Annotated in this window: 234 protein-coding genes, 4 tRNA genes and 2 pseudogenes (2 of these 240 only partly in view); 121 read left to right on the top strand and 119 right to left on the bottom strand. The window is 62.2% G+C overall.

All coding sequences use genetic code 11. The annotated features are described in order from the left end of the window. Window positions 1-158 carry the 5' portion of a phosphoadenosine phosphosulfate reductase family protein gene (locus tag ACFQJC_RS10965; RefSeq protein WP_390223412.1) on the bottom strand. Its footprint begins 796 nt before the window's first position, so the window shows 158 of its 954 coding nt (coding positions 1-158); its start codon is at window positions 156-158; its stop codon lies beyond the left edge, outside the window. A gap of 180 nt (window positions 159-338) precedes the next feature. Between ACFQJC_RS10965 and ACFQJC_RS10960 the strand changes: the two genes are divergently transcribed. Further along, on the top strand, window positions 339-1175 hold the full coding sequence (locus tag ACFQJC_RS10960) for an alpha/beta fold hydrolase (protein ID WP_390223410.1): 837 nt from the start codon (window positions 339-341) through the stop codon (window positions 1173-1175). Between the two features lie 173 nt (window positions 1176-1348). Here the strand turns inward: ACFQJC_RS10960 and ACFQJC_RS10955 are convergent, their stop codons facing one another. The 6 genes from ACFQJC_RS10955 to purB all read right to left on the bottom strand — a co-directional run bounded on the left by ACFQJC_RS10955 (window position 1349) and on the right by purB (window position 6961). Beyond that, complete coding sequence (locus ACFQJC_RS10955) at window positions 1349-2320, bottom strand: phosphoadenosine phosphosulfate reductase family protein (protein ID WP_390223408.1); 972 nt, start codon at window positions 2318-2320, stop codon at window positions 1349-1351. Between the two features lie 132 nt (window positions 2321-2452). Next, complete coding sequence (locus ACFQJC_RS10950) at window positions 2453-3019, bottom strand: DUF7110 family protein (protein ID WP_390223406.1); 567 nt, start codon at window positions 3017-3019, stop codon at window positions 2453-2455. 146 nt (window positions 3020-3165) lie between these two features. Further along, complete coding sequence (locus ACFQJC_RS10945) at window positions 3166-3510, bottom strand: glutaredoxin family protein (RefSeq protein ID WP_390223404.1); 345 nt, start codon at window positions 3508-3510, stop codon at window positions 3166-3168. Between the two features lie 51 nt (window positions 3511-3561). Next, window positions 3562-4197, bottom strand: a complete 636-nt coding sequence (gene gfcR, locus ACFQJC_RS10940) for a transcriptional regulator GfcR (RefSeq protein ID WP_390223403.1) — start codon at window positions 4195-4197, stop codon at window positions 3562-3564. Continuing rightward, complete coding sequence (locus ACFQJC_RS10935) at window positions 4194-5267, bottom strand: glucose 1-dehydrogenase (protein ID WP_390223401.1); 1074 nt, start codon at window positions 5265-5267, stop codon at window positions 4194-4196. Before ACFQJC_RS10935 ends, gfcR begins: the two co-directional genes overlap by 4 nt. 308 nt (window positions 5268-5575) lie before the next feature. Further along, the gene (purB, locus tag ACFQJC_RS10930) at window positions 5576-6961 is read right to left on the bottom strand and encodes an adenylosuccinate lyase (RefSeq protein ID WP_390223399.1); all 1386 of its coding nucleotides are present in this window, start codon (window positions 6959-6961) and stop codon (window positions 5576-5578) included. 190 nt (window positions 6962-7151) lie between these two features. Between purB and purH the strand changes: the two genes are divergently transcribed. Further along, window positions 7152-8729 carry a bifunctional phosphoribosylaminoimidazolecarboxamide formyltransferase/IMP cyclohydrolase gene (gene purH, locus ACFQJC_RS10925; RefSeq protein WP_390223397.1) on the top strand — a complete coding sequence of 526 codons (1578 nt, stop codon included), beginning with the start codon at window positions 7152-7154 and terminating at the stop codon, window positions 8727-8729. Between the two features lie 205 nt (window positions 8730-8934). Here the strand turns inward: purH and ACFQJC_RS10920 are convergent. The 5 genes from ACFQJC_RS10920 to ACFQJC_RS18245 form a co-directional block, all read right to left on the bottom strand. Then, a tRNA-Trp gene (locus ACFQJC_RS10920) sits at window positions 8935-9112 on the bottom strand. 51 nt (window positions 9113-9163) lie between these two features. Then, window positions 9164-9391, bottom strand: coding sequence for a DUF5795 family protein (locus tag ACFQJC_RS10915; RefSeq protein WP_390223396.1), 228 nt, complete (start codon window positions 9389-9391; stop codon window positions 9164-9166). A 57-nt stretch (window positions 9392-9448) separates the two neighbouring features. Further along, window positions 9449-9835: a secondary thiamine-phosphate synthase enzyme YjbQ gene (locus tag ACFQJC_RS10910; protein WP_390223394.1), complete on the bottom strand. Its 387-nt coding sequence runs from the start codon at window positions 9833-9835 to the stop codon at window positions 9449-9451. A 51-nt stretch (window positions 9836-9886) separates the two neighbouring features. Then, window positions 9887-10768, bottom strand: a complete 882-nt coding sequence (locus ACFQJC_RS10905) for a DUF5794 domain-containing protein (protein ID WP_390225595.1) — start codon at window positions 10766-10768, stop codon at window positions 9887-9889. Window positions 10769-10852: 84 nt separating this feature from the next. Further along, window positions 10853-11011: a DUF8099 family protein gene (locus tag ACFQJC_RS18245; protein WP_465261523.1), complete on the bottom strand. Its 159-nt coding sequence runs from the start codon at window positions 11009-11011 to the stop codon at window positions 10853-10855. A 362-nt stretch (window positions 11012-11373) separates the two neighbouring features. On the opposite strand from ACFQJC_RS18245, the gene guaB reads away from it, so the two are divergent. The 4 genes from guaB (at window position 11374) to ACFQJC_RS10885 (ending at window position 15139) form a co-directional block, all read left to right on the top strand. Then, window positions 11374-12870 carry an IMP dehydrogenase gene (gene guaB, locus ACFQJC_RS10900; protein WP_390223392.1) on the top strand — a complete coding sequence of 499 codons (1497 nt, stop codon included), beginning with the start codon at window positions 11374-11376 and terminating at the stop codon, window positions 12868-12870. Window positions 12871-12993: 123 nt separating this feature from the next. Next, the gene (locus ACFQJC_RS10895) at window positions 12994-14067 is read left to right on the top strand and encodes a TrmB family transcriptional regulator sugar-binding domain-containing protein (RefSeq protein WP_390223390.1); all 1074 of its coding nucleotides are present in this window, start codon (window positions 12994-12996) and stop codon (window positions 14065-14067) included. 158 nt (window positions 14068-14225) lie between these two features. Beyond that, window positions 14226-14816 carry a HalX domain-containing protein gene (locus ACFQJC_RS10890; RefSeq protein ID WP_390223388.1) on the top strand — a complete coding sequence of 197 codons (591 nt, stop codon included), beginning with the start codon at window positions 14226-14228 and terminating at the stop codon, window positions 14814-14816. A 182-nt stretch (window positions 14817-14998) separates the two neighbouring features. Then, window positions 14999-15139: a DUF7503 family protein gene (locus tag ACFQJC_RS10885; RefSeq protein WP_390223386.1), complete on the top strand. Its 141-nt coding sequence runs from the start codon at window positions 14999-15001 to the stop codon at window positions 15137-15139. Here ACFQJC_RS10885 and ACFQJC_RS10880 read toward each other — a convergent pair whose 3' ends face one another. From ACFQJC_RS10880 to ACFQJC_RS10855, 6 genes are all read right to left on the bottom strand, one after another. After that, window positions 15140-17251 (bottom strand): hypothetical protein, encoded by a 2112-nt coding sequence (locus ACFQJC_RS10880; protein ID WP_390223384.1) that lies wholly within the window; start codon window positions 17249-17251, stop codon window positions 15140-15142. Between the two features lie 51 nt (window positions 17252-17302). Beyond that, window positions 17303-18010 carry a DUF7504 family protein gene (locus ACFQJC_RS10875; protein WP_390223382.1) on the bottom strand — a complete coding sequence of 236 codons (708 nt, stop codon included), beginning with the start codon at window positions 18008-18010 and terminating at the stop codon, window positions 17303-17305. A gap of 188 nt (window positions 18011-18198) precedes the next feature. Further along, window positions 18199-18624 carry a universal stress protein gene (locus ACFQJC_RS10870; RefSeq protein WP_390223380.1) on the bottom strand — a complete coding sequence of 142 codons (426 nt, stop codon included), beginning with the start codon at window positions 18622-18624 and terminating at the stop codon, window positions 18199-18201. 69 nt (window positions 18625-18693) lie between these two features. Further along, entirely contained in the window at window positions 18694-19842 is a 1149-nt protein-coding gene (locus ACFQJC_RS10865) for a pyridoxal phosphate-dependent aminotransferase (protein WP_390223378.1), read from the bottom strand. Then, a complete protein-coding gene (locus ACFQJC_RS10860; protein WP_390223376.1) occupies window positions 19839-20324 on the bottom strand; it encodes an Lrp/AsnC family transcriptional regulator in 486 nt (161 codons plus the stop codon). Before ACFQJC_RS10860 ends, ACFQJC_RS10865 begins: the two co-directional genes overlap by 4 nt. Window positions 20325-20429: 105 nt before the next feature. Further along, window positions 20430-21062 (bottom strand): VOC family protein, encoded by a 633-nt coding sequence (locus ACFQJC_RS10855; RefSeq protein ID WP_390223374.1) that lies wholly within the window; start codon window positions 21060-21062, stop codon window positions 20430-20432. 112 nt (window positions 21063-21174) lie between these two features. Between ACFQJC_RS10855 and ACFQJC_RS10850 the strand changes: the two genes are divergently transcribed. After that, complete coding sequence (locus ACFQJC_RS10850) at window positions 21175-21585, top strand: hypothetical protein (protein ID WP_390223372.1); 411 nt, start codon at window positions 21175-21177, stop codon at window positions 21583-21585. Window positions 21586-21653: 68 nt separating this feature from the next. Here ACFQJC_RS10850 and ACFQJC_RS10845 read toward each other — a convergent pair whose 3' ends face one another. Both ACFQJC_RS10845 and arcD read right to left on the bottom strand, forming a co-directional pair. Continuing rightward, entirely contained in the window at window positions 21654-22259 is a 606-nt protein-coding gene (locus ACFQJC_RS10845; RefSeq protein WP_390223370.1) for a GAP family protein, read from the bottom strand. A gap of 317 nt (window positions 22260-22576) precedes the next feature. Continuing rightward, on the bottom strand, window positions 22577-24034 hold the full coding sequence (gene arcD / locus ACFQJC_RS10840) for an arginine/ornithine antiporter ArcD (RefSeq protein ID WP_390223368.1): 1458 nt from the start codon (window positions 24032-24034) through the stop codon (window positions 22577-22579). Window positions 24035-24235: 201 nt separating this feature from the next. Between arcD and ACFQJC_RS10835 the strand changes: the two genes are divergently transcribed. The 7 genes and pseudogenes from ACFQJC_RS10835 to ACFQJC_RS10805 all read left to right on the top strand — a co-directional run bounded on the left by ACFQJC_RS10835 (window position 24236) and on the right by ACFQJC_RS10805 (window position 33105). Next, entirely contained in the window at window positions 24236-26032 is a 1797-nt protein-coding gene (locus ACFQJC_RS10835; protein ID WP_390223366.1) for a DUF7408 domain-containing protein, read from the top strand. Further along, entirely contained in the window at window positions 26032-28431 is a 2400-nt protein-coding gene (locus ACFQJC_RS10830; RefSeq protein WP_390223364.1) for a VWA domain-containing protein, read from the top strand. Before ACFQJC_RS10835 ends, ACFQJC_RS10830 begins: the two co-directional genes overlap by 1 nt. After that, on the top strand, window positions 28428-29051 hold the full coding sequence (locus ACFQJC_RS10825) for a chromosome partitioning protein (protein WP_390223362.1): 624 nt from the start codon (window positions 28428-28430) through the stop codon (window positions 29049-29051). Before ACFQJC_RS10830 ends, ACFQJC_RS10825 begins: the two co-directional genes overlap by 4 nt. A 1-nt stretch (window position 29052) precedes the next feature. Continuing rightward, window positions 29053-29919: a DUF7502 family protein gene (locus ACFQJC_RS10820; protein WP_390223360.1), complete on the top strand. Its 867-nt coding sequence runs from the start codon at window positions 29053-29055 to the stop codon at window positions 29917-29919. 55 nt (window positions 29920-29974) lie between these two features. Next, window positions 29975-30925: an AAA family ATPase gene (locus ACFQJC_RS10815; protein ID WP_390225593.1), complete on the top strand. Its 951-nt coding sequence runs from the start codon at window positions 29975-29977 to the stop codon at window positions 30923-30925. Further along, window positions 30918-31805, top strand: a complete 888-nt coding sequence (locus ACFQJC_RS10810; protein ID WP_390223358.1) for a DUF58 domain-containing protein — start codon at window positions 30918-30920, stop codon at window positions 31803-31805. The genes ACFQJC_RS10815 and ACFQJC_RS10810 overlap by 8 nt, the downstream gene beginning before the upstream one ends. 50 nt (window positions 31806-31855) lie before the next feature. After that, window positions 31856-33105 (top strand): annotated as a pseudogene (locus ACFQJC_RS10805) (MFS transporter). Window positions 33106-33179: 74 nt separating this feature from the next. On the opposite strand, the gene ACFQJC_RS10800 reads toward ACFQJC_RS10805, so the two are convergent. Next, complete coding sequence (locus ACFQJC_RS10800) at window positions 33180-33377, bottom strand: DUF7501 family protein (protein ID WP_390223357.1); 198 nt, start codon at window positions 33375-33377, stop codon at window positions 33180-33182. 180 nt (window positions 33378-33557) lie between these two features. Between ACFQJC_RS10800 and ACFQJC_RS10795 the strand changes: the two genes are divergently transcribed. From ACFQJC_RS10795 to ACFQJC_RS10785, 3 genes are all read left to right on the top strand, one after another. Continuing rightward, window positions 33558-33983 carry an EamA family transporter gene (locus ACFQJC_RS10795; protein WP_390223355.1) on the top strand — a complete coding sequence of 142 codons (426 nt, stop codon included), beginning with the start codon at window positions 33558-33560 and terminating at the stop codon, window positions 33981-33983. A 120-nt stretch (window positions 33984-34103) separates the two neighbouring features. Next, window positions 34104-34667: a thioredoxin family protein gene (locus ACFQJC_RS10790; RefSeq protein WP_390223353.1), complete on the top strand. Its 564-nt coding sequence runs from the start codon at window positions 34104-34106 to the stop codon at window positions 34665-34667. Between the two features lie 129 nt (window positions 34668-34796). Then, window positions 34797-35480, top strand: a complete 684-nt coding sequence (locus ACFQJC_RS10785) for an FxLYD domain-containing protein (RefSeq protein WP_390223351.1) — start codon at window positions 34797-34799, stop codon at window positions 35478-35480. A 95-nt stretch (window positions 35481-35575) separates the two neighbouring features. Here ACFQJC_RS10785 and ACFQJC_RS10780 read toward each other — a convergent pair whose 3' ends face one another. Then, window positions 35576-36004, bottom strand: a complete 429-nt coding sequence (locus ACFQJC_RS10780; protein ID WP_390223349.1) for an RNA-binding protein — start codon at window positions 36002-36004, stop codon at window positions 35576-35578. 34 nt (window positions 36005-36038) lie between these two features. Further along, a complete protein-coding gene (locus ACFQJC_RS10775) occupies window positions 36039-36230 on the bottom strand; it encodes a DUF1918 domain-containing protein (RefSeq protein ID WP_390223347.1) in 192 nt (63 codons plus the stop codon). Between the two features lie 168 nt (window positions 36231-36398). Here ACFQJC_RS10775 and ACFQJC_RS10770 point away from each other — a divergent pair, with 168 nt between their 5' ends. From ACFQJC_RS10770 to ACFQJC_RS10755, 4 genes are all read left to right on the top strand, one after another. After that, window positions 36399-36968, top strand: a complete 570-nt coding sequence (locus ACFQJC_RS10770) for an NUDIX hydrolase (protein ID WP_390223345.1) — start codon at window positions 36399-36401, stop codon at window positions 36966-36968. 71 nt (window positions 36969-37039) lie between these two features. Beyond that, window positions 37040-37780: a thioredoxin domain-containing protein gene (locus ACFQJC_RS10765; RefSeq protein WP_390223343.1), complete on the top strand. Its 741-nt coding sequence runs from the start codon at window positions 37040-37042 to the stop codon at window positions 37778-37780. A gap of 132 nt (window positions 37781-37912) precedes the next feature. Next, entirely contained in the window at window positions 37913-38470 is a 558-nt protein-coding gene (locus ACFQJC_RS10760; protein ID WP_390223342.1) for a TlpA family protein disulfide reductase, read from the top strand. Beyond that, a complete protein-coding gene (locus tag ACFQJC_RS10755) occupies window positions 38470-39132 on the top strand; it encodes a cytochrome c biogenesis CcdA family protein (RefSeq protein WP_390225591.1) in 663 nt (220 codons plus the stop codon). The genes ACFQJC_RS10760 and ACFQJC_RS10755 overlap by 1 nt, the downstream gene beginning before the upstream one ends. A 21-nt stretch (window positions 39133-39153) precedes the next feature. On the opposite strand, the gene ACFQJC_RS10750 is transcribed toward ACFQJC_RS10755, so the two are convergent. Next, window positions 39154-39285 (bottom strand): hypothetical protein, encoded by a 132-nt coding sequence (locus ACFQJC_RS10750; protein WP_390223340.1) that lies wholly within the window; start codon window positions 39283-39285, stop codon window positions 39154-39156. Window positions 39286-39323: 38 nt separating this feature from the next. Then, a complete protein-coding gene (locus ACFQJC_RS10745) occupies window positions 39324-40610 on the bottom strand; it encodes a DUF7405 family protein (protein WP_390223339.1) in 1287 nt (428 codons plus the stop codon). 101 nt (window positions 40611-40711) lie between these two features. Here ACFQJC_RS10745 and ACFQJC_RS10740 point away from each other — a divergent pair, with 101 nt between their 5' ends. From ACFQJC_RS10740 to ACFQJC_RS10730, 3 genes are read left to right on the top strand one after another with little or no spacing between them, the layout of a single operon-like run. Further along, entirely contained in the window at window positions 40712-41380 is a 669-nt protein-coding gene (locus ACFQJC_RS10740) for an SCO family protein (protein ID WP_390223337.1), read from the top strand. Then, a complete protein-coding gene (locus tag ACFQJC_RS10735) occupies window positions 41380-42447 on the top strand; it encodes an iron transporter (RefSeq protein ID WP_417377035.1) in 1068 nt (355 codons plus the stop codon). Before ACFQJC_RS10740 ends, ACFQJC_RS10735 begins: the two co-directional genes overlap by 1 nt. A gap of 43 nt (window positions 42448-42490) precedes the next feature. Beyond that, complete coding sequence (locus ACFQJC_RS10730; RefSeq protein WP_390223335.1) at window positions 42491-43690, top strand: MFS transporter; 1200 nt, start codon at window positions 42491-42493, stop codon at window positions 43688-43690. Here the strand turns inward: ACFQJC_RS10730 and ACFQJC_RS10725 are convergent. Both ACFQJC_RS10725 and ACFQJC_RS10720 read right to left on the bottom strand, forming a co-directional pair. Beyond that, window positions 43666-44163 (bottom strand): hypothetical protein, encoded by a 498-nt coding sequence (locus ACFQJC_RS10725; protein ID WP_390223333.1) that lies wholly within the window; start codon window positions 44161-44163, stop codon window positions 43666-43668. The genes ACFQJC_RS10730 and ACFQJC_RS10725 overlap by 25 nt on opposite strands. Before the next feature lie 83 nt (window positions 44164-44246). After that, window positions 44247-45221 carry an aldo/keto reductase gene (locus ACFQJC_RS10720; protein ID WP_390223331.1) on the bottom strand — a complete coding sequence of 325 codons (975 nt, stop codon included), beginning with the start codon at window positions 45219-45221 and terminating at the stop codon, window positions 44247-44249. 185 nt (window positions 45222-45406) lie between these two features. Here ACFQJC_RS10720 and ACFQJC_RS10715 point away from each other — a divergent pair, with 185 nt between their 5' ends. Together ACFQJC_RS10715 and ACFQJC_RS10710 are read left to right on the top strand one after the other, a co-directional pair. Beyond that, window positions 45407-46528, top strand: a complete 1122-nt coding sequence (locus ACFQJC_RS10715) for a bactofilin family protein (protein WP_390223329.1) — start codon at window positions 45407-45409, stop codon at window positions 46526-46528. 76 nt (window positions 46529-46604) lie between these two features. After that, entirely contained in the window at window positions 46605-48209 is a 1605-nt protein-coding gene (locus tag ACFQJC_RS10710; RefSeq protein WP_390223327.1) for an acyl-CoA synthetase, read from the top strand. A gap of 50 nt (window positions 48210-48259) precedes the next feature. Here the strand turns inward: ACFQJC_RS10710 and ACFQJC_RS10705 are convergent, their stop codons facing one another. Then, window positions 48260-49063 carry a dimethylarginine dimethylaminohydrolase family protein gene (locus tag ACFQJC_RS10705; RefSeq protein WP_390223325.1) on the bottom strand — a complete coding sequence of 268 codons (804 nt, stop codon included), beginning with the start codon at window positions 49061-49063 and terminating at the stop codon, window positions 48260-48262. Window positions 49064-49239: 176 nt separating this feature from the next. On the opposite strand from ACFQJC_RS10705, the gene ACFQJC_RS10700 reads away from it, so the two are divergent. Together ACFQJC_RS10700 and ACFQJC_RS10695 are read left to right on the top strand one after the other, a co-directional pair. Then, the gene (locus tag ACFQJC_RS10700) at window positions 49240-50034 is read left to right on the top strand and encodes a creatininase family protein (RefSeq protein ID WP_390223323.1); all 795 of its coding nucleotides are present in this window, start codon (window positions 49240-49242) and stop codon (window positions 50032-50034) included. A 52-nt stretch (window positions 50035-50086) separates the two neighbouring features. After that, window positions 50087-51598, top strand: coding sequence for a cryptochrome/photolyase family protein (locus ACFQJC_RS10695; protein ID WP_390223321.1), 1512 nt, complete (start codon window positions 50087-50089; stop codon window positions 51596-51598). Window positions 51599-51700: 102 nt separating this feature from the next. Here the strand turns inward: ACFQJC_RS10695 and ACFQJC_RS10690 are convergent, their stop codons facing one another. From ACFQJC_RS10690 to ACFQJC_RS10680, 3 genes are all read right to left on the bottom strand, one after another. Next, complete coding sequence (locus ACFQJC_RS10690) at window positions 51701-51895, bottom strand: cold-shock protein (RefSeq protein ID WP_390223319.1); 195 nt, start codon at window positions 51893-51895, stop codon at window positions 51701-51703. Between the two features lie 83 nt (window positions 51896-51978). Continuing rightward, entirely contained in the window at window positions 51979-52557 is a 579-nt protein-coding gene (locus tag ACFQJC_RS10685) for a peroxidase-related enzyme (protein ID WP_390223318.1), read from the bottom strand. Window positions 52558-52612: 55 nt separating this feature from the next. Continuing rightward, a complete protein-coding gene (locus tag ACFQJC_RS10680) occupies window positions 52613-53119 on the bottom strand; it encodes a metal-dependent hydrolase (protein ID WP_390223317.1) in 507 nt (168 codons plus the stop codon). Window positions 53120-53213: 94 nt separating this feature from the next. Between ACFQJC_RS10680 and ACFQJC_RS10675 the strand changes: the two genes are divergently transcribed. Then, complete coding sequence (locus ACFQJC_RS10675) at window positions 53214-54419, top strand: mechanosensitive ion channel family protein (RefSeq protein ID WP_390223316.1); 1206 nt, start codon at window positions 53214-53216, stop codon at window positions 54417-54419. 46 nt (window positions 54420-54465) lie between these two features. After that, window positions 54466-54606 carry a hypothetical protein gene (locus tag ACFQJC_RS10670; RefSeq protein WP_390223315.1) on the top strand — a complete coding sequence of 47 codons (141 nt, stop codon included), beginning with the start codon at window positions 54466-54468 and terminating at the stop codon, window positions 54604-54606. A gap of 102 nt (window positions 54607-54708) precedes the next feature. Here ACFQJC_RS10670 and ACFQJC_RS10665 read toward each other — a convergent pair whose 3' ends face one another. Continuing rightward, complete coding sequence (locus ACFQJC_RS10665; RefSeq protein ID WP_390223314.1) at window positions 54709-56304, bottom strand: uracil-xanthine permease family protein; 1596 nt, start codon at window positions 56302-56304, stop codon at window positions 54709-54711. A gap of 126 nt (window positions 56305-56430) precedes the next feature. On the opposite strand from ACFQJC_RS10665, the gene ACFQJC_RS10660 reads away from it, so the two are divergent. Beyond that, complete coding sequence (locus tag ACFQJC_RS10660) at window positions 56431-57774, top strand: MFS transporter (protein WP_390223313.1); 1344 nt, start codon at window positions 56431-56433, stop codon at window positions 57772-57774. On the opposite strand, the gene ACFQJC_RS10655 is transcribed toward ACFQJC_RS10660, so the two are convergent. Then, window positions 57775-58248 carry a chemotaxis protein CheW gene (locus ACFQJC_RS10655; RefSeq protein WP_390223312.1) on the bottom strand — a complete coding sequence of 158 codons (474 nt, stop codon included), beginning with the start codon at window positions 58246-58248 and terminating at the stop codon, window positions 57775-57777. Window positions 58249-58496: 248 nt separating this feature from the next. On the opposite strand from ACFQJC_RS10655, the gene ACFQJC_RS10650 reads away from it, so the two are divergent. The 4 genes from ACFQJC_RS10650 to ACFQJC_RS10635 are packed head-to-tail and all read left to right on the top strand — an operon-like array spanning window position 58497 to window position 63429. Further along, window positions 58497-59591, top strand: coding sequence for a protein-glutamate methylesterase/protein-glutamine glutaminase (locus ACFQJC_RS10650; protein WP_390223311.1), 1095 nt, complete (start codon window positions 58497-58499; stop codon window positions 59589-59591). Between the two features lie 2 nt (window positions 59592-59593). After that, window positions 59594-61717 carry an ATP-binding protein gene (locus tag ACFQJC_RS10645; RefSeq protein ID WP_390223310.1) on the top strand — a complete coding sequence of 708 codons (2124 nt, stop codon included), beginning with the start codon at window positions 59594-59596 and terminating at the stop codon, window positions 61715-61717. Next, on the top strand, window positions 61717-62559 hold the full coding sequence (locus tag ACFQJC_RS10640; protein ID WP_390223309.1) for a CheR family methyltransferase: 843 nt from the start codon (window positions 61717-61719) through the stop codon (window positions 62557-62559). The genes ACFQJC_RS10645 and ACFQJC_RS10640 overlap by 1 nt, the downstream gene beginning before the upstream one ends. Window positions 62560-62562: 3 nt before the next feature. Beyond that, on the top strand, window positions 62563-63429 hold the full coding sequence (locus ACFQJC_RS10635) for a CheF family chemotaxis protein (RefSeq protein ID WP_390223308.1): 867 nt from the start codon (window positions 62563-62565) through the stop codon (window positions 63427-63429). Window positions 63430-63585: 156 nt separating this feature from the next. Here ACFQJC_RS10635 and ACFQJC_RS10630 read toward each other — a convergent pair whose 3' ends face one another. Genes ACFQJC_RS10630 through ACFQJC_RS10600 form a run of 7 tightly spaced genes read right to left on the bottom strand, consistent with a single transcriptional unit; the run spans window position 63586 to window position 70998 of the window. Further along, entirely contained in the window at window positions 63586-64695 is a 1110-nt protein-coding gene (locus ACFQJC_RS10630) for a CheF family chemotaxis protein (RefSeq protein ID WP_390223307.1), read from the bottom strand. After that, window positions 64692-66434 carry an archaellar assembly protein FlaJ gene (flaJ, locus tag ACFQJC_RS10625; RefSeq protein WP_390223306.1) on the bottom strand — a complete coding sequence of 581 codons (1743 nt, stop codon included), beginning with the start codon at window positions 66432-66434 and terminating at the stop codon, window positions 64692-64694. The genes ACFQJC_RS10630 and flaJ overlap by 4 nt, the downstream gene beginning before the upstream one ends. A 3-nt stretch (window positions 66435-66437) precedes the next feature. Beyond that, window positions 66438-68102, bottom strand: a complete 1665-nt coding sequence (locus ACFQJC_RS10620; protein WP_390223305.1) for a type II/IV secretion system ATPase subunit — start codon at window positions 68100-68102, stop codon at window positions 66438-66440. Further along, window positions 68102-68851, bottom strand: coding sequence for an archaellum protein ArlH (arlH, locus tag ACFQJC_RS10615; RefSeq protein ID WP_390223304.1), 750 nt, complete (start codon window positions 68849-68851; stop codon window positions 68102-68104). Before arlH ends, ACFQJC_RS10620 begins: the two co-directional genes overlap by 1 nt. Beyond that, a complete protein-coding gene (gene arlG, locus ACFQJC_RS10610) occupies window positions 68848-69294 on the bottom strand; it encodes an archaellum stator protein ArlG (protein WP_390223303.1) in 447 nt (148 codons plus the stop codon). Before arlG ends, arlH begins: the two co-directional genes overlap by 4 nt. Beyond that, a complete protein-coding gene (arlF, locus tag ACFQJC_RS10605) occupies window positions 69294-69731 on the bottom strand; it encodes an archaellum stator protein ArlF (RefSeq protein ID WP_390223302.1) in 438 nt (145 codons plus the stop codon). Before arlF ends, arlG begins: the two co-directional genes overlap by 1 nt. Beyond that, window positions 69715-70998 carry a flagella accessory protein C gene (locus tag ACFQJC_RS10600; RefSeq protein WP_390223301.1) on the bottom strand — a complete coding sequence of 428 codons (1284 nt, stop codon included), beginning with the start codon at window positions 70996-70998 and terminating at the stop codon, window positions 69715-69717. The genes arlF and ACFQJC_RS10600 overlap by 17 nt, the downstream gene beginning before the upstream one ends. Window positions 70999-71380: 382 nt before the next feature. Here ACFQJC_RS10600 and ACFQJC_RS10595 point away from each other — a divergent pair, with 382 nt between their 5' ends. Continuing rightward, window positions 71381-72121, top strand: a complete 741-nt coding sequence (locus ACFQJC_RS10595) for an RAD55 family ATPase (protein ID WP_390223300.1) — start codon at window positions 71381-71383, stop codon at window positions 72119-72121. Window positions 72122-72360: 239 nt separating this feature from the next. Here the strand turns inward: ACFQJC_RS10595 and ACFQJC_RS10590 are convergent, their stop codons facing one another. The 3 genes from ACFQJC_RS10590 to ACFQJC_RS10580 all read right to left on the bottom strand — a co-directional run bounded on the left by ACFQJC_RS10590 (window position 72361) and on the right by ACFQJC_RS10580 (window position 74235). Beyond that, entirely contained in the window at window positions 72361-72960 is a 600-nt protein-coding gene (locus tag ACFQJC_RS10590; RefSeq protein WP_390223299.1) for an archaellin/type IV pilin N-terminal domain-containing protein, read from the bottom strand. Window positions 72961-72970: 10 nt separating this feature from the next. Beyond that, window positions 72971-73645 carry an archaellin/type IV pilin N-terminal domain-containing protein gene (locus ACFQJC_RS10585; protein WP_390223298.1) on the bottom strand — a complete coding sequence of 225 codons (675 nt, stop codon included), beginning with the start codon at window positions 73643-73645 and terminating at the stop codon, window positions 72971-72973. Window positions 73646-73896: 251 nt separating this feature from the next. Beyond that, window positions 73897-74235: an ArsR/SmtB family transcription factor gene (locus ACFQJC_RS10580; protein ID WP_390223297.1), complete on the bottom strand. Its 339-nt coding sequence runs from the start codon at window positions 74233-74235 to the stop codon at window positions 73897-73899. Between the two features lie 146 nt (window positions 74236-74381). Between ACFQJC_RS10580 and ACFQJC_RS10575 the strand changes: the two genes are divergently transcribed. From ACFQJC_RS10575 to ACFQJC_RS10545, 7 genes are all read left to right on the top strand, one after another. After that, a complete protein-coding gene (locus ACFQJC_RS10575; RefSeq protein WP_390223296.1) occupies window positions 74382-75017 on the top strand; it encodes a DUF7500 family protein in 636 nt (211 codons plus the stop codon). 125 nt (window positions 75018-75142) lie between these two features. Further along, the gene (gene cheY, locus ACFQJC_RS10570) at window positions 75143-75511 is read left to right on the top strand and encodes a chemotaxis protein CheY (RefSeq protein ID WP_390223295.1); all 369 of its coding nucleotides are present in this window, start codon (window positions 75143-75145) and stop codon (window positions 75509-75511) included. Next, complete coding sequence (locus ACFQJC_RS10565; RefSeq protein WP_390223294.1) at window positions 75508-76695, top strand: chemotaxis protein CheC; 1188 nt, start codon at window positions 75508-75510, stop codon at window positions 76693-76695. The genes cheY and ACFQJC_RS10565 overlap by 4 nt, the downstream gene beginning before the upstream one ends. 24 nt (window positions 76696-76719) lie before the next feature. Next, window positions 76720-77229, top strand: a complete 510-nt coding sequence (locus tag ACFQJC_RS10560; protein ID WP_390225587.1) for a chemotaxis protein CheD — start codon at window positions 76720-76722, stop codon at window positions 77227-77229. Between the two features lie 25 nt (window positions 77230-77254). After that, a complete protein-coding gene (locus ACFQJC_RS10555) occupies window positions 77255-77395 on the top strand; it encodes a hypothetical protein (RefSeq protein ID WP_390223293.1) in 141 nt (46 codons plus the stop codon). 185 nt (window positions 77396-77580) lie between these two features. Next, window positions 77581-78084 (top strand): FlaD/FlaE family flagellar protein, encoded by a 504-nt coding sequence (locus ACFQJC_RS10550; protein ID WP_390223292.1) that lies wholly within the window; start codon window positions 77581-77583, stop codon window positions 78082-78084. Window positions 78085-78190: 106 nt separating this feature from the next. Continuing rightward, a complete protein-coding gene (locus tag ACFQJC_RS10545; protein WP_390223291.1) occupies window positions 78191-79261 on the top strand; it encodes a hypothetical protein in 1071 nt (356 codons plus the stop codon). 15 nt (window positions 79262-79276) lie between these two features. Here ACFQJC_RS10545 and ACFQJC_RS10540 read toward each other — a convergent pair whose 3' ends face one another. Further along, window positions 79277-81367: a histidine kinase N-terminal 7TM domain-containing protein gene (locus tag ACFQJC_RS10540; protein ID WP_390223290.1), complete on the bottom strand. Its 2091-nt coding sequence runs from the start codon at window positions 81365-81367 to the stop codon at window positions 79277-79279. Window positions 81368-81701: 334 nt separating this feature from the next. Between ACFQJC_RS10540 and ACFQJC_RS10535 the strand changes: the two genes are divergently transcribed. Continuing rightward, the gene (locus ACFQJC_RS10535; protein ID WP_390223289.1) at window positions 81702-82163 is read left to right on the top strand and encodes a FlaD/FlaE family flagellar protein; all 462 of its coding nucleotides are present in this window, start codon (window positions 81702-81704) and stop codon (window positions 82161-82163) included. 39 nt (window positions 82164-82202) lie between these two features. On the opposite strand, the gene ACFQJC_RS10530 is transcribed toward ACFQJC_RS10535, so the two are convergent. Beyond that, window positions 82203-83345, bottom strand: coding sequence for an acyl-CoA dehydrogenase family protein (locus ACFQJC_RS10530; RefSeq protein WP_390223288.1), 1143 nt, complete (start codon window positions 83343-83345; stop codon window positions 82203-82205). Window positions 83346-83490: 145 nt separating this feature from the next. On the opposite strand from ACFQJC_RS10530, the gene ACFQJC_RS10525 reads away from it, so the two are divergent. Further along, a complete protein-coding gene (locus ACFQJC_RS10525; RefSeq protein ID WP_390223287.1) occupies window positions 83491-84288 on the top strand; it encodes an RIO1 family regulatory kinase/ATPase domain-containing protein in 798 nt (265 codons plus the stop codon). Window positions 84289-84339: 51 nt separating this feature from the next. On the opposite strand, the gene ACFQJC_RS10520 is transcribed toward ACFQJC_RS10525, so the two are convergent. Genes ACFQJC_RS10520 through ACFQJC_RS10495 form a run of 6 tightly spaced genes read right to left on the bottom strand, consistent with a single transcriptional unit; the run spans window position 84340 to window position 89863 of the window. Then, entirely contained in the window at window positions 84340-84879 is a 540-nt protein-coding gene (locus tag ACFQJC_RS10520; RefSeq protein WP_390223286.1) for a cupredoxin domain-containing protein, read from the bottom strand. Window positions 84880-84939: 60 nt separating this feature from the next. Then, entirely contained in the window at window positions 84940-85677 is a 738-nt protein-coding gene (locus ACFQJC_RS10515) for an ABC transporter ATP-binding protein (protein WP_390223285.1), read from the bottom strand. Next, entirely contained in the window at window positions 85674-86477 is an 804-nt protein-coding gene (locus ACFQJC_RS10510; protein ID WP_390223284.1) for an ABC transporter ATP-binding protein, read from the bottom strand. The genes ACFQJC_RS10515 and ACFQJC_RS10510 overlap by 4 nt, the downstream gene beginning before the upstream one ends. Continuing rightward, the gene (locus ACFQJC_RS10505) at window positions 86474-87535 is read right to left on the bottom strand and encodes a branched-chain amino acid ABC transporter permease (RefSeq protein WP_390223283.1); all 1062 of its coding nucleotides are present in this window, start codon (window positions 87533-87535) and stop codon (window positions 86474-86476) included. Before ACFQJC_RS10505 ends, ACFQJC_RS10510 begins: the two co-directional genes overlap by 4 nt. Next, window positions 87532-88473: a branched-chain amino acid ABC transporter permease gene (locus ACFQJC_RS10500; RefSeq protein ID WP_390223282.1), complete on the bottom strand. Its 942-nt coding sequence runs from the start codon at window positions 88471-88473 to the stop codon at window positions 87532-87534. Before ACFQJC_RS10500 ends, ACFQJC_RS10505 begins: the two co-directional genes overlap by 4 nt. 49 nt (window positions 88474-88522) lie before the next feature. Continuing rightward, on the bottom strand, window positions 88523-89863 hold the full coding sequence (locus ACFQJC_RS10495; RefSeq protein WP_390223281.1) for an ABC transporter substrate-binding protein: 1341 nt from the start codon (window positions 89861-89863) through the stop codon (window positions 88523-88525). A 168-nt stretch (window positions 89864-90031) separates the two neighbouring features. On the opposite strand from ACFQJC_RS10495, the gene ACFQJC_RS10490 reads away from it, so the two are divergent. Continuing rightward, window positions 90032-90871: a proline dehydrogenase family protein gene (locus ACFQJC_RS10490; protein WP_390223280.1), complete on the top strand. Its 840-nt coding sequence runs from the start codon at window positions 90032-90034 to the stop codon at window positions 90869-90871. Here the strand turns inward: ACFQJC_RS10490 and ACFQJC_RS10485 are convergent. Then, the gene (locus ACFQJC_RS10485) at window positions 90868-91599 is read right to left on the bottom strand and encodes a helix-turn-helix domain-containing protein (RefSeq protein ID WP_390223279.1); all 732 of its coding nucleotides are present in this window, start codon (window positions 91597-91599) and stop codon (window positions 90868-90870) included. The genes ACFQJC_RS10490 and ACFQJC_RS10485 overlap by 4 nt on opposite strands. A 141-nt stretch (window positions 91600-91740) precedes the next feature. Between ACFQJC_RS10485 and ACFQJC_RS10480 the strand changes: the two genes are divergently transcribed. Next, on the top strand, window positions 91741-93264 hold the full coding sequence (locus ACFQJC_RS10480) for an aldehyde dehydrogenase family protein (RefSeq protein WP_390223278.1): 1524 nt from the start codon (window positions 91741-91743) through the stop codon (window positions 93262-93264). A 34-nt stretch (window positions 93265-93298) separates the two neighbouring features. Here the strand turns inward: ACFQJC_RS10480 and ACFQJC_RS10475 are convergent, their stop codons facing one another. The 5 genes and pseudogenes from ACFQJC_RS10475 to ACFQJC_RS10455 all read right to left on the bottom strand — a co-directional run. After that, window positions 93299-93472 carry a hypothetical protein gene (locus ACFQJC_RS10475; RefSeq protein ID WP_390223277.1) on the bottom strand — a complete coding sequence of 58 codons (174 nt, stop codon included), beginning with the start codon at window positions 93470-93472 and terminating at the stop codon, window positions 93299-93301. A gap of 201 nt (window positions 93473-93673) precedes the next feature. Then, entirely contained in the window at window positions 93674-94099 is a 426-nt protein-coding gene (locus ACFQJC_RS10470) for a CoxG family protein (RefSeq protein ID WP_390223276.1), read from the bottom strand. A 43-nt stretch (window positions 94100-94142) separates the two neighbouring features. After that, entirely contained in the window at window positions 94143-94367 is a 225-nt protein-coding gene (locus ACFQJC_RS10465; protein ID WP_390223275.1) for a DUF7123 family protein, read from the bottom strand. Window positions 94368-94460: 93 nt separating this feature from the next. Next, entirely contained in the window at window positions 94461-95735 is a 1275-nt protein-coding gene (locus ACFQJC_RS10460; RefSeq protein WP_390223274.1) for an RNA-guided endonuclease InsQ/TnpB family protein, read from the bottom strand. Window positions 95736-95918: 183 nt separating this feature from the next. Beyond that, a pseudogene (locus ACFQJC_RS10455) lies at window positions 95919-96071 on the bottom strand (DUF2080 family transposase-associated protein); the annotation flags it as partial. A gap of 53 nt (window positions 96072-96124) precedes the next feature. On the opposite strand from ACFQJC_RS10455, the gene tnpA reads away from it, so the two are divergent. Next, the gene (gene tnpA / locus ACFQJC_RS10450) at window positions 96125-96523 is read left to right on the top strand and encodes an IS200/IS605 family transposase (RefSeq protein ID WP_390223273.1); all 399 of its coding nucleotides are present in this window, start codon (window positions 96125-96127) and stop codon (window positions 96521-96523) included. 46 nt (window positions 96524-96569) lie between these two features. On the opposite strand, the gene ACFQJC_RS10445 is transcribed toward tnpA, so the two are convergent. Next, window positions 96570-96755 (bottom strand): DUF7525 family protein, encoded by a 186-nt coding sequence (locus ACFQJC_RS10445; protein ID WP_390223272.1) that lies wholly within the window; start codon window positions 96753-96755, stop codon window positions 96570-96572. A gap of 120 nt (window positions 96756-96875) precedes the next feature. Here ACFQJC_RS10445 and ACFQJC_RS10440 point away from each other — a divergent pair, with 120 nt between their 5' ends. Both ACFQJC_RS10440 and ACFQJC_RS10435 read left to right on the top strand, forming a co-directional pair. Next, window positions 96876-98090: an LEA/WHy family protein gene (locus tag ACFQJC_RS10440; RefSeq protein WP_390223271.1), complete on the top strand. Its 1215-nt coding sequence runs from the start codon at window positions 96876-96878 to the stop codon at window positions 98088-98090. 181 nt (window positions 98091-98271) lie between these two features. Beyond that, window positions 98272-98655: a DUF7528 family protein gene (locus ACFQJC_RS10435; protein WP_390225585.1), complete on the top strand. Its 384-nt coding sequence runs from the start codon at window positions 98272-98274 to the stop codon at window positions 98653-98655. A gap of 6 nt (window positions 98656-98661) precedes the next feature. Here the strand turns inward: ACFQJC_RS10435 and ACFQJC_RS10430 are convergent, their stop codons facing one another. The 7 genes from ACFQJC_RS10430 to ACFQJC_RS10400 all read right to left on the bottom strand — a co-directional run bounded on the left by ACFQJC_RS10430 (window position 98662) and on the right by ACFQJC_RS10400 (window position 104464). Continuing rightward, window positions 98662-99693 carry a PhoU domain-containing protein gene (locus tag ACFQJC_RS10430; RefSeq protein WP_390223270.1) on the bottom strand — a complete coding sequence of 344 codons (1032 nt, stop codon included), beginning with the start codon at window positions 99691-99693 and terminating at the stop codon, window positions 98662-98664. A 139-nt stretch (window positions 99694-99832) separates the two neighbouring features. Then, the gene (locus ACFQJC_RS10425; RefSeq protein WP_390223269.1) at window positions 99833-100897 is read right to left on the bottom strand and encodes an ATP-NAD kinase family protein; all 1065 of its coding nucleotides are present in this window, start codon (window positions 100895-100897) and stop codon (window positions 99833-99835) included. Window positions 100898-101134: 237 nt separating this feature from the next. Continuing rightward, a complete protein-coding gene (locus tag ACFQJC_RS10420; protein ID WP_390223268.1) occupies window positions 101135-101830 on the bottom strand; it encodes a competence/damage-inducible protein A in 696 nt (231 codons plus the stop codon). 56 nt (window positions 101831-101886) lie between these two features. Then, window positions 101887-102645: a DUF5803 family protein gene (locus ACFQJC_RS10415; protein WP_390223267.1), complete on the bottom strand. Its 759-nt coding sequence runs from the start codon at window positions 102643-102645 to the stop codon at window positions 101887-101889. A 4-nt stretch (window positions 102646-102649) separates the two neighbouring features. Continuing rightward, window positions 102650-103327: a DUF2110 family protein gene (locus ACFQJC_RS10410; protein ID WP_390223266.1), complete on the bottom strand. Its 678-nt coding sequence runs from the start codon at window positions 103325-103327 to the stop codon at window positions 102650-102652. Further along, entirely contained in the window at window positions 103328-103861 is a 534-nt protein-coding gene (locus ACFQJC_RS10405) for a transcription factor (RefSeq protein ID WP_390223265.1), read from the bottom strand. Window positions 103862-103921: 60 nt separating this feature from the next. Further along, the gene (locus ACFQJC_RS10400; protein ID WP_390223264.1) at window positions 103922-104464 is read right to left on the bottom strand and encodes a tRNA (cytidine(56)-2'-O)-methyltransferase; all 543 of its coding nucleotides are present in this window, start codon (window positions 104462-104464) and stop codon (window positions 103922-103924) included. Window positions 104465-104556: 92 nt separating this feature from the next. Here ACFQJC_RS10400 and ACFQJC_RS10395 point away from each other — a divergent pair, with 92 nt between their 5' ends. From ACFQJC_RS10395 to ACFQJC_RS10385, 3 genes are all read left to right on the top strand, one after another. Next, entirely contained in the window at window positions 104557-105486 is a 930-nt protein-coding gene (locus tag ACFQJC_RS10395; RefSeq protein ID WP_390223263.1) for an SDR family oxidoreductase, read from the top strand. Between the two features lie 43 nt (window positions 105487-105529). Continuing rightward, a complete protein-coding gene (locus tag ACFQJC_RS10390) occupies window positions 105530-106477 on the top strand; it encodes an NAD-dependent epimerase/dehydratase family protein (RefSeq protein ID WP_390223262.1) in 948 nt (315 codons plus the stop codon). An 83-nt stretch (window positions 106478-106560) separates the two neighbouring features. After that, the gene (locus ACFQJC_RS10385; RefSeq protein ID WP_390223261.1) at window positions 106561-107307 is read left to right on the top strand and encodes a DUF2797 domain-containing protein; all 747 of its coding nucleotides are present in this window, start codon (window positions 106561-106563) and stop codon (window positions 107305-107307) included. A 35-nt stretch (window positions 107308-107342) separates the two neighbouring features. Here ACFQJC_RS10385 and ACFQJC_RS10380 read toward each other — a convergent pair whose 3' ends face one another. Beyond that, window positions 107343-107861, bottom strand: a complete 519-nt coding sequence (locus tag ACFQJC_RS10380; RefSeq protein ID WP_390223260.1) for a DUF21 domain-containing protein — start codon at window positions 107859-107861, stop codon at window positions 107343-107345. Between the two features lie 405 nt (window positions 107862-108266). Between ACFQJC_RS10380 and ACFQJC_RS10375 the strand changes: the two genes are divergently transcribed. Next, a complete protein-coding gene (locus tag ACFQJC_RS10375; RefSeq protein WP_390223259.1) occupies window positions 108267-108671 on the top strand; it encodes a hypothetical protein in 405 nt (134 codons plus the stop codon). Between the two features lie 10 nt (window positions 108672-108681). Here the strand turns inward: ACFQJC_RS10375 and ACFQJC_RS10370 are convergent, their stop codons facing one another. Together ACFQJC_RS10370 and ACFQJC_RS10365 are read right to left on the bottom strand one after the other, a co-directional pair. Further along, complete coding sequence (locus tag ACFQJC_RS10370; RefSeq protein ID WP_390223258.1) at window positions 108682-109788, bottom strand: glycosyltransferase family 4 protein; 1107 nt, start codon at window positions 109786-109788, stop codon at window positions 108682-108684. 67 nt (window positions 109789-109855) lie between these two features. Then, a complete protein-coding gene (locus ACFQJC_RS10365; RefSeq protein WP_390223257.1) occupies window positions 109856-110917 on the bottom strand; it encodes a glycosyltransferase family 4 protein in 1062 nt (353 codons plus the stop codon). A gap of 95 nt (window positions 110918-111012) precedes the next feature. Here ACFQJC_RS10365 and ACFQJC_RS10360 point away from each other — a divergent pair, with 95 nt between their 5' ends. From ACFQJC_RS10360 to ACFQJC_RS10350, 3 genes are all read left to right on the top strand, one after another. After that, window positions 111013-111288, top strand: a complete 276-nt coding sequence (locus ACFQJC_RS10360) for a ribonuclease P protein component 4 (RefSeq protein WP_390223256.1) — start codon at window positions 111013-111015, stop codon at window positions 111286-111288. A gap of 86 nt (window positions 111289-111374) precedes the next feature. Further along, window positions 111375-111623 (top strand): YhbY family RNA-binding protein, encoded by a 249-nt coding sequence (locus ACFQJC_RS10355; protein WP_390223255.1) that lies wholly within the window; start codon window positions 111375-111377, stop codon window positions 111621-111623. 5 nt (window positions 111624-111628) lie between these two features. Beyond that, window positions 111629-112528, top strand: coding sequence for a mechanosensitive ion channel family protein (locus tag ACFQJC_RS10350; protein ID WP_390223254.1), 900 nt, complete (start codon window positions 111629-111631; stop codon window positions 112526-112528). A 42-nt stretch (window positions 112529-112570) separates the two neighbouring features. Here the strand turns inward: ACFQJC_RS10350 and ACFQJC_RS10345 are convergent, their stop codons facing one another. Both ACFQJC_RS10345 and ACFQJC_RS10340 read right to left on the bottom strand, forming a co-directional pair. Next, window positions 112571-113383 (bottom strand): HD domain-containing protein, encoded by an 813-nt coding sequence (locus ACFQJC_RS10345; protein WP_390223253.1) that lies wholly within the window; start codon window positions 113381-113383, stop codon window positions 112571-112573. A 71-nt stretch (window positions 113384-113454) separates the two neighbouring features. Next, window positions 113455-113961: a redoxin domain-containing protein gene (locus ACFQJC_RS10340; protein ID WP_390223252.1), complete on the bottom strand. Its 507-nt coding sequence runs from the start codon at window positions 113959-113961 to the stop codon at window positions 113455-113457. Between the two features lie 107 nt (window positions 113962-114068). On the opposite strand from ACFQJC_RS10340, the gene ACFQJC_RS10335 reads away from it, so the two are divergent. Together ACFQJC_RS10335 and ACFQJC_RS10330 are read left to right on the top strand one after the other, a co-directional pair. Beyond that, entirely contained in the window at window positions 114069-114323 is a 255-nt protein-coding gene (locus ACFQJC_RS10335) for a Sec-independent protein translocase subunit TatA/TatB (RefSeq protein WP_390223251.1), read from the top strand. Between the two features lie 84 nt (window positions 114324-114407). Further along, window positions 114408-114480 (top strand) — tRNA-Arg (locus ACFQJC_RS10330). Window positions 114481-114876: 396 nt separating this feature from the next. On the opposite strand, the gene ACFQJC_RS10325 is transcribed toward ACFQJC_RS10330, so the two are convergent. Beyond that, window positions 114877-115923, bottom strand: a complete 1047-nt coding sequence (locus tag ACFQJC_RS10325; RefSeq protein WP_390223250.1) for a right-handed parallel beta-helix repeat-containing protein — start codon at window positions 115921-115923, stop codon at window positions 114877-114879. Between the two features lie 225 nt (window positions 115924-116148). On the opposite strand from ACFQJC_RS10325, the gene ACFQJC_RS10320 reads away from it, so the two are divergent. The 4 genes from ACFQJC_RS10320 (at window position 116149) to ACFQJC_RS10305 (ending at window position 124452) form a co-directional block, all read left to right on the top strand. After that, window positions 116149-117324, top strand: coding sequence for a low temperature requirement protein A (locus ACFQJC_RS10320; RefSeq protein WP_390223249.1), 1176 nt, complete (start codon window positions 116149-116151; stop codon window positions 117322-117324). Between the two features lie 201 nt (window positions 117325-117525). Beyond that, on the top strand, window positions 117526-120750 hold the full coding sequence (locus ACFQJC_RS10315; RefSeq protein ID WP_390223248.1) for an ATPase, T2SS/T4P/T4SS family: 3225 nt from the start codon (window positions 117526-117528) through the stop codon (window positions 120748-120750). Next, window positions 120751-122793, top strand: a complete 2043-nt coding sequence (locus tag ACFQJC_RS10310) for a type II secretion system F family protein (protein WP_390223247.1) — start codon at window positions 120751-120753, stop codon at window positions 122791-122793. 177 nt (window positions 122794-122970) lie between these two features. Continuing rightward, window positions 122971-124452, top strand: a complete 1482-nt coding sequence (locus tag ACFQJC_RS10305; RefSeq protein ID WP_390223246.1) for a DUF7289 family protein — start codon at window positions 122971-122973, stop codon at window positions 124450-124452. Between the two features lie 214 nt (window positions 124453-124666). Here ACFQJC_RS10305 and ACFQJC_RS10300 read toward each other — a convergent pair whose 3' ends face one another. From ACFQJC_RS10300 to ACFQJC_RS10275, 6 genes are all read right to left on the bottom strand, one after another. After that, window positions 124667-125407, bottom strand: a complete 741-nt coding sequence (locus ACFQJC_RS10300) for a DUF7289 family protein (RefSeq protein ID WP_390223245.1) — start codon at window positions 125405-125407, stop codon at window positions 124667-124669. Further along, window positions 125404-125880 carry a DUF7266 family protein gene (locus ACFQJC_RS10295; RefSeq protein WP_390223244.1) on the bottom strand — a complete coding sequence of 159 codons (477 nt, stop codon included), beginning with the start codon at window positions 125878-125880 and terminating at the stop codon, window positions 125404-125406. The genes ACFQJC_RS10300 and ACFQJC_RS10295 overlap by 4 nt, the downstream gene beginning before the upstream one ends. Beyond that, window positions 125877-127262 (bottom strand): DUF7261 family protein, encoded by a 1386-nt coding sequence (locus ACFQJC_RS10290; RefSeq protein ID WP_390223243.1) that lies wholly within the window; start codon window positions 127260-127262, stop codon window positions 125877-125879. The genes ACFQJC_RS10295 and ACFQJC_RS10290 overlap by 4 nt, the downstream gene beginning before the upstream one ends. Beyond that, window positions 127256-127885 (bottom strand): DUF7288 family protein, encoded by a 630-nt coding sequence (locus tag ACFQJC_RS10285; RefSeq protein WP_390223242.1) that lies wholly within the window; start codon window positions 127883-127885, stop codon window positions 127256-127258. The genes ACFQJC_RS10290 and ACFQJC_RS10285 overlap by 7 nt, the downstream gene beginning before the upstream one ends. Before the next feature lie 8 nt (window positions 127886-127893). Then, a complete protein-coding gene (locus tag ACFQJC_RS10280; protein WP_390223241.1) occupies window positions 127894-128397 on the bottom strand; it encodes a DUF7287 family protein in 504 nt (167 codons plus the stop codon). Window positions 128398-128603: 206 nt separating this feature from the next. Continuing rightward, window positions 128604-129959, bottom strand: a complete 1356-nt coding sequence (locus tag ACFQJC_RS10275) for a metallophosphoesterase (protein WP_390225583.1) — start codon at window positions 129957-129959, stop codon at window positions 128604-128606. A gap of 175 nt (window positions 129960-130134) precedes the next feature. Between ACFQJC_RS10275 and ACFQJC_RS10270 the strand changes: the two genes are divergently transcribed. Beyond that, window positions 130135-131481: a bacterio-opsin activator domain-containing protein gene (locus ACFQJC_RS10270; RefSeq protein ID WP_390223240.1), complete on the top strand. Its 1347-nt coding sequence runs from the start codon at window positions 130135-130137 to the stop codon at window positions 131479-131481. 151 nt (window positions 131482-131632) lie between these two features. Further along, window positions 131633-131884 carry a hypothetical protein gene (locus ACFQJC_RS10265; protein WP_390223239.1) on the top strand — a complete coding sequence of 84 codons (252 nt, stop codon included), beginning with the start codon at window positions 131633-131635 and terminating at the stop codon, window positions 131882-131884. Window positions 131885-132491: 607 nt separating this feature from the next. Here the strand turns inward: ACFQJC_RS10265 and ACFQJC_RS10260 are convergent. Beyond that, window positions 132492-132563: transfer RNA gene (locus ACFQJC_RS10260), tRNA-Ala, on the bottom strand. 223 nt (window positions 132564-132786) lie between these two features. Here ACFQJC_RS10260 and ACFQJC_RS10255 point away from each other — a divergent pair. The 4 genes from ACFQJC_RS10255 to ACFQJC_RS10240 are packed head-to-tail and all read left to right on the top strand — an operon-like array spanning window position 132787 to window position 135263. Continuing rightward, window positions 132787-133254 (top strand): 30S ribosomal protein S15, encoded by a 468-nt coding sequence (locus tag ACFQJC_RS10255; protein WP_390223238.1) that lies wholly within the window; start codon window positions 132787-132789, stop codon window positions 133252-133254. 5 nt (window positions 133255-133259) lie between these two features. Continuing rightward, a complete protein-coding gene (locus ACFQJC_RS10250) occupies window positions 133260-134375 on the top strand; it encodes an exonuclease (RefSeq protein WP_390223237.1) in 1116 nt (371 codons plus the stop codon). Continuing rightward, window positions 134372-134620 carry a KEOPS complex subunit Pcc1 gene (locus tag ACFQJC_RS10245; RefSeq protein ID WP_390223236.1) on the top strand — a complete coding sequence of 83 codons (249 nt, stop codon included), beginning with the start codon at window positions 134372-134374 and terminating at the stop codon, window positions 134618-134620. Before ACFQJC_RS10250 ends, ACFQJC_RS10245 begins: the two co-directional genes overlap by 4 nt. Then, entirely contained in the window at window positions 134613-135263 is a 651-nt protein-coding gene (locus ACFQJC_RS10240) for a 30S ribosomal protein S3ae (protein WP_390223235.1), read from the top strand. The genes ACFQJC_RS10245 and ACFQJC_RS10240 overlap by 8 nt, the downstream gene beginning before the upstream one ends. A 79-nt stretch (window positions 135264-135342) precedes the next feature. Here ACFQJC_RS10240 and ACFQJC_RS10235 read toward each other — a convergent pair whose 3' ends face one another. Beyond that, entirely contained in the window at window positions 135343-135786 is a 444-nt protein-coding gene (locus ACFQJC_RS10235; protein ID WP_390223234.1) for a cupredoxin domain-containing protein, read from the bottom strand. A gap of 117 nt (window positions 135787-135903) precedes the next feature. Here ACFQJC_RS10235 and ACFQJC_RS10230 point away from each other — a divergent pair, with 117 nt between their 5' ends. Next, a complete protein-coding gene (locus tag ACFQJC_RS10230) occupies window positions 135904-136578 on the top strand; it encodes a protein sorting system archaetidylserine synthase (protein WP_390223233.1) in 675 nt (224 codons plus the stop codon). Between the two features lie 2 nt (window positions 136579-136580). Here ACFQJC_RS10230 and ACFQJC_RS10225 read toward each other — a convergent pair whose 3' ends face one another. Beyond that, the gene (locus ACFQJC_RS10225; protein ID WP_390223231.1) at window positions 136581-136856 is read right to left on the bottom strand and encodes a DUF7111 family protein; all 276 of its coding nucleotides are present in this window, start codon (window positions 136854-136856) and stop codon (window positions 136581-136583) included. 95 nt (window positions 136857-136951) lie between these two features. Then, window positions 136952-138727, bottom strand: a complete 1776-nt coding sequence (locus tag ACFQJC_RS10220; protein ID WP_390223230.1) for a glycoside hydrolase family 13 protein — start codon at window positions 138725-138727, stop codon at window positions 136952-136954. Between the two features lie 123 nt (window positions 138728-138850). On the opposite strand from ACFQJC_RS10220, the gene ACFQJC_RS10215 reads away from it, so the two are divergent. Beyond that, window positions 138851-139165, top strand: a complete 315-nt coding sequence (locus ACFQJC_RS10215) for a DNA-binding protein (protein ID WP_390223229.1) — start codon at window positions 138851-138853, stop codon at window positions 139163-139165. 6 nt (window positions 139166-139171) lie between these two features. Here the strand turns inward: ACFQJC_RS10215 and ACFQJC_RS10210 are convergent, their stop codons facing one another. Beyond that, window positions 139172-140314: an acyl-CoA dehydrogenase gene (locus ACFQJC_RS10210; RefSeq protein WP_390223228.1), complete on the bottom strand. Its 1143-nt coding sequence runs from the start codon at window positions 140312-140314 to the stop codon at window positions 139172-139174. Between the two features lie 102 nt (window positions 140315-140416). On the opposite strand from ACFQJC_RS10210, the gene ACFQJC_RS10205 reads away from it, so the two are divergent. After that, complete coding sequence (locus ACFQJC_RS10205; RefSeq protein ID WP_390223227.1) at window positions 140417-141493, top strand: phytoene/squalene synthase family protein; 1077 nt, start codon at window positions 140417-140419, stop codon at window positions 141491-141493. 174 nt (window positions 141494-141667) lie between these two features. After that, window positions 141668-142504, top strand: a complete 837-nt coding sequence (locus tag ACFQJC_RS10200) for a cytochrome c oxidase subunit 3 (protein WP_390223226.1) — start codon at window positions 141668-141670, stop codon at window positions 142502-142504. Window positions 142505-142702: 198 nt separating this feature from the next. Here the strand turns inward: ACFQJC_RS10200 and ACFQJC_RS10195 are convergent, their stop codons facing one another. After that, the gene (locus tag ACFQJC_RS10195; RefSeq protein WP_390223225.1) at window positions 142703-144361 is read right to left on the bottom strand and encodes a potassium channel family protein; all 1659 of its coding nucleotides are present in this window, start codon (window positions 144359-144361) and stop codon (window positions 142703-142705) included. 54 nt (window positions 144362-144415) lie between these two features. Between ACFQJC_RS10195 and ACFQJC_RS10190 the strand changes: the two genes are divergently transcribed. From ACFQJC_RS10190 to ACFQJC_RS10175, 4 genes are read left to right on the top strand one after another with little or no spacing between them, the layout of a single operon-like run. Continuing rightward, window positions 144416-144757: a hypothetical protein gene (locus tag ACFQJC_RS10190; RefSeq protein WP_390223224.1), complete on the top strand. Its 342-nt coding sequence runs from the start codon at window positions 144416-144418 to the stop codon at window positions 144755-144757. A gap of 60 nt (window positions 144758-144817) precedes the next feature. Then, on the top strand, window positions 144818-147238 hold the full coding sequence (locus ACFQJC_RS10185; protein ID WP_390223223.1) for a penicillin acylase family protein: 2421 nt from the start codon (window positions 144818-144820) through the stop codon (window positions 147236-147238). Further along, the gene (locus ACFQJC_RS10180; protein ID WP_390223222.1) at window positions 147235-147573 is read left to right on the top strand and encodes a hypothetical protein; all 339 of its coding nucleotides are present in this window, start codon (window positions 147235-147237) and stop codon (window positions 147571-147573) included. Before ACFQJC_RS10185 ends, ACFQJC_RS10180 begins: the two co-directional genes overlap by 4 nt. Next, a complete protein-coding gene (locus tag ACFQJC_RS10175) occupies window positions 147566-148357 on the top strand; it encodes a CDP-alcohol phosphatidyltransferase family protein (RefSeq protein ID WP_390223221.1) in 792 nt (263 codons plus the stop codon). Before ACFQJC_RS10180 ends, ACFQJC_RS10175 begins: the two co-directional genes overlap by 8 nt. Window positions 148358-148372: 15 nt before the next feature. Here ACFQJC_RS10175 and ACFQJC_RS10170 read toward each other — a convergent pair whose 3' ends face one another. Next, window positions 148373-149311: an SAM-dependent methyltransferase gene (locus ACFQJC_RS10170; RefSeq protein ID WP_390223220.1), complete on the bottom strand. Its 939-nt coding sequence runs from the start codon at window positions 149309-149311 to the stop codon at window positions 148373-148375. Between the two features lie 165 nt (window positions 149312-149476). Here ACFQJC_RS10170 and ACFQJC_RS10165 point away from each other — a divergent pair, with 165 nt between their 5' ends. Next, window positions 149477-151567: a DUF7527 domain-containing protein gene (locus ACFQJC_RS10165; RefSeq protein ID WP_390223219.1), complete on the top strand. Its 2091-nt coding sequence runs from the start codon at window positions 149477-149479 to the stop codon at window positions 151565-151567. 284 nt (window positions 151568-151851) lie between these two features. Here the strand turns inward: ACFQJC_RS10165 and ACFQJC_RS10160 are convergent, their stop codons facing one another. Then, window positions 151852-152157 carry a hypothetical protein gene (locus ACFQJC_RS10160; protein ID WP_390223218.1) on the bottom strand — a complete coding sequence of 102 codons (306 nt, stop codon included), beginning with the start codon at window positions 152155-152157 and terminating at the stop codon, window positions 151852-151854. 234 nt (window positions 152158-152391) lie between these two features. On the opposite strand from ACFQJC_RS10160, the gene ACFQJC_RS10155 reads away from it, so the two are divergent. From ACFQJC_RS10155 to ACFQJC_RS10145, 3 genes are all read left to right on the top strand, one after another. Beyond that, a complete protein-coding gene (locus ACFQJC_RS10155; RefSeq protein ID WP_390223217.1) occupies window positions 152392-153729 on the top strand; it encodes an adenylosuccinate synthase in 1338 nt (445 codons plus the stop codon). A gap of 79 nt (window positions 153730-153808) precedes the next feature. Next, window positions 153809-153994, top strand: coding sequence for a methytransferase partner Trm112 (locus ACFQJC_RS10150; protein WP_390223216.1), 186 nt, complete (start codon window positions 153809-153811; stop codon window positions 153992-153994). 41 nt (window positions 153995-154035) lie between these two features. Further along, a complete protein-coding gene (locus ACFQJC_RS10145; protein ID WP_390223215.1) occupies window positions 154036-154617 on the top strand; it encodes a DUF7524 family protein in 582 nt (193 codons plus the stop codon). A 61-nt stretch (window positions 154618-154678) separates the two neighbouring features. On the opposite strand, the gene ACFQJC_RS10140 is transcribed toward ACFQJC_RS10145, so the two are convergent. Then, the gene (locus ACFQJC_RS10140) at window positions 154679-155773 is read right to left on the bottom strand and encodes a DR2241 family protein (RefSeq protein WP_390223214.1); all 1095 of its coding nucleotides are present in this window, start codon (window positions 155771-155773) and stop codon (window positions 154679-154681) included. Window position 155774: 1 nt separating this feature from the next. Further along, a complete protein-coding gene (locus tag ACFQJC_RS10135) occupies window positions 155775-156647 on the bottom strand; it encodes a CbiX/SirB N-terminal domain-containing protein (RefSeq protein ID WP_390223213.1) in 873 nt (290 codons plus the stop codon). 173 nt (window positions 156648-156820) lie between these two features. On the opposite strand from ACFQJC_RS10135, the gene ACFQJC_RS10130 reads away from it, so the two are divergent. Both ACFQJC_RS10130 and cysS read left to right on the top strand, forming a co-directional pair. Continuing rightward, the gene (locus ACFQJC_RS10130; RefSeq protein ID WP_390223212.1) at window positions 156821-157315 is read left to right on the top strand and encodes a DUF7523 family protein; all 495 of its coding nucleotides are present in this window, start codon (window positions 156821-156823) and stop codon (window positions 157313-157315) included. Between the two features lie 171 nt (window positions 157316-157486). After that, entirely contained in the window at window positions 157487-158974 is a 1488-nt protein-coding gene (gene cysS, locus ACFQJC_RS10125; RefSeq protein WP_390223211.1) for a cysteine--tRNA ligase, read from the top strand. A gap of 22 nt (window positions 158975-158996) precedes the next feature. On the opposite strand, the gene ACFQJC_RS10120 is transcribed toward cysS, so the two are convergent. Together ACFQJC_RS10120 and ACFQJC_RS10115 are read right to left on the bottom strand one after the other, a co-directional pair. Then, a complete protein-coding gene (locus ACFQJC_RS10120) occupies window positions 158997-159452 on the bottom strand; it encodes a hypothetical protein (RefSeq protein ID WP_390223210.1) in 456 nt (151 codons plus the stop codon). Window positions 159453-159509: 57 nt separating this feature from the next. After that, the gene (locus ACFQJC_RS10115; RefSeq protein WP_390223209.1) at window positions 159510-159794 is read right to left on the bottom strand and encodes a DUF357 domain-containing protein; all 285 of its coding nucleotides are present in this window, start codon (window positions 159792-159794) and stop codon (window positions 159510-159512) included. A gap of 143 nt (window positions 159795-159937) precedes the next feature. On the opposite strand from ACFQJC_RS10115, the gene ACFQJC_RS10110 reads away from it, so the two are divergent. Further along, a complete protein-coding gene (locus ACFQJC_RS10110) occupies window positions 159938-160987 on the top strand; it encodes an NAD(P)/FAD-dependent oxidoreductase (protein WP_390223208.1) in 1050 nt (349 codons plus the stop codon). Between the two features lie 113 nt (window positions 160988-161100). After that, a complete protein-coding gene (locus ACFQJC_RS10105; protein ID WP_390223207.1) occupies window positions 161101-161598 on the top strand; it encodes a halocyanin domain-containing protein in 498 nt (165 codons plus the stop codon). A gap of 40 nt (window positions 161599-161638) precedes the next feature. Here the strand turns inward: ACFQJC_RS10105 and ACFQJC_RS10100 are convergent, their stop codons facing one another. From ACFQJC_RS10100 to btuC, 4 genes are all read right to left on the bottom strand, one after another. Next, window positions 161639-162322, bottom strand: coding sequence for an RNA ligase partner protein (locus ACFQJC_RS10100; protein ID WP_390223206.1), 684 nt, complete (start codon window positions 162320-162322; stop codon window positions 161639-161641). A gap of 105 nt (window positions 162323-162427) precedes the next feature. Then, window positions 162428-163594 (bottom strand): tubulin/FtsZ family protein, encoded by a 1167-nt coding sequence (locus ACFQJC_RS10095; RefSeq protein ID WP_390223205.1) that lies wholly within the window; start codon window positions 163592-163594, stop codon window positions 162428-162430. Between the two features lie 83 nt (window positions 163595-163677). Next, window positions 163678-165012, bottom strand: coding sequence for a heme ABC transporter ATP-binding protein (locus ACFQJC_RS10090; protein WP_390223204.1), 1335 nt, complete (start codon window positions 165010-165012; stop codon window positions 163678-163680). Then, a complete protein-coding gene (gene btuC / locus ACFQJC_RS10085) occupies window positions 165009-166103 on the bottom strand; it encodes a vitamin B12 ABC transporter permease BtuC (protein WP_390223203.1) in 1095 nt (364 codons plus the stop codon). The genes ACFQJC_RS10090 and btuC overlap by 4 nt, the downstream gene beginning before the upstream one ends. 60 nt (window positions 166104-166163) lie before the next feature. On the opposite strand from btuC, the gene ACFQJC_RS10080 reads away from it, so the two are divergent. The 4 genes from ACFQJC_RS10080 (at window position 166164) to ACFQJC_RS10065 (ending at window position 168903) form a co-directional block, all read left to right on the top strand. Continuing rightward, entirely contained in the window at window positions 166164-167282 is a 1119-nt protein-coding gene (locus tag ACFQJC_RS10080; RefSeq protein WP_390223202.1) for a PGF-CTERM-anchored ABC transporter substrate-binding protein, read from the top strand. A gap of 75 nt (window positions 167283-167357) precedes the next feature. Beyond that, on the top strand, window positions 167358-167636 hold the full coding sequence (gene srp19, locus ACFQJC_RS10075; protein WP_390223201.1) for a signal recognition particle subunit SRP19: 279 nt from the start codon (window positions 167358-167360) through the stop codon (window positions 167634-167636). Then, window positions 167636-167860, top strand: a complete 225-nt coding sequence (locus ACFQJC_RS10070) for an H/ACA ribonucleoprotein complex subunit GAR1 (RefSeq protein ID WP_390223200.1) — start codon at window positions 167636-167638, stop codon at window positions 167858-167860. The genes srp19 and ACFQJC_RS10070 overlap by 1 nt, the downstream gene beginning before the upstream one ends. Before the next feature lie 41 nt (window positions 167861-167901). Beyond that, entirely contained in the window at window positions 167902-168903 is a 1002-nt protein-coding gene (locus tag ACFQJC_RS10065) for a presenilin family intramembrane aspartyl protease PSH (protein WP_390223199.1), read from the top strand. Between the two features lie 60 nt (window positions 168904-168963). On the opposite strand, the gene ACFQJC_RS10060 is transcribed toward ACFQJC_RS10065, so the two are convergent. The 3 genes from ACFQJC_RS10060 to ACFQJC_RS10050 all read right to left on the bottom strand — a co-directional run bounded on the left by ACFQJC_RS10060 (window position 168964) and on the right by ACFQJC_RS10050 (window position 170590). Then, a complete protein-coding gene (locus ACFQJC_RS10060) occupies window positions 168964-169344 on the bottom strand; it encodes a hypothetical protein (protein WP_390223198.1) in 381 nt (126 codons plus the stop codon). A 102-nt stretch (window positions 169345-169446) separates the two neighbouring features. Continuing rightward, window positions 169447-170079 (bottom strand): HAD family hydrolase, encoded by a 633-nt coding sequence (locus ACFQJC_RS10055; RefSeq protein WP_390223197.1) that lies wholly within the window; start codon window positions 170077-170079, stop codon window positions 169447-169449. Window positions 170080-170113: 34 nt separating this feature from the next. Next, entirely contained in the window at window positions 170114-170590 is a 477-nt protein-coding gene (locus ACFQJC_RS10050) for a PUA domain-containing protein (protein WP_390223196.1), read from the bottom strand. 119 nt (window positions 170591-170709) lie between these two features. On the opposite strand from ACFQJC_RS10050, the gene ACFQJC_RS10045 reads away from it, so the two are divergent. Then, window positions 170710-170877, top strand: a complete 168-nt coding sequence (locus ACFQJC_RS10045; RefSeq protein WP_390223195.1) for a hypothetical protein — start codon at window positions 170710-170712, stop codon at window positions 170875-170877. 44 nt (window positions 170878-170921) lie between these two features. Beyond that, window positions 170922-171815: a DUF7847 domain-containing protein gene (locus ACFQJC_RS10040; protein ID WP_390223194.1), complete on the top strand. Its 894-nt coding sequence runs from the start codon at window positions 170922-170924 to the stop codon at window positions 171813-171815. On the opposite strand, the gene ACFQJC_RS10035 is transcribed toward ACFQJC_RS10040, so the two are convergent. Beyond that, window positions 171816-172313 (bottom strand): LabA-like NYN domain-containing protein, encoded by a 498-nt coding sequence (locus tag ACFQJC_RS10035; protein WP_390223193.1) that lies wholly within the window; start codon window positions 172311-172313, stop codon window positions 171816-171818. A 311-nt stretch (window positions 172314-172624) separates the two neighbouring features. Here ACFQJC_RS10035 and dapA point away from each other — a divergent pair, with 311 nt between their 5' ends. Genes dapA through psmA form a run of 11 tightly spaced genes read left to right on the top strand, consistent with a single transcriptional unit; the run spans window position 172625 to window position 181538 of the window. Continuing rightward, a complete protein-coding gene (gene dapA / locus ACFQJC_RS10030; protein WP_390223192.1) occupies window positions 172625-173542 on the top strand; it encodes a 4-hydroxy-tetrahydrodipicolinate synthase in 918 nt (305 codons plus the stop codon). Further along, entirely contained in the window at window positions 173539-174300 is a 762-nt protein-coding gene (gene dapB / locus ACFQJC_RS10025) for a 4-hydroxy-tetrahydrodipicolinate reductase (RefSeq protein ID WP_390223191.1), read from the top strand. Before dapA ends, dapB begins: the two co-directional genes overlap by 4 nt. After that, a complete protein-coding gene (locus ACFQJC_RS10020) occupies window positions 174297-175139 on the top strand; it encodes a 2,3,4,5-tetrahydropyridine-2,6-dicarboxylate N-succinyltransferase (protein WP_390223190.1) in 843 nt (280 codons plus the stop codon). Before dapB ends, ACFQJC_RS10020 begins: the two co-directional genes overlap by 4 nt. Continuing rightward, the gene (lysA, locus tag ACFQJC_RS10015; RefSeq protein ID WP_390223189.1) at window positions 175136-176383 is read left to right on the top strand and encodes a diaminopimelate decarboxylase; all 1248 of its coding nucleotides are present in this window, start codon (window positions 175136-175138) and stop codon (window positions 176381-176383) included. The genes ACFQJC_RS10020 and lysA overlap by 4 nt, the downstream gene beginning before the upstream one ends. Before the next feature lie 18 nt (window positions 176384-176401). Beyond that, window positions 176402-177268 carry a diaminopimelate epimerase gene (gene dapF / locus ACFQJC_RS10010; RefSeq protein WP_390223188.1) on the top strand — a complete coding sequence of 289 codons (867 nt, stop codon included), beginning with the start codon at window positions 176402-176404 and terminating at the stop codon, window positions 177266-177268. Continuing rightward, a complete protein-coding gene (locus tag ACFQJC_RS10005) occupies window positions 177265-178362 on the top strand; it encodes a M20 family metallopeptidase (RefSeq protein ID WP_390223187.1) in 1098 nt (365 codons plus the stop codon). The genes dapF and ACFQJC_RS10005 overlap by 4 nt, the downstream gene beginning before the upstream one ends. Window positions 178363-178413: 51 nt before the next feature. Beyond that, window positions 178414-178953 carry a BGTF surface domain-containing protein gene (locus ACFQJC_RS10000; protein ID WP_390223186.1) on the top strand — a complete coding sequence of 180 codons (540 nt, stop codon included), beginning with the start codon at window positions 178414-178416 and terminating at the stop codon, window positions 178951-178953. A 48-nt stretch (window positions 178954-179001) separates the two neighbouring features. Then, window positions 179002-179697, top strand: a complete 696-nt coding sequence (locus tag ACFQJC_RS09995) for an RNase P subunit p30 family protein (RefSeq protein ID WP_390223185.1) — start codon at window positions 179002-179004, stop codon at window positions 179695-179697. Then, a complete protein-coding gene (locus tag ACFQJC_RS09990; protein WP_390223184.1) occupies window positions 179681-180295 on the top strand; it encodes a class I SAM-dependent methyltransferase in 615 nt (204 codons plus the stop codon). Before ACFQJC_RS09995 ends, ACFQJC_RS09990 begins: the two co-directional genes overlap by 17 nt. After that, the gene (locus tag ACFQJC_RS09985) at window positions 180296-180775 is read left to right on the top strand and encodes an Rpp14/Pop5 family protein (protein ID WP_390223183.1); all 480 of its coding nucleotides are present in this window, start codon (window positions 180296-180298) and stop codon (window positions 180773-180775) included. 4 nt (window positions 180776-180779) lie between these two features. Further along, window positions 180780-181538, top strand: coding sequence for an archaeal proteasome endopeptidase complex subunit alpha (gene psmA, locus ACFQJC_RS09980; RefSeq protein ID WP_390223182.1), 759 nt, complete (start codon window positions 180780-180782; stop codon window positions 181536-181538). Window positions 181539-182196: 658 nt separating this feature from the next. Here the strand turns inward: psmA and ACFQJC_RS09975 are convergent. The 5 genes from ACFQJC_RS09975 to ACFQJC_RS09955 form a co-directional block, all read right to left on the bottom strand. Continuing rightward, window positions 182197-182550 (bottom strand): helix-turn-helix transcriptional regulator, encoded by a 354-nt coding sequence (locus ACFQJC_RS09975; RefSeq protein ID WP_390223181.1) that lies wholly within the window; start codon window positions 182548-182550, stop codon window positions 182197-182199. A gap of 25 nt (window positions 182551-182575) precedes the next feature. Next, window positions 182576-183328, bottom strand: a complete 753-nt coding sequence (locus ACFQJC_RS09970; RefSeq protein WP_390223180.1) for an NRDE family protein — start codon at window positions 183326-183328, stop codon at window positions 182576-182578. A gap of 94 nt (window positions 183329-183422) precedes the next feature. Next, window positions 183423-185888 carry a dihydropteroate synthase gene (gene folP / locus ACFQJC_RS09965; protein ID WP_390223179.1) on the bottom strand — a complete coding sequence of 822 codons (2466 nt, stop codon included), beginning with the start codon at window positions 185886-185888 and terminating at the stop codon, window positions 183423-183425. 62 nt (window positions 185889-185950) lie between these two features. Next, window positions 185951-186379, bottom strand: a complete 429-nt coding sequence (locus ACFQJC_RS09960; protein ID WP_390223178.1) for a universal stress protein — start codon at window positions 186377-186379, stop codon at window positions 185951-185953. Window positions 186380-186397: 18 nt separating this feature from the next. After that, complete coding sequence (locus tag ACFQJC_RS09955; protein WP_390223177.1) at window positions 186398-187555, bottom strand: right-handed parallel beta-helix repeat-containing protein; 1158 nt, start codon at window positions 187553-187555, stop codon at window positions 186398-186400. A gap of 122 nt (window positions 187556-187677) precedes the next feature. Between ACFQJC_RS09955 and ACFQJC_RS09950 the strand changes: the two genes are divergently transcribed. Beyond that, complete coding sequence (locus ACFQJC_RS09950) at window positions 187678-188469, top strand: universal stress protein (RefSeq protein ID WP_390223176.1); 792 nt, start codon at window positions 187678-187680, stop codon at window positions 188467-188469. 43 nt (window positions 188470-188512) lie between these two features. On the opposite strand, the gene ACFQJC_RS09945 is transcribed toward ACFQJC_RS09950, so the two are convergent. Next, entirely contained in the window at window positions 188513-188800 is a 288-nt protein-coding gene (locus ACFQJC_RS09945) for a translation initiation factor eIF-1A (RefSeq protein WP_390223175.1), read from the bottom strand. Between the two features lie 165 nt (window positions 188801-188965). On the opposite strand from ACFQJC_RS09945, the gene ACFQJC_RS09940 reads away from it, so the two are divergent. Then, a tRNA-Ala gene (locus ACFQJC_RS09940) sits at window positions 188966-189037 on the top strand. A gap of 588 nt (window positions 189038-189625) precedes the next feature. Here the strand turns inward: ACFQJC_RS09940 and ACFQJC_RS09935 are convergent. Beyond that, window positions 189626-190180: a DUF1643 domain-containing protein gene (locus ACFQJC_RS09935; protein ID WP_390223174.1), complete on the bottom strand. Its 555-nt coding sequence runs from the start codon at window positions 190178-190180 to the stop codon at window positions 189626-189628. A 294-nt stretch (window positions 190181-190474) separates the two neighbouring features. Here ACFQJC_RS09935 and ACFQJC_RS09930 point away from each other — a divergent pair, with 294 nt between their 5' ends. Continuing rightward, complete coding sequence (locus tag ACFQJC_RS09930) at window positions 190475-190744, top strand: DUF7571 family protein (RefSeq protein WP_390223173.1); 270 nt, start codon at window positions 190475-190477, stop codon at window positions 190742-190744. Window positions 190745-190873: 129 nt separating this feature from the next. Further along, window positions 190874-191356 carry a dihydrofolate reductase gene (locus tag ACFQJC_RS09925; protein ID WP_390223172.1) on the top strand — a complete coding sequence of 161 codons (483 nt, stop codon included), beginning with the start codon at window positions 190874-190876 and terminating at the stop codon, window positions 191354-191356. Window positions 191357-191409: 53 nt separating this feature from the next. Here the strand turns inward: ACFQJC_RS09925 and ACFQJC_RS09920 are convergent, their stop codons facing one another. From ACFQJC_RS09920 to ACFQJC_RS09900, 5 genes are all read right to left on the bottom strand, one after another. Next, window positions 191410-192474, bottom strand: a complete 1065-nt coding sequence (locus ACFQJC_RS09920) for a glycosyltransferase family 4 protein (protein ID WP_390223171.1) — start codon at window positions 192472-192474, stop codon at window positions 191410-191412. Window position 192475: 1 nt separating this feature from the next. Beyond that, window positions 192476-192853, bottom strand: coding sequence for a 6-pyruvoyl trahydropterin synthase family protein (locus tag ACFQJC_RS09915; RefSeq protein WP_390223170.1), 378 nt, complete (start codon window positions 192851-192853; stop codon window positions 192476-192478). Between the two features lie 7 nt (window positions 192854-192860). Continuing rightward, window positions 192861-193862 carry a zinc-dependent alcohol dehydrogenase gene (locus ACFQJC_RS09910; RefSeq protein WP_390223169.1) on the bottom strand — a complete coding sequence of 334 codons (1002 nt, stop codon included), beginning with the start codon at window positions 193860-193862 and terminating at the stop codon, window positions 192861-192863. Window positions 193863-193865: 3 nt separating this feature from the next. Beyond that, window positions 193866-194651, bottom strand: coding sequence for a GTP cyclohydrolase III (locus tag ACFQJC_RS09905; RefSeq protein WP_390223168.1), 786 nt, complete (start codon window positions 194649-194651; stop codon window positions 193866-193868). A 105-nt stretch (window positions 194652-194756) separates the two neighbouring features. Beyond that, complete coding sequence (locus ACFQJC_RS09900; protein WP_390223167.1) at window positions 194757-194999, bottom strand: hypothetical protein; 243 nt, start codon at window positions 194997-194999, stop codon at window positions 194757-194759. Window positions 195000-195075: 76 nt separating this feature from the next. Between ACFQJC_RS09900 and ACFQJC_RS09895 the strand changes: the two genes are divergently transcribed. Continuing rightward, window positions 195076-195858 carry an HAD-IIA family hydrolase gene (locus tag ACFQJC_RS09895; protein WP_390223166.1) on the top strand — a complete coding sequence of 261 codons (783 nt, stop codon included), beginning with the start codon at window positions 195076-195078 and terminating at the stop codon, window positions 195856-195858. A 112-nt stretch (window positions 195859-195970) separates the two neighbouring features. After that, complete coding sequence (locus ACFQJC_RS09890; RefSeq protein ID WP_390223165.1) at window positions 195971-196114, top strand: hypothetical protein; 144 nt, start codon at window positions 195971-195973, stop codon at window positions 196112-196114. A 59-nt stretch (window positions 196115-196173) separates the two neighbouring features. Here the strand turns inward: ACFQJC_RS09890 and ACFQJC_RS09885 are convergent, their stop codons facing one another. From ACFQJC_RS09885 to ACFQJC_RS09875, 3 genes are all read right to left on the bottom strand, one after another. Then, entirely contained in the window at window positions 196174-196572 is a 399-nt protein-coding gene (locus ACFQJC_RS09885; RefSeq protein ID WP_390223164.1) for an OsmC family protein, read from the bottom strand. A gap of 195 nt (window positions 196573-196767) precedes the next feature. Next, the gene (locus tag ACFQJC_RS09880; protein ID WP_390223163.1) at window positions 196768-197484 is read right to left on the bottom strand and encodes a metal-dependent hydrolase; all 717 of its coding nucleotides are present in this window, start codon (window positions 197482-197484) and stop codon (window positions 196768-196770) included. 81 nt (window positions 197485-197565) lie between these two features. After that, entirely contained in the window at window positions 197566-197958 is a 393-nt protein-coding gene (locus ACFQJC_RS09875) for a DUF7522 family protein (protein WP_465261454.1), read from the bottom strand. A 100-nt stretch (window positions 197959-198058) separates the two neighbouring features. On the opposite strand from ACFQJC_RS09875, the gene ACFQJC_RS09870 reads away from it, so the two are divergent. From ACFQJC_RS09870 to ACFQJC_RS09820, 11 genes are all read left to right on the top strand, one after another. Further along, window positions 198059-198709: a hypothetical protein gene (locus ACFQJC_RS09870; RefSeq protein WP_390223161.1), complete on the top strand. Its 651-nt coding sequence runs from the start codon at window positions 198059-198061 to the stop codon at window positions 198707-198709. Between the two features lie 94 nt (window positions 198710-198803). Further along, window positions 198804-199535 (top strand): fumarylacetoacetate hydrolase family protein, encoded by a 732-nt coding sequence (locus tag ACFQJC_RS09865; protein ID WP_390223160.1) that lies wholly within the window; start codon window positions 198804-198806, stop codon window positions 199533-199535. A gap of 53 nt (window positions 199536-199588) precedes the next feature. Then, the gene (locus ACFQJC_RS09860; RefSeq protein ID WP_390223159.1) at window positions 199589-200170 is read left to right on the top strand and encodes a gluconate 2-dehydrogenase subunit 3 family protein; all 582 of its coding nucleotides are present in this window, start codon (window positions 199589-199591) and stop codon (window positions 200168-200170) included. Further along, window positions 200163-201758: a GMC family oxidoreductase gene (locus tag ACFQJC_RS09855; RefSeq protein ID WP_390223158.1), complete on the top strand. Its 1596-nt coding sequence runs from the start codon at window positions 200163-200165 to the stop codon at window positions 201756-201758. Before ACFQJC_RS09860 ends, ACFQJC_RS09855 begins: the two co-directional genes overlap by 8 nt. A 68-nt stretch (window positions 201759-201826) precedes the next feature. Next, window positions 201827-202912: a histidinol-phosphate transaminase gene (gene hisC, locus ACFQJC_RS09850; RefSeq protein WP_390223157.1), complete on the top strand. Its 1086-nt coding sequence runs from the start codon at window positions 201827-201829 to the stop codon at window positions 202910-202912. Beyond that, window positions 202909-203418 carry an adenylate kinase family protein gene (locus ACFQJC_RS09845; RefSeq protein WP_390223156.1) on the top strand — a complete coding sequence of 170 codons (510 nt, stop codon included), beginning with the start codon at window positions 202909-202911 and terminating at the stop codon, window positions 203416-203418. The genes hisC and ACFQJC_RS09845 overlap by 4 nt, the downstream gene beginning before the upstream one ends. Beyond that, window positions 203415-204017 (top strand): CDP-alcohol phosphatidyltransferase family protein, encoded by a 603-nt coding sequence (locus ACFQJC_RS09840; protein ID WP_390223155.1) that lies wholly within the window; start codon window positions 203415-203417, stop codon window positions 204015-204017. The genes ACFQJC_RS09845 and ACFQJC_RS09840 overlap by 4 nt, the downstream gene beginning before the upstream one ends. 226 nt (window positions 204018-204243) lie before the next feature. After that, entirely contained in the window at window positions 204244-205845 is a 1602-nt protein-coding gene (locus ACFQJC_RS09835) for a methyl-accepting chemotaxis protein (RefSeq protein ID WP_390223154.1), read from the top strand. Window positions 205846-205915: 70 nt separating this feature from the next. Next, window positions 205916-206437 carry a multiprotein bridging factor aMBF1 gene (locus tag ACFQJC_RS09830; RefSeq protein ID WP_390223153.1) on the top strand — a complete coding sequence of 174 codons (522 nt, stop codon included), beginning with the start codon at window positions 205916-205918 and terminating at the stop codon, window positions 206435-206437. A 104-nt stretch (window positions 206438-206541) separates the two neighbouring features. Further along, window positions 206542-207186 carry a triose-phosphate isomerase gene (tpiA, locus tag ACFQJC_RS09825; protein WP_390223152.1) on the top strand — a complete coding sequence of 215 codons (645 nt, stop codon included), beginning with the start codon at window positions 206542-206544 and terminating at the stop codon, window positions 207184-207186. Between the two features lie 76 nt (window positions 207187-207262). After that, on the top strand, window positions 207263-207436 hold the full coding sequence (locus ACFQJC_RS09820; protein ID WP_390223151.1) for a glycine zipper domain-containing protein: 174 nt from the start codon (window positions 207263-207265) through the stop codon (window positions 207434-207436). 35 nt (window positions 207437-207471) lie between these two features. Here the strand turns inward: ACFQJC_RS09820 and ACFQJC_RS09815 are convergent, their stop codons facing one another. Further along, the gene (locus ACFQJC_RS09815; RefSeq protein ID WP_390223150.1) at window positions 207472-209160 is read right to left on the bottom strand and encodes a helicase HerA domain-containing protein; all 1689 of its coding nucleotides are present in this window, start codon (window positions 209158-209160) and stop codon (window positions 207472-207474) included. Between the two features lie 86 nt (window positions 209161-209246). Here ACFQJC_RS09815 and ACFQJC_RS09810 point away from each other — a divergent pair, with 86 nt between their 5' ends. Beyond that, window positions 209247-211103 (top strand): hybrid sensor histidine kinase/response regulator, encoded by a 1857-nt coding sequence (locus ACFQJC_RS09810; protein ID WP_390223149.1) that lies wholly within the window; start codon window positions 209247-209249, stop codon window positions 211101-211103. Here ACFQJC_RS09810 and dinB read toward each other — a convergent pair. The 5 genes from dinB to aroC form a co-directional block, all read right to left on the bottom strand. Continuing rightward, window positions 211076-212401: a DNA polymerase IV gene (gene dinB / locus ACFQJC_RS09805; RefSeq protein ID WP_390223148.1), complete on the bottom strand. Its 1326-nt coding sequence runs from the start codon at window positions 212399-212401 to the stop codon at window positions 211076-211078. The genes ACFQJC_RS09810 and dinB overlap by 28 nt on opposite strands. A 77-nt stretch (window positions 212402-212478) precedes the next feature. Further along, window positions 212479-212907, bottom strand: coding sequence for an HTH-type transcriptional regulator LrpA1 (gene lrpA1 / locus ACFQJC_RS09800; RefSeq protein ID WP_390223147.1), 429 nt, complete (start codon window positions 212905-212907; stop codon window positions 212479-212481). A gap of 95 nt (window positions 212908-213002) precedes the next feature. After that, entirely contained in the window at window positions 213003-213941 is a 939-nt protein-coding gene (locus tag ACFQJC_RS09795; protein WP_390223146.1) for a thiamine pyrophosphate-dependent enzyme, read from the bottom strand. A gap of 2 nt (window positions 213942-213943) precedes the next feature. Further along, a complete protein-coding gene (locus ACFQJC_RS09790; RefSeq protein ID WP_390223145.1) occupies window positions 213944-215839 on the bottom strand; it encodes a 2-oxoacid:acceptor oxidoreductase subunit alpha in 1896 nt (631 codons plus the stop codon). A gap of 199 nt (window positions 215840-216038) precedes the next feature. After that, entirely contained in the window at window positions 216039-217196 is a 1158-nt protein-coding gene (gene aroC / locus ACFQJC_RS09785; RefSeq protein ID WP_390223144.1) for a chorismate synthase, read from the bottom strand. Between the two features lie 137 nt (window positions 217197-217333). On the opposite strand from aroC, the gene ACFQJC_RS09780 reads away from it, so the two are divergent. After that, window positions 217334-217807 (top strand): DUF6653 family protein, encoded by a 474-nt coding sequence (locus ACFQJC_RS09780; RefSeq protein ID WP_390223143.1) that lies wholly within the window; start codon window positions 217334-217336, stop codon window positions 217805-217807. Here ACFQJC_RS09780 and ACFQJC_RS09775 read toward each other — a convergent pair. Then, window positions 217796-218895: the 3' portion of an alkaline phosphatase family protein gene (locus ACFQJC_RS09775; protein WP_390223142.1), read on the bottom strand. 145 nt of this gene lie beyond the right edge of the window; 1100 of the gene's 1245 nt are visible here — the last part of the coding sequence; its start codon lies beyond the right edge, outside the window; its stop codon occupies window positions 217796-217798. The genes ACFQJC_RS09780 and ACFQJC_RS09775 overlap by 12 nt on opposite strands.

Here is a 218895-nt window from a genome sequence, read left to right as displayed (position 1 = left end):
GTCCACATGATTGCGGGGCGTTCGTACTGCTCGAGGGCGGTCTTGGTGACCATCGCCGCCTTCTCTAATTTGTCTTCGAGGGTCGGGTACGCTGCTGCGGTCTCGTCTCGTCCCTCGGTGTAATCCAGAGTGAGATACTCTGGGAACGTGTGAGCCATGCAACACGCATGGTCGGGAGACGTTATCTATGTTTTCGGGCTAACGCCGCGTTAGACGACACCTATCGGGCGTTAGGCGCTGAAGAACAAGAACAGAGAACACTGTATCGAACGCCCCTGTTCGAAAGTGCGGGAAATGCTAACATACCTTGGTAGCCTCTCTTCTATCAGTGAGGTATCATGGAGACTGTCACATCGTCGGACGGCACGCCAATCGCGTACGAACGGACGGGTAGCGGGCCACCGCTCGTGCTCGTGCATGCGACGACCAGCGACCACACGCGATGGGAGTTAGCAGACGTTCGGCCCACTCTCGCCCAGTACTTCACCGTGTACGCGATGGACCGCCGAGGCTATGGGGAGAGCGGAGACGCAGAACGGTATTCGCTGGAACGAGAGTTCGATGACGTGGTTGCGGTCGTCGATTCGATAGACGAACCGGTGAATCTCCTTGGTCACTCTCAAGGTGCCCTCTGCGCCCTCGGTGCGTCCCTTCGAACTGCGAATCTCAGTACGCTCATCCTCTACGAAGCGCCAACCCCGTGGGGGGTCGTCGGCCCGTATCTGTACGCCGAGGACCTCCTCGCCGAGATGGAAGCGCTCATCGCCGCCGGCGACGTCGAACAGGCGCTCGTTCTGTATCTCGCCGAGTACGTCGAACTGAAGCCGGAGGAGTTGGAGTCGCTTCGAGAGGCACCGAGCTGGCCGGACCGTGTCGAGATGGCTCGTATCATCCCTCGTGAAGAGCGGGCACCCGCCGAGTTCGAGTTCGATTCGACGCAGTTCGCGGAGATGACGACGCCGACGCTCCTACTGGTCGGTGGCGAGAGCTTCGAGTGGGCCGACGAGGCGGCGAAGATACTCGCCGACGCACTGCCGAACAGTCGGGTTGTCACCTTCGAGGGACAGGGACACGTCGCTATGAACACGGTACCCGGCATCTTCGTCGATACCGTGGTCTCGTTCGTTCAGGAGTCGAGTGGTGCGGTTTTCGACGAGCGCGCCGACCATCGGTAGGGACGATTCTGCTGGGTTTGGCACGCTACTTCTCTCACGCGAGTAGGAATTCGACAGCGTCGAAGAGAGACGTTGTACCGAGTGCGAGCGAAGCGAGTCACTCGGCGTCTTTTTAGTCGAGGTTTTTCGGGTGAGTGGTCGCACGGAGTGCGACCCGAGTCCGAAAAAAGTCGTTACATGTAGCCGAGGTCACGCAGGCGTTCCATCAGGTCCTCTTTGTCCTGTGCGCGGCCTGCGCGCTCGGTCGTGTTCTCCATGTCCTGCAACCATGCCGGTTCCGCTGCGGACTTGTCCGTCGAGACTTCGCTGCCGAGGCTGCGGAATCCAGCGAAGTACTTGGGCGAGACGGGGATGTCGGATTGCTCGACGCCTTCGGGGAGGTCGTCGGCGCTCTCGGGGACGTAGCCGTCGTCGGGGTAGTTCTCGACGGTGTCCGGGATGGCGAAGTGCCAGAAGGCGTCCCAGACCGCGCGCTCTTCGAACTGAAGGATGGGCTGAATGCGGTCGTGCGGCGGGTAGATGTCCGGGTCGTGACGCGGACTGAAGAACGTCTCGTCGGCGCGGGACTCCTGTTCGTCCCAGCGAATGCCCGAGATGACGCCGTCGATGTCGTACGATTCGAGCGTGTCGTTAAGTGCGACCGTCTTCAGGAGGTGGTTGCCGACGTAGGTGTCGAGGAGGAACGGGAACGTCTCGTCCTCGTATTCGAGAATCTCGCGGACGTGGTGCTGGTTGTGCTCCGAGAGTTGGGAGATGTCGATGTCGTCGCCGGGTTCGAGTCCGTGCTCATCGACGTACTCGCCGACGTCCTCGTTGCGTGCCCAGATGACTTCGAGGTCCCACTCGTCGGCCCAGAACTTCACGAAGTCGATAATCTCGTCGAAGTGCTGGTAGTGGTCGATGAAGACCGTCGGCGGCATCTCGAGGTCGAACTTCTCGGCGACCTCTTTGATGAAGTAGAGCGTCAGCGTCGAGTCTTTTCCGCCGGTCCACATGACCGCGGGGTTCTCGTACTGTTCGAGGCCTTCTTTCGTGACCTCGATTGCTTTCTCGATTTTGTCCTCGATGGCTGGGTAGTCTTCCGGGGTCTCGCCCTCACCGTCGGTATAATCGACGTCGAGGTAGTCTGGGAAGGCTTGCGACATGACTCGTAATTACATATAATTAGGACGTGTAAATGATTTTTGGCCGAGGATGGCACTGCGCATTGCTACCACGGGACACGACAAAAATGTGCGCGCGCCACGCGAAGCGTGGAGACCGGAAGTATGGGAGATTCAGGAGATGAACTTGTTGTCGCGCCAGTTGATGCCGGTGTCGCTGGACCCGTTCTGCTGTGGGTTCTCAACGACCTCGACGGATGCGGCGCGGCGTTCACCTTCTACGATGCGGGTTGCGTGAAGGTCGCCGTCGTCCTCGGTGATGGCGGTCAGCGTCCCTTTCTCGGAGCGCAGTGCCACCTCGCGGAGGACGAGGAACATCGGGTACTGGAGTGCGGTGTTCTGAAGCACCGTCTCGAGGTCGCCTTTGAAACAGGCGAACTCGACGAGTTCCGAGGGAATCTCTTCTTCTTCCTCGCGGCCCCAGTTCGGTGCCCCTGCGCGTGGCGGTTCTTCTTCGTACACCCGGTTTTCCGTCACACTCGCCTTCAGTTGGGCCGTCGGTGTGTACTTGCTGAGGTTGTCGTCAGCAGAGACGGCCTTGATGATGAGCGTGTTGTTACGGCGCGTGATGTCCACATCCTCAACCTCCGGTGGGAGTTCGGGATTATTCTCGAAGTAATCAAGTACGTCTTCGAGTGGCAATTCCAACGTCGAATGGAGTCGATATACGCGGCCTGACATTGTTGGCTTCGGTATCGTCGAGCGTCACGGTGCGGGCGCGCACGCGGTTTTGGCGATACCTGTGTGCATGTAGGGTTCGAAGCCTTATATGGCCTACTCTTCGAGTCAGTCAACAGACAGAAAATGTCAATGGAAACTAGCGAACCTCAGGCGTCGCCCGCCAGTGCCGATTCGAGTTCGCCGCGTTCGTCGAGTTCGGCGAGGATGTCGCTGCCGCCGATGAACTCGCCATCGACGAACGTCTGCGGAATCGTCTCCCAGCCGCTGACTTCGTTGAGCGAGGCGCGGAACTGCGGGAGGGCGGGAAGGACGTCCACCGTCTCGAACTCGTCTTCGTACTGCGAGATGAGTTCGAGCGCCTTCGCGGAGTAGCCGCACTGGGGCATGAGACGGTTGCCCTTCATAAAGAGGACGACGTGGTTGTTCTCAAGGGCTTCTTCGACACGGGCATCGACTTCTTCGGCGTCGAGCTGCTCGGGTGTAAACGTCATAACCGCACATTACGCCCCGGCCGACAAAGGGGTTGCGTCCGCCGCCTTTCGTTACTGTTCGCCGACGCGGACGACGTTGATGAGCGAGTAGACGGGGACGCCGTCGATTTCCTCGACGCCCTGTTTATCGACGATGACGACACAGGCGACGGGGTCGCCGCCTTCCGCGTGAATCGCCTCGATGGTCTCTTTGAGCGTCGTTCCGCTCGTCACCGTGTCGTCAACGATGAAACAGCGCTTGCCCGAGACGTGCGCGAAGTTTCGGGAGAAGCCGCCACCGAGGTCGTCGATGTCGCCTTCTTCCCACTGATGCTTCGCCGGGGCGTACGACCCGAGCGAGGTTTCGAGTTCGCGCGAGACGGCGGTTGCGAGGGGGACGCCCGCCTTCTCGATACCGATGGTGACCTCCGCGGGGTCGTTCGTCTCCGTCAGGAGGTCGGCGAGCGCGCGACCGATGTACGTGAGTCGCTTGCCGCCGCTTCCGATGGCGTTCCAATCGACGTGGATGTCGTCGGGTCCGTCGGGCTCTACTGCCGGCGTTTCGGGCTTGGTGGCCGCGCCGCTTCGTTCGACCAGCCAACTGGCGGTTTCGCGCGAGACGTTCAACTCGTCGGCGATTTCGCCTTTCGAGAGCCCTCGGTCTGCGAGTTCGGCCGCGCTGGCGATGAGGTCATCGACGTTCTTCATATAGTACCGAATTCGATGGCCGTTTTTATAGTCGTGTCGTCGTCGATGAATGCCGCCTCGAAGTCGTCGAGGTCGTAGATGCCGGTGACGAGGTCTTCGCGGAACCACTGGGGAAGCTTGGTGAACGAGACGGTCGCCTTCTCGAAGTGCCGAACGTGCGAGTTGACGCTGCCGACGAGCGCCTTGTTGTGGAGCACCATCTCGCGGTGGAACGCGCCGGCATCGACTTCGAACTCCCAGTCGGTCGGGACACCGAGCAAGGCACCCACGCCGTTCGGTGCGAGCGCCTGTACGGATTGGAACGGGTGTTTCGGGAAGCCCGTCGCTTCGTAGACGAGGTCGATGTACTCGTGCTCGTCGGGAATCTCATCGACCGGCGTCTTCCGCGAATCGACGTACGTCGCGCCGAGCTTTTCGATGATGTCGATAGTCGGGTCGGGCCGGTCACGGCGGCCGAGACAGTAGAGGTTCTCGTAGCCCTTGTCGTCGGCTTTGAGCATGGCGAGCGTCAGGAGACCCAGACTGCCGTTGCCGAGGACGAGCGCGCTGGTCGGGTCCCAGTCGAACGACGACCGACTCGCGTAGGCGAGTTCGAGCGCCTTTTCGGTGATAGAGATGGGTTCGATGAGAAAACCGAGGTCGGCCTGCGACTCCGGGATGCGGACGAGGTACTCCGCAGGAGAGGTGAAGAAGTCGGACATATAGCCGTGGGCCCCGACGATGCCGCGCTCGACGTACATCCCGTCGGGGGCCATGTCGGGTTCGCCTCGCTCGAAGTACTCGTTGGTTCCATCCGCTGGCGGGCGGCGGACTGTCGGGACGACGATGTCGCCCTCTTCGAGATGCGTTCCGTTCGGGTCTACGACGATGCCGACTGCCTCGTGGCCGAGAACGAGGTGGTCTTCTCCCTCGGGGAACCCGCCGTGGCCACCGGCGATGACCTCGTGGTCGGTGCCATCGACGCCGACGCGAAGCGTCCGAACGAGCGCCTCACCCGGCTCAGGCTCCGGTCTGGGCTTTTCGATGATGACCGGTTTGTCTTCCCCTCGCTTGACAGCGATTGCTTGCATGTTCCCCCAGACGCACCACCCCACCAAAAGACTTATTCTACGACGAGTAAATAATTTCACCACGGTGAGCGCCCCGCGTCTGCATGACCAGCCCAATGACGCACCGCCTCGCGCGGAACACCAGTCCAGCCCGATTGTACGCGTTCACCGACCCGTGCCCACTCACCCTCGGCTGACGTTCCACCGTGCCTGTCAGCCACCGGGTGATGCCCCATAACACTCCTCAGCCGTCGCTTCTACAGTGCTGAGCCGTCGCTTCTGACCAACTGACCGTCGAGAAAATCGAAGCTGAGTGTGTCGCGTTCGTTTTACAGGTCGCCGACGAGTTCGTCCGCGAGTCCGACGTACGTCGCTGGCGTCAGGGAGAGTAACTCCTCGCGCGTCTCGTCGTCCACGTCGAGCGATTCGAAGAGGTCGTAGAAGTCTTCCAGTGTCACCTCGCGGCCGCGAGTGAGTTTCTTGACGCGCTCGTAGGCCTGCGTGTCGCCCTCGCGGCGGAGAATCGTCTGGACCGCTTCGCCGATAATCGCGGGCGTCGCGTCGAGTTCCTCGCGCATGACGTGCTCGTTCGGGACGACTTTCCCGAGTCCTTTCTGCGTCTTGCCGTAGCCGATGAGACAGTGGGCGAACGCCGCGCCGATGTTGCGCTTGACCGTCGAATCAGAGAGGTCGCGCTGGAGACGGGAGGTGGTCACGTAGTCGGCGAGGAACGTCAGGTCAGAGTTGGCCTTCGAGAGGTTGCCCTCGGAGTTCTCGAAGTCGATGGGGTTGACCTTGTGCGGCATCGTCGAGGAACCGGTCTCACCTTCGACGGTCTCCTGGCCGAGATAGCGGTCGGAGATGTAGAGCCACATGTCGAGGTCGAGGTCGATGACGACGTTGTTGACGCCGCGGAAGGCGTCGAAGAGGGCGGCGAAGTCGTCACAGGGGTTGACTTGCGTCGCCAGCGCGGTGTGGTCGAGACCGAGCAACGTGACGAACTCGCGGGAGAACGCGCGCCAGTCAACGTCGGGATAGGCGGCGACGTGGGCGGCGTAGGTTCCGGATGCCCCCGCGAGCTTGCCAGCGAGCGAGTCGGCGGCGCGCTCGACGCGAGCGAGCGTGCGCCCGAGACGAGCGGCGTAGACGGCGACCTCCTTTCCGAAGGTCGTCGGCGTCGCGGGTTGGCCGTGGGTGCGCGCGAGCATCGGCACGCCTCGATACTCCTGTGCGAGTTCGACGAGTTCGTCGCGCATCGCCCGCAACTCGGGGACTAACACGTCTTCGACTGCCCCCTTGACCATCAGGCGGTGCGAGAGGTTGTTCACGTCCTCGGAGGTGAGTCCGAAGTGAATCCACGGGTGGACCGACTCCTCGGTCTCGGTGCGGATGAAGTACTCGACGGCCTTCACGTCGTGATTCGTCGCAGTGTAGCCTTCCGCGCCCTCGACTTCGAGGCGTTTGACGAGGTCGGCGTCGTCGGCGTCGAACTCCTCGTAGAGTGCTCTGAGGTCGGCGCGTTCGTCGTCGGAAAACGAGAGCGGCGTCGCATCGAGGTCGGCCAGCGCGAGCAGGTATTCGACTTCGACCTGCACGCGAGCGCGCATGAGCGCGGCCTCGCTCACGTGCGGCGACAGCGGCGCGGTCCGAGACGCGTATCGCCCGTCGAGTGGCGACACCGCATAGAGCGGATTACTTCGAGTAGCGTCGGTCATGGCTGAGTGCTCTCGGTCACACGGGTTAAACGCCGGGGGTTCGGCTCCGACTCGAATCCAATTTCTATACACAAACGTGCTTTCATTCGCCCCAAATTCGATTACCGAATCCAGTAAATACACACAATCGAGTATAGTTTGGCCTCCGAGGACCGCAACCACTTTGAGGAATGCCGCACGCTCAGTGCATATGGTCATCATCGCCGGTCTTGCGAGCAACCGTGGACGAAACCTGCTCAACATCGCCGACCGCGCTCCGGGTGGAGCCGAACTCGGCGTCGTCGTCTCGAACCACGCTGACGCGCCCGTTCTCGACTCGGCCGCCGAACGCGACATCCCGACGGTCGTCGTCGAGCGCGGCGACGACGAGTCACGCGAATCCCACGAAGAGCGCATCCTCGACGCCTTGGAGGATTTCGACTTCGACATCGTCTGTCTCGACGGCTACATGCGCGTGCTCACCTCGACGTTCCTCGACGGCGCGCCGACGACGCTCAACGTCCACCCGTCGCTTCTGCCCGCGTTCCCCGGCATGGACGCCCACGAACAGGTCCTCGACGCGGGCGTGAAGACGACCGGCTGTACGGTCCACGTCGTCAACGAGGAAGTCGATGCCGGCCCAATCGTGACCCAAGAGGCCGTCCCCGTCTACGAGGGTGACGACGAAGACGCCCTCAAATCTCGCGTCCTCTACGACGCCGAGTTCAAAGCCTACCCACGCGCAGTCCGCTGGTTCGCCGAAGAGCGCGTGACGGTCGAAGACGGAAGCGTCTCGGTCGAAGGCGACGAAGACGCCGGACTCCCGTCTCGCCGCGTCGTCTCCGAGGACCGCTACGACACGCTTCGGTACGGCGAGAACCCGCATCAGGACGCCGCCGTCTACATCGACGAGACGTGCGACGAGGCGTCCGTCGTCGGCGCACCACAGCTCAACGAGGGCGCGAAGGCACTCTCGTACAACAACTACAACGACGCCGACGGCGCGCTGAACTTGATTAAAGAGTTCGACGAACCCGCCGCCGCGGTCATCAAGCACACCAACCCCGCTGGCTGCGCCACCGCCGACACCCTCGCCGAGGCCTACGCCGACGCGCTCGCCACGGACCCCATGAGTGCCTTCGGCGGCATCGTCGCGCTCAACCGCGAGTGCGACGCCGAGACGGCCGAACTCATTATCGACTCGTTCAAAGAAGTCGTCGTCGCGCCCGGCTACACCGACGACGCGCTCGACGTGCTCACCGAGAAGAAGAATCTTCGTGTACTGAATGTGGGCGAACTCGGCGAGCGCACCGAGACCTACACCGAGAAGTCGCTCGTCGGCGGTCGTCTCGTCCAGGAGCGCGACACGTGGGTGCCCACGCTCGACGACCTCGAAATCGTCACCGAGACCGAACCCACAGACGAACAGTTGGAGACGATGCTCTTCGCGTGGAAGGTGCTCAAGCACGTCAAATCCAACGGCATCCTCTTCGCCAAAGGTACCGAGACGGTCGGCGTCGGCATGGGCCAAGTCTCCCGCGTCGATGCGGTCCACCTCGCGGCGATGAAGGCCGAAGAACACGCTGAGGGCAAAGGACCGGAGGGCGCAGTTATGGCCTCCGACGCCTTCTTCCCGTTCCCGGACGGCGTCGAGAAAGCCGCCGACGCGGGCATCGAGGCCGTCATCCAACCCGGTGGCTCCGTGAACGACGACAAGGTCATCGAGGCCTGCAACGAGCGCGGAATTGCGATGGTGATGACGGGAAGTAGGTGCTTCAGACACGATTGAGCGAAGCGAAAGCGTGTCTGAAGCGCTCTCTTCCTTTCTGCAAGTCGTGCTGTAGTCTCGCTGTTGACGTCATCGGGATTTGAACCTCAGTCGCAACGCTTCGCGTTGCTCCTTGGTTCAAATCCTCCGTCGGGCATGATAACACTCCGCTCACGAATGGCGAGCACATGCAGTGCTCGCCGTGTTGTTCGCGGGTAGAAAGTAATGGGGACGGAGGGATTTGAACCCCCGATCGACTGATATCTCCGGTGTGCGCCTCGGTACTCCAGAGGGTCGTCAACGCGAACCGATGATCAGTCGGCCGCTCAGTATATCAGCTGGAGTATCGTCCCGGGCGCCAAGCCTCTGGAGTCAGTCGCCATGCCGGGCTTGGCCACGTCCCCGGAATGTCTGCATCCTCTCGTATGGCGATTTTTCTTAAAGGGGTTTCGATTCTACTCGTCGCGGTCGTCGTCCGCCCAGTCGCACTCTTGGCACTTGTAGGCCGTCACGAACTCCGTCACACTCGGCATGTAACCGACTTGGATGACGTTCTCGCCACACTCCGGACAGTCGAAGTCTGCGTCCTGAATCGGTTCGGCTTCCATCGGGCGCTCGCCCTCGACGAGTTCGGCCAGCGTCTCGGGAGTCACCATCCGCCCCTGCACGACACGGTTGCTCATGTTCCGACGAAATCACCCAAAGTAGGTAAGCCCTGCGCCACGGTCAGCGCGTCCGCATCAGGCTGTCGCCACCGTCACCGTGCGCGTCCGGGGGCCGTCGCACTCGACCAAGAGGATGGATTGCCAACGCCCGAGGTCCAACTGGCCATCGACCACCGGAATCGACACGCCGTTGCCGACGAGGAGCGCGCGGAGGTGGGAGTCGGCGTTGTCGTCCAGTTCGTCGTGTTCCCAGCCAGAATCTGGAACCACTTCGTCGAGCAACTGCTCGATGTCCGAGAGCAAGCGCGACTCGGCTTCGTTGACGCAGACGCCCGTCGTGGTGTGTTTCGAGAAGACGGTGCAGACGCCGGAGTAGTCGTCGGGAAGTGCGTGCTGCACGCGGTCGGTCACGTCGATGACTTCGAGTCGCCGGTCGGTTCGAACGTCTAAGGGGTGGTGCATACTGACCGTTCGTCGGCCAGTTCCAAAATGGGTCGGAGAAAGTGACTCAGCTCAGAGCCACGGCGCGCGCGACTCTTCCTCACCGGGATAGCCGTAACCCGGTTCGGGTTCGGAGGCTTGCGAGTCCGTGTCGTCGTCTGCCTGCTGGTCGTCGAGTTCGTCGCCCGTCAGGTCGTCGCCGCCGTCGGCGACAGCACCGTTCATCGCGGTGCGCTGGTCTGCGTCGGACATCACGCCGCGAGCGGCGTTCGCGCCTTCGTTGGCCGCGCCGGGGTCGAAGGCGAACAGGGCGGTGACGCCGAGGACGCCGAGGGCGACGGGTGCCTGCGTGGGCATCAGACCGAGCACGTCGAGCGCGAGCATGCCGAGTGCGACCGAACTCCCGAAGCGGAAGAGGTCGATATCGACCGTGCCGCGGAGGCGTGGGGCGAACAGGGCGACCAGCCCGGCGAACGCGACGCCCGTCCCGGCCGCCGCGCCGGCGCTGAGGAGGCGCATCGGGTCGGGGCTGACGATAAGCTCGAAGCCTGCAGGGTTGAAGCTGGCGACGAGTCCCAGCCCGATGATGATGCTCGGCGACGGGAGGTATTCACCGACCTTCGAGGAGGCCGTCTTCGCGGCGATGGCGAGGATGACGAGGCCCGCGAAGCGGTGGAACACCTCGAAGTTCAGGAGCGTCTCGATGGTCTCTGCGACGGCGGCTTCGGCGACCGCGACGGGAATGAGCATCGCACCGAGGAGGAGGATGGAGGTGAGTTGCTCGCGGCGGGTGCCGTCCATCTCGGCGAGGATGACTGCGACGGTCGCAGACCCACCGAAGATGAGCAGGCCGGTCTGCAGGATACCCGTGATAGACGGGTCGCCCGCGGCGGTAGTCAGTGCGCCCGCGATGATGAGCGCTGGGAAGATGCCATCGACCAACGGAAGGCCCATAACGGTCGCAAGCAGGCGGGTGGCACCACCGACCTGCTGCTCGAGACGAAGGGCGACTGGGTGGCGTGAAACACTCATTCGATGCTATTGATGGCCGTCACCATCGGCCAAGCGGTGATAGGGACGCAATTCGGACAGGGGCGTACGTGCGTGGCGTACATTCCGTCCATTTCGTCCAAATTTAAAACCCCGTTTAAGTGTCTGCCACATCGATGTAAAGAGAATGCCGGAGGAGTGGGTCATCTGACCGGCAATACGCGATGCGGCGGGACACGTGGAGTCCATACAACACAGATTTGGGACTGGGATATTAAACGTTGTGTGGGATACGACCGCATACAACACGAGTATCCATGGCGCTCTTTTTAAAAGGGCTGACGAATCGTTGGGAAATCTTGCCACAGCCTACGACTCTACGATGCACATTCGTGACTAATGTGATTATTCGGGATAGATTGGTCCTCGACTAGGGAGTCACGGAGACGTACTCGTCTTCACCGCGAAAAGTATCCATCTTTGTGTCTATTTCTACAAACAGTTTGCCACACATCAACATTCCCGTGCTATCTCGCAACCCTTTTGTCGTCACCTACACCACGCTTGATATGGCGAACGACGTTCCAGACCGAGAGTCCTTTTCCGAAAAACTTCGGGTACCTGAATCGCTGACATTCGACGACGTGCTGCTCCGACCGATGGAGAGCCGTGTCGAACCCGACGACGCAGACGTTTCGACGCGCGTCTCGAAGAACGTCGAACTCAACATTCCAATTCTCTCCGCGGCGATGGACACCGTGACCGAGAGCGGCATGGCAATCGGCATGTCCCGCGAAGGTGGACTCGGCGTGCTTCACCGCAACATGAACACCGAGCAGATGGTCCACGAAATCGAGCGCGTCAAGCGCGCCGACGAACTCGTCATCCGCCGCGAAGACGTGGTGACCGCACAACCGGAACAGACCATCAGCGAGGTCGATGCGATGATGGAGCGCGCTGGCGTCTCCGGCGCACCCGTCGTTGACGACGAGGATACAGTTCTCGGCATCATCTCCGGGACCGACATCCGCCCGTACCTCGAAGTCGGCGAGTCCGACGAAGTCCGCGAAGCCATGACCGACGAGGTCATCACGGCCACGCGCGACGTGACCGCCCGCGAGGCGCTCGAACTCATGTACGACCACAAAATCGAGCGCGTCCCCATCATCGACGACGAGAGCCACCTCGTCGGTCTCGTGACGATGCAGGGAATCCTCCAGCGCCGCGAGTACGAGAACGCCTCCCGCGACGAGGAAGGCCGTCTCGTCTGCGGTGTCGCCGTCGGTCCGTTCGACCGCGACCGCGCCGAAGCGGCGGACGACGCCGGTGCCGACGTCATCTTCATCGACTGTGCCCACGCGCACAACCTCAACGTCATCGACACGGCCCGCGAAATCAAGGAGTCCGTCGATGCGGACGTCGTCGTCGGTAACGTCGGCACCCGCGAGGCCGCCGAGGAACTCGTTGACTTCGCAGACGGCATCAAAGTCGGTATCGGTCCCGGTTCCATCTGTACCACGCGCGTCGTCTCCGGGTCCGGTATGCCGCAGATTTCGGCGGTCGCCGAGGTGGCGGACGTGGCCTCCGAGTACGACATCCCCGTCATCGCCGACGGTGGCATCCGCTACTCCGGTGACGCCATCAAGGCAATCGCCGCCGGTGCGGACGCCGTGATGCTCGGTTCCTACTTCGCCGGGACGGACGAAGCCCCCGGCCGCGTCATCACGATGAACGGCAAGAAGTACAAGCAGTACCGCGGAATGGGGTCGGTCGGAGCGATGCAGTCCGGCGGTGCCTCTCGCTACCTCAAAGAGGACAACGAAGACGAAGAGTACGTCCCAGAGGGCGTCGAGGCCGCGACGCCGTACAAGGGGTCGCTCGCGTCTGAACTCCACCAACTCGTCGGTGGCATGCAGTCCGGGATGGGCTACGTCGGTGCCGAGACGATTCCGGACGTCAAAGCGCGCGCTCGCTTCGTTCGCGTCTCCTCGGCGGGACAAGCAGAAGGACACCCGCACGACGTGATGATTACCGACGAGGCACCGAACTACAGCCCGCAGGAATAACCGCAGGACACCCTGTTCGCCGCTTTTCTCCGACTCACCCGCGAGCAACTGCTCGACCACTACGCAAGTAGTCGAAAAAAGAGAGTGATTAATAGGGATGTATATCGTGGCTTTAGCAGAGTGATGGATACCGCGGAGTTGCGTACCGCGCTTCGAAACGCTGGGATGTCCCAGTATCAGGCAGAAGCATACGTTGCGCTCATACAGTTGGGAGCTGCGAGTGCGACCGAACTCGCCGATGCCTGTGCGGTGCCGACCGCACGAATCTACGACGTCCTCAGAGACCTCGAAGCGAAAGAGTACATCGAGACTTACGAACAAGACAGCTTGCACGCCCGTGCGCGCGACCCGCACACGGTGATGAACGACCTGAAAAACAGAGCAGCACAACTCAGCGAGGCCGCCTCGGAAATCGAGGCACGGTGGCAACAACCGGCGGTTGACCGGCACATGCTCAGCATCGTCAAACGGTTCGAGACGGTGTTCAACCGCGCTGAGGAACTCATCACGGACGCGTCTAACGAGGTGCAACTGTCGGTGACGCCCGAACAGTTCGAAGAACTCCGACCGGCGCTCGCTGTCGCTCACGAGAACGATGTGTTGGTCAAAATCTCCTTACACCCGGAGGCAGGGTGTGAACTCGAACTCCCCGAGATAGAAGCCTACGAAGACATCGTCACGGAAGTTCGAAAGCGAACGTTGCCGTCTCCGTTCGTCGCAATCGCCGACCGGACGGGCGCGTGTTTCGCCCCACACGCGAACTCGGTCAACACGTACGGCGTGCTCGTTGACGACTACACGCTCGCGTACGTGTTCCACTGGTACTTCCAGACGGCGCTCTGGGAGGTGTGGGACGTGATTTACTCGACGCAGTCGGAGGCACCGCCAATCGTCTACACCGACATTCGGCACTTCATCCAGGACGTCTCGCCGTGTATTCGGAACGGCGAGGAGGTTTCGGTCTCCATCTCCGGCTACGAGACGGATACGCACGACCCAATCGATATCCACGGCACGCTATCGGACGTGTACTATACGGCGGTTTCGGCCCCGAAGAAGACGCCCTCGTTTTCCGAACTCGCCGGTCAAGTGTCGCTCACGGTCGATACAGACACCGATTCGTACACTGTCGGCGGCTGGGGAGCACTTCTCGAAGACATCGAAGCGAATCGAATCACCATCGAAGCGATAACTTGACGCGATTTCCCCCGCCGGAATCTATAACAAGGCGGGAGTTAGATACGTCGTACGAACAACAAACAATCCGGGCACACGCAGACGATAAGGGGTATTTTGATATAGCCCCAAACATCATTCAGTTCCGTGAGTGTTCCCGGAACACCACTACTATACCAATGAGTGCTGATCAGCCGCTTGTGCTCATCGTTGAAGATGAGCCGGACCTCGCCGATCTGTACGCAACCTGGCTTAGGGACGACTATCGCGTTCGCGTCGCCTACGGAGGCCGAGAGGCGCTCGACAACCTCGACGACGAAGTCAACGTCGTACTTCTCGACCGTCGGATGCCTGACCTCTCTGGTGACGAAGCGCTCGCTGAGATTCGAAACCGCGGCTTCGAGTGCCGCGTTGCGATGGTGACCGCTGTCGAACCGGACTTCGACATCATCGCTATGGGCTTCGACGACTACCTCGTCAAGCCCGTCTCACGCGAGTCGCTGACCGAGACTGTCTCTAATCTCATCTTGCGAAATACCTACGATACGGGAGTCCAAGAGCTGTTCTCTCTCGCGTCGAAGAAGGCCCTTCTCGAAGCCGAGAAGGACGAAGCGACACTCGAGGACAACGAGGAGTACACCACTCTCGACACCCGCCTCGACGAACTCCGCGAGACGCTCGACGAGACGCTGAACCAGCTCGACGAGACGCGCGGTATCTCTGCGGTCTACCGAGACATTGGCAACTCGGCAAGTTCAGACGAGAACTAATCTGGATTCGTTCCGGGACTGCCCTCTTTTCTCGCTCTCTTTTACTCCGCTATTCGGAAATCTCGGACGCGTGTGAGTGATTGGCAGATATATCCAAGATGACCGTCAGTTAATTAAGTTAATTTCTTATCAGAACTACACGAAAAATTATATTTCAGTACTGCGCATTGGTGTAGTTGCACATGTCCGACAACAGCAACACGATGCTTACGTACCTCCGTCAGAACCCCCGCATGATGGGCGTCCTATTCACCCTGACCCTCCTGCTCGCGCAGGCAGGGAACGCGTCCGCCAACATGGCGACTATCATCTCCGGTCCCTAATTACGCTTCGAGGAACTCGTCGTTCCAGAAGAGCTGGCCATTGTAGAATACTGGGACTTGTTCTAGACTGATAAACTCACGTAGCTGAGCTTCGTCAACCTCGAAGACTGCCTCATCTGATGAGACAAGATAGTGTTGGCCATTTTCGGCCACGGCTGGTTTGACCAGCGCACCCATGCTGCTCTCAATCGTGGGATACGTTTTGAATGTCAATTCAAATGTATCGGAAGTCCGCTCAACTTCGCAAATTATTGCAGTTCCACTCTCAGTTTGAGAGATTGACATTCCGCCATCACCAACGATAGTGTACTGCTGACTCGTTGCTGTGTTTCGTTGTGATACGTTGAGTGCGGTCTGGAGTGGAAACCCCATATTGAGTAGTTGGGCGAGAACACCGCCAACTTCCACAGCACCCTTGTTAATCACGTCACTGAGGGTGACGATTCCTCCAATCGCACCCCCATTGATGAGTCCCATTCCTTGCTCATAGGAGCTACAACCGTTCAGTAAGAACGACTCTGCACCGATTTCACCAATCGATTCAGCATCTAATCTCCCATCGGTACACTGGAGCCCTTCATTGTCTATGTGACCGATGTAGTGCAGGAAGTCGTTTTGTTCTTTGAGTACTGTCCGAAGCTCATCTGTCGAGAGTTCTTTGTGGTAGGACACTTCGAACGGCAGCTCACTTCGAGACCCGTAGATGGTATCCAGAAGGTCCTCTTCTGCACCCATCTCTGGGTCGTTGCAGACTACTGCGATAGAGATGCACCCGTTTTTCGCGGTCCGAGCAAGACGATTCTCGTACGCTTGTCTCGTCGGTTTGCTCGCACCTACTGGTGCACCGTCACCGACCCATGCTTGGTCGGCAGACTCCGACTCCGCGGGTTTGATGTACGCGTCGGGAGCGGACGGCGACGATGCTGCGCTCCGCGTGAAACTCTCTTCGTCCCGGAGGAAATCATCAACCGCTGATACCTGTACCTCGTCTGCACTGACTCGCGTCGTATTCGGTGTCTTGACAACGGCGAGATCGTTGACGATGAACGGAAGCAACGAGAGATTGTCTCGCTGTGCCTCGATGTGCGTCGTCAACGTCCATTCAGGCATTAGTTCTGAAATTTCGTGAAATGGCACCGAAAGGTACGCTTTGAGTCTTTCTCCTGCATTAGCATCATAGAGTGAAGCAAAATCGAGGTTCGCTCGCTCCTCGACGGCTTCTCGTTCGTGAAGATTGACTCGGTAATAGCCTTCAGTCCGTGTTACACAATCGAGGAAGAACACTTGTTTGAGCACTCGTTCGACCTCTGACTCGAAACCTTGTGGTCCATCGAGCAGATGAACGAATCCGGTCTCAGACTCAATTCGAGGTTGTGGTCCGGGTTCGAGTGTCGCGCCAAGGTAGTACACCAACGGTGCGACAACGACAATCGACTGAAGGTCCGGTGGGACAACGATTCGAAGACCGGTGTTCGGTGGTTCGAACCCGTCTGGAATATCCAGGTTGTCGCCAACTTCGAGGAGTGGTGGGTGCCCACGGAGTGTTGGATACGACCGCTCCACGCTCGTCGTTTTCAGTGCAGACCCGAAAGCCGAGACTGCTTTCATTACGTCGCGTGGTTCGTCGGTCGTCGTGATGGTCGTCGCAGGTTCGGTGTGATACGAGCGCGCACCGATATGGATAGGGACTTGTTCTGGAAGCTCAACGCACGTGCGCGTAGAGTCCGCCGTAATCCGAATTGACGACGAAATTTGTACGTACACCTTCACAGATGTGAAAAATTCAAGACTGTACGAACCCGCTCCGAGTTCGATAATAGTTTCCCCATCCACCCGAGCGACCATCTCGCCGAACAAATCACGCACGACGATACCTTTCAGCCCGGTGACTTCTAACTCATCGGTCTCGATTCGAACCGCCGCGTCGGTCGGAAACCAAAACCGAGTCTCGTCGGCCGGTTCCGGAGTGACCGTCGCCGGCGTCCGAATACGCACTTGATGACGCTCGATGCGGTCTCGAACGATGAGACCCGTCCCCTCTGATGGAAGCGAGAATCCCACTTCACGACCCGGAGGGACATTAGATTCATCGCTCAGCCCGGACTGTGCCATTGTGTATAGGTGACACGATTAGAGATAAAAAGCGTATTGGTCGCCTGACTGTCAACGATTCAGTGGAAACCAGCCCGACGACACGTTCGCGTCCTTGAGATGCCAGCGTTGCCGAGGTTCCGAACCTTCGACGCTAAGTTCGACGACGGCGTCGAACAGCGGTTCGAGCATCCGATTTACCTCGGACGTTCGGTCACCCGGCGACCAGACGTGAATCATCCCGTGATGTGCGCGGACGTGACTCGTGACGACGTGCAGGAACCGAAACACCTGATTGAGTTCGTATTCAGAAAGGAGCGACGGGAGACAATCGAAGGCGACGCGAAGTTCGGCGGGAGAGAGACACTGCGATAGCGTGGCGAAATCTTCGATATCGCCCGAAATTTCCGCACCGAGTTTCCCGAGACCGCCATCGACGTGGCGTTCGGTCGCCGTAGGGAGTGGCGACGAGAACGAACTGGCAGCGACGGAACTGCGGGCGTGCGCCGAGTATCGAATGGTTCGGGTCCACTCAGCGGACCGTTTAATCGACGATTCGAGCCGTTGCTCGACAGCGGTCGTTTTGTTGACGACGAGGAGTCGTCGTCGAGGCTCGTCGGGTGCTCCGAGCATCTGTGCAGATGCGCGAGAATACATCTCTGTTGGGACTGAACCGACGACGAGAAGCGCGCTCCCTCGGCGCTTGAGAGCTTCCAACCCCGCTTGGAAGTTCGAAGCTCCGTCGGAGACTGACACATCTGTTTCACCTCCCGGAGCCATTCAGCCTTACCCACGAAATCATATTTAATAAGACTTTGCGTGTTATCCTGTCGAAATGTGTCCAGTGTTGACACAGATATGGTCAGCGAGTGGTATCACACGGGAATCAGTAGACACTGCAGACTAGCGCCAGCAACCCGAACACTGGTATTCTGCAGTCACGATCTGTGTCGTATCTGAAACACCGTTCATTCTGTGACACGGACTGTCAACACGGGTACAGGCGACGTGCGAACGACGTGTTCTGTGACACTTCCGAGGAGGAGTCGTTCGACACCGTGTCGCCCGTGTGTCGCCATCACGACCGCGTCGATGTCGTTCTCCTCGACGTATTCGATGATTCCTTCTCTGGGCCCTCCCTGTGCGACGGTTCCGATACAATCGATTCCTCGTGCTTCGATTCGCTCGACGAGTTCATCGACGACGCTGATACCCTCCTGTTCGAGCGCATCGTACACTTCACCGCCGATGACGCTCAGACTGTCGCGGTCGGTATCGGCGACGTAGAGGACGTGAATCGTCGCGTCGTACAACTCAGCGAGTCCGAGCGCGTGCGGGAGCGCCGCCTCGACGGCTGGACTTCCATCGGCCGGAAGCAGTAGTTCGTCGTACATGCGTGTCATTTCGTACGCAACTGGTGTGAGTGCTTCGCAGGTGTCGAAAAATCGAGTCGGGTGGAGAACCTACGAGATGTAGGCTTCGATGCGGTCCATCGCTTCTTTCAGTTCCTTCATTCCCGTCGCGTAGGAGACCCGAAGGTGGCCTTCGCCGCCGATTCCGAAGACGCTCCCCGGAACGAGTGCGACGTTCTGTTCTTCCAAGAGACCCTCGGCGAAGGCTTCGTCGTCGCCGTCGGGGGCTTCGGGGAAGACGTAGAACGCGCCTTTGGCCTCGAAGCAGTCGATGCCCATCTCCTCGAATCGGGCCAGCACGAAGCGACGGCGACGGTCGTACTCGCGGCGCATCTCCTCGACGGAGTCGTCGCAGGACCGGAGAGCTTCGAGTGCGGCGTACTGCGCGGTAGTCGGCGCGGAGAGCATCGCGTACTGGTGAATCTTGTTCATCGCGGCGATGGCGTCCGGCGGTCCCATGGCGTAGCCGAGTCGCAGGCCGGTCATCGCGTAGGCTTTCGAGAAGCCGTTGAACACGATAGTTCGCTCGCGCATGCCCGGGTGGGTTGCGATAGAGGCGTGGTTGTCTTCGTAGCGCAAGTCGGCGTAAATCTCGTCCGAGAGGACGATGAGGTCGTTGTCGCGGACGAAACTGGCGACTTCGGCGAGTTCGCCGTCGGTCATCACCGCGCCGGTCGGGTTGTTCGGATAACAGAGGACGAGCACGTCCGCCTCGTCGGCACCCGCCGCTTCGAGAGCCTCCGGCGTGAGTTTGAACTCGTCTTCCGCGCGCGTGGGAACCGGCAGTGGTTCGCCCCCGGCGAAAATCGCCCCCGGCGTGTAGGAGATGTACGACGGTTGTGGAATCGCAACCACGTCGCCGTCGTCAACGAACGCGCGGAACGCGAGGTCTACGGCTTCGCTCGCACCGGTCGTGACGATGATTTCGTCCGCCGGGTCGTAGGATTGGTCGTACCGGGTGACGCGCTCTGAAATCGCTTCGCGGAGTTCGCGGAGTCCCCGGTTCGAGGTGTACGAAGTCTTGCCTCGTTCGAGCGAGTCGATGGCAGCAGTGCGGGCGGCCCACGGCGCGGAGAAGTCCGGTTCGCCGACACCGAGCGAGATGACGTCGTCTAACTCCTCGGCGAGTTCGAAGAAGCGCCGAATGCCGGACGGTGGCACGTCTCGGACGCGGTCGGAGAGGTGGTCGCCGAGCGTCATGGAGACACAGAGAGCCGGTCGTCGTCGTCGCCGTTGCCGAACTCGATACCCTCCTCCTTGTAGGAGTTCATCACGAAGTGCGTGACCGTCTTCGTGACCTCGGGAAGCGGCGCGATGCGCTCCGAGATGAAGTTCGAGATATCGTGCATCGAGTCGCCCTCGATTTCGACGAAGAAGTCGTAATCGCCAGAGACGAGTCGAAGCGTCGAGACTTCGGGGAATCGCGCGATTCGGCGCGCAATCTCCTCGTAGCCAGTCTCGCGGTCGAGTCCGACGTCCACTTCGACTTGCGCGCGAACACGTTCGGGTTCGACGCGTCGCCAATCGACGACGGCCTGATAGCCGTGGATGACGCCGTCGGCTTCGAGTTCGGCGATTGCTGCTGCCACTGCCGCTTTCTCTGCGCCCAGTTGTCGGGCGATGTCGTCTACACTCTGTCGAGCGTCGTGACGCAGCGAGTCGAGCAGTGACTGCTTGTCCATACGGTGTGCGTTACTGGCAGTAACAAAATGGTTTCCCTCACGGCAGTGTCGCGGTGGCGACGGTCAGAGCGAGACGACAGAGAAGGCTCGCGCGACAGACCGGTCTTATTCGAGTCCGGCCGCGCCCGACGACGCGTCGGGGAGATTGGCGGGTTCGACCGGGATGTCGAGCGCTTCGAGCGCCGCTTCGAGGTCTTCTTCGCGCGCGTACTCCGCGCCCGCTTCGACGCGAATCTCCTGTGCCTTGGCGAGCACTTCGGCCCGACGGTCGTCGGGGATGACGAACTTGTCGGTGGCGAGCTCGATGACGAGTCCGTTGTGGTCCTGCGTGTACAGCGAGTGGAAGATACCGCGGTCGAACTCGTTGAAGAAGTGACCGGCGTCGTCGAGTGCCTCCTTTATCTCCTCGATACGCTCGGGGTCGAAGCGGAACGCCAGGTGGTGGACACTCCCGATGCCGTTGCGCTGTGGGCCGCGGTGGGATTCGTGGCCCTCGTCCTCGACGAAGAACGTCAACATTCGACCGTCGCCCGTATCGAAGAACAGGTGCGACATGTCCGGCGCGTCGAGGTTCGGTTGCTTCAGAACGAGTGGCATCCCGAGGATGTCGCGGTAGAATCCAATCGTGTCCTCGACGTTGCTCCCGATGAGCGAGATGTGGTCCACGCCGGTCGTGTGGAACGGACTGTCCGGCAGGTCTGCGGTGACCGGAACGTCGGGTGACGCGTCGTTTGTCATGGTCGTCATTAGAACCAGAACCGCATAACTCTCAGCGGACATCAGTGTAATCGGGTGACGACGACGCCGCCGGAACCAAACAGTTAGGTACAGCCCCTTCGACCGCTCAAAAGTGACGGAACTGAAACACTTCCTCGCATTCTTCTTGTGCGGGTCGCTCGCTCTCGCCGGCGTGTTGTCGTTTATCGTCTACGTGGAGTACGATTACCACTACTCGTACGAACGCGAAGTAGAGGAGTTCCCGAGGCAGTTGTTCACCTTAGAGTACGACGAACTCCGACCCGAGGAGCGCGAAGTCGTCGATGCCGCCATGGAGAAGAACGGGTGGTTCAACGAGGGCGTGGTGAGGGCGAACGACTCGTCGTATCCGCCGGAGGGAATCGAGAAGGGCGAGCACAAGTACCTGTTTTCGTCCTACCGGACGTTCGACTGGTCCGACCCGCCGACGCTCGGGTCGGCACTGCTCTTCGTCTTCGGGAGTCTCGGCGTACTCGCCGCGATTCGCGCGGACATCAAGAGCTAATTAGCGAACCGAATTCGAACGAAAACGGACAAGGTTCGAACGGAACGGGGCCCCGGCGACCCCGTCTCTCAGGTGAGAACGATGACGATGAAGAGCAGTAACACCGCCTCGTTGACTATCCACGAGTTGTCGTTCATCCAGTCTCGAATCCCCGGAAGGCGTTCTTCTGCTCGTTTCCCGAGGGCGAGGACGGCGAGTGCCGGCAGCGCCAACAGAAGCGCGGTGACGAGGATGAACGGAATCGCGTCCGTCAACGGTGAGTTTTGAGTCGAGAGGTAGGCACCGACGGAGACAGAGGTGATGATGTCCGTCGGAAAGACGCCCAGCAAGAGGAAGCCGAGCCGGAACGAGAACCGAGGTGTGGCGGTCGTCAGTTTTCCCATCCACTTCGGTGGCTCTGCGGTATTCCGCGTCCGATAGGTGTTCAGCATCGCAACCACGAGCAGCGCGACGATGACGTAATCGAGCGTGTTACTCGAGGTGCTCTGGCGGACCGGCCCGTCGATGACGAGGAACGCTATCGTGACCACGAGCGAAATCGAGAGAATCGCACCGAGGACGTACGCGGCAGAGGTCGCTTTCCACCGTTCGCTGGTCGCAAAGAAGAACGAACTGAGAATCTGCGGCCCGGCGACCATCACGATAGCCAGCGGGAGGACGTTTACAGAACTCATCGGAAACCTCCAATCCGAGCGGTCGATTCGGTGCACTCGGTGGACCCGTGGCGTTGGTTCCTCGGTCGAATCTCGTCTCCTCGTCGCCGAGGGTGGGGTCGGTCAGGACACATACGGTCCAGTACAGTACGCGCCGAAACGGAATAAATGTCAATGAGATTTGCTTTTGGCCGTCGCCGTCGTATCACGCTAAAACACGGTATCGAAACACGGACTTTCTCCGGTCCGGGGTGTCGATGATTGCAGCAGCTACTCGCTGTTCTCGGGAGCCAAGATTCGACCGAAAAGACGAGTGGGCGCGACGACAGACGCGGTTCTCAGTCGTCCGCGACGTTGGCCGCAGCGTTGTTCGACGCGCTCGCCGAGTTACCGGAGAAACCGATGCCGGCGAGGACGAACGCGAACAGGACGAGCGGCGAGAGGTAGCCGAAGAAGTAGTAGGGCGCGTACGAGAGCGTCGCCACGCCGAGGACGCCGGACATGTACGCACCGCCGGCGTGCCACGGGAAGAGCGCGCCCGTCGGCGTCCCGGCGGACTCGATAGCCTGCGAGAGGTCGGAACTGTCGAGACCGAACTCCTCGTAGGTGTTGCGCAGGGTCATGCCCGGAACGACGATGCTCATGTACTGCTGGGCGGTGAGCGCGTTCGTCAGAATCGCGGACGCGCCGGTTGCGGCGACGAGCGACCCGGTGCTCTCGACGCCGCGTTCGAGACGGTTGGCGAGCACGGCGAGCACGCCCGTCTGTTCGAGCAGGCCGCCGAGGGTCAGTGCGGCGATGACGATAGCGATGGTCCACGCGGACCCGGAGACGCCGCCGGAGGCGAGGAGACCGTTGACGAGTTGGCTCCCGGTTTCGGGGGCGGTACCGCTCATGAACACCTGCCACGAGGTGACGAAGGAGGTCCCTTGGACGAGCATGCTCGTGAACGCACCTGCGAAGGCACCCGCGAGGAGAACCGTCAGTGCCGGGTAGCCCGCGGCGGCGAGACCGAAGGTGACCGCCAGCGGGAGGAACGCGAGGAACGTGATGTCGTACGAACCGGTGAGCGCGGTCTGAATCTCGGTGATTTGCCCGGCGGGAATCGCCCCGGAGAAGCCGAGACCGAGGATGGTGAATCCGACCACGGAGAGACCGAAGGCGACGAGCGTCCCGTCGCGCATCGCGCGGATGTGGTCGTAGAGGTCGGTGTTCGTGACCGCGGCCGCGAGGTTCGTCGTATCGGAGAGCGGCGACTGCTTGTCACCCGCGTAGGCACCGGTGAGAATCGCACCGGCGGTCATGGGCGCGGGAACGCCGAGTCCCGACCCGATGCCGATGAACGCGACACCGAGCGTGCCGACGGCGGTCCACGACGACCCGATGGCGAACGTGGTGATGCCGACGAGAATCGCCGTGACGGGGAGGAAAATCTGCGGCGAGAGCAGGTCCAAGCCGTAGTACATCAGCGTCGGAATCGTCCCCGCGGAGACCCACGTTGCGACGACGCCGTAGATGACAAACAGGATGAGTACGGCCTGCAAGCCCATCGAGAGACTGCGTTCGATACCGTCGTAGAGGTCCTGCCACGTGTAGCCCCACACGTAGCGACCGAGGAGACCAACGAGTGCGATACTCCAGACCAGTGGGATGTGCGGGTCGAGCTTCAGCAGTGCCGACCCGACGCCGAGGAACGCGACGAGTCCCAACACGGGGACGAGCGCCTGTCCGAAACTCGGACGCGTGTCGGGGTCGAGGTCCTCGAACGACTGTGGCGTGTATCGTTCAGTTCCCATTGTGGTTCAGAAGATTACTTTGGAACATAAAATGTTGTCGTGTTATGAATCAAGGGCATTGTTATGCAATGACGTAGTTATCTCTGACACGAATATGCGCGAGAGGAATCACTCGGCCGAAATTCTCGAAGAGACGACTTTCTTGCTCAACCTGTCAATGATAGGGAAACACCCTTGCCAGATGACCACGAGAGTCTGTGCATGGTCCTCGATGAGTACGTTCTCTCCCCTCTCGGACTGTTGGCGCTCCTCGGAATCGTGCCACTGGTCCTCCTTTACCTCCTTCGACCGGACCCGATTCGGCGAACCCTCCCGACATTCCAGTTCCTCGCCGACGCCCGAGAGCAGAACGTCTCCAACCCGCACTTCGAACGACTCGTCCGGAGTCTGTTGTTGCTCCTCCAACTGCTCGCTATCGTCGCGCTCGCCGGAACGCTTGCGACGCCCTACGTCCTCGTCCCCGAGTCGGAGACCGTCTCCGAGACGGTTCTCGTGGTCGATTCGAGCGCGAGTATGTCGGTCTCGGACGGCGGCACGACGCGGTTCGAGCAGGCGCGAGACGCCGCCCGAAACGAGATTTCGGGGACGACGACCATCGTCGCGGCCGGCGCGGACGACGATGTCCTTCTCCGTCGCGGAACGCCCGCGGACGCGAGAAACACCCTCGAGGAGTTGCCACCGACGGCCGCCCCCGGCGACCTCCGCACGGCGATTTCGACCGCGATGGCCGTCGCCGGTGAAGACGCTCGCATCGTCGTCCTGAGCGACTTCGCCGACGACTCTCCGTGGCAGGACGCCGTCCGCGAGGCGCGTGCGCGCGGACTCGTGGTCGAACTTCGCCAGTTCGCCGGCGGCGGCAGCGGCAACGTCGGCATCATCGACCGCCGCTTTTCGGGAACGAACGTGACCGTCTCGGTCAAGAACTACGGCGACTCGGCGGTCACCCGAACCGTCTCGCTCGCCGGGACGTCCAGAGAAGTCGAACTCGGCGCGGGCGACGTGACGACCGCGACGTTGCCCGTTCCAGCCGGCGGCGGCGAACTCACGCTCTCACCCGGCGATAGCTTCGCCCTCGACGACCGACTGTTCGTCGCGGCCCCCGAAGACGCGTCGGTGGACGTGCTCGTCCTCACGAACGACGAGAACGAGTACCTGACCGCGGCGCTGTCTGTCATCCCCGAGGTGACGCTGACGGTCGATAACCCGCCGACGACCGTCTCCGGAGACTACGACGTGATTATCTACAGCAACGTCAACGCTGAGCGATTCCTCCGTGGGAACCGCGAGGCCGGACAAGACCTCCTCGCAGACGGCGGTGGCGTGGCGATTCAAGCCCAAGAAGAGATGCCCGACTACGGTACCCTCTTGCTCGCCTCGCCGCGAGAGATGGGGTCGAACCCCTCGCTCGGAAGCGTCTCGGGTCACGAACTGACCCGCGGTATCACCTTCCCGCCGCCGAACCGGTACGTCGTCTCGGACCTCGACGAGGGGCGGGCGCTCGTCACGGCGACCGATAACTCCCCGCTGCTCGCCATCTCTGAGCGCAGCGAGGGTCGAATCGTCTACTACGGCTTCCTCGAAGACGGTTCGGCGTTCAAGTACAACTACCAGTACCCGGTGTTCTGGAAGCGAACCGTGTTCTACCTCGCCGGTCGCTCGACGCTCACCGACCTGAATCAGGCGACCGGTGAGACGCTCCGTATCAACGAGAACCAGACCGTCGAGACGCCGCGCGGAACGGCGAGCGGCCCCGAAGTCGGTCTCGACGACGCGGGATTCTACCGAGTCGGCGACGAACGATTCGCGGCGTCGCTCCTCTCGGAACCCGAGTCGGACGTGGTCGCGGCGTCGATAGAGCAACAGGAAGCGTCCGACTCCGCGCCCGTGACGGTCGAAGAGCGCCTCGTTCCCGACCCGCTCACCGAGTGGGCCGCCCTCGGCGCACTCGGTCTCGTCTTGGTCGAACTCGGCTACCTCCGCAAACGAGGTGACCTCTGATGTTCGGTGTCGCCTCGCTCTCACTCGCGCTTCCGCTGGCGTGGACGACGCAGTTCGGCGAGTGGACGCTCGGCTTCGAACGCCCGTTGTTCCTCCTCGCGCTCCCGGTCGCGCTCCTCCTCGCGTGGTACCTCATCTTCCGGGGCGGCGGAACCGCCGGGTCGCGCTCGCGGCGACTCCTCTTCGCCTCGCGGGTGTTCGTCGCGTTCCTCTTGGTCGTCGCCGCGGCGGGTCCGTACACGATAACGACCCGTCAGTCCGACGGCGACCCGCGCGTGACGCTCCTCGTGGACGAATCGGACAGCACCACAGTCACCGAAACGCGGGCGGAGGCGCTCGCCACGCGAATCGAAGACGAAGGCATCCCGGTGACCGTCTCCACTATCGCCCGCGGGGACGAATCACCGCTCGGTGACGCGCTCGCGGCGAACGTCAGACCGGGAGGGACCGTCGTTCTCGTCTCCGACGGCCACGTCACGAGAGGCCGGGACCTCCAGTCGGCCGCGGAGTTGGCGCGGAGTCTCAACGCCACCGTGAGCGCCGTCTCGCCCGAGGTGTCACAGCGCGAAGAGTACGTGACGCTCAACGGGCCTGCGAAGACGAGCGTCGGCGTCGAGAACGCGTTCCTCGCGCAGGTTCAGGGCGTCACCCCCGGCGAGAACGAATCGGCCGAACTCGTCGTCGAAGTCGATGGCGAGGAAGTCCAACGCGAGAACGTGACGGTGCCCGGTTCGGTCGCGTTCTCCCAGACGTTCGAGACCAACGGCACTCACGAACTGACCGCTCGCATCGAGAGCGACGACCGATTCCAGTCGAACGACGTGTTCTACAAGACCGTCCGGGTGGTGGACCCGCCGAAGATTCTGTACGTCTCGCGCGGCGGCTATCCGTTCGAGGAGTACCTCTCCGGTCTCTACAATGTCGATACCGCGTCCGAAGTTCCCGCGAACCTCTCGGACTACTACGCCGTCGTCTTGCAGGACGTCCCCGCGGACGAAGTCGGGAACGTCGATTCGCTCCAGCGATTCGTCATCGACGGCGGCGGACTCATGGTCGTCGGCGGTCGCAACTCGTTCGAGAACGGCGAGTACAACGGCTCTCGACTCGCTTCGACGCTCCCCGTGACGACCGGCGAGGGCGCGGGCCAGAGTACGAACCTCGTCTTCGCTATCGACGTCTCCGGGAGTGCGGAAGAAGGGATGACCGTCCAGAAATCGGTCGCCCTCGACGCGCTCTCCCAACTCGGTGGCGACAACAACGTCGGCATCGTCGGGTTCAACTACCAGGCCTACGAGGTGTCGCCGCTCCGGCCGCTCGATAGGAACCGCGGACGGATGGAAGACCTCATCCGCCGCCTACAACCCGGCGGAGCGACCGATATCGCCATCGGACTCCGCGGGGCCGCCCAGCAACTCGACGGCCGGCGCGGGACGGTGATTCTCATCAGTGACGGCCACGACCGATTCGAAGACGCCGCGGCCGTCTCCGAGGAACTCGGGCGCAACGGCGTTCGCGTCGTCACCATCGGGACCGGCGAGAGTCCGAACGAGCGCAACCTCCGGACCATCGCCCGCGCGTCCGGCGGCAACTACCTCCGGGCCGACGAAACCTCTCGCCTGCGAATCCTCTTCGGCGGCGCGAACCGACGATACGCGGGCGACGGTCTCACCATCGTTGACCAGAACGACTTCGTCACCGCGGGGGTCGAACTCACGGCCAACCCCGGCGAGGTCAACGACGTGTCGGTCAGACAGGGTGCGAACTTCCTCGTCGCGTCCGAAGACGGCACGCCCGCCGTCGCGTCGTGGCGCTACGGACTCGGCCGCGTCGTGACGGTCACCTCGTTCGGCGGCGATGGGTCGCTCGACGGCCTGCTCAGCAGTCCTGACTCACTACTCTTGACGAAGGCGACGAACTACGTCATCGGCGACCCGGAACGCGAGGCGACCGGCGTCATCGACCTCCAAGACACTCGCGTCGGCGAACCCGTGACCGTCGTCTATCGCGGAAGCGAACGCCCGACGGACGCGCAAAACCTGACGTTCTCGTCGGTCGGCCCGGACACTTACGAAGCGTCTGTCACGCCCACCGAACAGGGCTACGCGTCGGTGCTCAACGCTTCGTTCGGCGTCAACTACCCCGCGGAGTACGGCGGGTTCGGACGCTCCGAGCGCCTCGTCTCGGCGGTGCGTTCGACCGGCGGCCAGATGTACTCGGTCAACGACGCCGCCGCAATCGCCCGCGACGCCCGCGACCACGCATCCGGTGTTCAACCCGTGAGAGACGACTGGGCGTGGGCGTTCGCGCTCGTCGCCTTCCTCGTCTATCTCGGCGAGGTGATTGCCCGGCGGCTTCAAGTGTATCGGGGTAGAACGAGAAGTGAAGGTGGTCTGATATGAGCTTCCTCGGTCGGTCGCTCCACACTGGCCTCGTCGCCTTGGTGCTCTTGTTGGCGATGGGGACAGTCGGGGCAACCATGTATTATCAATATTCCGTCGATTCGCTCGACCAACAGAACGAGCAGTTGCGAGAACGAAACGCCGCCCTCGAAGAGGACCTCTCGGAGACCAGGGCGGACCTCTCGTCCGTGCAGGCGAAGTTGGCATCCATCAACGACAGCCTCGAACAGACCCGAGGCGACGTCTCACAGGTCTCGACCAGTCTCGAAGAGACGGAGGCAGAGCTTCAAGAGACACGACAGGAACTCAACGCCACGCGCTCGACGCTCGAACAGCGCGAGGAAGCCCTCGAACAGGCCAGAAATCGGCTCGAAACCTCGCAGGCCGAAGTCGCCCGATTAGAGAACGACGTCGAGCAGTTAGAACGCGAACGGCGGAACTTGGAGAACGACGTGTCCGACCTCGAATCGGAGCGAGACGCCCTCCTCGAACAGAACGAAGAGTTGGAAGACGACCTCCGTGAACTCAGAATAGAACGGGATAATCTGGAAGACGACCTCCAAGACGCGTGTGACGCGATTCCGGAGGGCGACGAACCGTCCGCATGCAACGGTGTCTAAGATGACGACGACAGACCTCCCCTCCAAGATGGCCGCCGCGGTCCGCGAAGTCCACCGCGAGGTGACGAAAGCGGCGCTCGTACCGAGCGTGGCCGACGGCGCGCTCGTCGCGCTCGCGTTGAACATCCTCCTTCGAATCACCGGCTTCCCGGACGCGAACCCGGACCTCTCGCTGGCGTTCCTCCCCGGCGTCGAGGCGGCGTCGATTCACGTCGCCGTGCCGGTTGCGCTCGCGGCCGGGACGCTCGTCGCCGTCGTCGAATATCGATATCGCATGCGAACGACGGCCGTCGAGCAGTTCGAGAGTGTGAACCCCGACGTCGCCGAAGCGCTGCGAACCGCCCGCGACACGCTCGACGACGGTGGCGACGGCGAGACCCCGTCGCCGATGGCCCGCCGGCTCTACGGAGACGTACTGACGAAGTTGCAGTCGGCGTCGTCGGTCGAACTCCTCCCGACGCGCCGCGTCGTGTTCTCGGTGCTCGGCGTGCTCGTCCTCTCGATTGCGAGCATTCAGGTCGCCATCGTGGACCTCGACCTCGGCGGCATCGGCGGGTCGGCGGGTACCTCCATCGGCGAACGGGACGCTGACCGCGATGCCGACCTCCAGAACGGGAGTGCGATTCTCGGCGACCCCGAAGACGTCTCGGCCGGGAACAACGAGGTGAACGCGACCCTCTCGGGGACCAACAGCGGTGAAGACACCCCGGACTCGCAGGCAGAGGCCTACGATTCGACCGGGTTCACCGGTGACCGGTCCGTCGAGAGCCAGCGTGCGGGCTACCTCTCCGACGACACGCTGGACGAAGCCGAACTGATTCGAGACTACACCCTGAAAATCCGCGACAAAGACGAAGACGATGAGTGACGACCCAGCCCCAAACGCAGCCGAGAGCCGTACCGAAACCCCGCCGTCGAACCCGATGAGCGACCAGACCGAACTCCGCATCGACGACCTGCAAGCGAGCGTCGCGGACGTGGTCGAGGAAATCGGCAAGCGAATCATCGGCCACGAAGACGTCATCGAGCGACTGCTCGTCTGCATCCTCTGTGACGGTAACGCCCTCCTCGAATCGAACCCCGGTCTCGGGAAGACGACGCTCGTCCGGGCGCTCGCCGAGGCGACGGACCTCGAATTCTCGCGCATCCAGAACACACCCGACCTGATGCCGACCGACATCACGGGCACCGAAATCATCCGCGAGTCCGCCAACGGACGCGAGTTCGTCTTCGAGCGCGGGCCGGTCTTCGCCAACGTCGTCCTCGCCGACGAAATCAACCGGGCGACGCCGAAGACGCAGGCCGCACTCCTCGAAGCGATGCAGGAGAAACAGGTGACAGCGGCGGGCCAAACCTACGACCTTCCGAAACCGTTCTTCGTGCTCGCAACGCAGAACCCAATCGACCAGGGCGGCACGTATCCGCTCCCCGAAGCGCAGACCGACCGCTTCCTGATGAAAATCCTCGTCCAGTACCCGGACTTCGAGGACGAACGAACCATCGTCAAGCAGTACGCCGAAGGGGCCGGTCTCCCCGACTTGGACCGCGTCCTCCCGCGCAGGCACCTCATCGCCGCGCAGAACCTCGTGAAACAGGTCCCCATCGCGGACGACATCCGTGACCGCGCAATCGACGTGGTTCGACAGACGCGCGAGGACGACGCCATCGAGTTCGGCGCGAGTCCGCGTGCCAGCATGGCACTCGTCAGAGCGGCCAAGGCGAGAGCGTTCATCCACGGTCGCTCGCACGTCTCGTGGGACGACGTGGTGATGATGGCCCCACCGGTGCTCCGCCACCGTATCATCCTCGACTTCCGGACCGAGCGCGAGGGGCAGACGCCGGACGACGTTATCGCCCGTATCCTCGATGATTGACCCCAGTTTCCTCGACGAACTCGACCGCTTCGACACGTCGCTCAAGCGGGAATCGACCGCCCCCTTGCAGGGCGACCAGCGCTCGCAACAGGTGGGCGGCGGCCTGACCTTCAGCGACCACCGGCGCTACACCCACGGCGACGACCCGCGTCGAATCGACTGGAAGGCCTACGCGCGCACTGAAGAGTTGTTCATCAAGCGCTTCGAGGAAGAGCGAAACCTCACCGTACACGTCCTGCTCGACGCGACAGCGTCGATGGACTTCGGCGAGGGCGAGTTTCACAAGTTCGAGTACGCCGCGAAACTCGGTCTCGGCTTTTGCCACCTCACCGCCGACGAGAACAACGAGTATCGGTTCTCGCTCGTCGGCGACACCGCAGACCGCATCGACACCGGCGAATCGAGTCGCGGCGGCGTGCTCCGACTCGTCGAGCAACTCAACGAGACGACGCCGGAGGGCGACGGCGACATCGAGTCGGCGCTCGAATCGTACGCCGATACCATCCACTCCAAATCGCTCGTGCTCGTCGTCAGCGACTTCCTGTTCGACCCTGACGAAATCGCCTCGGGGTTGGCCGCGCTGACCGAGAACGACGTGCTCGTCGCACAGGTGCTCTCATCGGACGAGTTAGAACCCGAAGCGTCCGGCGAGGCGATCTTCGAAGACCCGGAATCCGACCAGTCGATACAGACGTACTTCGGCGGGTCCGCGGCGAAGCACTACGACTTGAAGCTCAGAAACCACTTGACCGCCGTCGAAGACCGCTGTCAGGCACTCGGTATCGAGTGGGAACTCGTTCGGACCGATATCGACTTCTTCGACTCGTTTTCGACGCTCTGGTTGGGCGCGCGCCTCGGTCGGCGTCGCGGGCGACACTGATTTCTCGCCGCGGACAACGCGCTTTTCAACGGTGAAAACAACGCTCTCGCGTGAGCGAATCGACGAACGGAACGATACGCAACCGCGTGGTTGGTCTCGTCTCGGGGTCCCACGTGGTCCACCACGCCTATATCGTCGCACTCGCGCCGGTTCTCGGGGCGATTGCCACCGAGTTCGACGTGAGCATCGCGGCCGTCGGTCTCGCTATCGGCGTGCAAGGGGCGTTCATCACGCTCTTTCAACTCCCCTTCGGCTACCTCTCTGACACGCGGAGTCGGACGACTGTCCTCGCGGTGTCGCTCGTGCTCGCAACGGTCGGAATCACGGCGACGGCGCTCGCCCCGTCGTACTACTGGTTGCTCGCTTCGCAGGCGCTCCTCGGGATTGGCATCGCCGGCCACCACCCCGCGCACTATCCGCTTCTCGCCTCGGCGACGGCCGAATCGAATCGCGGGCGGGCCTACTCGCTCCACGCGCTCGGCGGGTCGCTCGGCTTCGCAATCCCGTACGCCGTCGCCTCGGGCGCGACGGTGCTCGGATTCGACTGGCGCTGGGTGATTGGCGCTGTCGCCGTCGCGGGCGCGTCGTACACGCTCGTCGCACTCCCGCTCGCCCGCCGACTTCCAGCGTCGGTTGCGCGAGCAGACCCCGAATCGACACCCACCGAGCGCCCTCGCTTTCGAGCGTCCGCCGCGGCGTACGCGACTTGGTGGGTTCGACGGGGCTGATGGGTCTCGCCTTCCTCTCGTTTCTCACCTCTGCGGCGGCGTGGTGCATTCGCACCTACTCGCCGCAGTTGCTCAGCGGTGGCTACGGTCTCACGCCGGAGACGGCGAACTTGCTCGTCTCGGCGATGCTCGTCACGGAGGCAGGGTTGATTCTCCTCGGCGGGTCGATGACGGACCGCGTCGGACCCGGAACCGTCGCGCTCGTCGGCTACGCGGGACTTGCGCTCATCGCCGCGCTGCTCGCCGGAACGTGGGCACCGCTGTTCTTGCTGGTGCTCGTCCTGCCCTTCAGCGGCACGATTAGCATCTCGCGGCCCGCGCGCTCGACGCTCGCCGACCGCATCTCCGCCCGCGACGAACTCGGGAAGAGTTTCGCCGTCGTCACCATCGGCATCTCGCTCGGGAGCGCCGTCGCACCGCCAGTGTTCGGCGCGCTCATCGACCTCTCGGGCGTCGGTGTCGCCTTCGGCGTCGTCTCGGTGCTCGGCGTCCTCTCGTTCGGTCTCACGACGTGGTTACTCAATCACGTCGATGGGTCGGCGCGGAACCCCACTCCTGCCAGTGGTGATTGAGGAACGTCACCTCTCTCGTTCAGCGTGCACAGCCTCGCCACTCTGAGCGACGAGTTCGATAAAAAGAAACGCAGTTATCCGGACCACTCGCCGCCGACGTCGTCGGCGACTGCCTCTCGCCACATGCCGAAGCCCTGGCGACAGATAGGACTCTCGTCGATGTGGTCGATGAATCCGGCTCCTTCGCTCTCGAGTTCTGCGAGGCAGAACGGACAGCGGGTTGGGTCGTCCCACGTGTGCGCGATTACCGAAGGGGATACGTCTTGGGACATACACCTTCATTCGACGTATTAGTTGATAAACGTTCGCCTTATTGGCACACCTCTTGTTTAGTCATCTTAGGTTTGCCAAAATTTGTTTATCATTTCAATAACTCGAATCCGTCGATTCCGCCGCTTCCGAATCGTAATACTATACCCACACGAGGTGGGAACTACGACACTGATTCACCCGTGAACTACGTTACGTGGGCCGTCGTCGCACTCGGTGCGTACTCCCTCGTCGCGCCGCTGATGAAAGTGGCGACGACCGGGCAGGGAAAGATTCCGAGCGACATCGCCGCATTCATCGCCAACAGTATCCTCGTCGTCGCCACCCTCGGCATCATCCTCTACTCGGGACAGAGCCTCTCCGATTCGGTCGTGAGTTCGAAACTCCCCTACGTCGTCGGCGCGGGCATCTGCCTCGCAATCGGGATTCTCTCGTACTACCGCGCGCTCGCACTCGGTCCCGTCTCCATCGTCGCCCCGATTTTCGGCATGTTCCTCGCCATCTCTTCGGTCGTCGGCATCGTCGCGCTCGGCGAGCCGGTGACGATAAAGAAAGTCGCCGGCATCGGGTTCGCCGTGCTCGCCGTGCTCCTCGTCTCGCTCGACTGAACCTAACACGCGACGACCGACTAGTACACGACGACCGACCAGTATGCGACGGCCGACCTGCACGCGACGACCGACTCCCGCCGGGCCAACGTCTTTGTCCTCGGCCACGAACGTCCGACTATGGTACTGCAGGAATCCGACTCCGAGTTGACCCTCGGCGACGAGGCACCCGACTTCGAACTCCCCGGCACCGACGGCGAGACGTACTCCCTCTCGTCCTTTGGCGATTCGGACGCGCTGCTCGTCGTCTTCACGTGCAACCACTGTCCGTACGCGAAGGCGAAGTTCGAGGAACTGAACACCCTCACCGAGTCCTACGACGACCTCGCCGTCGTCGGCATCAACCCCAACGACGCCGAGGCGTACCCCGACGACTCATTCGAGCGCATGGAGGAACTCGTCGAAGACGGCACGATTCGGTACACGGCCTACCTCCGCGATGAGTCACAGGACGTCGCTCGTGCGTACGGCGCGGTCTGTACGCCCGACCCATTTTTGTTTGAGAATACTGGCGACGGCTTCGAACTCGTCTTCCACTCCCGTATCGACGACGCGATGAACCCCGACGCCGAGGTGTCGGTTTACGAGATGCGCGAGGCTGTAGAGGCGGTGCTCGCGGGCGAGGAGATTCCTGTGGACGAAACGCCGTCGCAGGGCTGTTCGATTAAGTGGGTCGAACAGTAGATAACCTCTGTAGCTATATCTTCGAAGGTTCCGAAATTCGCCGTTTGACAGTCTACAGGTGCTACCCCAGCACTGCAGTTAATAGAATGACTGGTCAAAATATAATACAATCTGAAATCATGTCTGAACATGAAGAGAAGAGCATTTTTGACAACATCTGGGGCGACGCTACTCGCCGGTTGTTCGGGTAGTCCCACTGAACCCGCAGAAGATATCGACCGACAGACGACGCAAACCACGGATATTCAGACACAAACAAAAACCACTCAGGCCGATGTAGACACGGCAAAAGTCGTCATCGACGACGCAAAGTGGAAGTCCGAGGGTGAGAGTGTCGAATTTCTCATTGGGAACAACGGAGAGGGAATGAGCGGCCATGTTACTGTGGTCGCTCGCTGGTACGACTCAGCTGGGCGCTATATCGGTCACGACCAAGCCTCTATCCCAGCGCTTCACAGCGGGGCTTCGTGGAAAATAGAGGTGAATACGACGTCGCCATTCTCTGTCAATAATTTTGACGCCTACGTCGAATACGAAGACCGATACATTTCCGACGAATTAAACGCCTGGTCTGTCGAAATTGACGAGAGCATCCCCGCAATTACTGGAATTGTTGACCACGGGCGCGACGACGAAACTGCCGTTGATGTACTGGCAACGACGTATGATTCGGGGTGGATTACTCACGTCGGAACCACAGTTGACACTCGAATTCCAGATAGGGAATGGCGATTCATGATTCCATTAGTCAAAATTTCAGACATCAGTAAACAGGTCGGTGAAAATGTCGAACTGATGTTCCACACCGCATGAGTCACCCCAAGGAAGACACTCATTAGTTAGTGGTGGTGCTTTGGAAGCCATCGAGACTAGCCCACTCTCAAAACCCACTACCGCCCCACCTCCACTTACTCCTCACCCAACAACGCTTCCCGAGCGTTCTCCACCGCCGCCTCTTTCTTCGCCGGATATGCTTCGACCTTCGCACGAAGCGTCAGCCCACCGCCGCGACGGACCTCACCCTTGAACGCGGCCTGCTTGTCGAGTCGGAGGAAGAACTCGGTGTTGTCGGTGACGCGGTCGTCGAGTTCGTCCAAGAGCCCTTCCAAATCGGGGAGTTCGCGGACTTTCGAGAGGACGTGTCGAATTTCGTCGGCGCGCTCGACGCGGGCCGAGAAGACGATGATTCGGTCGCCGTGGTGGCCCTTGTTCTCCATGCGGTCGATTTCGAAGTCCTCGGGGAGGAACGTCCGGAGGGCGTCGAGCACTCGCTTTTCGTCTTCGGTCTCGTAGCAGAACGTGCGGAGGTCTACGTAGTGGAATGGGACGCGTGGCATAGTACGGGCTTCGCGGGGAGAGAAATAAGGGCGTTTATGCTTCGTCTTCGTCGGCAGCTTCGAGCTGGTCCTGTGGGATGCCGACTTCCTGGCCGTCCTCGAAGCTGATGGTGTAGGTCGGCTCGCCGAACATGCTCTCGATGACCTGCGTGACCGTGCCGGTCTCGCCGTCGAATTCGCTGTGCTTGTCGTGGAGAACGACTTTGTCGTCTTTCTCGAAGCTCATACCCCGCTGTATCAGTCGGTCGGATAAAAGGCCGGTGGTTGCCTCCGGCCGAGTTCGTGGGCTGTGCCGGCAGCCTACGACGAGTGTCGAAGCCGATTTGTGTGGGCTGTACTAAGTCCCAGCCATGCTGATGGGAGCGTCTGCGAACCGCGCCGGTCTCGGACAGCGATGGTTGTAGACGACCTGTGGTTCCTCGCCGACCAGGCCGCCCAACGTGCCGAACAGACGTATCACCGACTCCAACGAGGTCACACCGATTTCCTCGAACCCACGAACACCCAACACGTCTCGCGCGACCGATTTCGGACGCTCGCCAGTCGCGTGAAAGACACGGGAACTCCCTTCGGCGTCCACACTATCGTCCGCCGCGACGACGACGAGGTCCTCCTCGTCCGCCACGAGGGCGTCGAGATGTGGGTGCTCCCCGGCGGGGGCGTCCACACCGGCGAAGCGTTCTGTGAGGCGGCCCAGCGAGAACTCGCCGAAGAGGCGGGTATCGACGCCGACTACGCCGGACTCGCCATGGCGACGCGCGTCGAGATTCGGTGCTCGCGTCACCAGACGTGGGGTGTCATGCCCATCTACCAGGCGCGCGCCGCCGACGATTGCGAACTCGTCGTCGAAGACCCCGACGAGGAAATCTCTGCCGCGCGGTGGTTCGACCTGTCGGACATCCCCCCGGACACCCGCGACCGGAACGACCTCTTGGCGTGGCACGACCACGTCGCCGGCGAGTAACCCCGTACGACCGTGCGAGTTGCTGTCGAACGCCCCGTTGGGTCTAAGTGCTAACCTCCCTACGTGAGGGTATGCGACAATCTCGACGTGCATATCTTGCTTCTGTTGCAGGCGCGGCCGCACTGGGAACCGCAGGCTGTCTCGGTGGTGGAACTGGTCAGGACGAGACCAGCACCGACTCCTCCAACGGCGGAACCGACTCCGGTACGAACACGGAAAGCGGGAAGACCGCAATCCCCGGAACGGATTGTGAAGTCGCCCCGAGAGGCAAAGTGAGTTCGGCACCGACGCCGACGCTCGGTCCGGATGACGCGACGGTCACCGTCGATGCGTGGGAGGACTTCGCCTGCCCGCACTGTCAGACGTTCACCCTCGAAGTGTTCCCGCAAATCGAGTCCGAGTACATCTCGGAGGGTATCGTCCAGTTCCGCCAGTTCGACTTTCCGATTCCCGTCAACAAGTGGTGGTCCTACCACGGCGCGTCGGCCTCGCATCAAGTGTACGAAGAGGCGGGGAACGAGGCGTACTTCTCGTTCGTCCACACCATGTTCGAGAACCAAGACCAGTTCGGCGGCAACGACGTTGAGGGGTCGCTCTCGACGCTCGAATCGCTCGCCAACGACGCCGACCTCGACGGCTGTTCGATCGCGGCGGCGGCCTACAACGACCGGTTCCGCCCGTACGTCGAGTCAATGCGCACCGAGGCGGTAGACGAGAACGGCTTCCGTGGGACACCGACCGTCCTCGTCAACGGCGAGCAAGTGACGCCGACGTGGTCGGAACTCCAGTCGGCCATCGAGAACGTCCGCTAACGCTTTTTCGACGCGTACACCAACTCACGGGCAGGATTCGCGCACAATACCAGCGATTCTTTACGCATCAATTCACTAGCCACAGCTAATGAGCGGAACGCGACACCGATTGGCGAGACGGGGTGGCCACGCGTGAAGCGCCGCCGCTACCTCGGTGCGCTCGCGGCCACTGCAGGCCTCGCTGTAGCAGGGTGTCTGGGAGGGAGCACCGACGGCCCAACCGCCGACGCGGCGAGCGACGGCGCGGACGCCGCATCGGACGACAGCACCCTCCCACTCAGCGTCGAAACCCTCGACGCACCGGGTTCGACCGCCGGCGAAGCCACGATACCCACCGATGGTCAGCCGACCGTCCTCGACCTCTTTGCGACGTGGTGCGCACCGTGTGAGAAACAGATGGAGTCGCTCGGCCGCCTGCACGACGAGTTCGGCGACGACGTGGCCTTCGTCTCGGTGACGAACGAGCGACTCGGCGGCGGTCTCGGCATCGACGACATCCGCCAGTGGTGGGTCGATAACGACGGCGACTGGACGCTCGGCCACGACCCCGAAAGTACCCTCATGCGTGCGGTCCGCGCGGGAGGACTCCCATACCTCGTCGTCTTCGACGCGTCGGGCGAAATCACGTGGACCCATCGCGGGTTGGCATCGGAAGACAACCTGCGCGAGGCTATCGAGGAGACCCTGTGATACTCGACCCCGCGTTCGCCGGCACGCTCACGTTCGCACTCACCGCGGGCGTTGGGACCTTCTTCGCGCCCTGTGCGTATCCGCTGCTTCCGGGGTACGTGGGGTACTATCTCTCACAGGACGAAGCCGACGTCGGCGGTGCTGCGATTCGCGGCGCGGTGGCCTCGCTCGCCGCCCTCGTCGTCCTCGCGGCGGTTGGCGGTGCACTCACACTCGTCGGCGGGCGAATCGCCCCACACCTCGCACTGTTCGAACCGCTCGTCGGCGGCGCGCTCGTCGTCTTCGGCCTGCTGTTTCTCTCCGGCAGAGCGCCGAGTCTACACGTCGTCCTCCCCGAGTATCGCTCCTCGGTGGCGGGGTTCGGCATCTTCGGGGCGGTGTACGGACTGGCCGCCGCTGGCTGTGTCGTTCCGATTTTCCTCGGTGTCGTCGCCCAGTCTCTTGCGCTTCCGACGACGCAGGCGCTCGTCTCGCTCGGCGCGTACGCGCTCGCCGCGGCGCTCCCGCTCGGAGTGGTGACGATTTTAGCGGCACTCAGCGGTGGCACCGTTCGCGGGCTTTCGAGACACGTCGGCTCGGTCCAGACGCTCGCCGGCGTCGTGATGGTGCTCGCCGGTCTCTGGCAGATTTGGCTCGCACTGACGTTCCTGGGCTACGTCTAACTTCGCTCGTACCTGCTGTTTTCAGAACACCCGGTCGAACAGTCTCCCGAGCAGGTAGACCGCGGGAAACGCCCCGAAGAAGAACACGAGTGCGACGACGAACTGGAGGATACTCCCCGACTGCTCGGGTCCGGTTTGCGCGAGTACGACCATCGTATTCTCGGACGCTACACGAGGCGTGTGTAAAACGATTAGGGCGCTTCTCCCGTCGGCGTCGGCAACGCCCGCAGACTGCGCGGCGGGACCAAGAAGTTGCCGCGGTGTTTGACGAAGATGTACTCCAGAATCCCGTTGCTCACCCGCTGTCGAATCGTCGGGATGTCGGTGAGGTCGGCACCGTTCATCGCCTCGCGGACGGCTTCGAAGTCGGAGATGCCGCGCTGGAGCGACGGGAAGTGCAGGCTCGCCACGCCGTCGTCGGTCGATTCGAAGTGCCGACGGAGGAGTTTGACGTTGCCGTCTTCGTCGCGGTTGGCGCGGGCGGCCTTCTGCGCGTGGCCGACGTGGCCGAACTCGCGGGCGTCGTCGCGGATGCGGTCCACCACGGCGTCGATGCCGCTGTCGTCACCGAGGTTGTTGCCGACGCCATCGACGAGTCCTTGCTCGGCGTGGGCGGGCGAGAAGAGTTTCATGACGCGGTGATAGTAGTCCTCTTCCTCGTACCAATCGCCGAGTCGCTGGCGGACGTTGGCGACGTGTTTCGTCGTCCCGCCGGCGAACGGTCCCTCCGAGAGGGTGACGTAGTCCTCCGTCGCCTGATTCTTCTTGAACCCGGCCTTGAAGCCCATGAACAGCGGCGACTCGTTGGGGACCGGGTTGCCCTCGGGGATGCCGTTGAGATTCGATTGTTTCTCGGCGGGCAGTCCGACGCCGACGAAGCCAGTCCGGCGCGAATCGACCGAGAACACGGGCGAGAGGGTGGCATCGACCTCCACGCCGTTGGCGGTTTCGACCCCGCCGAAGAGGGCTTGTTCGGCTTCGAGTACGACCGCCGCGCGGTCGGATGCGAGGTGGACGAGCGCATCTTGCCGGTCGAATTCGGGCGTCTCGAACGACGAGAGCGCCCGCGGTTCCGGGAGGTCGAGCGACTCGGGGAGCGGGTCGTCGAACCGTGAGAAGTACCGCGGCGAGTAGGCAATCGACCACAGCAGACCCTCGTTGCTTCGCTGGTATGCCCGGTCGAGGACGAAAAGCGCAGATTCGACCGTCTGGCGGTCGGCGTCGGTTGGCGGGCCGTCACCGTCGAGGTTCAGATAGAGGAGAACGTGGTGGCGCGGAATTTCGACGTTGTCGTACTCGTCGCGGCGAGTGAAGTCGTCCCACGCGTGTTGGCGCTCGGGGAGCGAACCGTAGTCGGTCGTTCCACTCGGGACGGGAGCGGTGGGTGCCCGGTCGAGACAGGCCGAGAGTGCGGCCACGCCGCCCGCGGCGACAGCGGCTTTCATGAACTCCCGGCGCGAGGCGGACCCGTCGAACATACTTTCGCTAGGAACTTCGTGAGCAAGTGGGTTCTGGTGTCCCGTTCGAGTTCGAGTCACACACCAAACGGCATTTGAGCGCCGAGCGACTAGAGGTGCCAATGCAGCGACGAAGTTACCTCCGGGCGCTCGGGGCCAGCGCAGCGGTCGGATTGGCCGGGTGTCTCGGCGGCGACGACAACCCGAACGTTGCCCTCCCGGAACCGACCCGTGAGAACGAGGACATCACCAGCGAGATGCTCCCCTATCCGGCGTGGGGCCAGCGAGTGCCCGACGTGACGCTCTCTGACCCGCTCGGCGGGACCGAAGTCTCCGTCCGCGATATCGACGGCCCGCACTTTCATACCTTCATCTTCACCAACTGTATGACCGTCTGCCCGGTGCTGGTGAGTTCCCTCCGCGAAGTGCAGATTTACTCGCTCGACCAGGGCTACGACGACGTCTCGTTCTATCCGGTGACGTTCGACCCCGCCCGCGACGACGCCGAGGCGTTCCGCTCGGAGGCCGACCAGATGAACGTCGATATGGACGCCGGAAACTGGCACTTCCTCCGCCCCGAAGACGAAGCCGAGGCGAAGACCATCGTGCAGGACGAGTTCGGCGTCTTCTTCGAGAAGAACGAACCCATGGAAGACGGCAACTACATGTTCACACACATGGGTCTCGTCCTGCTGGTCAACGGTGACGGCTACGTCGAGCGCTCCTACCGCGGCACGCAACCGGACGAACAGACGCTCATCGACGACCTGAACGCGCTCAAAGAGGCATAATGAACCGTCGTCGGTTCCTCACAGGGGTCGGAACCGTCGCCGCGACGAGTCTCGCCGGGTGCGTCGGCGAACTCGGTCGAGTGTACACCAGTTCGGAACCGCCAGTCGTCTCGAATCGACCCGACGCAGTGTACGTCCCGACGCACGTCGAGGGAATGCGCGTGGTCGGAATGGCCGACGCCGGCGACCTCCGCGTGGGACTCTTCTACAGCTATCCGCACCGCTTTTGGGTCGTCGAAGCCGACGGAGATGGGTTCACGACGCAGAAAACCGGCGTGAAATCGGGCGACGATATCCACCTCATGGCGAGCGTCTGGGAGCCGGAGACGGGTGTCGTCGTCCCCGAGACGGGCGTCTCGGTCGAGATTGCGAAGGACGGCGAACTCGTGAGCGAAGAAGTCGTCTACCCGATGCTCTCACAGCGAATGGGTGCCCACTACGGCGACAACTTCGGACTCGACGGCGACGGAACCTACGACGTGACGGTGGGAGTCGGAGCACCCTCAGTCCAGCGATTCGGGTCGTTTACGGACAAGTTCGACGCCCCCGCGCAGGCGACCCTCGACTTCGAGTTCTCGACCCGCGACCGAGACGACATCCAGTACACGATGCTCGACGAGGACGAAGGCAAACGCGGGGCGGTCAAACCCATGTCGATGGAGATGCTCCCGCTCGGAACCGCGCTCGACTCGCTACCCGGAACCAACCTCGGACGCGCGACGAGCGGCGACGTGGTCTTCGTCGGGTCGGCCATCGACGCCGAGCGATTCGGCGACGACCCGTACCTCGCCATCTCGCCGCGAACGCCTTACAACAGCCTGGTCGTCCCCGGTATGGGACTCTCCGCGACGGTCGAATCCGGTTCGGACACGCGATTCGACGGTGGACTCCGGCCGGGATTGGACCCCGAACTGGGGTTCCACTACGGGACATCTGTCGCGGGACTCACCGGTGACGACGACGTGACGCTCTCGGTCGATGTTCCGCCGCAAGTCGCCCGCCACGAAGGCTACGAAACCGCGTTCCTCGACTTCGAACCCGCGCGACTCGTGCCGCGAAACGCGTGACGGTGTAGACAGGTCTATTTTCACCGAGAACTTGGGGACGAACATGGACGCGACGCGCCGTGAACGTATCACCCTCGCACTCGCCGTGTGGGGCGTGCTGCTCTCGCAGGTGTTTCTCTACCCCGGCGTGTCGGACCTCGTGACCGCACTTGGCGGCGACGGCGACCTCTCGGGCGGCATGTGGTTCCTCGTCGCCGAGTTCGCCGCGTTCGTCACCTTCGCCAGTCTGTGGGGTGCGCTCTCGGACACCCTCGGACGGCGTGTGCCCCTCATCGCCGTCGGTGCTCTCGGCGGTGCCGTGAGCTACGTCGTCCTCGCCGCCCTCCCCGGTCTCGGCGTTCCCTACTTCGTCGCCCTCCTCGTCAGACTCTTCGGCGGCGCGATGACCATCGGCGCGTTCTCGCTGGCGATTACGATGCTCGCCGACCTCTCGGGCGGGAACGGCCGCAACATGGGCGCGGCGGGCATCGCAATCGGTCTCGGTGCCGCACTCGGCTCCGTCGTCGGCGGCCGACTCTCGACTGCCGACCCGCTCCTTCCGCTCTACGCCTCGGCGGCCGTCCTCGTCGGCGTCGCAATCCTCGTCGCCACCGTCTCCGACCGCGCGCCCGACTCGACCCGTCTCGGAATCGGCGCTGTACTTCGAAAACTCGCCTCACGGCCGGCGTTCGGTGTCCCGTACGCCTTCGGCTTCATCGACCGCATGACGGCTGGCTTCTTCGCCCTCGTCGGCGTCTACTACTTCCGCGAAACCTTCGGCGTCGATGCCGCGACTGCGGGCGGCGTGCTCGCGCTCTTTTTCGTCCCCTTCGCGCTGCTCCAGTACCCGCTCGGGACGCTCTCCGACCGCGTCGGTCGGTTCGTCCCCGTCGTCGCCGGGTCGATGCTCTACGGCGTCGCCATCCTCGCAGTCGGTCTCGCCCCCGGATTCGAACTCGCCGCGGGGCTGATGGTCGTCGTTGGCGTCTTCGGCGCGCTCGTCGCGCCCGCGACGATGGCACTCGTCACCGACCTCGCCGGGCCGGAAGAACGCGGGGCGGCACTAGGCGGGTTCAACGTCTTCGGCAGTCTGGGTTTCCTCGCCGGCTTCATCATCGGCGGGACGGTCGCGCAGGTAGTCGGCTACCTCCCCTCGTTCGCGGTCGTCGGACTCGCCGAAGTCGCAATCGCAGTCGTCGCGCTCCGTGCCGTTCGTCGTCTCGATACGCAAACTGGCGCTCAGGCGGCACCGAGCGCGGACTGAATTTCGGCGTTGACGACGCGCCACATCGCGCGCAGACAGACGAGCACCGCGAGACCGACGCCCGCGAGCACGAACGCGAGAAAGAGACCGACGTAGACACTGCCACCGTCACCGCTCGTCGTGGGTGCCGCCCTCACTGCCTCCCCGAGTCGGACGCCGAGTGCGACGATACCGGTGACGAAGAGCGCGAAGATGAGTTCGAGTCCGCGCCAGAACGATTCGATTGCGATGCCGCCGCGACCGGTCACGAGTCGAACGAATCGGTAGGACGCCGCGAGGAGCGACGTAATCGTCAGCGCGGTAATCGCGGCCGCGGCCGTCCGCAGACCGATATCCGCGAACGGGAGCGTCGAGAACGGCGAGGCGAACGCCAGTCCGACGCCCGCGAGCACGAACCCCGCGAGCGCCACCTCGACGGCGAGAATCGCACTCGACGGGGTGGCTCGTGCCCGGTCGATGAGTCGGCGAAGCACGAGCGAATCTCTCGGTGGAGCGTGAAGTGTCTTACTCGTCGGGTGAGAGTGAGGTGAAAATCCGCACCGGGCGAGGCAGCGTCTCAGTCGTGGCCGGAGACGCGAACCGGTTCGTACGGTTCTTCGAGGTACTCAACGTCCGAACTGGAGAGTTTGATGTCGAGGGCTTCGACGGCGTCTTCGAGGTGTTCGATGCTCGTCGTCCCGACGATTGGCGCATCGACCCACTCCTTGTCGAACACCCACGCGAGGGCGATTTGGGCCATCTTCACGCCCTTCTCGTCGGCGAGTTCCTGCACGCGCTCGTTTATCTCTTTCCCGCCGCCCTCGAAGTAGGGGTGCCGTCGTGCGAGTTCGTCGGTCTGGCCGCGCGTCGTCGCTTCGAACTCCTCGTGGGGGCGCGTCAGATACCCCCGAGCGAGCGGCGACCACGGGATGACGCCGACGCCTTGCTTCTCACAAAAGGGGAGCATCTCGCGCTCCTCTTCTCGATACAGGAGGTTGTAGTGGTTCTGCATCGTCATGAAGCGGTCCAGACCGAGCGAGTCGGCGGTGTACTGCGCCTCCGCGAACTGGTGGGTCCACATCGACGACGCGCCGACGTAGCGGGCTTTGCCGCGGCGAACCACGTCGTCGAGCGCGCGCATCGTCGTCTCGATTGGCGTGTCGTAGTCGTAGCGGTGAATCTGCAGCAGGTCGAGGGTGTCCATCCCGAGGCGGTCGAGTTGGTTGTCCACCTCCTGCTCGATTGCCTTCCGAGAGAGGCCGCCGGAGTTCGGGTCGTCATCGTCCATCTGGAAGTACACCTTCGAGGCGACGACCGCCTCGTCGCGGCGGCCCTCTAATGCCTTCCCGAGGACGCGCTCGGACTCGCCCTGCGAGTACATGTTCGCTGTGTCGAAGAAGTTGATGCCGAGGTCGAGCGCGCGTTCGACCAACTCGATTCCCGCCTCTTCGTCGAGCACCCATTCGCGCCAGTCGGAAGTGCCGAAGCTCATACAGCCGAGACAGATTCGTGAGACTTCCATCCCGGTGTCGCCGAGTGTCGTGTACTCCATGGCTATCGTTCACGCGGCGTGACGAAAAAAGTGGACCAACCGGAAACGGGTGGCCGCGAACGTGACGACCTTCCGTGACAGAGCCCACACTATTGTCGAGCATTCTCCGTGTCTGAGAGACTCATTGTTGCTTTATCTCCCGATACGTCGTATCATATGATAGAGGCATAGCCTCGGTGATTTCCATGCGCATCGCAAAATCGTTGGTCGCACTCGCCCTCACGGTACTCCTCTTGGGGTCTCTCGTCGGCGTCGCGGCCGCACAACAAGAACCGACCGCCGGCGGGACGATTGTCGTCGAAGAAGGCGAAATCTACACCGGCGACCTCCAAGCGACCGGCGGGACGGTCATCATCGCCGGCATCGTCGATGGTGACGTCGAATTCGCCGCCGGAACGGTGCTCGTCACCAACACCGGCCGCGTCACCGGGTCACTCGACGGCGTCGCGGGCAGCGTGACCATCGAAGGCGCGGTCGATGGCGACGTCAACGTCGCTGCCGGCGCGCTCTTCCTCCGGAGTGGCTCTATCGTCGGCGGCGACCTCGAAGCCGGTGCCGGAAGCGTGGCTATCGACGGCGCTGTCGCCGGGGACGCCACCGTCGGTGCCGAGGAACTCACCGTCGGCCCGAACGCTCGCATCGCGGGGGCGCTCGAATACGACGCTGAGACGGCGACCATCGACGACGGTGCGACCGTCACCGGCGGGGCCACTCGCGTCAGCAACCTCGAAATCGCTGGCCCGTCCATCTTCGGGATGTCTGCTGGGTTCGGGCAGTTCGACGCACCGATCATCCCGCAGTGGATGGTCGCTGGCTACTGGTTGCTCGTCAACGTCGCCCTCGGCGCAATCGTCGTCCTCGTCGCGCCCGGGTTCGCCCGCCGCGTGACGGGACTCGGCACGAAGAAGGCAGTCAGAAGCGGCGGCGTCGGCTTACTCGCTATCGTCGGCGTCCCAATCGTCCTGTTGGTCTTACTGCTGACTATCGTCGGCATTCCCCTGTCGCTCGTCGGCGGAATCGCGTTCCTCGTCGTGCTCTGGGTGGCGAGCATCTACGGCGCGCTCGTCCTCGGGACGTGGCTCCTCTCGCTCGGCGACTACGCGAACCGCTGGGCCGCATTGGCTCTCGGTCTGCTCATCGTCGCCATCCTCGACTTCGTTCCGTTCGTCGGCGGCATCCTCGAATTCCTCGTCCTCCTCGTGGGTCTCGGGGCGTTCGTCCTCGCCCTCCGCGGCGAGTCCGGCGACGAAACCGAGGGGATGGGAACCCCCGGTGAGGGTCCCGAAGAGGGCGCACCAATGACCTGACCGCGGGACCGTCTCATCATCTGAGCTTCACCTTTTTGGACGAACAATTATTATGGTAGTCTCTGTCTGTCGAACTATGGCAGTTGATTACGATGCCGAACTCCAGTCGTTCGAGTGGGACATTCCGGACGACTACAATCTTCCGGCGGTGATCGAGTCGCACGCAGATTCGTTTGGTGAGCGAGTCGCACTCCGATTCCGTGACGCCGACGGCGGGGAAGACGAGCGGGCCTACGCCGACCTTCGAGACGACATGAACCGATTCGCCAACGCGCTCGAATCGCTCGGCGTCGGCAAGGGTGACCGCGTGATTCACCTTCTCCCGCGCGACCCTGACGTGTTCGCGGTACAACTCGGCGCGCTCAAACGCGGCGCACTCCTCGTGCCGAGTTCGTCGATGCTCAAGCCGAAGGACATCAAGTTCCGCGCGAACGACTGCGAGGCGACGACGGCCGTCGTCCACGAGTCGCTCGTCGAGATGGTGGACGAAGTGAGCGACGAGACGCCGCTCGAAAACTTCGTCTCGCTCGGGGGGTCACCCGACGGGTGGACCGACTTCGACGAGCTCGTCGCCGACGAATCCACGTCGCACGACGGTCCCGACCTGAAGGCCGAAGACGGCATGTCCATCAACTACACGTCGGGGACGACCGGCCAGCCGAAACCGGTTCGCCACCGCCACCGCTGGATGCGCTGTTTCGAACTCGTCAACGCCCCCTACTGGTGGGGCGTCACCGCGGACGACGACCTCTCGGACGAACTCCTCTGGGCGACGACGGGGACCGGGTGGGCCAAGTGGTTCTGGAGTCCCGTCGGCGTCGGCCTGACGACGGGCGCGACACAGTTCATCTACAGCGGCGACTACGACCCCGAAACGTTCCTCGAACTCATGGAAGAAGAGGGCGTCACGCACCTCTGTGCGGTGCCGACTCAGTACCGGACGTTCACCCAGTGCGACCTCTCGACGTACGACCTCGCGTTGAAGGAGGCCCTGTCGGCCGGCGAACCGCTCAACCGCGAGCCAATCGAGGCGTTCCGCGAGGCGTTCGACGTGATTCCGCGCGACGGCTACGGCCAGACCGAGACGGTCGCGCTCCTCACGAACTACCCCGGTATCGACGTGAAACCCGGCAGTATGGGCAAACCCACGCCGGGACTCGGCACGACCATCATCGACGAGGACGAGAACGAGGTGGATGTCGGCGAAATCGGCGAAGTCGCCGTTCCCGTCGGCTGTCCCGGTATCTTCGACGCGTACTACGAGAAACCCGAGTTGGACGAAAAGACGTTCTCCGGCGACTACTACCGAACTGGTGACCTCGCCTCGCGCGACGAAGACGGCTACTTCTTCTTCGAAGGCCGCGCCGACGACATCATCATCTCCGCGGGCTACCGCATCGGCCCCTTCGAAGTCGAGGACGCGCTCGTCTCGCACGAGGCGGTGACCGAGGCCGCGGCCGTCGCCGCCCCGCACGACGAACGCGGGAGCATCGTCAAGGCGTACGTGGTGCTCACCGAGGGCTACGATGGCTCCGACGAACTCGTCACCGAGTTGCAGGAGTTCATGAAACGGGAGACGGCACCGTACAAGTACCCGCGCGAAATCGAGTTCGTCACCGAGTTGCCGAAGACGTCCTCGGGGAAGATTCGCCGCATCGAGTTGCGGGCCCAAGAGAAGTAACGTCGGTCGCAGACCGGCTCCGGGTTGTCTTTTCACGCCGGGTCGTCTTTCTATATCGACGGTGGGACTTGCAGTTTCATACAGTAGACGGAGCCACCGGACTTTCTGAACTCTGAGGTATCGACGGGGTGGACGGTGAACCCGAACTCTTCGAGTTTTCGAATGGTCTCGACCGCTTCCTCGTCGATGATGACGTTCTCTCCGTCCGGGCAGTAGGCGTTGCCCGCCATTCTACCGGACTCCTCATGAGAGATTTCGATGATATCGTCGTAGGCCTGCTCCAGCTTCCGACAGTCGGCGTCTGCAATCGCGCCGGGATACGCGAGCGCGACGTCGTCGGTCAGGTGTTCGAAACACGTATCGAGGTGGTAGAAATCGTCGGTCAACAGTTCGACGCCGATTGTCTCTCTCCCCGTAATGCGGGCGATTTCGTCCACTGCAGCGCGCTCGGTTCGCGGCCCGTAGCCGACCCACAGCGTCTCGTCGTCGGGGTGAGTCATCGCGTCTCCGGACCCCTCGAAGACCGATTCGGGCGGGTCGAGAACGTGTACACCCGTCCGTGATAATTCGGCGACGACGGCATCGATTTCGCCCGCTCGCTGCTCGTACTTCATTCTCGCGGGCAGGAACTGGGACTCCCCCTCGCGCTCGAAGAACAGTCCGTGGTTCGCGGTGAACACCATGTCCGGCAACCCTTCGACCGGGTCGAGCACGTACACGTCGAGTCCGAGCGCCTCGAAGACCTGTTGGAGGCTCTCCCACTGGTCTCGGACTCGGGCCCTGTCCACGACGTACGAACTGTCCATGTGCGGGTTTATCTCGTACTCGATGGCGAAGTGCGCCGGGTCAGCCATCAAAAGGTCGGGTGTTGAGAAGTGGGAGGAAAATGCCGAAATAGCATCTGATTTCACAGATAATACTCGACGGGCAGATACAAATACTTAGTCACGAGGCGGATTAGTTACCACGTGCTCACAACGTGTTCGCCGTCGGGTGCGCTTTCTTTACCCATCGCTTCGTCGTCACCTGCATGTACGTCGCAGACCAGACGTGGCCGGAACTCGGCGACTACGTCGCAGAGGCGTCGCTCGCTATCGTCCCGCTCGGTTCGACCGAGCAACACGGCCCGCACCTCCCACTCGCCACCGACCACCTCATCGCGGAGGCGCTCGCCCGCGAGGCCGCCGAGCGGACGGGGTATCTGTGCACGCCGACCGTCAACGTCGGCGTCAGCCCCCACCACCGCCAGTTCCACGGCACGATGTGGGTCGATGCGCCCCAGTTTCGTGACTACGTGGAGTCGATGACGCGCAACCTCGCGTATCACGGCATCGACCGCGTCGTGTTCGTCAACGCCCACGGCGGCAACGTCCAACACCTCCGCGAGGTCGGGCGACGACTCCGCGACGACGGGACGATGTACGCGATAGAGTGGATGTGGGACGAGTCGATTCCCGGTCTCGTCCGGGAGTTGTTCGACCACCCCGGGCCGCACGGCGGCCCGAAGGAGACGGCGATGATTATGCACATCGCCCGCGACCTCGTCCGCGAGGACGAACTCGAACCCGCCCGCGACGGCGGCGTCGTGGACTTAACGGCCGACCACGTCCGCGAACACGGCGCGCGGACGTACTACGACGCCATCGAGAACTCCGACAACGGCGTCTTCGGCGACCAGACCGACGCGACACCCGAGGCCGGAGCGGAACTGTTCGAGGCCGCGAGCGACCAACTCGTCAACCTGCTCTCGTGGCTGGACGACCAACCTATCGACGACTTGCTGGCACCGGCGCACGTAGACCCGCAACCGGGGTCGCGTCGATAATTTGCGACAGAGACGGCCGACACGCTCTTTTCGACACCCCCCAAGGACCTGTATGACAGTCTGGGTGCTCGGCGACCAACTGTATCCCGACGCGACGCCGCTCCAACACGACGACCACGTGCTCATGATAGAGGCGCACGCAGTGGGCGAGCGGATGCGCTACCACCCGCAGAAACTCGCGCTCGTGTTCTCGGCGATGCGTCACTTCCGCGACGAACTCAGAGAGCGGGGGTACGACGTGACCTACATCGAAGCCGAGACGTTCGGCGACGGATTGGACGAGTTCTACGCGGCCGCACCCGGAACCTCGCTCGTCCTGATGGACCCGCCGAGCCACGGCGCTGGCGACCGATTCTGCGAACTCGTCGAATCCCGCGGTGGCGAACTCACCGTCGTGGAAAACGAGTTGTTTCTGACGACGCCGGCGACGTTCGACGCGTGGGCGGGCGACGACGACACCTATCGCCAAGAACACTGGTACCGGCACCTCAGGCGCGAGACGGGGATTCTGATGGGCGGTGAGGGCGTCGGCGACGACGAACCTGCCGGCGGCGAGTGGAACTACGACGACGAGAACCGAGAGACACCGCCCGATGGCTGGACGCCGCCCGAGGTACCGAGATTCGAACCGGACGAGAGCACGCGGGAGGTGCTCCAGTTCGTCGAAAGTCGGTATCCCGACGCGTGGGGGTCGAACGAAGAGTTCATTTGGCCGGTGACACGCGAGGAAGCACAGCAGGCGCTCTCGCACTTCATCGAGGTTCGTCTCGCCGAGTTCGGCCCGTATCAAGACGCCATGGTGGATGGCGAGTGGGCGCTGAACCACTCGCTCCTCTCGGCGGTACTGAACCTCGGGTTACTCCACCCGTCGGAAGTCGTCGAGGCGGCCGAGGACGCCTATCGGTCCGGCGACGTGCCGCTCAACAGCGTCGAAGGCTTCGTGCGACAGGTGATTGGCTGGCGAGAGTTCGTGCGTCACGTCTACCGTCGGGCGATGCCGGAGTTGGCAGGTGCGAATCAACTCGACCAGACCGAGTCGCTCCCGGAAGCCTACTGGACCGGCGAGACGGACATGCACTGTCTGTCGGAAGCGGTCGGCCACGTCTACGACCACGGTTACGCCCACCACATCGAACGCCTGATGGTGCTCTCGAACTTCGCGCTCGTCTACGGCGTGGACCCCGCCGAGTTGAACCACTGGTTCCACCTCGGGTTCGTCGATGCGTATCACTGGGTGACGACGCCGAACGTCGTCGGCATGGGGTCGTTCGGGTCTCCCGTCCTCTCCTCGAAACCCTACGCCTCGTCGGGTAACTACGTGAACAAGATGTCCGACTACTGTGCCTCGTGTCCCTACGCCGTCTCGAAGACGACCGGCGAGGATGCCTGCCCGTTCAACGCGCTCTACTGGGACTTCCTGAAGGAGAACGAGAACGTGCTCCGCGGAACTGGTCGCATGGGACTCGTGTACTCCCACGTGGACCGCAAGGGCGACGAGGAGTGGACGGCCATCCGCGAACGCGCTCGGGATATTCGTGAACGCGGTCGTGCGGGGACGTTGTGAGAGACGTGAGGCGCGCGTCGTCCGACGGCGCGGCCGCTCACCGAGTGAAAATGAAGGACTGTACTCGCTCGTGATACCTCAGAGCCGTGCTTCGACGCTCGATTAGAGTCGTGTGACGTTCACCGCTCGCGGGCCTTTGTCGGCCTGCTCGATGTCGAATTCGACTTCTTGGCCCTCTTCGAGGTCGGGACCACCGATGTCTTCCATGTGGAAGAAGACGTCTTCGTCAGCATCTTCGGTCTCGATGAATCCGTAGCCCCCGGAGGACTTGAAAAACGCAACCTTACCTTTCGCCATTGCGTCTCCAAAATGGCTAGAGAGAAACATAAGACTTCCGCCGGAAATGACGCGAAACTGCCCGATAGCGCCGAGTTTCGGGGTTATTCGTCTTTGGACTCGCGCCCGAGCGTGTGGAACTCCTCGTTCGGTCGCATGTCCGCGAACATCGCCATACGGTTGCTCAGATTGAAGAACGCCGTCACCGACGCGATGTCCCAAATCGCCTCCTCGGAGTAGCCGACCGCCTCCAAGCGAGCGATATCGTCGTCGCCGACTTCCGCCGGGGACTCGGTGAGTTTGACCGCCACGTCGAGCATCGCCAGCTGCTTGTCAGTCACGTCGGCCGTCCGGTAGTTAGCGACCAGTTGGTCGGCGAGAAGCGGGTCGCGGGCGTAGATGCGAACCAGCGCGCCGTGGGCGACGTTGCAGTAGTAGCAGTGGTTGACGCCCGAGACGGCCACGATAATCATCTCGACTTCGGCGCGGGTCAGCGCGGTATCTTCGACGAGCGCGTCGTAGTAGTCGAAGAAGGCCCGCCAGTGGGAGGGTTTGTAGGCGAACCCGAGGAAGACGTTGGGCGTAAAGCCCGCCTTCTCGGTCTCGTCGTCGATTCGCTCCCGAAGGTCGTCCGGGAGGTCGTCGAGGTCGGGCACCGGGAACCGTCGCATTGCATCAACCATGTCAGTTCGGTCACCCGGTCGGACCTTAACGATTCCTCAGGTCAACGCGGCCGACTCATGTCCCGGCTGAGAGCACCACACTCAGATAGGCCGCCGCGGCGACGGCGAACACGCCGAGTCCGAACAGGCCGTAGTTTGCGAGTTTGTTGTCCGCAGTCCACAGGCTGAGTGTGAACTTCTTGTCCGACAGCGGCCAGAACGGTCGAATCCCCATCGGTGTGAGCACGTCGCCGAGGAGGTGGGCGAGGACGGTCAGCGCGCCGACGGCGAAACCGAACGAGGCGAGCGTCGTCGTCGTCTCCGTGGAGAACCCGAGCGGCGGGAGGAGGAGATACGCGGCTCCCGCGCCGACGCCGCCGACGAGTGCCGCAAAGGCGAAGGTGTGGGTCGGCCCGCGGTGTGAGATGACCGGTATTCGCGTGTCCACGTCGGGCAACATCGCAAACCAGCACATCACGCCGCCCGCGACGAGCGCGAGTTCCGGCGCGCCCGAGAGGACGAGCGCGAACCCGACTGGCGCGAACACGAGCAGCGAGACGCCCCAGTGACCGAATCGATACATTGGCTGAGTCTCGCGCTCGACGCGATGAAAATCTTTTCTCTGCGCCCGCACGTTCGGAGCAATCGTTAATTCACGGCCCGGCGAGTGTCCGAGTATGAGCCAACATCTCGCAACGTTCCTCTCCGGGCTATCCGCCATCGAGGCGACGGCCCTCGTCATCGTCGTCTCCGTCGGCGGCGCGTTCGTGATGGAGGCCGTCGTCCTTCGGGTGCTGTTCAACTACACGAAGAAGACCGAGACGACGCTCGACAACATCGTCGTCTCCGAACTTCGGTTGCCCATCGTCGTCTCTATCATCCTCTTCGGGTTCTATCTGTTCTCCGAGACGCCCGCGGTCGGCGAGACGCTCATCCCGCCGGAGACGCTCAGTACGTTCTTCGGCCGTCCGTCGATTTCCATCGGTATCGTCGTCTGGGCGTGGGCGCTGAATCGCCTCGTCAATCGCCTCGTCGAGGCCGTCAAAGACCGCGGAAGCCGATACGACTTCGCGCCGGTGTTCTCCAACATCTGGACGCTCGTCGTCTCGCTCGGCACCATCGGCACACTGCTCTACATCTGGGGCATCGAAATCACGCCGCTGTTCGCGGGGGCCGGTATCGCCGGCATCGCCGTCGGGTTCGCCGCGAAAGACACCGTCGCCAACTTCTTCGGCGGTATCGCGCTCTACTTCGACGACACGTACAAAATCGGCGACTACGTCGTCCTCGACTCCGGCGAGGCCGGGACTGTCGTCAAAGTCGGAATTCGCTCGACCACGCTCTTGACCCGCGACGAACTGCTCGTCACGGTGCCGAACTCCGTGCTCAACGCAGCGAAAATCATCAACGAGTCTGCGCCGAATCGTCGCCGTCGCGTGAAGGTACCAATCGGCGTCGCCTACGGCACCGACATCGACGAGTTCGAAGAGATTCTCGTCCAACTCGCCCTCGACGAACCGCTCGTTCTCGACTCGCCGCGTCCGCGGGCGCGACTCCGTCGATTCGGACCCGACGCGCTCGAATACGAACTCGTCTGCTGGGTCAACAGCCCGCTCAAGCGCGGCAAGGCGGTCCACAACGTCAACCGGGAAATCTACAAACGCCTGAACCGCGCCGGCATCGGGATTCCGTTCCCGCAGCGCGACGTGCACGTCAACCGCGAATCTGTGGCCACTCCGCGCGAACAGGCTGTCGCGGAGGCGAACGGAGAGGCTGCTACCGAGAACGGTACACGCGACAGCAACGGCAACGAGTGGGACGAAACGTTCGACGCCGAAGACGCCGACGACGGCTTCTACGACGACGCGTTCGACGACGAGTAACGGTATCAGCCGCGAACGTTACCGTCGTCGCCTCCGAAGACCATCTATGCTCCAACTCGGTCCGCTCGACACGCTCATCGGGACGTTCGGCCCGTTTATCATTCCGGTGCTGCTCTTTGCGGCCGGTGTCGTCGGCTATCTCGTCTTGCTCGCGCTCGGCAGAACGAAGGCACAACGCGGAGACTGACCAGTCTGCGCTCGGTGGCGACTGGGTCGTCGGTCGTCGCTGTCGAAGCCGTCGGTTGTCGTAAAAAAAAGGGTAATCGGGCGAGAACGCCTCGGGGTCGGGTTAGTCCGCCGAGCTAGAGGTCTCGCTTCTGCTGCCGAACCGCTCGAAGGCGGAGACGAACTCCGATTCGTCTTCGACTTCTTCTTCCCACTCTTCGAGACCGCGCTCGACACGCGACCCTTCGATGGTGTTGTCGAAGATGAACGCGAAGAGACCGCCGACGGCCATCCCCGTCGAACCGATGACGAAGACGGTGTCTGCGATGAGTTGGGTACTGAGAATCGGGCCGACGAGCGCGACCTGACTCATGCCCTGTCGGAAGGCTTCGGCGCTGCCGACGTTGCCCATGTACGCCGGAATTGCGAGACCTGCGAACATGGCGACGCCGATGATGAAGATGTTGCGCGAGGAGTCGAGGTCAACGTACTTCAGGTTCGAGAGACCGACGGCGACGATTTGGCCGAACATGGCGATGTACAGGCCGCCGACGATTGGGCCGGGGATAGTTGCGATGAGTTGGCCGAAGTAGCCGACGAACCCCATGACGAGCATGACGACGGCACCGACCTGCACGACGTAGCGCGAGGCGACGCCGGTCAGACCGATTGCGCCGATGTTCTCGGAGTACGAGGTCGAACCGCTACCGCCCATGATGGCCGAGAAGATGTTCATCAGACCCTCCATGCCGATGCCGTGGTTGATGCGGCGCTCGGACGGCGCACCGACACCGGAGAGACGGGCGACGGCGTGGTAGTCACCGAAGGACTCGACCATCGACGCCGCGACGCCGGCGAGCATGCCGATGATGAAGGAGGTGGTGAACTGCGGAATGCCGAAGGCGACTGCGCCGACGACGGGGAGCGAGACGGTCATCGTCCCTGCGCCGCCTGCGAAGCCCCACTGGAAGGGGTAGATTGGCATGAGCGCGGGTGCCGAGGCGACCGACGCGAGGTTGACGTAGCCCGGCGTTCCCGGTGCCATGACACCAGCGACGGACAGCGCCGCCGCGATGACGTAGGAGACGATGACGCCGAGCAGCACGGGGAACAGTTTGAACGCGGGGTGGCTGGTGTTGAGGTACTGCGAGAAGAGGACGATGAGACCGAGCGTCAGGCCGAGGAGCCACCAGTTGTTGGTGGCCGCCGTGACCTGCGGGACGTTGAACAACGACAGCCCGATGAGGGCAATCGTCGGCGCGATGACGACCGGCGAGATGAACTTGCGAAGGCGGCCGAGCAAGCCGAAGTAGCCGACGAGTACCTCCACCGCCGCCGCGACGATGATGGCCCCTTGCAGTTGGAGTAACGCGGTCTGCCACGTCGCACCCGACCCGCTCGCGGTGACCACACCGATGACTGCGATTGCCGGTGCCAGCATCGAGAACGGCGCACCCTGCACGATGGGATAGCGGTTCCCGAACGTCGTCTGCATCAGGGTTGCGACACCCGAGACGACGAAGAACGTCCCCACGAACCGTGGAATAATCTCTTGGGGCATGCCGAGGACGCCTGCGAGAATGAGGGGGACGGCGATGTTCGCGCCGACCATCGTGAGGTAGTGTTGAACGCCGAGAAGGAGAGAGGTGGGAAGGGGTGGTTTGTCTTCGATACCGTACTGAACGAACGAGCGAGAAGATGAGTCGTCCGTCACGACCATCCCCCCACATGCGGTGGCCAGAATCTGCGCATGGTTGTGCCACGATTCAATGGAGACTATATATCTGCTACGCTTCGCCGTGACTCTTGAGAAATATCTTTCACTTACGACGGACATTCACCGTCTGTGACTACTCTCTCTGACCGTTCGAACAGGACCGACGACCGATGGCTCGTCGGGTGGGCGTTCGGGTACGCCGCCGTCGGTGCCGCGTCGTTGGTCGTTCCACTGTACGCGCTGGCACTCGGGGCCGACGCGTTTCTCGTCGGGTTGATTGCCGCGACGGCGGCGTTCGCTGGCGCACCAGGTGCGATTATCTGGGGCCGACTCGCCACACGAACGAACCGTCGTCGCCCGTTCGTCCTGGTCGCACTCGTCGCAACCGGACTCGTTCTCGCGGCAGTTGCGGGCACGACCGACCCGCTCGTCGTCCTCGTCGCCAACGCGGTGCTGTGGTTCGTCGTCTCCGCCGCCGCGCCCGTCTTGAACCTCATCGTCGTCGATGGCGTCCCCGAAACGGAGTGGGAACGGCGATTCGGCGTCCTCAATCACTACCAGGGCTACGGCTGGCTCGGTGGACTCGTCGTCGGTGCGATATGGTCCGCCGTCGCCCCTCGATTGCTCGGTTTAGACGCAGTTACGGTCCAGCAGTGGTTCCTCGTCGTCTCGGCGTTCTCGGCACTCGTCGGCGCGCTCGTCGTTCGCGTGTGGTACCCCGAGCGGCCGACCACGTCTCCGAACCGGTTCGCCAGGGTCAGTGCCGCGATTCGCCGCCCCTCCGGCCTGATTGGGCGCTCTGTGCGGGCCGTCCCGTACGGCCCGTCGCGGATGTACTGGGCACTTCGCGGGATGGACTTCGACGCGCTCCGCCGACAGACCACTCCGGCCTTGCGCAAGTATCTCGCCGCCGCGACGCTCTTTTTCGTCGGGTTCTCGGTCTTTTTCGGCCCGCTTCCGGCCTACCTCGTCGATGCGGGGAGAACGGCCGACGAGGTGTTCGTGCTATTCGTGCTGTCGAGTCTCGGGTCGGCACTGAGTTACGTTCGCGTCGGCGAACTCGCGGCGAGGTACGACCCCCGGCAACTCCAGTTGGGTGAGCTGGCGACTCGCGGACTCGCCTTCCCCGTGGTCGCACTCGTCGGGACGACGTTCGCCGCGACCACCGGACTGGTCGCCCTCGGGGTGGCGTTCCTCGTCATCGGCGTCTCGTGGGCGGTCATCGCAGTGACCGCAACCGGGTTGGTGACTCGGCTCTCGCCGGCGAAAATTCGTGGCGAGGCACTCGGTGCGTACACCGCACTCGCAAGCCTCGGCGGCGGTATCGGGTCGGCACTCGGTGGCGTCGTCGCAACGGCCGCCGGATACGAGGTGGCGTTCACACTCGCCGGTGGCGTCGTCGCACTCGCACTCGTCCTCGTCTGGTCGGCTAAAACAGAGAGCGAAAGAACGCAGTCGGTTGCGCTCGGATAATTATTCGATGGCGTGAACCGGCGAAATCCAGATGACGAGTTCGCCGTCACGCTTGATCACGCCCTCGATGGCATCGTCTTTCTCTAACGGTGGTTCTTCGACGTCGTTCATGGAGACGCGAACCACTTGGTACACTTCGTCTACGAGCCAACCCGTTGCGGCCTCGTCTTGGAACTTGTTGGGGTCGAAGATGACGATGCGTTTCGACTCGCCGGCCTCGTCGATGTTGAGGAGGGACTTCGGATTGATAATCGACGTGGTGCGACCGCGAAGGTCCATGACGCCTTCGACGTAGTTCGGTGCGTTCGGGACCGCGGTGAGTTGCCCTTTATCGACGATTTCGCTCACGTACTCGATATCGACACAGTAGGTCTCCGAACCCAACTGAAACTCCAGCACCTGCACCTCTGCGGCGACCTCTTCCTCGTCCTCGTTCTCCTCTGCCGTCTCTGGGGTAATAGCGTCCTGTCGCATGGTCTACTCCGTGGCGAGTGACTCCGCCACACTGTCTACCCGATGTGCACAGATTCGCTCCATAAAGGTACGTACCCGATTATCACGGCTGATTATTCTCGCCGAGTGTTTATATACATCATTTCCGAACCTCGGAGGTAGATGAGCGGTCATGGAAACGGCACACTGACAATTCCGATGAATGCGCGTACTCGGGTCCAGCACACCACGGTAGCTGTGGCTCACGACGGCGACGACGGGGTCACCAGATGAGTACGGCGGTCTCAGATGGGACGACTCGTGCAGTCGTCGTTGACGACTCGCGGTTCATGCGGACGCTGATTCGCACCCTCCTCGAAGATAGTGCCGTCGAGGTCGTCGCCGAGGCCGGAAACGGCAGCGAGGCGATTGAGGTGGTCAGCGAGCATCAACCGGACGTCGTCACGATGGACATCGAGATGCCCGAGATGAACGGGCTGGATGCAGTCGAAGGCATCATGGAGCGATGCCCGACACCGGTGCTCATGCTCTCGGCACACGCCGAGGAAGACGCAGACGTGACGTTCGAAGCGCTCGACCGCGGTGCTGTCGATTTCGTCACGAAACCCGGCGGTGAAGTGACCTCGGAGATGCCGCGTGTCAAGCGCGAACTCGTCGAAAAGCTTCGGTCCGCCGCGGCGGTTGACCTCTCGAAGACGCGGGGTCGCTCACGTCCGTCAACGACGAGTCGCCAGCGAGCGAAACCGGCCTCGAAGCCGTCGAAGCCGACTTCGGCCGACTCGCTTCCCGAGGGTTCGACGCTTATCGTCGGCGCATCCACGGGCGGGCCGAACGTCGTCGAGCGGGTGTTGGCCACACTGCCTGCCGATGCGGGGCTTCGCGTCCTCGTCATCCAGCACATGCCGAAAGGATTCACCAAGCGCTTTTCCACGCGATTGGATGCGCGCTGTGAGTACGAGGTCAAAGAGGCCACCGACGGCGAACGAATCGGTCCCGGCCAGATTCGCGTCGCTCCCGGCGGGTCACACTTGCTCGTCACCGGCGACCGGGCCGGACAACTCCGGCTTGCGCTCTCCGACGACGACCCGCTTCACGGCGTCAAGCCGGCGATCGACCTGACGATGGCCTCTGCCGCAGAGACCGTCAAAAAGCCACTCGCGGGCGTTCTCTTGACCGGGATGGGCCGCGACGGCGTCGATGGGATGACGCGAATCAGTCGAGCAGGCGGGTACACCGTTGCACAGGACGAGAAAACATCAGCTATCTTCGGAATGCCCAAGCGAGCCATCGAGGCCGGGTGCGTCGATGCGATTGCACCCGACGGCAGCATCACCGAAGAGGCACTTCGCGGACTCACTTCCTGACCATGGACGAAGAACTCTACCAGGCATTCATCACCGAAAGCGAAGAGAACATCACGCAGTTGAACAACTCACTCCTGTCGCTCGAATCCAACCCGGACGACACCGACGCGATCGACGACATCTTCCGGCAGGCCCACACCCTCAAGGGGAACTTCGGGGCGATGGGTTTCGACAACGCGGCGACGGTCGCCCACGCCGTCGAGGACCTCCTCGACGAGATTCGACACGACCGACTCGAAGTCACCGCAGAGCGAATGGACCTCGTCTTCGACGGGATGGACCTCATCGTCGAGATTCTCCACGAAATCGAGGAGAACGGCGAATCCTCGACCGACCCGACGGGCACGGTCGAAGAGATTCGCGCCGCCGTCGAAGCGGAGGCCTCGGAGGGAAACCCGCAACAGGCGACGACTGAGGAGGCCGAATCCGACGAATTCGACCTGGACTCGCTCGTCGCCGACACCGTTGCCCTCGAACGCGTCGATTCCGACCTGACTCACGCCCGCGTCGAACTCGATACGGGACAGATGAAAGGCGTCGATGCGGGAATCTTCCTCAGCAGTATCCCCGAAGAGATTTCGGTCGTCGGAACCAGCCCGCCGCGCGACGAAATCGAGGCGGGCGAGTTCGGTGCCGACGTTCACATCTTCGTCGAGGGGCGCACCCCCGACGAGGTTGCGAGCGAGTTCTCCGGTCTCTGGAAGGTGAGCGAAGTCGAGACGACCGACGTCTCGCACGTGCTCGATGCCGACATCGACGTCGCCGACTCGGACGCGACTGCTGACGACGCAGGCGACGAAGTCGAGACCGACGACGCGGAAGCGGCAGACGCAGAGACAGACACCGACGACGCGGAAGCGTCGGACGACGAAGGCGACTCGGACGACGACGACGCGAACGAAGCCCGCTCCATTCAGGCGGTCAAGTCCGTCCGCGTCGATGTGGACCAACTGGACGAACTCCACGAACTCGTCGAGCAACTGGTGACGAGTCGTATCAAACTCCGCAACGCCATCGACGAGGAGAAACACACCGCGCTCGACAGCCTCGACGAACTCGACAAAATCTCGTCGAACCTCCAGAACACGGTCATGGACATGCGGCTCATCCCGCTGAAGAAGGTGTTCGACAAGTTCCCGCGGATGGTCCGCGACATCGCCCGCGAACAGGACAAGCGCATCTCGTTCAAAGTCGAGGGCGCGGACATCGAACTCGACCGAACCATCCTCGACGAGATTTCGGACCCGCTCATGCACGTGCTCCGGAACGCCGTTGACCACGGCATCGAGTCACCGGACGAGCGTGAGGCCGCCGGCAAGTCGCGGACGGGGACCATCAAACTCTCCGCCCAGCGCCAACACGACACGGTCATCATCACCGTCGAAGACAACGGCGGCGGCATCAACGCCGACGCCGTCCGCCAGAAAGCGATTTCCAAGGGCGTCGCCACGAAGAGCGAACTCGAGAAGATGCCCGACGAGGAAGTCTTCGATTACATCTTCCACCCCGGCTTTTCGACCAACGACGAGATTACGGACGTCTCGGGCCGCGGTGTCGGCATGGACGTCGTGAAGACCACCGTCGAATCGCTCGACGGCTCCGTCTCCGTCGAGAGCGAACCCGGCGAGGGGACGACGTTCAACATCCGCCTGCCGGTGTCGGTTGCGATTATCAAAGTCCTCTTCGTGCAGGTCGATGACCGCGAGTTCGGCGTGCCCATCAAGTACATCGACGAGATTAGCCGCCGTGACCGCGTTCAGACGGTCAACGGAACGGAAGTCATCGTCCACGAAGAGACCATCTTCCCGCTCATTCGACTCCGGGAAGCCCTCGAAATCGACTCCGAAGAACCCGACGACGGCATGGTCGTCCGCATTCGACCCGAGGACAGACAGGTCGCACTCCACTGTGACGGCGTGACGAAACAAGAAGAAGTCGTCGTGACGCCGTTGCAGGGTCCCCTCTCCGGTGTCGGGGGACTCTCCGGGACCGCAGTTATCGGCGACGGAAACGTCATTCCGATTCTGGATATCTCGACGCTCCAACTCCCCGAGGGTGGGAAAGAGACGATGCGTGAGTTCGACCCGAGTCAACTCCCGAGTACGGCGGAGGAGGCCGCGGACTGATGGTCTCGTCGCGTCAAGAGGACCGGGCGTTCACGACGTTGCTCACGTACATCGAGGACGAACTGGCCTTCGCAACGAGTTCGTACAACGACGCGTACCTCGACCGGCGGATTTCCGCACGGATGCGCCGCCGTCGCGTCGATGAGTACGCCGAATACCAGGCGCTCCTCGAAGACGAACAAGAAGAACAGCAGGCACTCCTCGACGCTCTCTCGGTGAACGTGACGAGCTTTTTCCGTAATCCCGAAGTCTGGGAAGCACTCCGCGACGTGTTACGCGATTTGAGTGCGAGCGGGTCGCGCCGCGACCCGATTCGAATTTGGAGTGCCGCGTGTTCGGACGGGCGTGAAGCCTACTCACTTGCGATGCTCGCACACGACGACGACCACGTGGACGAACGACGCGTCGAAATCGTCGGGACCGACATCAAACGCGAGATACTCCGTGCCGCCCGCAAGGGAGAGTACCGCGCCTCGGAGACGAACGACGTGGCCGAGCAACTCGACCCGATGGACCGCTGGGAGCGATTCGTCGAGAAAGACGACGAGTGGTTCCGCGTCAAAGACCGACTCAGGGACATGGTCCAGTTCAAACGACGGGACCTCATCCGCGAGGACCCGCCGGGGACGTTCGACCTCGTCGTCTGTCGGAACCTGTTCATCTACATCAACGCCGACTCGAAGCGCGCGGTGTTCGAGACGCTCGGTTCTGCGCTCGACGACGACGGCTACCTGACGATTGGGATGACAGAGACGATTCCGCCGTCGTGTCGGAAACAGTTCGAGCCGGTCGAAAAACGGCTCCGAATCTACAAAGGCACTCCCGAAAGCACTCGAAGGTGACCGATGCAACCCGGTGAACAGAAACTTGGTGACACGCGTGGGCGCTTCCTCCAGGTCGTGAAAAACGGTCGTGAACTCCACGACGTAGACTGGACGAGCGGCCGCATTCTCCTCTCGAACAAGCGATTGGTGCTCGCCGGAAGGGGCGGAAAACGAACGATTCCACTGGATAGCATCGAATCGCTCGGCGGCCGATTCGACGTCAACCAGCGCATCGCTACCGTCTCGGATTACTTCAGTATCCACATCCCGAGCGGCGTCTTGCTGCTCGCGCCAGTCGAATACGACGAGTTCGAAATCGACTTCTTCGGTGCGCTGTTGAACGCCGAGAGTTTCCTCACTCGTCACCCCGCAGTCGCGGGTGGCGTCGTCCAGAACACCGAGTGGGAGAAGTGCCGGCTCAAAGTCGAAGAGGAAGCCGTGAGCATGGCGACCGTCAGCGGGAAGTTCGTTGAAATCCGCCTCGACGACATCGGCGATATCAAGACCGGCGAACGGAAGATTATCGAAGAGAACCGTAACGTCATCGAGGTCGAGCACTCCGACGACGAAGGGACGAGTTTACAGACGTACATCTCCGGTCCCAAGCGCGCAATCTCGTTCCTCTACTCCCTGCTTCGAGAGGGCGAGGAACTCTCCGAGACCTCTATCGAACTCAGTGAGACCGACAAGCAGGTTCTGACGGCGCTCTACTCGGGTGTCGAACCGTTCGACATCCCCGGCTTTTTGGGAATCGACGTCGAGAAGGTCGAAGCGCTCTTTCAGCGACTCATCGACCACAACGTCGTCGAAGAGATTCGCGTCAGACGCGAAGTCAGGCTCAACGCCCGCGGCCGCAGTATCGCATCCGACGCAATCGAACAACAGTAACGACTCTTCGGCCGGTTTTCTGTAGCGAACGAAGCCAACCGACGAGTCACGACTCTACGGACGTATCCGCTGGAGTGACTACGCGGCGTGGAACGTGAGAGCCACCGGGAGGGAAACAACCAGTGAAAACAGGACGAACAGACGGGACGGCAGCGATCAGACGTTGACGTCTTCGATTTCTTCGTTCACGACGAACCGACCCTGCGGCGTCAGCGACGTCGGGAGTTCGTCGTCGCCGATGAGACCCTCGTCGTGGAGCGTCTCCAATTTGGCATCGAGGACCTCCTGTTCGACCCCGAGGAGTTCGCTGAAGTCAACCTCGGCGGCCATCTCACCCGCGGAGTAGAGACCGACGAGCACTTCGAGTTCTTGCTCTGTGACCTCGATGTTGCGAACGTCGGATTTGATCCAGTGGTAGACGAGTCTGAGATACCGGCCGAGGATGTTCATCTTTCGGCGGGACTTGAGCGAAATCTCCGAGGTCACCGTTTGACCTTGTTCGACGTGTTGGACCGAGAGCACGAGCTTTTTCTGCTCGTCGTCGTTGGTGCGTTCGAGCACCTCGAAGAAGATGACGCTCGCCAGATCGATGTGGAACGGTTCGCCGTTCTCGGTGAGTGGTCCCTCGTCGTCCGGGAACGTCACCGCCTCGTAGTCGAGGTGGAGACCCGACTCGTGCGGTTCGGTGTCCATCACGCGACCACCGACCCGTGCTGGGTGCTTCACCGTCGCTTGCGACCCGTTGAGTGCCGCACGGAACAAGTAGAGCGAGAACTTCTCGATGGTCTCGCGGTCGCCACCGATGACCGTCGTTCGGCGTTGGCGACCCGTGATGTAGCCGACCATCACGGTGTAATCGAAGAAGTCCTCGACTTCGGGTGGCACCTGTCCGACCGCGATGTCGAAAATCGACGTGATTGGGATGGCGTTCTTCGACTTTCCGGTGGCGAGGATGAGTCGCCGTTGACTCATCAGGACGCGTCCTTTGACCGGTTCGAACGCCGTGCTCCCGCCCGCGACGAAACTCGCAACGAAATCGACGACGATGGCTTCGCCGCTCGACGTCCGTCGGATGCGGGCCTCACGCTCCGCTTTAGTTTCTTCTTCGGTCGCCTTTGGTTCCGGTTCCTCTTTTTGCCGACGGTACGCTTGCAGTAGGTCGCTCTTCGCTACGTCGCCGCCTTCGACCGCGTTCGAGCGGGCGTTAGCGACGATTTTCGCATCGTCCGCCGTCTGTCCCTCTGGTTCCTGTGTGTCGTCAGTCATATGCTAATCAGCGCTCCTGCGAGCGACGAGGTGGCGACTGCCATACTCGACCCCACCCAAACGAGGATGACGAAGTGGAGATAGGCGTTGGCCTTGTGGCCCCCGTCAACCATCCGAATCATCAGCGACGAGAGGAGGGCGTTGAACAAGATGATGAGGCTCAGCATGTACTCGATGAGCGGCACGTCGTAGACACCCGCGTAGATGAGCGTCCCGAACTGTAGGCTATCGAGGTTCATCTGCGTCGAGAACGTCGCAAGAATCTCGACGACTTCCAGTCCGATGAAGAACGCGAACGATGCCGAGGCCGTAATCCCGTAGAGAACACCGATGAGCGTCACCGTAGACTGTTTGCGCTGTTGGCGAAGCTTGATAATCTCGTTCATGTTCCGACTGATAAGCTCGCCGAGTTGCTTGGGTTTCCCACCCATCGACCGACCGGCGTTGTACATCTCACTGAACTTCTGAATGAGGTAGGAGCCAGACTCGGCGGTGAAGAAGAACCACGAACGGTCGGGGTCGAGACGCATCCGGAGACGGGTGTGCAAGCGGTTTATCTCTCGGGTGAGGTTGCCGAAGTCCTTCTTGCGAAGCGTCTCCAACACGTCGGTCGTCGTACTCTGTTTCGCCGTCTCGGACGCTCCGAGCGCGCGAATGAAGCCGGGGTACTCCTCGTCGCGCTCGTTGATCTTCTTCTCGTGGCGGCGGGCGACGATGCCGGGGACCGCGAGCGGCGTCAGCGGCGTTGCGAGGAGCAACGGCACCGGGATATCCATCATAATCGGGCGCATGGTCTCGCCGACGAGCGTCAGGTTGAACGTCCCGAGGGCGAGAAGCAGGACCATCACGACGGAGAGACCGACCGCGCCGTACAGCGTGATGTCTATCTGGCGGTCGGCTTTCGTCCGGTACTCTCGTTGCTGGTACCACAGCGGGTCGTACGGCGACATCGTCCGGATGACGAAGTAGAACCCCAACTGCACGAAGACGAACAGCACGATGACCGCCGCAATCGTCATCGTCGCGTCCGTCCCGGTGAGAATCGGGAGCACGATGGCGTTGATAATGGCGAACGTCATCGAGAGAATCATCGAGAGATACAGGTCTTTCATGACCTCGAGGTTCCCGAGTGCGCTCTCGTAGACGGTGATGTACTTCTGAATCATCGCCGTCTGCTCGCCGAGCAGGAAGTCGTCGATGCTCTGCCCGGCGTTGATTGCGTACGCGAGACGGTCGAGGAAGTCCGAAAGCGGCTTCGACGGTACTTCGCGTGCACGGCGGACACACGCGTCGTCGAGCGACTGGTTCCACACGTCCACCAGTTGGACGATACGGTTCATCTCCGTCGCCAACTCACCGTACTCTTCTTCACGCGCGAGCGTGCGGAAGACGGCCACACGGTCGATGTTCGTCGTCGAGAGGACGGTCATGTGCGTGATGAGCAGGTGGATCTGGTTTTCGAGGCCGCGGCGCGTCTGCTCGACTAAGAGGCGCGGGTAGAGAACGGCACTCCCGAGTAGCAACACGCCGAGCATGAAAATCGGGATGCGAACGAGGACGGGGAGTGGCAGCGCAATCGCGCCGATAATCGAGAGGACGAAGAACACGATTGCCGGTCCAAGTACGAACAGGAGGTACCGAGGCAACTCCATCGGCATCTTCTCGTAGGACTCGACGATGTCGTCGAAGAAGTCTCGAACCTGAACCGCTTGCACCGTCGCGTTGGTCTCCCCACTCATGTGTTACACCCTCGCCATGTCGAACGGCAGTCCTTCCGTGCCGTCGCGGAAGAAGTCCTCGATGAGTTCGTTCACTTCGTGGTAGCCGAGGACGTTCTCTTGGATGGCCCGGCGAATCAACTCCGCTCGGAACTTGATGTCCTCGTAAATCTTCCGCGTGTCGTCGTATCCGAGGAGGGTTGCGACCTTCTGCTCCATGATGAAGGAGTTGTTCATCCCCTGGAAGATAATCTCGTCCTGCACGGGGTCCCAGTAGAACACCTCGCGCGTGACGACGCCGCCCATCTCCTTCGAGTACCCCTCGATTTCCTGCACACTCGTCACACGACGTAAGATGTCGTCACCGCGTTTCACCCGATTCTGGAACAGTGCGATGTCGCAGTTGGACATGAACGTCTCGGGGACGTTGATGGGGTCACCGGTGAAACGCTGAATCATTGAAACGATGTCGGACGCGTGGAACGTCAGCATGACCGGGTGACCGGTCTGGGCCGCTTGGAACGCCATCCGACCCTCTTCGCCACGAACCTCCCCCACGATGATGTAGTCGGGACGCGAACGCAGCGCGGCCGCGACGAGGTCGAACATGTCCACCTCGGAGTCGGAACCCCGACCTTCACGCGTGAGGAGTTGCTGCCACGTGTCGTGTGGCGGCAGCACCTCGGCAGTGTCCTCTGCGGTGTAAATCTTCGACGACTGCGGGATGAACGACAGAATCGCGTTGAGCGTCGTCGTCTTCCCGGATGCCGTCTCACCGACCACGAACACGGTGCGCTCGTTCTCCAGTGCAATCCAGAGATACGCCGCCAACTCGGGCGAAAGCGTCCCCCACTTCGCAATCTGGAACACTGACAGCGGAACGTCGTCACCCTGACGGATGGTGAGCGACGACCCCTTCAGCGACACGTCGTCGGAGTAGATGATGTTGATACGCGACCCGTCGGGGAGCGTCGAGTCCACGATGGGGTGGGCGTCGGAAACCGGGTCACCCATGCGTTCACCCATGTTGCGAAGCCAGTTGTCGAACTGGTCGTCGTTGTCGAACTCGACACTCGTTTCGAGCAGGCCGAAGGTCCCGTGGTCAACGTCAACCTGGTTGGGACCGATCACGTGAATGTCCTCGTTCTCCGGGTCGCGCATGATGGGTTCGAGCGGCCCGAGACCGACGATGTCGCGGACGAGGCGGTAATGAATCTTGTCGTAGACCTCTTCTGTGACTTCGATACCGGCGACGTCGAGGCGCTGTGCGACCTTTCCGAGCGGCCCTCGGTCTTCGCCTTCGATGTGAATTATCTCCTGGAGGAGTTCGTCGATGCGCTCTTCGTAATCGACGCTCTCTTCGGGCGCTGGTTTCGACACGCTGCGTTCGAGCAACTTGTCTTTGACCCGCATGAACGTCTCGCGCTCGTCTTCGTCTAACTCCGGTTCGATGGTGTAGTACTTGGTCGTCTCACCGAAGTTGCCGTAAATCTGGCAAAACACCGGCCCACCGAGCGAGTAGATGATGTTCGGGCGGCGAGATTCGTAATCGCCGGGGTCGTCAACGAGCATCGGGAACTCGCCCGTAATCTGTCGGAAGCGCTTGAGGTGGTCACGCAGATGCGGCCACTGCATCGCCAGGCGTTTCAGGTCGTCCGAGAGGCGGGCCGAGCCGTGGTCTGTGGCCATTAGGCAACACTCCTCGATTCGATGACGATGCCGATTCCAGACCGGACCGAGAAACCGACTCGGTCACCGACCTGCTGACCCATTCCTGCGAACCGTTTGACGAAGATGTTACGCCGGACGTCGTTTCCGACCTCGACCATCTCCAGTTCGAAGTACACGTCGGCAATCGACCGGAAGGCACCGATAGAACTGTCGTCCACGGACGACGGGTCCACTGTGAGGATGATGGTCTTGCCTTTCGTCGTCAACTCGCGGAAGAACGAGATGATTTCGAGCGCCGCCTGACGCTCTTCGTTCTGCCGGACGAGCGCTTCGAACTGCGGGTCGTTACGGAGGATTGCATCGAACGTGTCGATGATGATGACGTCCGCTTCCCACATCTTCTCGGCGTCCATCATCCGGCGGAGTAACTGCTTTCGCTCTTTCGACGGGCCGCCGGAGAGCGTTCCGCCACTGTCTATCTCCGCCTGTAAGAACAGAATTCGTTCGTTCAGCAGGTGGTTGACCATGTCGTACGACAGCGAGTGCATCTGGTCGAGGAACCCGCGGACGCCCAGTTCGGTCGAGAGGAGTGTGACGACGGTGTCTTCCTCACAAAAGCCGTAACTGAAGCGCTGTGAGAGCACGCTCTTTCCGGCACCGTAGTCGCCTTCGATGAGGACGATTGCACCGTTCGGGATGCCCCCGCCCAGTTCTTTTTCGAGACGGTCGTGTCCAGATAGCCCAAGGGAAAATTGATTACTACTCATGATACGCGGAAGTCGAACACCTCCTCGTCACCGTCAACGATGAGTTTCAGACGGTGGTCGCCTTGCGGGAGGCTGATGTTGCTGATAGTCAGTTCGATGACGTTGCTGGGACGCCAATCGTCGCCATCGACGACGGACGCGTTGACGTCCGACTGGTACGAGGCGTTGACGATGACGTCGAAACTGTCACCAGTCGCTGGAAGCGTTCGTAAGCCGGTGTTCTTGACGTACACGGTCACGGTGTCGCTTCCGTCGTAGACCCCAGTTTCGGGGTCGCTGATGACTTCGATGTCTGTCTTGATCTGTGCGCTGACGTCACCACCTTGGTCGTCGAGCGAGTTGCTGATGCCCGCGACGGTGTCGATGAGGACGCCAGCGACGCCGGCGGCGACGACGATGCTTGCGATGAACAAGATGAGGCTGGGGACCGAAACGTCTGCCATTAGATTACCTCCTCAGTCGCCGCGACGCCGGTTCCGGTGACGACTTTGACCCTGCCCGGGGCACTGCCGAGTGAGACATTCATCACGAGATGTTCACCGGGGTACCATAGGTTGGTCGCTTGATTTCCGTCAACGGTGGTTACACCCGACGTGTTGGTGTACACGTTATCGACGAGTAACGTCGTCTCATCGACTTCGAGCGTCGTCGCACCGGTGTTCGTGATATTGACGACGAGGGAGTCGCTGCCAGAGGCGTTGTACGTCGCGTTCGAAATCACGATTTCCGTGTTCGTTCGTTCGAGTGCCTGTTCTGCGTCTGCATCTTGCGCTTCGAGGAGGTTCTCGCTCGCGTTAGATGTCGCTGTGTACAGGGTTCCCGTTGCGATGAGAACCCCGAGGAAGATAATCGCAGTCGAGCCACTAACTCCGAATCCCATCCAGGATTCCTCCGTATGCGACCAGCTCTTCGAACAGGCCACCGTCTGGTGCGTCGTCGGCGAGTCTGCTGACGTACACGAGACTCGTCTGGTGGTCTTCGATTTCGAGTCCGTCTCCGCCATCGACAGACGCCGAGACCTGTGCGACGTGGGTGTTGAGTTTGTTCTCGACGGAACGCGAAATCCACTCTTGTTCTCGGTACTGACGGAGTGCCCGCGAGGCACCGAGCGCGCCGCCCGCCGAGACGAGATGTTCGACCCACTCGAGGACGATGACTTCCGAGAGGTAGCTTCCTGGAAGGTGCGTCACGTACGCGTTGGAAGGCGGCGTCTGAACGGGTTCTTCGGGTTCCGAAATCGGTTTCGGCGACGGGACGTTTTCCGCACCGTGCTTGGCCGCCGCCGCGGACCGATACTCTTCTTCGAGTTCTTCCAGCGTCTTCTGGGGGTCTGCAACGTCGTCGTCGGCGTCGTCGGCTCCGTCAGCTTCCTCGGCCTCGAGTTCCGGTTCTTCCGTCTCGACTTCCTCGAACTCTTCTTCGAGTTCGTCTTCGACGCTGGCGTCTTCGTCGAGGAGTTCTTCTTCGGCGTCGGCGTCTTCCTCCTCTTCGTCGTCGTCCCAGCCCTCGTTCTCCTCGTACTGCTCTTTCAGGTCGTCGAAGCTCGACCCGCCGACGCTTTCGTCTTCGTCGTCGGGTTCTTCTTCGTCTTCGCCGAGGGCGGCTGCAGGGTCTTCACGTTCGGCATCTTCGAGTTCGTCTTTCGCCGCGAGTTCGGCTTCTTCGAGTTCGTCTTCTGCATCTAGCTCGCCGAATTCGTCGTCGAAGAAACTCTCTGCGTCCGCGTTGGCGACTTCCGGGTCGAGGTGTTCTTCTTCCTCGGCTTCGGCATCGAAAAGCCCGAACGCGCCACCCGCGTCGAGACCACCCATCTCGCGGGCGTCATCGACGAACGGGTTGATACCGCGCGTGACCATCTCATAGATGTCCAGCAGCTTTCGGATGGTGTCGTCGAGTTCTTCGACGGTCCCTCCGATCTGTTTGTTCTCTTCTCTCACAGTGTTCATCTGTGACGAGATGGCGCTGACTTCGTTCTCGAGTTCGCCGACGCGATCCTCGAGCTCTGCGAGCTCCTCGTTGTTTTCGTCGTCGAATCCGCCGAACTCGTCGTCGTCGAATCCGCCGTCGAGGTCGTCGCCGAAGTCACCAAACTCGTCGGAGAGGTCGTCGATGTCCTCCTCGAATCCTAGTCCGTCATCTGATGACATACATTCCTCTTCGGTATCCGTCTGATTCCCAGCATTCGTGGCTTATCGGCCTCGATTCATCAACTCCACTCTTACTGCGGGAGTAGAACTTCCGTGTCGCTCGCCGGCTCGTCCGAACGAACGACGGGCTGTCACCCGCCCGATTGTCAGGCCAGCTGGGGAGGGCTGACGGCGTCGGGGCAACAGGTAACATTGGTGCAAAGTACGTAAGTCAATACATGAAACTTCCCGTCTCGTTATCAGAAGAGATATTACGAAATTGCGGAATTTACTACCCATCCGGACGTAATAAATATCTAACGCCACCTAACGGCGGTAAGAAGAATTATCCGGGGGCGGCACCGATGAACGTTCGACAGCGACACTCGTCTCCATTCCAACTATGACAGAACTGATCAAAACCGGCGTCGAAGGACTCGATTCTATCCTGAACGGGGGTATCGTAAAGAACGCTGCAGTACTCATCAGCGGGAACCCCGGTACGGGGAAGAGTATCCTCGGACTCCAGTATCTCTACAACGGTGTCGATAAGTTCGACCAAGGAGGGTTGTATCTGACGTTCGAAGAGACAGAAGACGACATTCGTGAAGCCGCAGAGTCGATTGGATTCGACAACTGGAACGAGTACGTCAAAGCGGGCGACATCAAGGTGTACGACAAGCGCACACTCCTCCGCGATGGCGACTTCTCGTCCACCCTCGATCGGATTCTCGACGACTTGCAGGACACGGGATACGACCGTCTCGTGCTCGACTCGCTCACGATGTTCCAGCTCTTTTTCGACGACGAAAAGGAGCAGCGACAGTACCTCCTGAAGTTCATCGACATCCTGAAGAACAGCGAACTCACGTCGCTCTTGACGACCGAACAGTCCGCAATCTTCCCAGAGACCGACATTGGGTTAGAGAACTTCCTCACCGACGGGAACATCTACCTCATCCAGAGTCCTGCCGGTGCGACGAGTAACCGGTACATCTGGGTCGCAAAGATGCGCAAGCAGAGCATCAAAAACTCGATGTTCCCGTTAGAGATTGCCCACGGCGGCATCAAAATCTACGAACAAGCTGCCGGGTTCTCGATGGTCGGTGAGTCACCACCGTGGTTCGGCGAAGAGACGGAGTAGACGCGGCGTTTCGGTCTGTCCAGTCGGTTTCTCAGTTGTTCTTTTGTCCCCCACGTCGTGCAGTAGTCTGTCTCGTCGTGAGGCCCCGGTAGAACCGGAGTGTCTCAGTTCCGTTGTGGGGTCCGGTCGGGTAACTCCACGCCGTCTGTGGCCCTATCTCGGACTGCCAGCAGTGCAGCGGCAGTGCGGCCGCTCACTGGACGTGAATAGTGGAAGAAAGGAAAGTCAGCGAACGGTGCTTAGAGTTCGACAGGTTCGCCTGGGTCTTTGCCTGCAAGCTGCTGAGGCATCGTCAGGATAACCTGGGTCGTACCGCCCGTACGGGAGGTGATTTCGAGGTTGACCGTCTCACCCGTCGAGAGACCACCAGTACCGCTTTCGATGGCGGAGCTGTTGATGACGACCTCGTAGCGGTCGTTCATGCTGTTGAGGACACCGAACGAACCGTCGTCGTCAGTGACCTGCGTCAGGGCAAACTCGGTTGCATTGGCGGTTTGTGAGGAACTGTTGGTCAGCGTCGTGACCTCCGTCTCACTCAAGTACTTGATCGACGTCTCGTTCATGTCCACAGCGTCGGAACCTGCTGCGAGACGAACGGTCAGCGTCATGTTTGCAATGTCTTCGCTGTTGCCAACGTTACCGTGGCTGTTGAGCACCTCGACGCGATTCGTAACCTTGTTCACGCTTTGCTGACCGGCGTCCTCGGCAGTTGCTTGGAGGAAACCAGCAGTGTTCACAAGGACGCCCGCCGCGATTGCTGCGACGAGAACCATTGCGATGAAGACGATAAGCGTCCCGATACCAACCTGACCGCGATCTTCTTTGATGTTTTCGAACATATTAGTTCACCTACAAGGCCACCGGGTTGTTGTCCGATTTGCCAGCGAGCTGCTGGGGCATCGTCAGGATAACCTGCGTGGAGCCACCCGATCGGCTCGTGATTTCGAGTTTCACCGTGTCGCCCGTCGAGATACCTTCACCGTTCTGCTCAACGACAGATGCGTTGATGATAATCTCGTACCGGTCTGCCTGGTTGTTCAGGACAGGGAACGACGTGTCGCCGCCGTCTTCGAGCTTGTGTGCAGTGAACTCAGTACTGTTCAGACCTTGGTCAGCACCACTAGAGTTGTACGCGTTGACGCTGCGGAGCGTCGAACCATCTGCAGTCGTCGTCTCGTTCTTGTAGACGAGGTTTTCTGCCGTCGTGCCACTGAGGTACTTGATGGAGGTGTCTTCGAGCGAGACACTGCCGGAGCCTGCAGCGAGGCGGACCGTCATGTTGATGCTGTCAACGGCGTAGCCGGAGCTGGTGTCGTTCACCATACCGTGAACGCTGACGACATCGAGACGATTAGTTACCTTGTCAACACTTTCTTGGCCCGCGTCCTGAGCGGTCGCCTGCAGGAATCCCGCCGTATTGACGAGAACACCTGCTGCGATCGCAGCAACGAGAACCATCGCGATGAAGACAATCAGGGTCCCGATACCGACCTGACCCCGGTCTTCTTTGATATTTTCGAACATGGGTTGTCTTTGGTGGTCCCACACTCGGACGTGCGGCGACCCTCAAACGCCCACTTGGGGAGTTGATACATAACGGTACGGACCCGAATATCAATTCTGAAACTGGATGGCAGTTACGGATTTTGATATAATACATCGCGCACGCACGTGAGACTACAATTGTTCGGGACGAGCCATCGACTACTATTCGGGACGAGCTATCGACTCGCCAGTAGAAACAGAGAGCGGTTGTGCGCGGAGTCAGGAAGGAGTTATTCTTGTGCGATCTTTCGCCAAACGTCGTCGAGTTTGTTTTTGACTTCTGGACGCTCTGTAACCGTCACCGTGTAGTCGTCGTCGTCGAACCTGACGACGATTTCGTCTACTTCTCGACGGTAGACGTTCGTTCGTCGATGTTCGTCAGAGAGCACGCGGTCGTGGAGTTTGAGGAGCCCTACCGCAGTCAATTCCTCGATTCGTCGATAGCACGTCGCAATCGGAATATCGAGCATCTCACTGAACTCTTGTGCCGAATGTGGTTCCTCAGCTGCGCGTAGGATGTCAGGGTTGTATTCATTTCCCAACGCTGCAAGGGTCCTGTCAGACTCCATAGATGGAATGTTGTCGGTGCGCTCGGCATGTCAATGTGTTGGTTACCTTGCTGGCAAATTCATCCCGGCGATAGTCGTGTAAACAAATCTAGTCTTTGTGCGCCAGCGACGATGGGATTATATGTTACCACTCCGACGTTCGTCCGATGGCTGAGGATGGACGTCGCGGCGACTTGCGACGCGACCAGGGGGTAGTCGGGTCGAAGGACTTGGATATCAGCCACGACGAGCGAGTCGTCAGACTCGACAAGCAGCGTTTCGTCATTTCGACCGGGGAAAACCGACCACGGAAACCGGAAGACGAAACTCCCGAAGAGAACTCGAACGGCGAGCCAACTTCGGACGACGAACCAGTTTCGGACGACGAACCCGAAGAGAACACTCCGAGTATCGTCCTCCCGAAAGACCCACGAAAGCGTGCGATTCTCGCTCGAAAACTACTCGCAGAACGCGTCGGTGCAGTCCAGTCCGAATACGCGTTTGCGATAACCGCACTCGTCGATGGAACGGTCACTCAGCACGAAGCAGTATCCGACGAGGTGACCGACGTCTTTCGGTCTCTCGTCCAGTGGTACGCCGAAACGGTGAGTGACGGGGAGACTCCAACGGACGAAGTCCTCGGTATTCTCCTCCTCGCATCGGAGGTTCAGGTGACCTACCCTGGACGAGCGATCGAGGCACTCGCCAACTCCCACGGACTCGACCGGACGGACTCCATCGGCGAACTGCTCGATTCGGTCGAACGATCGGGTGCATCGTTCCCGCCAAATCGAACGCGATAACGCCCCTCCCTCTGGTTTTCGGTGTTCGTTTCGACCCGGTTATCATCTGTGAAACGGTAGAAACCGTATCAGGGATGATAATGGGGCGGAAGGGTTTATAGTCTGATTTTCGGAACGTGGCTACTATGGCAAGCAAGGTACTGGTCGTGGACGATTCTGCGTTCATGCGGAACCTCCTCAAACAGCTCTTGGAAGGAGAACACGAAGTCGTCGGCGAGGCCGAAAACGGTGTCGAGGCGGTCGAACTCTACCGTGAACTCGAACCGGATGTCGTCACGATGGACGTCGTGATGCCGATTCGAAACGGAATCGAAGCAACGTCTGAAATCAAGTCGCTCGATACGAACGCTTCGGTCATCATGTGTACGTCGGTCGGGCAAGAAGAGAAGATGCGCGAAGCCGTGGAGGCTGGCGCGGACGGGTACATCACCAAGCCGTTCCAGAAGCCAAACGTCCTCCAGGCTATCGCTGACGTCATTCAGGCCGAGGCATGAATCTCGACGTACGGTCGCTCCGAACGTTCAGCCGTCTCGCACACTCCGGCGCCGAAAAGGCAGCAGGCTCGCTGACCACACTCGCCGGTATCGACACGTACGTCAACGTCACGAAAGTCGAACTCAGCACGAAACAGGACGTCGAACAGGAGTTCGACGAGCGCAACCTCGTCAGCGTCCGCATCGGATTCAGTGGCGGACTGGATGGACAGACCATCCTCACGTTCTCTCCGGAATCTGCCGAGCGTCTGGTCGAAGCACTGGTTCCCGGCGCGGAGGCCGAACCGGGCGGCGAACTCGCCACGAGCAGTCTGAAAGAAGTTGCGAACATCATGCTCGGGGGGTTCATCGACGGATGGGCCGACTACCTCGACACCAGTATCGATATCACGACGCCGACGTACGTCGATCAGAACACCGACGACCCGCTGTCGGAACTCGAACCCGAAGGGTTCGAACACGACGAGAGCGACGAGGAACACATCCTCGTCTTCCGCAACCAACTGGAGGCGGCGGACGATGCGATCGGGTTCGCACTCTACATGGTCCCCTCGGCGAACTCTATCGAGACTATCGTCGAGGCGAGCGGCAACGACGACGAACTTCCGGTGGAGTCGTTCGCGGCTTTCTCGGAGATGATCTCCGACGGGGCGAACCAGGCGTCCGAAGACATCACTGCGATGACGGGCATCGATACGACCGTCGAAGTCAGTCGGTTGAGCTTCGTCCCGATCGAAGGCGTTCCGATGTCGTTGACCGACGGCGTCCGCCGCGGCGTCGTCCTCGAATTCATGGGCATGCCGAGCGGCTACATCGCAATCCTGTTCGACGAACCGTCGGCGGACAGCATCGCCAGCGCACTCCTCCCGGGGATGGAAGGCGACGAAGCGATGCGGCAGAGTGCAATCCAAGAGATCGGAAACATCGTGACCTCCGGGTTCCTCGATGGCTGGGCAAACGCGCTCGAAACGACGATCGACATCTCTCCACCGACGCACGTTCACGACCTCGGCTCTGCAATCATCGACCCGCTGGCAACCGAACTCGCCATGTCGCAAGAGTACGCGTTCCTCATCGACTCGACCATCCGAACGTCGAACGACGAGTTCACCTGCGACATCTATGCGCTTCCCGACGAGAACGAGTTGCGCAAGGCGCTCGAACAACTCTCACCCGCGGTCTAACCCATCTGCGGGAGACTCATGGCAATGCAAATTTACACCACGGACACCTCACAATCAACCCCGGCCAGAATCAAAGTGGGTATCGCAGACTTCGCAGTCGGTACCGATGGCGCGGTGCTAACGACCAGCGGTCTCGGTTCCTGTATCGGCGTCATTCTGTACGACGCCGACGCGGCCATCGCTGGGCTTGCGCACGCGATGCTCCCCACTTCGGACGGGGACGCCACTCCCGCGAAGTTTGCAGATACGGGCATCGAGTTGCTACTATCGGAGATGGAATCGTCCGGTGCAGATACGTCGAACGTCACCGCAAAACTCGCCGGCGGGAGTACGATGTTCGATTTCGCTTCGACCGACGACGGCAAAAGCATCGGCGACAGAAACGTCGATGCCGCCCGTCAGACCCTCTCGGAGTTTGGCATCGACATCGTCGCCGAAGACGTCGGTGGGTCCCACGGACGCTCACTCGAACTCGACGGCGAAACTGGGACGCTCACGGTTCGAAGTGCCAAAACCGGCACGTACGAACTCTGATTCGGCTCGGGTTTTCATCTCTTCTTTGCCGCTCGTCGATGTCGCATCGAGCGGCGCACGCGCCGAGAGGCTCACCGCGGACACGACGCGACTGCCGATGGTGCTCTTCGAATCCGGAATTAGGGCCCTCGACCGTTTCGAGGCGGACGGCGGCGACGTGATGTGAGCGGGAGTGGCCGAGCAGCCCGCATCCACTATCAATTGTGATATCGGCTCGCGTAGTTTTATGTCACCGCCTTCGAATCTGAGAAGCAATACGGTACGATGCACGCGTGTGACATCGGCTGGCGTTCTGCGCCACCGCTCCGAGTCGGGGGACTCGGGGAATCGTGCCGTCTCAACGAGGATACCATGCATTTGGACCCGGACGACTACGACCCAGACGAACTTCGACGCATCGCCCGCGAGGCCACCGGCTTTCGGAACGGGAACCTCTCCCGATTCGAGGACCGCGGACCGTTCCGGTTCGACAACCCGCTGTACGACACCGGCCGTGGCTCTGCGTCGGAAGCCCTCCGTTCGAGCCAACTCGAACAACTACTGGTACACCAATCTGGGCGTGGTGACGACCACACCGTCCAGAAACCGTACCTCACGTCACTTCCGGACAAGTACGGTGCCGAACGCGTCGTCTTCGATTGGCTCGAATTCCTCGTCTTGAAAGGCGGTTTCAAGCGAGCGATGGATGCGCTTCGATACTACCAGTCGGTCGAATGGCTGACGCCAGATGTCGAAGAGACACTGCGGAACTATCTTCTCGGATTCACTGCAGATGTCGAAGAGGCAGACGAACTCGACGTTGACGACCACTTGCTGAGTCTCATCTACATCGCACGACTCGCATCGATGGTCTAATCGCACTGCCTCGGGTTACAAACGCCCTCGTGAATTTTATTTCAACTATTTTACGATAGAAGAGTCACCGATACAGCTTTGCAAAGTCGCTTATTTGTCATACTGTATGGCAGATGCTGATGGAACTGACGAGAGCGGAACGGACGTGGGCGGTCCCGTTCCAATCGGTGTGAAATTGGGGAGCACCAGAACGGTACTCGCGTATCCCGACGGCGACGGCGGCATCGAAACCGTTCGAACGCTCACCTGCCTCGCGGCGTACGAAGACCCCGTCACCGGCGACGAGCGCGTCTGCTACGGTGAAAAGGCGGCACGGCAGTATCCGGACCGCGTCGAGTTCCCGCTTCGTTCTGGACTCCCGGAAGACGAGCGTCGTGCCGAGTTAGCCGGTCAGTTCTTCGAAGAGCTGTGCGAGAACCACGAATTGCCTGACGAGAGTGGTGTCGTGTACGCGATTCCGACTATCGACGACGAACCCGGACTGGTGAACCTCAACGAGGTCATCGAAGAGAGTACCATCGGCCAGACGTTCGTCAGAAGCTTCCCCGAATCGCTCTGTGGCGCGTTCCCGGCGATGGGAGACGGGATGGAGGCAATCGACGGCATCTTCGTCGCCGTCAATCTCGGCGCGACCAGTCTCGAAGCCTGTGCGTACCGACACGGTGAACAACTCGCGCCGTTCGTCTCTGAGTCGGCGACTGGCAACGATGTTGACCGACGAATCGCCAGTGCCGTCGAAGAAGAGACACGAGGCCGTGTCAACATCGACACGACGACAGCCCGCGAATACAAAGAGGTGCACGGCGATTTCGGCGATTTCGAACCGTTCACCGACGTCGTTCAGCAACCCGGTGGCGGGTCCCACGAGTTCACTATCGAACGGAGCGTGATGGACCCGCTCGACGAGTACCTCGATTCGGTCGTAGCGGAACTCGCCAACGACTTCCTCTCGCAGTTAGCGAACGCGTACATGAAACCGTATCAACTCGCGCTCGCCCGCCCAGTCGTCGTGACGGGTGGCATGGCGTGCCTCCCCGGCATCATCGACGAGTTCGAAGCGCGACTGAGCGACGAACTCGGACGCGATATCACCGCAGTCACGGCCGACCGGCCGGACCTCGCCGCCGCAGAAGGTGCCTACAGAATCGCTCGTCGCCTCGCGGAGTCGTCCACATAAAGCGACGACTCGGCCTCAGTTCGTCCCTGACTCTGCTTCAGCCGATTGGAGCGACGGCCCGTCTCGTGTGGCCGCTTGCAGACGAATGACCGCAATCGTTCCTCGTGGCTCGTTGCTGTCGAATCGGAGGCTGCCGTTCGATTGCTCGACGATCCACTTGACGAGCCACAGCCCGAGTCCACTGATGTGTTCGAGCGGCGTCTCGAGACCCGACCTGAGCACCGACAACTCGGCGGAGGGTATCCCCGGACCGTTGTCCGCGATACGGATCTCGACTGTTTCGGCCAGTTCGACCGTCGAATCGAGGCTCACCGTGAGTTCCGGAATGACGCGGTCGGTGTGCTCGATTGCGTTTTCCAACAGATTCCTCACCGCAAGTTGCAACAGGTCGTCCGCGTACACCCACTGCTCGTCGGGCAGATACCGATGGACTTTGACGTTCGGATACTCGGTTTCGAGCGAGCGTAATTCGGCTTCGAGGTACCCGACGGCGTCCACCGGTTCGAGAACGGCAGCCGACCGGTCGAGCGTGGTGTCGATGTGTCGCGTTCGCTCGCCGAGATTGACGAGCGACGTCGCTTTTCGCTTTATCGTGTGGGCGTGTGACTTCGAGGCCGCCGGCACGTCCTCGCTGAGCAAGAGGTCCGCGTGCCCGAGGATGACGTTCATATCGTTTCGCAGGTCGTGACGAAGGACGCGGTTGAGCACGCGAAGTCGTTGTTCGTACTGGTGTCGGCTCGTCACATCGCGGGAGTTGAGGACGACGCCGCCGACTGCGGGGTCTTCGAGGAGGTTGACGCCGACCGTTTCGAACTGCCGCCACGTGCCGTTCTTGTGTTTCACACGGCACTCAGTTCGGACGGTTTCGTCGTTTTCGACGGCGTATTCGAACTCTCGACGTACCCGTTTTCTATCTTCGGGATGGACGATGTTGAACGAGTTTTCGCCGACGAGTGACTCAGGTGGGTGTCCGAGAACGTCCTCGACAGAGGGGCTAACGTACCGACGCGCTCCGTCTTCGTCCAGCACCGTGATGATGTCGCGCGAGTTCTCGATGAGCGCTCGAAACTCCTCTTCGGTCTGTCTGCGCTCGGTCACGTCGGTGAAGACGAGCATCTTCGCCTTTCGCTGTATCGGGTCGCCGACGCTCCCCGACCGAACCTCGAAGTATCGGGGGTCGTCGTCTCCGATGACCGCTTCCGTCCGCGCGTTACCGTTGAGGACTTCCCTGACTTCGTTCGGGGCTTTCGTCACCTCCAACACCGATTTACCGATACAGTCCGCAATCGTTGGTTCGAGAACGGTAGCCGCTGCACCGTTCGATTCGACGACGCGGTTGTGCTCGTCGAGGACGAGAACGGCATCGCGCATCTCCGAGAGTATCGCTTTCTGCGCGATGGGCGTGATATCGAACAGACGATATCGGAACAGTGCCCAGACGACCAGCACAGCACTGAGTCCGAGGCTGAGCGGGGTCACACTAATCGGCTCGAAGCCACTGTCGAACAGTTCGAACCCGAAGGTAGCGAACGGAATTGCGCCCACGGTGAACAGGAGCGACGCCTGTGCTCGGTGAATCCCATCGCTGTTGAGGAGTTTCGCACCGAGTACGCTCAACCCGACGCCAGAGATGCCGAGAATGTAGACCGTATGGGCGATGTAGAGCGGTCCAGCGCCGTCGAGCATCGCAAACTGCCCGGACCGAAGCATCGCGTCAGTGACGAAGAGACCGTGGGCTCGACTCGTCCACGTGAGTGCGAACGAGACCACGGGTTCGACAGAGAGCAACGCGACCATTCGACGAGAGACGAAGGAGTTCTCGCCGGTGTACAAGAGCGTGAAAATGAGCCAACTGGTCGGGAGTGTCGCCGCACCGAGCCACATTATCCGTCCCCAGACGATGGCTGGAACCGACCCGAACGAGAGCAGTTGGAACCCGTATGCAGTCGCCCAAACCGCACTCGAAAGCGATAACACTGCGAAGGGGATGCGCACTCTGCGCGAGTAGAGTCGAAATCGTCCGAGAACGATGAGAGTAACCAATCCGGCGAAGATACCGGACGCGAACAACGCATATGCAAGGATTACAGGCGCATCGCCGTTCATGTGTTACATTCGACGTTCATCTGTGTTGTCTCGCAGTGAATACGTTCCCGACGGTGTCACGTCGGAGCAATAGAAAATCTCTCTCTGCTATGATATTTAAGCGATTCGTCCTCTCTATCAACAGTGATACTCAACGGAGTACTGCGATTTAGTTCGATTGGAATGCGGTAATATCGTCTCGTTCACGGCGTCTATAAGCTGGTGTTTGATATGTTTCCACGACGAGGTCACTATCGGATTTGGTACTGTTCCCATCTCGGCGCGGTCGCCGTGCGAGTATCAATTTTGCATCTCTGCCCGAACGCTTAATTTGGATGACTGCGCACCCCAGACCATGCCGCTGACTCCTCGCCAGTATGACCTCGCTGCGCTTCGGCGTGCCGTGGGGAAGAGGCGAGACCCCGACTTCGATTGGGTAGACGACGAATCGATATCCCGAGAGTGGCGCGAGGTCGTATACGAGCGACTCCTCGCCGCGACAGCGATGGCCGAACGAGAAGGAGAGGCGTATCTCGAGTCGATTCCCCGAACCACGCGCGCAGAGAAGATTGCACTCGACTGGTGTGTCCACCTGGTCGAGCGTCTCGGCGGGCGAGGTGCACTGGAGATGTTGACCTACTACCGAGAACTCGGGTGGATAGGCGACGACGCCCACAGCGCGCTCTCGGAGAAAATCGTCTCCTTTTCGACGACCGACGACTTCACCGACGCGCCGACCGAAGAAGACCACACCGAGAGTTTCTCGTATATCGTCCGACTCGTCGCAGTTCGTGACGACCTCGAAGAATCGAAGTAAGTTTCTGCGTTTTCCGTCTTCGTCGCCTCTCGTCTCCAGTTAGAGACCGAGCTGGCGACCGATGACGAGGTGCTGAATCTCGCTCGTCCCCTCGCCGATTTCCATCAACTTCGCGTCACGGTAGTAGCGCTGCGGCGCGAAGTCGGTGGTGTATCCGTAGCCACCGAGCACCTGAATGGCGTCTTCGGCGACTTCGCGGGCGGCCTCGCTCGCATCGAGTTTGGCGAGCGCGGATTCGAGCGACACGCGGTTGCCCTGGTCGTACTTCACGGCGGCTTTGTGCGTCAGCAGGCGCGAGCGCTCGGTCTTGCGGTACATCGAGACGAGTTTGTCGCGGATGGCGTCGAACTCCGAGATGGGTTGGCCGAACTGCTCGCGTTCGCCCGCGTAGGACTTCGCGTGTTCGTAGGCACCCTGTGCGAGACCGACCGAGAGCGCGGCGATGGAGATGCGCCCGCCGTCGAGCGTCTTCATCGTCTGTTTCCAGCCCTCGCCCTCTTCGCCGAGCAGGCGGTCTTCGGGAATCCAGCAGTCGTCGAACGAGAGTTCACACGTCGGCGAGCAGTTGAGACCGAGTTTGTCCCAGACCGTCGTGACCTCGAAGCCGTCGTCGTTCTTCGGGTCCACGATGAACGTCGAGATGCCGTCGTAGCCGGCACCGGGGTCGGTGACGGCTTTCACGAGCACCGAGCCTGCGACGTTCGCGTTCGTGATGAACTGCTTGGTGCCGTTGAGGACGTAGCCGTCGCCTTCTCTCTTCGCAACCGTGTCCATGTCGCTAGCGTCGCTCCCCGAGCCGGGTTCGGTGAGCGCCCACGCGCCCATGTGCTCGCCGGTGGCGAGCGGGCGAAGCCACTTCTCTTTCTGCTCGGGCGTCCCGAACAGGTCGAGCGGCTTCGATGCGAGACTGACGTGTGCGGCAAAGGAGAGACCGATACCACCGGAGACGCGGCCGAGTTCCTCGGTGACGAGCGCGTACATGAGCTGGTCGCCGCCGAGACCACCGTACTCGGCGTCGATGGGGATACCCATCACGTCGAGTTCGGCTAACTGCTCGAAGATTTCGGCGGGGAACCGGTGTTCGTCCTCGACCTCCTGTGCGATGGGGGCGATTTCCTCGTCACAGAATTCGCGGACGGTGTCCCGAATCATCCGGTGTTCCGCCGGGATGTCGAAGTCCATGCTGGCAACTATCGCCGATTACGACATAAACCAATCGAACGACCATGAGGAATTCACGGTCCAGCGACCGTTTCGACTCGCAGACTACTGCCACGTTGCCCTCGCGGCCCACGACGTTAAGCCACCCCTCGACATACAGGGGGCTATGGAACTCCGTCGGCTCGTTCGTGGTCGCGTGAGCTGGTCTCGACTCGAGGCCGTCGCACGCGAACTTGCACGACGATACGACCGCGACGCCCTCCGCATTCGGTTTCTCGAAGCCGACAACTGGCTTTCGACACCGATGGTCGTGGACGACGAGTGGTTCGTGAAAGTCATCTCGAAGCAGAACTCCCTGGTCCACGCGCTCTTTACGACCGGTCGAAACCTCGGCGCGTTCTCCAGCGGGACCGAAGGCTTCTTCGAGCACTTCGGGACGCCCTACCAGATGGCCGAACACGAGTTGGAAGCGACGGCCAAACTCCGCGAAATCGGCCTGAACGCACCGAAGCCAATCGAGGCGTTCGAAGTCGATGGGCTGGGTGTGCTCGTCCTCGAATACCTCCCCGACTTCCACACCCTCGATACGGCCCCCGAATCGGAGGTCAACGAACTCGCTGGCGACCTCTTCGCCGCGTTGCGACAGATGCACGACAACCACCTCGCCCACGGCGACCTGCGCGCCGAGAACGTCCTCGTCCGCGACGACGGCATCTACTTTATCGACGCGACGAACGTCAACGACGAGGGGATGTACGACGCCCGCTCGTACGACCTCGCGTGCGCACTCGCCGCCCTCGAACCGCTCATCGGCGCGAAATCCGCCGTGGACGCCGCTGGTGAGTCCTACGAGAAAGAGGACCTCGTCTCGGCGGTCGATTTCCTCGACTTCGTCAACATCCGCCCCGACCACGACTTCGACGCCGGGACGCTCAAAGGCGAGATAGACAAGCGCGCGGCCTGACGAGTCCCGCCCTCCCGAATCTCGACCTATCGAATCCCGGCTTACCGACCCCTATTCTTCGCACGGGAGCGTCTCCTCGAACGTCACGTCGCCGACGAGGACGACCCCGCACATCGCCCGCGACCCGTGAATCCCGCAGTCATACTCGTAGATTCCCTCGCGCTCGAACTCGTAGGCGATTCGCCCGTCGCGGCCGACCGTCTCGGACCGAAACTCCCAGTCGGTCGCCACGTCGTGGAACTGCTGTGCGCGGACGTTGTGACTGAGTCCTTCGCGGTTCTCCCAGACGACGGTCGTTCCGGGGTCGATGCTGAGTCGCAGGGGTGAGAAGGCGACGTTCTCCATGGCGACGACGGTTTCGTCGGCGGCAGTTGGGTCGTCGTCGGTCGTCGCCGTCTGTGAGTCGGTCGTCGAGGATGTCTCAGTCGGTGACTCAGCTGTCGTCGTTACGGTCGTAGTTTGCGTCTCAGTCGGCGACTCAGCTATCGTATCTGGCTCAGTTTCTGCCGGCGACGACCCGCCCCGTCCGGCACATCCTGCGAGCAACCCGAGTCCAAGAACCGAGAGCACACCGCGGCGCGTGTAGTCCATACGGCGACTGCGCCGAGTCGAAAAATAAGGAATTTCCCAAATCTCACCCGAGTGGGTGAACTATTCGCCCTCGACGCCCTCGTAATCCGCGCCACCCATGTAGAGACGCGAGACTTCGGGGTCGTCGAGGAGGCTTCCGGCCTCGCCCTCGTAGGCGACGGTGCCCTGGTCGAGGACGTAGCCACGGTCGGAGATGGCAAGCCCTTCGCGGGCGTTCTGTTCGACCATCAGCACCGCGGTGCCGAGTTCGTTCACCTTCTGGACGTCTTCGAACACCGAGGCGACGATGTTCGGCGCGAGACCGGCAGACGGTTCGTCGATGAGCAGGACGTCGGGTTCCATGACGAGTGCCCGCGCGAAGGCGAGCACCTGTCGCTGGCCGCCCGAGAGCGTCCGCGCCTTCGCGGTTCGTTTCTCGTCGAGAATCTGGAACTGGTCGTAGAGTTCGTCGATTCGGTCCTGCAGGCCCTCCGAGCGGGCGACACCGCCCATCTTGAGGTTCTCGTCGATGGTGAGCGACGAGAAGACGTTGTCCACCTGCGGGACGTAGCCCATGCCGATGCGGACGAGGTCTTCGGGTTCTTCGCCCGTGATGTCGCGGCCGCCGAGTTCGACGCTGCCGGTCCACGGTTTGAGGAGTCCGAAGACGGTCTTGAGGACGGTCGATTTCCCCGCGCCGTTCGGACCGATGAGACAGACGATTTCCTCCTCTTCGATGTGGAGGTTCAGGTCGCGGAGGACCTGCACTTCGCCGTAGCCGCTATCGACACCGCTCACGTCGAGGGCGCGCTCGGTCATGGACCGGCACCTCCGAGGTAGGCTTCGATAACGCGCTCGTCGTTTCTGACTTCTTCGGGGGTGCCTTCCATCAGCACGCGCCCCTGGTCGAGAACGATAATCGGGTCGGCGAGGTCCATGATAAACGGCATGTCGTGTTCGATGATGAGGAAGGTCTGACCCTCCTCGTTGAGTTCGCGGATGAACCGCTTGATGTCGTTTGCCAGCGTCGGGTTCACCCCTGCGACGGGTTCGTCGAGGAGCAGGATGTCCGGGTCGGTCGTGAACGCGCGGGCCAACTCGACCAGTTTCATCTGCCCACCTGAGAGGTCGGTCGATGGCTGGTCGATGAGGTGGCTGATTTCGAACCGTTCGAGGAGTTCCTCGGCGCGTTCGAGATTTTCCCGCTCCTGTTGGGTCACGTCGCTCCCGCGGAAGAACAGCGGGATGATGGACTCGCCGAGTTGCGAGCCTGCCCCGACGAGCATCGCCTCGCGGACGCTCATGCCTTCCAAGCGCCGTGGCGTCTGGAAGGTTCTGACGAGTCCGGCGTTGGCGCGCTCGTGTGTCGGCATGTCGGTCACTTCCTCGCCGTTGACGAAGACGTGTCCGGCATCTTCGTCGTAGAACCCCGAGATGAGGTTGAACAGCGTGGATTTCCCCGCGCCGTTCGGGCCAATCATCCCGGTGATGGTTCCGCGCTCGACTTCGATAGACACGTCGTCGGTGGCGACGAGACCGCCGAAAGCCTTCTCCAAGCCATTGGTTCGCAGTACGACGTCGTCCTTTCCGAGGGCCGCTCCCTCGTAGGTGTCGCTCATTGGTCGTCAGCCTCCTTTCGGGCGCTCGGCCAGATGAGTTCGTCTTTCGGTGGCAACAGGCCGTCCTGTCGGAAGCGCATCACGAGGATGATGAGCGCCCCGACGAACAGCAGGCGAAGCGGTGCCACGTCGAGTCCGAGCGACCCAATCGCCGGGACGTCGTTCAGGAAGCGCGTCCCCTCGCGGATGGCGATGACAACGGCCGCCCCGACGACTGCTCCGCGGTTCGACCCGGTGCCGCCGAGGATGACGGCAATCCAGATGTAGAACGTCGTCAGCGGGACGAGGTCCGAGGGGTCGATGTAGAGGTTCAAGTGCGCGTAGAACGCGCCCGCAATCGCCATGATGATGCTCCCGAGGACGAACGCCTGCATCTTGAACCGGTAGGAGTTCTTGCCGAGCGCTTCGGCGAGGTCCTCGTCGGACCGAATCGTCCGCAACACGCGCCCCCACGGCGAGCGGTGAACCCGCCGCAGGAACAGGTAGGTGAGCGCGAGGAGAACGACGACGACGCTGGCCGTCGTCGCCGCGTCGGTCAGCGGCAACCACCCGAGCAGTTCGGGAATACCGCTGATACCGCTCGACCCCGCGGTCCACTGACGCTCGTTCAGGATGATGAGCCGAATCACCTCTGCCAGTCCGAGACTGGCGATAGCGAGGTAGTCCTCGCGCAGTCGGAGCGTCGGGATGCCGATGAGGATTGCGATGAGCGCGCTCACGACGATTGCCGCGAGGAAGCCAACCACTGGGTGTAAATCGAGTCCTAGCGGCGAGTTCGGCGCGGTCAACAGCGCGGCGCTGTACGCGCCGATGCCCCAGAACGCGGCGACGCTGAAGTTGATGAGTCCGGCGTAGCCCCACTGGACGTTGAGTCCGAGCGAGAGCAGGGCGTACATGCCGACCAGTGCGATTTGGAACAGCAGGAAGCGCGGGCCGATGACGCCCGCGAGGACGCCGCCGACGAGCGCGACGGTGATGACGACGAGAATCGCCATGATGCGCCGCTCTGCTGGGTCGCGGACGATAGTGTCGTTCATCCACGCGGTCACGCTACTCACGTGGCATCACCCGCGATTCCGTTCGGTCTGACGAGCAAGATAGCGACCATGATGAGGAACGCGACTGCCGGCGCGTACTGCGACCCGACGGGGAGGATTCCCCACTGGTTGAACAGCGGCACGAGTTCGTGGACCATGCCGATGACGAAGCCACCGAGCATCGCACCGTACACCGACCCGATACCGCCGAGGATGACGGCGGCGAAGACGATGAGCAGGATGTCGAAGCCCATCCGCGGGCGGACGAGTTCTTCGAGTCCGAGGAAGACGCCACCCGCGGCGGCGAGTGCGCCGCCGATGAGCCACATCGCAATGATGACCTCACCGGTTCGAATCCCGCTCACGCGAGCGAGGTCGGCGTTGTCCGCGGTTGCGCGCATCTTGCGCCCCAGCGTGGTTCGCGTGAGCGTCAGGTGTAGCGCGGTGACGAGTACGATAGTCAGGATGACGACCACGAGATTGCGCGGCGTGACTGCGATTCCGAGTGTCTCTCGAATCCACGGAACCGGTCCCTGCCGGGCGACACCGTACCGCTCGGAGTCGGACCCGAACGAGAGATAGACGAGCGCACGGTAGACGAGCGCGACGCCGATACTCGTAATCAGGAGTCCAATCGACCCCGAATCTTTCATCGGCCGGTAGATGAAGCGGTCGGTGATGACCGCAATCACCGCTGCGGCGGCCATGCCGAACACGAGTGCGGCGAAGAACCACAGCGGGAGTCCGAAGACGTTCGCACCGCCGAACATCGGCTGGAGGAATCCAACCGAGAACAGCGCCGAGAACGCGCCGACGGTCATGAGGTCACCGTGGGCGAAGTTTGCGAAGTCGGCGATGCTGTAGACTAACGACAGGCCGATGGCCGCGAGCACGATGATGCTCGAATAAACGATGCCGTTGGCAACGAACTGAAAGGGGCTGATTTGGAGTGCGATCACCGCGCCGACCTCCGTTGGGATGGTCTGCGCGCAGTCCGTACGTGCATCATCAGCTCGTGATGTAGTCGCCGTAGACGTATTCGTGGTTCTCGACGCTGTAAATCTGGTAGAAGCCCGGCGGGTCGCCGTTCTCGTCGAGGTCAACCGGACCGGAGACGCCCTGATAGTTGATGTCGCTGGCAGAGCCGCCGTCGTTGAGGATGGCGGCCGCCTCTTCGAAGTTGAACACTTCTTCCCCATCTGGGCGCGTCACGTCGCGGACGACGCTGGCGAGCGCTTCGCTCGTGAAGTCGTCTGCCGCGGCGACTGCGAGTGCCGCGACGGTCACGGCGTCGTAGGCGTACGCGGACCAGACGGTCGGCGACGTGTCGTAGGCGGCTTCGAAGTTCGAGACGAAGTTCTGGTAGTTCTCTTGGTCCTGCGGGGCGCTCTCGGTGATACCCTTCATGCCGTCCATGCTGCCTTCCGGCGTGTTCTCGATGATTTCGTCGGCCACCGTCGATTCGGCGCCGTAGTAGTCAACTTGGGTGTTGTAGCCCTGGTCGAACCCTTCGTTGACCATGACGGTGTACTCGTTCGCGTAGGTGATGAACACCCACGCCGACGCGTCGGTCGAGGCCATCTCGGTGAGAACCCCACTGTACGACGACTGCCCCTGGTCGTGCGGTTCGTTGTAGGCGACGGTGCCGCCGTTGGATTCGAACGTCTCTGCGAACACGTCCGAGAGTCCGGTCCCGTAGTCGTTGTTGATCCACGTGACGGCGACGGTGTCGTGACCGTCGTCGCCGACGAGGTTTGCGAGTGCGCGGCCCTTCGCCGCCCCCGACGGACTCATCCGGAGCAGGTCCGGACGAGACGTGAGTTCGGGACTCGTACTGTTCTGACTGATTTGGACGACGCCCGCGTCGCTGGTCACGCTGTCGAAGATGGCGATGGAGACGCCGGACCCGACAGAGCCGATGAGCAGCGGAACGCCGTCTTGGTTGACGAGTTTCTGTGCTGCCGAGACGCCTGCTTGGTTCGTACTCTCGTCGTCTTCGACGGAGACGTTGAGCGACGCGCCGTCCGCGCCGATGCCGACGCTGTTGATTTGTTCCAATGCGAGTTCGCGGCCGCGGGTGTTGCGCTCGCCGTACGGCGCGAGCGACCCGGTGAGCGAATCGACCATACCGATGGTGTACGAGGACATCCCGCCGTCGCCGCCGTCGGATTCGGTCGTCGTCTCTTCGTCGCCACCACCGCCGCCTCCACCGCCGCCGCCGCCGTTGGAGTCGGTCGTGGTTGGTTCTTCGTCGCTTTCGAGACAGCCCGCCGTCGCACCAACGAGGCCGAGGCCCGAGAGCTTCAGCATCGTTCTGCGGTCGAGTCTGTCCGTGCCTTGCGGTGACATAACAAAGAACTCTCTTCTAGTGTAATAGATATACCTGTAACCGTCCATGGTCGGTTCGCGTCAAAAACCGCCGGACAGTGGACCCACTAATTCGATTATTTCCTAGATTAAGCGTCGAAATATTTGGTAGGGTTCCCCTTTAGGAGGGTCGTCTCAGAACTGTGGGTGATGATACCCCCACTTGCGAACAATTTTGTGGCGGGCGAGACACCGGACGACGCCATCTCCTATCTCGAATCGCTCAACCGAGACGGCATCGCCGGGATTCTGAACGTCCTCGGTGAGCACTACACCGACCGAGCGGACGCCGCCGCCGACACCGAAGAGTACCTCACGCTCGTAGACAGACTCGGGTCGGCCGACCTCGACGGTTGCATCTCGGTCAAACCCTCGCAAATCGGTCTCGACATCGGCGACGACGTATTTCGAGACAACCTCGACCGAATCGTCACGGCCGCGACCGAACAGGACGTGTTCGTCTGGGTCGATATGGAGGACCACACGACGACCGACGTGACGCTCGATGCGGTCTGCGAGTTCGGTCGCCGAACCGACGGCACCGTCGGCGTCTGCGTGCAGGCGAACCTCAAGCGGACGCCCGACGACCTCGAACGCCTCGCCGACGTGCCCGGGAAAGTCAGACTCGTCAAGGGCGCGTACAACGAACCCGCGTCGGTCGCTCACAAGAAGAAAGCCGAGGTGGACGACGTGTACAAGAGACTGCTCGAATTCATGTTCCGCGAGTTCGACGACGGCATCGCCGTCGGCAGTCACGACCCGAAGATGATTTCCCACGCGCGTGAACTCGGCGAGGAGTACGGAACTCCCTACGAGGTGCAGATGTTGATGGGTGTCCGCGAAGACGAACAGCGAAAGTTGGCAGCAGCGGGCGTCGAGACGTGGCAGTACGTCCCGTACGGCGACAAGTGGTTCCAGTACTTCTATCGGCGCGTCCGCGAGCGCAAGGAGAACGCACTGTTCGCACTTCGCGCCGTCACCGGACTCTAGTTCTCTACTCCCTGCGGGTCGAGGAGTTTCGCTTCCGCCTTTCGCAAGTGTTCTAAGAGCGTCGTCTTCGAGATGTCCATCTCCGCGGCGAGTTCGCGCGTCGAGGTTTCGCGCGGCCACCGGTAGTAGCCCTCCTCACGGGCGAGTTCGAACGCCTGTCGTTGACTGCGGGTGAGGGTGTCGAGTCGCCGCCCTCGTTCGGGTTCTGCACCCTCCGCCGAGGAAATCGACGCGATTCGAATGTCCGCCCCGGACGCCTCGGCCACGGTGTCGATTCGGTCTTGAATCTCGTCGCGCTGGCCTGCGAACCAGACCTGCCACGTCTCTCTTCCCCGTTCGATTTGGCCGGGCGCGCTGTGGACGAATCCCTGTTCGACGAGCAGCGGGCAAACCATCTCTCCCGGGTCGTATTCGAGGAAGAACTCGCGTGCGACCGACCCCGGGGCGACGCGTTCGCCACGCGGGTCGAATCGCTCCTGTAGTTCGTGCACGTCGCCCGCCAAGTCCGACTTGGCGATGGATTCGAGCAGGTCTTCGACTTCCGCAACGCTGTCACCGTACGCCGTGAACAGCCCGTTCGACCGCTCGACACCCGCAGTCGGCGCATCGTAGATCGCGTGGGCGAGGATGCCCCCCGGATTTCTGCTCGTCGCCTCGATGGCCCAACAGTTCGGGTGCCAGAGGTCGAGCGTCAAGCGCGTCCCCATCCCTGCCATGCGCTCGCTCATATTGGAGTCCGTAGTGGTGGTCGTTGCAAGAGGCTGTCTATGCTCATCGGTATCTGTGTATAGTGGTAGCAAGACACAAAAACGCACCCTCCCATGGGCGGTAGCGGGGTTATTAATGCGAGTTGCGCAAATATCACCACTATGGCGCAGGACGTTTATCAGCACTATATCGACGGTGAATGGACAGACGGCACCGGGGACGAGACGTTCGAGAGTACGAACCCCGCGACCGGCGAGACCATCGCCACGTTCCGACGCGGCACCCCCGAGGACATCGAGAACGCGACGGAAGTCGCGGACGAGGCGTTCGAGGAGTGGCGCGAACTCTCCCACATCGAGCGCGCGGAGTACCTCTGGGACATCTACCACGAACTGCGTGACCGCACCGAGGAACTCGCAGAAGTCGTCACGAAGGAGTGTGGCAAGGAAATCTCCGAAGGCCGCGCCGATGTTATCGAAGCCTACCACATGGTCGAGTGGGCCGCGGGCGACGCCCGCCACCCGAAGGGCGACGTGATTCCCTCCGAGATTCCGACGAAAGACGCGTACATGCGCCGCAAGCCCCGCGGCGTCGTCGGCTGTATCACCCCGTGGAACTTCCCGGTCGCCATCCCGTTCTGGCACATGGCCGTCGCGCTCGTCGAGGGCAACACCGTCGTCTGGAAACCCGCAGAGCAGACGCCGTGGTGCGGCCAAATTATCGCCGAGATGTTCGAAGACGCCGGCATCCCGGACGGCGTGTTCAACATGATTCAGGGCTTCGGCGACGCCGGTGCCGCCATCGTTGACCACGAGGACGTGGACACCGTGCTCTTCACCGGCTCCGCGGAAGTCGGCCACGAAGTCGCCGCCAAGGTCGCCCAGCAACCCGGCACGCTCGCCGCGTGTGAGATGGGCGGCAAGAACAACATCGTCATCACCGAGAAGGCTGACCTCGATATCGCCGTCCACTCGGCGACCATGTCCTCCTTCAAGACGACCGGCCAGCGCTGTGTCTCCTCCGAGCGCATCGTCGTCCACGAGGAGGTCTACGACGAGTTCAAAGAACGCTTCGTCGAGAACGCCAAAAACGTCTCCGTCGGCGACCCGCTCAGCGAAGACACCTTCATGGGGCCGCTCATCGAACCCGAGCACCTCGAAAAGGTTCGCAAGTACAACCAACTCGCCAAAGACGAGGGCGTGAACGTGCTCGTGGACCGGACCGAACTCGACGCCGACGAGATTCCCGACGGCCACGAAGACGGCAACTGGGTCGGTCCGTTCGTCTACGAGGCCGACGCGAAAGAAGACCTGCGTTGTACGCACGAGGAAGTCTTCGGTCCCCACGTCGCCCTCCTGAAGTACTCCGGCGACATCGAAGAGGGAGTCGATATCCAGAACGACACCGACTACGGTCTCGCTGGTGCGATTATCTCCGAAGACTACCGCCAGATCAACTACTTCCGCGACCACGCGGAGGTCGGTCTCGCCTACGGTAACCTCCCGTGTATCGGCGCGGAAGTGCACCTCCCGTTCGGCGGCGTCAAGAAGTCCGGCAACGGCTACCCCTCGGCCCGCGAAATCATCGAGGCCGTCACCGAGCGCACCGCGTGGACGCTCAACAACTCGAAGGAGATTCGCATGGCACAGGGTCTGTCTGCGGACATCAAGACGAAAGACGAGTAAGTCCGGACCCGCTGTCCAATTTTATTTTTGCCGCTCACCTGTCGAGCGACGGTACTCCAGAACGTTCGTCGAGTCTGACTGGCAGACTGAGCGCCGAACCGAGCGCGTCCGCTCGGAGCGTGAGGAACGAAGAGGGGCGATGGTTGGGTGTCCCCGTCTCACCCGACAAGGTGAGGATGGGGGAGAGGAGTGCGTCCCACCGGGCCAAGGGACGCGTTACGACGTGGCCACGTCGTAAGTGAGTCCGCAACGGACCCCGAGAACGCTGCGGTGTGTGCGGCGGATGTGGAGTCGCCGACGTCTGGCGAGAAAAGCGCCTATTGCGTCGGCGAATGGTGCTAAGAAGTCGGGTCTGATAAACCCTCCGTAACAGTGGATAGCGCACCGCGTGCGAACGAGCCTCGCAGTGTCAATCAGTCGATTCGAACTCCTCTCGCAACGCTCGTTCGAGATTGTCGAGTTCCCTGTCGAGGTTGCGCTCGAAGAACGTCTCGACGCCCGGGAGTTTGCCGTCAACGACGAACTCGTTGATGAGACGACTTCCGCCGTCTGTCTCCTCGATAGTGTGTTCGCCGGTCACGCGCATCACGCGAGAGCGGCCGACGAAGCGAACGAACCGCGGTTCGTCGAGTTCCACGTCCTCGGTCTTGACCTCGACCGTCGAACGAACGAGAGGAATCGGCAACGCGATGTGCCACGTCGCCCGTCGGCCGTCGATGTCGTACCGCTCGACGACGCTGATAGCGTCTGCTCGCTTCGCCGGGTCGGAGATAAACGCCCACACGTCCTCGACGGGGGCGTCGAACTCGAACGTTCGTCTCACGCGGACGGTCATGAGATGTAGTCGTCCTTAGCGGGTAAAAAACCGCGGAATCAGGTTAGCTGCGGGTGACGCGCCACGTCGTCGAGCGTGCGCGACCCCACTTTTCGATTTCGACATCTTCGGACTTCTCGGCCAACCGTGGCAGGCGCGAGCCAACCTGCTTTGCGGTCAGACCGATGGCCTCGGCGATGTTCTTGGCCCGGAAGTACGCTTCCCCGTGGCTAACGCTATCGCGGAGATACGAGAGAATTCGTTTTTCCTCGTCCGTGTAATCGGTCATCCTCGCCCCGTTTAGGGAATCTGTCTTCTTAACGGTTACTCGTTGTGCTCTCAGTGAACCGCCTCGGGGTCAAGCCCCGAGGCTTCCCGTGGTTTAGTCGGATACTCCCATCCGACCATCGGCCTGATAGCCTCGAACGGTCGGGTGGGTCACGGTCGGGGCGTCCACGGCCCCCGATGCCTGCCGTCGCACCTTCCGAACAACGGGAAGGCTATTGAGAGCAGGCACATTCCAATCGAGCTTCTTCACTCCTTTCACGGCGATATTGACGCTTGCACCACGGTCGCTGTGGTCTTGATGCTCACAGGACTTGCACTTGAACCGCTTTTTGTTTCGATTCGCACGTTCCGTATGTCCGCACATCGGACACCGCTGGCTCGTGTACGCAGGGTCAATCCACACGGTTGGGATGCCCTCGAACGACGCCTTGTACGACGTATAGAACTGTAGGGCGCGGAACGGGAGATGGTGCAAGCGTCGGTTCATCCGCGTACCATAGTCGATACTGTCGCGCATCTCTTTGAGGTCTTCAAAGACGATGCACGGCTTCTCGAACTGACGACTCCACCCCACGATATGCCGAGATACCTTGTGGAGTCTGTCACGGACAAACCGTTCCTCACGCCCTTCCAGCGTGTCATGGATGCTGTCCTTCCCCGCGTTCTGCACCCGCTTCCGCATCGTGAAATAGCGGTGACGCTCGAACTTGATTTCGGGGAAGTCAATAACCAACGTGTCTTCGACACCGTTCTCAGAGAGTGCGGTGAGAGCCACATTGTCCTCGTTCACGTCCACGCCGACAACCGTCCGTGAGTCCTGCTTGTCTCGAACGGTCTGCTCGGTGTTGGTGACGTTGACGTGCAACTCGGCGTTGTCGTTGTGGAACAGGGCTTCCGCCGTCCCAATCTTCCACTCGTCGTTTTCGAGTGCGGTCTTGAGAATATCGAGGTGGGCGTCACTCCCTTTGAGGACGCCCTTGACGTGTTTGTACGGCTTCGCGCTGATGCGGAATGCCACGTCACCGTCGTCGGTGAGCGACAGGTTGTATCCCTCCTCGTAGTTCGCTCGGAGCGGGTACGCACCGTCCTTGGTGTGGCTCGGCTGGCCGAAGTCGTCGTATTCGTAGTAGTTCTCCATCGCGCCGAGTGCCTTGGCGACAACGCGCTGGGTCGTGTTTTTCACGAGGTTAGCGTCGGCGGCCACGCGGTCGGGAATCACGCCCCAGTCCACGCCTTCTTTGGCGAGACGGATTGTTTCGTTATACACCAAGCGGGCTTCGAGCGTGGCGTCGTACAACAGACCCTCGTTGTCACTCTGAATGTCCAGTAGGAAGTCCAGAGTCTTGACGAGAGTCTGTCTTTTCGTCATTACTTATGCCATCCCCCGGCCATTTTCACGACAGGTACTACAAATCCAGTCTTGGACTTCGCTCAACCCAATTGTTACTTCGGGAAGTAGGTTCTCATCATCATCGAGGTCTTGTCTTTCTCGCCCACAAGAAGAGCATATATCGTCGTTGTTCTCGGTCCATTCTGGTTTTGGCTGAAAGTGTTCTTCTTTCTGTTCTTCGGTTTTTGAAGTCCGGACAACTTTCACGTCGGCTCCTATCCAGCGTTTGGGGACAGTGACGTGGGCGCTGTTCCCGAACGGTTTGACTTCGCCATCGAGAACTTCCTCGCCGTCAATTTCAAACCGGTCCATCATGTGAGTGTATATACTTTGGATATACTTGGTTGTGTTGGTGGCGTGATGTTGATATGGATGGGAAGCGGTCGAATCACACGGTTTACAACGTCAACTACCACTTCGTGCGGTGTCCGAAGTACCGACACGCGATTCTCGAACCCATCGAGGATTCGTTGGAAGCGGGTTTCCGCGACGTGTGCGACGAGTATGGTTACGAGATACTGTCGCTCCACATCTCGCCCGACCACGTACATCTGTTCCTCTCCGCCCACCCAAAACACGCGCCAAGCGAGATTGCACGGACTGTCAAGAGCATCACGGCTCGAGAGATGTGGGAACGACACGAGTCGTACTTGGAAGAATATCTGTGGGGTGGTGGATTCTGGGAACGGTCGTACTACATCGGGACGGCAGGACAGGTATCAAGCGAGGCGATTGAACGGTATATCGAACGTACAGAACACGTCTAAGTGTCGGCTTCACCCTCGGGGTCAAGCCCCGAGGCACTCGCCTTGTTTATCTGTAGAACATGTGCGCGCCGACGACTGCCAGCGACGCCGCGATGATTGCAACTGCGAACCCGAGTGCCTTCGTCAACTGGTCTGGCCCCGCCATCATCAAGCCAGCACCGACGACTGTCAGTACGCCAAAAAGAGCCGTAAACCCGATAGACTTGTCCGATTCGACGGTCTTCGTATCCATGGTTGCGACTTTGCGGGTGCGCACTTAGTTCATTCGACACTGCGTGCGGTGTGGTCACACGCTTCGGTTCCGTCCCCAGCCGGTCAACATAAATAGGAGTACACGTGTGTGACAGTCACGATGAGTTTCGTATCCGCGCTGTTCGGCAGTCGAACTCGTATCGCTGTCGTCGCGCTCCTGTTCGTCGGCGGCGCAGTCGGCGGCGCGTACGCGACGGGTATCATCGGTGCACCGAGCGTAGAGAACGTCGAAAACCAGTTCGCTGGCGTCAACGACACCCAGACGGTCATCGAGACGGATATCGTCGTGAACAATCCGAACCCCATCTCGGCCAACCTCTCCGGGCTGTCGGTCGATTACACCGTCACGATGAACGACATCGAGATGGCGAACGGGGCGAAAGAGGGCGTCGCACTCGACTCCGGTAACGCGACGATTCCGCTTCGGACCACGCTCGACAACGAGCGCATCCCGAAGTGGTGGGTCTCGCACATCCAGAACGGCGAGCACACCTCCCTCGGAGTCGATGCGACGGTGAACTCTAGCACGCTCGGGCGGTCCTTCGAAGCGCCCGAAATCTCGCGGAGTATCGACACCGACCTCCTGTCGGCGTTCAACTCCACGGAGACGCGCGAAGTGAACGCCGACTCCGCGGTCATCTCCGACCCGGTGCTCTACATCAACGAGACGAGCGCCGAGTGGGGGAACACCACGAGCGAGCGGACGGAACTCGAACTCACGTTCGTCGTCCACAACCCCAAGTCGTACCCCGTGGCGATCTCGGAACTCGGCTACAACATCTCGATGAACGACGTGAAAGTCGGCAACGGGACGACCGGCGAGAGCTACGTCATCCCCGCGCACACGACCAAGACGATTACTGCGACCACACACATCGAGAACGAGAACCTCGACGAGTGGTGGGTGACGCACCTCGAACGCAACCAACAGACCGACCTCCGCATCGACTTCTACGCGAAAATCGACGCGGCCGGGACGACGCTGCGCATCCCGCTCGACGCGCTCACCTACGAGAAGTCGTTCGAGACGGACATCTTCGGAAACAAAGCCGCCACGGGCGGCCCGTCCGATACCAGTAGTTCGGACACCGAGACGACTGCGAGCGACACCACCACGACGAGCGAGTCTGGTGACTCCACGGAGGCGACCACGTCGGCAGACGAGACGACCGAATCGTCTACGACGACCACGGCCACGACGGCCACGACTACGACCACCGAGTCCACTACGACGACTGCAACGACGACCACGACCACAACCACGACGACGACCGAGTCGCCCACGACGACCGACGACGACGACGGCTTGCTCTAAGTCGTCGCGCGGGCTAATTCTGACTCAGCCGACAACTCTTTACATCGAGCGACGATAGCACTGGGTATGACACGGAGTACCCATTCTCCTGATCGAGTTCTTCTCCCGCGATGAGAACCCCGTAACGGTCGAAAGCGACGACGAGACCATCGTCGTCCAGTTCGGTGACCGCCGGTGTGAACTGTCCCGTGATGCTGCTGCCGACTTGCAAGAAGCCATCGGCTCGGCGCTCACAGAGAAACGCGAGTTCTTCCGAACCGCGGGCGAGTACCGCCGAGACGGAAGCTACGTCGTCTCGCGGCGCGGCGCTGATTCGACTGGGAACGCGAAGGTGTTCACCAGTTTCGACGAGTTACGCCGCCTGTACGACCGCCTGCCGACGAACTTCACCGCCGATGATATCGGTCGAACCGGTATCACGGGGTCGCGTCGGCACATGATCATTCGCCACTTCGGCGAGCATCCGGCGTTCGACTGCAAGATATCGAGTCGGAACCCACTGACCGGCGAGAAGCAGTCGGAGAACGTCGAGGAGGGCGCAGAAATAGAGGTGTTGGCCGACTGACGCTGGTCAGTCGATAGTGAGATGCTCTGATTCTTCGTTCAGTGCGAGGTTCGCGGCGATTTCGGCGTTCCGCATAGCGTACTGTGCGGTCTGCTGGAGACTGACGAGCACTTCACGAATCTGGAGGAGTTTCTGGTTCTCCATCTCCGGCAGGTCGTTGAGGATGTCGCGTTCGCGGTCTTTGATTTCGCGGAACAACTCGCGGCACTCGATGGTCAGGTCGTAGTCGCGCTCGACGACGGCGTGGACGGCCGTCGTGGTGATTTCGTCCACTTGGTCGGTGAACTCACGAATCCGACGCATCGTCGCCTGGTCCACGTCGATGGTGTGGCCCTCTGCTTCCATCACGATGTTGGCGATGTCTTCGGCGTTGTCGGCGGTGAGTTCGAGATTCTTCGCCACAGAACGGTAGCCGATGAGCGGGAATCCGGATTCGAGACCGACCGCGCGAGCGAGGTTCGGGTTCTGGTAGGACGTGAAGATGAGTCGAAGCAGGAGGACGAAAATCTTGTTCGCCTGTCGCTCGCGGTTGAGCGCGCGCTGTGCGAGGTCTGCGTTCCCGTGAGCGAGTGCCTTGACGGCTTCACCGCGCATCGTACTGCCCGTGTTTTCGAGTCGTTCGAGCAAGTTGTCGAGCGAGAAGTCTTCGGCATCGACAGAGCACCGAATTGCGATGCGCTCGGGCGTCTCTTCGATGACGCCGAGTCCCATGAGTTGTGTCTCGGCTTTGTAGACGGCGTTGATGTGCTCGGAGTCGAGTGCGCCTTCGCTCATCTCGATGTGGATGACGCGTCGCCCGAGGACGTACTGCGCGACGATTGCGCGTTCGAGCGCCACCGCGTTGAGGCTATCTGCGCGAATCGTCGCTTTCGCGTCTTCCGTGCTCACAGATTCGGGAAGGACGGTCAGCGTTCCCTTCCCACTCATTCGAATAGAAACTTCGTCGCCTTTCTGCACGTTGTGTTCGCTCGCCCACTCCGCTGGGAGCGTCATTGCCAGCGTAGAGGGGCCGAGGCGCTGGACTTTCCGGGTTTCCATATGTGACCTACACCCATTCAATGACCTTAAATCCCACTATATGCCAAGTATATTTGTCTCTCGACTGGGTATTGTGTAAGGTCGGTTGTACGACCGCGTTTGCGGTGAATAAAAACCGCAGAGAGGAACGTTGGCCCTACTACTCGATTTTCATCATCCGACGTTCCACCCGGCCGACGCGGACCTTCGTCCATCCGCGAAGGTCCTCGTCGAGGTCGGGGTCGTCGGTGTCCACTCTGAGGACGGGAATCGTCTCCAGTTTCGACCGAGAGGCGACGACCGACACGTCACACCGTCGAATCACTTCGGGCGAGAGTTGTGGGTTGCCGCGGCCGAAGATGAACCCCTGCCCGCCGATGGGCGTGACGACGATGACGTTCTCTTCGCCGAGGTGGTCGAGAATCTGGTCGGTCGTCGCGTCGCGGACCAACACCTCGCCGTCGCGGTACACGTCCACGCCGAGCGGCGAGCCGTCGATTGCTAACTCGGCTTTCACCGCGCCGACGGTGCTGCCCGGACCGAGAACGTAGGTGACGCCCTCGCCGGCGCGGATGTCGTCCGCCACACCGGCGGCCAGCGCTTCGACGGTGCCGCCGCTCGTCTGTTTCGACGACTGCAGGTCTTCGGCGACGGGAACGTGCGCGACGGCGCGGAGTTCGGGGTGGACCGAACCAGAACGATACTCGTCCTCGTCGATGTCCATGACCTCGCGCGCCTCCGTGCGCTCGAACGTCGTCGCAATCACGGCGGCGTCTTCGGGCGAGACGGCGAACACCGAAGAGTAGACTTTCACGCCCGCCGGGACGCCCAGCATCGGCACGTCAGTCCCTTCGAGTGCGTCGGCGACGTCCGCAGCGGTGCCGTCGCCGCCGACGAAGAGCACGAGGTCGGCGTCTGCCTCGACGAACGCTTGCACGGCCGCGAGCGTATCGGTGGCGTTCGTCTCTTCGCCCGTGGGCGCGCCGAGAACGTCGGGGTCGAAACCAACGTCGCGGACGAGCGAGGTACCCATCGGGTCGTCCCACACCAGCATCTCTGTGTCCGGTGCGCGTTCGAAGAGGTTCGTCAGAGCGCGGCGCGCTCGTTCGGGTGCGCGAGGTTCGGCACCGCGGCGTCGTGCTTCGGCTACCTTCCCGTCTGTCCCCTTGAGTCCGACTCGACCACCCATCCCCGCGATTGGGTTGACGACGACGCCGATTCGCATACTCGAGGGAATTCACGCGCCGGAGAAAAGCCCCGCGGTCGGCGGTCTTGCGGCCGGCGGTCCTGCGGTCGCGGCCGGAACCTTACTTTTTATGAACGGGTCGGCGAATGTGTGTGGTATGATTCCGTTAGAAACTGCCGAACAGGTCTTCCCGATGTCGGAGACCGCGGCGACCGTCCTGCTCGTTGGCGTACTGATGACCGCTGGGTGGCTCTGGTACCTCCAGCGGTAACCGCACTATTCCTGCTCGTACAGTTCGACGCGTTCGGTGAGCCACGCGGCCGCCGCTTCGACCGTCGTCTCCTCTGCGCCCGCCAGTTTCACCCGGACGTGGTCGCCCGGGTAGCTCCCGACGGTCACGTCGAACTCCGATTGGAGTCGCTCGAACCGCTCGATGAGCGAACTCTCTGGCTCCGACGTGTGGACGAACGCGACGTGCGTCTTCTCGCCTGCGAAGTCGTCGGCGACGAGTTCGAACATCGCTTTCATCTCGCCCGGCACGCCGGGTAACACGTAGACCGACCCGATGACCGCACCGGGGGCGACACCCGGTTCGTTGGGGAGCATCCGCGCGCCCGCCGGGAGGTGCGTCGTTCCCTCTACGAGGTCGGCCGCGGAGTAGCCACCGTGTTCTTCCAACCACGCCGCGGCCTCTTCGTGCTGTTCGAGCGAACGCCCGAACGCCGCGGCGACGGCGTCCATCGTCACGTCGTCGTGCGTCGGGCCGAGACCGCCGGTGACGACGACGGCGTCGTACTCGGCGTGATACTCGTTGACCACGCGAGCGATATCGCCGACCTTGTCGGGGACCGTCGTCACGCGCTCGACGGAGACGCCGCGCTCGGTCAGTTCTCGACAGAGCCACGTCGCGTTCGTGTTCGTCGTGTCGCCGGAGAGCAGTTCGTCGCCGACGGTCACCACGGCAACTTGCATACTCCGGAGTAGGGATGTGGACGGCAAAAAGGCGTCCGACGCGGCGAAGGCGTCGGTTAGTTTCTGTCGTCTTTTTCGACGTCGAGACCGAGGTCCTGCCGTCGTCGCCGGAGTTCCTCGATTTGGCGACGGTAGTAGACGATTCCCGACCCGCCAATGAGTATCGAGACGATGGCGATACCCGCGAAGATGTAGAGGTCGCGCTGGAGGTAGAACTGGACGACGACGGAGTCGCTCGTCACGTTCTCCCAGCGGATGTGCAACTGATTTTCGACGACCTCCGTCTGGTAGCCAGCGGGTCGAACTGCCCCGAAGATGGGGAAACTCACCCGGCGGTCTTGCGGTAACACGACCTCGTAGGAGCCTTCGACGAACGTCGGCAGCGAGAACCGCTTCGGCGTCGAGTCCGACGTGAACGCGATTTTACCGTCACGGTCGGCGTCCGACGGGAGCGTCACCGTCGTGATTCGGTCGTTCTGCGTGACGTTCCCGCCGCGAGCCTTGAGTTCAGACCCGGTCAGGACCGTCCCGTTCGGGTACTGGTATCTGACCGCATCGACCGGCAGCGGCGTCCGACTACCGAAGCCGTCGAGTCGGTAGAGCGTAATCGACGACTGATTCATGTCGTAGACCCCGCGGAACTGACCGTTCTCTTGGACGGTGACGTGAACGTCTACGTCGGCGTTCCACGCGTAGGGTTCGTCCGGCGCGGCGTCGAGACGGTCGTTCGGCACGGTCGAAGTCCCACCGAGACACCCTGCGGTCACCAGGAGGAGGGCGAGTGCGACAAATCCAGCGAGGAGTCGTCGGTTCATCGTCTTACTGGCCGATTACACACTTGAGTTCCGCCGGAAGGTACGAACCGATACTGGAGAGGATACCGGGACCGTCGGTCTCCTCGCGGCAGACGATACTCTGTTCGAGCAGGCCGAGACGTTCGACGGTGACGATGTCGTGTGCGTGGCCGGCGCGGTTGACCGTCGCGCGAACCTCGCCGCGGGTGGCGCTGTTGACGTTCACGCGGTCAGTGCCGCGGGTCCAGTCGTAGAGTCTGTCGCGCTCTTCGTCGGCGAGACGCGAGGGTTCGTCGTCGCCGCCGTAGACGAAGCGAAGCGGCATGTGCTGGACGAGTCCGTAGCGGTCACGAATCTGACTCGGCGACCCTTGTCCCAGTCCGAGTTCGTCGCTCGGGATGCGAACCCGTTGGCCGGCGTCGAGGACGAACCCGTCGTCGTCCCACGATTCGAGCGTGCCGACGTAGGTCTCGCCTGCGGAGAGGTGCGGCGTCACCGCCCCCCACTCCTCGCTGAGGGCGTTTCGAGCGACGACTTCGTCTTCGCCGGAGACGGTCACGGAGATGAACCCGTCGTCTCGGACGCCGATGTCGTACTCCACGTCGAGGTCGCCGATGTCGTTGGCGACGAGCGACTGGAGACTATCCAGTGCTCGGTCCTGTGCGTCACCGCTGATGTAGCATTTCGTTGCGAGGACGACCATCTATGGGTTGGACCCCGTGACTTCGACGTTGAGTTCCTCTCGGAGTTCGTCGATTCGTGTCTCCATCGCACCCACGAGGTCGGTGTTGTCCATCGGTTCGAGCGGTGCACCCGTCTCGGGACACTGGAAGCCGAGTTCCATCGCTTCGGCGAACTCGAAGCGAATGCCGGCGGGTTCTGAGAGATAGAATTCGTGGTTCCGCTCGTAATCGACGCGCTCTTCGAGCGCTTCGAGCAGGCGATACATCTCCTCTTCGAGGTTCTCCGGGATGTTCTCGTAGTGGAACGTCCACAGGTAGGTGAGCCACCCGGAGTCCTCGTCGCGGACGCGACGATAGGACGCGAGGTCGTTCTCGTAGAGGATAAAGAGTGCTCGGCGAACGTCGTTGAGTTCGAGTCCGAGCTTCTCGGCGAGTTCCTCGTCAGTAACCTCACCGTCCGGGGGTGCCGCGGCGACCGGCATCCCCGTCGGCCCAACCAACTCGTGGAGGTATTTTTGAATGACAGGGTCGTTCAGCAACTCCTCAAAAGCCATATTGGATACATCCGCCGGACAGTCGTTTCAAAGTTCCGGATGCGCCCCCGGAAATCTGGCTTATTCTTCGTCGGTAGGGACGACTTTCTTCCCGGTTGCCATGGGAATCACCGTGTTCTCCGCGTCCTCCCAGTCTCGGTCGAGTTCGCGGCCGTCGAACAGGCGGTCCAAGAACACGGCGAGACCGGCGACTTCGGAGTGCGGTTGGTTCGTCACGCCGACGTTCCAGTCCGCCTCGTCGTACACTTCGAACGGGACTTTCTCGCCACCGACGACGACGAGCAATGGCTCGTCGGCCTGCGCCTCGCGGATGTCTTCCTCGACGTCCTGCACGCGCTCGCCGTACATCGTCAGGTGGACGACCTTGCCCTCCCAGTTTCGAATCACGGCGTTCAGCGAATCGGTCAACTCGACGGTAAAGGGGCCGCCGAACCGACCCGTGATGTCTTCGACCGTCTCCAGCGACTGGCCGGCGTTGTCGGGGAAGATGACGCGGTCTGCGCCGAGCGCGCGGGCGGTCAGGCCGACGTGCGTCGTCATGCGGTCGTCTCGTCCCGGTCTGTGACCGTAGCGGAGGACGGCGACCTCGGGTTCGCCTTGCATGTGTGTACGGAAACGACGGGGGAAAGTGGTGCTTTCGGAACGCACTCGCCGCCGTGTCGATGCTTATGCTCGGCGAGTCACAACAAGAGAGCATGCCCGACAGACCAGAGATTGGGGCCGGTGTCGCGGGAATCGACCTCTCGGACCGAACGGCCCTCGTCACGGGTTCGACCTCCGGCGTCGGCCGTGAGACCGCGCTCGCACTCGGCCGACTCGGCGCGACGGTGTTCGTCCACGGCCGCGACCGAGACACAGGCCGCGCAGTCGCCGCCGATATCGACGATTCCGGTGGCGAGGCAGTCTTCTTCCGGTCCGACCTCACCGAGCAGGCGACGGTCCACGCGCTCGCCGACGAGGTTCGCAGCCGAACCGACCGCCTCGATATCCTCGTCAACAACGCGGGCGCTCACTTCTCCGAGGGGTCGCTGACGAGCGACGGCGTGGAACGAACCTTCGCCGTCAACCACCTCGCGCCGTTCGTCCTCACCCACGACCTGCTCGGCCTCGTCCCCGACGACGGTCGCGTCGTCACCGTCTCCTCGGAAGTCCACCGTCGCGCCGGAGGCGACTTCGACGTGACCGAACTCGCCGGCTACGACGGTCTGGACGCCTACGCCCGGTCGAAGTTGGCGAACGTCCTCTTCACCGCGGAACTCGCCCGCCGCCTCGACGGACCGACGGCGAACTGCTGTCATCCCGGATTCGTCCCGTCGAGCGCGCTGTGGCGCGACGCGTCGCTCCCCGTTCGCGCCAGTGTCGGCGTCCTCACTCGTCTCCCGACGTTTCTCTCCGGTGGCTTCATCGACACGCCCGCGACGGCCGCCGAGACGCTCGTCTACCTCGCGGCGTCCCCCGAGGTCGCCGACGTCTCCGGGCGCTACTTCTCCGATTGCACGCTGAAATCGCCCGCTTCGAATGCGACCGACGAGCGACTGGCCGAACAGGTCTGGACCCTGAGCGAGGACCTCACTGGGTTATCGTGGCCGGAGAAACCGAGTCACACTGAGACCACTGGTAGGTAATCGGAGAGAAACCGACTTATCACTCCGAGGTGACTGTCGGTGTATGTCGCTCACTCTCTCTGACAAGCGTGTTCTCGTCACCGGTGGTGCCGGACTCGTCGGCTCTCACCTGGCAGCGCGACTCGCCGAAGACAACCACGTCGTCGTCGCGGACGACCTCTCGAAGGGCACCCGCGAGCGCGTCCCCGATGGCGTCGAGTTCGTGCAGGCCGACATGACCGACCCCGATGACGTTGCCGAGGCGGTCACCGAAGACCTCGATATCGTCTTCCACTTCGCGGCGTACACGGACACGAACTACCACGACCCACGGCAGTTGTTCGAGGAGAACACCGAGATGACCTACAACGTCCTCGAACGAATGAAAGAGGTCGGCGTGACGAACATCGCGTTCACGTCCTCTTCGACCATCTACGGCGAAGCCCCTCGCCCGACGCCCGAGGACTACGCCCCGCTCGAACCCATCAGCATCTACGGGTCGTCGAAACTCGCCGACGAGGGCCTGCTCTCGACGTTCGCCCACTCCTACGGGTTTACGGTCTACATGTACCGCTTCGCCAACATCGTCGGCCCGAAACAGCGCGGTAACGTCATCCCCGATTTCATCGAGAAACTCCTCGAATCGCCCGACACGCTCGAAATTCTCGGCGACGGCCGCCAAGAGAAGTCCTACCTCCACGTCGAGGACTGCATCGACGCGATGATTCACGTCGTCGAGCACGCCGACCGCGAGTACAACGTCTTCAACCTCGGCACGCGCACGACCACCTCCGTGACGACCATCGCGGACATCGTCTCGGACGTGATGGGTCTCGACCCCGAGTACGAGTACACCGGCGGCGACCGCGGGTGGACCGGCGACGTGCCGAAGATGCGCCTCTCGGTCGAGAAACTGAGCGCGCTCGGTTGGGAACCGGACGGGTCGAGCGACGACGCGGTCCGGCGTGCGGCCGAATCGCTCACCGACGAGTTGCGGGCGGAGTACGAGTAACCGAACAGGTGAGACCAGTCGAATAGCGCGAACAGGCCGCCGCGAACGAGGCACCTTTTTACCCTCGATTCCTACCACTTCTCGTGCAAGTAGTCGGGTACGATACCCAGATGCCGGCGCTCTACGTGAGCACCAGCGACGGCATCGACACGGTGTCGCTCGACCCCGGTACGAAACTCGAATTCTCGCTCCAAAATCGCCACTGCGCGGGGACGCTCCACGACGACACGCACATCTCGTGTTCGAACGAGCGCGCGCCGTACTGCCGCGACCACCAATCGACGTGGGTCTGCGCGAAGTGTACCGGCACCTGCCTCAAAGACGAGATGGACTGCTACGAGGACCACGCCGTGTATCTCGCCGCCTTCGCCCCCGACGTGTTCAAGGTCGGCGTCACCCGCCTCTGGCGACTCGAAACCCGCCTGCGAGAGCAGGGTGCCGACCGCGCGGCACACATCCGGACCATGTCCGACGGCCGGGTCGCACGCGAGTACGAAGCCGAGGTGGCGAAGACACTCGTAGACCGCGTGCGCGTCCCGACGAAAATCGACGGCTTCGGCCGCGACGTGGACGAAGAAAGGTGGGACGAACTCTGCGACGAGTTCGACCCCATCGAGACGTTCGAGTTCGACTACGGACTCGAACTCACCGAGGCCCCGCTCGCCGAAACCATCGCAACGGGGACGATTCGCGGCCTCAAAGGGCGCGTGCTCGTCCTCGACAACGCCGGAACGACCTACGCCGTCGATATGCGGAACCTGGTCGGCTACGAGTTGGAAGAAGGCGGGACCGAAAGGGAGTTGCAGTCGAGTTTGGGCGCGTTTTCGTAGAGTGGGTCAATACAGTCTGAGGAGAGGTCGGTCGCTCAGTCTTCGAGATACGACTTCTCGATATGTTGGTCGCCCCCAACGAGTGTCGTCAGCCACCGGGTGACGATATCGAACACCGCGACGAGTGGCCCCAGTGCGCGTTCGACGTACGAAACCGGGCGCGCGACGCGGAGGCTCCAGGACTTTGCATGAGCGAGTCCGTAGGATTTCGGAACGATTTCTCCGAAGACGAGGACGAGAACGCTCACGCTGAGTGTCGCAATCACGACGGTGGAACCGGGAGGGAGAAACCGCGCGACCAGCAGTGTGACGATGCTGGTGATGGCGATGTTGACGAGGTTGTTTCCGACCAACAGCGTGACGAGGAGTCGGTGCGGGTTCGCGCGGAGTTGTTCGAGCCTGTGGCTTTCGGTCGAACCGTTGTCCGTCTCGGTCTGCACCCATTCATCCGGGAGCGAGAAGATAGCTGACTCACTACTAGAGAAGAACGCACTCAATGCCAACAGAATCACGACTGCGATAAGCGACGGTACCAAAATCGAGTATGTATTCATACATCACCCTACACCAGAAGGTGTATGAAAACCCGTGATTGGGTCCCGCTCAACTGCCCCGCCGATTCGGTAGGCAATACCTGAAAGAAGCGGGGCGCTGTGCTGACTTCGTGCGCTGTCTGTGTCACACACTACCCGTCAAAGTCTACGGATTTCGACAGAGCGTCAGGTCACAGTCGGAGCAGTACAGGTGGTCTCGGGCATCCACCGTTCGTGTCCCTAGCTGCTCGCCGCAAGCCGGACAGAACGTCGCCTGTTCGTGCGGGAACGTACACGCCATCGTGTCGGGAGTTCTTCGCTCTCGTATTTGAATCATCGCGTCGGCTGACAGTAATCGAGATACGCCGTCTATTCTGACCTCCCCGGACCGTCAGCACTTTCCGGTTCGAGAGTCAACTGCGGCGCATGGCAGAAGACGAATCCGCAGACGACACGACGCCAGACGAAGAATCGGGCGAAGAGGAGAAGTCGTTCCGCGAGCGCGTCGAAGAGATTCGTAAGCGCCGCGAAGAAGAACGAGAGAACGGCGAGCGACCCAGCCCCGAAGAGATGATGGGCGGCGGTCCCGGCGGGATGGGTGGCGGCCCCGGCGGCATGGGCGGCGGTGGCGGCAACCCGTTCGCACAGATGATGAGCGGCATGATGGGCGGCGGCGGCATGGGCGGTCCCGGTGCGGCACAGCGCGACCCAGAACAGGGCGGCGACGGCAACGAGCGCGTCGTGCGCGAACTGCGCCAACTCCGCGACGAAGTGCGTGACGTAAACCGCGAACTCCGACGCATCGCCGACGCGCTCGAAGACCGCGACTAAAACAAGACTTCTATCGTTTTCCGACTCGCTCGTAGAGCGCCGCCAGTTGGTCCACCGAGCGTTCGACGCTGACCTCCTCGCGCCGGGCGAGACACTGCTGTCGCAAGTCGTCGGAGGCGTCGAGTGCGTGGAGAATCCCGTCTCGGAACCCGTCTAAGTCCCCCGATTCGTAGTGATAGCCGGTGACGCCATCGACGACGGTGTCTTCGAGCGCGCCTTCGTTCACGCCGACGACGGGGGTGCCGCAGGCGTTGGCTTCGAGCGCGACGAGACCCTGCGTCTCGACGGGACTCGGGAAGGCGAACACGTCGAGCGCGGAGTAGAACGCCGGGAGTTCCTCGCGGTCGAGAAAGCCCAAGAAGCGGGCGTCAACGTCGAGGCTGTCAGCGAGCGATTCGAGGTCTTCGCGGGCGGGACCGTCGCCGCCGAGGACGACGGTCACGTCGAGGTCGGCCGCGGCGTGGAGGAGTTCGGCGAGGTTCTTCTCGTAGCCGTGCCGGCCGGTGTAGCCGACGAGTGGCCCGTCGCCGAGGTCGTACGTCTGTCTGAACCCGTCGCCGTCGCTCGGGACGAATCGCTCGATATCGATGCCGTTCGAGAGGACGACGATTTCTGTCCGAACGCCGACTTCGTCGCGGAGGCGGCGTTTGGCGTCTTCGCTGGGGACGATGACGGCGTTAGTTCGGTCGAAGAACCAGCGTTCGTAGCGTTCTGAGACGTTCTCGACGCGGCGCTCTATCGACCCGACCGAGGTGAGGTACTCGGCGTACTCGCTCGTCGGCGTGTGGTAGGTCGCAACGAGCGGAACCTCGGCACGGCGGGCGAGTCGAAGCCCCGCGAGTCCCATCCCGAACGGGGTGTGCGCGTGGACGATATCCGCCTGCTCGACCGGTTCGGGGATTCGCGGAAGCCCCATTCTGAAGCCCTCGTAAAACGGGAACGGGAGGCTCCTGACCGGGTACTCGCCCGGTTCGGGGTCGTAGTCATCGTCGCCGGGGAAGACGACGTCCATGCGGCCGCCGCGGCGCTGCCACCGGTCTCGCCACGTCTGAATCGTGTACGAGACGCCGTTGACGGTGGGCAGGTACGTGTCCGTGAACGCGGCGACCGTCTGCATGCCACTTTCTGCGCAGGGGAGGGGATAAACGGTTGTGACTTCGCGCTGTCGTGTCGCGTGGTATCGACTACCGTTCGGGTGCACCCGTCTGCACGTCTTCGTACGCCTCCACCAACCGCTCGCCGACGCGGTCCAGACTGTGTTCGGCGGCGGTCGCTTTGGCGTTCTCGCCGAGTCGCGCTCGGAGTTCGGGGTCGCGGGCGAGTAAGTCGAGTGCTCGTTTGAATTCCGCTTTGGTCGAACACTTCAGGCAGTCGTGGCCGTGGGTGTAGAACTCCTCGAAGACGGGGATGTCGCGGAGGACGACGGCCTTCCCGCACGCCATCGCTTCGAGGACGACCAACCCTTGATTCTCGTTCTTCGTCGGGAAGAGGTACACGTCGCCCGCGCCGTACGCGCCGCGGATGTCGTCTACCCATCCGGTGAACGTGACGTTCTCGGGGTGATTGTTGACCCAGTACTTGACCGTCTTCGAGCCGTGCGGACCGGTGTCGTACGTTCCGAACCACGTGAAGTCGTAGTCGGTCTCCCGAGCGAGTTCACAGAACATCGTCAGTCCCTTTCGTTCGAAGACGCTCCCGACCGCGAACACGGCCATTCCGTCCATGTCGTACTTCTCGCGGTACTCGTCTCGGAGGGTTTCGTGACCCTCCAGCGCCTCGGTATCGACGCCGTTCGACATCGGTCGAATCGGCGCGTCCACGGGGTACGATTCGAGGACGCCCTTGGTGTACTCGGAGGGGCACAACACGAGGTCTGCCTGCGAGTAGAACCACTTGAGGTACCTCCCGAGGGCGGGGGCGACTGCCGTCGAACCGCGGAAGCTCTCGGCGAAGTCTTCGCGCGTCACGTGTGCGTGGAGGACGAGGGGGATATCGTTCCGCTTGGCGTGGCGGGCGACGGCCACCGAGCCCGGGCCGATGAGGTTGCAGTGGGCGATATCGTAGTCGGCAAAGATGCCCTCACCGTTTGCGAAGCGGGACACAACAGCGCGGGGAGAGTCGGGCCACGGCGACGTCACGACGTCCACGTCGGTCGTTTCGAGGGCCGCGCGCTGCTGGTCGGTTGCAGTCCCGATACCGCTGCGGTCGAGTTGGGAGGCCAACTCGAGATAGTTCAAGACGCGCACGCTCGGCCGTAGTTGTAGTGACGATTTGATACTACCGGCTTCGTCTCTGGAGAAAGTTCGGAATACATTTGTTCGAACCCTACGCCCGAAGCAGTATGGGAATCGCGGAAGAGCGCATCACCCGACTCCATCAACTCGCTCACGAAGCGACAGCGTCGGGTGATTTCGACCTCGCCCGCGAGTACGTCCGCCTCGCCCGCCGCGTCGCCGAGCGAAATCGCTGTGGGCTGCCGAAGTCGTTTCGGCGCTTTATCTGCGACGAGTGCGACGCCTACCTCCGCCCCGGCGTCAACGCCCGATTCCGAACCCAATCGGGCGGCCACGTCGTCGTTCGCTGTGACTGCGGAGCGACCAAACGCTATCCGTACTGATTTTACGGACGTGGGACGGTGACACGCCTCCCGCCGCGCCCGAAGACTTAGTATTGAAGGGGCCTGCGACATAGTGCTAGCTACACATGACTACGCAGGACCTTCGGAAAGAGGCTCACAACCTCGACGTGACCGTCTGGGTTGGCAAAAGCGGCATCGAGGCAGTCGTCGGCGAGTTGAACGACCAACTCGCCGAGCGGAATCTCGTGAAGGCGAAGTTCCTTCGGGCCGCCCTCGGTGGAACGACCGTCGAGGAGACCGCGGCGGACCTCGCCGAGCGAGTCAACGCTGAACTGATAGAGACACGCGGGAAGACGGCGGTCTATCACCGATAACCATCATGCTCCCACTGCAATTACTCCAGGGAGACGGCGGGCCAGTCGGTCAGTTCCTCGCAAACCAAGGCATCCCGTACTCGGGTGCGCTCGGTGCGATTCTCGGCTTCGTCCTCGGCTTCGCCGTCGTCTACGTCGTCGGCAAGGCCGTCGTCTCGTCCGTCCTGAGCCGGTGGCTCGACCGCCGCGGCGCGGACGAACACGCGAAGAAGCCGCTGATGAAGATTACGTCGCTCGTGATGGCCTTCATCGCGCTCGCCGCCGGGTTCCGGTTCGCAGGGTTCCCGAGCATCTTGCAGTCGCTGGCGACCATCGGTGCGGCCGCGACGCTCGCTATCGGCTTCGCCATGCAGGACGTCATCGCCAACTTCGTCGCTGGCATCTTCATCTTCACCGACCGCCCGTTCCGCATCAACGACTGGATCGAATGGGACGGTAACTCGGGCGTCGTCGAGGACATCTCCTTCCGCGTGACGCGCGTTCGGACGTTCGACAACGAACTGCTCACCGTTCCGAACTCGCAACTCACCGACGGCGTCATCAAGAACCCCGTCGCCAAGGACAAACTCCGCCTGCAGGTGCCGTTCGGCATCGGCTACGACGACGACATCAACCTCGCCACCGACATCATCCTCGAAGAGGCACGCGCCCACGAGGGAGTCATGTCCGACCCCGAACCGTCGGTTCGGCTCACGGAACTCGGCGACTCGTCGGTCGTCCTCAAGTCGCGCATCTGGATTTCCCAACCCAGTCGCGCCGACTTCGTGAAGACGCGCGGCGAGTACGTGACGGCCGTCAAAGAGCGGTTCGACGCCGAGGGAATCGACATCCCGTACCCGAACCGCACGCTCAGCGGCGAACTGACGGTCGCCGGGATGGACCACGTCGTCCAATCGAACGACTGAGAGAACGACTCGTCGATGCGTGGGTCTCCCACGCCCGCTTTCTTATAACTCGATACGCTCGACCAACTGGTCTTCCGACCGCGTGTTGACCGCGACGATTCGAACGTAGTTTTCCAGCCCGGAGCCGTCGAGTTTCGCCTTCAGGAGGTTATCGACCTGATAGACGCCCGCGGCGTTCACCATCTCGATTTCGACGAGCACGGGCGACTGTTCGCCGGGTTCGAGCGAGACGTTACTGATGGCCCGACTGGAGAGCGTGTTGATGCCGCGGCCACCCTTCTCGTACGGGATGCGCGACCGGCCGCGCTCCATGTCGAGGGCGTCGGCGACGCGGATGATGCCCGCTTCGAGCGTGAGCGGGTCTTCCTCGCGGTGGTGAGTGAGAATCGCGTGGAGGACTTCGGCTTTCATGCGCACCGTGTCGGCCACGTCGTAGAACTGCGGGAGGAATCGGTCGAGCACGTCCGCGGCGAGGGGAATCGAGTAGTAGGCGTGGTTGTCGCGGTGGACGATGTGGCCGATATCGTGGAGTTGCGCAGCGAGCGCGATGATGACGGCTTCGTCGGCTTCGTCGAGTCCCTGGTCGCGCGCACCGTTGAACACGCACTCGCCGCCTTTGAGCAAGTCGTAGAGGCGGAGTGCTCGGTTGCGAACGATTTCGATGTGTTTGGGCCCGTGGTCGTTGTAGCCCTTGCGCGCGACCGCGTTGACGTTCTGGGCTTCGAGGAGGACGTTTATCTCCTCGTCTTCGAGGAGTTCGGGGAGGACTTCGTTGAGCTTCTGGTCGGGGAAGTTGTGGTCTGCATCCGGATCGTAGACGCGGCCACCGTTGATCGTATCTTCAGATTTGCTCATCAGGCTACAGTCGCAGTACGGACAAAAAAGGACTGGGGCTACAGTCTGCCCCGTCGTGCGGTGTCAGTTCGTTAGGATGCCTGCTGGGTCGTTTGCTGAGCGGCCTGCCGGGTCGCTTCCTCGACCGCCTCGTAGTCGGGTTCGACGCCGGGGTCGTCGCTGACCCACGAGTAGGTGACCTCGCCGTCGGCATCGACGACGAAGACGGCGCGTTTTGCGACACCGTAGACGCCGAGGTCGGCGAAGTCCATCTCCACGTCGTAGGCGTCGATGAGGTTTCGGTTGGTGTCGCTGATGAGACCGAAGTTCAGGTCGTGTTTCGTGGCGAACTCGCTGAGCGTAAAGGGCGTGTCGATGCTGATGCCGTAGACCGTCGAACCGACGTCTTCGAAGTTGGCGAGTTGGTCGCGGAAGGTGCACATCTCGGTGGTGCACGTGCCCGTGAAGGCCGCGGGGAAGAACGCGAGGACGAGCGGCGCGTCGTCGAGGTTCTCGGAGAGCGTGAACGACTCGATGTCGCCGTCGATAGCTGTTTTCGGTGCCGTGAAATCGGGTGCATCATCGCCGACAGATACCATACACCGGTACTCTTTGGTCAAACAGATTTACCTTCATCGATAGCGGTACGAATCGGAGCCAGCGAGCAAAAAGCCTATAATTGCCACTGGGTAACGCAGAAACAGCGATGTTCGAGACCATCACCCCCCTGTTCCCGGGTCTCCCGGGCGGGCCGGAGCTGCTCATCGTCCTCCTCGTACTCGTGCTGCTGTTCGGGGCGAACAAGATTCCGAAGCTTGCACGATCGACTGGACAGGCAATGGGCGAGTTCAAACGTGGACGTGAAGAAATCGAAGACGAACTGAAGCAGATGGATACTGACGACGACGAAGAGGAAACGAGCGACGTATCCACCGAGTCGGCGACGGCGAAAGAGCAGTAACCGCAGCTCCATCTTCCTGTTTCCACGGCCCCCACAGGGGTCGAACCACGCGATTTTTATCACCCACGGAGACAACTCTCCGTGGGGCGTGTGGCCTAGTGGATAGGGCGAGAGGTTCCTAACCTCTCGATCGCGGGTTCGAATCCCGTCACGCCCGCTCAGTCACTTCGTTCTTTCGCGGGCGTTCCTGAGTCCCGTTCGTCTTACTCACGGGACTCCCGCCATGCCCGTACAGCGAGGAGCAGAGCGACGAGCGAACCGGCATGGCGGGTTCGCAACCCGACGAGACGAGCGAAGCGAGTCTCGGCACGGTTCGAATCCCGTGAACTTCGTTCACGACGTGCAGCGTAAATCGCTGCACTCCCGTCGCGCCCGCTTCACTCACTGCGTTCGTTCAGCGGCCGCTCCTGAGTCCCGTTCGTGCTACTCACGGGACTCCCGTCACGCCCGTTTTTCGGCGAACGCCAGAGCCGTGAAAACGGCACCGCGGGATTCGAATCAGGGAGCGAACGACGTGAGCGACTGAGGCTCGAATCCCAGATATTTCACCAAACTACGCGGCCAATTCATCATCGACCGGAACCTCACACACCAACTCCTCCCGACAGTCGGTGACGTTGTTGCGGAAGACGTTCGAGTCGCCTCCGACGACGAGTTGCTCGCCCGCGTTGTCGCAGACGACGTTGCGGACGAATCGGTTGGCGCCACTATCGACCAGTTCGACCCCGTTGGCACCGTTATCTCTGATGGTGTTCTCGACGAACTCGCTTTCCCGCACGCCGCCGAGGAATACGCCGTCGCCGCCGTTGTCCGTGATTTCGTTGTTGGAGACGCGGTTACCGCTGGTGGAGTCGTCGTCGGGACCAGATTGGCCTTCGAGCGACACGCCGCGAGACTCGTTGTGCACGAAGCTATTCGCCGACACGTCGTTGTTCGAAGACGCCTGCGTGAGTGAGAGACCGGTTCGATTCCCGCGCGCGACGTTCTCGACCACCGTGCAGTCGTCGCTCGCCGAGAGCGCGATTCCAGACTGGCGGCCTTCGGCGAGGAGATTGCCGCGAATCTCCGCCGTCGAGTCGAACAGGCCGATTGCGGAGTTCCGACTCGATTTGACCGTGTTATCGACGAGTCGGCCTCGTGAACGGTCGCGGAGGAGGATTCCGCCATCCGAGTCTTCGACGAAGTTCGACTCGATGGTCGCCGCCGAGTTCCGGAGAACCACCGCCGACTCACAGAGACTCAGGTAGGTGTCGGTGAGCCTGCAGTCCGCCACGTTTTGGAGCCGAACCCCGTCGTTCCAGTTCGAGACGACGAGATTTCTGACGCCGACGTTGCTGAGTTGGCCGTCGTCGCTCCCGATTCGCACACCGATCGACTCCCCAGTAGTCGTCCCGACGAGTTCGTATCCCCGTCCATCGAGCGTCACGTCACTCGACTGGATATCGATACAGGGACCGTCCTCCGACGAATCGACGTTCGATTCGAGGAGGTACGTCCCGGGTTCTGTGATGGTCGTCGGCGAGTCGATTCGGGTGGACTCAGCGTTCGTCGCCGCGGCGCTCGACACCGCCGTCGGAATCCCGCCCACGAGCGTTCCCACCGCTGCGATTCGCTTAAGAGCGCCACGTCTGGTACTCCTCGCGCCCGATGTCACCGCTTTCTCGACCGGTCTCTCGGAGGGCATTGACGACGGATATTCGACGTAAATTCGCATAGTCGTTCCTTCCAGATAGAGACGTTACGGTGTCGAACAGGGGACGGAGACGTTCTTGCCGTGCTGTACGAACTCCACTATCGCTAACCGCGTTCACCCCCTTCTCTCACTATGCGACTTCCCCGAGTAGCACCGCCGATACTCCAAACGAGCGAGGAGGCGCGACACGCGACGTGGTTGGAACTCTTCTTCGACCTCGTGTTCGTCGTCGCCGTCGCCGAACTCGCACACGACCTCGCCGCAGACGTGACGGGACTTCGACTCGTGGCGTTCGTCGGCCTGTTCGTCCCCGTGTTCCTCGTGTGGATGAACTTCTCGTACTACGCCGACCTTTTCGGTGAAGAGGGCGCGGGCCGAATCGGACTGTTTCTGGCCATGTTCGGGGTGGCGGCGTTGGCGACGACGCTCCACGACGCGCTCGCGGGGCAGTTGGGTTCGTTCATCGTCGCGTATCTCGCGCTGCGAGTGGTTCTGCTCGCCCTCTACTGGCAAGCATGGCGGGCGAATCCGACCGTTCGGGAGTTCACTGGCCGGTATCTCACACTCTACGGACTGGGGGCGTTGTTCTGGGTGAGTGGCCTGTTCGTCACGGGCACCCTCCAGTTCACGCTCATCGGGATTGGTATCGTCATCGAAGTCGCCACGCCGGCGGCGACCTACTTCACCGTAACCGAACGCCCACAGCAGATTTCACACATGCCCGAGCGGTTCGGACTGTTCACCATCATCGTCTTGGGCGAAGTCGTCGTCGCGGTCATCTCGGGTATCGCGGACACCGAGTGGTCGGTTCCGGCCGTCGTGACCGCCGCCGCCGCGTTCCTGCTGGCCGTCTCGTTCTGGCGTATCTACTTCGCGCACGTCCGCGAAGAGACGATTACCGACCTCGTCCGCGGTGAGTTCGACTTCTTCGCCGGAATGGGCTACACCTACGGCCACTTCGGAGTCGCACTCGGTATCACCGCGACGGGGGCGGGCGCGTTGGTAGCTATCGTGGCCGCCGGAGAGAGCGGTAGTCTCACGCTGTTGGAGCGGTTGACCTTCGGCGGTGGCGTTGCGAGTTTTCTCCTCGGGGCGAGCGTGACCCACGGTGCAGTCGATGCCGTCGAGCGTCGCACGGTCGGAGAGTGGCTCGTCGGTGCCGCCGCGATTCTCGTCGTGACCGTCTTCCTCTCGACGCCCGCCCCGTTCGTCCTACTGGTCACGGGTGTGCTCGTCGCCCTCGCGGGCCGCGACTTGCGATGGGTGACTCGACCCACCCCGCCCGCCGATGAAGCCCCGTCGAGATAGTGGTGACTCGATAACTGGAGTGCAATCACCTCGTGAACGCCGCCAGATTGCTGGTAAATGGTTGGTTTAATCTACGAACTTGGTAGACTACCAATACTGACCTTGCTCATAAAGGGGTATAAAAAGACAACTTAAAACACTCATTAAAATATAATTTATCCGAGAAAAAGACTTTTCCACTGCCCCGAATATCCCGAGAGCATGGCAACCGAGGACGCCGAAGCATCCGACCCCAAGCCGTTGGAGGGTGAGACGGAGCACCCCGTGGACTCCGGCGTCCACGCAGACGCGTCAAACGCCCGCGTAGGCGACTATTCGTGGGCGGATTTTCTCGACGAGTTTGGCGAACGCGGCGATATCGAAGCACTGTACGGGACAGACCCGCGGACGCGCACCGACGCACCGGGTAGTTCGCGGTGGGGCAGTTCCGAAGAAGAGACTATCGAGCGTCCAACGCGCCGAGATTGGCAAGACGTCTCGCTCGACCCCGAATCGTATCTCGATTTTCACCCCGTAGACGTCGAAACGTTCGTCGGAAAGCGCGGCGCGCACGCGACGAAGATTCACGAGCAGTTCGAAGCGTTCTGCGACCCCGAGACCACGCCCGTCGTCAAAGACGAGTGGATGTGGGAGCACTACAAGCGCGAGTACTACTACGAAGACGACGGCTCGCGCCCGCGCGACAAGAACGGAGACATCGTCCGCTTCGACGCCGAAGATGCACTCGGATTCGACCCTGATAACATCGGTGCCGTGCTCGCTCACGGGACCCAACGCGCCGAGGAAGTCGAGGAACTCGTCGAAGAGCGCACGGTCAACGTCAAGACCGACTTCGACGAAGACGACTTCTTCACGAGCGCCGACGGCACGACGACGCTCGCAAACCGGTACGACCTCGAAAAGACGGTCGCACAGGAGAAGAAATCGCACTTCGAAGAGGTCGAACGCTACTGGGTGAACAAACCGTATGCGTTCGTCATTATCTTCCACTCCACGAAGGAGAACGAGACGAAGTACTACCTCGTCGAGCCGTATCTGAACCGTATCGAGGACGACCTCACGGAGTTCCTCACCGGCAAGCTACGGACGGCGATCAAGTACAACGACGACAGCATCGTCAGCGGCGCCGACAACCGCGCAGCGGTCATCGAAGCACAGACGTACGAACTCCTCGGCCGCTACGATCTCTACGACGGCCCTGCCCCCTCGTTCGGCGACGACGAATCAGACGCTGACGACGCTCCGGGTCTCCTCGACCGATTCGGTCTCGGCGGCGTGTTCGGCGACGATTCGGACGCCGATGCGTCCGACGAGGCGGTGGACGTGACGTCCCCCAACGCAGGTGCGAGCGGCGGGTTCCTCACCGGATTCGGCGAACGCCTCGGTCTCGGTGGGATGTTCGGCGGAAGTGGGCACCGGACCGGCGAGGACAAACCGCTCGGCGGCATCGAAGGAATCGCGGCCCGACCGGAATCCGCGGTCCTCGCCGACGATTCGTCGGTCCTCACCGAGTACCAAGTGCTGAAGCTTCAGTACGTCCTCCGGCGCGACTTCATCGGCTACGAGCGCATCGACGGCATCAAACACGACATCAACGTGGAGGACATCTCGTGTGACGGCTACAACTCGCCGGTGTTCGTCTACCACTCCGACTACGAGCAAATCATCTCGAACGTCTACCACGGAGAGGGCGAACTCGACGACTTCGTCGTGAAACTCGCCCAGCGCTCCGGGAAAGGTATCTCGAAGCGCCGCCCGCAAGTGGACGCCACGCTCCCCGACGGGTCGCGTGCGCAACTCACACTCGGCAAGGAAGTCTCGGACCACGGGACCAACTACACCATCCGTCAGTTCAAGGACGTTCCCTTCACCCCAATCGACCTCATCAACTGGTGTACGTTCTCGCTCGAAGAGATGGCGTTCCTGTGGCTCTGTATCGAGAACGACAAGAGTCTCATCTTCGCGGGCGGCACGGCATCCGGGAAGACTACCTCGCTCAACGCAGTGTCGCTGTTCATCCCGTCGAACACGAAAATCGTCTCTATCGAAGACACCCGCGAGGTCGAACTCCCACAGCGCAACTGGATTGCCTCTGTCACCCGGCCGTCGTTCGCTGACGACGACAAAGGCGACGTTGACGAGTTCGACCTGCTCGAAGCGGCGCTTCGTCAACGCCCCGACTACATCGTCATGGGTGAGATTCGTGGTGAGGAGGGCCGGACGCTGTTCCAGGTCATGTCCACGGGTCACACCACCTACACGACGTTCCACGCGGACTCCGTGGGCGAGGTGCTGAAGCGGTTTACCACCGCCCCCATCAACGTCTCGAAGACGATGTTCACGGCGCTCGACCTCGTGTCGATTCAGACCTCGACGCGCGTCGGCGGCAACAAGGTCAGACGGAACAAGTCGCTCACCGAAATCAACCACTACGACCCCGAGAACGACGAAATCAACGTTCAAGACGTCTACCAGTGGCAAGCCGAAACCGACGAGTTCCTCCAGATGGGTGCGTCGAACACCGTCGAGGAGATTAAGTTCGACCGCGGGTGGGACCAGGACACGCTCGAACTGGAGATTTTCAAACGAGAGGTCGTCCTCGCGTACCTCATCGTCCACGGTCTCAACACCTACACGCAGGTCGCAGCGACGTTCCAGGCGTTCATCAACGACCAGGACACCATCATCGGCCTGATGGCGAACGACGAACTCGAACGGAGCCTCGAAGACCTCCGGGAGATGGAGTCGGTCCACATCGACATCGACCCCGAGAGCGAGGCGATGGTCCCACGGCCGGAACCGCCGGAACACGTCCTCAACCTCGCCAAAGAGATTCTCAAGCGCGCGGAAGAAGAACTGTTCCCCGAGTACCGCGACAAACCCACCGGCGACGTCTCGGACGCGCTCGGTGACATGGGGTCCGAACCCGACGTGGAGGCCGAACCCGGCGCGCGCGACGAACTCACGGCACTCGAAGAGCGGACGGCCGACCCCGGCCTCGACGAGGGCGACGAGCGTGCCGGTCTCGATGCCGGCGACTCGCCGTCCGAACTCGAAGGCGAAGACGGGCCGTCGTCGATCGACGGCGACACCGCCGATGAGACGCCGGCACTCGAATCGGGAGAGGACGAAGACCTCTGGAATGCGCTCGAAGACCAAATTCCGGGAGACCGCCCCGACTTCCCGGCACCCGACGACGACGTTGACCTCGACGAGTTCTTCGAGGCGTTCGAAGACGGGTCGCGCGGCGACGCCGAGGGTGGCGACACGGACGAGTGGGGCGGCTTCCAAGCCGCCGAACCCGACGTGGACTCGGACGAGAGCGAGTTCGAGACGATAGACGAAACGAATGCGGCAGACGAAACGAATGCGGCAGACGAGACCAGTGCGGCGGACGAGGACGAGACGACAGTCGAGGACGAGTAGATGAGTAACGTCGATGCGGACAACTCTTCGGGACTCGACCGCGGTACCGACGCGCTCGGCGATGCGTTCTACCCGCTGTTCCAACTGCTGTTCGACGAAGACGGCGAGTTCGTCGATGACCTCGATACGAAACTCAAGCAGGCGCGGATGCCCGACACCGTCGAACTCTACTTGTCGCGGGCGCTCGCGGTCGGCGTCCTCGTCGGACTCTCGCTCTGGCTGTTCGGCATGCTCGTCGGCTACGGCCTGTTCGCACTCGGACTCCTCTCCGCAAATTCGCTGAGCCTCGGCATTCCCGTTTCGAGCGAAGCGACGGCGGACATGCTTCGCTCGCTCGCCAAACCGGCCGCAATCATCATCTCGGGAGTCGTCTTCGGGACGATTGGGTTCGGACTCGGATTCGGGACACTCGTTGCGATTCCCTACTCGACGGCGTCGGCACGCAAACGCGAGATTAACATGCTTCTGTCGGACGCCATCTCGTTCATGTACGCGCTGTCGGTCGGTGGGCTGAACCAACTGGAGATTTTGGAGGCGATGGCGATGGCCGAAGACACCTACGGCGAAGTCTCCCGCGAGTTCCAGAGCATCGTCCAGGAGACGGAGTACTTCGGTGTGGACTACCGAAACGCCATCCGCGAGCAAGCGATTACGACGCCCTCGGACGAACTCTCGCAGTTCCTCACGGACATGCTCTCTATCGTCAACTCCGGTGGCGACATGCAGGGCTTCCTCAACGACAAGAAGGACAAACACCTGCGGACGGCCAAACAACAGCAAGAACAGACCCTCGAAACGATGGAGCTGTTCGGCGAGATGTACATGACGCTCTCGCTGTTTCCCCTCCTGCTCATCATCATCCTCGTCATCATGAGCATGCTCGGCGAGGCACAGCAATCGCTCCTCTATGCGACCGTGTACGGCCTGATTCCGCTGACCGGCGTGGGCTTTCTCGTCCTCGTCTCGACGGTCAAACAAGACGAGTTGGGTGACGGCTATCTCCGCCCCGCCGACAGCAGTGACCGACTGGAGGGCGAACAGCGAGAGGGTCTCATCCACATGGGACTCATCGAGTCGTACGTCGGTGAGTTCAGTCTCTTCTCGCGTATCAAAGACCGCGAAGGGACGTTCAAGACGAAAGAACTGCTCCGGCAACCCCACCTGTTCTTCAAACAGCACCCACTTTTCACCCTCACGCTGACGGTTCCTGCGGCGCTCGTCCTCCTCGCCTTCGGCGTGCTCGGCGGGACCGCGCCGACGACGTGGGAGGGAATGATTGCGAACCCCGTGTGGGGGACGTTCATCTGGATGTACGTGCCCATCTACCTCATCGCCATCCCGCTCACGTTCTTCCACGAGTGGAACGTCCACTCGCGGAACGCGATTACGGGCAAACTCTCCGACAACCTCCGGAAACTCTCCAGCGCGAACGACACCGGTCAGACGCTCCTCGAATCGGTCAAGACCGTCTCCGATACCTCCTCGGGGAAACTCGCCGACGAGTTCGACATCATGTACGCGAAGGTCCACTACGGCATGAGCCTCCGAGAGGCGCTCATCGAGTTCAACAACAAGTACCACATTCCGCGTCTCGCTCGGACGGTCAAACTCATCACAAAGGCACAGGAGGCCTCCAGTCAGATTACGGAAGTCCTCTCGACTGCCGCACAGGCGTCCGAGAACCAGGACGACATCATGCGCGAGCGAATCTCCCGTACGCGGATGCAGGTGGCGATTATCCTCATGACCTACGTGACCCTCCTCGCCGTGATGGCCATCCTGAAGACGCAGTTCCTCGACGTGATGGCCGGGTTGACCTCGCAAGCCTCCGGTTCGGGCGGAGCGGCGACCGGCGGTCCGAACTTCGGCGGCGCTATCGACCCCGACTTGCTGTCGCTGCTGTTCTTCCACGGCGTGACGATTCAGGCGGTGCTGTCCGGGTTCATCAGCGGCTACATCCGAAACGCGAACCTACTTGCGGGCGTCAAGTTCGTCGTCATCCTCCAGACGCTCGCGCTGGCCGTGTGGACGGTGGTTGGATGACCAGCGTCGAGAATCGGCGTGACAGCCAATCTCGAACGGGAGCGCCCCCACAGACGCGGGACTGTCGGAGGCAGCGTAATCGAGTGTTCCCTGTTCGAACAGGAGTGTGCGTCGATGAGTGAAGACAATCGAAGGTCGGCAAATAAGTTAATGTCCGAGTCTGACGTACACGAATCTATGACACTCCCCTCGACGGATACGTTACCGAAGTCAGCTCGGGGGCAAGCGACCGTCATTGGGTACGTGTTGTTGATTTCCGTCGTCGTGTTCAGCGGCATCGGTATCGCCTACTTCGGTTCGACGGCAATCTCGGAGCTTCGTGGTGCTGCGAATACGCAGACCGCAGAGTTTGCGATGCGAGAGTCGGACGCTCGTCTGAGTCAGGTCGCATTCAGTACGAACGACGCGCACACGCTCGATTACAGTAAAATTCGGGGGGTGACCAGTGTGACCGAAGACGGCAGCATGGAGATAACGATACGGAACGATTCACACGTCTGTACTGGAGACCTCTCGTTCGGAACGATACAGACCGAGGCGAACGACGGAGACACCGTCGCGTATCAAGCCGGCGGTGTCTGGAAAATGTCGAAGAGTGGTGCGGTCATGCTTTCCCCCCCAAACATGCAGTACACGAACGGAACGTTCAGTTTCCAACTCGTGAACGTATCGGGGAAGGCGGACGGCCAAATCAACAAACTTCAGGTGACGAAGGATTCGGCACAGTCGAAGACGAAGACGCAGTCGTTCCAAGGCGTCTTCACCGACCCGCAGTGTAACCCGCCGGACAACGCGACGATAACTATCCAAAGCGATTACTACACTGCCTGGGGTCGCTTTTTCGAGACCCACTTCGACGACGGAACGGTCACAGTGAACGACTCGGAAGAGACGGCGAGCATCTTGCTCGAAACCGCCGGAAGTTCCGCGTACATCAATCAGGCCAACAACACCGTCACATCGGACGAGGCGCTCACCGCGACCGTCGAAGTTCTGGGGACCGAACTCTCGGGGACGAGTGGCGGAAACAAGATTAACGGCCCGACGACGTTCCGAATCTCAATCAACGGCAGTTCGAAGACACCGTGGTACGATAGCGATCTCGACGACCCAATCGACCCCGAAGAGGACGACTTGAACGACCCGGTGAAAGGTGAACACTTCAACTACTCGTTCGACCGGAGTACCGGTGTCAGTATCTCCGTCTACGCGACGTCGTACACCTGCAACGATTACGACGAGACGGGCGTCACAAACACGTACAGTGGGACGACGTACACCGAAGAACGGTGTGACGATGTCGGGAACGAGCGAATCGAGATCAGTTCGACCAGCAACAGCGGGAACCTCGTCATCCTCGAAGACGGTGACAAGGTACCAGACTTCTCGGCCGCGGGTCCAGAACAGCGGAATCTGACCGAGATTCTCGAAGAGAGAATCGACGACAGCGGATACGTCCAACTGGACGAGAACGAGTTCGTGTTCCTCTACGAACTGTCTAAGGAGAACGCGGACCCCGATAACGCGGACAGTAGCGACGACCCCGACTACAACGACGCCGTCGTCCTCCTCACCATCACCGAGAAAGGAAGTGTGAGTGCGCCGGAGAACTTCGCAATTCACGTCGCTGTGAACGAAGTCGTGGCAACTCCGCTCTGAAGTTTGGATGTGGGTCGCGTTTCTTCTCGACTGAATCGACCCTTGCGCAGACGACAGCGACGCACGCGACTCGGCCAGCTTACGTCCACTATCGAGAGAGATACAGAGCGGGCTACGCACCGCCATTGGTGAGACCCGGTCTGTCGAACCGAACCAACAGGTGAGTGTGCTTTGCGCAGGGGATTTCGTCTGACAGAACGCTATTTACGCGGTACTAGAGAATCTTGACTTGGACGAGCGACTCGCGGACCAGCATGTTCTCAGCAGTACAACTGTACTGGTTCGTTCCCGTCTTGTCCCACCCAGTCTCGGTCAGATACTCCTCCCACGCATCGTCGTTCTGTGACGTGACGGTGAGCGTCGCATTTTTCATCCCCGAGTCTTCGAATCCAGTGGCCGGATAGACGACGTTCGTTCCCGCGCGCCGTCCGACGATTAGGACGGTCCCCTCTCTCGAAACGGAGGTGGCGTTCGTTTCGAGCGACAGCGAGACAGTCGAGATAATGGCGTGGGACGGTGTACAGAGAAGCCCTGGCTCTCGTTTCATCGTGGACCATACCGAACTTTCTCTGAAAACTCCCCCCGACTCGTACCAGATTGCTTCATCGTTCAACTGGTAGACGAGTGAACCCGTACTGACTGATTGAGGACCAATTGTCGTCCCACCAGCCTCGATTTTGAGAGAGAGTGCACTCGTATCGTTGAATGACATCGTCCCCCCCGCGAGTTTGATTTCGCCTTCACGCTGGGGTCCCCGAGCGTTCAAGAGGTCGTTCATGTTCTCGGCCATCGCGATGAACGCTCGGTCGCCGTTATTTATCTGTTCGTCGTCCTTCAACGACGTGAGCGCGGTATTCCCAGTGATGTAGAAGACGCTTATCGAAGAGACGATGAGTGCGAACACCAGCACGAACCCGATTACCTCACTCACACCACGGTCGTCCAGTCGTCTCATCGTTCCTCGATTGTGATGTTACGCGTCGATGTGTTGTAGTTAACCGACACTGGACCGCCTCGGACGACTCTCTCTTCGACGGTGGCGTCAGTCGTATACGAGACAGTGACCGTGACCGCTGGACTCGTGGAGTTGAGGACGATACACTGATTCTGCTGGCAGGGTGGGCCACCGTTTTTCATCTCGATAGAGTAGCGTGAACCGACGACTCGCGTGGGATGTGTCGTCTTGAGCGTAATCGTCGATTTAGAACTCGTGTAGACCAGTCGGTCTACACCCGTGATTTCGTTCGCGAGACGCTCGCCAACGACGGTGAGTTGCCGCTCGACTGACGTTCGCTGCTGGTCTTCGATTGCTCCGCTCGCCCCCGCGATAAGTCCGGCAATCAAGACCGTCGTGATACCAAGGGTCAGAACGTACGTCAGGGGCGTCGTCGTCGCCGTCTCGTCGGCAGTGAGTTCGTTCCATCTCATAATCGTTCAACACTGGTGTCGGTCTCCCCGTCGTCGTCGGTGACCACGACGACCACCCTGTCGGCATCGCCGCTAAGCGAGAGGGTCTCGGTCTGGTCCGTCAGGTCACCAGACGTAATCGTCGTGGACGCCACCTCTGATTCGCCGAACAGGTGTTCGTTTATGACGCGGATTTCGACAGATTCGATGTCCGAATCACCATTCGGGTCGGAGGCAGTCCACGAGACTGTGACATCCCGCGCCGTACATCTCGGGCCGAAGAATCCCGATTCCCAGTTGTTACAGACCGTACTCGCGTCGAGCGTGTCCAACGACGGCGGTTGGTTCGACGGCGGCGGCGTGGGAGTCGGCGTCGGCGTAGCAGTTGTAGGTGTCGGCGTCGGCGTGCTGGTGCTTTCGCCACCAACTGCTCCGCCAGTCGAGTCGATGCCGCCAGCTAATCGGGACGAACTCCCTGGTTCGTACACCACGACTTCCATCCGCGACTCTTGGACGAGTTCGGGCGTTGCGTACGTCGAAGAGATGTTTGCGCGGTACACGACGTACGTCAACCGGGGCGAGTCTGACCCGCCGGATGCGTATCGACCACCATTCGGAACGGTAGTGTCGTTCATCAGCAACTGGTAGCTCCCAGTAGCGTTGTCGGCGTTCGTGTACGTAATTTCGGGCGTGCTCATCGAATCAGCGCCGGCAAACGTACAGGAGGTTCCGGGAACGCTCCCCGACCAGAGGTCGATCTTCAGTTCGTCGTCTGCCGGTTCGATTTCACACTGCCCCGTGGTGTCACCGGTCCGTTCGATAGTCACGTTGCCCGACGCCGTCCGAGAGAATCTGAGCTGTTGGTACGACCCGGCAGATTCGGTCACGTTCACTGCGAAGGCGTGTTCCGAGTTGCTGTCAGCGACTAACGAATCGTTGTCGAGGAAAATCGTGAACTGTCGGACTGCAGCGGCATCGTCCAGTGTCCAGTTGGCGTCGTTGTTTCGATTCGTGAAATCCCGCGTCGAGTCGTCCTGAACGACGAGCGCACCCGTGTCGGGTGTCCCGATAGTTTCTATCTCTATCGACGTCGGCTCTTGCTGTACCCGTGAAATTTCGATGAGGTCCCCGTAGTGGGCCAAACTATCGTTGATTGCGCTCTGGATTCCACTCGGTGTACTACTGGACTGGTTTTGATTCTCGTGGTGGATGTAAATCGGGGCGTTCGACCGAAGGCTCAGTTGACTCGTGAGACCGGAGTTGGTCGAGGCGATTGCACTGCGACTCGTCACGTTCTCCGTGTAGAGAACGGTGTTGAGGATGACGACGAATCCAATGATGCTGATGCCGATGACGATAGCCGCAACCAAAATTAGTTGGGCTCTGGATTCACGCCTCACCATACGACGATGCGCACCTCCACGATGTTGTACACCGGTCCTGGGTCGATGTCGCTCGCGTAGAACTCGTCGGGACCGAGTTGCGAGAGCGGCCGACCGTCCGCATCTTCAGGTGACCTGAGCACCATCTCGTCGTAGAGCACCACTCTGAACGTCGCAGTGACTGCGTTCGACGACGGGGTTCCGCGGTAGACGACTGTCGTCGATTCCGTCTGTTGGATGTTCGTCGCACTCCGATAGTCGAGGTAGAGATTGTACACGAACCCTCGGGAAGTGAACGTCGCGTTCAACCGTTCTCCGAAGTCTTCACACTTGGGTGTCGCGGCGTCGGGTGCTCTTCCACACGGTGGTTTCGTATTGTACCCAACCAAATTGTTGTACGCGTGGGCAAACGTTCCCGTGCTGTTGTTCCAGTAGAGTGCGAGGTGTTCGAGTTCGCCTTGGCCGTTTGCGATGACGAGGTTATCGTGGGCCTCTGCACGGATTTGGGTCTTTACGTCTTGGTCAACAGTACCCGCGGTCGTCGGCGTGAGAATCACCGCTTGCATCGAGAATAGGAGGGCCGTAAACAGAAGAATCGCAGCCATGAACCCTTCGAGCGCGTACGCTTGTCCTCGTTCGTCCATACGTTGTCTCACCATAGTCGAACCGTCAATCGGTACGGCTGGTCTTCGATAAGAACGATACGAGACGATGCTGCAATTGGGGTATCACCGTACGGCTGTCCAGCGGCGAGTCGAACTGAGTTCACCGTCGCAATCTCGTCGGTCGCAGGGTCGTGAATCGTCACGTTGATTTTCGTCGTCGCTGACAGCCCGAGATACTCTCGAAGGTTCTCACTCGAACCCAAATTTTCGAAGAGATACTCCGTATCGCTCGTGTTCAAAATGTTCGGCTGTCGTTCCTCTGAAAGCGAGTATGTCAGTCTGTCTGCACTTCGGTCGGCTCTGGCCGTGACGCTATCGTCGATGGGTGCGTTGAACGGTGCCAGGATGGATGGAATAAACGAGAGGACGATTGCAACACTTACGATGAAGATTCCGATACCCAACGCGTAATCCTGCAGTGCTTGGCCGCGTTCGTCCCCGAGGTTCTGCGGGAGAACTCTCCGGAGGACTCGATTCGTATTAAAGCTCATATTTAGCACACGGCTCGCATGTTTTGGAGGCCACCACCCATTGGCGTTCGGATGAATATCACTATTCTCGATAGTTCAAAAAGGTATCGCCGGTAATCCCGTCGAATTGAGAAGAAGAGGGTACACGGTAACCGACTATCGTCGTGCGACGTGGATTCTGGACGGGAGATGCCCTCTCAAGAGATGGAAGGTGTCGATTTTTCGAATCAGGTCACGTCCTCGAACAGTTCCGCTTCGTTCGCCGACTCGGTTGACATTTTCCCCGATTCGACGACGGTACGTTCGGGAATCGAGTGGTCAGTGGGTGGTGCAAACGTCAACACTCGCTCTAGACGTGTCAGGTCTTTCGGATTCGGTTTATCGACGAGGTGGTACTCGATGACTACGTCGCCGTCTGCTTCGTAAATACGGTAGTAGTTCAAGCGGAACGAGGGGTAAAACACCCAGGGGAGCAATCCGAAGACCACGGACCTTCGGTTGAGTCGCTTCAGCCACGTCCCCGTGTTCAAGACGACTCTATCATCGACTTCTATGAGCGACGCGCGGTGTGTGTGTCCGTAGAGAAACACCGCGACTTCGGGATGTTCGGCGAACACCTCACGCGCGCCATCGGCGTACTTGTCCGCGACTTCCTCCGGTTCGCCGGTCTCGACCAGCCCGAATCGTTTGAGTGTCTTTCGAGCGTCTCGAACGAAGAAGAACCCCGGTATCGCCAAGAGCGTGAGTAGCGCGATGATGATGATGTTGATCACGAGAACCACGTCCACGAACGCTCCGAGAGGACCGAGATACCTGAAGAGCCAATCGGCAGTCTCGGCCGGGAGCGCCCAGATACCCGTCGCCGCGAGGACGAACATGACGAGATAGAGGAGGCTGACGTTGAACAGCAGGAGGAACGGCAGTACCGCATAGCGGAGGAACGGACTCATCTCCCGATAGAAGTAGTTCGAAATCATCCAATCGGGAATCTCGGTCATCGGCGTCACCGATTGGATGTCTTTCAGCCAGTTGAACTTCCCGCGGTCCGAGAGCTGGCCGGCCTTGCTCGTGATGTGTTGGTTGACGAAGTAGCCCGGCGGATTGGCGTAGGGGTTCCCGAAATCGGGGCTTCGATTGTTCGGGTCGCGTTGTTGGCCGTGTTCGATCCAGAGGAGTCGGTCGGCGACCTCGCGCGTGAGGACGACCTCCTGTTCGAGTGTGACGTTGTACTCGGCCAGTCGCTCGATGTACTCCGGGTAACACGCGAGTTCGTAATCGTGGTTCCCGGGCATGAACGTGATTTTCACGTTCTCACCGGTCGCTTTGAGCTGTGCGAACAACTCGGGGTAGTGATCCACGAGCGCGTCGAACTTCTCCATGCCCTCCAGTTCGGTGAACTCCCACAACCCGAAGGCGTCGCCGTTGACGACGAGTTCGGCGTCCTCGTCGGTCGTTTCGAGTTTCCGGAGGAATGCGAGGAGTTCGTCCTCGAAATCGACGGTCGCTAACTGTTCGTCGCCGCCGATGTGCAGGTCGCTGATGAAGTAGAACCGGGTCGATGGTTCTGTCGAATCTGAGGCCATGTGGTTCGCATCGGTCGGGTCTTCACCAGCCACGGCGAAGACTTCCGACGCTTGCGAGTAGAGTACGTGGAGTGAGAGTATAGCCTAGCTGCCACGTTCAAGAATCCCGACGGGAGAGCGCATTCGACGTCCCGAGCGACGTCACCGCTAATCGACTTGCGACCGTATCTATCGCATGACGAGTAGTGCAGGGTCCCCCTCGGGATTACGTGAGAAAATTCGAACTGTGTTCGAAGCCGCCGAGATAAGCGAACCGTACACCGCAATCGAACTTGCCGACGAAATCGACTGTACGGTCGATGCAGTAGCGCACGAATTAGCGGCGTCGTTCGCCGATGGCGTACTCGGGACGAAACGAATCGAGGCCGGAGAGCAAGTGTGGTGGTTGCGAACGCTCCCACCGGAATCGACAACGACAGACGGTTCGGTATCGCCGAGGACTGTCACCGAGGTCGTCCGTAGCGAGCGGCAGTTTCGAGCCGTGTTCGACGAGGCGTTCGACGCGATTCTCATCGCCGACGACGACGCTCGATACGTCGATGCCAACCCCGCAGCATGCGAACTCTTCGGTCTATCCAGAGACCAACTGCTCGGCCGAACGATTTCTGACTTCGCCGCCGAGGGGTACAATTTCGAAGAGGCGTGGAACGAATTCCAAGCGTCCGCTCTCGAAACGGGGGTCTTTCCGCTCGTTCGCTCCGACGGGACGGTTCGGACTGTCGAGTTCAGTGCCACACCGAACATCCTCCCAGGCCGCCATCTCTCGGTGCTCCGAGATATCACCGAGCGCCGGAAGACGATGACCGCACTGAAAGCAGAGCAAGCCAAAAGCGAGCGATATCAGCGGACGCTCACCGCCGACTCGGTCGTCGAAATCGAGTTCGAACTCACTGATGGCAACGCCTTCGGCGAGCTTTCGCGTGAGTTAGAGTGTCGATGTGATTTCGAGGGAATGGTGTCGATATCCGAGGGGAATTTGCTCAATTACGTGACGGTCACCTGTGCGGTCCCAGAGGATATCGATGAGTTCGTGACGGAGTTCGACGACGTGAGCCACTGCCGTGTCGTCTCCGAATCCGACACCGAAACACTCCTCGAACTCGTCGTGGACCACTCGCCGATTCAGACGGTCGTCGAAACGGGTGCGAATGGGAAGTCTCTCCGAAGCGAGAACGGTGTGACGACGGTGGTTGCCGAGATTGGCGCCGACGCCGACCTCAACGAACTCATCGACTCCTTCCTCGGAGAATACCCGACGGCGTCAGTCGTCGCAAAGCGCACGCTCGACCGGCCCATCGTTACGACCTTACAGTCACGTGATTCACTTAGAGATGAGCTTACTTCCCGTCAGACCGAGACGTTGCGCGCGGCGTATCTCGCGGGGTACTTCGAGTGGCCGCGAGAAAGTAACGCTGAGGATATCGCGGGGTCCATGGATATTGCGACTTCGACGTGGCTTCGCCACCTCCGGCTTGCCGAATCGAAACTAACGCGCTGGTTCTTCGGGGGGCTAGATACCTAGCCTCAAAGTCTAAACCCCATACCGAGCAACGTCTGCCAGAATCATGTACCTGACCGAACCGAGCACCACTGTCGATACGTCTCTTCCGGGTGGGAGAGGTTCACAAGACCTACTCTTCGACGTGCTCTCCCACTCACACCGCCGCTGGATAATGCTCGAACTCGCCTACGCCGACCCCGAACACCGATTCTCGGTCGATGACTTCGTCGTCGAGGCGCCCTCTAAATCAGAAGTGGAAATCGCTCTCCGGCACGTTCACTTACCGAAACTGGCCTCCGGGGGATACATTCACTGGAATCCCGACTTAGAGGTGTTCACGTGTGGGCCGGAGTTCGAACGCGTCAGGTCCGCGATGGTGTTGCTGACAACTCACAGGCACGTCTTTCCGGGCGACTGGGTATAGCACAAACTGACGCTTTTGTACGTCTGTGAACCACTGAACTGGGAGCAACGACCTCTCGCAGTGCTCGTTGTGTCCGACTGGAAGTGGTTCAAATTCACGCGTTTGGCGAGCCAAATGCTCAGCTCGTCAATTTCTTCACTTCGTTTAGAAATGGACTCGCCGGGACTCCCGCGAGCGCAGCGAGTGGGAGTAAGGCGAGTCCACGAACGACTGGAGGGAGTGAAACGATCGAAAGGATGTGAGTGGACTCGCCGGGACTGAGCAAACCGATGGTTTGCGAAGGTCGTGAACGAAGTTCACGGGACTCCCGCAGACGACAGCGAGTGGGAGTACGGCAAGACTCCGTCTTGCCGGGATTTGAACCCCAGTCGCTTCCGTTCGCTCGCGGTGCTCGCTCACCTCCCGCTCCCTGATTCAAATCCCGTCTCGAACAGACACTATCTTACGCGCCACCGAGAGGAATCGCAGGGCTCCTGACGGAGCCACTGCTCAGAGTATGGTGTCGCGGAGAATAGTGGACTCGCCGGGACTCCCGCGAGCGCAGCGAGTGGGAGTAAGGCGAGTCCACGAACGACTGGAGGGAGTGAAACGACCGAAAGGATGTGAGTGGACTCGCCGGGATTTGAACCCGGGGCCTCTCCCATGCCAAGGGAGTGATCTACCCCTGATCTACGAGCCCGCACATCTGTAGAGCCGCCAGTCGTTTAGAAGCCCTTCGATTCTCGCTGGCGACGAGTCGAAACGATTTAACCCGCCGAACGTGGACACTCCGGTGGGAATCCAGCACGGCCGCAAATCTGACTCGCCCGTTTTGGGCTTGGGATTGCGGTAGTGCCCCGGTAGTCGTGTATGCGACTACGGGGTACTCGTTTCTGCGGTCAGTGCGGTTCCAACCCGCAACAATGGCACGAATGCACACCCGCCGCCGTGGCTCGTCCGGTTCGGACAAGCCGGTGGCAGACGAAGCCCCGGAGTGGAGCGACGTTGACGCGAGCGACATCGAAGCACGCGTCGTCGAACTTGCTGAACAGGGTAAGGACCCCAGCCAGATTGGTCTCTCCCTGCGCGACGAAGGCGTCAAGGGCGTTCCGGTCCCCAACGTCAAGCTCGCAACCGGCAAGAAAGTCTCCACCATCCTCGAAGAGAACGACGCGGCACCCGAACTCCCCGAGGACCTCCGGAACCTGATGGAACGCGCCGTTCGCCTCCGCGAACACATGGAGGAGAACCAGCAGGACAAGTCCAACCGTCGCGCACTCCAGAACACGGAGTCGAAGATTCGCCGTCTGGTCGCCTACTACCGTGGCGACAAGCTCGACGAGGACTTCACGTACAGCTACGACGTCGCAGTCGAACTCCTCGAAGGATAACCTAGATGTCGATGAGTCCCGCCGAACAGACGCCTGCTCCCGACGCCGCCGCGGCGCTCAGCGAGGCGACGTTCGTTCGTCTCCGCGTGCACGCCAGCGGTTCGGCCGTCGCAGCAGCAGGTGTTCTCGGCCGGGCACTCTCGACGCGACACGTTCCCTTCCGCATTCGAGCGACCGGTGCTCCCGAGGCCGCGACAGACGACGACCTCACGGTCACTGTCGGCACGTCGGACGAGTCGTCCGACCTCGAACTCGACCCCACCGACGCGGCGACAGTCGTCCGCGAACTGGGCGTCGAACCCGACCCGGTCTGCGCACTGGCCGGCTTCCACGCCGCCGGTGACGAACCGGACGCCGACCTCGAAGCCGCGATGGCCGAGCAGGGAGTCGAGTCCCGTCCCGGAGTTGCCGTTCCGACGGCAGACCTCGCCGACGGACTCGCCCACTCGACGCTCGTCCACGCACCGTGGTCCGGTGACCGCGAGGCGACGCAGGCGTTACTCGCCGAACTGTCGCTGCCGGCCGAACTCGACGCGGACGCACACCGCAACGTCGCTTCCGCCGTCGCACTCGATGCGACGACCGGTGACGCGACGCCACAGGCCGCGACCGCCGTCGAGCGCATTCTTCACCCGAACGTCACTCCGAACGGGCCGTTCGAGACCGTCGGTGGATTCGCCGACGTGCTCGATGCGACCGTTCGTGAGTCGCCGGGCGTCGCAATCGCGCTCGCACTCGGCCACGACGTTCGTGAGACCGCACTCGATGCGTGGCGCGACCACGCACAAGCAGTCCACGCCGCGCTCCGCGGGGCGACGACGGGACGCTACGAGAGCCTCTACGCGCTCTCGTGCGACCTCAGTTCGCCCGGCCGGCTTGCGACTGTCGCGCGTCTCGCCCGCGACTTCCGCGCACCCGAACCGACCGTTCTCGCGGTCGGAGCCGGTGCCGCCGCGCTCGTCTCGACCGGTCCCGCCGGGCTTGACGAGCAACTCGCCGCCGCCGCAACCGAACTCGGTGAGGCGACGGCGACCGGCGGCCCCGCGGAAGCCACGCTCTCGTTCGACCCCGCGGTCGAACCGAAGGATATCGTCTCGGCAGTCAGGGAGGTACGCCGATGAGTTCGACTCGTCGCGCACACCTGCGGACGACGCACGACGACCCCGAGGTCGTCCGTGCGGCAGTCGAACCCGACAACACCGACTCGATGCACACCACAGTCGAAGGGAACACGCTCGTTGCGACAATTGAACGCGATTCGACCGGTGGACTCCAGTCCACGGTCGATGATTACGTCGTCAACGTCACGGTCGCACAGACCGTCATCGACGACACCCGAACGCACACAGACACAAATCATGAGTGAACGATCCGTCTCGAAGCAGAAGCGCGGAAAGCGATGGTACACCCTCATCGCTCCCGAGAACTTTGACCGTCAGGAACTCGGCGAAACATTCGCCAACGAGCCTGAGAAGGTCTACGGCCGAACCGTCGAAACGACCCTTGGCGAACTCAACAACGACCAGGGCGCGAACAACGTCAAGCTCACCTTCAAGGTGAACGACGTCGGCAGCGACGCTGCCTACACCGAGTTCGTCCAGCAAGAACTCACCCGAGACTACCTCCGTAGTCTCGTTCGTCGCGGTGCCTCGAAAATCGAGGCCAACGTCACGGTGCTGACGAAGGACGACTACCGCGTCCAGCTCCAGCCCGTCGCCTTCACGACGAAGAAGGCAGACCGTAGCCAAGAACAGGAGATTCGTCGCATCATGACGAAGCTCACCCGCGAAGCCGCGGTCAACCACACCTTCAACGAGGTCATCGAGAGCGTCGTCGAAGGTCGTCTCTCCTCGGCGATCTACGCCGACGCGAAGACGATTTACCCGCTTCGCCGCGTCGAGGTCCAGAAGTTCAGCCTCGAAGCGCACCCCTCGGAAGTCGAAGCCGAAGAAGAGGCCGCCGTCGATATCGACGAAGAAGACGTCGCACTCGAAGACGACGAAGAGTAAGTCGTCTCCGCGACGCAGATTCTCACGTTTTTACGACGCTTACCGCTGAGCGCCTGCCGTATCGAGCGTGTAGAAGCGACTATTCGACGACGACGGTGCCGACCATCCCGGCCTGTTCGTGCGGGATACAGAAGTACTGGTACTCGCCGGGCGTCTCGAAGGTGTAGGAGTAAGACTCGCCGCTGTTGATGAGACCGCCGATTTCGTTCGAGTAGGCGTCGCGGGCGGTCTGCTCGTCTTCGTAGCCGCCGGTGGCGAAGAATTCCGCGCCATCCGGGAGCGTGTTCTCGTAGGCGGTGATGGTGTGGCCGCGCGAACTCGTGTTCTGCCAGACGACTTCGTCGCCGACTTCGACGGTGATAGTCGGCGGCGTGAACGCGACGGCGGTCATTCCCACGTCGTACTCGTCGTCGGGGGAGAGAACCGTCGCACACCCTGCGAGGCCGGCCGTCGCGGCGGCACCTGCGGTGGCGAGGAATCGACGACGCGTCTGTTGCCCGAATCCGGGCCGCTCGTCTCGCATACGATGGGTTCAGAACGCGAGGAATAAATCTCGCGTGGTTCACGTGCCGAAGCGCGACCAAACGCCGAAGCGCGGCCAAACGTAAAAGGCAAAGGGGCGGTCCGCAATCCACACGGTATGAAGCCCCGATTCGTCGGCCGATTGGGGGTCGCCGACGTCGTGACCGCCGGGAACGCAGCCCTCGGCTTCGTCGCCGCCGTCCTGACGGCAATCGACGTGCGACTGGCCGCCAAAGTCATCCTCCTCGGTGCGATGGCCGACGGACTCGACGGCGTACTCGCCCGACGCTACGGCGGTAGTGACGCCGGGCCGTATCTCGATTCACTCGCCGACGTCGCCTCGTTCGGCGTCGCGCCCGCACTGCTCGTCGCCGCCGTCGTCCGCGAGGCGTGGGGGTTCGACCAACTGCGCGTCGTCGCGGGCGTCGCCGTCGCCGCCTTCTTCGTCGCCATGGCCGTCGTCAGACTCGCGCTCTATACCGCCTACGACAGCGACAGCGACAAGACGGTTGGCGTGCCGACGACGCTCGCCGCGACGATTCTCTCTGCGGGCGTCCTCGTCGGCTTCGTCGAACCGATGCTACTCGTCGTCCTTACCGGAATTCTCGCGCTGCTCATGATTTCTGACGTTGTCTACCCCGACTTGCACGCACAAGACGCGCTCGTGATGGGCGTCGTGCAGGGACTCGCAATTCTGCTCTCGGGCAGACTCGGAATGGGGTTCGCGTTCGGACTGCTGTTTCTCGCGCTCGGCTATCTGTTCTTGGGGCCGCGGTTTTACTGGGGAAGTTAGAGTTACATCCCCATGTCTTCGGCGTCGTCCGGAATCGGCAGGTCGTGCGGCGAGACGCCGAGCAGTTCCGCCGCGTGGTCGAGCGCCATGTCGAACCCGTAGTAGCGTTCCAGTTCGTCGCCATCGACGGTCGGTCGGACTTTCAGCATCGCGTAGCCCGAGATGTTCTGGGCGACCGCCGCTGTCTTGCCATTGGCTTCGAATTCGAGGACGCGTTCGTCGTCGGTGACGTAGTAGCGGGCAGTGATGTCGTTTGCTTCTGCCACAGATTCGCTCATGAGGGTGGCTTGGGAGTACGGCCTGTCTAAACTACCGGTTCTGTCGGGGGAGACTGAATTTCGGACCCCGGATACGAGGTGACCGATGCCGCGAATTAGTTCCGATACACGACTGCTTCGAAGGGACGGAGCGGTCGTTCGCCGGGTGTTGACGGCGTCTCGTCGTAGTTCGAGAGACGAACGCGGAGGTCGGATACATCGAGGTCTCCGTCGGTGTGACCGAAATCGACCGTCGCGGGTTCGTCCGACCAGTTGAGTACAACCAGTATCTGGGACTCGTCAAGCGTCCGGGTGTACGCGTACACCTGCTCGTGGTCGGGAAGTAGCAGTTCGTACTCGCCGTAGACGAGAGCGACTTCGTCGTGTCGAAGGTCGATGAGTCGCCGGTAGTGGTGCCAAATCGACTGCTCGTCGCTCCGGGCCGCCTCGACGTTGATATCGCGGTAGTTCTCGTTCACGGCGAACCACGGTTCGCCGTCGGTAAAGCCCGCGTGTTCGTCGTTCGACCACTGCATCGGCGTCCGGGCGTGGTCACGACTCTGGAAGTTCCAGAAGTCGCGCAGTTCCTCGGGTGAATCAGCCTTCCCTGCGGCGACGTAGTCCTCGACGGCACCGATCATCATCGGGTCGTCGAGTTCGTCGAACGTCTCGAATGTAGCGTTCGTCATGCCAATCTCCTCACCTTGGTAGATAAAGGGCGTTCCGTGCGTGGTCAAGAGGAACGTCGCAAGGAGCTTCGCGCTCTCGATTCGATACCTTTCGTCGTCAACAGACGACGTCTGTTGGGCTGCCGAGCTTCGCTCGGCAACGTCGCCGAACCGAGAGACGATTCGCGGTTGGTCATGATTGCCGAGGTACTGTGCGTTCCAGCCCGCTTCGAGTTGGGTCTGCCACCGACTCATGATTCGCTTGAACTCCGGAAGGCTCCAGTCGCCCCATCCCTCGGGGTCCCACCGTCCACGGGGGCCGACATCCACGTCCATGTGTTCGAAGTGGAAGAGCATGTCCAGTCCGACGCCGTCTCCACCCATGTACTCCGAGGCGATATCGACCGTCGTCTCTCCCATCTCGCCGACGGTCACGACGTCGTAGTCCGCGAACGTCCGGTCGTAGAGTTCACGGAGGTAGTCGTGGGCGCGTGGACCGTGGCTGAACAGTTCGACCCCGGTTGGGTGCGTGTCGCCGCTCCCGTCCGGGAGACCCTCCGGTTTCGAGATGACGTTGATGGCATCGAGTCGAAAGCCGTCGATTCCCTTTTCCAGCCACCACTCGACGAGCGACGCAATCTCGTCACGCACCTCGGGGTTACGCCAATTCAGGTCCGGCTGTTTCTCGTCGTAGAGATGAAGGTACCACTGGCCGCGCAGCTCGTCGTACGTCCACGCCGACCCGCCCATGAACGACCCCCAGTTGTTCGGCGGCGTGGGGTCTCCGTGTTCGTCCTCGCCCCCGTCACGCCAGTAGTAGTAGTCCTCGTACGCGCCGTCCCTGCGACGAGACCGCTGGAACCACTCGTGTTCGTCGGACGTGTGGTTGACGACGAGGTCCATGAGCAGTCGCATATCGTGGGCGTGTAGCGCCTCCAGAAGGGCGTCCCAATCGTCCATCGTCCCGAACTCGGCTGCAATCGAGCGATAGTCGCTGATGTCGTAACCGTTGTCGGCTTGGGGCGACGCGTACACTGGACAGAGCCAGACGACGTCGATTCCGAGCGCGTCCAGATACTCGACTCTCTCTGTGATACCCGGGATGTCACCGATGCCGTCTCCGTCGCTGTCGTTGAAGCTTCGCGGATAAATCTGATAGGCGACGGCCTCTTTCCACCATCGCTCGTCAGGTGCCTCGGGCGAACCAGTGCTGTGGGGTGCCATTCGAACTGTTATCGAAGATAGTTCGAGTCCGAATTAATCTTCCTCACCGACAGTCGGTCACACGTGAGTTCGATACCGGCAACAGAACGAAACTGACGAATAGCCCACCTCCGACCTACGCGTATGTGGTTTCAGAGCGGCCGCCGCCGCGACCTGTGTGCGATTCTCTACGACGCGGGCGAACTCCGGAGTCAGAAGTTGAAGACGCGACTGGAGCGCTACTACGACACCCGCCTCGACCCGCAATCGTTCTACATGACGCTCGAAGCGCTCGTGGACGCGGGCCACCTCGAACGGCGAACGGAAGGAATCTACGACGTGTACGCACTCAGCGACGGCGGCGCGAGCCGAGTCGAATCGTACTACGCGTGGCTCTCAGAGCGTGTGGAAAACAGCGAACGAAAGACGACCAAAGCCGAAGAAGAGACCGCGAACTGAGACCGATTACTTCTGCAGCCAGTCGCCGATGGTGTTGCGGAGAATCTCGCTCGTCCCCTCGTAAATTTCGTTGAGTTTGGCGTCGCGGTAGTAGCGCTCTGCGGCGAAGTCCTTGGTGTAGCCGTAGCCGCCGTGAATCTGGATGCCCTCGTTGGCGACTTCGCGGGAGATTTCGCTGGCGTAGAGTTTGGCCTGTGCGGCCTCTTTGATGAACGTCTCGTCGCGCATCTTCAGGTCCGCGGCCTTGTGCATGAGGAGTTTCGCGGCCTGCACCTTCGTGTCCATGTCGGCGAGTTTGTGCTTGATAGCCTGGAACTCGCCGATTGGCTGGTCGAACTGTTCGCGCTCGCCGGCGTACGTGACTGCGTCGTCGAGGGCGGCGCGGGCGATACCGATGGAACGCGCGGCGATGGTGATTCGGCCGCCGTTGAGCGTCTTCAGGGCGTGGATGAACCCGTCGCCCTCGTCGCCGAGCAGGCGGTCGGCGGGGATGCGCATGTCGTCGAAGCGGAGTTCGGCGGTCGGACAGCCCTTGTCGCCGAGTTTGTGCTCCGTGCCTTCGACGATGAAGCCGTCGTCTTCCTCGGGGCGGACGACGAACGACGAGATGCCTTTGTTGCCCGCGTCGGGGTCGGTCTTCGCAAAGAGGACGACCGTATCAGCGACCGAGCCGTTCGAAATCCAGAGCTTGCCGCCGTTGACGACGTACTCGTCGCCGTCTTTCTTCGCCGTCGTCTCCATCGCGGGAACGTCGCTCCCTGCACCGGGTTCCGAAAGGGCGAACGCGCCGATGTCGGTGCCTTCGTTGACGGGCGTCAGGTAGGTCTGCTTCTGCTCTTCGTTCCCGAACTCGTAGAGCATGTTGCCCGCGAGACTCGTGTGGGCGGCGACGATGGTGCCGAGTCCACCGGAGCCGCGCGAAATCTCTTCGAGACCGATGGCGTAGGAGTGGTAATCCAATCCAGCACCGCCGTACTCCTCGGGGAACGGCATGCCCATCAGTCCGAGTTTGCCCATCTCTTCGACGAGGTCGGCGGGGAACTCGTCGGTCTCGTCGATTTCCGCCGCACGGGGTTTCACCTCCTCGTCAACGAAGTCGGCCACCATATCCCGGATTTGCTTTTGCTCGGCAGTAAGGGAGAAATCCATGCGTGATTCTTTCATTGACTATGCTTATGGTTTTCCCTCGCAGGGCGGTGGAATTCCCCACGAAACTTTTTATCCCTCCCTCCTTAGAATCGGATACTTCGAATGTCTCAACACGCCGATGCCAGGCCACCGGCAACTGACGACGACCTCACGTGGTGTCACGATGCTGTCCAAGGCGTCTCACGGACCTTTGCTTTGACCGTGAACGTCCTCGATGAGCCGATGTCTTCGTACATCTGTATTGGATATCTCCTCTGCCGTATCCCCGACACTATCGAAGATTCGTCGTCGATTGCCCCCGACGAGCAGGCACACCTCTTACGACTCTACGACCGCGCGCTCGACCCCGAAGACGACACCGACATCGACGAGTTCGTCACCGCGGTCGAACCACACATCCCGGCCGAAGCAGAGCGGTCGGCCGACTGGGACGTCGTCGCCAACGCGCCCCGAATCTTCCGGACGTTCGAGGCGCTTCCCGAGGACGTTCACGAGGCGGTCACACCGCCGGTTCGAGAACTCGTCACCGGCATGGCGATGTTCGTCGAACGCTACGCCCACATCGGCGGCCTTCGAATCCAGTCGCGCGACGAACTCGAAGAGTACTGCTACTACGTGGCCGGCACCGTCGGCAACCTCATCACGAACCTCGTGACGCGCGGGAACATCGACAGCGAGCGTCGTTCGCGTCTCTACGACACCGCCGAGGAGTTCGGCCAACTCCTCCAACTGGTCAACATCGCCAAGGACGTGTACGACGACTACACCACGGAGAACAACGTCTATCTCCCCGCCGAGTGGCTGGACGACGCGGGCGTCCCGCAGGAAGAGGTCGTCGCGGCCGAGCACGAAGCGAGAACCGCTTCGGTCGTCAAGCGGACCGCTGACCACGCGCGCTCGCTCCTCGACGACGCACAGACCTACTTGGAGACGGTTCCGCTCCGCGACGGCAACACGCTCGAAGCGTGGGGGATTCCGTTCCTCCTCGCGGTCGGGACGCTCCGCGAACTCCTCGCAAACCCCGAAGCGGCGGTCACGGGGAAGGGCGTCAAAGTCTCCCGGCAAGAGGTGTTCGCCGTGATGGCGGCGATGAACGAGAACAACCACGCGGCGCTCGGCGAACTGCGCGAGACCATCTCGCAGCAACCGTTCCACCGCGCACCGATGAACGTCGAATAGGGGGCGCTCTATTTCGACCGACTCGCCGCCGTCAGCGACGCCTTCTGCAACGGCGAACCGTCGTCTCCATCGGCCAATCAGTACGCACGACGGCGGCGTCGCGCAGTTTGATTCGTGAACCACTCACGGACGCGCTTGGGAGGATTTTTAGTAACCGAACCACAACGGTCGGCTATGACTTCGGAAGAAGGACACGACGACCACGGACACCACCTGCCCGCGGTAGAGGATTGGCCGCGGGGTTTCGGTGAGGCGAGTTGGTGGCCGTTCGTCACTGCAGCTGGCGGTGCGGGAATCTACGTCGCCGCTGCCCTGTACGTCATGGGAATTGGACAGACGACCGCGGTCGGTGTCGCCGCCGGCAGTATTGGGGTCTTCCTCGTCGGGCTATTCGGGTGGCTCTATCACGCGTTCGTCAAGGGCTTCTGGAGCCGCGACCGGAGCGAGCACGACGAGAACAAACTCCGCTGGGGGATGATTGCGTTCCTCGGGTCCGAACTCGGGACGTTCGGTGCGCTGTTCGGCTACTACTTCTTCATCCGCGCGGGGACGTGGCCGCCGCAGGAGCTTCCGCACCTCGTCGGGTCGTTGGTGCTGGTCAACACCGGTCTGCTCATCCTGTCGAGTTTCACGCTCCACTGGGCGGAAGGCGCGCTCCAGAAGGGTAACCGCCAGAACTTCCTGCTCGGTCTCGCCGTGACGCTCCTCCTCGGTGCGATTTTCATCGGCGGGCAGGTCTACGAGTACTACATCTTCATCATCGAGGAAGGCTTCACCCTCACCTCCGGCATCTTCGGGTCGGCCTTCTTCGGTCTCACCGGCCTGCACGGACTTCACGTCACGCTCGGTGCGGTGCTCCTCGGAATCGTGTTCGTTCGCGCACTCCGCGGGCAGTACTCCGGCGAGCGCCACGTCTCGGTGAGCACGGCATCGATGTACTGGCACTTCGTGGACGTGGTGTGGATCTTCCTCGTCGTCGTCCTCTACGTCGGCGCAGAAGTCGGCGCGTAATCGTCTCGCGTCACCGACACGACTTCGACCGATTCTTTTTAGGCGACCCGTCGAAGACACAGCATCGCTACACGGCGAGAGTTCGAGCGACCACCTGCCATGGGTTGTCCTGGTTCGCCCAGGTGCTCGTGCTCTCGTCTGTGTTGGCGCGAGCAACGTTCTTGCGCGCCACGGAGTTCACACGTCGCCGCGACTTTCTCAGCCGAACTGCTCGTTGAAGCGGTAGATGTCTTGGTCGATACCCGCGACGATGAGTTCGTCGTCCACGCCGATTCTGAAGTCCGGACCGATTTCGGTCAGGAGCGAGCCGTCGCGTTTGACGGCGATAATCGTACAGTTGGTCTTCGCGCGAACGTCCGCCTCGGCGAGCGTCTTTCCGACCAGTTTCTCGGCGTGCGTTCGGACGAGTTCGATCTGTGACTGCGGGGCGATGACCTCCTCGTCGAGCACGGTCGAAGCGAGCATCCGACCCGCGACCGTCGAGAGCGCGAGGACGTAGTCCGCTCCCGCGCGGTAGAGTTTGGCGATGCTCTCGGTCTCGTTGGCGCGCGCGATGACCTCCGTCTCCTCGGAGACGCGTTCGGAGACGAGCGTTGCGAACACGGCCGTCGTGTCGTCGTTGAGCGCGAGCAACACGCCACGGGCCTCTTTGACCCCCGCTTCGATGAGCGTCTGCGGGTCCGTCACGTCGCCGACGATATCGACGCCGGGTTTGTCTTCGAGGTCGATGACGACGTGCGGGACACCAGCGCCCGCGAGCGTTTCGGCCGCCGTCGAGCCAACTTCGCCGTAGCCGGCGATGAGTATCGCCCCGCGACGGAATCGACGCGCAGACGAGAGCGTCAACTCGCGGAGTTGCTCCAGTTGCTTCTCGCGGCCGACGACGAGCAGGATGGTGTGTTCGTCGATGACTGCATCGGGAGCGGGCGGAGAGACGAACTCCCCGGAGAACCACGCGCCGATGACGTTCGCCCCGGTCAGGTCGGCGATGCCGCTGTCGGCGATGCGTTTGCCTTCGACGGGACTGCCGCGCTGGACGAGCATCTCTGCGACTTCGAAGTCTTCGCCAATCTCGACGGCGTCACCGAGTTCGGTGCTGACAGAGGTGGTCGCCTTCCCGGCGAGGCTCTCGCCGAGGAGTCGCCGCGGCGAGACGACGGCGTCCGCGCCGGCGTAGCGGTGGTAGTCGGCGACGTGGGGGTCTTCGATGAGACTGACGACGCGGCAGTCCGGCGCGGCCTGTTTCGCGGCGAGGATGATGCTCGCGTTCGTCTCGTCGTCGTCGTCGGCGACGATGGTGAGCGCCTCGCTCGCGTTCGCGGCCTCCAGCGCTTCGACCGACTCGGGTTCGCCGTGGACGACGGTGTAGTCCTCGGCGTAGAGTTCTTCGGCCACGTCGCGGTCGGCCTCGACGATGACGTACGGCACGTCCATCGATTCGAGTTCGTCCACCAGTGCGTCGCCTCTCGGAGTGAACGTACAGATGACGACGTGCTCGGCGAGCGCCGACGACGTGGGCGGGTCGGTCCGCAACGCGTCTTCGACGAGGGGGACGAGAAACAGTGGCAGTGCGAGAAAGACGGTGACCACACCGGTCAACTGCATCACAATCGAGAGCGCGAGTAGCGGCGGCGTTTCCTCCCAAACGCCCGCCTGTTCGCCGTACCCAGTCGTCGTGAACGTCTCGACGACGACGTGGAGCGCCTGCAGGAACGTCGTCGTCTCGTTCGTGAAGTAGCCGAGCGCCCACTGATAGACGATTGCGTAGAGAAGAATCGCGGTCGCTGCCGCCGCGAGGTATCGCCCGAGGTTTCGTTTCGTCTTGGACAACCCCGGTCCGTCGCCCGAAATAGACATACACTCGTCTTCGGCCGTCGCCGTCTAAAAGACCTCTGCCGAACGACAGGGCGTATGAGTCGTCGCCGGGATGCTGGGCTCGCAGTCGCCGCGGCGGTTCCGCTCGCGTTCGCCATCGCCGTGCTCGACTCACCAGTCCGACCAACCGCGATTGCAGTCGGTGTCGTCGGAACGCTCCTCCTCGAAGCGGTGTTGCAGTTGGACCGTGACCGAGTGCGAACGGTCTGGGAGCGACGGCGCGTCCAAGCGACCACGCTCGTCGCTGGCGCGCTCTTGGTCCTACTCGGCGTGTTTCTACTCGGCCAACAGGTTCTCGTCGCCGTGTTCGGCGGACTCGTGACGTACCTCTGCCTGCTCGCCGTGGTGTGTCTCCGAGAACGCGCGAGCACGAGGTGAGGCGGCTCCGAAACCCATCAACGGGACAACGTTTAACAACTTTCCACGCGCGGATTGTGCATGAATATTTCTACCCGTGCGGCCATCGCTATCGTCTGTGCGGGGGCGCTCGTTCTCTCGGCCGTCTTCGGTGGGTCGTATCTGGCGCTCGCCGCGCCGCTCTCTGGCGGTCTCTACGCGTCGGCAACCGCAGGTGCCGAAGAGGTGCAGAGTCCCTACGGCGAGGCGACCGTCTGGTACGACGACGACGGCGTTCCGCACGTCGAGGCCGACTCCGAGGAGGCGCTCTACTACGCCGTCGGCTACGTCCAAGCGCAGGACCGACTGTTCCAGATGGACCTCCAGCGCCGCCTGATTTCGGGACGACTCTCCGCCGTCGTCGGCAACTCGACTATCGAGTCGGACCGGTTCTATCGAAGCCTCGACTTCGAATCCGCCGCGGAAGCGTCGTGGCAGTCGGTGCAGGGAACCGAGGTCGGCGCACCAATCGAAGCCTACAGCGCTGGCGTGAACGCTTACGCCGACAGCCGACCGCTCCCACCCGAGTACGCGATGGTGGACGCCGAGTTCGAGGAGTGGCGGCCGGTCGATACGCTGTTGGTGGGAAAACTCATCTCGTGGCAACTCTCGGGGTCGTTCGCCGACCTCCGGCGTTCGACGGCCGTCTCCCGACTCGGTCCCGAATCGGCGGCACTCTACCCTGACGCGCTCGACCACGACGTGCCGAATATCCGCGACTCGGCCGACTCGGACGCGACGCCGTTCGACCCGCAAGCCATCGCCAATGGTTCGTCTTCTGCTTCCACCTCGGCGTCGCTCGACGGCGACTTCCGCGCGCTCGCCGACTGGACCGACGCCTACGACAAAGACCCGGTGTACGGGTCGAACAACTGGGTCGTCTCGGGCGAACACACCGCCTCGGGCGCGCCGCTGCTCGCCAACGACCCGCACCTCTCGCTCACTGTTCCACCAATCTGGTACGAGATGCACCTCTCGGCCGCCGAGATGGACGTTCGAGGCGTCGGCTTCCCCGGGATTCCGATGGTCGTCATCGGCCGGACCGCCGACGCCGCGTGGAGCGTGACCAACGTCGGCGGCGACTTCACCGACCTCTACACCTACGAGACGCGCGACGGCGGGTACGTCTACCAGGGCGAAGTCCGCGAGTTCGAGACGGAGACGGAAGTCATCGAAGTCGCGGGCGGCGACGACGTGCCCATCGAGGTTCGGAAGTCGGTCCACGGCCCCGTCGTCGAACGCGACGGCGCGATGGTCGGCGTCGCGTGGCCCGGATTCTCGGCGACGAACGAGTCGCTCGGCGTCTACAAACTGAACCACGCGGAGTCGGTCTCGGAAATCCGTGACGCGCTCGAAGTGTGGGACGTGCCGGCCCAGAACTTCGTCGCCGCCGACCGCGCTGGCAACACGCTCTACTACCCGGCCGGGAAGTACCCGATTCGGGTGACCGACGGCGAGGTCGTCCGCGGAGACACCGTGTTCGACGGCTCTGCGGGCGAGGGCGAGTGGCGCGGCTACGAACCCTATGGCCGCTCATCGTGGGACGGCTTCGTCCCCTTCGAGTCGATTCCGCACGTGGACGACCCCGACGTACTCGCCACCGCCAACCAGCGCACCATCGACGACCCGGGGTTCTACGTGGGCACGTCGATGACCTACGCGGACCCCTACCGCGGCCAGCGAATCTACGACGAGTTGGACGCCGCGGCTGTCGAAGGTGAGATGACCGCCGAGACGATGCGCGAACTCCAGCGCGACGTTCGCTCCGAAGCGGCCAAGGAATTCGTCCCGTACGCGACCGACGACGCGGCCGTTTCGCAGATGTCCCCCGGCGCGCAGGAACTCGCCGCAGAACTGGATGGCTGGGACTACGGGATGCGGGCAGAGTCGCGCGCCGCGCTCGTCTACCGAATCTGGCTCGAAGAGTTCCAGAACGCGACGTTCCACGACGAGTTCAGTGCCGAAGGACTCGACGAGTCGTACTACCCGCGACTCTACACCCTCCAGACGCTCGACGCGGAATCGCCGTGGTTCGACGACCGAACGACGTACCCCGCGACGGAAACCCGCGCCGACGTGGCCGCGCTCGCAATGAACCGAACCGCCGAGCGCATCGAAGAGAAGGGGTGGGAGACGTACGGCGACTACAACACCCTCGACATGAACCATCCGTTCGACCGCGCGTTCCTGAACTACCCCGAGCGACCGATGGACGGGTCGGCGTTCACCGTGTTCAACTTCCGGTCGTCGGATTCGACGCAGGCGGGCAGTAGTTGGCGCATGGTCGTGGACTTCTCGGCCGACGACGACTCCTCGGGTGTCATCCCCGGCGGCCAGAGCGGCGTCGTCTGGTCCGACCACTACCACGACCAACTCGACGAGTGGGCGCTGGGCGAGTACAAACCGCTCACGCTGGACCGACCAACCAAGTCCCCGGACATCGTCTTTCGGAGTGACCAATGACGCTCCTCTCCGAGATACGAACCGGACGGTACGCCGAACTCGCGCTAGTCGCCGCAACCGTCGTCGGACTCGCCGCATCGACAGTACACTGGTCGGGACTCGTCCTCGGCGGCGTCCTCGTGGGCGTGCTCGCCACGTCAGTCCGCCGAGCCGTCGTCTCCGGTCTCACCTTCGGCGGCCTCTCGATTGCCTTACAGACGGCGCTGGTGTGGCGCAGCGGCGGACTCGACGCGTACTTCGAGATGGGCATCATCCTCGTCTTGAGCGTCGCCATCGGGTTCGCGCTGCCGATGCTCGGCGCAGTCGGGGCGCGCGCCGTCACTCCCGATGGATAGCACTCGCGTCTCACTGCTCGCGGCCGGCGTCGGTGGGGTTGTCTCGACGGCAGTCGTCGCGGTCGCTCTCACACGCGTGGTGACGCTCGGCGATGCACTCGTGTGGCTTGCGCTCGCCGGCGTGTTGGTGCTCCTCCTCGTCGGCTACACGAGCGTCTTCGCCGACGAAAATCACACGCCGGGCACGCAACAGCGATACGACTGGATTGGATTGCCGACCACGATTACGCTCTTCCGCGGAACGATTGTCGCGTGGGTCGGCGGCGTCGTCGCGCTCGTCTTGGTTGGAGCGCCATCGGCGCGCTTGGCGTGGTTCGCGGCGCTCGGCTACGGACTCGCGGCCGGGTTGGATTCGGTCGATGGTGCGCTCGCCCGGCGGACGAACCGCGTGACCGCGCTCGGCGCTCGTCTCGATATGACCGTCGATGCGGTCGGTCTGTTGGTCGCCTCGGTCGCGGGCATCGTTCTCGGGCAGCTCCCGTGGTGGTACCTCTCGGTCGGTGTCGCTCGCTACGCCTTCGTCGCCGGACTCTGGTGGCGAGCGCGAACCGGAAAGCCGACGTTCGACCTCCCGCCGCGAGAGTCTCGACGCGTGCTCGCCGGTCTTCAGATGGCGTTCGTTCCGCTCGCACTCGCGCCGGGTGTCGCCGACCAGTGGATTCCCGAACTGGCCGCGCTCGCCGCTGGCGCGTTGCTCCTCGGCTTCGCTCGTGACTGGCTGTACGTCTCTGGCCGACTCGGGGAATCGACACGCCAGAAGAAGCCCGCGCCGACGGACGAGTGAGTTGAAAAGACTCGCTCAGTCGAGTTGCGCGAGTACGTCCACGTTGTGGGCGATGTAGGTGAGCGACTCCGTTTCGAGTTGCCGGTGGCGCGTCCTGAGCCACGAGTCGAGGTCGGTCTGAAACTCGTCGTCTTCGATGCTCTCGCCGTCCACACCCGCGTTCCCCGTCTCGGTCAGCGATTGCTCGACGAAGTGGAGAATCTGGTCGAGGAAGGCCGGGGCGTGGTCGTCGTACGGCGGGTGAACGACCCAGTCGGACCCGCCCGCTTCGACGAGCGACAGACCAGCCGAAGTGAACGCCGAAAAGAGGTCCGAGCCGGTCGTCGAGCCGTTGTGGTCCTCGGCGCGCATCGTCTCGTGGTACGCGTCGAGGATTCGGTCGTCGGCTTCGTGGGCCGGCCGGAACGAGGTGTGGCCGTCGAACGTAATCGGCGCGTAGACCAGCCCGCGGTCGGTGAGTCGAGAGACGAGCGATTCGGTCGCCCGCTTGAGTGGCAAGAGGTCGAAGACGGCGTGGGCGATGACGAGGTCAAGCGCGCGCGGGAGGAGTGACGTGGCATCGAACAGGTCGCCGGTGATGTAGGTGAGTTCGACGCGGCGGCCGTGACGCTCGATTCGAAAGCCGTTCTTCGTCGGGGTCGCTTCCCAGCCAGCCGCGGGTGCCCAGCGTGCGAACGCCGCGGCCGCGCGGTCTGCCAAGCCCTCTTGCTTGTCCACCATCACGAACTTGATGTCGTCGTGCGAGTCGAAGACGCCCCACGAGAGGAGTCGCCGGCACATCGCGCCCGTTCCGGCCCCGACCGAGACGACTCGAAGCGGCTTGCCCGGTCGTGACTCCGCACGGGCTTCGAGCAGGTCGTTGAGCCGGGCGAGCGTCGGACGATGAAGCGCGTGGTCGTCCACTGGCTCTTTCGCCTCGAGATAGCGGACGAATCGTTCGTCGTGGCGTGTCACGACCAAGTTGTCTCAGGGGGGTGCCATAATTATTCGCCCCCATCGCCGACGAGACAGAATACTCGGACCATTAGTTAGTAATTAAACACTATTGAGAGGATTTTCCGCTGAGACGAGCAAATCGCCCGGAAACTATTTGATTCGCTTACGGAGATTTATGCCCAAATGGATAGCGAGATTATCGACGCGGTGACTGGGTGGGACTCCGCACCGGCCGGCCGTGGCTACGCGGGCCTCCGGGAACTCGCAGACAGCGGCTTCACCGGTGCCGTCGTCACCAACCTGACGTGGAGCTTCATGCTCAACGGACGGTTGCTCGGCGTGTTCGACGGGACCATCGAGGACTTCGACGACGCATCGTTCGAGGCGCATCGAGCGCCCGACCCGTCTCTGCCACTGCTGTACGCGATGATGGAGACGGGCGGCGAGACGCGCGCGCAGTACTACACGGAAGATACGCCGCTCTCCGACGCCGACAGTACGCTCAAAGCGGGGGGCTTTACGGGCTACATCGAGCTTTCGGAGAACGTGTTATCCGGCGACTACTACGTCGTCTATCACGGTGGCAAGTCGCTGAGCGCGGCGTACGTCGGAAACAGCCGACGCCTCATCACCGACGACGAGGCGTTCGAGCGTGCGAACGACGAGATTGGCATCTACAACGTCATCGACGTTGACCTCGATATCGTCGAGATTCCGGACGCCGAAGCGGAACCCGAGTCAGCGCCTGCTGCAACACCGGCCGCTGACGACGGTTCGAGCGACGAACCCGAAGCCGAGGGTGAAGTCGAGACGACGACTGAATCTGAACCGGAGACGCCCGAGTCGGCACCCGAGACCACCGACGAACCGGTCGAAGTCGCCGAAGCGGAACCGTCCGCCGCAGAGACATCGTCTGCCGCAGATACATCGTCCGCTGTCTCTGAGGAGTCGGCAGACGTCGTCACGGAGGCGGAACCGACGACCGCAGAACCGACGACCGCCGCGCCGGACTCCGAGTCTGCACCGGAGACCGTTACTGCGGCGTCTCCAGCGGGTGCTTCGTCCGATTCGGTGGCAGAATCCGAACAGTCCGAAGGCGACGGCTCGGACGTGTTCTCCGCAGAGGCCGAGTGGCGAAACGCCCGTTCGATTCCGTCACTCGACCCCAAGAGTACGGCCGGAGAGTCCGTCAAGAAGCGAAAGAAACGGACCAGTAAGTCGGCGACCGGACGAAAGCGCTCGGCGAAAAGCCGAACGCAATCGCAGGATGCCAAACAGACCCAGCCCCAGCGCACTCGAACCCGACAGCGGACCCAGTCGAAGCAGTCCTCGCAGGCGTCGAACGGTGCGCAGTCGGGCGCCCTGAGAGAGAAACTCACGGCGGTGACCGCCGAACGCGACAAACTCGAATCGCAGAAGGAGTCGCTCCAACAGAAACTCGAACAGACGCAGGCGGAGAACGAGCAGCTCGAAGCGCGAGTCGCCGACCTCGAAGCCGAAATCGAACGACTCGAATCCACGCTCGCCGACATCGACGTACACACCGCCGACGAGACGATGGGTGCCGACGAGGCACTCCGCGGGACGAACCTCTTCGTTCGCTACAAGCGGAAGGGCGAGGCGACGCTCGAAAAGGCCCACCGCGGGCAGGTAAAGCGAGACGAACTGCTGGAGAACCTCCGGTTGGAACACCACACGACGTTCGACACCGAGTCGCTGAGCGTCGATGGCCAACCCTACGAGGAGTTCCTCCACGCGACTGCCGAATTCGGCTTCGCCAAGTGGGTCGTCACCGACCTGCTCTACGAGATTGGCGAGACGGGCAACCGCTCGGAACTCGCGGGAGTCTTCAACTCGATTCCGGAAGTTGACCGCGTCGAACTCTACGGCTCCGTCTCGATTCCGCTCGGCGACGAGGGCGACAGCGAGACGCGGCGCTTCGACGTCATCTTCCGCGACCAGATGGGCGAACCGCTGTTCGTCGCCAACATGAACGACTCGCGCGACCCGGCGACCGAGTCGATGGTTCGACAACTCATCAAAGACTCCAAGGCCGTCGCGGAGTCGGGCGACACCCTCGGGTCTGCGTTCGTCGTGACAAAGAGCTTCTTCGAACCGGAGGCGCTCGAAGCGACGGCCGCCGAAACCGGCGGTGGACTGCTGAGTCGGAGCAAGCGCAAGAGCTTCGTGAAACTCTCTCGAAAGCAAGGCTATCACCTCTGTCTCGTCGAAGCACGGAGCGGTGAGTTCCACCTGAACGTCCCCGACATCTGAGCCGGAGCGGCGTTTTCGAATTCGTCTCGTCTTCTCTCGTCTGCGAGTGACGACGCTCACCGTCACGACTCGGCGCACGTCGTTTTCACTCGGCGAACGGTTGGGTCACACGGGAGAAAAGAGAAATCCCGTGCTACTGCTGCGGGGAGAGACAACCGTTCGGCGGTCGAATCGACCCGACAACCCGGTTCGTCCCGTTGACCGGACCTTCTCGACGTGAGTTGCGTATCTGTGTCAACGAAGGCACCCGTACAATCAGGATAGAACGACCGCGTCTTTGGGAGTTAGTTTTCGATTTCGGCTGCTTCTTCGATCTTCATCGATTCGAGCTTGGAGACAATCTCGTCGAGCTTTCCGTCGAGTTCGTCCACGAACTCTTGGGTGCGCTCGGTCGTGATTGCACCTTGGCTGGAGGGCTCGATAAGGTTCTCTTCTTCGAGAACACGGAGCGAGTAACGAACCTTGTGGTGTGGGTAACCGGTTTCGTTGGACATCTTCACGATGCCAATCGGTTCGCTCTCGATGACCATCTTCAGGACCTGAAGGTGGCGCTCCAACATATCGACTTCCTTCTCAAGTCGGTCTATCATGCCATTTGTTAACTCTTCTTGGGAGAGTTTAAGCCTTGCCCTCTTCGGGTGGCGAAAAAGATGATACCTCGTCTTTACCAGAGGTGGTAATTAACCGTTGTGTTATCTTCGGACATGGTGATGCGCGTTTGTCCCATATTCGGGCGATAGTGTGTCCATAAGTGTGCACGAACTTGTACCACTCTTCGCCGAGGACCGTAATCTGTTTAGTGTGCCGCGGGGAACGGCCGACGTATGACTGTTACCATCGTCGGTTCACAACTGGGCGACGAGGGCAAAGGCGCGCTCGTTGACCTTTGGGGTGGCGATGCGGACGTCGTCGTCCGTTATCAGGGCGGCGACAACGCCGGCCACACCGTCGTCGAGGGCGGAGAAGAGTACAAACTATCGCTCGTCCCGAGCGGTGCCGTCCGCGACAAAATCGGCATCCTCGGTAACGGCTGTGTGGTCAACCCGCGCACGCTCTTCTCGGAGATAGACGACCTCCGCGAGCGCGGACTCGACCCCGACGTGCGCGTCGCCAAGCGCGCTCACGTCATCATGCCGTACCACCGACGCCTCGACAACATCGAAGAGGAGGCGAAAGCCGACTCCGACTCCGACCTCGTCGTCGGCACGACCGGACGCGGCATCGGCCCCACCTACGAGGACAAGGCCGGCCGCCGCGGCATTCGCATCGGCGACCTGCTCGACCCCGACGTGCTCCGACAGCGTCTGGAGTACGTCGTCCCGCAGAAGCAGGCTCTCATCGAAGACGTGTACGGTCTCGAAGCGGGCGAGGAGTGCGACGTCGAAGCGCTCGTCGAAGAGTACTCCGAGTTCGGTCGCCGACTCGCTGAGAACGACATGGCGGTCAACTGCGGCGACTTCCTCGCCGAGCGCCACGAGGCCGGCGAGAACGTGATGTTCGAGGGCGCACAGGGAACGCTCATCGACATCGACCACGGAAGCTACCCCTACGTGACCTCCTCCAACCCGACCGCTGGCGGCGCGTCCACCGGGTCCGGTCTCGGGCCGACCGTCACCGGCCGCGGCGAAGTCGTCGGCATCGTCAAAGCTTATCTCTCGCGCGTCGGCGAAGGCCCGATGCCGACCGAGTTGAAGGGCGACGACCGAGACGAGGAACTCGCGGACTTCATCCGCGAGAAGGGCGGCGAGTTCGGCACCGTCACCGGTCGCCCGCGCCGCATCGGTTGGCTCGACATCCCGATGCTCCGCCACGCAACCCGCGTGAGCGGCTTCACCGGCATCGCCGTCAACCACCTCGACGTGCTCGCCGGACTGGACGAAATCAAGGTCGGCCACGCCTACGAACTCGACGGCGAAGAGCGCCTGACGCTGCCCGCGACGACCGAGCGCTGGGCCGAGTGCGAACCCGTCCTCAAGGAGTTCGAACCGTGGCCGGAAGTCGATTGGTCCGAAGTCGCCGCGGAGGGCTACGACGCCATCCCGGCCAACGCACAGGACTACCTCGACTACCTCACCGAAGAACTCGACGTGCCCGTCTACGCCGTCGGCATCGGCCCGGACCGCGAGCAGACCGTCGAACTCGCAAACCCGTTCGATAACTGAACCGCTGACTCTCCTGACGACGACGGGTCGTCGGGCAGAACCCGTACGTTTTTAGCCCGTCCTACCTACGAATCTGACAATGAAAGAATCCCTGATGGACATCCTCTGTGACCCACTCGACAAGAGCGAGTTGACCCTCGAAGTCGATGAGCGCGACGGAGACGAAATCGTCGAAGGACGACTCATCGGGACGGTCACGGGTGAGGTGTACCCCATCGAAGACGGCATTCCGAACCTCCTGCCCCCGGACATGCGGGACGCCTGACCACCTGAACGTTTTTCTACTTTCACTTCGAGCGTCGAAGTGTGTCGAACGAGCCGCTCACCGTCGAACTGAACGAGGAGCGCCCGCACGACCTCTCAGTCGAGACTTCGTTTTCGACGACGGACACGTTCGCCGTGGTGCTGAAGAACCACGGCCAACCCGTCCACGTCCACCTCAATCTGGACGACGCACTCTCGCAAGTGGCGACGCTCTCGACCGGCAATCACTACATCGAAGGTGACGAAGAGAAAGCCGTCGAGATATTCGTGACTCCCGTCCAAGAACCGGTGAGCGGGACGTTGAAAATCGTCTCCGGCTACGGTTCCGAGACGGCTACTGTCAATGTCGAAATCACCCCCGGACCGGGGTCGAAACCCGGCGTCGATATCGACGACACGCTCACACAGCCGGGTGGCGTCGAACCCCAACCGACGGGTTCCGAGCGCGCACTGGCCGCCGTGTCGGCTATCGACACCGGCGTCCTCCCGCTCGTTCTCCTCGCCATCGTCGCGTTGGCGCTCGCCGCCGGCGTCGCCAGCGCCTTCGACAGCCTCGCAATCTCACTCGGGGCGGGAGTGGTCGTCCTCGGCGTCCTCACCGGACTCGCCCTCGCTATTCGATAGAAGAAGAGAGAGGAGAGGGGAGGAGAGGACCGGAGAGAAGCGAAGCAAAGGCGAGCGCGTTCTATTCGTCGTCGGTCGGAACCCCGCAGAGGTTTCCGTCCTCGTCGAAGCGCTTTGCCCGGAAAAAGCGCGTCCGATACCGATTCGCGCCCTCGTAGATGTCCGCTTCGCGTATCTCGTCGATTCGGCCCTCGGCGACGGCGTCGATGATGGCTTCGACCTGCTCTTTCTCCGACGGCGTCAGGTCGAACTCGTAGGTCCGTGTCTCCTCGGCTTCGAGTCGCGTCCACTTGCGCGAAGCGGCGATGACGACCGAACAGGGTTCTCGGCACGGGAACGCGCCGTCGCCGCCGTCCGCGTCGAGGTCCGTCTCGTCGTCGTACTGCCACTCGCGCCGCTTGACGCACTGCGAGTCGTCACACGTGGCTTCGGCGACCCACTCGACGTGCTCGTGGCCCTCGCCGCGGTTCCACGTCTGGACGACGCCGTACATCCCCGTCTGCCGGCCGATAGCGTCCTCCCAGTGGACCACGTCGAGTTCGCCCTCGCGCTCGCGGTACCAGTTCGGCACCGACGCCGGGTAGAACGTCTCGACCGTCTCGACCACGTCGCGGGCGTCGAGGTCGGGGAACACCCAGCCACCGGCGAGGTTCGCACCGGACTTCAGCGGGCGATAGCGTCCCTTCTCGTCGTACGTCGCCAGTTGCCGGGCCGCCAGCGGGTCGTGGTAGGCGTCGAGTTCGTCGGCCGCGTGGTCGGCGTCGGCGTCGGCGACGTGCCGAACGTCGTAGACGCGCTCGCCGTGACCCGCGTGTTCGACCGAGATTCGAAGCTGCCCCCACTCGTGGCTGATGCCGTCGTCGAGGGCCTCGTATCGCGCCGCCAGCGGCTGTTCTCCGACGCCTTCGAGCCACTGCAAGAAGGCGCGACGATGCGGGGTTCGTTCGCCGACGACCTCGCTCCAGAAGTACCAGTCGAGAGCGAACTCGTCGGCGTGAGATTCGAGTGCCTCGCGGAACGCGGACTCTGTGAGCGAGTCGTACGTCGCCTCGGGCGTGACGAGTTCGTACGTCTCACCCTCGGCGGCGACTGCGAACTGTTCGTGTTCGATACCGTCGTGTGCGGCTTCGACCACCGCGTCGATGTGGTGACTCACGTTAGTTCTCCTGCGTGGTTCGGGTCAGTTCGCGGACGACTTCGAGCGCGTCGCCGATGTCGGCGCCTGCCTCCGCGGCGCGTTCGAGCACCACGTCGGCCATGAGTCCCTCCGTCCCGACCGCGCCGGCGTACCAGATGCGGTGGCCCTCGACTTCCGTCGGTACGTCGTACCCCGTCCGGTAGTCGTCGGTCAGCCCCATGTCCTCCGGAATGTCCTCTTGGGTGTGGAAGCCGTCGGCGATAAACAGCGGGACGACGACGATATCCTCCGAGTCGAAGTAGTCGGTCACGTCGTCCACTTCGGGTTCTTCGTCCATGTAGAGCGCCCGCACCTCGTCGAAGCGGTCCATCGCGTCGATGCGGCCGGCGTGGTATTCGATTGCCTTCGCGGAGTTCTCGTTGCGCTCGGTTCCGTGGCCGACGACGGCGAGTCCGAACCCCTCGCCGACGTTCGGGTCGCCCGTCACCGTCTCGGCGCGGCGGACGATGACGTCGGTCATCGCTTCGTGGGTTCCGACGGGACCGCAGTAGTGGACCGTCTTGTCGGGCACGTCGGTCGCCGGGAGCGTGACGTGCGATGCGGAGAGTCCGTCGGAGTCCCAGTCGGCCACGTCCCAGCCGTCGAGTTTGAGTTCGCGGGGGATGACCTGCTCGGTGAAGTAACCCTCGCTGATGAAGAGCGGGACGACGAACACCTCGTCGGCCTCGACGGTCCGGAGCACCTCGGCGATGGACGGTTCTTCCTTCCAGAAGCCGGTTCGAACCTCCTCGAACGCGCCGACTTCCCTAATCGTGTCGGCGTGGTCGTAGGTGGGCGTGCTCGAATCCGGGTTGAGATGTGACCCGTGCGCCACGATAACCAGCGCTTGCATGTCCGGGCGTTGTGAGGGAGTCGCCTTATGGACTTCGCATCTCGGAAAGGAATCTTAGCATCGAACCAAAACGCGTTCGTACCTCGTTCAGTTTTTCACCCGTCGCTTCGGCGGCGACGAGAGAACTTCGGCGACGACGAGAGAATTATTTCGCTCGCCGACAACACCCGACCATGTCTCTCGCCGCCGATGCCCGCGATGCCGTCAGAAAACGACCGTTCCTCTTGGCCGCGCTTCGCGCTGGCGTGGTCAACTACTCGGCCGCGGCCGCGTATCTCGATATCGGCGACGAGGAGACCGTCGCCGCGGCGCTTCGGCGCTTCGCCGCCGACCTCCCCGAGTTGGAAGCGGCGAGTCACGACGCCACGGTCACGATGCGAAGCGGCATCGGCCTCGTCGGCGAAGACGTGGACGACCCGGACGGCGAAGCCGTGCTCTCGGTCTCCGGGGTCGAACTCGCGCCCAGCGGGCCGCTGACCGCGATTATCGCCGAGGGCGAGGTCGATGCGAAACTGCTCGGCGTGGTTCTCTCGCGGCTCGCCGCCGAGTCGGTCGTCGTCGATGCCGCGGGTGTCGCGGGCGACGCGCTCCTCGTCGTCGTCCCGCGCCGACAGGGAGCGACCGCGCTCCAAATCGTCGAAGATGCGGTGGATGTCACGTACGTCTGAGAGGTGTGAGTACGCCCCGACTCGACGCTCGAAAAGATTCGTCGCGGCGAGGCGGACCGTCCGGACTGGACGGAGTAACCAAGCGACGACCCGTCACCTCTGCGCCGTCAGGCTGTTTCTCGATGCTGCGTTCCGACGGGTTGAAAATGGAGGCGAGTGTAGCAACGGGCGATGACGCTGTCCGTGACCAACACCCTGACGGGAGAACGCGAGGACTTCGAGCCACGACGAGACGACGACGTGTTGCTCTACGTCTGCGGACTGACGGTCTCGGACGACGCCCACCTCGGTCACGCCCGCCTCTGGATGCACGCCGACATCATGCACCGATGGCTGGAACACGAGGGCTACACCGTCCACCACGTCGAGAATTTCACCGACGTGAACGAGAAAATCGCCGCCCGAATCGGCGAGGACGAACTCGGCGAGGACGAAGCTTCGGTCGCAACGCACTTCATGAGCGACGTGATTCGGGACATGCGCGGTCTCAACCTCAAGCGCGCCGAGGTCTATCCCCGCGTCACCGAACACATCCCCGAGATTATCGACCTCATCGAGACGCTCATCGAGCGCGGTCACGCCTACGAGTCGAACGGGTCGGTCTACTTCGACGTCTCCACGTACGACGACTACGGCAAACTCTCGAATCAGAAGGTCGAGGAGTTGGAGGCACAGGGCGAAGAATCGGAGCGTTCCGAAAAGCGCAACCCGACCGACTTCGCGCTCTGGAAGGCCGGACCGGTCACGCCAGAGACCGCGGCCGAACACCGCAACCCGGACCTCGAACCCCTCACCGACCCGTGCGGCCAGACGTGGGAGTCGCCGTGGGGCGAGGGCCGACCCGGCTGGCACATCGAGTGCTCGGCCATGTCGATGACGCACCTCGACGACACCATCGACATCCACGTCGGCGGCCGCGACCTCGTGTTCCCGCACCACGAGAACGAAATCGCGCAGTCGGAGGCCGCGACGGGACAGCAGTTCGCCAACTACTGGCTTCACGTCGGACTCCTCCAGACCGACGGCGACAAGATGAGTTCCAGCCTCGGCAACTTCTTCTACGTCGCGGACGCGCTCTCGGAGTTCGGTCCCGACGTGGTTCGGACGTTCTACCTCTCGACGGCCTACGGGTCGGAACAGACCTACTCCGAGGAGACCATCGCCGAAGCCGAAGAGCGCTGGGAGCGACTCGAACGCGCCTACGAGGCGGCCGTCGAGGCCTGCGATAGCCCCGACGCCCGGACGAAGGTCGAAGCCCCGGACCTCCGCGAGACGCTCGACGAGGTCCGAGAGAACTTCACCCGCGCGATGAACGACGACTTCAACGTCCGCGAGGCGATGGCCGAACTGCTCGGTCTCGCCAGCGCCGTGAACCGCCACGTCGCCGACGCCGACGAGTACGACTACCGCGCGCTCCACGAGGCTATCGACCTGTTCGAAGACCTCGGCGGCGACGTGTTCGGTCTCTCCTTCGGCGACGGTGGCGAGGGCGGCGACGTGACCATCGCCAACGACCTCGTGCAACTCGTCCTCGACGTGCGCGAGCAAGAGCGCGAGGCGGGCAACTACGAACGGGCCGACGCATTGCGCGACGACCTCGACGCGCTCGGCGTGGAAGTAGAGGACGGCGACGACGGCGCGACGTTCCGGTTCGAATAGGTTCGAGTAGTCGCGCGAACGACTACGAGAACGAGAACTGAACCACGGCGATTTCCGGGTGGTCCTCGACTGGACCGTCCGCGATTCCCAACTCCCGAGCGGCGAGTCTGTGGCCGTCTGCGTATCGTCTGAGCAGGGAGCGTTTTCGCTCGTCTTCGACGACTTCGCCGGTCACACTGCGTCGGTGCCCGCGATACCAGACGAAGCAGTTCATCGGTCGCCGAAAGTTCTTCCACCAGTTGCTCTCGGCTTTCGGCGTGACGACGACGAGCGAGGGGCCGACTCGTTCGTAGGCGACGGGGAAGGTGTATCGTCTCCCGCTCTTCGGGCCGAGATAGGTAACGAGTATCGTCCATCGACTGGCGACGTGATGGAGTGGTGATTGGAGCACGCGGCGGAGGAAGGGGTTCATCACCCGCTGTTCGAGCGTTCGTTGCGTTTCCGAGACCCGAGACTTGGACGCGGCGGCAGAAGCCATACCAACCTGTACGCGTGCTGTCGTGAAAACTCTCGCCGGTGCCACCTCTCGCCCGTCTCACATCGTAAACAGGTGCGAGTCGTCCGGAACGTCGAAGAGACCCATTCGAACCCCCGCATCGAGCCAGCCGTAGCCGTAGGAGAACGACGCCAGCGCGTTCACCCAGTCGTCGTCCGCCTTGAAGTGTCGGCCGTCGCCGAGGTAGGATTCGGCCATCTCCAAGCAGTCGGCGGCGGCGTCTCCGAGCGGTGTCTCCTCGGGGACGGCCTGGACTGCCTCGTCGAGCGCGTCGGCGAGCATCCGTTCGTACCGGTTCGTCTTTTCTTCGAGGTCGGCGGCCATGCAGTGACGTGCGAGGGGGACGGATACTGGTCTTTCGCTCTACCGGTGCCGTGAGAGGTATGTGTGTCACTGTGTGGGTGTGATGTCCCACTGCTCGCAATACAGCGCAAGCTTAAGGCAAGTCTATCGCAAACGAGGGGATAATGACAACCGACGCTGAGTCCTTCGTCGAGCATCGGAAGCTCATCATCGCCGGATCGGGGATTTCCGGGCTTTCGGCCGCGATTTACGCCGCTCGCTCCAACAACGAACCGCTCGTGTTCGAGGGCGACGAACCCGGCGGCCAACTGACGCTCACCACCGAAGTCGAGAACTATCCGGGCTTCCCCGAGGGAATCTCCGGGCCGGAACTCATCAACAACATGAAACAGCAGGCCGAGCGCTTCGGCACCGACGTACGCCACGGCATCATCGAGAACGTCGATGCCAGCGAGCGTCCCTTCACGGTCACGATGAAGAACGGCGACGTGTACACGACGGACGCCATCATCGCGGCCTCCGGCGCGTCCGCCCGAACGCTCGGCATTCCGGGCGAGGAGAACCTGATGGGCTACGGGCTTTCGACCTGTGCGACCTGTGACGGCGCGTTCTTCCGCGGCGAGAAAATCATGGTCATCGGTGGCGGCGACGCCGCTGTCGAGGAAGCCAACTTCCTCACAAAGTTCGCCTCCACGGTCTATCTCGTCCACCGCCGCGAGGAGTTCCGCGCCGAAGACTACTGGGTTGACCGCCTGAACGAGAAGGTCGAAGCGGGCGAAATCGAACTCATGCTCAATACCGAGGCGACCGAACTCCACGGGTCGCCCGAGGAGGGCGTCGAACACGTGACGCTCGTCCGCAACCCCGAGGGCCACCCGACGGACAAACTCGACGACCCCGAGACCGAGGAGTTCGAGTTCGACGTGGGCGCGGTCTTCTACGCGATTGGCCACACGCCGAACGCGGACTACCTCGAAGGAACCGGTGTCCAGCGCGACGCCGACGGCTACATCATCGCCAAGGGCGGCGACGGCGGCAATCAGACGGCGACGGACGTGCCCGGCATCTTCGCCGCGGGCGACGTGGTGGACTACCACTACCAGCAGGCCGCGACCGCCGGCGGCATGGGTGTGAAAGCAGCCCTCGACGCCGACGACTACCTCGAAGACCTCGAACGCGAGGAGAAGCAGGCCGCCGCGAGCGCCGCCGAGTAAGGTCTCGCTCGCTCACTGGGTTTTCTCCGCGATTCCCTCCACGCGATTCCCACATTTTCAGCGCGCGAGAATCGAAGCATTCGATTTATCCCACGACCAAGAACCGTCTAGTGATGACCGAACGGTTCTCTCGTCGGACGTTCCTCCGTGCCACCGCCGCATCGACTGGACTCGCGCTCCTCGCAGGCTGTACCGGCGGGGCGAGTTCTGGCGACCAATCGGGCGGCGGCAACGGCGACGAGTCGGGCGGGGACGGCGGCGAGAGTCGAGACAAACCGTCGTTCGACGGCTGGTTCGACCGAACGCCCAACTACGACGGCGTGCACGACCACACCGGCGAGGACTCTGTGACGGTCGAAGTCGGTACGGGCAACGGCTACCTCTTCGAACCCGCGGCGCTGAAGGTCTCGCCCGGTACGACCGTCGTCTGGGAGTGGACGGGCGCAGGTGGGACGCACAACGTCCAAGAGAGAGATGGGAAATTCGAGTCGGAACTCTCCGCGGCGGAGGGCTTCACGTTCGAGCACACCTTCGACGAGACCGGCGAGTACAAGTATCGCTGTGTCCCGCACGAGTCGCTCGGGATGGTCGGCATCGTCGTCGTGGAGTAGTCAAAATCGTCGCCGGTCGGTCGGTTCGCGTATCGAGCAGTTAGATTCGTTCTTCGTCGCGGTACTTCGGCTGTGGGCCGTCGAGCGCCATCAGGTACTCGTTGAGGAGCGTCGGGAACGCCCGCCCGCGGAGGTTCCGCAGGCCGAAGTCGGCGGCCCAACTGATGATACCGGTGTCTTCGGTGACGACACCGGCGTTCAGTTCGCGGGCGAGAATGAGCAGGTCGAAGTCCTCGCGCGAGTCGAGGACGCCCTGTCTGAGCGCGCCCCGGTAGTCGTCGCGGAGGTCCGAGATGACCTTGTCAATCTCGGACATCTTCGCCCCGCCGTCGGCTTTTCGCTTCGACTCCTCTGCCTTTCGAACCGCCTTCTCGGAGACGCGAAGCCCGCGATTGACGCGCTCGGACATCTCGTCGATAAAGCGGTAGACGATTTCGGCCGGGATGTACACCTCGAAACGGTCGGGGTGCTTCTTGATGACCCACGTATCGAGTTTGCCGAGTAACTCCTCGGAAACCCCGCGTTCGCGGAGGATTTGGACGAGTTCGTCCGCGATGGACGGCGGCATGTAACACGAGATGTTCAAGTCGAGTCTGGCGGCCGCAATCGTATCGAGGAGGCGCTCGACGGCCTCTTCGAAGCTCTCGTCGTCGTCTCTGATTTCCTCGGACAGAAAAAGGGAGGTGTCGAGCACGAATCGCTGTTTCAAGGGGTACTCGGCCATCTGGTGAGTGTTCGTAGCCAGAGAATATGACGTTTCCCCGTGTTCCGGGGTTCTTCGTGTCGAATTTCCAAGAATCGGCGTTGGAGTTGGATGGAGAGTGACGGCTCAGAACAGCGGGTCGAGCGCCTCGGCACCCGAGTGGACGAGTTCGTCGAGTGCGGTGCCGCTCGTCTCTTGTTTAGCGAGCATGTTGCGCTGTGCTTCGATAGCGACGGCCTGTAGGCTCTTGACGCGGGGGACGTTGTACACGCCGGAGAGGAGGACGACCGCGCCGAGGAAGTCGGAGTTGACGGGGTAGTCGCCGCCGCGAATCTCCATCGTGCCGGTCTCTTCTTCGAGCCACGTCCGGGCGCGTTCGATGCCGCGGCGGGAAATCGCGTTCGGCTGGCCGGCGACGATGACGAGTCCGCGCTCTGTGCTGCTGATGTCGCAGGGGAGCGTGAGCCGACCGAGTGCGGCGCGGCGAACCAGACTCGTCACGCGGTTGGTCGAATCGCCGTCGTCGATATCGTCGGAGTCGCTGGTGAGCCGAGCGAGGAGACCGCGTTTCGGGCGGTCGATTTCCACCGAGGCGTAGCCAATCGTGGAGATGCCGCCGGTGCTGAGGGTGTTGATGATTTCGGAGGCGTCTACGACCGATTCGGCGACGGACCCGCCCTCGGAGACTTCGCCAGCGCCGAAGAGGATGCCGAGACGTCGAGCGAGTTCTTCGTTGAGCGCGCGGTAGCCGGATTCGACCGACTCGCCGGTCTTTCGCCACGCGTCGTTGTCGAACAAGAGGAGGTTATCGACCTCTTTGACGAACGTCTGGAGCGAGCGGGCGGCGTTGAGGGTGTAGATGCCGCCTTCGTCGCTGGCGGGGAGGACGCCGAGTCCGTACACGGGTTCGGTGTAGATGTGGCTGAGTTCGCGCGCGATGACTGGTGCGCCGCCGGAGCCAGTGCCGCCGCCGAGTCCCGCGACGACCATGAACGCGTCAATCTCGTGGATGGGGAAGTTATCCACCATCGCCAGCACGTCGCCCACGTCTTCGGCGGTCACGTCGGCACCGAGCGAGTTGTCCGCGCCGACGCCGTGGCCTTTCACGCGGGCGAGACCCACGAGCACCTGCCTGGATTCGGGGATGTTCTGTAGCCCTTTGAGGTCTGCGCGCGCTGAGTTGACCGCGACCGCGTCAACGATGTAGCCGGTTCGGGTTCGCCGGTCGTATTCGACGAGCGAATCGACTATCTTTCCGCCTGCCTGTCCGACGCCGATGAGTGCGAGTTTCATTGTTGTACTCCTCCGAGAAAGTCAACCAATACAACGTGTTTACCCGCCATTGGTATGGCCCGAATAACCCGGTCTGAAACCGGTTATACGGAGGATTGCGTTTTCGACTCGTCGTCGTCACTACTGCCATCTGTCGGCCGATTCGACCGCTCGCCGAGCGAGTCGCAGGCGAGTTCGCCGACGACAGAGAGCACCGCACTCGGTTTGACGACGGTTCCTCGCTCGCGGAGTCGGTCGTAGACGGCCGCGCCGTCGTCGCCGGCGTAGTTCCGCTCCGAGAACGGCCGCTCTTCGACGAGGACGAGGCGGTCGGCCGACAGGGCCGCTTCGAGGTTCGAGAGGTTCCCCTCGCCGACTTCCACGTCCGCGACGACACACACGTCCGCGTCTTCGATTTGGGCTCGAACGGCGTCCTGTGCCGCGCCATCGACGGGCGCGTATGGTGGGACGGTCACGAGGTCAGCGCCGACGCGCCGGGCCACTTCGGTGTCCGTGTCGCCCTCGTTGAGCGCGCCCGCGGAGAGTCCGTACCCCGCCGCCGAGAGGAGGTGGAGGGTTCGCGCCGCGGTTCCGCCGCCGCCGATGACGTGCACACGGCCGCTTCCTTCAGTGGTCGGGTCGGGGAGCGCGGTGACGTACACCGACCCGGTGACGGGGTGCCGCGAGACGATTGCTTCGGCGTCGAACGCGCTTCGGAGGTTCGACTCTGTGAGCACCGTCGCTGGGTCGCCCGCCGAGAGCACCCGGCCGCCCGAGAGGAGCACCAGCACGTCGCAGTAGTGCGCCGCGAGGTTGAGGTCGTGAATCGCGGCGATGGCCGTCGTCCCGTCGCCCACGAGGTCGGTGACGAGTTCGAGGGTCCGCACCTGATGGTTGATATCGAGGCTGGCGGTCGGTTCGTCGAGGAGCAAGACGGGCGTCTCCTGTGCCAGTGCGCGGGCGATGAGGGCGCGCTGGCGTTCGCCGCCACTGAGTTCGGTGATCGGGCGGTCGGCGAGTCGTGCGACCGAGGTTCGATTCAGCGCCGACTCGACCGCGCGTTCGTCGGCGTCGGACCACCCATCGAACCGCCCGCGGTGCGGCGTCCGACCCATCTTGACGACCTCTCGGACGGGGAAGTCGAAGGTGACCTTCGTCGTCTGCGGGACGGTCGCAACGACTCGACTGGTCGCCTTCGAAGAGAGCGCGTGAACGTCTTCACCGGCGATAGTGACCGACCCGCGAGCGGGCGAGAGCGCGCCGTTGAGCGTTCGGAGGAGCGTCGTCTTCCCCGCGCCGTTCGGGCCGATGAGGCCGACGAACGTTCCCTCGTCGATAGTGAGTGAGACGCCGTCGAGGACGTCGTGGCCGCCGAGCGAGACGGCGACGTCGTCGAGGTCGATTGCGGTCGGGCCGTCGAAGGGACCGCGTTCGGTCATATCGAGTGCACCTCCCGCGTGCGGAGCAGATAGAGGAAGAAGGGCGCGCCGAGCGCCGCCGTGACCACGCCGACCGGAATCTCGGCGGCACCGGAGCGCGCGATGGTGTCGGTGAGGACGAGGAACGACGCGCCGGCGAGCGCCGACGACGGAATCAGAATTCGATGGTCCGGCCCGACGATGAGTCTGAAGATGTGCGGGACGACGAGACCCACGAAACCGATGACACCCGAGACGGCGACTGCCGCGGCGATGACGATGCTCGCGGTGGCGAGGAGGAGTCGCTTGGTTCGTTCGACTTCGATGCCGAGCGCGTGGGCGTCTTCCTCGCCGAGCAAGAGGATGTTCAGGTCGCGGGCGTGCGCGAGGAGAACGGCGAACGGAACCGGAAGCAAGAGGGCCAAGAGCACGACCTCGTCCCACGTCGCTCCCGAGAGGTGGCCCATGAGCCAGAAGACGACCTGATTGAGGCTCTCGCCAGCGTGTAAGAGCATAAAGGAGATGACCGCGCCGAGGAAGGTCTGGACCGCGACACCCGCGAGTAGAAGGGTTGCGACCGGCGTCCGACCGCCCTCGGTGGCGAGCGAGTAGACGACGAACGCGGTGACGATAGCCGACGCGAACGCCGCGCCCTGGAGACCGAACGGAAACGCGAGCGGGAAGACGAGCGTCGCCACCGCGCCGACGGCCGCGCCCGACGAGACGCCGACGATAGAGGGGTCGGCCATCGGATTTCTGAAGAAGCCCTGCATGACGACGCCAGCGGTGGCGAGCGCCAAGCCGACGAGCGCGGCCAGCAGGATGCGCGGGAGGCGCACGGAGGCGACGATGATGCGTGACGAATCGGGAACAGAAGCGGCGAAGACGGACGCGTACTCGACGCTCGGGGCGGGAATCGACCCCAGGACAGGGAGGACGACCGCGCCGCGGAAGGAGACGCCGACCGGCACCACGAGGGAGTCGAGTAGTATCGCGGCGACCGTGCGCGGCGGGATGGCGACGTGGCCGATTCCGGCGCTAACGACGACCACAGCGGCCAAGAACGCCGTCAAACCGACTGTCCACGACACGGCCCGCGTCCGAACGTTCATCGAACACAACCGCGCTTTCATTAGGTAAATATTTATTGAACTATCGTTGATGGCACAGATATGTTCAGACGATTCGTGGCCATCCTCATCGCCGCCACGCTGATACTCTCCGCCGCGCCGGTGCCAGTCGCGGCGACGGCACAGGCCGACCAGTGTACCTTCCCGACGACGTTCACCGACGCGACGGGGTCCGAGATTACGATTACCGAGGACCCCGAGCGCATCGTGACGACCAACCCGAGCGCCGCCCAGACGATGTGGGAGATTGGCGCGCGAGAAGAGGTGGTCGGCGTCTCGCAGTACGCGATGTACCTCGACGGCGCGAGCGAGAAGACGAACGTCTCCGGTTCCGGCGGCGTGAACGTCGAGGCCGTCATCGGTCTCGAACCCGACCTCGTGCTCGTCCCGAACACGACGTACATCGCGGAACCCGACAAGGTCCGGCAACTCCGTGATGCGGGCTTGACCGTCGCCGTCTTCGAATCCGGCGACTCGCTCACCGGCGTCGCAGACAAAGTCGAGCGCGTCGGGGCCATCACGGGCAACTGCGAAGCGGGTGCCGAACGCGCCGACGAGATGCGCACCTCCATCGAGAACATGGAGCGCGCACTCGACGGCGTCGAGCGACCGGTCGGCCTCAACTCCTTCTTCGGCTATACCTCCGGTTCCGGCACGTTCATCTCCGACGTGATGACGCACGCTGGGCTTCGAAACGGGGCCGCCGAGGCAGGCATCAACGATTGGGGCCAGATTAACGACGAACTCGTCGTGACGATGGACCCCGAGTACATCGTCATCCCGTCGCACGCGCCAGTTCCGAGTGGCCCGGCCTACAACAGCACGACCGCAATTCAGGAGGGCAACGTCATCGTCGTCGATGCGAACAACCTCCAGCAACCCGCGCCACGCGCCATCGACGCCTCGGAGACGATTCTGGAGGCGGTCCACCCCGACGCCTACGAGCGATACCAGCAGTTGCAGAACGAGTCGGCGACGGCCGAGACGACGAGTGATGCGACGACCGAGGACGAGACGATGACTGACGAACAGACGACGGAACCCACGGATTCGACGACCGAAGCGCCGCAGACCACCTCCGAGAGCGAGTCACCCGGATTCGGTCCCGTCGTCGCCCTCGTCGCGCTCGCGGCAGTCGCGTTCGTCGCTCGCCGCCGGTAAGCAGCCTCGTTTCTCTCCGTCCTTTCGGTCGCGCAGACCATAACCGTATTACGGTCGGGTTGCCGACACACACGCATGGTCGAGAACGTCATCTATCCCGCGTACCTCGATGCCGCCTACTCGCGGAGCGACGGGCGACGGGTTGCCGCAGACCTCGCGGTCGAAGAACCGACCGTGGACGAGATTGCGAAGGCCGTCGGCCAGGTCGGCTACGACGCCATCATCGAGCGCGACAAGCGCTACTCCCGCGAATACGAGACACGCGGGCGCGTCCTCGTGAACAACTCCGACGACGCGACGAAGAACGACATCGTCCAGGCAGTCGCCGCCTACGTCGGCATCCTGCGGGACTGATGCAACGCATCGGCACCGTCTCGCGGACGGCACAGGGACTCGCCATCGTTCGCCTCGCCGACGAGACGTATCCGGATATCGGCACCATGGTCATCGACGAATCGCTCTCCACTGTCGGGCGCGTCGTGGACGTGTTCGGGCCGGTCGAGCGCCCCTACGTGGCGATTACGCCCACCTCGGGGACGCCCGCCCGCCTCGTCGGGACGAAACTCTACGCCCGGTAGTAAGCGCAATCCCCATAGCCCTCGGGTCGAAAGCCCCGCACATGACACGTCGCGCCTACCGAGGTGTTGCCCTCGTCGCCCTCATCTTCCTCGTCGTCCAAGTCGGCGCACTCGCCCTCGTTCCGACGTTCTTCGAACAGGGCTACCAGACCGTCGAAGACCCAACGGACCCGACGAACAGCCTCCTCTACATCGGGGCGATTATCGGCATGACGGCGTTCATGCTCGCCGCGTTCAAGTACGACCTCGACCAGTTGATTCGACTGCTCATCGTCTTCACCAGCGGCGTCCTCGCGTGGTACGTCTTCGCCGCCATCCTCCCGAGCGCGCTCGCGGCTATCGCCCTCTCGGCCGTCGTCGCGCTCGCGCTCTTGGTCTACCCCGAGTGGTACGTCATCGACGTTGCAGGCGCGCTCATGGGCGCTGGTGCGGCCGGTCTCTTCGGCATTAGCTTCGGCATCCTGCCGGCGCTCGTCTTGCTCTCGATTCTCGCCGTCTACGACGCCATCAGCGTCTACAAGACCAAACACATGCTCGACCTCGCCGAGGGCGTCATGGACCTCCGAATCCCCGTCGTGCTCGTGATACCGACGACGCTCTCCTACTCGCTTCTCGACGACGATTTCTCGAAAGACGCGAACGACATCGGCGACGACGAAGAAGAAGAGAGCGACGAAAAGACGGGCGACGAAGCCACCAGCGGCGAGACGGACGCAGAAGACGCAGACCCCGCCGACCGCGACGCGTTCTTCATCGGTCTCGGCGACGCAGTCATGCCGACGGTGATGGTCGCGTCGGCGGCGTTCTTCTCGCCCGCCGCCTCGCTCGGTCTCGCGTCACTCCCCGCGCTCAACCTGCCCGCGTTGCTGGCGATGATTGGGACGTTCTTCGGTCTCGGTGCGCTCATGTGGGCCGTGATGAAAGGTCGCGCGCACGCCGGCCTGCCGCTCCTCAACGGCGGTGCAATCGGCGGCTATCTGATTGGGTCGCTGATTTCGGGCGTGCCAATCGTGACGGCGCTCGGTCTCGCGCCGTATCTGTAAGTCCGCTTTTTCGCTCCCATTCTCGGGGGGTGGTGGCACACGGAAGACGCCGTTGACGAGTTATGCGAGTCTGAAGTAGACCGACGTACTGTCGCCCGTTTCGACTTCTTTCGTCACCACGATTCCCTCCTCGACGAGTTCGGTGAGTGCCTCGTCGATATCGTTGATGACCATCGTTGTCGCAGCCACGTCCCCGGCAAAATCGACCAGGCCGTCGGCGAACGATCCCAGTGGATTCCGCGTTCGGTCCATGTAGAGTGGGCTAAAATCGACACCGAGAACGATTTCTCGTGCAGTGAATGCCTTGTCGGGGCGCTCGCTCAGAAACGACGTGATGAGGTCTTTTTCGGTCTCGATCGCTCCCTCTTCGTCGTTCGCAATCGGCTCGTCGCCGCTCACTTCGGTGGTTCCTGCCTCGAATTCGTCGGTAGAAATTGGCATGCGTACTGACACGTAGGAGAGTGGAGAGTAATTAACTGTCGGATATGCTGACTTACTCGAATACACTAACCGACAGAGTAGCCGCTAACCCAAACCAGCGAATCAGCGAGTGGACGGCAGTCCGTCACCGTCGAGGAGTTCCGGAAGGTCGCCAAACGCCGAAATCCGCACGTCCGGTTCTCGGTACGGTGTCTCGTCGTCGTTTTCGACCCACACGGAGGCCATCCCGAGCGTCTCGCCCATCATGAGGTCCTCATTGTACTCGTCGCTGACGAAGGCGACTGGTTCGTCGCCTTCTGGCAGGCACTCGAAGTATCCTTTCGGATGTGGTTTCGACCGTCTGAGGTCCGAGGAGACGACGAGTTCGTCGAAGCAGTCGAGGACGCCGTGTTCCGAGAGAACCGTCTCAATCCACGGACGCGCCATGTTGCCGAAGAGGACGAGCGTGTGGTCGGCCGCAAGGTTTCGGAGAATATCGACGTGTTCCTCTGGGAAGTTGGGACTGAGCCACGTCGTTTCGAGGTAGTCACGACACGCGTCCTCCGAGGCCCCCGTGAGTGTCGAGAGGAGTTCGAGGTACCCCGCCGTGGTCTGGACGAACCCGTCACGAAATGCGAAGTAGGCGAGCCATCCGGGATAGGGGTCGGCGTCGGGATCTATCCCGAGAATATGCGCCTGTTCGCGTTCGTCACCGTGTTCGACGATGACGCCGCCGTAATCGAGGACGAGATGCATGGGACCTGTTCAAAGCTTCCGGCCAGCCTTTAGTTTATTCCTCGTCCGCGCCCTCACGAACCCGAACTGCCATCCCCGTCTCGAAGTCGAGCATCGCGTCCGCCGACAACTCGGCGCGCCCGACGCCGAGGAGTTCCGAGTCGGGGCCGACGATGAGAACTTCGTCGCCCGAGCGCACGTCGGACGACACGTCGGTGACGAACTTTGCGAAGGCGTTCTTCCCGTCGCGGACGAACGGAATCGACTCGTCGCCGACGTGGACGCGGTAGCCGTCGTCGAGACCGGTAGCAAGGAGTCGGCCGCCGGCGACACCGAGGGTGAATCGGCCGTCGGTTCCGTAGGAAACCACGCGCTCGCCCTCGACGTACACCTGTCGCGGGCGGCCGCTTCGAGAGCGAGTGAGTTCGATATCGCTATCCTCGGGAAACAGCGCGTCGCCCGCGTCCGCCCCGAACTGGTAGTCCGCGACCACGCGAAGGTCGGCGAGGTCGGCGGCGTCGTCTTCGGTCATACCCCTGTGTTCTGGGTGGCGGCTAAAGTGGGTCGCGGTCCGAAGCGAGAGAATGCGATTATATCACACACGCAGACACAACGGAAAGTCATAAGTCTCGGAGAGACCGCTTCCCGGTAATGACTGCCGATATGCGCCTCGCTGCAATCGGAACCGCTCTGCTACTCGTGAGTAGCGCGATTCTGGTGCAGACCTCTATCGACGGGCGATTGCCCGTCGTTCTCGCCGCGCTCGCCTCCGTCGGGGCCGTCGCGGCCGTCTTCCGAGCGTCGTCCCACACGAACTGACAGTTCTTGCCAAATTACATATAGCGACGGCAACACATCGGGGTATGGCAGCTATCAGTTCCCTCTTCACAGCCCTCTCTGCCCTCCGGCGGAACCCCGTGATATTCCTCGGGGGTCTCATCTCCGGATTGGTAACGCTCCCGCAACTCGCCACACAGTTGGCGGCGATTCCCCTCGTGCCGAACGCGCTCCAGATTCTCACGTTCTTCATCACGCCCTTCGTCGCCGCCGGCATCTACGGGATGGCCCAGGAGTCGCTCTCGAATCAGGAAACGTCGTTTTCCACGTTCACGGCCGTCGGCCGCGAGAAGTACGTCCCGCTGTTGCTTGCGAACCTCGTGAACTTCGGCATCTACGTCGCCTTCCTCATCGTGTTCGGAATCGTCGCCATCGCCGCCGCGGCGAGTATCGGCATCGGCGCGCTCGCCGGTGGTGGTGACTTCGCACTCGGCACCGGCGCGATTATCGCACTCGGTATCGTGGTGTTGCTGGGACTGGCCTTCGTCGTCGTCCAGTTCCTCATCCAGTTCTTCCCCGTCGCAGTCGTCGTGGACGACGCGGGCGCTATCGAGGCGTTCGGCGACAGTTACCGTCTCGTGCGTGCGAACATCGTCTCCACGCTGGGGTACTCGATTATCACGTTCGTCGCCGCACTCGTCGTCGCCACACCCGTGACCGGGTTCGTCATCTTCCGGACGTTCCAGAACATCCAAGACGTGCAATCTGCGCAGGCCGGGGGAGGTGCGGTGCCAAACGCCGCCGCAGGTCTCGGACTCTCGCTGGTCGAAGTGCTCTCGCTCTCGGCGATTTCGCTCGCGCTGACGATGCTTCTCGTCGCGTTCACGTCCACCTACGCCGTCAGTTTCTATCAGGCCCACGCAGCGCCGAACTTCGGGCCGGACATCGACGGCGACTCCGTCATTCCGGAGTTCGAGTAACTACAGCAGGAACGTCTCTTTTCGCTCCGAGAGGTCGATGAAGGCGTCGGCGGCCTCCACGAGTTCGTCGGCGGTCGATTCCTTGAACGACATCACTTCGACGCGGACGCCCTCGTGACGGAGGTGCGAACACAGTCGTTCGAAGTCGCCGTCACCCGAACAGAGGACGATGGTATCGACGTGATTGGCGAGGCTCACCGCGTCGAGGGCGATACCGAGGTCCCAGTCTGCCTTCTTCGACCCGTCGCCGAACGTCTTGATGTCTTTTATCTTCGTCTCGAAACCGATATCGACGAGTGCATCGAAAAACCGCTCTTCGTCCGGGGAGTCCGCGCGAATGACGTACGCAATCGCCCGCGTCAGCGCGCGCCCCGCGGTCCCTTTTTCGAGGAGTGACGAATAATCGATATTTCGTGAGTAGAGACTCTGTGCCGTATGGTAGAGATTCTGCGCGTCGGCTAAGATGGCCACGCGCTGATCTTGGTGAATCTCGGTCATCTGTCCACCTCTCACACGCAGGAGGCTAATATCCGTCGGAAGGTTGGATGAAACTGACCCCGGAGTGGCAGGTGATGTGAGGGACGTAAACTATATCATCCTGCGAGGTACTCGTTGCCAGTGTGAACATTGCTGTTCGGCCCACCGTCACACCAACACGGTCGACAGCGACGCGTCCTTTTTTGAAAAAACGCGCGCAGTAATCGCTCGTTGCGGGGGTAGCGACCCCGTCTCGGGTGGCCTCTGAACTCACAGCGCGCAGTCGTGACACCACTGACCACAGCGACACACAAAACAACAACACACCACACATGACAGCAATCGACCTCCGCGGGGTCTTCCCCGCGATGACGACGCCGTTCCACGAAGACGGCAGCATCGACTTCGAAACACTCCAGTCCGACGTCCAGCGCCTCGAAGCCGCGGGCGTCGATGGTCTCGTTCCCGTCGGTTCGACGGGCGAGTCCGCGACGCTCACGCACGACGAACACATTGACGTCGTCGAGGCCGTCGTCGAAGCGGTAGACGAGATTCCCGTCATCGCTGGGTCCGGGTCCAATTCGACCCGCGAAGCACTCGAACTATCACAACGCTCCGCGGACGCCGGCGCAGACGCACTCCTTCTCATTTCTCCGTACTACAACAAGCCCGAACAGGCGGGTATCATCGACCACTACGAGACCATCGCCGACGAGGTTGACGTCCCGCAAATCGTCTACAACGTCCCAAGCCGGACGGGAAGCAACATCCTCCCAGAGACGGCCGCGACGCTCGCGGATCACCCGAACATCGCGGGTTACAAGGCCGCCAGCGGCGACGTGGGACAGATTTCCCAAGTCGTCGAGTACACCCGAGACGAGGACTTCGCCGTCCTCTCGGGCGACGACGCGCTGAACCTCCCAATCGTCTCGGTCGGCGGCGTCGGCGCGATTTCGGTCACCGCGAACATCGAACCCGCGCGGACGGGCGCGGTGGTTCACTCCGCACTGCAGGGCGACTACGAACGCGCCCGCGAGATTCACCACGACCTCGGCCCGCTCAACCGCCACCTGTTCGTCGAGACGAACCCGATTCCGGTCAAGGAAGCCATGGAGATTCGCGGCTACGGACCGGGACGCGTTCGCCCGCCGCTCACCCGACTCGGCGAGGAGAACACGGCCGAACTCGAACGACTCCTCTCCGACCTCGAAGCCGAGGAAGCACTCGCAGACGGAGGACGCGAGGAGTGACGGTCCGCATCGGCGTCACCGGCGCGACCGGCCGAATGGGTGGCGAAGTGCTCGCCGCCGCGGCGGAGCGTGAGGACCTCGAAGTCGTCCTCGCGGTCAGTCGCTCGGCCGACGAGGAAGTCGAAGGTGTCGCGGTCGAATCCGCGGCCGACCTGCCGGCACTCCTCGCCGAACGCGAACCCGACGTACTCGTAGACTTCACCGGTCCGGAGTCGTGTGTCGAGTACGCGAGCGCCTGTGCAGAAGCAGGCGTCGCGCTCGTCACCGGGACCACCGGTCTCTCCGACGAGCAGTTCGACGCGCTCGAAACCCTCGCCGACGACGTGCCGGTCCTCTACGCCTCGAACTTCTCGCGCGGCATCGCGGCACTCCGCCGGGCAGTTCGAGAGGCAATTCCCGCACTGGACGGCTACGATATCGAACTGACCGAGACGCACCACAACGCCAAGCGAGACGCCCCCAGCGGGACGGCACTGACGCTGTTGGAGGATATAGACGACGTTCGCGGCGACGCCGAACGCGTCCACGGCCGCGAGGGCGAAGCACCCCGAACCGAGGGAGAAATCGGCGTTCACGCACGCCGGGCGGGGGATATTGCCGGTGAACACGAGGTATTACTGGCTGGGAATCACGAGTCACTATCACTCACACACCGTGCCGGGTCGCGCGGCGTCTTCGCCGCCGGGGCGCTCGACGCCGCCGCGTGGCTCTCGGGCCGCGACGCCGGCTGGTACGACTTCACGGAGGTACTCGAATGAGCTTACAAACGGACGTAGAAGGCCTGTGGCAGCAGTATCAGAACGACGAAATCGACGCTCAATCGGCGACCGTTGACGAACTCGACACGCTCGATGCGTTCCTCGACGCGCTCGAAGCGGGCGAGGTGCGCGCGGCGGAGAAGACCGGCGCGGACGTGACCTCGTGGGAAGCAAACGAGTGGGTCAAGCAGGGGATTCTCCTCAACTTCGGCCTGCGCGAGACGCTCGCCCGCGAGTACGGCGACGTTCGCTACCACGACGTGCTTCCGCTCCGCGACACGACAGACTTGGGCGAGCGCGGCACGCGCAACACGCCCGACGGAACCGCGATTCGACGCGGTGCCTACCTCGGCTCCGACTGCATCATGATGAGTCCCTCGTTCGTCAACATCGGTGCCTACATCGGCGACGGCACGCTCGTGGACTCCTGCGACACCGTCGGCTCCTGCGCCCAAATCGGCGAGAACGTCAAACTCGGCGCGAACACCCTCATCGGCGGCGTCCTCGAACCCGTCGAAGACGCGCCCGTCGTCGTCGAAGACGGCGCGGCACTGGGCGCTGGCTGTCGCGTCACCTCGGGCTTCCGCGTCGGCGAGAACTCCATCGTCGGCGAGAACACGCTTCTCACGCCTCGAATCCCCGTCTACGACCTCGTGGACGAAGAGATTTACTACGGGCACCTGCCGGCGAACCGTCGCGCGTTCACGCGCTTCGTGGAATCCTCGCTCGGCGACCACGAGATGTTCGAGAGCGGGGCGTACAAGCCCGCCGTCGTCGCCCTCGACATCGAAGACGACACGCTCGATGCGACTCGTCGAGAGGAGGCACTGCGCGAATGAGCGCGGGAGGTCCGGCGGTACGGCGACTCGCCGACTGGGACCGCGAGCAGTTGCTGTCGCTCGCCGACGAGTTCGGCTCGCCGCTGTACGTCACCGACCTCCAGCGCGTCGCGGAGAACTGCCAGCGCCTTCGGGACGCGTTCCCGGAAGCGCACATCAGCTACGCGGTCAAGGCCCACACCGGACAGGCTGTCCTCGAAACCGTCCGGGAGGCGGGACTCGACGCCGAGTGCGCCTCCGCGGGCGAACTCGTCCGCGCCTTCGACGCCGGATTCGAAGGCAACCGCGTCCGCTACACCGCCGTCAACCCACCGAGCGCCGACCTCGATATCGTCGTCTCCTACTGGGAGGACCATCCGAACCTGACGATTACGGTCGGCGCGGAGGACACCATCGACCGACTCCGGGAACGCGGTTTCGACGGCCGACTCTGCCTTCGGGCCAACCCCGGTGTCGGCGCGGGCCACCACGAGAAGGTCCGAACCGGCGCGCACGCCAAGTTCGGTATCCCAATCGACCGCGTTCCCGATATCGCCGAGCGCGTCCGCGACGAAGTGGACCTCGTCGGCGTCCACGCCCACGCGGGCAGCGGAATCTCGGGCGACGACCTCTCGGCACACCGCGAACTCGTCCGCCGGATGGGCGACCTCGCGCGGTCGATTCCGGGTCTCGAATTCGTGGACGTCGGCGGGGGATTCGGCGTCCCGTACCACGAAGACGAACCACCGCTCGACCTCGGTGCAGTCGCCGACGCCACCCGCGAGGCGCTCGGCGAGACCGAGGCAGACCTCGCAATCGAACCGGGTCGCTACGTCGTCGCCGACGCGGGCGTCCTCCTCTCCGAAGTCAACACCGTGAAGGACGTCCCCGAGACGACCGTCGTCGGCACGGACGCTGGTATGACGACTCTGCTCCGACCAGCGATGTACGACGCGTACCACGCGGTGTCGAACCTCTCTCGGCCCGACGCCGGGGTGGTCTCGACCATCATCGCGGGACCCGTCTGCGAGACGAGCGACGTGCTCGCGGACGACCGACCGCTCGCGCGACCCGAGCGGGGTGACCTTCTCGCTTTCGGCAACGCCGGGGCCTACGGCTACGAGATGGCGAGCACCTACAACTCGCGGCCGCGCCCCGCCGAAGTCGTCCTCGACGACGACGGCCCGCGCGTCGCCCGACGCGCAGAGACCATCGAGGACATCACCACCCTCGAACGAACCGCATCCGAACACATCCCCAACTGACCAAGCACACACAGAACAATGAGCGTACTAAACACCGTCCCATTCGAAAAGTTCCACGGCACTGGAAACGACTTCTTCGTCGTCGATGCAGAAGACCCCGTCCCGGACCGACCGGCGTTCGCACGGGCACACTGCGACCGAGACGGCGGTATCGTACTGAACGAGAGCGAGCGAGTCGGCGCCGACGGCGTCCTCTTTCTCGCCTTGGAAGACCGCTACGACCCGCCGCGGGTCGTCATGACTCTCGTCCAACCCGACGGCTCCGTCGCCGCCATGTGCGGCAACGGCGCTCGCGTCGCGGCCGCGTGGGCCGCCGAGCGAACCGGGTCTGACCAGATTATGATAGACACCCCGGCCGGCACTCGTCGCGCCATCGTCGAAGACGACGACGTGACCGTCGAGATGGGCGTGCCGATGTTCGCCCCGCGAGACGTGCCCGCCGACAGCGGCGAACCCCTCGTCGAGACCGAAATCGAGGGACTCACCGTCACCGCCGTCAACACCGGCGTCCCCCACGCCGTCGCCTTCGTCGAGGACGTAGACGACGTGGACCTCGAAGCCGTCGCACCCGCCGTCCGTCACGCACCCATCTTCCCCGAGGGCGCGAACGTCACGCTCGCCTCGCCCGACGGTGAGGGCGGATTCGACCAGCGAACCTTCGAGCGAGGCGTCGAAGGCGAGACCCAATCCTGTGGGACGGGCGCCGTCGCCGTCGTCGCCGCCGCAAAGCGCCTCGGACTCGTCGAGGGCGACGACCCAGTGCGCGTCTCGCCGCCGGGCGGCGACCTCTCGGTGACGGTTCCCGACGAAGGTTCGGCACTGCTCGGCGGCCCGGCAGTCCGCGAGGGCGCTGGCGAAGCGGACACCGTCTTCCGCGAACGATGAGCGGCGCGGGGTCGGGGTTCGACCCTATCGAGTTCCTCGAAACCGCCGTTCCGGTCGCCTCGAACGAGGACGTAAGCGAGATGCGCGACCTGCTGGTCTCGACTATCGAGGCGCAGGGAATCGACGCGCACGTGGACGACGCGGGCAACACCATCGCCTCGAAGGGCACAGACGACCCGGAGACGCATCTCGTGCTCAACACCCACATCGACACCGTCTCGCCACACGTCCCCTACGAGCGCGAACCGGGCGTCATCCACGGCCGCGGGTCGTGCGATGCGAAGGGACCGCTCGCCGCACTGCTCACCGCCTTCTTCGCCGTCGAACCCGCCGAGGATTCGCGGGTGACGCTGGCGATTACCCCAGACGAAGAACTCCTCTCGCTCGGCGCGGACGCACTCGACGTCGAGGGCGACATGTACATCGTCGGCGAACCGACCGGGCTCGACGTGTGTACCGCCGCCAAGGGACGGTTCGAGGGGACGATTTCGCTCTCGGGCGTCGCCGCCCACGCCGCCGAACCGCAGTCCGGCGTCAACGCAATCGGTGCGCTCGCACCAGTGCTGTCGGTCATCGACGAGTTCGACGCCGACCGCGCGTCGCATCCGGAACTCGGGTCGGCGAGTCTGACGGCGACGATGGTTGAGGGTGGCGAGAACTCGAATCAAGTGCCCGCGGCCTGCGACCTCGTCGTAGACCGCCGGAGCGTTCCGCCGGAGACCGCAACGGGCTTCCGCGAATCGCTCGAATCACGACTCCGTGAAGCGGTTCCCGAGGACGTCGGCGTCGAGTTCACCCTGACCGAGCGCCCGACGCCGTTCCTCGAAGCGTTCGCTACGGACCCCGAGCACGAACTCGTCTCGGCGGTCTCGGACGCGTCTCGTGCGGCAGGTGGTTCCGGCGACGTTCGGCCGTTCACGGCCGCGACGGAGGCGTCGTACTTCGCACACGCCCCCGTGGTCGTCTTCGGTCCCGGAGACCTCGCCGACGACGAGGGTGCCGTCGCCCACGCGGAGCGCGAATACGTGCAGACCGACGACGTGCGCGCGGCCGCCGATGCGCTGTCGGACGCCGTCGCGGCGCTCGTCACCTAAATGTCTGTCAATCAAAACGTACTTGTCTGATTGCATTGAAGTTTTGCGCAGATGCATCCTCCCCGAATGCTCTGCATTGGTCTCGCGTTCCTCGTTTTGGTCTCCGGAGTCGGGGCTGCTGCTGGCGGTATCGACATCGACCACGACGGTGAGCGATTCATCCTCGATGCCACGGCCGATCAGCACGTCCGCGGAACGACGACATTCGAGAACGGGACGACGATTAACGTCCGTATCACCTCCAACGGCGAGACGCACCCGTTTCTCATGTCGAAATCGACCACCGTCGGCACGAACGGAAGTTTCGACGTGCAGTTCGACCTCACGGAGTTGGCACCCCTCCGCGGCGGTCCAGTGACGGTCGCACTCCGCCACAACGAATCTCGTATCTACGCGACGAACGCGACGCTCGTGACGAACAACATGCCCGAAAATTCGACGCTGACGCCCGACACGGTCGAATCGTCCGAGACGACCGCCGCGACGACGACCACGGAATCACCGACGCCGACTGATATCGGCGTCCCCGGATTCGGTCTCGGAGCGACAGTCGTCGCACTCCTCAGTGCCGCACTGTTCGTGCGCCGCTGACGGCCGGCAGAACGCAACGCCCTTTTTCCACCCCCGCAATCGTCGCGTATGTACGAGGCGGTCTACACCTATCCCGACGGCGAGAGCACGGCCAGTCGCGTCGCCCGCACCGCCGTCCGGTACGGCTACGACGGAATCGTGATTCGCGCCAGCGACGCGCGACCCGAGTACGACCGCCTCCGAGAGCGCCTCGACGCCGACCTCGTCGATGCGGTCGAGATTCAGGCAGAAGACCCCGAACACGCGAGCGGTGCGGTCGGCAACTACCGCCCGCAACGCGAACTGCTCGTCCTCCGAGGCGGGACGAACGCGTTGAATCGCTTCGCAGTCGAGCACTCGCGCGTAGACGTACTCTCACAACCGATGCGAGACAGTGGAGATTTCAATCACGTCCTCGCCAAAGCCGCCCGCGACAACGGCGTTCGCATCGAGTTCGACTTCGGGCCAGTGCTCCGGTCCGAAGGCGGCACGCGCGTGCAGGCGCTCTCGAACCTTCGAAAGCTCCGCGACCTCGTGGAGTACTACGACGCGCCGTACGTCGTCAGCGCGGGCGCACGCTCGCATCTCGAGCTTCGCACGCCGCGCGAACTCGCCGCACTCGGCGAAATCATCGGCTTCGACCGCGAGCAGGTGATGGAGGGACTTCGAGAGTGGGGGCGACTCACCGCTCGGAACCGCGAGCGGACGTCCGAGTCGTTCATTGCACCCGGCGTCAAACGAGGAGAGTATGAAGAAGACGATTGAGGAACACGCCGCCCGCTTCTCGAAGATAGCCTCGAAGTACGACGAGTCGCAGGACTCGGAGGAGTACAGGGCCTGTGCCTCGCTCGTCGTCCACTACGCCGACCCGTCGCCCGACGACGTCGTCCTCGACCTCGGAACGGGAACGGGCGCGATTGCGCTCGCCCTCGCCGGCGACGCCGAGCGCGTCATCGGCCGCGACATCAGCGAGGGCATGCTGGACGAAGCACGACGCAAAGCCGAGGAAGTCGGTCTCGACAACGTCGAGTTCGGCGAGGGACGCTTCCGCGACCCGAACGTGGACGAGAACGTCGATTTGGTGGTCTCCAACTTCGCCATGCACCACCTCTCGGACGAGGAGAAACGCGAGGCGATTCAGGTCATCGCCGACCTCCAACCGCGGCGGTTCGTCCTCGGCGACGTGATGTTCTTCGGAACGCCCGACCCGGACGAACCGTTCTACTCGCCGGAAGTTGACCTCCCATCGACGGTCGGCTTCCTCGCCGAGGCGTTGACTGAGGCCGGGTTCGTCCTCACGGCCGTCGAATCGGTCCACGACCAAGTCGGCGTCTTGGTGGCAGAACGCGCACCACTCGAATAGATGAAACACCTTCCAAAGCACCTGCGGCCGCGATGGCGTTATCTCGCGGTCGAAATCGAGACGTGGCCCGATGCCGACCTCACGCGCGGTCCGTTCCAGCGCGAGTTGTGGTACGCCGCACAGAACCTCTTCGGCGATTCGGGGAGCGCCGACGCCGACCTGACCGTCCTCGGATTCGACTACGACGACGGCATCGCCCAGACCATCGTCCGCGCTCGCCGGGGTCACGTCGAGGAGACGCGTGCGGCACTCGCCTGTATCGACGACATCCAAGACGACCCGGTTGGTATCAGAGTGAAAGGCGTCTCCGGCACGGTGCGTGCCTGTTCGGAAAGGTATTTACACGACCGGACCGGATTTTCCGAGGAGAGAAACGTCGTGTTCGAGAACGAAGAACGAACCGCGTTTGTCCGCGACTCACTCTTGGACATCGCGGGTTCTGACGGGTTCACGGGCGCGACGCAACTCGATTTCGAGTGATATCATGCAGGGACAAGCGCAACAGCAGGCGTACGACCGCGGGATTACGATTTTCTCGCCGGATGGCCGTCTCTATCAGGTCGAATACGCTCGTGAAGCCGTCAAACGCGGCACGGCGAGCATCGGTGTTCGAACACCTGAGGGAGTCGTCCTCGCGGCGGACAAGCGGTCCCGCTCGCCACTGATGGAACCGACCAGCGTCGAGAAGATTCACAAGGCAGACGACCACATCGGCATCGCCAGCGCCGGTCACGTCGCCGACGCCCGCCAACTCATCGACTTCGCCCGCCGCCAGTCGCAGGTCAACCGACTGCGCTACGGCGAACCGATTGGCATCGAGACGCTCACCAAGGAAGTCACCGACCACATCCAGCAGTACACACAGGTCGGTGGCGCACGCCCGTTCGGTGTCGCCCTCCTCATCGGCGGCGTCGAGAACGGCAGTCCGCGCCTCTACGAGACGGACCCCTCGGGGACGCCCTACGAGTGGAAGGCCGTCTCCATCGGTGCCGAGCGCGGCGACCTTCAGGAGTACCTCGAAGAGAACTACCGCGACGACCTGACCCTCGAAGAGGGCATCGAACTCGCACTGGAGGCAGTCGCCTCCACGAGCGAGGACGGTATCGCCCCCGACGGCATCGACGTTGCCACCGTCTCGGCCGAGACCGAGCGCTTCGTGCAACTGTCGAACGACGAAATCGAGACGCACCTCGAAGCCAACGACCTGCTGGCTTCCGAGGAAGACGAACCCGCAGACGAATAATTCGTTTCGCGGTTTTGTTTTCGACTACGTGCTGAGCGGTTGCGCTGGTTGCGTTCGTTTCTGAGTGTGCTGTCTACAATATCAGCGTTTGAGGAGAAGTGTATGACACAGACAGAGGGTGTATGCAGCAACTGCTGCTCTCTCTTTCACCGGAGGTCGGTTAAATTGTCTGATAGAAAGAAACTGTGTACGCTTCAGATTGGACAGCACGTGTCTGAGTAAATACGCTCGTGAGTTACAATCCGCTGATTGCGATTCCACCACCGTATAATATAATCAGCAGACCGGCGGCTCGGCCAAGCATTATGGAGTCTTCACTCATCTCGACATCGGCTGCACTTTGTTTGGTCCCCATCGTTCTCGAGGCGCGCCTGATTTTGTCTACAAGAGGGTGATTCACCGCGGCTAACGCACCCATCGCCACGATTGCAAGCCCATCCCGACACGGAGAAAATCGGCCATAGAGATACCCAACAGACAGTCGCATGAATATTTTGCCACTCAGTATACACTTCCACCCTTTCCGTGAAGAGTACCCATTCTATATTCAGCAGGCGCTAGCAAATTAGCGACGGACGGAATTTTCAAATCAACCTAACTGAGACAGACAGCGATGCGTCTCGCATCCATGGAGACAGAGAATCGACCGCGAGCGCGTTTAGTAACTGTCGTAGGCGAGGTTCATCAGCCACTGCGAGAACGCGTTACTGTTCGGGTTGATCTCTTCTTCGCCGATGAAGGGCGAGAGCATGTCGCCGGCCATCAGCATCGAGAAGTCGAGGTCGCGCGCGGTGGGTTCGAGGTAGTAGGTCGTGTGGCCGTTGTAGACGGTCTGCGTGCGCTTGATAAGCTCGACCGATTCCAGCACGTCCGCGATACGGCTCCCCTTGCGGGAGGAGATGTCCAGTTCCTTCCAGAAATCGCTCTGGTGAATGCCACCCGTCTCGCGGATGAGTTCGAGCCCTGCGTACTCATCGGAGGAAAGTTCGGATTCGGCTTCGCTCACGCTCATATCACGTACACGTCGGGCAAGCGATTTAATGCTGACGTTCGACCGGTTCGAACGAGGTCTCACAGGGCGGGCCGTCGGCGAACTCGTACTCGAACCCTCCCTTTCCGAGCGTAATCACCGAGGACGAACGCGTGCCGAATCGCCCGTCAGGGTCGTGTACGCAGACGCCGAACTCGTGGTCGCCGAGGACGTTCCTCGCTCGCTCGCGCCACGACTCCATCGACTCGCCGGGTTCGACCTGTAGCGTCTCCCATACGCGCCCGGCGTTGTTCGCCTGCTGCTCGCCGACTTCGGGTCGCTCTGCGGGGACGTACCACGAGTCTTGCGTCCCGACGTTGACGACGACGTTGACGCCGGGGTCGAAGTTCCGCACCGAGAGCACGCCGTCCCACTCGAACAACAGTGCGGCGTTCTCGTCGGCGACGACGAGGTTGAACCCGTCGTAGGTGTGGTCGCGGACGCTCCGCTCGACGAATCGGGCGGCGTCCTCTGCCGTCTCGTGCCTGAGCGCGTCGCGGACGAGGTGCCCACGCGAGCGCTCGCCACCGCCCTCTACTTCGACCCAGCGGTTCGTGATGCCGACGAAGACACCCTCGTCGTTGTAGCCGACCCACGTGCCGCCCGCTTCCGAGTCACGGGGGGCGACGATGGCCGGCCCCTCACCGTCGGTCCAGCGCTGAGGAGGTTCGGCGGGCCTGTCGAGCAGTTCATCACGGTTGGCGGCGACGACGACCGGCGCGTCCTGAAACACCTGCCACGCGAGGATGAGTGTGCACACGGGTAGCGATACGGAGTCTGTGCGGAAAAACGTCTGTCTCGCGGAGGAATCGGAGCAGTTCGACCTCAGCGATTCGACCTCGACTACTCTTCGGTTACTCGCCGTCGGTGAATCGACTCGGGTCCTGCGCCGCGAGCGCGACGTTCACGGCCGCGACGTTCTCGGGCACGTCGTGGACGCGGACGATATCCGCACCTCGGTCGGCGGCGATGGTCGTCCCGGCGATGGTCGCCGCGAGGTTGTCGCCCGGCTTTTCGCCGACGAGCGAGAACATCGACTTGTGGGAGTGACCGACGAGAATCGGACACCCGAGCGCGCGGAACTCGTCCGCGCGACCGAGTAGTTCGAAGTTCTCGGCCTTCGATTTGCCGAAGCCGAGACCGGGGTCCACGATGATGTTTCGCCGTGGAACCCCCGCCTTCTCGGCGAGGAGGACGAGTTCGGAGAGTTCGTCGATGACGTCCTCGACCACGTCGTCGTAGTCGATGTCCTTGTCCGGAATCACCGGCGCGTCGATGCTGTGCATGACGATTATCGGCACGTCGCGCTCGGCGGCGAGAAAGCGCATTTCGGGGTCTTCGAGACCGGTCACGTCGTTGAGGATGTCTGCGCCCGCGTCGAGTGCCGCCTCGGCGACACTGGCTTTTCGCGTATCGACCGAGACGAGCACGTCGAGGTCGGCGATGGCTTCGATGACGGGCGCGACGCGCCGAATCTCTTCTTCGACGGGCACCTCCTCCGCGCCGGGGCGGGTGCTCTCGCCGCCGACGTCGATGATATCGACGCCCGCATCGACCATCGCCCGTGCTTGCTCGACGGCCGCGTCGATATCGTAGAACTCGCCACCGTCGTGGAAACTGTCGGGCGTGACGTTCAGAATGCCCATGACTGCGGTCCGGTCGTCCCACGGGTAGCCGTGGTCGTCGTCGGCTTCGAAGCCGAGTTGCGCCCGGAGGTTGTCCGCGAGTTCGGGAAGGCCGTGTGGTCGGCCGTCCAACCGCTCGACCAACTGGTCGAACTGTGCGACGGTCCCCATCAGAACCACGTCGATGAGTTCGCCCGCCGACGTGGCCCCGGAGATTGCACACTCGCCGCCGACGGCGAGCATATCCTCTCTGATGAGGTGGGCCTGTCGCTGTTGGACGCGGGTTCGAATCACGCGATGGACGCCCGCGCCGTGGGTCGTCTCGAACGTCTCTGCATCGACGTGCGCGCCTTCGAGCGTCTCGTTCGCCTCGGCGAGCGTTCGGTGCGTCTTCGGGACGAGCGCGCGCGTCCACGCGGTTCGCGCCTCGGCGACACAGTAGAGCGACCCCGAGAGGAGCACGCAGTCGTTCGGCTCGGCGCGTTCACACGCCCGTTCGAGTGCGGTCGAAACGGCGGGTTCGGCGGAAACGTCTGGAATCCCGGCATCTTCGAACACCTTCGTGAGGATTTCGGTCGATTCCGCCCGCGAGATGTCGGCCTGGCAGGTCACGACGGAGGCGACCTCGGGGAGTTCCGAGACCATCTCGCGGTGGTCCTTGTCGTGCATCGCGCCGTAGACGAGGTGCAGGTTCTCGTAGTCGAAATCCGAGAGCACGGTGGCGAGTTCGGCGAACGCGCCGGGGTTGTGTGCGCCGTCGAGGACGACCAGCGGGTCGGTGGACATGACCTCGAACCGGCCGGGCCAGTAGGCCTTTCGAAGCCCGCGGTGAATCGCGTCGGTGCCGATAGCGCCCGCGGCGTCGGCTCCGCCCGTAAACTGGCGCGCGAGTTCGACAGCGATACCGGCGTTCTGCGCCTGATATCGGCCGAGGAGAGGGATTCGAACGTCGAGGTGGTCGCCGTCGATATCGAGTGCGACGGCACTCTCTTGGTGTGAAGTGCAGCCCTCGTATTCGGCCTGTACGTCGGCGTCACTCCCCGCCTCGCCGACGGTTCGAACGTCGCCGACTTCGTCGCGGATGACGTCGAGTGCTTCCCCCGTTGCGCCGGTGACGAGCGGTGCATTCGCGGGCGCGACGGCGGCTTTCGTCCGGGCGATTTCTTCAATGGTGTCGCCGAGGACGGCCGTGTGTTCGAGCGAGACGTTCGTCACCGCGCTGGCGACGGGTTCGACGACGCTCGTCGCGTCCAGCTCGCCGCCCATACCGACTTCGAGGACGCCGACGTCCACGTCCGCCTCGGCGAAGTACCAGATGCCGAGTGCGGTCATCGCCTCGAAGAAAGTGATTGGGTCGCCGTCGGCGGCGCGCTTTACCAAGTAGGGTTTGGCTTCGGCGACGAACTCGCAGAGCGCGGACTCGGGAATCTCCCGCCCATCGACGCGGACCCGTTCGCGCACGTCGTCGAAGTGTGGCGAGGTGTAGAGACCGACGCTCCGCCCGCTCTCGCGGAGCATCGATTCGAGCATTCGGGCGGTGCTTCCCTTGCCGTTCGACCCGGCGATTTGAACGAACGAGACGCCCTCGTGCGGGTCTCCGAGGTACGCCAGTAACCGCCGAATCGACTCGGTTCCGGGCTTGATTTTGAAGCGCCGGAGGTCGAAGAGGAAGTTGACCGCCTCGTGGTACTCCATACGCGAAAAACCCGCAGGGACGGCTTAGGCCTAACGCTCCGGGGCGGCGTCTTCTCCCGAAATTATCGGTCGATGTGGACGACCAGTACCGGACAGTGCGTGTTCTCGACCACCCGTTCGGTCACGCTCCCGAGCGCGGCCAGTTTGTCGCGGCCAGTCCGCCCGTGGGTCCCCATCACGATAACGTCGATATCGTGCTCGTCCGCGTATTCGAGGATGACCCGGTGCGGGACGCCCTCGCGGATTGCCTCCGTCGTCTGTACCGTCCGCGGTATCTCATCGACGACGTCGTCCACCGCGTCGATGGCGTCCTCGCGCAGGAACTGAATCACCGCGTCCTGTTGGTCGCCACCGGCCGCGAGGTAGATGCGCTGGTCGATGACCGACAGCGCGTGAATCGTCGATTCCGGCCCTGCGAGTTCTTTGGCGTGTTTGAGTGCGTTCACGGTCGCCGGACTCCCGTCGGTCGGGACGAGTATCTCCCTGTACATGGACGTAGTTTCGTCTCGTTAACACTTGAAGTGAGTCGGCGGTTCTTCGAGTGTGGGAATGAATCGGTGAGATGAACCTGTCGTACTCGCTGTTCGGTGGGACTCTCTTGCGGCTGTGTTGAAAACAGGGCGCGCGTGTGTCATCGAAACCGAATTATTCCCCACTGAGTTCCCAGTCGAACTGATAAGCGTGATATCGCGTGCGTTGTTGGAACCGGTGTTCCCCGTGACTACGTTCCGGTCGCTCGAAATGAGGAGAATCCCGTTGTCGCTACTCGATACGACCGCGTTGTCAACGATTCGATTCTCGTCGCTGGAGCGAAGTCGAATGCCGACCGCGTTCGACTCTGCCGTGTTGTCTGTAATCGTGTTTCCGCTGGAGAGGTCGGCGAGGAAGATTCCGTAGAACCGATTCGACACCGAGTTTCGGACGAGGCGGTTGTTTTCGGCGGTAGACAGCCAGATACCGGCGATTTGGTTTCCGTTCGCGGTGTTCGACCTGAGGGTGTTACTCTGTGCGCCGATGAGCGCGATACCGAACTCGTTGTTCGAAGCCGTGTTGTTTGCGACCGTATTGTTGCTCGCCCCGGCCTCGACGAGGTGGATGCCGAACAGGTCGTTGTTGGATGCATTGTTGCCGACGAGCGTGTTGTTCGCACTAGATTCGAGTAGCGAGATGCCTCGCAGTCGGTTGTCGCGGGCGACGTTTTCCGCGAGTCGGTTGTCGCGGGCGTTGAGGAGCGATAGCCCGACGCGGTTGTTCGCCGTCGTCGTTCCGACGACCGCGCCGTCGGTCACGCCGATGTAGCGGATACCGTCGTCCCAGTCGGTGACGCTCACGTTCCGAACCGTGACGTTTCTGAGCGGTGGGTCGCCGTTCGAACGGACGATGACGCCGGCCGTTCCGAATGCGCCCACGCCGTCGATGCGATGGCCGCGACCGAGGAGGACGACGTCGTCCGATTGGATGTTGATGCAGGTGTCTACCCGGCTGTCCGTAATGTCGGCGCTGAGGGTGTAGCGCCCCGGTTCGGTAATCGTGGTACAGGAAGCGATGGTCTCGGGTTGCTGCACGCCAGCCACTGTGCCGCCGCCGACCAGCCAAAAACCGGCACTAGCGACGCTAAGGACGGCGACGAGGGCGACTGCTCGCCAGTGGTCTGCGGAACTCACCATTGTGCAAATGTACACGACACCGCACATAGGGTCTTTTTCACCACTCTCCAGAGTGTCCGAACCCACAGACAGTATTCACATCGCTGACAATTCCTATCTCTGAAGACGCCGTACTCCCTTCGATGACCCGAAAGGTACTCGTGCCGATAGATGGTGGCCCCCTCGGAGTGGAGGCAGTCGAACACGCGATGGAGACGTTCCCCGATAGCGAACTGACACTCCTCTACGTCATCGACCCGCGGTACACCACTGCGGACGACGACGAACTCCACCCCGACCGACTCTTTACCCAACTCGTGAACCTCGTCGAAGAACGACGAATTCCGGTACGAACCGAGACGCGAGTGGGGCATCCGGGTCGGGAAATCGTCGAGTACTGTGACGAGAACGACGTGGACGAAATCGTGATTGGGAGTCACGGCAGAGACCACGACGCACGAATTCTCCTCGGAAGTGTCGCAAAGCGAGTGACGAGACGAGCGCCGGTCCCCGTCACTATCGTCCGCCCGAAGCAACGTCACGGGTCGGTACGGTATCTCGTCGCGCTGGACCACTCTGAACAGTCACAGAGGGCGCTCGAATACGCACTGGCCAGTTTCCCCGATGCAGAACTCACTGTCTTGCACGTCGTCGAATCGAGGCGACGACACCACGAGAGCGCCGACGAAGCGGCGAGGTTGGTGGACGATGCACGAAAGAAGGCGCGGGAACACGGCGTCGAAGTGCGAGCCGTCAGCGAGGAGAGAGACGGCACGAAACCAGCACGCGCGATTCTGGACTACGTCACCGCGAACGACATCGACCACGTAATCGTCGGGAGTCACGGTCGCTCAGGAGCGTCTCGAATCTTACTCGGGAGCGTCGCCGAATCGGTTGCGAGACGGTCACCGGTACCGGTGACTGTCGTGCGGTAGGACGCCCTATGGTGTACCCGCAGAAAATCCCGAGTTCGTGGGGCTAAATCGCCACGACGCCCTTCGTTCGCAGATGCAACGCGGAGGCGTCGTCGTAGCGCCACGTCACGTCGGCTCGGTTGTCTTCCCAACTCCACGGGTCGGCGAGTACGAGGTCGCCTTCGGTGACCCAGCTTCGTCTCCGCATCGTGCCGGGAATTCTGCCGACCCTGTCCTTTCCATCGCTGCATTCGAGGCGAACACCTCCGAACCCGGAAAGTTCGGACACCACCGCGAACACCTCGGTCCCCGTTGGCAAGCGAATCGTCGGCTGCCCGGATTCAGAAGTCATCCAACTCTAATGGAACCGGAGCATGATAAATCATGGTATGTTGTACCAAACTGTGAATCGAACGTCGTATTTCAGTGGACGAATGTCACACCGGGACACCGTGGCAGGGGTCGGTCGATTCGAAGCCCTTATTTATCCCAGCGGGAAAGTGAGGGATGCGTTTGAGGGCTCGTAGATCAGGGGTAGATCACTCCCTTGGCATGGGAGAGGCCCCGGGTTCAAATCCCGGCGAGTCCACTCACATCCTTTCGGTCGTTTCACTCCCTCCAGTCGTTCGTGGACTCGCCGTACTCCCACTCGCTCCGCTCGCGGGAGTCCCGGCGAGTCCATCAATTTCTGTCACCACCACCCTACGAGGCGTGCCTCCGTCAGGAGGCCGCCGAGTCAATTCTGTGGTGACTGAACTGATGCCTGTTCGAGACGGGATTTGAACTCCTGAAAGTCGCGCACAGCGAACGCAGTGAGCGAGCACGTCTTTCTCCGGGTTCAAATCCCGGCAAGACGGAGTCTTGCCGTACTCCCACTCGCTGCGTCTGCGGGCGACATGAAAGTCGCCCGCATGGCCAGTGAGACGACTCTGTCGTCTCACATTGCTCGCGGGAGTCCCGTGAACTTCGTTCACGACCTTCGCAAACCATCCGTTTGCTCAGTCCCGGCGAGTCCATTTCTGAACGAAGTGAAGAAATTGACGAGCTGAGCGTCCACAGGGCGGGCGCGTGAATTTGAACTCCTGAAAGTCGCGCACAGCGAACGCGCTCATCGGTGCAGTTGCAGTTGGAGGGCTCACTGCGGCCGGGCCCCTTGGTGGAAGATAACCAACACCCGTCACTCCCGTATTCGAAACGGGCTGGGTGTGGTAGCTGTCTGCTTTCCTATCGGGTGCCCCGGATTCCCACTCCGTAACACGCAAAGCGCGTACAACTCCACATCCAACATCTCCACAGCCTCTACTGGCCGCCCAAATCTATCCCCAACGTCGCCCCACGCCACGACAACTGACGCCGATTCCTCGACAATCCCACGCAGAAACGCATCATTCTCCGACCCAACCGGGTCGTCCACTTCTTCCAACCGGGCAGGCTCCTGCGAAACGAACCCGAACAGATTCCCGACGACGAACCGCCCGAACCCCCATCGCGCTGAGAATCCCCGAACCAGCCTGAGCGTCTGGTCGTCTCGAAACCCGTCGCCGACACTCGGATTCGCCATAATCCAGCCAATCGTCGGCTTCGAGTCGTCCCACTCGCGCCAGAGGGAGTACCGATACAGACCATCGGCGCTGCACACCGCCCCCATGTCGGTGTACGTCTCGTTGGAACTCCGCTGGACGACCAATTCGGACGACTCTCCACCTCCCTGAACTCCAATAGTTCGAGACATCTACCCCCACAGAGACGCGCCCAAGCCCGAATACGGTTGTGGCACCTCGACGACAGCCCAATCCGAGCATCGGAGGCCTTTTCAACCCAAAGCGGTGAGAACAACGCAGACGGCACGGTTGGAAAGCACCTTTCGACTCGCGTGGTTTCCACGTGAGCCATACGCTGACTAACCTAAACCGTCTGCACTTACAACTGCGAGCGACGGCTCTTCTCGACGGAGACACTCATCTCTGGTAGACGTTCGCGGCGACAGATATATGTGCAACGTTCTCATATAGCACGCTGTATCGTTATGAAGCCGTGCCAAAGCTGTCAGGCGGTCATCGACGAGTACATCTTGGACAAACAACTCGAAGCGCTGCGCGACCTCACAGTTGACGACTTCTACGTCTGCGCGGACTGTACGACCATCGTTGCCGATGCCTGTGTGGAGTGCGGCGGGGGCGTCTACGTCCCTCGGAGCGAATCTGACACGCCCGACTACTGCCCTGCGTGCCGGTCCGACCTCATCAGCCAGACTGGTCAGGACCCCGGGTGGAACTGCGATGCTGTCTCGACCTGAGCGGTAACACGCTCTCGACACCGCTTTTCTGCGACTACAATCGAATCGAGCGACGGCAAGAGAGGCGTCAGGGGGTGACACGAGAGACGCGTCACAACGGTTTTCCACGGCGACGCCAACGTTTCGGTCATGAAACTCGTCTCCGTCGCCGCCCTCGCCGACGACAACGTCATCGGAATCGACGGCGAACTCCCGTGGCCGAGCATCCCCGAGGACAAGCGACAGTACCGCGAGCGAATCGCTAACGACCCCGTGATTCTGGGGCGAAAGACGTTCGAGTCGATGCTCGACGACCTGCCGGGGAGCGCCCAAATCGTCCTCAGTCGAAGCGAACGGGAGTTCGACACGGACACCGCCCACCACGCACGAAGCGTCGAAGAAGCGGTCGAAATCGCCGAGTCACTCGGCGCGGAGACCGCATACGTCATCGGCGGCGCTGGAATCTACGACCTCTTTCAACCGCACCTCGACCGGATGGTGCTCAGTCGGGTCCCCGGCGAGTACGAGGGGGACACCTACTATCCAGAGTGGGACGAAGACGAGTGGGAACTCGAATCGGAGACGGAGTACGACCGATTCACGCTGCAAGAGTGGGTCCGAAGCGACGAGTAATCTCGTCCGAGGAACTCGGTTGACGAACTCGCTCGACCAACTTATGCGACCACTCACTCGACCAACTCGACCAAGAACTCACGAACCGTGTTCGCCGTCTCGTCCCACGAGTTGTGCTCCGAAAACCGCTCACGTGCCGCGAGCGATAGCGAGACGAGACGTGTCCGGTTCCGACAGAGCGGCGCGACGAAATCGGTGATCTCTGACGGGTCCGACGGATCGACAAGAAAGCCGTCGCGGCGATGCGTGACGAGTTCCTGTGCGCCGCCGTTGGTCGAGACGAGCGCCGGGAGGCCGAAGCCCATCGCCTCCAACGCGGCGATACCGAACCCTTCGTACTGCGACGGCTGTGCGAAGAGGTGTGACCGACGAAACGTGTCAGAGAGGTCGTCGTCGGAGAGACGCCCGGTGAACATCACGCGGTCGGCGACGCCCAATTCGGACGCGAGTCTTCGAAGCGCCTGTTCGTAGCGGGCGTCCACGGCCGCCCCGACGACGGCCAACTCCCAGTCGCCCGGCACGCGCCCGAGTCCGTGAACGAGTCCGTGGACGTTCTTCCGCGGTTCGAGGTTGCCGACGGTGACGATTCGAAGCGGTCCCTCTTCGGCGCGCGCCCGAATCGTCGCTTCGTCGAGCGGGACTCCCGCGTCCGAAAACCGGTCGCCCGACGGGAGTGCGATGACGCTCTGTCTCGGTGACGTTCGGGTCTCGACAGTGGCTCTCGTCGTCTCGCTGTTGAACACGAACGCATCGACAGAGCGCAGGTAGCGAGTTTCGATACCTTTCCGCAGTCGTTGTCGCCACGGATGTTGCTGCTCCATCGCCATGAGGTGGTGGACGACGGAGACGATGGGCACGTCATCGTCGAGACGAGAGTTAACGAACGCCAGCGACGGGTGGCACAACTCGTCTTGGAGCAACACGTCCACGTCGAGGTCACAGAGTCGTCGTGTGGTTGCAAAATTGTCGCGCAGTCGGTGGACGTAGGGGCGCTCGGGAAGGGAGATAATCGTCACCTGGTCGCCCGCCGCACGAAGTCCACGGACGAGTTCGAAGTCGTAGCGGTAGCCACCTGAACGGGTGTCGAGCGGCCCGTAGATGACGAATCCAACGTGCACGTTAGACCGTCGTCTCGTACGTCGCACTCGCGGTGTCGTCCTCCCAAATCTGGACGGAGACGCGCTCGGTCCCGTCGAGGGTCGCGGCATCGACGAATCGCTCGCAGACGAACCGTGCGAAGCGTTCGACGCTCGGGTTCTTCCCTTCGAACTCCGGCAGGTCGTTCATCGTCTCGTCGCGGTATCGGTCGAGCGTCCCGTCGAGGGCGGCTTTCACGTCGTCGATATCGACCAGATAGCCGAATTCGTTGAGTTCAGAGCCAGAGAGTTCGACTTCGACGAGAAATGCGTGTGAGTGTAATTCCCCCTCAGGACCGGGGTTCGGAACGGTGAGATAGTGCTGTGCGATGACCTCTCTGCGAACCGACACGCGATACATACTCACCTCAATTACTGCCGTAGGTAAAGAGGATTTGCACGGCTTCGTCGGGGTCGTCTTCGAGCAACTGGTAGGCCTGCGGCGCGTTCGACACGTCGATTCGGTGGGTGACCAGCGCGTCGAGCCGAAGGTCACGCAGGTGGTCCCACGCGAGACCGAACCGTCGGTCGGTGTCCCACCGTCCTCGGAGGTCGGGGTCGATAGTGCTCACCTGACTGCTCTCGACGTTGATGCGCGAGCGATGGAATCGCCCACCGAGGTCGAGCGTCGCGGGTTTCGTGCCGTACCACGACCCGACGATGACGCGGCCGTGGTATCGCGTCACGTCGAGCGCGTCGTCCAGTGCGCTCGGGTTGCCCGAGAGTTCGAACGTGAGGTCCGAGCGGCCGAACTCGTCGTCGCCCAACTCCTCGGGGGAGCGTGCGCGGTCGGCACCGAATTCGAGTGCGAGTCGTCGTCGCTCGGGGATTCTATCGACGACGGTGAGCCGTTCCAGCGGGAACTTCGAGAGGAGCGCCGTCGTCACGAGACCGACGACGCCCTGTCCGAAGACGGTGACGCGCTCGCCGATGAGCGGGTTGCCGTCCATCACGAAGTTGACCGCCGTCTCCATCGTCGGCAAGAGAGCGGCGCGCTCGTCGCTCACGTCCTGGGGGATGAACCTGAGCGACTGCGGTTCGGCGAGAAATCGACTCTCGTGGGGGTTGAACGCGAAGACGCGCGTGCCGACGAGCGACGGCGAGATATCGTCGCCGACGCGGTCGATTTCGCCGACGGCGGCGTAGCCGTACCGAAGTGGAAACGAGAGGTCGCCGTCGAGCGACGTGATGGATTCGTCGGCCGAGAGCGACGTGGGTGCTTCGCCGCGGTAGATGAGGCGTTCGGTGCCAGCGCTGACTGCGGAGAGGCGGGTCTCGACGCGGACTTCGTTCGAGTCCGGGTCGGGCACGTCGCGGTCACGGACTTCGACGTGTTTCGGTCCGACGAAGTAGACTGCCCGCCCGCGCATGGGTTAGTCGTCTGCGATTTCTGCGGGTTCGGTTGCGAATTCGACGGTCGTTCCAAGATGGCGGCAGTCTTCGAGCGCGTGCTTGGCGGCGAAGCCTGCTTCGTGGGCGTTCGAGGCGGTGCCGACGCCGACTTTGAGTTCGACGTCTGCTTCGGCTTCGACGTGTTCGATGGCCGCGCGGTAGTCGGCCTCGGAGAGGTCGGGCGTCACAGAGATGATGTTGTCGCCGCCGACGAAGAACGAGAGCGCGCCGTGTTCTTCGCGGAGGTGGCGCATGAGCGATGCGTAGCCCTGTTCGATGTGGATGAACGTATCGAACTCGTTGAGGCGGTCGGTGTACTTGCCCGTCGCGTCGTTCACGTCGAAGTGAGCGATTTGGACGTCGCCATCGGTGCGGTCCGCGTCGGGAATCGTATCGCCCGCGAGGACTTCTCGACGGTCGCCGTCTTGTGCGCTGCCGGCGCGCTGGACCACGTCGGTCGCGCGTTCGAGGGCGACGGCGGGGTTCTTATCGACGCCGACACCGAGGCTAATCGTCACCGGGTAGCGGTTCCCAATCGACTCTTGCAACAGTTCGTGGTCGGCGTGGTCCAACCCGTTGGTGACCGCGACCATGTTGTCGAAGCGGGTAAAGAAGACGTACCCGTCCCGAGCGCCGACGAACTGTGCCAAGTCGGCAAAGAGTCTCGACTGGAGCGTCTGGAGGTCCATCTCCCGCCGTGGGTCCGGCGTGACCGTCCACGGCCCGTAGTTATCGATTTGGACGAGCGTCAGCTGCGTGTTCGTCACGGTATGTGAGTGGAGGCAAGCGCATATCGTTCTTTGGTTCTGCGACGACTGAACCGGTTGTACAGAACGTCGCCCGAACCGACTGTTTTCGACCGTTCTCGTCCGTTATGCGCGGAATCGACTCGCTGCCATATCGAGTACCACCCACACGACGAGCCACATGCCGATGCCGAGAAAGACGATGGCCGTCGTCGAGAGGAGCGGCATGGCGTCCGCCATCGACGACACCAGCGAGTACGTCAAAAAGAGTGCACCCACCGCCACCACCAGCCCGAACACCCCCATCGCGGCGTTGCCCGTCGCGGGCCGGCGAACCCGTCCGAGCAGTTGTCTCCCAGTCGATACCATACATGGTGTACGTTACCAATTAACATAATTGTTCACAGGCGAAGCTTCAACCGGGGAGCGTCCCTACCGGGGACCGATGCAGTACCGAGGGGTCGTCCTCGACGTCGATGGAACGGTCGTTCGCGGTGAGACAGCGATTCCCGGCGCGCTCGACGGACTCGCCGCGATTGCCGAACACGGTGCGAAGCGAATCTTCGTCTCGAACAACCCGGTCAAGGCACCGCCCGCCTACGAAGAACGATTGGCACGCGCCGGTATCGAGGTCGATGCGAGCGAAATCGTCACTTCGGGGACAGCGACCACGTCGTACCTCGTCTCCAACCACGCAGACGACCGGGTGTTCTGTCTCGGCGAACCCGGTCTCTGCGACCAGCTCAGCGACGCCGGCTTGGAACTCGTCGCCGCGGACGACAGCCCCGACGTCGTCGTCGTCGGCATCGACCGCGACTTCCACTACGACGACTTGCGAGACGCCCACGTCGCACTCCACGACGGGGCGCTGTTCTACGGCACCGACCCCGATATCATCATCCCGACCGACGAGGGCGACGTTCCGGGGTCGGGCGCAATCATTCGCGCCGTCGCTGGCATCGCCGACCGCGACCCCGATGCGATTCTCGGCAAGCCGTCGCCGGTCACGCAGGGACTCATCCTCGATATGCTCAGTGTGGCTCCCGAAGACATCCTCGTGGTCGGCGACCGCCTCGACACCGACATCGCACTCGGCATCGACGCCGGGATGGACACCGCGCTCGTGAAGACCGGCGTCACTGACGACGAAACGCTCGCACGAAGCGAGTACACGCCGACACACGTCCTCGACTCGCTCGGCGACTTGCGGACGCTCTTGGTCGAGTAACCGACGTTCAGCCGTGCGAACGTGCTCCTCGAACTGGTGATTGTCTCGGGAACGATATCTTGTGTGATAATGTCTGACAAACCTTTTTATAGTCCGGAACGAAGGGATGAGTATGGAAGAGCCGAACAGTCCGTATTTCCGTGACCAAATCGACGCGACCACCGATGACCCAGTCCGTGACCGAGAAGTCATCATTATGGAGGGCCAAGCGATGAGCCTTCGTGCCTACCGGCGTCGAGAAGTAACACCGTACTAGCGGTACTGCGGTCGCTCACCGACTGTCGCTACTTTTGAAAAAAGAACGTACGCGCGCAGTTAGAACGCGTCGCCGACGACGGTGATGTCTGCGTGGAGGTCCGTCTTGAGCGCGTCGTGGACGTGGCAGATGTCCTCTGCGAGTTCCGTAATCTCTGCGAACTCGTCGTCCGAGAGGTCTGCTTCGACGTAGATGTCGAACTCGATGTCCGTCAGGTCGTCGGAGTCGTCGAGTTCTGCGTCGGCGTCGATCTGCACCTTGCCGAGTTCGTCGTTACCCGTCTTCTGCCCGCCGACACGGAATGCGGGGAGGAAACAGGACGCGTACGTTGCGACGAGCGTCGCGTTCGGCGTCGGTCCGGTCTCGCCGAGTGCGTCGATCTGGAGGTTGAAGTCGCCAACCTGACTCGTACTTTCGAAGCCTTCCTCGCTGACAGTAGAGGTCTGAATGTCGGACATTCGTTTTCTCGGAGGAATTGAATGCTCCTAAATCTTGTTCACTCGCGCGCCGAGAGCGAGACCTGAACACGGCGACGGATGTCGATTTTCTGCGGCGAATGTTACTGGTATCTACGACAGATTGGACACCCTTCGGACCAACGGCACCACCTGTTCACAGAAAAATGGCGAACCGTGCGGCGGTTCGAACGCGACCTATTCGAGCGTGAACGACTCGTCGCCGTCGAGGACGTGAACCTCGGCGCTGCTGCCGGCGGCTTTGACCTCCTTCTCGAAGTCGTCGATGTCGATTTCGATCGGCGGGAAGGTGTCGTAGTGCATCGGGAAGACGTGGTCCACGTTGAGCCAATCGGCCGCGACTGCGCCCTGCCACGGTCCCATCGTGTAGTGGTCGCCCACCGGGAGCGCCGCGGCGTCGGGTTCGTAGTACGCACCGAAAATCTCGCGCATGTCCGTCATCAGGCCGGTGTCGCCGGCGTGATAGAACGTCGTCGATTCCTCGTCCGAGTTCTGAGTCGGTTTCGCGTCGCTAATCATGTAGCCGCCCGGCACGCCGGCGTCGAACTCGTAGCCCGTGTTGATGCCGTTCGTGTGGTCCGCCCGGACCATCGAGACGTAGGCGTCACCGAGTTCGACGGTGCCGCCGATGTTCATCCCAATCGTCTCTTCGACGCCCATCTCGTCGCCGACGTAGCCGACGAGTTCCGGTGTCCCGACGACGGTCGCACCCTCGAACTCGCCCGCGTGGGCGATGTGGTCTGCGTGGCCGTGCGTCAAGAGGACGTAATCCGGCGTCTCGACGTCGCTCGGGTCGAGCGACGTGAACGGATTGTCGAAGAACGGGTCGATGAGAAGCGAGGTGTCTCCGACGGTGACGTACCACGTGGAATGGCCGTGCCAGGTAAGTTCCATAGCAGGCATAATTACTGGCGAAATACACAAAAAGGTATTCGCAGGGGGCGGTCTGGCCGGTTCCGTCGGGTGAAGACGCCGCTATTCGTCTTGTTCGTCCAACAAGATTTGCTGTGCCTCGGCAACCAATCCATCTGTCTCTAACAAGGCGTCCGAGTCGAGCGAGACGATCGTTCCGACGCCGTCCGAGACGACGAAGTTCATCTCCGTGACGCCGGTGAAACACTTCGTTATACAGACCAGCTCGCCGTGGTCTTCGGAGAGCAAATTTTGATACACGGGGCGCATGAGCGACTCCATTCGAGAGTCGTCAACTGCGTCTTCGAACCCCTGTTCGGTGTATTCGTCGGCGACGTCGTCGCGGAGGTACACCACGTTGAACGAGTCTCTGTCGTACATGATGACTCCGCGGAGATTCCCGTTCGTGTGTTCCTCGAAATACGATTTGAGACGAGTTGCCAGACGCAGAGCCATACTGAGTATTGTCACCATGATACATAGTCTCCTAGGCTGACGATTCGATGAGTTCAGATGCCACCCGAATTTTATCAACCGATAGTCACGTAGTGAGGGTATGTCTCCACAGGACGAGTCGTACTGGCAGAACACGAACCAGCGACGGCGATTCGACGAACGTCGCGGGAGACTCGACGTGTGGCTGGATGCACTCATCTACTTCGGGCTTGGCCAGCAACTCCTGCTCGCCTTACCGAGCCTGTGGATAGTCTTTCAGACACTTCGAACGCCCGTCGCGGTGAGCACCGCCGCAATCGTTTCTCTGGCCGCAACATCGCTGACGATTGCGGTATCCCGGCTCGGTCTCGTCTCGGTGGGACCACCGTGGACCCGAATCGAGGAGAACAGTCTCGGACTCGGGCGGGATGCTGGATACGGCTTTCTCGTCCGACGCGCGGCCGTCTTGAACGCCACCTTGGGGCTTTCGACGTTCGCCGGCGCGTTCGTCGATGCGAACGGCGGCGGGTTGCTCGGGTCAATCGTCGTCTCCGGCGGACTCACGGCGGGTGCACTGCTCGCGCTGCCGACGGCCCGGGCCGCACCCCGCGCTCAATCACTCGCCGTCCGCGCGGGCTATTACGCCGTCGCACTCGCCACCATAGCTCTCTACGGGCAGGTGTTCGACCTCTCTATCGGTGCGCCGTCGGCCGCCTTCGCGTTCGGTCTCGTCTGTCTGTTCGCCGGCCTCGACCTGTGGATGGACCGATAACTGGTCGGCGAATCGCTCTCGTCCGGCGATTCGAAACCCGGTGGGAAACGAGAGAGTGTAAAAGCCTATCACGCCTGCATTCGACCCGTCGGCCATGCACCACGTTCGATTCCGCGACCCCGCAGGGGCAGTTCGAAGCGGCGAATGGCACGGCGATTCGGTCTCGTTCGGTGGCGAGACGTACGACCTCGACGAAGTCGATATCCTCCCGCCGTGTGAGCCGTCGAAAATCGTCTGTATCGGCCGCAACTACGCCAAACACGCCGAAGAGCGCAACGAGGACGTACCGGACCGCCCGATGCTCTTTCTCAAACCGCCGAACACACTCGCCGGCCACGGCGACACCGTCACGCTCCCCGCAGGAAAGGAGAACGTCGAACACGAGGCCGAACTCGGCGTCGTCATCGGCGAGCAGTGTCGCAACGTCGCGGCCGAAGACGCCGACTCGGTCATCGCGGGCTACACCATCCTCAACGACGTCTCGAACCGCGACGACCAGGACATCGAGAAGAACTGGGTTCGCGGGAAGGCGTTCGACGGTGCGGCACCCATCGGTCCCGTCGTCGCCGACCCAGACCACCTCGCTGACGACGCGCAAATCTCCCTGCGCGTCAACGGCGAGACGCGCCAAGACTCCAGTATCGACTATCTCATCTTCTCGATTCCGGAACTCATCGAGGAGATTACGACCTACATGACGCTCGAAGCGGGCGACGTCATCTCCACGGGCACGCCCGAGGGCGTCGGCCCGCTCGAAGACGGCGACCACGTCGAAGTCGAAGTCGAGGGCGTCGGCGTCCTCGAACACGACGTGCGACAGGAGTAAGGTCGAGACACAGACGACAACGCATAAGTTTAGGCTAACCTAAGTCGGTTCGAATGCGACTGACGCGACGGGATGCGCTGGCCGTGCTCGCCGGTCTCGGACTCGTCAGCGGCGGGGCGGCGCTCGTCGAGACCTTCGACCCGCCGACTGCGGACGGACAACGCGAGTCAGCGAACGTCGATACCGTGGCGACGATGGTCGCCGCGGGCGAAGTCGTCTACCCGAACGGCGTCGAAGGCGTCGATGAGTTCGTCGAAACCTACGTCCTCGGGCGTGCGAGCGACGACGACCGAGAGTCTGGCTTTTCAGAGACCGCCGCCGACCTCGACGCCGTCGCCCGCGACTGGCACGACGCGCCCTTCGCCGAGCTGGACGCCGAGACGCGTGATACGCTTCTTCGACAACTCGGGACCCCCACTGCGGACCCCGTTCCAGACGGAACGCTCTCCGAACGGATTCGGTTCCACGTCGTGAACGAACTGCTCTACGCGTTCTACGCGTCGCCGACGGGCGGCGAACTCGTCGGTATCGAGAATCCAATCGGCTACGGTGGCGGGACCGAGAGCTATCGGCGAGCGTCGATGGACGAGAGGGCGGTGGACGGCGGCGTGAGCGACGAGGTGGACGATGCCTGAGCAACGCGACAGGACGCCCGTCTCAGACGCCGACGTGTGTATCGTCGGTGCGGGACCCGCCGGCGGGATACTCGCGCACCGACTCGCCGAGGCGGGCGCGAACGTCGTCGTCCTCGAAGCGGGACGCCGGTTCGACGAGAGCAGGCGGAATCAGCTAGACCGGCACATCCGGCCCGGACTCGGGAACCCGTGGGAGATGGGCGGACCGCGCGACCGATTCACATCCACTGGCGATGCGTTCTACCCGCTCAACGCGGCGCGAGTGAAGGGCGTCGGCGGGACGACGCTCCACTGGCAGGGGATGGTGATGCGACTCCACGAACGGGATTTCGAACTCGAATCCCGCCACGGCGTCGGCGTCGATTGGCCGCTCTCGTATTCGGACCTCAAACCCTACTACGCCGAGGCCGAGCGCGAACTCGGCGTCGCGGGCGCGGTCGATAACCCCTACGCGCCGCCGCGAGACGAACCCTATCCACTCCCCGCGTTTGCACCCTCGCACAGCGACTCCATCTTCGCGGAGGCCTGCGAGCGACTGGGAATCGACATGCACTCGGTGCCGAACGCGCGCAACTCCGAACCCTACGACGACCGCGCCCCGTGCCAAGGGTTCGGGACGTGCAAACCGGTCTGTCCGTCGGGCGCGAAGTACACCGCCGAATCGCACGTCGAGAAAGCCGAGCAAGCGGGTGCGACGGTCATCGACCGCGCGAGAGTTCGGCGACTCGAACACGACGAGACCGGCGAGCGAATCGTCGCCGCGGCGTACACGACACCGGACGGCGAGACGCACCGACAGTCGGCGAGGCAGTTCGTCCTCGCCTGCGGTGGCGTCGAAAACGTCAGATTGCTCCTGCTCTCGGACTCTGACCAACATCCCGACGGTCTCGCCAACTCCTCCGGTGTCGTGGGTAAGTTCTTCATGGAACACCTGTTCGCGGGTATGGGCGGCCGACTCGACCGTGACACGCGACAGAATCACGTCGGCTTCAACACCAGCGAGTGCCACCAGTTCTACGACGACGCCGACCCCGTCAACGGCATCAAACTTGAATTTCTCAACTACGCCGGGCCGTCGCCGGTCATCGACGCCCTGAATGCGGAGACGTGGGGTGACGAACTCCTCGGGGAGTTGCGAGACTCCTACGGAACCCACATCTCGATGGGCGCGCTGGTCGAACAACTCCCGCGCGAGGACAACTACATCGCGCTCGATACGGAGACGACCGACGACCTCGGCGACCCGGTTCCCGATGTCCACTGGTCGGTCGATTCGAGGACCAAAGATGCGCTCTCGCGGGCGAACGAGATTCAACGCGAGGTACTGGCCGGACTCGGCGTCGATATCGAGTGGACGGTCGGCCCCGACAACACCGGCCCGGCGTTCCACCACATGGGCACGACGCGAATGGGCGAGAACCCCGAATCGAGCGTGGTCGATGCCGAGGGACGCACCCACGACTGCTCGAATTGCTGGATTGCCGGGTCGAGCGTGTTTCCGACGGGCGGAGCGATGAATCCGACGCTCACCATCGCGGCGCTCGCGCTTCGAACCGCAGGGGCGATTCGAGAGGCGCTCGACGCCTGAGTTCTCACGAAGCGGAACGTCGAAGCGGAGTACGCATCCTTAAGAACCGCGACCCGCATCCTTCGACCATGCAACCACGGGACCTCTCCGCCCACGCACCGTACGTGCCCGGCCGGGGCACAGAGGAGGTCGCCCGCGACCTCGGACTCGACCCCGACGACCTGACGAAACTCTCGTCCAACGAGAACCCACACGGGGCGAGTCCGAAGGCCGTCGAAGCCATCGAAGACGCCGCGCCGACGGTGAGCGTCTACCCGAAGACTTCGCACACCGACCTCACCGAGGAACTCGCCGCGAAGTGGGACCTCGAATCCGAACAGGTGTGGGTCTCGCCCGGCGCCGACGGCTCTATCGACTATCTGACGCGCGCGATGCTCGAACCCGGCGACGAGATTCTCGAACCGCACCCGGGCTTTTCCTACTACTCGATGAGCGCCCGCTACCACCACGGCGACGCCAACCAGTACGAAGTCTCGAAGGCGGCCGACTTCGAGCAGACCGCCGACCTCGTCCTCGATACCTACGACGGCGAGCGCATGGTCTACTTGACGACCCCGCACAACCCCACGGGCGCGCTCTTCCCGACCGAGGAAATCGAGGAACTCGCCGAGTCCGTCGATGACCACACGCTCATCATCGTGGACGAGGCCTACGCCGAGTACGCCGACGAACCCTCGGCTATCGAACTCCTCTCTGACTACGACAACATCGCCGTCCTCCGAACGTTCTCGAAGGCGTACGGACTCGCCGGTCTCCGCATTGGCTACTCCTGTGTGCCCGAGTCGTGGGCCGACGCCTACGCCCGCGTGAACACGCCGTTCGCCGCGAGCGAAATCGCCTGTCGCGCCGCGCTCGCCGCACTCGCAGACCCTGACCACGTCGAGAAATCGGTCGAATCGGCGAAATGGGCACGCGACTACCTCCGTGCCGAACTCGACGTGCCGACGTGGGAGAGCGCCGGCAACTTCGTCCTCGCGGAGGTCGGCGACGGAACCGCCGTCTCGGAGGCCGCCCAGCGCGAGGGCGTCATCATCCGCGACTGCACGAGTTTCGGGCTTCCCGGTTGCGTCCGCGTCTCCTGCGGCACCGAGGAGCAGACGAAACGCGCCGTCGAAGTCCTGAACCGAATCGTCTCGGAGGTGCCGACGGCGTGAGAGTCGTCGTGACCGGAACCCCCGGAACCGGGAAGACGACGGCGACGGCGCGCGCCGCCGACCGACTCGATTCGGACGTTATTCACCTCAACCAACTCGTGAAAGACGAGAGTCTGTGGACCGAACGCGACGAGGAACGCGACACCCTCGTGGTCGATATCGACGGCGTCCGCGACCACCTCGGCGACTGGGACGGCATCGTAGAGAGTCACCTCGCCCACCACTTCGAGGCCGACCGCGTGGTCGTCCTCCGGTGCCGACCCGACCTGCTCGAAGAGCGACTCATCGAGCGGGGCGAACCCGAGGCGAAAGCCAGAGAGAACCGCGAGTCCGAAGCCCTCGACGTGATTCTCGGCGAGGCCGTCGAGTTCCACGGCGAGGAGTCGGTGTACGAAGTGGACACGACCGACCGCGACCCCGACGACGTGGCCGCCGAACTCGTCGCCATCGTCGAGGGCGAGCGCGAGCCGAGCGCCGGCACGGTGGACTTCATCGAGTACCTATGACGTTAGACCAATACCGCGATACCGCCGACAGACTCCTCGTTCCGTTCGTGAGCGCCGCCGACTCCGTCGGTCTCTCGCCGAACGGCGTGAGCGTCATCGCCTTCGGGTTCGCCGTCGCCGCCGGTGGTGCGTTCGCGCTGGCAGAGCCGATGTGGTACGCACTCGGCGCGGTTTTCGTGTTCATCAACGGCTGGTTGGACCTCGTCGATGGCGCGCTCGCCCGCGAACAGGGCGTCTCCTCGAAAGCGGGCGACCTACTCGACCACGTCCTCGACCGCTACGCCGACATCGTCATCCTCGTCGGTCTCTCGGCCGCCAGCGGGTCGTTCGTCCTCGGTCTCGCCGCCGTCACGGGCGTCCTCATGACTTCCTATCTCGGGACGCAGATTCAGGCGGTCGGTCTCGGACGCGCCTACGGTGGTCTCGTTGGTCGCGCCGACCGATTGGCACTGATTGGTCTCGTCGGTGCTGCCTCCGCAGTCTACCCGGCCGCGATTGGCGCGTTCACGCTCGTCGGGTGGTTACTGGTCTTCTTCGCCATCATCGGCCACTTCACCGCGCTCCAGCGGTTCTGGGGTGCGTGGAGTGACCTGACGTAAGAAAAACTGAGTTTTCTCCTGACGCGCCTTCGACTCGTTTCGTCACTGATTCTGTAATCCGAGTCCGAACAGCCGAGATGTTGCCACCGAACGCAACTTTATATATTTTAGTCCGTCACTGATTGTCAAAGACAATCGAATGTTGTTGGTGGCTAAAGTCCATTAACAATTCAACAATTGGAGAGAAAATAACGACAATGTCAACTTCAGAATGGGGCGGCGTTCGATGGTAACCGACGCCGACGTATTGGGCACGCGTGAGGAACCGGAGGCGGAAATCGACGACCAGATGGTTGCGAACGCACAGGGCGCACTCGACGTGGTTCGAACGATTTCTTCGACCGTGGACGACCAACTCGGCGAGATATCGCGTCGGACGGAGACGCAAGCGTCGGACGCGACTGTCGTCGTCGAGGACGTCTCGGAGCTTTCGGCGACTATCGAGGAGATAGCCGCGACATCGACGGAAGTCAACGAGAAGTCCGAGCGAGCGGCCGAAGAAGCCGAGGCGGGGTGGTCGTCGGCTCAGGAGGCCAGAGCGGTGATGCAAGACGTGCGCGCCGTCGGCAACGCCGTCGCCGACGAAGTAGAGTCGCTCCAAGCGCAAGTCGAGCGAATCACCGACTCGCTCGAAGGTATCGACGCGATTGCCAGTCAGACGAATCTGCTCGCGCTCAACGCCTCCATCGAGGCGGCGCGAGCGGGGAAAGAAGGCGATGGCTTCGCCGTCGTCGCCGACGAGGTGAAGAGTCTCGCCGAGGCGGCACAGGACCAAGCCGACGAGATAGACACGGTGCTCTCGGAGGTTCGCGGCGAGACGGACCAGACGGTCGAACTGCTCGAACAGGCAGTCGAGGAAATCGACCGCGGGACGGGACAGGTCGAAGAGACGATGGAGCGTTTCGAAGCCGTCACCGACGCTATCGAAGCGACGGCCGAGGGGACGCGTTCGGTGTCGAAGGCGACCGACCAACAGGCGGCCACCTCGGAAGCGGTCGCCCACCGCGTCGAGCGAGTCGCCGAGAGCGCCGACGAGATAGAACGAGAGGTGACGACGATTCGGAACGCCCGCGGCGAGCAGACGACGATGCTCGGTGAGATTAGCGACGCGCTCGATTCGGCCTCGGCGGCCCGAACCACCCGGCTTGCAGCGGGGGATGCGATTCCGACCGGCGTTCCCGGCCTCGACGAGCGATGCTCTGGCGGCTTACTCGTCGGGGGGCGCGCAGTCCTCAAACACGACGGCGACAGCGGCGGGGCGAAATTTATCGCCCAACTCTGTGCGGCAGCGCTCGCATCGGGGCGTGCCGTTTCGCTCACGCCGCCGCCGGGGTTGGACCGCGACTTGCTATCGACCGCACTCGGTGCCTACGACGAGACGCTCGACGGCGTCCTCCGCTCGAATCGACTGTTCGTGCTGGACGCCTTCGGCACGTGGCCGTCGAGTCGGAACGTCTTCGATATCGAACGCGAGTCGCTCTCGGCGGCCAACGAGAAGACGGTCGAACGGCGGGACGCGCCGCTGCTCATCGTCGGCAACATCGCGGGCGAAATCGAGGTGATGGGCGAATCGGCGGCCCGGGAGGCGCGGTACGCGAACGACGACGGCACGTTCCGAGACGACGACACCGTGCTCAACGTCATCGACGAATCGGTCGTCAACGACCAGTTCGGCGCGTTCTACGCGGGTGCGGCCGACCAAGTGATTCGGACGTTCGACGACGGGCGCGGGTCGAAGCTCGAACTCGTCGCCGGGCCGGGCACCACAGATGGTCGGACCCACACGATACAACTCCGCGACCGACCGCCGTTCGTCTCGATTCACTGATACGCGTCCGTCACTCGATTCACTCGCCGACGGCGTGCCTTTTATACGCGGCGGCGCGGTACGTGAGGGTATGCCTCAGTGCGAGATGTGCGGCTCCGACAAACCCTCTCTGAAGAAGGTGAAAGTCGAAGGCGCAGAACTGCAACTGTGTGATGATTGCGCCAAATTCGGCACGGAGGTGCGCACAGAGTCCAGCTCGTCCAGCGCGAGCACAAAGTACTCCACCTCCTCGTCCAGTTCCAAGACGTCTCGCGCGTCGAGCTCGTCTTCTTCCTCGTCGTCCAAGCGGCGTCGCCGCGACATGTTCGACGACATGGAAGAGATTGCGACGGACTACGACAGCCGAATCCGACAGGCCCGCGAGTCTCGAAACCTGAGCCAAGAGGACTTGGCGAAGTCGCTCAACGAGAAGGCGAGCCTCATTCGCAAAATCGAACGCGGCGACATCCTGCCGCCGGACACCGTCCGAAAGAAGCTCGAACGCAAACTCGATATCTCGCTCGTCGAGGGCGCGAGCGACGACGACTCCGAGTGGTCGAGCGGCGGGAGTCGAAAGACCACCCTCGGCGACGTGGTCAAACGCAAGGACTGACCGAACCGCTCGTCTTTCATCATTATTCTTGGCTAAACCCCTCAGAGTGGCAACGACAGCCCCGAAGACCAATTTATTAGTCGCCGCAGGTCCCAGACAAATGTGTGTTCATCCTGGTCAACCTCAAGGCCTATCCGTGCGACCCAATCGAAGTAGCAGAAGCCGCGCGCGAGGTGAGCGAGGACTCCGGCGTCCGCATCGCCGTCTCCCCGCAAGCCGCCGATATCAGCCGCGTCGCCGACACTGGCGTCGAGACGTGGGCCCAGCACGTGGACCCTAACGGCTACGGGAGCCACACTGGGAGCACGCTCGCCGAAGCCGTCGCCGAAGCGGGCGCGGTCGGGACGCTCATCAACCACTCGGAGAACCGCCTGAAGCTCGCCGATATCGACGGCTCGGTGCGGGCCGCAGAGCGCGCCGGACTGGAGACCTGCGTCTGTGCGAACAACCCGGCACAGACCGGGGCGGCCGCCGCACTCGGTCCCGACTCGGTCGCCGTCGAACCGCCGGAACTCATCGGCGGCGACGTGTCCGTGTCCACTGCCGACCCCGATATCGTCAGCGACGCCGTCTCCGCGGCCGCCGCCGTTGACGAAGACGTTGACGTGTACTGCGGCGCGGGCGTCTCCACTGGTGACGACGTCGTCGCCGCCGGTGACCTCGGGGCGACCGGTATCCTCCTCGCCTCCGGTGTCGCCAAGGCCGACGACCCGCGCGCCGCGCTCGAAGACCTCGTCTCGGGCCTGTAAGCGAACCGTCTCAACTTTTCCGACGCTCCGCTCGTCAGTAGATTCATCTTCTCAATCTGTGTCGGGTACAGATGCAATGAGCGACGGGCAGGAATCCGACGAGGGAGGCAAAGAACAGATGGGAGTCGGTATCGCACTCGGCATCGGCGTCGGCGTCGCACTCGGTGTCGCGCTCGACAATATTGCGATGGGTGTCGCACTCGGCGTTGCGGTTGGGGTTGCGATGGGCACTGCGTTATCGAACCAGTGAGTGGGGAGAAGCAGGGAACTCGTCTCTAAGGAGCCTTACTCGTCGGATTCGTCGAGAAAGGACTGTTCGATGGCTTCGACCGTATCGCGGAGTTCGTCTTCGTCGAGCAAGTCGGCGTACTCCTCGCGGACGAGCGCCGGCAGCGCGTACTCGTAGAGGCCACGACCAGCGTGCCGGATGAAGCCTGCTTTGCGGAGCGGTCGGTTGTGACTGTACGCGAGCGACTGGGAGGCGGTTTCACCGGCCGCGACGTGTGCGCTCAGCGGGTCCGATACCCCGACTTCGCGGTAGTGAGCGAGCATTCCGAGGTGTACCTCGCTGAGGACGCCGACGACGGCGGTCATTCGGTCCACCACGTCGCGGCGGGATTTCGCCCCCGGCGCGGGTTGGAGGTCCGCGGGTTCGAAATCCCCCATGTCGAACGCGTCGTCCCACTCGTCGCTCTCGTCTTCGGGAACGAGACCGTGTGTCGGCCACGCCGGACCCGCTGGCGGTTCGAGCGGTGGGCGAGACTCGCGTTCGGCGTACGCGTCGGCGACGTCGGCGTCGCCCGGTTCCGCCTCGGCCGTCGCTTCTTCGTCCGCACTGCCGTTGTACTCCGCGAGCGCGGCCTGTTTCTCCTCGGGGCGATTGAGGTTTCGACCCGCACCGCCGCGATAGGGCGCTTCGGCCTTGCGGAACATCGCCTGGGCGAACTGGTCGGCCATCCGCGAGAGGTCCTGTGCCTCTTCGAGGTCGGACTTGAGCTGGCGAATCGTCGCCTCGCGCTCTTCGAGTTGCTGGCGTAAGTCGGCGATTTCGCTCTCGCGGCGCTTCTTTTCGTCCGAGATACCCCGAAGGTCGGAGACGAGGTTGCCGTCGATAGATTTCAGGTCCGGGCGCTCGAAGTCGTCGAGTCCGGGCGTCGCCCCCGCGTCGAACGTCTGCTTCTTGTGGAACTGGACGCGGCGAATCGACTCGGACCAGTCGGTGACGAGGAATCCCTCGCCGTTGCCCATATCTTCGATGGCGTCAGCGTACTCCGACCCCAAGATACGGCCGACGACTTTGGTGTCGTTTCGCCACGTCAGGCGGTGCCAGACGAGCCAATCGCACTGGGTGATGAAGTCCTTTTTCACGTCGGCCGGGCGCTGTGAGATACCGACGACGCCCAATCCGTGTTTGCGTCCGCGCTTGCCGATTTTGATGAGCATCTTCCCCGCTTCGTCCATCCCGCCCTTCTCGGGGATGTACTCGTGGCACTCTTCGATGAGCATCAAAAACGGTTTCTTGAGTTTCTTCTCCTTGGCGAAGAGGTGTTTGGCGACTTCCGTCACCAACTCGTCGGCGGCGGCATCGTCGAGGTAGCCGGAGACGTCGAGGATGATGGGGACGTTCTGTTCGAGCGCGAGCGTGGCGAGGCGTTCGGCGTGTTCGGGGCTGACCTGAATGTCGCACTCGTCGTCCGCGCCCGCGTGGAGGAGTTCGAACTCCTGTTTGAGTCCGTAGTACTCGCCGTCCGTATCGACGATGAGCACCGGAAAGTTCGACGAGAGCAGTTTCTCGATGATGACCGACGCCGTGTTCGACTTCCCGGACCCGGATTTTCCCGTGACGAATCCCCGCCCGGTGAGGATATCGACGACGGGCAAATTGACCGTCGTTCCCGGTTCGTCCGTTCCCTCTCCCCCTGGGCCGTCGCTAATCTCGGCAACCGAGATCGTTTCCGTGTCCGAATCCGTCATCCGGTTTTCCTCTCAGTCTCGGGGGGCATAGTTCCTGCCCTCTGCGGGGAGTGAATCTTTATCACACCACCGGGTTAGTTCGGAACATGACTGCCGGGGGCGAAGCGATTGCGGTTCTCCACGTGGACGACGACGAGGCGTTCGCGGAACTCGTTGCCGTCCATCTCGAACGCCACTTCGACGACGCGCGCGTCGAGACCTGTCGAGATGGGTCCGAGGCCGTCGCGCGATTGGAGACCGAAGCTATCGACTGTATCGTCTCGGACTTCCAGATGCCGGAGATGAACGGCGTCGAACTGCTCGAAGCGGTTCGAGAGCGGAGTGACGTCCCCTTTATCCTCTTTACAGGCCACGGATCAGAAGAAGTTGCGAGCGACGCGATATCGGCCGGCGTCTCGGATTACGTACAGAAGAACCCCGGCGACGACCAGTGGCTCTTGCTCGCTAACCGAATCGAACGCGCGGTCAGAGAGCACCGTGCGGTCGCCCAGCGCGACGAATCGAACCGACGGTTTTCGACGCTCGTCAAAGCACTCCCCGGAATCGCCTATCGTTCGCGCGTCGAACGCGGCTGGCCCGTCGAGTACGTCTCCGAAGGGTGCCGCGAACTCACCGGCTACGGCCGCGACGAAATCGTCTCGGGAGAGGTCTCGTGGGCGCGGGATATCGTCCACCCGGACCATCGCGGTGGTGGCTGGAAAGAGATACTCGCCGCCGCAGAGAGTGGCGAGCGCTACGACAGAACGTACCAGATAATCACGCGAAGCGGCGAAGAGCGGTGGGTCCGCGACCAGGGTCTGGGTGTCGCGGTCGATGGCGAAATCGTCGCGGTCGAAGGTTACGTCTTCGACGTGACCGAACCACGTCGTCAGGTGGACGAACTCCGGGAGAAAGAGTCGCTGCTCGACTCGCTGTTCGAGAACATCCCCGTCCACCTCTTCGCCAAAGACGAACGGGCGAGACACGTGCGCGTGAGTTCGGCAGTGGTCGAAGACCCCGACTCGTTCGTCGGAAAGACCGACCCCGAACTCACCGCACCCTCGGGCGAGTCGCATCGGGAGAGAGCGTACGCTGACGACCTGTACGTCCTCGAAACCGGCGAGGCAATCCTCGACAAAGAAGAGTACATTTCGAGTCAAGACCGATGGAACCTCACTTCGAAGGTTCCGTGGATCGACGACGACGGCGAGGTGATGGGAATCATCGGCATCGCCCGTGATATCACCGAGCGCAAGCGCCGAAAACAAGAGATTATTCGGCAGAACGAACGCCTCAACGAGTTCGCAAGCATCGTCTCGCACGACCTTCGAAACCCGCTCAACGTCGCTCGTGGCAACCTCGAACTCGTTCGGAGCGAGAGCGACCACGAGCGATTCGAGACGATAGCAGACTCACTTGACCGGATGGAAGAGATAGTCGATGACGTGCTCTCGATGGCGCGAGACGGTCCGGACGTACTCGACCGAACGCCGGTTCGACTCGTCGATGCGGTCGAAGAGGCGTGGCAGGCGACCGACTCCGCGAGTGCGACACTCGAGACGCCCGAACCGCTGGGGACCATCCACTGCGACGAGGCGCGTCTCATCCGACTCTTAGAGAACCTGTTTCGTAACGCGGTCGCACACGGTTCGGCGGGCGACTCGGAAGCCAACGAGACGGCGGTGACGGTTCGCCGACTCGCGGACGACGTTGGATTCGTCGTCACCGACGACGGTCCTGGTATCCCCGAATCGGACCGAGAACAGGTGTTCGAGCGCGGCTATACGACCGACGAGACGGGCACTGGATACGGACTCGCCATCGTCGCCGACATCGCCGACGCCCACGGCTGGGAGACTCGAATCTGCGAGGCCGACACCGGCGGGGCACGAGTCGAAGTCGTGACCGGCAACGAACTCGGTCCCGCGCCTTCGACTCAGTCGAACTCGACCAACGACGACTGACCGCGGCGTTTTGGGGCTGATGCGGCCGTATCGTCGTCGGACATCGGTTCGTCCGAGTTCGAACGCTCGTCGGCTGGCTCGTCGGAACCCCCCGAGTTTGATACCGAATTCTCCGAGTCCGTCTTCGAGTTCCAGCTATCGAGGCTGGACTGGTCCATCTCGGCGAACGAGAGGTTCGACACGCGAACGCCGAGTTTTCTGACGCGGTCGTCTTCGAACTCGTCGAGCAGGTCGAGTGCGACCGACTCCACGAGGTCCGGTTCGTCAACTGGACCCGGGAGCGACCGAGCGCGAGTGTTCCCCTCGAACGGCGGGACGATGACCTTGATACCGATAGTTCGGTACATCGCCCCGCGTGAGCGCGCTCTGTCGGCCACGTCGCGGGCGAGCGCGCGAACGACCTCCTGCTTGTCGGCCATCTCGGTCGTCGGTTCGGTAAACGCGGACTCCCGCGAGAGACTCTTGGGGCGGCCGGTCGGCGTCACCGCTCGGTCGTCGATGCCCTTCGCTCGTTCGTGGAGTTCGCGCCCGCGCGACCCGAACCGCGATTCGAGTGTCTTCGCGTCCGCGTCGGCGAGGTCACCGGCGGTTTCGATGCCGAGTTCGCCGAGTTCGCGCGCCGTCACCGGGCCGACGCCGTGGACGTCGTGAACCGAAATCGGCGCGAGGAAGTCGCGGACTTCGCCGGGGCGAACGACTGTCAGTCCGTCCGGTTTGTCGAAGTCGGAGGCGACCTTCGCGGTGGACATGTTGGGTGCGACGCCGATGGAGGCGGTGACGCCGACCTCGCGCTCGATACGCTGTTTGACGTAGCGGGCGTACCCTTCGGCGAGGGTTCGGTCGCCCGCCGGCACGAGGTCCCACGCGGTTCGGTCGGTCACGTCGAGGTACGCCTCGTCGATGCTCACTTCTCGGACGACATCGGCGCAGTCGTGGAGAATTTCCTTTACTTCGGCGGCGACTTCTTTGTAGAACTCGATATCGACGGGGCGATAGTAGCCAGCCTTCTCGGGGTCGTCGTCGGGACCGATATCTTCGAGTCGGGGGAGGCGGTCGAGCGCCTGCGAGATGGGTTGGGCGCTCTCGACGCCGAACGCGCGGGCTTCGTAACTCGCGGTGGCGACCGCACCGTGGCCCTCGCCGGGTTCGTAGCCCATGCCGACGACGAGCGGTTCGCCCGCGAGGTCGGGTTCGCGCAGTCGCTCGCAGGCGGCGTAGAAACAGTCCATATCGACGTGGAGGACGATACTGTCGGAACGGTCGTCGGTCTCCGTCCCGGGCAGTGTCTCTCCGGCCATCGTGTGGAAGCAGAACCCGAGGGAACCTCAAAGTTCAGATAGTGCGGTGAAAGTGAACCGACAGAGGGGATGCGAGGTTACTTGAGGCGTTCTTGCAGGAACGACGGGTGCGCGGCGGTGACGCCGTCGATAGAGAGAATCTCGTCGGAGATGACGTCACCCAGCGCGTCGCCGTCGGGTGCCCGAACTTCGGCCATGAGCATGTGGTCGCCCGAGGAGGTGTAGAGCGACTCGATGTCGTCGAGGCGCTTGAGCGCGCGCGTCGCCTCCACGTAGCGTTCGCTCGCCACGTCGATACCGACCATCGCAATCGACTGGCCGGCGAGTTTCTTCGGGTCGATATCGGCCGAGTAACCGATGATGACGCCGTCGTCTTCGAGCTTTTGGATGTACTTGCGCACGGTTGGCTTCGAGACGCCCGCCCGCTCTGCAATCTCCGAATACGACGCTTTCGCGTCTTGCTCCAAGACCGAAAGTATGCGACCCTCTGTAGCGGTCGAATCCATACCCGAGGATTTTCACAGGAGAGAAAAATATCTTCCGGAAACGCAAAGGCTTCTCAGTTACGTTAAAACCGGCCCGAAAGCCGGAGAGAATTCGCTTACTTGTGCTTCGAGAGGAACGAGTCGAAGGAGCGCTCCCACTCGTAGTCCTCGTCGAAGTAGCGCTCTGCGAGCGGTTCTTCGGGAATCTCGCCGATGCGGCGCTTCTCCTGCTGGTAGGACGGACGGTCGGAATCGACGTAGTAGCGACCCGTGAGGACCTTGCCCTCGTGGAGTGCGTCTTCGGTCTGGAACATCATCTCAGCGGCCTCCGAGCGGTTCGTCTTGTCGAAGTCGTAGTCGTCGGAGTCGTTGATGTCGATGTAGGGGACGTACTGGCGTGCGTCCTTGTTCCAGGTCGGACACTGGGTCAGGAAGTCAACGTGCGAGAAGCCGTCGTGTTCGATGGCTTCGACGATGATGTCCTTCGCCTGGTTCGGGTTCACTGCCGCGGTGCGGGCGACGTACGACGCGCCTGCGTTGAGCGACATCGAGAGCGGGCGAAGCGGCTGCTTGGCCGAGCCGTGTGGCTGGGTCTTTGACTTGTGGCCCATCGGCGACGTCGGGGAGGTCTGTCCCTTCGTGAGGCCGAAAATCTCGTTGTTGAACACGATGTACGTGATGTCGTGGTTCTCACGAGCGGTGTGCATGAAGTGGTTGCCACCGATACCGTAGCCGTCACCGTCACCGCCGGCGGCGACTACAGTCAGACCGGGGTTCGCAAGCTTCGCCGCGCGGGCGATAGGCAGCGAACGGCCGTGGATGGTGTGGAATCCGTAGCTGTCGAAGTAGCTGTTGAGCTTGCCGGAACAGCCGATACCGGTCGTGACCATCATCTCGTCGGGCGAGAGACCGAGTTCTGCCGCGGCACCCTTCAGTGCCTTGAGGACACCGAAGTCACCACAGCCAGGACACCACGTCGGCTGGGGTTCGAGTCCGGGCGTGAACTCGTTCTGGTCTTTCTCCGTTTCTTCACCGATTGCGCTGAATGCACTCATAATTATTCACCCACCTTTGGGACGAACTTCGTGCGGCTGTGAGGAAGCTCCTCGCCGCTGAGGAGACCCGTCTCGAAGCCTTCGACGATTTCTGCAGGCTCGAACGGGTTACCGTTGTACTTCAGGAGGCTCGACATCTTGTCGCCGTACTGGCCGAGTTCCTTCTGTGCGAGACCGCGGAACTGCGCGGAGGCCGTCATCTCGACGACGAGCGCCTCATCGACGCTGTCGAGGAAGGCTGCGAACTCCTCCTTCGGGAACGGCATCATCTCGGAGACGCCGAACACTTTGACGGAGTGACCGTTGTCGTTGAGGACGTCGGCGGCCTCTTCGACGGTACCCTGCTGGCTACCGAACGTGATGAGACCGTACTCGGCGTCTTCCGGACCGTAGACCGTGTTGAACTCGCCGTCTGCGTCGAGTTCGGCACGGATGGAATCGACCTTCTGCATGCGGCGGTTCATCTGCGCGACGCGGTTCTCGGGGGACTCCGAGATGTGGCCGGCGGGCATGTGCTCGTTACCCGACGCGAGGTAACGGCCACCCTTCTGGCCCGGCAGCGAGCGCGGCGAGACGCCGTTTTCGCTGTCGTGGCGGAAGCGGTGGAGCTTGCCGGACTCGTCGTGCGGTGCGTCCGCGATTTCGGCTTCCGTCAGGACGGAACCGAGGTCGGCGTTCGGCTCTTCGTCGAAGACCGAAGCCGGGACGTTCGTGAGTTCGCCACCGAGCTTCTGGTCGTACAGGACGATAGCCGGAATCTGGTACTCGTAGGCGAGCTTGAACGCCTTGCGCGTCTGGTGGTACGCCTCGGCGGCCGTACCGGGTGCGAAGACGACGCGGTGCGAGTCGCCCTGCGAGGTGTACAGCACGTGTTCGAGGTCGGACTGTTCGGGCTTCGTCGGCATACCCGTCGAGGGGCCGGCGCGCATGGCCTCGACGAGGACGAGCGGCGTCTCGCTGATCTCTGCGAGACCGAGCGGTTCGGACATCAGCGAGAAGCCACCGCCGGACGAACCGGACATGGCCTTCGCGCCGGCGTGCGACGCACCGATTGCGAGCGCAGCGGCGGCGATTTCGTCCTCCACCTGCTCGGAGATACCACCGAGTTCGGGGAGGTTCTGGGTCATGATGGTGAAGACTTCCGTCCACGGGGTCATCGGGTAACCCGCGATGAAGCGACAGCCTTCGTCGATTGCACCGTAGGCAATCGCATCAGAGCCGGAGATGAGCACCTGGTCTTCGTCGTGCTCGCCCGTCGGGGCGCTCACGTCAGGCGCGTCAACGTCGAACTCTTCTTGGACCATCTCGTAGGCGTCGTCGAAGACTTCGAGGTTGGGTTCGAGAATCTTGTCGGGCATCGCATCCGACATCAGGCTCTTGATGACGTCGGGTTCGATGTCTGCGATGGCACAGGTGACTGCGACACCGGCGGTGTTGCGCATGACCTCGCGGCCGTGTTCGCGTGCGATGGTGCGCAGGTCGATGTCGAAGACGTGCCAGTCGTTTGCTTCGACGCGCTCGTCGAAGTCCTCGATTTCGGATGCGTCGAGCAGTCCGGAGTCGTAGACGATGACGCCCCCTTCGTTGAGTTCGTCGAGGTTCTCCGAGAGCGGCTTAATCTCCTCGTTGCCGTAGTAGGCACCCTCGCTCGGGTTCCGAGCGAAGGAGTCACCGAGCGAGAGGAGGAAGTTGTATCCGTCCCCGCGCGACTTGACGGGGTCCGCGCTCACGCGGACTTCCGTGTACGTGTGGCCACCACGGATGCGCGATGGATAGTGGCGATGCGTGAAAACATGAAGCCCCGCTCGCATCAGGGCTTTTGCGAAGTTCTGGCTGGTCGAGGCGATACCGTCCCCGGAACCTCCTGCGATGCGCCAGATAAGTTCGTGGTCAGTCATAATTGAGCTCACGGCCCCGCTGGGGCACTAATAGAAAATTTGGTGGTGGTTCGATTAAAGACTTTGCTATGCATTAACAAGGAAAGATAATGAAGGACTTAATATTGTTAATTTGTTCTACCTACCCTCGGAGAAAAGTGGACAATCAACGAGTTAGGAATGATTATAATATATAAGCCTTACTCGTTTTGGAGTGATTTCATTCGTTTTCGGGACTAGATGGGTGATACGAAGTGTCGTATTCGCCGACCTGCCCATCGAGCCTATCGGGGTTGAGACGGCCTGAGAGCAGCATAAAGTCGAGAATCGTGGCATAAAGCATCGCCTCAACGACGGGAACACCACGCGGTGGCAACACCGGGTCGTGGCGGCCGACGACCTGAATCTCCTTCGTCTCGCCCGTCTCCCAATCGACCGTCTGCTGTTTCTTCGGAATCGACGTGGGTGCGTGGAGGGTCATCTCGCCGAAAATCGGCTGGCCGGTGGTGATGCCACCCTGAATCCCACCGTGTTTGTTGCCGACGGGCACCGGGTCGCCGTCCTCGTCGAACTCCCAGTTCTCGTTGCGGTCGGAGCCGGTCCACTCGCGTGCTTCACGACCCAGACCGAACTCGAAGGCCGTCGTCGCCGGCACGGACATCATCGCCTGTCCGAGTCGCGCCGAGAACGAGTCGAATCGGGGTGCGCCGAGTCCGCGCGGGACGCCCTGCGCTTCGAAGTAAATCGACCCACCGATGGAGTCGCCTTCCTTCTGGTACTGCTCGATGGCTTCTTGCATCTTCTCGGCCGTCTCGGGGTGCGCACAGCGAACGTCGTTCTCCTCGCTGTGTTCGAGAATCTCGTCGAACGAGACGGGCGGGGCTTCGATGTCACCGATTTGGTTCACGTGCGCTTTGACTTGGATGTCGTACTCGCTCTGTTCGAGCACCTGCTTCGCAACCGCGCCGGCGGCGACCCAGTTGACCGTCTCGCGCGCCGAGGAGCGGCCGCCGCCGCCCCAGTTGCGCGTGCCGAACTTCGCGGAGTACGTGAAGTCGCCGTGCGACGGACGCGGGGCGGTCACGTAGGGTTCGTACTTCCCCGAGCGCGCGTCTTTGTTCTGGACGACCATTCCAATCGGCGTTCCCGTCGTGTAGCCGTCCTGAATTCCCGAGTTGACGACGACGGCGTCGGGTTCGCCGCGACTCGTCGTAATCATCGACTGGCCCGGCTTTCGCCGGTCGAGTTCGTGCTGTATCTCATCGACGGAGAGTTCCACGCCCGCCGGGACGCCCGAGAGGGTGACGCCCATGGCCTCGCCGTGGCTCTCGCCGTAGGTGGTCATCCGAAAGAGACGACCGAATTCGTTCCCGTTCATTACCCGCCCTCGGGTGGCCGGGCATTTAGTGTTTGTAGAAAGGTGCAATGCTGGTCGGGAGTGTGCACTGTTGGGATGGGGATACGCTGGCACGCGCACGCGAAAGAACTGATTACTCGACCACACCTACGTACTGTATGTCAATTCTCTCACTCGGCGTCCGCGACCGACTCGAAGCGACGTTCTGGGAACGCCACGCGAACCCGTGGAGTGCCGGAACGCGAATTCTCGCCTACCCAATCTTGATGTACGCCATCTACCGCCGCGACGCAAAGTTGCTCACGGCGACGGCCGCCTTCCTCGCCGTCAACCCGGTTCTGTTCCCGCGCCCGAAGCGCACCGACAACTGGCTGAGCAAAATCGTCCTCGCCGAAGCGGAGTGGCTCGATGCGGGCAACAAGACGATGGGACTCGACTACCCGAACGTCCTCAACGTAATCAACATCCCGGTGACCATCTACGCGTTCGCCTCGGCCGTCCGGCGCGACCCGGTCGGAACCGCCCTCGGCACGCTCGGCGTGATGGTGTTCAAACTCTGGTGGACCGACGCCATCGTGAAGAAGACGGGTGTGACCGGTGAGGGACCGAAAGTCCCCGAGTCAGCGGAGTGAATCGAGCGTCGCCGTCGCAAACGGGATGAGCATCTCGTCGGGGTGCAAGCCGCCGTGCATGGCGACGAACTCGAGCGCGTGCGGTTCTTCGTCACCGAACCAGACGCCTAACTCTCGATGTACCACGACGAGGTCGCCGACGCGACGCTCGAACGTCGGCGATGGGTCGGGGCCAAACAGTTCCATACCGAGCACCTCCCGTTTTCGGAACACCTTCGCGTCGAGTTCCGAGGAGAGCGTCTCGTACACCGCTTCGACGTGCTCGTCTTGGAGGTGCAGATTGACGTTTCGCGGGCTTCCCGAGAACCGAATCGGCGTCCCCTCCGTGAGCGTCTTTAGTTTCGGAACGAGGTCGAACGGCGGTTCTGAGAGGTCGATATTGTGCCCCGTGTCGATGAGTCCGTGGTCGGCAGTGAGGCAGACAAGCGTCTCGCCCGCATCCTCGCCAGTCGTGTGTTCCGCGAGCGAGTCGAGTGCGCACTCGATGTTCTCGAACGTTTCTTCAACCGTCTTGCGGTACTCCTCGGAATCGACGCCTTCGCCGTGGGCGATTGCATCAGTCTGCGGGAGGTAGGCGAAGACGTAGGTCGGTCCGTCGGCGTCGGACGATTCCTCGGCCGCCTCTTCGAACGCGTCGGGGAACGTCGAGAGGTCTTCTGGGTCGTATTCGTGTGGGACCGTCCCTCCGTTCGGGAACGGCGTGACCTGATGCACTTCGACGCCCGCCTCATCGAAGTCCCGATAAACGCTCTCCGCATTGGCGATGTCTTCGTACGCCATGCCCTCAGGTTTCGTCCCGTCTTTTCGGAGGAAGGGAAGCGCTTCGAACTGCTCGTCCACAGCCGGTTCGTAGACGTTCCAGCCGATAACGCCGTGTTCCGACGTGAGCACGCCGGAGTGGAACGTGTTCATCGCGGCGGCTGTCTCAGACGGGTAGACGGAGGTGAGCGGCGTCACCCGGCCGTCGTGTTCGAACTGCCGGAGCAGTGGCGTGTAGGAGCGCGCGCCGTCCCACTGCGCGAGGCCGAAACCATCGACGAGGAAGACGACGACGCGCTCAACGTCGTCGTAACCCTCGGTCGCGGCGG

The organism is Haloferax namakaokahaiae (genome assembly GCF_042663225.1).
In the GTDB taxonomy this organism is placed as follows: Archaea; Halobacteriota; Halobacteria; order Halobacteriales; family Haloferacaceae; genus Haloferax; species Haloferax namakaokahaiae.
Note: the sequence above shows the minus strand (reverse complement) of the source record. Positions and strands in the feature narration are given on the sequence as shown.

Coding starts and splice junctions, on each gene's coding strand:
- ACFQJC_RS10590 (WP_390223299.1), bottom strand. CDS start 72,960: ATGTTCGAAAACATCAAAGAAGATCGCGGTCAGGTTGGTATCGGGACG.
- arlH (WP_390223304.1), bottom strand. CDS start 68,851: ATGAGTAGTAATCAATTTTCCCTTGGGCTATCTGGACACGACCGTCTC.
- ACFQJC_RS10730 (WP_390223335.1), top strand. CDS start 42,491: ATGGACGCGACGCGCCGTGAACGTATCACCCTCGCACTCGCCGTGTGG.
- ACFQJC_RS10240 (WP_390223235.1), top strand. CDS start 134,613: ATGAGTGAACGATCCGTCTCGAAGCAGAAGCGCGGAAAGCGATGGTAC.
- ACFQJC_RS10845 (WP_390223370.1), bottom strand. CDS start 22,259: ATGAGTTCTGTAAACGTCCTCCCGCTGGCTATCGTGATGGTCGCCGGG.
- ACFQJC_RS10100 (WP_390223206.1), bottom strand. CDS start 162,322: ATGGCCGAGTACCCCTTGAAACAGCGATTCGTGCTCGACACCTCCCTT.
- ACFQJC_RS09810 (WP_390223149.1), top strand. CDS start 209,247: ATGACTGCCGGGGGCGAAGCGATTGCGGTTCTCCACGTGGACGACGAC.
- ACFQJC_RS10345 (WP_390223253.1), bottom strand. CDS start 113,383: ATGAGCAAATCTGAAGATACGATCAACGGTGGCCGCGTCTACGATCCG.
- lrpA1 (WP_390223147.1), bottom strand. CDS start 212,907: ATGGATTCGACCGCTACAGAGGGTCGCATACTTTCGGTCTTGGAGCAA.
- cysS (WP_390223211.1), top strand. CDS start 157,487: ATGACGCTGTCCGTGACCAACACCCTGACGGGAGAACGCGAGGACTTC.
- ACFQJC_RS10230 (WP_390223233.1), top strand. CDS start 135,904: ATGAAGCCCCGATTCGTCGGCCGATTGGGGGTCGCCGACGTCGTGACC.
- ACFQJC_RS10870 (WP_390223380.1), bottom strand. CDS start 18,624: ATGTACGACGAACTACTGCTTCCGGCCGATGGAAGTCCAGCCGTCGAG.
- aroC (WP_390223144.1), bottom strand. CDS start 217,196: ATGAACGGGAACGAATTCGGTCGTCTCTTTCGGATGACCACCTACGGC.
- ACFQJC_RS10210 (WP_390223228.1), bottom strand. CDS start 140,314: ATGGATTTCTCCCTTACTGCCGAGCAAAAGCAAATCCGGGATATGGTG.
- ACFQJC_RS10280 (WP_390223241.1), bottom strand. CDS start 128,397: ATGAGCTTTAATACGAATCGAGTCCTCCGGAGAGTTCTCCCGCAGAAC.
- ACFQJC_RS10620 (WP_390223305.1), bottom strand. CDS start 68,102: ATGGCCACAGACCACGGCTCGGCCCGCCTCTCGGACGACCTGAAACGC.
- ACFQJC_RS10600 (WP_390223301.1), bottom strand. CDS start 70,998: ATGTCATCAGATGACGGACTAGGATTCGAGGAGGACATCGACGACCTC.
- ACFQJC_RS10780 (WP_390223349.1), bottom strand. CDS start 36,004: ATGCCACGCGTCCCATTCCACTACGTAGACCTCCGCACGTTCTGCTAC.
- ACFQJC_RS10720 (WP_390223331.1), bottom strand. CDS start 45,221: ATGGAGTACACGACACTCGGCGACACCGGGATGGAAGTCTCACGAATC.
- ACFQJC_RS09945 (WP_390223175.1), bottom strand. CDS start 188,800: ATGACTTCTGAATCCGGGCAGCCGACGATTCGCTTGCCAACGGGGACC.
- ACFQJC_RS09925 (WP_390223172.1), top strand. CDS start 190,874: ATGAAACTCGTCTCCGTCGCCGCCCTCGCCGACGACAACGTCATCGGA.
- lysA (WP_390223189.1), top strand. CDS start 175,136: ATGAGCGCGGGAGGTCCGGCGGTACGGCGACTCGCCGACTGGGACCGC.
- ACFQJC_RS10380 (WP_390223260.1), bottom strand. CDS start 107,861: ATGAATACATACTCGATTTTGGTACCGTCGCTTATCGCAGTCGTGATT.
- ACFQJC_RS10910 (WP_390223394.1), bottom strand. CDS start 9,835: ATGCACCACCCCTTAGACGTTCGAACCGACCGGCGACTCGAAGTCATC.
- ACFQJC_RS10685 (WP_390223318.1), bottom strand. CDS start 52,557: ATGGTTGATGCAATGCGACGGTTCCCGGTGCCCGACCTCGACGACCTC.
- ACFQJC_RS10750 (WP_390223340.1), bottom strand. CDS start 39,285: ATGGTCGTACTCGCGCAAACCGGACCCGAGCAGTCGGGGAGTATCCTC.
- ACFQJC_RS10905 (WP_390225595.1), bottom strand. CDS start 10,768: ATGGGCCTTCCGTTGGTCGATGGCATCTTCCCAGCGCTCATCATCGCG.
- ACFQJC_RS09880 (WP_390223163.1), bottom strand. CDS start 197,484: ATGGAACTTACCTGGCACGGCCATTCCACGTGGTACGTCACCGTCGGA.
- ACFQJC_RS10070 (WP_390223200.1), top strand. CDS start 167,636: ATGCAACGCATCGGCACCGTCTCGCGGACGGCACAGGGACTCGCCATC.
- ACFQJC_RS10225 (WP_390223231.1), bottom strand. CDS start 136,856: ATGAGCGAATCTGTGGCAGAAGCAAACGACATCACTGCCCGCTACTAC.
- ACFQJC_RS10400 (WP_390223264.1), bottom strand. CDS start 104,464: ATGCAAGGCGAACCCGAGGTCGCCGTCCTCCGCTACGGTCACAGACCG.
- ACFQJC_RS10150 (WP_390223216.1), top strand. CDS start 153,809: ATGAAAGAATCCCTGATGGACATCCTCTGTGACCCACTCGACAAGAGC.
- ACFQJC_RS10110 (WP_390223208.1), top strand. CDS start 159,938: ATGACAACCGACGCTGAGTCCTTCGTCGAGCATCGGAAGCTCATCATC.
- ACFQJC_RS10370 (WP_390223258.1), bottom strand. CDS start 109,788: ATGCAGACGGTCGCCGCGTTCACGGACACGTACCTGCCCACCGTCAAC.
- ACFQJC_RS10700 (WP_390223323.1), top strand. CDS start 49,240: ATGTACGTCGCAGACCAGACGTGGCCGGAACTCGGCGACTACGTCGCA.
- ACFQJC_RS10595 (WP_390223300.1), top strand. CDS start 71,381: ATGACAGAACTGATCAAAACCGGCGTCGAAGGACTCGATTCTATCCTG.
- btuC (WP_390223203.1), bottom strand. CDS start 166,103: ATGAACGTTCGGACGCGGGCCGTGTCGTGGACAGTCGGTTTGACGGCG.
- ACFQJC_RS10640 (WP_390223309.1), top strand. CDS start 61,717: ATGGTCTCGTCGCGTCAAGAGGACCGGGCGTTCACGACGTTGCTCACG.
- ACFQJC_RS10535 (WP_390223289.1), top strand. CDS start 81,702: ATGCCGCTGACTCCTCGCCAGTATGACCTCGCTGCGCTTCGGCGTGCC.
- ACFQJC_RS10295 (WP_390223244.1), bottom strand. CDS start 125,880: ATGAGATGGAACGAACTCACTGCCGACGAGACGGCGACGACGACGCCC.
- ACFQJC_RS10675 (WP_390223316.1), top strand. CDS start 53,214: ATGAGCCAACATCTCGCAACGTTCCTCTCCGGGCTATCCGCCATCGAG.
- ACFQJC_RS10115 (WP_390223209.1), bottom strand. CDS start 159,794: ATGGCCGCCGACCTCGAAGAAAAGACGAACCGGTACGAACGGATGCTC.
- ACFQJC_RS10880 (WP_390223384.1), bottom strand. CDS start 17,251: ATGGCACAGTCCGGGCTGAGCGATGAATCTAATGTCCCTCCGGGTCGT.
- dinB (WP_390223148.1), bottom strand. CDS start 212,401: ATGGCCGGAGAGACACTGCCCGGGACGGAGACCGACGACCGTTCCGAC.
- ACFQJC_RS10405 (WP_390223265.1), bottom strand. CDS start 103,861: ATGGCTTTTGAGGAGTTGCTGAACGACCCTGTCATTCAAAAATACCTC.
- ACFQJC_RS10090 (WP_390223204.1), bottom strand. CDS start 165,012: ATGACCGAACGCGGTCCCTTCGACGGCCCGACCGCAATCGACCTCGAC.
- ACFQJC_RS10695 (WP_390223321.1), top strand. CDS start 50,087: ATGACAGTCTGGGTGCTCGGCGACCAACTGTATCCCGACGCGACGCCG.
- ACFQJC_RS10205 (WP_390223227.1), top strand. CDS start 140,417: ATGTCTCAACACGCCGATGCCAGGCCACCGGCAACTGACGACGACCTC.
- ACFQJC_RS10635 (WP_390223308.1), top strand. CDS start 62,563: ATGCAACCCGGTGAACAGAAACTTGGTGACACGCGTGGGCGCTTCCTC.
- ACFQJC_RS10395 (WP_390223263.1), top strand. CDS start 104,557: ATGCCCGACAGACCAGAGATTGGGGCCGGTGTCGCGGGAATCGACCTC.
- ACFQJC_RS10060 (WP_390223198.1), bottom strand. CDS start 169,344: ATGCCAATTTCTACCGACGAATTCGAGGCAGGAACCACCGAAGTGAGC.
- ACFQJC_RS10250 (WP_390223237.1), top strand. CDS start 133,260: ATGTCGATGAGTCCCGCCGAACAGACGCCTGCTCCCGACGCCGCCGCG.
- ACFQJC_RS10390 (WP_390223262.1), top strand. CDS start 105,530: ATGTCGCTCACTCTCTCTGACAAGCGTGTTCTCGTCACCGGTGGTGCC.
- ACFQJC_RS10065 (WP_390223199.1), top strand. CDS start 167,902: ATGACACGTCGCGCCTACCGAGGTGTTGCCCTCGTCGCCCTCATCTTC.
- ACFQJC_RS10855 (WP_390223374.1), bottom strand. CDS start 21,062: ATGACAAACGACGCGTCACCCGACGTTCCGGTCACCGCAGACCTGCCG.
- folP (WP_390223179.1), bottom strand. CDS start 185,888: ATGGAGTACCACGAGGCGGTCAACTTCCTCTTCGACCTCCGGCGCTTC.
- ACFQJC_RS10130 (WP_390223212.1), top strand. CDS start 156,821: ATGTCTCTCGCCGCCGATGCCCGCGATGCCGTCAGAAAACGACCGTTC.
- ACFQJC_RS09795 (WP_390223146.1), bottom strand. CDS start 213,941: ATGAGTGCATTCAGCGCAATCGGTGAAGAAACGGAGAAAGACCAGAAC.
- ACFQJC_RS10135 (WP_390223213.1), bottom strand. CDS start 156,647: ATGCAAGCGCTGGTTATCGTGGCGCACGGGTCACATCTCAACCCGGAT.
- ACFQJC_RS09990 (WP_390223184.1), top strand. CDS start 179,681: ATGAAGAAGACGATTGAGGAACACGCCGCCCGCTTCTCGAAGATAGCC.
- ACFQJC_RS10215 (WP_390223229.1), top strand. CDS start 138,851: ATGTGGTTTCAGAGCGGCCGCCGCCGCGACCTGTGTGCGATTCTCTAC.
- ACFQJC_RS10575 (WP_390223296.1), top strand. CDS start 74,382: ATGGCTGAGGATGGACGTCGCGGCGACTTGCGACGCGACCAGGGGGTA.
- ACFQJC_RS10035 (WP_390223193.1), bottom strand. CDS start 172,313: ATGACCGAGATTCACCAAGATCAGCGCGTGGCCATCTTAGCCGACGCG.
- ACFQJC_RS10155 (WP_390223217.1), top strand. CDS start 152,392: ATGACTGTTACCATCGTCGGTTCACAACTGGGCGACGAGGGCAAAGGC.
- ACFQJC_RS10290 (WP_390223243.1), bottom strand. CDS start 127,262: ATGGTGAGGCGTGAATCCAGAGCCCAACTAATTTTGGTTGCGGCTATC.
- ACFQJC_RS10020 (WP_390223190.1), top strand. CDS start 174,297: ATGAGCTTACAAACGGACGTAGAAGGCCTGTGGCAGCAGTATCAGAAC.
- purB (WP_390223399.1), bottom strand. CDS start 6,961: ATGACCGACGCTACTCGAAGTAATCCGCTCTATGCGGTGTCGCCACTC.
- ACFQJC_RS09820 (WP_390223151.1), top strand. CDS start 207,263: ATGAGCGACGGGCAGGAATCCGACGAGGGAGGCAAAGAACAGATGGGA.
- ACFQJC_RS10715 (WP_390223329.1), top strand. CDS start 45,407: ATGCGCATCGCAAAATCGTTGGTCGCACTCGCCCTCACGGTACTCCTC.
- ACFQJC_RS09935 (WP_390223174.1), bottom strand. CDS start 190,180: ATGTCTCGAACTATTGGAGTTCAGGGAGGTGGAGAGTCGTCCGAATTG.
- ACFQJC_RS10350 (WP_390223254.1), top strand. CDS start 111,629: ATGCTCCCACTGCAATTACTCCAGGGAGACGGCGGGCCAGTCGGTCAG.
- ACFQJC_RS09955 (WP_390223177.1), bottom strand. CDS start 187,555: ATGGTGAGTTCCGCAGACCACTGGCGAGCAGTCGCCCTCGTCGCCGTC.
- arlF (WP_390223302.1), bottom strand. CDS start 69,731: ATGGGATTCGGAGTTAGTGGCTCGACTGCGATTATCTTCCTCGGGGTT.
- ACFQJC_RS10775 (WP_390223347.1), bottom strand. CDS start 36,230: ATGAGCTTCGAGAAAGACGACAAAGTCGTTCTCCACGACAAGCACAGC.
- ACFQJC_RS10175 (WP_390223221.1), top strand. CDS start 147,566: ATGGATAGCACTCGCGTCTCACTGCTCGCGGCCGGCGTCGGTGGGGTT.
- ACFQJC_RS10425 (WP_390223269.1), bottom strand. CDS start 100,897: ATGCGAATCGGCGTCGTCGTCAACCCAATCGCGGGGATGGGTGGTCGA.
- ACFQJC_RS09830 (WP_390223153.1), top strand. CDS start 205,916: ATGCCTCAGTGCGAGATGTGCGGCTCCGACAAACCCTCTCTGAAGAAG.
- ACFQJC_RS10865 (WP_390223378.1), bottom strand. CDS start 19,842: ATGACGCTCGGCGACCACCTCTCCGACCGCGTCCGAGACGTGCCACCG.
- ACFQJC_RS10650 (WP_390223311.1), top strand. CDS start 58,497: ATGAGTACGGCGGTCTCAGATGGGACGACTCGTGCAGTCGTCGTTGAC.
- ACFQJC_RS10340 (WP_390223252.1), bottom strand. CDS start 113,961: ATGGTATCTGTCGGCGATGATGCACCCGATTTCACGGCACCGAAAACA.
- ACFQJC_RS09885 (WP_390223164.1), bottom strand. CDS start 196,572: ATGTCCGACATTCAGACCTCTACTGTCAGCGAGGAAGGCTTCGAAAGT.
- arcD (WP_390223368.1), bottom strand. CDS start 24,034: ATGGGAACTGAACGATACACGCCACAGTCGTTCGAGGACCTCGACCCC.
- ACFQJC_RS10335 (WP_390223251.1), top strand. CDS start 114,069: ATGTTCGAGACCATCACCCCCCTGTTCCCGGGTCTCCCGGGCGGGCCG.
- ACFQJC_RS10440 (WP_390223271.1), top strand. CDS start 96,876: ATGAGTTTCGTATCCGCGCTGTTCGGCAGTCGAACTCGTATCGCTGTC.
- ACFQJC_RS10195 (WP_390223225.1), bottom strand. CDS start 144,361: ATGTCTATTTCGGGCGACGGACCGGGGTTGTCCAAGACGAAACGAAAC.
- srp19 (WP_390223201.1), top strand. CDS start 167,358: ATGGTCGAGAACGTCATCTATCCCGCGTACCTCGATGCCGCCTACTCG.
- ACFQJC_RS09870 (WP_390223161.1), top strand. CDS start 198,059: ATGTCTCCACAGGACGAGTCGTACTGGCAGAACACGAACCAGCGACGG.
- ACFQJC_RS10860 (WP_390223376.1), bottom strand. CDS start 20,324: ATGGACAAGCAGTCACTGCTCGACTCGCTGCGTCACGACGCTCGACAG.
- ACFQJC_RS10375 (WP_390223259.1), top strand. CDS start 108,267: ATGGCAGAAGACGAATCCGCAGACGACACGACGCCAGACGAAGAATCG.
- ACFQJC_RS10185 (WP_390223223.1), top strand. CDS start 144,818: ATGAATATTTCTACCCGTGCGGCCATCGCTATCGTCTGTGCGGGGGCG.
- ACFQJC_RS10080 (WP_390223202.1), top strand. CDS start 166,164: ATGTTCAGACGATTCGTGGCCATCCTCATCGCCGCCACGCTGATACTC.
- ACFQJC_RS10665 (WP_390223314.1), bottom strand. CDS start 56,304: ATGGTCGTGACGGACGACTCATCTTCTCGCTCGTTCGTTCAGTACGGT.
- ACFQJC_RS10270 (WP_390223240.1), top strand. CDS start 130,135: ATGACGAGTAGTGCAGGGTCCCCCTCGGGATTACGTGAGAAAATTCGA.
- ACFQJC_RS10630 (WP_390223307.1), bottom strand. CDS start 64,695: ATGACTGACGACACACAGGAACCAGAGGGACAGACGGCGGACGATGCG.
- dapA (WP_390223192.1), top strand. CDS start 172,625: ATGACAGCAATCGACCTCCGCGGGGTCTTCCCCGCGATGACGACGCCG.
- dapF (WP_390223188.1), top strand. CDS start 176,402: ATGAGCGTACTAAACACCGTCCCATTCGAAAAGTTCCACGGCACTGGA.
- ACFQJC_RS10040 (WP_390223194.1), top strand. CDS start 170,922: ATGGCAGCTATCAGTTCCCTCTTCACAGCCCTCTCTGCCCTCCGGCGG.
- ACFQJC_RS09975 (WP_390223181.1), bottom strand. CDS start 182,550: ATGAGCGTGAGCGAAGCCGAATCCGAACTTTCCTCCGATGAGTACGCA.
- ACFQJC_RS10670 (WP_390223315.1), top strand. CDS start 54,466: ATGCTCCAACTCGGTCCGCTCGACACGCTCATCGGGACGTTCGGCCCG.
- ACFQJC_RS09910 (WP_390223169.1), bottom strand. CDS start 193,862: ATGCGCGGGCGGGCAGTCTACTTCGTCGGACCGAAACACGTCGAAGTC.
- guaB (WP_390223392.1), top strand. CDS start 11,374: ATGGCGAACGACGTTCCAGACCGAGAGTCCTTTTCCGAAAAACTTCGG.
- ACFQJC_RS10915 (WP_390223396.1), bottom strand. CDS start 9,391: ATGAGCAACCGTGTCGTGCAGGGGCGGATGGTGACTCCCGAGACGCTG.
- ACFQJC_RS10160 (WP_390223218.1), bottom strand. CDS start 152,157: ATGATAGACCGACTTGAGAAGGAAGTCGATATGTTGGAGCGCCACCTT.
- ACFQJC_RS10530 (WP_390223288.1), bottom strand. CDS start 83,345: ATGGACTTCGACATCCCGGCGGAACACCGGATGATTCGGGACACCGTC.
- arlG (WP_390223303.1), bottom strand. CDS start 69,294: ATGGCAGACGTTTCGGTCCCCAGCCTCATCTTGTTCATCGCAAGCATC.
- ACFQJC_RS10890 (WP_390223388.1), top strand. CDS start 14,226: ATGAGTGCTGATCAGCCGCTTGTGCTCATCGTTGAAGATGAGCCGGAC.
- ACFQJC_RS10825 (WP_390223362.1), top strand. CDS start 28,428: ATGAGCTTCCTCGGTCGGTCGCTCCACACTGGCCTCGTCGCCTTGGTG.
- ACFQJC_RS10800 (WP_390223357.1), bottom strand. CDS start 33,377: ATGTCCCAAGACGTATCCCCTTCGGTAATCGCGCACACGTGGGACGAC.
- ACFQJC_RS10430 (WP_390223270.1), bottom strand. CDS start 99,693: ATGGAAACCCGGAAAGTCCAGCGCCTCGGCCCCTCTACGCTGGCAATG.
- ACFQJC_RS10105 (WP_390223207.1), top strand. CDS start 161,101: ATGACCGAACGGTTCTCTCGTCGGACGTTCCTCCGTGCCACCGCCGCA.
- ACFQJC_RS10255 (WP_390223238.1), top strand. CDS start 132,787: ATGGCACGAATGCACACCCGCCGCCGTGGCTCGTCCGGTTCGGACAAG.
- ACFQJC_RS09865 (WP_390223160.1), top strand. CDS start 198,804: ATGCACCACGTTCGATTCCGCGACCCCGCAGGGGCAGTTCGAAGCGGC.
- cheY (WP_390223295.1), top strand. CDS start 75,143: ATGGCAAGCAAGGTACTGGTCGTGGACGATTCTGCGTTCATGCGGAAC.
- ACFQJC_RS10885 (WP_390223386.1), top strand. CDS start 14,999: ATGTCCGACAACAGCAACACGATGCTTACGTACCTCCGTCAGAACCCC.
- ACFQJC_RS10830 (WP_390223364.1), top strand. CDS start 26,032: ATGTTCGGTGTCGCCTCGCTCTCACTCGCGCTTCCGCTGGCGTGGACG.
- ACFQJC_RS09950 (WP_390223176.1), top strand. CDS start 187,678: ATGACCCGAAAGGTACTCGTGCCGATAGATGGTGGCCCCCTCGGAGTG.
- ACFQJC_RS10460 (WP_390223274.1), bottom strand. CDS start 95,735: ATGACGAAAAGACAGACTCTCGTCAAGACTCTGGACTTCCTACTGGAC.
- ACFQJC_RS10200 (WP_390223226.1), top strand. CDS start 141,668: ATGACTTCGGAAGAAGGACACGACGACCACGGACACCACCTGCCCGCG.
- ACFQJC_RS10655 (WP_390223312.1), bottom strand. CDS start 58,248: ATGCGACAGGACGCTATTACCCCAGAGACGGCAGAGGAGAACGAGGAC.
- ACFQJC_RS10095 (WP_390223205.1), bottom strand. CDS start 163,594: ATGAAACTCGCACTCATCGGCGTCGGACAGGCAGGCGGAAAGATAGTC.
- ACFQJC_RS09930 (WP_390223173.1), top strand. CDS start 190,475: ATGAAGCCGTGCCAAAGCTGTCAGGCGGTCATCGACGAGTACATCTTG.
- ACFQJC_RS10585 (WP_390223298.1), bottom strand. CDS start 73,645: ATGTTCGAAAATATCAAAGAAGACCGGGGTCAGGTCGGTATCGGGACC.
- ACFQJC_RS10955 (WP_390223408.1), bottom strand. CDS start 2,320: ATGTCGCAAGCCTTCCCAGACTACCTCGACGTCGATTATACCGACGGT.
- ACFQJC_RS10050 (WP_390223196.1), bottom strand. CDS start 170,590: ATGACCGAAGACGACGCCGCCGACCTCGCCGACCTTCGCGTGGTCGCG.
- ACFQJC_RS10710 (WP_390223327.1), top strand. CDS start 46,605: ATGGCAGTTGATTACGATGCCGAACTCCAGTCGTTCGAGTGGGACATT.
- ACFQJC_RS10580 (WP_390223297.1), bottom strand. CDS start 74,235: ATGGAGTCTGACAGGACCCTTGCAGCGTTGGGAAATGAATACAACCCT.
- purH (WP_390223397.1), top strand. CDS start 7,152: ATGGTCATCATCGCCGGTCTTGCGAGCAACCGTGGACGAAACCTGCTC.
- ACFQJC_RS10190 (WP_390223224.1), top strand. CDS start 144,416: ATGAGTCGTCGCCGGGATGCTGGGCTCGCAGTCGCCGCGGCGGTTCCG.
- ACFQJC_RS10000 (WP_390223186.1), top strand. CDS start 178,414: ATGCATCCTCCCCGAATGCTCTGCATTGGTCTCGCGTTCCTCGTTTTG.
- ACFQJC_RS10495 (WP_390223281.1), bottom strand. CDS start 89,863: ATGTCACCGCAAGGCACGGACAGACTCGACCGCAGAACGATGCTGAAG.
- ACFQJC_RS10810 (WP_390223358.1), top strand. CDS start 30,918: ATGATTGACCCCAGTTTCCTCGACGAACTCGACCGCTTCGACACGTCG.
- ACFQJC_RS10465 (WP_390223275.1), bottom strand. CDS start 94,367: ATGACCGATTACACGGACGAGGAAAAACGAATTCTCTCGTATCTCCGC.
- gfcR (WP_390223403.1), bottom strand. CDS start 4,197: ATGAAGAACGTCGATGACCTCATCGCCAGCGCGGCCGAACTCGCAGAC.
- ACFQJC_RS10360 (WP_390223256.1), top strand. CDS start 111,013: ATGGGAATCGCGGAAGAGCGCATCACCCGACTCCATCAACTCGCTCAC.
- ACFQJC_RS09960 (WP_390223178.1), bottom strand. CDS start 186,379: ATGTACAGGGAGATACTCGTCCCGACCGACGGGAGTCCGGCGACCGTG.
- ACFQJC_RS10415 (WP_390223267.1), bottom strand. CDS start 102,645: ATGAACCGACGACTCCTCGCTGGATTTGTCGCACTCGCCCTCCTCCTG.
- ACFQJC_RS10645 (WP_390223310.1), top strand. CDS start 59,594: ATGGACGAAGAACTCTACCAGGCATTCATCACCGAAAGCGAAGAGAAC.
- ACFQJC_RS10705 (WP_390223325.1), bottom strand. CDS start 49,063: ATGGCTGACCCGGCGCACTTCGCCATCGAGTACGAGATAAACCCGCAC.
- ACFQJC_RS10545 (WP_390223291.1), top strand. CDS start 78,191: ATGGCAGATGCTGATGGAACTGACGAGAGCGGAACGGACGTGGGCGGT.
- ACFQJC_RS09835 (WP_390223154.1), top strand. CDS start 204,244: ATGGTAACCGACGCCGACGTATTGGGCACGCGTGAGGAACCGGAGGCG.
- ACFQJC_RS10320 (WP_390223249.1), top strand. CDS start 116,149: ATGCGACTTCCCCGAGTAGCACCGCCGATACTCCAAACGAGCGAGGAG.
- ACFQJC_RS10420 (WP_390223268.1), bottom strand. CDS start 101,830: ATGCAAGTTGCCGTGGTGACCGTCGGCGACGAACTGCTCTCCGGCGAC.
- ACFQJC_RS10235 (WP_390223234.1), bottom strand. CDS start 135,786: ATGCGAGACGAGCGGCCCGGATTCGGGCAACAGACGCGTCGTCGATTC.
- ACFQJC_RS10470 (WP_390223276.1), bottom strand. CDS start 94,099: ATGACCGTCCGCGTGAGACGAACGTTCGAGTTCGACGCCCCCGTCGAG.
- ACFQJC_RS10790 (WP_390223353.1), top strand. CDS start 34,104: ATGGTACTGCAGGAATCCGACTCCGAGTTGACCCTCGGCGACGAGGCA.
- ACFQJC_RS10540 (WP_390223290.1), bottom strand. CDS start 81,367: ATGAACGGCGATGCGCCTGTAATCCTTGCATATGCGTTGTTCGCGTCC.
- ACFQJC_RS10485 (WP_390223279.1), bottom strand. CDS start 91,599: ATGAGCGAGCGCATGGCAGGGATGGGGACGCGCTTGACGCTCGACCTC.
- ACFQJC_RS10785 (WP_390223351.1), top strand. CDS start 34,797: ATGAAGAGAAGAGCATTTTTGACAACATCTGGGGCGACGCTACTCGCC.
- ACFQJC_RS10560 (WP_390225587.1), top strand. CDS start 76,720: ATGCAAATTTACACCACGGACACCTCACAATCAACCCCGGCCAGAATC.
- ACFQJC_RS09815 (WP_390223150.1), bottom strand. CDS start 209,160: ATGACGGATTCGGACACGGAAACGATCTCGGTTGCCGAGATTAGCGAC.
- ACFQJC_RS10220 (WP_390223230.1), bottom strand. CDS start 138,727: ATGGCACCCCACAGCACTGGTTCGCCCGAGGCACCTGACGAGCGATGG.
- ACFQJC_RS10945 (WP_390223404.1), bottom strand. CDS start 3,510: ATGACGTTTACACCCGAGCAGCTCGACGCCGAAGAAGTCGATGCCCGT.
- ACFQJC_RS10310 (WP_390223247.1), top strand. CDS start 120,751: ATGAGTAACGTCGATGCGGACAACTCTTCGGGACTCGACCGCGGTACC.
- ACFQJC_RS10835 (WP_390223366.1), top strand. CDS start 24,236: ATGGTCCTCGATGAGTACGTTCTCTCCCCTCTCGGACTGTTGGCGCTC.
- ACFQJC_RS10245 (WP_390223236.1), top strand. CDS start 134,372: ATGAGTTCGACTCGTCGCGCACACCTGCGGACGACGCACGACGACCCC.
- ACFQJC_RS10510 (WP_390223284.1), bottom strand. CDS start 86,477: ATGAGCGACACCTACGAGGGAGCGGCCCTCGGAAAGGACGACGTCGTA.
- ACFQJC_RS09995 (WP_390223185.1), top strand. CDS start 179,002: ATGTACGAGGCGGTCTACACCTATCCCGACGGCGAGAGCACGGCCAGT.
- ACFQJC_RS10355 (WP_390223255.1), top strand. CDS start 111,375: ATGACTACGCAGGACCTTCGGAAAGAGGCTCACAACCTCGACGTGACC.
- ACFQJC_RS10005 (WP_390223187.1), top strand. CDS start 177,265: ATGAGCGGCGCGGGGTCGGGGTTCGACCCTATCGAGTTCCTCGAAACC.
- ACFQJC_RS10550 (WP_390223292.1), top strand. CDS start 77,581: ATGCATTTGGACCCGGACGACTACGACCCAGACGAACTTCGACGCATC.
- ACFQJC_RS09840 (WP_390223155.1), top strand. CDS start 203,415: ATGACGTTAGACCAATACCGCGATACCGCCGACAGACTCCTCGTTCCG.
- ACFQJC_RS10265 (WP_390223239.1), top strand. CDS start 131,633: ATGCTCGAACTCGCCTACGCCGACCCCGAACACCGATTCTCGGTCGAT.
- ACFQJC_RS10895 (WP_390223390.1), top strand. CDS start 12,994: ATGGATACCGCGGAGTTGCGTACCGCGCTTCGAAACGCTGGGATGTCC.
- ACFQJC_RS09895 (WP_390223166.1), top strand. CDS start 195,076: ATGCAGTACCGAGGGGTCGTCCTCGACGTCGATGGAACGGTCGTTCGC.
- ACFQJC_RS10045 (WP_390223195.1), top strand. CDS start 170,710: ATGACTGCCGATATGCGCCTCGCTGCAATCGGAACCGCTCTGCTACTC.
- tnpA (WP_390223273.1), top strand. CDS start 96,125: ATGGATGGGAAGCGGTCGAATCACACGGTTTACAACGTCAACTACCAC.
- ACFQJC_RS10815 (WP_390225593.1), top strand. CDS start 29,975: ATGAGCGACCAGACCGAACTCCGCATCGACGACCTGCAAGCGAGCGTC.
- ACFQJC_RS10275 (WP_390225583.1), bottom strand. CDS start 129,959: ATGGCCTCAGATTCGACAGAACCATCGACCCGGTTCTACTTCATCAGC.
- ACFQJC_RS10180 (WP_390223222.1), top strand. CDS start 147,235: ATGACGCTCCTCTCCGAGATACGAACCGGACGGTACGCCGAACTCGCG.
- ACFQJC_RS10565 (WP_390223294.1), top strand. CDS start 75,508: ATGAATCTCGACGTACGGTCGCTCCGAACGTTCAGCCGTCTCGCACAC.
- ACFQJC_RS10480 (WP_390223278.1), top strand. CDS start 91,741: ATGGCGCAGGACGTTTATCAGCACTATATCGACGGTGAATGGACAGAC.
- ACFQJC_RS10285 (WP_390223242.1), bottom strand. CDS start 127,885: ATGGACGAACGAGGACAAGCGTACGCGCTCGAAGGGTTCATGGCTGCG.
- ACFQJC_RS10445 (WP_390223272.1), bottom strand. CDS start 96,755: ATGGATACGAAGACCGTCGAATCGGACAAGTCTATCGGGTTTACGGCT.
- ACFQJC_RS10680 (WP_390223317.1), bottom strand. CDS start 53,119: ATGTATCGATTCGGTCACTGGGGCGTCTCGCTGCTCGTGTTCGCGCCA.
- ACFQJC_RS09890 (WP_390223165.1), top strand. CDS start 195,971: ATGGAAGAGCCGAACAGTCCGTATTTCCGTGACCAAATCGACGCGACC.
- ACFQJC_RS09860 (WP_390223159.1), top strand. CDS start 199,589: ATGCGACTGACGCGACGGGATGCGCTGGCCGTGCTCGCCGGTCTCGGA.
- ACFQJC_RS09915 (WP_390223170.1), bottom strand. CDS start 192,853: ATGTATCGCGTGTCGGTTCGCAGAGAGGTCATCGCACAGCACTATCTC.
- ACFQJC_RS10300 (WP_390223245.1), bottom strand. CDS start 125,407: ATGAGACGACTGGACGACCGTGGTGTGAGTGAGGTAATCGGGTTCGTG.
- ACFQJC_RS09875 (WP_465261454.1), bottom strand. CDS start 197,958: ATGGCTCTGCGTCTGGCAACTCGTCTCAAATCGTATTTCGAGGAACAC.
- ACFQJC_RS10820 (WP_390223360.1), top strand. CDS start 29,053: ATGACGACGACAGACCTCCCCTCCAAGATGGCCGCCGCGGTCCGCGAA.
- ACFQJC_RS10745 (WP_390223339.1), bottom strand. CDS start 40,610: ATGTTCGACGGGTCCGCCTCGCGCCGGGAGTTCATGAAAGCCGCTGTC.
- ACFQJC_RS10525 (WP_390223287.1), top strand. CDS start 83,491: ATGGAACTCCGTCGGCTCGTTCGTGGTCGCGTGAGCTGGTCTCGACTC.
- flaJ (WP_390223306.1), bottom strand. CDS start 66,434: ATGAGTGGGGAGACCAACGCGACGGTGCAAGCGGTTCAGGTTCGAGAC.
- ACFQJC_RS10935 (WP_390223401.1), bottom strand. CDS start 5,267: ATGCAAGCAATCGCTGTCAAGCGAGGGGAAGACAAACCGGTCATCATC.
- ACFQJC_RS10765 (WP_390223343.1), top strand. CDS start 37,040: ATGCGACAATCTCGACGTGCATATCTTGCTTCTGTTGCAGGCGCGGCC.
- ACFQJC_RS10960 (WP_390223410.1), top strand. CDS start 339: ATGGAGACTGTCACATCGTCGGACGGCACGCCAATCGCGTACGAACGG.
- ACFQJC_RS10735 (WP_417377035.1), top strand. CDS start 41,380: ATGAACCGTCGTCGGTTCCTCACAGGGGTCGGAACCGTCGCCGCGACG.
- ACFQJC_RS10315 (WP_390223248.1), top strand. CDS start 117,526: ATGGCAACCGAGGACGCCGAAGCATCCGACCCCAAGCCGTTGGAGGGT.
- ACFQJC_RS10165 (WP_390223219.1), top strand. CDS start 149,477: ATGGATAGCGAGATTATCGACGCGGTGACTGGGTGGGACTCCGCACCG.
- ACFQJC_RS09780 (WP_390223143.1), top strand. CDS start 217,334: ATGTCAATTCTCTCACTCGGCGTCCGCGACCGACTCGAAGCGACGTTC.
- psmA (WP_390223182.1), top strand. CDS start 180,780: ATGCAGGGACAAGCGCAACAGCAGGCGTACGACCGCGGGATTACGATT.
- ACFQJC_RS10740 (WP_390223337.1), top strand. CDS start 40,712: ATGCAGCGACGAAGTTACCTCCGGGCGCTCGGGGCCAGCGCAGCGGTC.
- ACFQJC_RS09900 (WP_390223167.1), bottom strand. CDS start 194,999: ATGGTATCGACTGGGAGACAACTGCTCGGACGGGTTCGCCGGCCCGCG.
- hisC (WP_390223157.1), top strand. CDS start 201,827: ATGCAACCACGGGACCTCTCCGCCCACGCACCGTACGTGCCCGGCCGG.
- ACFQJC_RS10410 (WP_390223266.1), bottom strand. CDS start 103,327: ATGGTCGTCCTCGCAACGAAATGCTACATCAGCGGTGACGCACAGGAC.
- ACFQJC_RS10055 (WP_390223197.1), bottom strand. CDS start 170,079: ATGCATCTCGTCCTCGATTACGGCGGCGTCATCGTCGAACACGGTGAC.
- ACFQJC_RS10950 (WP_390223406.1), bottom strand. CDS start 3,019: ATGTCAGGCCGCGTATATCGACTCCATTCGACGTTGGAATTGCCACTC.
- ACFQJC_RS10875 (WP_390223382.1), bottom strand. CDS start 18,010: ATGGCTCCGGGAGGTGAAACAGATGTGTCAGTCTCCGACGGAGCTTCG.
- ACFQJC_RS09985 (WP_390223183.1), top strand. CDS start 180,296: ATGAAACACCTTCCAAAGCACCTGCGGCCGCGATGGCGTTATCTCGCG.
- ACFQJC_RS09790 (WP_390223145.1), bottom strand. CDS start 215,839: ATGACTGACCACGAACTTATCTGGCGCATCGCAGGAGGTTCCGGGGAC.
- ACFQJC_RS10120 (WP_390223210.1), bottom strand. CDS start 159,452: ATGGCTTCTGCCGCCGCGTCCAAGTCTCGGGTCTCGGAAACGCAACGA.
- ACFQJC_RS10520 (WP_390223286.1), bottom strand. CDS start 84,879: ATGGACTACACGCGCCGCGGTGTGCTCTCGGTTCTTGGACTCGGGTTG.
- ACFQJC_RS09855 (WP_390223158.1), top strand. CDS start 200,163: ATGCCTGAGCAACGCGACAGGACGCCCGTCTCAGACGCCGACGTGTGT.
- ACFQJC_RS10690 (WP_390223319.1), bottom strand. CDS start 51,895: ATGGCGAAAGGTAAGGTTGCGTTTTTCAAGTCCTCCGGGGGCTACGGA.
- ACFQJC_RS10515 (WP_390223285.1), bottom strand. CDS start 85,677: ATGACCGAGCGCGCCCTCGACGTGAGCGGTGTCGATAGCGGCTACGGC.
- ACFQJC_RS18245 (WP_465261523.1), bottom strand. CDS start 11,011: ATGACCCACTCCTCCGGCATTCTCTTTACATCGATGTGGCAGACACTT.
- ACFQJC_RS10490 (WP_390223280.1), top strand. CDS start 90,032: ATGATACCCCCACTTGCGAACAATTTTGTGGCGGGCGAGACACCGGAC.
- ACFQJC_RS10770 (WP_390223345.1), top strand. CDS start 36,399: ATGGTTGTAGACGACCTGTGGTTCCTCGCCGACCAGGCCGCCCAACGT.
- ACFQJC_RS10305 (WP_390223246.1), top strand. CDS start 122,971: ATGACACTCCCCTCGACGGATACGTTACCGAAGTCAGCTCGGGGGCAA.